This is a genomic window from Bradyrhizobium sp. AZCC 2262 (genome assembly GCF_036924535.1).
Taxonomy (GTDB): Bacteria; Pseudomonadota; Alphaproteobacteria; order Rhizobiales; family Xanthobacteraceae; genus Bradyrhizobium.
This window is the reverse complement of the sequence record NZ_JAZHRT010000001.1, coordinates 2,168,610-2,399,295: the sequence shown is the minus strand read 5'-3', so window position 1 is coordinate 2,399,295 and position 230,686 is coordinate 2,168,610. Positions and strand designations below refer to the sequence as shown.

Sequence of the window (230,686 nt, the reverse complement as noted above, 5' to 3'; positions counted from 1 at the left end):
TCGGCTGATTGCCACCAAAGCCCGCCGTGAACTGTGAGAACAGCGTCGAGCCTATGCCGACGATGACGGCCAGCACCAGAACCTTGACGCCGGACGAAATCACGTTGCCGAGGACGCGCTCGGCGGCAAACGCGGTCTTACCGAACAGCCCGAACGGGATCAGCACAAAGCCTGCCAGCGTCGTCAGCTTGAACTCGATTAGGGTGATGAAGAGCTGGATGGCCAGAATAAAGAAGGCGAGCAGCACCACGACCCAGGCGAACAGCAGAACCGCAATCTGGACGAAATTCTCGAAGAAGCTGACATAGCCCATCAGACCCGAGATCGACTCGAGGATTGGTCGTCCAGCATCAAGCCCGACCTGGGCGATCTTTCCGGGCCTCAGGAAATCGGCCGAGGAAAGACCGGTACCGGAAGCTTTCAGCCCCAAGCTGGCGAAGCTCTCGAAGATGATGCGGGCCAGGCTGTTCCAGTTGCCGATCAGAAACGCGAAGACACCGACAAAGAGCGTCTTCCTGACGAGCCGCGCCAGAATGTCCTCGTCCGCGCCCCATGCCCAGAACAGGCCGGCCAGCGTCACATCGATTGCCGCGAGAGTCGTCGCAAGATATCCGACGTCGCCTCCGAGCAGCCCAAAGCCGGAATCGATGTAGCGGGTGAACGCTTCAAGGAACTGATCGATAATGCCAGTGCCGCCCATGGGTCACTCCTTCCCTGACTGCTGAATCGGAGGATAACCAGGTGACAGGCGGCTCTCGTCCTTCGGCGGCACGAACAACGAGGAGCCCTCTCGAGGAGGTCCATTCTCCGACGATGCAGATGAAGCCTTCTGCCCGAGGAATTGGCGGCGCTTCTCTGCCCACGCCTTCCGGCACTCGGACAGGGCATCTTTCTGCTCGTAGGTGACAGAGCGACACTCCGCGAGCTTTGTCGTAAGTGCATCGGATGCATGATCAGCCGACGCAGCCGGCAGGTTTTGGCCCTCGTCGTCACGTAACCGGATTGTGCAAGCGGCAACTGCGAGGACGATGAGCACCACTGCTGCCACGGTCGGGATCCGTTCAAGTTTTTTCGCGTTCATCAGTGAAACATCTGCACGGTTGTGGGTTGATAGCCGGCGCCTTGCGTCAGGAAGCGGCGCAGTTGCTCCCTGCCCTGGTCCTGGGCAGCGGCGTGCTGTGCGGACTCCAGGTTTTGCGCGCGCCCATGGGCGGCGACGACTGCAGTGAGATCCGCGAGTTGCTGGGCCTGCAGGGCCAGAAGCTGATTGCCCGCCTGGCTCGCCTGCAGTGCCCCAGTCGCCCCCTGGCTCGAGGTAACCAGCGCCGACATCTGGGTGCGGTTGGTATTGAGATTGCCGACGACCGTGGCCTGCGTCCTCATAGCGTCCTGCAGGCCGGCCATTGCGTTCTGCCAACGCGTTTGCGCGTTTGCGATCAACGCCTGGTGTGGAATGCTGGATGATGCCGCCGCGTACGTCGTGGAGAACGCACGATCGATCTGTTGGATATCATAGGCGATGCGTTGAGCCTGGGCGAGCAACTGCTGGGTACGCTGGATCGACTGTTCCAACTGCAACAACGACGAGAACGGCAGCGTGGCCAGATTCTTCGCCTGGTTGATCAGCATCTGGGCCTGGTTCTGCAGCGACACGATCTGGCTGTTGATCTGCTGCAAGGCACGAGCGGCCGTCAGTACGTTCTGCGCATAGTTATTGGGATCGAACACGACCAACTGCGCGGAGGCGGGCTCGGGACAGACAAACACAGCAAACGCAATCACGCCTGCGGTAGCGAGACGATGGAGGCGGTTCATTTGGATGCCTCCAATTCAGCGAGATGCGGGATGAGATCGGTCGCCCAGGCGACGTCGCGGGCTTTCAGCCAGCCCGGCACAAAGTTGTCGCGGCCACCTTCGGCAAGGACCTGCTCGATCAGCGCCTGGTCGGCCTTGGAGGAAGCGGCGGTGAAGGCGAGCGCGACCTCGCCAAGACCGAGTTCGAACAGGCGATTGCCGCGGCGCGACTGGCAGTAGTAGTCGCGCTTCGGCGTCGCGCGGGCGAGGATTTCGATCTGGCGGTCGTTAAGTCCAAAGCGCCGGTAGATCCCCATGATCTGCGGCTCGATGGCGCGATCGTTGGGCAGCAAAATCCGCGTCGGGCAGCTCTCGATGATCGCCGGCGCGATCGCGGAGCCGTCGATATCAGCAAGCGATTGGGTAGCGAAGACGACGGAAGCATTCTTCTTGCGAAGGGTTTTCAGCCACTCACGCAGTTGACCCGCAAATTCTTGATCATCAAGCGCTAGCCACCCTTCATCGATGATGAGCAGAGTTGGTCGGCCATCAAACCGTCCTTCAATGCGGTGGAACAGATAGGAAAGGACGGCCGGCGCGACTGCCGTACCAATCAGTCCGTCGGTCTCAAAGACCTGGACCGAGCCTTCGCCAAGGCGCTCGAATTCCGCATCAAGGAGCCGGCCATAGGGCCCTCCGAGGCAATAGGGCTGCAGCGCACGCTTCAATACATTCGACTGAAGAAGAACGCAAAGGCCGGTCAGAGTCCGCTCTTGGATCGGTGCTGAAGCCAGCGAGGTCAGCGCCGACCAGAGATGATCCTTGGCTTCTGGCGTCACTTCGACCCTCTCGCGGCCGAGGATCGCAGCGATCCACTCTGCTGCCCAACCACGTTCAGACGGATCATCAATCGCCGCAAGTGGCTGAAGCTCAACGACTTCTGCGGATTCGCCCGACAGCACGCCGCCGATGTCATGCCAATCGCCACCCATGGCGATAGTGGCGGCACGTACGGAACAGCCAAAATCGAACGCGAAGATCTGGGAGTCCGGATAGCGACGAAATTGGATCGCCATCAGCGCCAGCAGCACTGATTTGCCGGCGCCGGTTGGTCCGACCACTAATGTATGGCCGACGTCACCGACGTGCAGAGAGAAGCGAAACGGAGTCGATCCCTCCGTCCTGGCCAAGAACAAGGGCGGAGCCTTGAAATGGTGGTCCCTCGTCTCCCCGGCCCATACCGCGGACAGCGGGACCATGTGCGCCAGGTTCAAGGTCGAGATCGGCGGCTGCCGCACATTGGCGTAAACATGTCCTGGCAGGCTGCCGAGCCAGGCCTCGACCGCATTCACCGTCTCAATCATGCAGGTGAAATCGCGGCCTTGGATCACCTTTTCGACGAGGCGGAGCTTTTCATCAGCGGTGGCTGGATCGCTGTCCCAGACCGTGATCGTCGCCGTGACGAAGGCCTCTCCAACCTGGTCGGAGCCCAATTCCTGCAAGGCAGCGTCGGCATCCATGGCCTTGTTGTGGGCATCGGTATCAAGCAGCGCCGATGTCTCGTTGGTCATCACCTCCTTCAGGATCGCGGCCACCGACTTCCGCTTGGCGAACCATTGCCGCCTGATCCTGGTGAGAAGCTTCGTCGCATCCGTCTTATCGAGCATGATCGCGCGGGTCGACCAACGATAGGCGAACGCAAGCCGGTTCAGGTCGTCGAGAATCCCGGGCGTGGTCGCTGTCGGAAACCCGACGACCGTCAGGACACGCAGATGCGCAGAACCGAGCATTGGCTCGAGGCCGCCGGTCAGCGGCCGATCGGCGAGCGATGCGTCGAGATACATCGGGATCTCGGGCACCCTGACGCGATGCCGTTTGGTCGAGACCGTCGAGTGGAGGTAAGTCAGGGTCTCCTCATCGTCGAGCCAGGCGCACTCCGGCATAAAACCTTCGACGAGTTGGAGCACGCGGTTGGTCCGATCGACGAACCCACGGAGAACCTCACGCGCATCAGCGTCGACGGTGCGGTTGCTACCTTCGTAAAGCAGCCGCTCGGCCTTCGCCGCGCCCTCGTCCGGCGGCAGATAGAGAAGCGTCAGGAAATAGCTCGACTCGTAATGGGCGCCGGCTTCTTCGAACTGTGCCCTCCGCTCAGCATCGACCAGGGCGGACGCCGTGTCCGGAAATGTGTTGGGTGGATAGCTGCCTGCGGAATGGCGCTGCGCTTCGACAAAGATCGCCCAACCGGACTCGAGACGACGCAGCGCATTGTTCAGACGGCCGGCTATAGCGACAAGTTCGGCTGGCACGGCGCTATCGAGATCAGGCCCCCGGAACTTTGCTGTCCGTTGAAACGACCCATCCTTGTTGAGGATGATCCCCTCATCAACAAGAGCCGCCCAAGGCAGAAAATCCGCGAGACGCGTATTCGAGCGCCGATACTCCGCTAGGTTCATCATGAGAGAACTCACGTGTTGAGGTGACCGGGGATACGCAGGTGTCGTCGTACGACCTCGACGAAGTCAGGATCGCGCTTGGCGGCCCAGACGGCGGCCATGTGGCCGACGAACCAAAGGAGGAGGCCCGCGATCCAAAGGCGCAGCCCGATGCCGAGTGCTGCGGCAAGCGTGCCGTTGACGATGGCGATGGAGCGTGGCGCGCCACCCATCAGGATCGGTTCGGTGAGCGCGCGGTGCACGGGCGTGACGAAGCCTGGGATTTCTGCATCCATCAGATCACCACTCCACCGCCGAACGAGAAAAACGATAGAAAGAAGCTCGAGGCGGCGAACGCGATCGATAGGCCGAACACGATCTGGATGAGCCTGCGGAATCCGCCCGAGGTATCGCCGAACGCCAGCGAAAGCCCTGTGACGATGATGATGATGACCGCGATGATCTTCGCGACCGGACCTTCGACCGATTGCAGGATCTGATTGAGCGGCTGCTCCCACGGCATGTTGGAGCCAGCAGCGAAGGCTGGGCTGACGGTCAGATAGGTAGTCGCGAACACGGTCGTCGAAATGACGCATCGTTCCAGCGAAGATGTAACACTCATGATTGGTCCCCCAATGCTGCAAGGCTGTAATCACCGGTAGGTCCGAGCCCGGTGACGCTGGCGAGCTCGGCCAAGCGGCGATCGGCACCGCGACCGGAAAGAACGGCAATAACGTTGATGGTCTCCGCGATCAGGGCGCGGGGGACCGTGACGACGGCTTCCTGGATCAGCTGCTCGAGTCGACGCAACGCTCCGAGCGCGGTGCCCGCGTGGATGGTACCGATACCGCCGGGATGACCCGTGCCCCAGGCCTTGAGCAGATCGAGAGCCTCTGCACCGCGGACCTCCCCGATCGGAATGCGATCGGGCCGCAGGCGCAGCGATGAACGGACCAAATCCGATAGCGAGATCACGCCGTCCTTGGTACGCAACGCCACGAGATTCGGCGCCCTGCACTGAAGCTCCCGCGTGTCTTCGATAAGAACAACCCGATCCGACGTCTTGGCGACTTCGGCCAGCAGCGCATTGGTCAGCGTTGTCTTGCCGCTGGACGTGCCGCCAGCCACGAGTATGTTCTTGCGTACTTCGACCGCGACCTTCAAAGCGCTAGCTTGGCCCGAGATCATGATCCCCGCGGCGACGTAGTCGTCCAGCGTGAACACGGCGACGGCCGGCTTTCGGATCGCGAACGCCGGGGCCGCGACCACTGGCGGCAATAGTCCCTCGAAGCGCTCCCCCGTCTCGGGTAACTCTGCCGAAACGCGCGGCCTCCCTGCGTGAACCTCGGCACCCACGTGGTGGGCGACCAATCGAACGATGCGCTCACCGTCCGGAGCAGGTACGATTTCTCCGGTATCTGCCAAACCGCTCGATAGCCGGTCGATCCACAATCGCCCGTCAGGGTTGAGCATTATCTCGACGACAGCCGAATCTTCGAGAAAGCGTGCGATAACTGGACCGAACGCCGTGCGCAGCATGCGCGCAGCACGCGATATCGCTTCCGATTGAATGGAATGATGAACCACTGCCGTCCCCAACGAATGAGGCCGTCCCGAGCGGCCTCACATGGGGATGATTAGAAAAGCCACGGAGCGAGTTAGTGCAACAAGGCAATTATCCGGCTAGTAGCTTGGCGTACAAAAAGAAACGTCAAGGAATATCCGGCATCGCCACTCGGCAACGCGGCGAGATGAAGAATGGCCTCCGAGGCAATCCTTTGCGAGTAGGATTCCGTTTCGTCGCACACTTGTTGACCCAAGCGCATCACGTTCATCTCCCAATCTGCGATCTCAACAGGAGATCCGCGGCGCCTAACAACCCCGAATCTCTAGTTGGAGCTTCTTCCGGTCGAGAAGCAGCTTCGCTAAATAGGGCACGCAACCAAATTGGGCTTTGGGGACAGGCACGGTTGATGTCGGCTATTCACCTGATAGCGGCGCAATAGGAGAGATGGCCGAGGTTCGCCGAAGGGCCAACAGCCTACATTATTCGATGAGTTCAAAAACGCGCATATCGCCGCCGTGGTCCCCTTCCACCAGGCATTCCAGCAAACCGTCGCGCTTCAAGCGCCTCCGCCGCGCGTATCTCTGTCATGAGAGCTAAGATCTCTTGAACGACAGGCAACTGAGGACGGCTTGGTGCCACTTCTACAAATTGCTCGCGCAACATTCCAACAACCCAAGCACTCCCTCCCGCACGTCCTGGAAGTAGGCACCAAAGCCCCTCTCTATGCGCATCCGGTGGCTGACTCTCATCCACACCCCGGAAATCAACAATGACGGGTACTGAACTATCAAGCCACATCGCGGGAAAGCACTTATCAGGGGATGCGAGGAGGAAGCATCCCTGAATTTTCGTGGGCCTGAGATCACCCTTTCCCCTATCAAACCGTTGATAGTCTCGTTGTAGGCGGGTGCCATCAACAACCCACACCATATTTCCGTAAAAACGCTCGCGTGCAGCCCGTTCTAGCGGATCGAGAGGCGAATGCTGAAACTCAATCACAAGGCCATGTGGGGTACGAACATCAGCGATGTGCTTTTCGCCGGATTGCTCATCGTGCTGGACGAACTCTTGGCATTCGGCCGGGAAGTTGTTTTTCCACGCGCGGTGCCAGTCGGTTTCCTTTTCGGCCCAGGTGTCACAATCCCGCACTCCCCGGTGCGCCCAGTGGAACACTCTGTGCGTGCCACATTTGGCAATGACCTCGCCGTTGCAACGGCGACACTTTGCTCTCCCGCCGGGGTAGGCTTCAACACGTTGACCGCTTGCAAGTGCAAATCTCATTTGCAAAGACTCCATCTGGGAAGCCAAGAAATAGGTTGAGCTTATCTACATCGTGCACGCCGGCAACATGGTTCAGTGGATGCAACATCATGAATCGTCATAGTCGAGTGATGGTGGTGGTGATGATAATTCCAGCTATCGTGGTGATCGTGATCGCGGTACGAGCCGTGATGATGATGATGATTATGATGATGATAATGGCGGCGACGATGATGGTGATGATGCCGCCAACTGTGATGGTGATGACGATCATTGCGGACATTTGTGCCGGATCGCCTCGCATGTCGGTAATGGGTCAAACTGAGAAGAACTCAGTGCGAGCATATATTTTCCGCTTCCCCCTCGAACGCGGACATTCACCATAGCGGTCAACAAGTCGCTGATGGGCCAAAACGCGACATTGCGTTGCTTGCCGCGTCTACGCAAGTCCCCGTTCGCGATCTATAACTGGTTCAGGAATTCCAGGAGCGCATTGCTTACGTCTTTGGCGCGCTCTTGCTGAGTCCAATGACCGCAACCTTTCAAGACTATTGTCTCGCGAAGCAAGGGCACGAACTGTTTCAGGCTAGGGACGAGATGGCTCCAACTCGGCGATCTGTAAACCCCGTCTCGATCGCCAACGACATAGAGTGCCGGGACCTGAACCTTTGCGCCGGACCATGGTGCGAGCAACTCCCAATTGCGATCAATGTTGCGATACCAATTCAAACCTCCTCCAAAGCCGGTGCGCTTGAACTCTCCAACGTAAAATTCGATGTCACTGTCCGTGAGCCACGTCGGCAATGATCGGGTTGTAGGCTTCCCATCAAGCCACCCCCCCTCACTAGGAAGCATCGTGAGCGACGCAGGATCTTCAACCGGCGCATCGCCAGATAGGGCGAACAATGTCGTCTTGATTGCGTTGTGGACGTCTTTTTCGAGTTCTGCCTCGGCAACGCCCGGCGTCTGGAAATACAGTTGATAGAAGCGCTGCTTTTCGGTCCTCGGCATGACGGTGCTTGGTCGGTTGGGACCACGCACCTGAAACGGCACGCTCAAGCCAACGACGGCCCTAAATCGATCCGGTCTGAACAGAGCGCAGCGCCAAGCGACCGGCGCTCCCCAATCATGTCCTACAACGACTGCTTGATCCGTGCCGATCGCGTCGAGCAATCCGACCATGTCTCCGGTCAAATGCAATAGAGTGTATTGATCGATCGCATCAGGTCTGTCCGTCTGCCCGTAACCACGCATGTCGGGCGCGATGGCGCAATATCCGGCGGCAGCGAGCGCTTCCAATTGGTGCCGCCACGAATACCAGCACTCCGGAAAGCCATGGCAGAGAAGCACGGTGGGGCCGCTCCCTGCTTCGGCCAGGTGCATTCGAATGCCATTTGTCTCGATAAATCGATGCGAGATCGTCATTACCAACCTCCGTAAGATCCAGTCACATTGTGAGCTCCAGCCACAACCGAAGTGGCTCCGCCGACACCCAGTCGAACGGTGGACCGCCAAAACGACATGCTCTACGAATTTATTTTCGAGCCCGCACCGCGCCTCCGGCAGCATCGGCGCAAGTCGGCTTCGGGTCATGGGCGACAAAACTCGAGGTGAGCATAATAGGTCTGTTTTCGGGTGCTTAGCAGCCAATGTTGATGGCAGGCGGACTGCTTCTACGCACACGACCCTCTGGCTACCAGTCGGCTCCTGCGCACGCCTCAAGGATAGGACCGTCAATGGAAGAGCCGCCGGATCCAGCGGCGCTTCCGGGGGGTTCACCGAAGGCATTTCTGCCGAACGTCTGGATCCATGGCATCGCAAACCACACCAGCGCGGCGGCCTGAAGCGCAAGGCAAAGACCGAATGCGGCCTGATAGGCCGCGACCGGATAATGTCCGTCCTGAGACGGCCATTGCTCGACCACGAGCCCGATGCCGTATTGCATCGTGAACGCCCAGCCAAAGTGCAAGAGATTCAGAGCGCCATTGGCGCGCGCGGCAAATTCTTTGGGGAAGTAGTCGGCTATGACCGAAAAGCTTAGCACTGTTGCGGCACCAGCGATCGATACGATGGACCAAGGCAGAAGTGACGGCAAGGGAACGCGCAAAACCAGGGCGAGCTCGGCCACGATGAACAGGGCTCCTACGCCCCCCAATAGGACTTCCGTTCTTATGTTGTGTTTACGTAGGCGATCGGCCATGGCACCAAGCAGGATGGCTCCAAGGCTTAGGCCAACAGCCATCAGGAACATTTGAGCGGCCCGGCTGTGGTGGTCGAATCCTTCCACGTCTGTAAGCCAGGCTGCAGCCCACAATGACTGCAACGCCCAGGATGAACCAATGCAGGCGGCCGAGAGCGGTGCGACTCTCAGAAAGCGCGGATCTGAATAGATGGACCATAACGTAAGTGGCTTTCGCGAGGTCGTGGCGATTTCTAAGTCAGTTTCAGGTTTCGGAACGACCATATAGATCAGTCCACTTACCGCAACGGTCCCGATCGTCAGGATTTCGAACAAGCTCCGCCAACTAACATAGTTAAGCAACCAATCGGTTGGCGCCGTCGCCGTGACCGCGCCGAGCGATCCCAACATGATCATCCAGCCGTTGGCGAGTGCGACACGCTCTCTCGGAAACCAGGTGACGATGGCCTTGAGCCCGGCCATCAATGAGCCGGCAACGCCAAGTCCGATCATGGCGCGCGCAACAAGAAGCTCCGGGAAGCTCGAGGCGTTGCCGAACAGCGTTGCGCCGCCAGCCGCGATCACCAGCAGCACGCCTTGGACTCGACGCGGCCCAAATCGGTCTAGAAACACCCCTATTGGAATCTGGGTCAATCCGAACACCAGGAAGTAGATTGACGCGAGCAGCCCGGTCTCGGCGGCATCCAGCGCAAAATCGGAGGCCAATGCCGGCGAGATCGCGCCATTAATCGTCCGAAACAGGTAAGCAAGGTAGTAACCTGCGGCGAAGGGCAAAAAAACTGAGCAGATTAGCCGCCATTTTGACACCGGTGTTTCGCGCAAAGCCTCTAACGTTTTTGATGACTCTGGATCGGAATTTTGCGCTGCTGGCGGGCTTAGCCCTCGATTCAAGGTAGGTTCGGTCCGGTCGCTAGTATTCTTCTCATGCTGGGAAACGCCCGGACTGCGGCGCTCTGCCTTGGCTGATGCGGGCGGCGTCTGCTCGAGATTAAGGCGTTCCGGGGCAGCACTCGACTCCTTGAGAGCCGGCGTCGAATTGTGCGTCGGCCTCTCGTCTGTTGTCGGATTCGATTCTTCGTCTTGCGCAGAGTTTAGGCGATCGATGGTCTCCTGCATGAGCGGCCGGCCCTCACGAACGCGCCGATCGACTTGCTCGGCCAGGACTTTGAAGCGCTCGTTGCCGAGAATGACCGCCTCGCGCTGTCGCGATTCGGGAACCGGCGGCATGACGGTCAGATGATATCGGGCGTGCAGCGCGACCGTCTCGGCGATCATCTGCATATCGCGCGCGAGGTCATCGAACCTGGCGTGAATATCGTCCAAGTTCTCGCGCAGTAGAGCTTCGACTGACGTGGCTGGATTCAGAAAATGCTCGAGGGCGGCTTCCACAAGCATGCTCTTGCCGACGCCCGGTCGGTCGGTCGCGACGTCAAGCCGACCGCAGACGCCCTCACTAAGCCGAACCGTCACCTTGCGGCGTGCCGAGGCTTTGCGCTTGCGCGATGGTCGAATGTCCCCTCGATCGGCCTGCACATCCAGATCGGCTAGCTGTTGCATTTTCCGACAATCCCCCAAAGCCCCACGATCGAGACCGCGGCATCGCGATACGATTGATGAGGTGAACCGACCTGATGGGAATTACAGAAAGAACGGGCGAAGCATTGGTTCAACAGAGCAGAGCCGGAGACCATACTCTGGAGTAGAAAAAGAAAGGAGATGCGGAGTCGCGCTGACTGCAACTGAGTATCGGTGCAAAGGCAACGTCTGTTGTAAAGGATCACCAGAGCCCGAACGAAAGATCGACCCTCACCATTGGTAATCAATCGCCTTCACGAGTGAGGCGTTATGGCGTCCGGCTCTTCCTCAAGACCGAGTGGTGTCAGGCTCAAGTGGAGCCGGCTGACCTCTGACGTGGCCCGCGCTTTCAACCTCAGGCAATTCGATGCTGACTTCCTTAAGGACTGTCGATCCGCTCGATAGCCGCCGGCCGAGCGCTTCAACAAAACGATCATAGCGCTCGGCGCCCTTGGCGCGAGCTGCAGGGCTTGATTGCTCTGGGAGTGCCGGCGTTGACGTCAGCCAGAAACGAATGAACAGGGCTATTGTCTCGAGCGTGACACCGTCGTTGCGTTCAAGCCGCTCGAGCACGCGCACGATGCGATCCAGCCGCTTGGCGATCGCTGCCTCCCGCCGGTCCGAATCGTCAGGCGAAAGGAACGATGCAATCGCAGCCTCGGCAACCAGCGACTTGGGCCTGCCACGGCGCTTTGCGAACGTTTCAAGGCTGCGGAAGATCTCCGGATCGAGGTAGATGCTGAGCTGAGCCTTTTTCATGTGCCGAGCTCAAAGGCCCATATCGCCGTCCGGGTCGAGACTGACGGAGCGTGCAAGACCCGGCATCGAGCCGTTCAAGGCGCGCGCCTGCACGGCATCCGCATCATCGTCATCCCGATCGGCATCGAACTCGATTTCAGAGCGCGGCGAATTGATCACAAGCTTTTCGTTTTGTGGCAGTTCGGGCTCGCGGCTGTGACCACCATTCGGATCGCGGGCCTTTCGCTTCAGCGCTGTCAAGAGCTCGACCGCGGGTGTTATGGGTGGACGGACCGACCAGTCATCTTGCTGATCGACCAAATTGACCGGAGCATTGCCCGCGGGTCTCAGAATTCGGGATTGCAATTGGGGATCCTCATAATAGCGAACCTTGCGGGCACGTACCGGGTGCACGCCCGAAACCATCACGATCGCCTCATTGGGCGAGAGCTGCATGACTTCTCCTGACGTAAGCAGCGGACGCGATGTTTCCTGGCGGCTGACCATGAGGTGGCCGAGCCATGGAGACAGTCGGTGCCCGGCATAATTCTTCATGGCGCGCATCTCGGTTGCGGTCCCGAGCGCGTCGGACACCCGCTTGGCGGTACGCTCATCATTCGTCGAAAACGCAATGCGGATATGGCAATTGTCCAGGATGGCGTGGTTAGGCCCGTAGGCGCGTTCGAGCTGGTTCAGGCTCTGGGTGATCAGAAAGCTGCGGATGCCGTAGCCGGCCATGAAGGCAAGCTGGCTCTCAAAGAAGTCGAGCCGGCCGAGCGCTGCGAACTCGTCAAGCATCAAAAGGAGTTTTTGGCGACACCGGCCCGTCTCCAGGATCTCTGTTAACCGCCGGCCGATCTGATTGAGGATCAGCCGCATCAGCGGTTTCGTGCGGGCGATGTCGGAGGGCGGCACTACGAGGTAGAGCGATATCGGCCGAGGCCCGTCAACGAGGTCGCGTATCCTCCAATCGCTGCGTCCGGTAACTTTGGCAACGACAGGATCGCGATAGAGCCCTAAGAAACTCATCGTGGTCGACAAGACGCCGGAACGTTCATTTTCACTCTTGTTGAGAAGCTCGCGCGCCGCCGAAGCGACCACGGGATGAACGCGATCGCCCAGATGCGGGGTCGCCAACATCACATTCAGAGTCGCGTCGATCGGCTGCGACGGGTCAGACAGGAAATTGGCGACGCCGGCGAGCGTCTTGTCGGCCTCCGCGTAGAGAACATGCAGGATGGCGCCAACGAGCAGGGAATGGCTGGTCTTCTCCCAATGATTGCGCCGCTCGAGCGCGCCTTCGGGATCGACCAGGATGTCTGCGATATTCTGCGCGTCCCGCACCTCACTGTCGCCCTTGCGGATCTCGAGCAGCGGATTGTAGGCGGCGCTCTGCTGGTTGGTCGGATCAAATAGTAGCACGGTGCCAAAGCGGGCACGAAAACCCGAGGTCAACTGGAAATTCTCGCCCTTGATATCGTGGACGATCGTGGAACTGGGCCAGGTCAGCAGCGTCGGAATGACAAGGCCAACGCCCTTGCCCGAGCGCGTCGGTGCAAAACACAGCACATGTTCCGGGCCGTTGTGCCGCAGGTAACGGCCGTCAAAACGGCCAAGTACAACGCCGTCGGGTCCAAGAAGTCCAGCGCGCCTGATCTCGCGCGCGTCCGCCCAGCGGGCCGAGCCATATGTCGTCACATGCCGAGCTTCCCTCGCCCGCCAGACCGAGAGGACGATGGCAATAACGACGGCAGCGATCCCGCCGCTTGCGGCGATGCAGGCACCCTGCATGAAGATGACAGGCGCGTAGGCATCAAACTTGAACCACCAGATAAAGAAGGCAAGTGGTTGATGGATCGGCCAGCGGCCAATCATGAACCAGGCGGGACCGAGCTGCGGCTGGTAAGCAAGACGCCAGGCGGTCCACTCCGTCGCAGCCCAGAGGAAGCCGAGCACGACGATCGAGACGAAGAGCAGTTGCCCCCAAAGGATGCGTGTTGCTGACATGGCCAGAGGCATTGCGCAACGCCGAGCGCCCGTGCAACGGCAAGTCTCTTCCAGTCGCAGTGTCGCGCAGTATGGCGCAGGAATCGGCGGGTCAGAGCGAGAGCTCTCGCTTGCGGCCAAAATTCCAGTCCACGCCCCCGGGACCGGCAATGCCGCTCACTTGCCTGCCAAGTTCCCGCTCCAGCGACGGTAGCCAGGGCACGAGCTGAAAACCGAGGCCATTGTCGATCATGGCGAAGCGGCCCGAGGAAAGTGAGAGCCTTCGGCTGTAAACTCCCGCGACGGAGTCTCCTGCCTCTGCAGGCAAATACGCGAGCCCCGTCTCGGAGGCCAAGCGCCGGCCCACACTGTCGAGCTCGCGATCGCGAAGGGTCGCAATCAGGCTACGGCCCAAGGTAACCTTGTCCCCGTCCCTGCTCGCGAATCCCTGCTCAACCAGCGTGTCGATACGTCGGTCGAGCGCGGCACGGACTTCGCCGCCGAAGCCGGCGCGCGAGAGATCGACCGGCTCGCGAGCGACGAGGCGACGATCAAGCCAGGTTGCCCCTCGCGCTTCAACCTGCTGGTCGAGATTGAGGTCCGAGCGGACCGCAAGCGCGATCCGCTGCCGGCCCCGCGCGTCCCTAAACCGCCGCAGCTCTACAATGCAGCCGATCGGACCGTCACCCGCGGCTTCGATTTCAGGGAGTTTCAGGTGATGCACCCGTCCGTCGACGCCGTCGACCACCGCGAAGGCCGTTGCCTTAAGTTCATCGTCGAGCCCCCGCGCGATGAGGCGGCCGACCACGGGTTCGCCGTGGCTTTCGCCTTCGAGCGCCCAGGACGACGGCGCGCGTGCGGCACCATCCTTGGTAAGGGTCTTGTGCAGGCGCTTGATGATGTCGCCACGCTCGCCCAGTCCTCGCAGGCGCTGCTCTGCATCTTGTGCCAGCACCCAGCGCGCAGGCCCGGCTGGCTCGGCCAGACCAAGCCGCTCGAGCGTGCGCATCCGCCCGATCCGGATCTCCCGCAACGGATCGCGCACACCATCCCGGTCCGGCCGGAGATCAATGACCCCATCCGCCGCCCCCGCTTGCCGGGCCAGCACCCGATCGATCCGTGTCCAGCGCTCGGCTGTCATATCGGTCTCCAGGCGCTGACGGGTCTCGAGCTCTGTTCGCGGGCCGAGCTCGCGGGTGACGAGATCCCCGGCACGGGCACGCAGGCCCGTCGAAATATAGTCGCGACTGATCACGAGGTCCTTCCCGTCATCGGCCCGGCCGCGCACGAGGATGTGTATATGGGGGTGCTCGGTATTCCAATGATCGATGGCGACCCAGTCGAGCCGGGTGCCGAGGTCGCGCGAGGCCTGGTCCATGAGTTCGCGAGTGAAGCTGCGCAAGCTTGATAGCTCGCCGGCATCGTCGGGTGAGACAATGAACCGGAAATGATGCCGATCGCCGTCGCAACGCTCAGTGAACGCTCGGCCGTCGGCCTCGTCTCCGGCCGCATCGAACAGTTTTCCAGGTGCGCCGTCTCGGGTAACCCCATCGCGCTGGAGATAACTGACGTGGGCGCGCAGCGCGCCCGGTGAACGCATCCGCCTCACTACCCGCGCTTTGACAATGGCACTGCGGGCGCGGTTGTTGAGGAAGCGCGATGCGGCAAGGCTCGCCGCGCGGCCGCGCCCAAACCTGCTGTCGCGCGTGGGGCCGCCCCGCGAGAGACCGCCGGACTTTTGCGCGGCGCTCAGTGCCTGCGCCAGGAAGGATTTTGTCCTTGGCGAGCGCGTCGAGCGGATTCGGCCAGGACGGATGCGAAAATCGTCATTTCCGGTCATGTTAGGCTCACAGAGTGTGGAAAGCTGAGCGGCAATAGCGCCTTGCTGAGAAACGCAAGTTGCGCGGGATATTGCGCAATGTTTGCAGGAGCACTGGAATTCTCGGGTACTCAGGCCCCCAACCGACCGCCCGCACCTTTGGTGCTTTATCCTGCCCTCGTCGGTCGCTCCCTCCCAGCGCCCATCTCATGAGCTTGGAACGTGCCAGAGCTGGCGGTGGCTTGCGACAAAATGCAATTCCAGTCATCGCGTTGGATCCTCATATGATTGACGTACAAGCAGGTCGGGCGAGAGGCGTTTGAGCATGAAAACCCTGCAGCGAGCCGACGGATAAATTGCGACGCTTCTGCACGGCGATTGCCGACCGATCGTCACTCACGGCGCGTCCGTGCGGTCAACAAACAGCGGAGCTTCCCGCCAAGGGACCGCACGCCTGATGCGAAACGCAGCGTGTTCACTCTGCTTGTCGGCGAGCAATGGCGTCACAGCCGTGACATAGGCCACGGTTTCTGGTGGAAGCGGTTGGCCTGTCCCGAGGTGCTGTTCATAACGCGACGGACCGGCATGGTAGGCCGCAAGGAAGCCCGCCGATCCGAAGCGATCGTGCATCTCTTTAAGGTAGGCGGTGCCGGCTAGTATGTTGTCGCGAGGATCAAACGGGTCGAGACCGAGACCGTAGCGAACGCTGAGCTCTACCCAGGTGCCCGGCATGAGCTGCATCAGGCCCATCGCACCACGAGGAGAGATCGAGTGCTCGTCACCTCCGCTTTCAACTTGGAGGACGGCGCGAATCCAGCGGGCCGGCACGGCGAAGCGAGCGGAGGCCTCCTCGACGAATTTGGCGTACCGATCGATGGATTCAGGACGCGACGCACGCTGTGCGCACGCGCTAGTCGCGAAGAGCGTCGGGGCCGCGTTCAGGCTCATGAACGGCGCGACCGCCACGATAATGCGTGCAATGGGTCGGAGCGAACGGCGCCGCGCAATTGATCCGCTAATTCACAGATGCGACTTTTCAGTAGCAGGCCGGGCGAGCGCTTTCCGCGTTCTGGACGAGGCCGGTAAGGAAAGATCGGAGACGGCTCAGTGGAAGCGCAATTAGTCGAGGGAGTGTGGTGCATGTGCATGATCACTCTTCGTCAGTCCACACGGGTACTGCCCTGCCGATCACCGCGGATGCGGGTAGCGGTCCAAAGTACCGACCGTCGAGCGAATCCGGCGATTGCCAGTTCATGACAAAGACATCGCCATCCGCGATGACGCGGCATCCGTGCCAGGCCGGAAGCGGACGGCCTCGCCCGTCGCGCTCGTGTGCCTGTCCCATTTCGATGCCGTCGACGGCGACTGTCAGGCCGTTCCTGCAGACCGTTTGCCCTGGCAGCGCCAGCACACGCTTCAGCATGGGGACGCCGATCGGCAGATAGCCGTTGAGATCAAGGAATGTTGCGAGAAGATCTGGAGGCTGAACGGCAACAAGGTCGGTGACGGTCAACGTCGTCACGGGCCGAAGCCTATATAGGCCGATCGGAACGCTGTTCGACGCATTCCAAATGTAGTGCGGTGCTGCTCGTCCGACTGTCGAAAGGAGAAGAACGGTTGCAGCAAATGTCGTGAAAATAGTCGCACACCGAGCGTTCATGACGAGACCTTCCGCCGATGGAGCCAAGCTTGGTGACGGGATCGGGTGTATGGTCGAGGGGTTTCGTTGACCGACAATCGATTGTGAACGTGGTGCCAGTAGTCAGGTGCTGCGTCGGCAGGATCGATGTCGAGTGCCTCGACAGCATCGATCAATTGCAGAACCCGTTCAACCTTCGGCCAGCCGGATAGTCGCAACAGGCTCTCACCGCCGGGCTTGATCCAGGGCACCGTCGAATAGTGCTGACCTGGGGTCATCGCTCGCAGAACATCGATGCGGGACAGGACCGTCCCAAAGTCGTTGGATGTCCAACGGACAAACGCGAAGATGCTCCCCGGAGCGAAAGACAAGATGCGTCGATTGCGGTCCAGGATGCTTTCCGAGACGGCGCGACCAAACCGAACGCGGTTCTCGATGCGCTTTTCCAGCCACAAGAGTTCAACTGTCGTGAGGTCGCTCACGGTGACTTCTTTGGTCGGGTATTTTTCGGGGGTGTGCGCGTGTCTCTTCATGGATCAGCGCCGCTCCTTTCCCGCATAAGGGATGGGAGCGTGCCGCTTTGCCGGCAGTACGGTGCCGGCACCTGGATCGCTGGTTGAGATTCTGGTGCCAATGTCAGCCCATGCGTTGAGATCAGCCACCGCGTACACGACGCGACCACCGATCTTCCGGTAAGCGGGACCGGTGCCGTAGGTTCGGTGTTTTTCCAGAGTGCGGGGTGAAAGGCTTAAGTATCGGGCTGCCTCGGCAGTCCGAAGGTATCGTGGCGATGTAGCGAGGCTCGCATCGGACATCTGAAAAGCTCCGTTGCCGTGTGGAGCGCCAGCGAGGTCTGTGGCGCGTTGACGGCGACAATGACGGAGAGGGGCCTCGAAGGGGGATGCCGAAGATGAGGGGGTCTATTTTCGACACCCCCCGCGAGAACGCCTATTTCTTCCGAGATGGCGGACGCAGCAATGCGCGATAGCCGCCCCGCATCAGAGCGATGCCGTTCTTGACCAGGCGGATGGTTAAGCTGCGAAGATCATGGTCCTTCCAGGAGCGGCCACGAACGCGCTCCTTGCCGAACAATCCCTCCGCGATTTCACGATAACTATGTCCCGCCAACCAGGCATCGAGGGCTCGCATCATCAAAACGAAGCGCCGGCGACGCTCGGGAGAAAGCGCAAGAGGAGACGCACCAAGACGGCGGCCGTCGATGGCGCACCAAAATCGGTGTGCGGCCTGCATACGAATGTCGGAATTGGCGTCGAGCGGCAATTCGATTGAAAGCGGCGCCCCTTTGGCAGGTATTGCTGGCAGGTAAAGCCGGTGGATTGCGCCTGCCAGCGCTACAACTCCATGCCAGCCATCTGGCCCATGGCGAAATTCGCCAGCGGCAAGCCTGGTCCAATCAAGGGTATATTGCCCAGCATCGCTGGCCGCGCCGAATTGACGGAGCGACAAGACGGTCGAGAGGGCTTCCGGCGCCCAGAATATCGATTGCCGGTCGAACGCCTGTTCAGGATCAGCCGCGAAAAGACAACCCCCATTTATTTCGGAATTGATGAGGCGCCCCATCCGATTGCGCAGCGGCTGTCAGATTCCTGAAATCTCGCTCGTATTCGCTGTCGCGGCGGAGCCATTCCCAAGCAACATCGGCACCTTCTGCCATTCCGAAGTTTGCGTAATCTTGCTCTGATCTCCAATCAACAGCTGACATAACGACTTCCCCATTGCACTGCACTAACGATGGGGAATTGCAGCCTGATAAATGTGACCATTTCTGGTTGCGGCATTCGGTGAAGCCAATGGGGTCATTCGCGCTTTTGATTGGGCTTCAACGAGACGTCATGTCTTCTTCAAACAAGCGTCATCATTCGCTCTTCGGCCATCCGCGGGCGAGGAGTTCACGATAACCGTGGCGCGCAGCCCACTTGGCACGCGCCAAATGACTCTCGTAAGCACCGCGGGCACGAGCTGGCTCCACGGCAGGATCGATGTGGAGAACAATACGCACGACTTCTTGCCAATCGGCGTTGGCTTTTTCAGCATCGAGGAGTCGCACATAAGTGACGGCGTGTTGCCGGTCATACGGCGTTAGCGTCGGCTCATCAGGAGCTAGATCTGCAACTTCGGGATCAAGCGGCGGCACGCAAGAAACTCCTATTGGTCGAGAAGCTTCGATTTGGCGAACCTTAGCTGCACCTGAGCTATTGTCGTACCGACTAGGTCAAGCGATCTACAGGTTTTTGTGTGCTTAGGAGATCAAAGAATCGTTGGAACATTTGAGGCGGCGGTGCCAAGGGCCGGCTCGTGCCCGCGTATTATAGCACGTAGCATTGAAATACGCGATTGCCTCCTATCCTGCGGATGGACATTCGCAAGGTCTTTGGAGCAAACGCACGCAAATTCCGCTTGGCCTTGGGGCTAAGTCAAGAAGCTGTCGCCGAGCGAATGGGTGTCGATCGCGCCTTTATCAGCAGCATGGTGCGAGGGCTGCAAAATGCAACCCTGCTTACAATCTGGGAAACGGCTCAGGCGCTGGAGGTTCGGCCCGGGGATTTGCTCGACGAAAAAACATCCAAGGCTCGTAGCTAATCTCGCAAGCGGAGTGCGAAGACTCGCCCTCGACCCGATTAAGCTCCACTGGGCTATTCGAAAACTCAGGCCTGCGCCCCGGCGAGCCTCGCGACGCCTTTCGTCTTACTTGGGCACTAAGGAAGCCCCGCCCGGATTGACCGGGCGGGGCTCGGCGCAGCGATACTTACTCGCCGTTCTTCCGCGGCCGCGACCACAGCAGGGTGTAGCCTTCGCCGCCCTCGTCGTCGAACAGGTTAGCGTAGATCGGCGCGTTGAAGGACGGGTCATCAAGCTTGAGAGAGAGGTAGTCGCGACCTTCTTCGGAACGCTTCGACCAGGCGGCACCTATCTCGGCACGGCCCACGAAAACGCGGTGGCTCGGAGCTTTGTCGTTGGCGGCGTTGGATTCCGCGACGATGCGGACGCCTTTGGCCTGCAGGCTGAGCGTGATGATCTCGCCCTGGAAATCGTTGCCGACCTTCTTGAAGGAACCGATGGTAGCCATGTCACTTCTCCTGTTTGTGTTTCGAGCCCGCGACCATCGCGGCCTCGATGGCGATCTGCAGGCCGAGGACGATCGGCGACGCACCCGAAGGGCTGGAGCGCAGCGGAGGATGCTGTCGACGCGACTTTCTTGCCTCGCGAGGAATGGGCGTTAGCCCAGGGGAAGAAAGTCGCGTCGACAGCGTTGCGGCTCAGACGATCGAGGCGCAGCCGGTCTTCGGCCAGATCGAGCCATCAAAGAGGCCACGTGCGTCGCGTGCTCAACCACAAGTCCGGGAGAAGATGGCGGCCTTCGGTTCGGCTCGGCAAGAGGTCGAAATGATTCAGCGTAGGAAAAGAAACGAAGGAAGACAAAAGGGCGATAACGTCAGCATAAAGCCAACCGCCAACGAACGGCTCCAGCGCCGCATCCATGTGCACCGGACGTGATCACTGCCATCTCATCGAAGTGTTCTGAAGAAGGTCGCGACTGGCCTTGGCTCAAGCTCGATGACCCGCCTTCGGCGCACGGCTGTAGTCGACAAGTTCGACACGCAGATAGCGCGGTATCACTTCTGATGTGCTGCGGCTGAGAGAACTGGTTGAGGATCATTCCTAGCCTCCCCGCCCGAATCGAGCGGGCGGGCCTCGGTGAAGACGGTCAACCGCGTCCACGCCGTGCCGCCAATAAAGATCGCGCCGAGACAGGCGAAGATCTCACGCCAGGCCAATGACGGCACGCCGATTTGCGACATCGCAAATACGACCTGATAGCCAGCAAGTGTCGCCGGGACAGCAAACAGGGCGGCAACGATGGCACGGGTGATCACGGAGCGTGTCATTGCGAAGGCCGTTTGACCGATCGCAAGAGTGATCCCGCCGGCAGCAATGCCAACAAGCGGCGCACCGAGGATGCCGGCACCACCGTGCAATGCTATCATGAACACGTAGAGTCCGACAAAGAATGGCAAGGCGTATACTGCCAACGTGAAGATCAGCCAGCAGAACAAGCCAATGCCAGCGAAGTTCAGGAGAAGTCCAAGGGCGAGCACGGTGGTGGCTCCATATGCAAAGGGGTATGGTTGCGCCTTCCACCACCGCCACGGCGCAAATTCGAACATGCAGTTGAAAGGAGGCGGAGTTGCGGCGATGCAACTCCACCTCGGTGGTGTGGATGGCAGGTCGGCGCTCATGAAGCGCCGAATTTCCAAACGGCGATGCCGAGGCGCTTCGCCTTGTCGGCGAGGTTGTCCTGGATTCCCGTGCCCGGGAAATGCATGACGCCGATCGGCAGTAGTTCGAGCATGGCATCGTTGCGTCGGAACGGTGCCGCCTTGGCGTGCTTGGTCCAGTCCGGCTTGAAAGCGATCTGCGGTACCTTGCGGTTAACAGCCCATTTGGAGGCGATCAACTCGGCGCCCCTTGGCGAACCGCCATGGATCAGCACCATGTCGGGATGCTTGGCGTGCACCTTGTCGAGGCGATCCCAGATCAGATGGTGGTCGTTGAAGTCGAGGCCACCGGTAAGAGCGATCTTTGGTCCTGCCGGCAACATGACCTCGGTCTCGGCGCGGCGCTTGGCTGCGATGAACTCCCGGGAGTCGATCATCGCCGCGGTGAGCGTGCGATGGTTGACAAGCGATCCCGACCGAGGACGCCAGGATGAACCGGTGTGCATCTCGAAGCGTTCGATGGCCAGATCGCGGAAGAGTTCGAGACAGTTGCGACGTTCGATCAACGTGATGCCCTCGGCCGTTAGGCGTTCAAGTTCGACCGATTGCACCTCCGAGCCGTTCTGCTCGCGCTGGCTCTTGCGTTGCGCCTGTTCGTTGTCGTCGAGTTGGCGTTCGATGCGGTCGGTGGCCCGATGGAAGAGGTTGACGGTCGACCAGAGCAGGTCCTCCAGGTCCGGCTCGAGCCGGGTGTCGTTCAGGGTGGCGACGAGGGCGTCGAAGATGTCGGCCACGGCGCCAGCGATCATCTTACCTTCGGGCATCGGTCTGGGATCAGGCTGGTCGTCGAAGGGACGATAGCCAAAGAGCTGCAGTTCGCTGAGGACGTGCTCGGTCGGAGATACGCCGTGCGCTGGCTCGATGTCATCATGATCGGTCATGAGGTAGGTCCTTTGCCGGTTCGGCCGCGCCCATCGCGGCCTTCGTGGCGATCACTCAGACGGCGGGCGGGACGGGCCAGAACCCGGAGCGGCAGCGGAGGGCCGAAGCGCCAGCGGAGGATGGCAGAGGTGCGGCTATTTTGCTTCGCGGTGCAAAGGCCCGAAGGGCCGGCGGAAAATAGCCGCACGTCTGCCATTGCCGGCCCGGGTCGCTTGCCGTCCGATCGCCCTCTAGAAGGCCGTGGTCGCGGCCCTCGCCGGCATTGGATGCCCGCGACCGATCTGCTGACGTCGATGGAAGGCAAACGCAGCTATCCGAGCGCTGTCGCAGGCAAGAGGAAGCGGTCGACGTCCTCAGGTGCAAGCTGAATCCGCAACGTTGCTCGGAGAGCGTTAAGGCCGAAGACGTGCAGATCTTCGTTGAAGTCGCCCAGCCGTGGCGACAAGGCAATCGCCTCGACGCCGGCAGCTCCTGCGCGCTGCGCAAGTGTGATCTGTACTGTGTCGCCGGCGGCATCGGCGTCGCGGGCGATATAGAGGCGACGCAAACTCGACGATAGTAGCATGGCCGCGAGGTGATTGGCCGAAAGGGCGGCTGCCATCGGAAAGGTTGGAAGCACGCAGCGAAGCGACAGCATCGTCTCGATGCCTTCGCCGGCGACAAGTACATCGTCGTCCGCCGGGCCAAAACGCACCGCGTTGCCGAGCAGGTCACCCATCGCCCGTCGTGGTGTGTCGATCGGAGCTTTGCCGAGTCGAATGCGGTCAAAACCATCCGGATCGAGCCAGGTGCGATGCACGCCGGTGATTCGGCCATCAAGGTCCGTGACGCAGGCAATCATCGCCGGCCAGGTCTCGGTCGGAAGGTGCTCGTCAGGTCGATAGTAGCAGCGCGGATGGAAGCGCAGGTTGCCGTCATGGTACACGCGGGCTATTCCCCGAGCCTGCAGATAGGCTTCGACCACGCTTCCTTCGATCGGCTGCGATATCGCAAAGAGGCGCCTTGCTGCTTCTTGCGATCCAGCCACTGCTGGCGGACGCACCGATTTCAAGTTCGGTTGTGGTTCAGCACGAGGCAAGTTCAGGAATCGCCGCGCTTCCGCCGCGACCTCGCGGAAATCGCGAAGCTCAAGACTTTCTCTGATGATGTCGAGCAAATCCCCGTGCTCAGAGGTCGCGGCGTCTGTCCACTTGCCGGCAGGTCCTTTCGGCGAGTCCTGGAGCCTCACAAATAGCGAACGGCCTGGCGTGTTGTGGACATCGCCAACCAGCCAGTACCGCCCCTCGCGCTTGCCGTTGGAGAGATAATGGCGGCACACGGCCTCGGCCTCACGCGCGAGACGGCGTGCCAGTTCGGAAGCGTCGCGCGGCATCACGCAGCCTCCCGTTCACAGGTCCGCTCGACCGGATAGCGTTCGAGCACCTTGGCCAGGACGCCGACGCCAGTGGCGTCGGTCGGAACGAACATGCGCAGCTTCCAGGAGATGATCTCCCCGAAGAGCCCAGAGGCGCGCAGACGGTCCCGCATGGTGTCGCTGAAGCCGGACAGTTCGATGCGATGTGCGCCCATGACGCGGACGCGTCGAAGTTTCAGGCCCTCGGCAAGGTCGAGAACCGTGCGCCCTTCGAGCAGCGCGGCGAAGGCGACGTCCGGCGTCAGTGCCGGCGCGTTGCCAGCCAGCGCAGTCACCACCCAGGCCGGCGAGACCTTGCGGCCGATGATGCGCTCGCCGGCATCGGTCTGAAGCCGGTAGATCCGTGTCGACTCCTGCGGTAACCGCTTCCAAATTGGCAGCAGCAGGCCCGCCACCACATGGATGGTGCTGTCGGTGAACTCGGGCACTTCGGTGAGTTCCGCCAGCCAGGCCGTGCTGAAGCGTTCGCGGTTGACCTCCTCCCAATGGCTTTCCGCCATCATCGTCAGCGGAAGGCTGTTATGCTCCATCGGCCGGATGAGCCGCACGCGCCGTTCGATCTCGCCATCGTCGAGCATGAGGCTCGGAGCCGGCACCTGAACGGCGGCCCGGCCCGAGCGCTCGTTGACGAGCAGAACACCGCACGAATCGGAAAGCCGATCGAGCGCCTCGTCCAGCGTCACCGGACGGTTGCGCCGCCGTTCGGTGATGGTGAGTAGCCGTGTCTCCGCGCCGATCCCGGGATGGGTATAGATGACGCGCCGATCGGCAACGACGAAGCTCTCGGCGCGTAGCGTCTCCAGGCCGGCATCGTAGGTGCCGGACGCGATCGCACCTTCGATGCGAGCGGTGAGCAGTTGCTCGAATACGGTGAACAGGACGTTCTGCAGGTCGATGGTGAGCGCCAAGAGCCTGTTCAAGAAGGTGGTGATCGGCGGCAGCTCGTCCTTGATCCCGTTGACATCCATAAGCTTCAGGCCGGTCGCGTCCTCGAACGTCTCAAGCGAGCAACCCTCCACCTTGCCGCGAACAAGCAGATGATAGAGCTGACGCAGCGCATCGCGGCCGTAATGGCTTTCGAGATTATCCTCGGGCCTGAACAGGCCCTGACCACCGGTCTGGCGCTGGCCGCGCGTAATCGCGCCCAACGTGTCAAGACGGCGGGCGATGGTAGAGAGAAAGCGCTTTTCCGCCTTCACGTCTGTCGCAATGGGCCGGAACAGCGGCGGCTGCGCCTGGTTAGTGCGGTTCGTACGACCCAGGCCCTGAATGGCGGCGTCCGCCCTCCAGCCCGGCTCGAGCAGGTAGTGAACCCTCAGCCTGCGATTCCGCGCAGAGAGTTCGGCGTGGTAGCTCCTCCCCGTGCCGCCGGCATCGCTGAAGACGAGGATGCGCTTGGCGTCATCCATGAAAGCAGCGGTCTCGGCGAGATTGGCTGACGCGGCGCGGGTCTCGACTATCAGCCGATCATGCTTGCAAATGACGCGGCGCGAGCGGCCGGTAACCTCGGCGACCATGTCCGTTCCGAAGCGCTGAACGATCTGGTCGAGCGCACCCGGCACGGGCGGAAGCGAGGCGAGCTTCTCGATCAGACGGTCACGACGGGTGACGGCTTCTCGGCTCTCAACCGGCTGGCCGTCGCGATAGACAGGTCGTGAACAGAGATTGCCCTCGGAATCGGTGAATGGCTCGTAGAGCTGGACCGGGAAGGAATGGGCGAGATAATCGAGGACATATTCGCGCGGGGTGATGTCGACCTGGATGTCGCCCCACTCCTCGGTCGGGATCTCCGCGAGCCGGCGCTCCATCAGCGCCTCGCCAGTCGAGACGATCTGGATGACGGCGGCATGGCCGGCGTCGAGATCGCACTCGATCGAGCGGGTCAGCGAGGGTGTCTTCATTGAGGTGAGCAGATGGCCGAAGAAGCGCTGCTTGGCGCTTTCGAAGGCGGATCGCGCCGCGGACTTTGCCTGCCCGTTCAGCGTGCCGGTCTCGCCGGTGATGTTGGCGGCGCGCATCGCAGCGTCGAGATTGTTATGAATGATGCTGAATGCGCCGGCATAGGCATCGTAGATACGGATCTGCTCGGGCGTGAGCTGGTGTTCGACGAGTTCGTATTCGACACCCTCGTAGGAGAGCGAGCGCGCCGCGTAGAGGCCGAGCGCCTTGAGGTCGCGCGCCAGCACCTCCATGGCAGCGACTCCGCCCTCCTCGATCGCCTCGACGAATTCGGCCCGACTGGCGAATGGGAAGTCATTGCCGCCCCATAGTCCCAGCCGCTGGGCATAAGCAAGATTGTGCACGGTAGTTGCGCCGGTCGCCGAGACATAGACGATGCGGGCATTCGGCAAGGCATGTTGGAGTCGCAGGCCCGCGCGCCCCTGCTGAGAGGCCGCTTGGTCTCCCCGCTCGCCCTTGCCGCCAACCGCGTTCTGCATGGCGTGGCTCTCGTCGAAGACGATCACTCCGTCGAAGTCGGAGCCGAACCATTCAACGATCTGCCGTACGCGCGAAAGCTTTTCTCCGCGCTCATCGGTGCGCAGCGTAGCGTAGGTGGTAAATAGGACGGCTTCCCCAAGCCGGATTGGCGTGCCCTGCCGGAAACGGGAAAGCGGCGTGACCAGCAGGCGCTCCATCCCCAGCGCCGACCAATCGCGCTGCGCATCCTCGATCAGCTTGTCAGACTTGCTGATCCAGACCGCACGACGGCGGCCCTTGAGCCAGTTGTCGAGCAGGATACCGGCGACCTGCCGTCCCTTGCCCGCGCCTGTGCCGTCGCCGAGGAACCAGCCGCGTCGAAAGCAAACGGCATTCTCGCCGTCATCAGGCGCTGCCGCCACGACATCAAACGTCGCATCGACGGTCCAGGAGCCCGCGAGAAATTCCGAATGCGCCTCGCCGGCGTAGATGACGCTCTCGAGCTGCGCGTCCGACAGAATGCCATCCGCTATGACATTGGCCGGCAAATGCGGCCAGTAGGATGGTTTTGGCGATGCGACCGAAGCCATTGCGGCCGACTGCACGAGCTCGGTGGGATGGGCGTGCGCGCCCGGAATGCGGATCGACTGCAACGCGTAGGATTCATAAAGCGCATCGGTGATCTTGCTGGCATCTGCGGGCGCCCAGTCGATAGGCTCATAGGCGACTACCGTCGCCACGAGCTCGGATGCTGGCGCCGCCGTCACGGGCTGGCGCTGGGCGACGTAGGCGCGGACGGTTCGAGGTGTCGACGGGCTGGCAATTGCTGGCACTGCCGCCACCGCGACGCCCACGATTGGGCGGCGTGGTGGCACGCACCGGACGACCCAGTCGAGCAAAGTCGGCAGGTCAGGCGCGATGCCGGCGGTTGCCGGCAACGACGCGATGTCGTCCGCCGGCCCTCGATCGATAACGGTCAGGCGGGTTTCGATGGTGGTGCCGTGCTTGGCATAGGCAGCGCCGTCGATTGCCGCCGAGAACACGACCCGGCCCTGTTCCTGCAGCCGCTTGAAGGACTCCGTCCACACGGGATCGTCGGGGGCGACGTTTGCGCCGGTGATGGCGACCAGCCGTCCACCTTCCGGAAGACGGGCCAGCGCGGAAGCGACGTGCCGCATCGCCGCATCCGCCATCCGGCGATCGACATGAACCGCGGCCGAGAATGGGGGGTTCATCAGCACGACGCTGGGCACGATGCGCGCGTCGAGGTGGTCGTTGATGTGTGCGGCGTCAAACCGCGTGGTGGAGACGGCCGGAAAGATCTGACCGAGAATGCCGGCGCGGCTCTCGGCGAACTCGTTAAGAACGAGCGAGGCGCCGGCGAGTTCTGCGAGGATCGCAAGAAGGCCGGTGCCGGCCGATGGCTCCAGAACGACGTCGGCGGGGGTGATCGCGGCAGCGACGCTGGCGACGTATGCCAGTCCGATCGGCGTGGAGAACTGCTGGAGAGATTCGCTTTCCTCGGACCGCCGTGTCTGCGTCGGAAGGAGGCTCGCGATCCTCAGCAGCATCGGCAGCATGGCGGCCGGCGACACCGCCTTGGCGCGCATGGCGGCGCCATACCGTCGCAGGAACAGGACGGTTGCCGCTTCACACGCGTCATAGGCCGTCTTCCAGTTCCAGGCACCGGTCGCATCGGAGGCGGCAAACGCTGCCTCCATGGCATTGCGCAGAACAGCGGCGTCGAGGCGCCGACCCCGTTCAAGATCGGTCAAAAGCTGGCGCGCAGCCTTGACGGCGGCAGAAGCGACAACTGCGGTGGCACGGATCGGGAGCGGCACGGCGGCGCCGTCGATGAGAGATTCGGTCATGGGAGGGATTTCTCGGAGAGCGGGACTGGGCCGAGCCGCCCGGCGCTCTCTTAAGACCGCGGCAGCTCAAGCCCTTCCCGGCCCGGCTCTACCTCTCCCTGCCATTCTCCTCATGCGAGCAGAGAGGAGAAGACGTGGCGAAGGCTGCGGAGCGGCGCCTGCCGCTCCGCAGCAGTGTGTTATTCGGCAGCGACGGCCTGTGCCGGCTCGATCTCGCCGATCTCGCCAGCCTGCCCCTCGTCGTCGGAGAGGAACTCCGGCAGTGCTTCTTTGACGTCCGACGGCGGCGCCACTTCGGCGAGCCGCAGCGGCTCGGGGAGCCAACGGGTGTCCTCGAGCAGACGCTCGGCCTCCCTGGCCATCTCGCTTTTCTTGAGGTGGTCGATGAGCTGCATGGCGCCCTCGCCCTTGGCCTCACGAACCGCTTCGAGGATCCGACTCTTGGTGACCCGGCCGAGATAGTTGTCGACCGTCGGTCGCCAGCCGACCTCCGCCATGTCGAGATTCACCGCCCGCGCCAGGCGGTCTGCTTGATCGAGGCGACGCTGCAAGCCATGGGCGGTCACACCTGAGCCGCCATGGCGATCGACCTTCTCCAAAAGCGCATTGACGCCAAAGGACGTGCAGTGGGCGAGCAGCGCCAGCCGGCTGGCATCGTCAAGGGTGGCGAGCCAATCCCACAGCGCCTGTTCGTCGGTCGGCACATCGGCCTTCCAGGCCGCCTGCCGATCGGCGATGGACTTCGCAGACGCGCTCTCCTTCAGACCCGGCGTCTGACCGGGAAGCTGGACGTGGCGCACGCCGGCTTCAAGACATCCCGGCGTATAGGTCTGGTAGAAGGCGTCGACACAGAGCTTGTGCAGCAGCGCCGTCATCGCGACCTGCGGATGGCAAGCGACGGCATCGCGCAGCGCCAGCGTGCGATGCGCGGTCAGCTCCGCCACAAGCCGATCGGGCAACGAGCGGATGGCATCATCGTCGTCCTCCTCGTCCGCATCTGCGTGCCCTGCGACCGTGATCGTGGCGCGCTGGACGGGCGGCCCTCCATGGTCGCCAGCATCGGCGAGAGACGCTGCTGAGCTCGCTTCGGGATCAGGCTCGGCCGTCGCCGCAACGAACGCGGTCTCGTCCTCGCGGCGGACGTAGCCCCGCTCGACCTGCAAGCCGCCCTCGCCATCGATGCTGACGAAGGCGCCGGCATGGACGATTTCGGCGGGCTTGAAGACGTCCGGCCGGTTCGCGAAGGCTTCGAGCGCTTCCTCGAGTTCGCCAAGACGCGCATCCACCTCATCCGGCAGTTCGTCGGCGTCTTCATATTTTGCCTGAAGCGCGTCGTATTCGGCCTGGAGAGCATCAAAACTCACCTGCTCCTCGGAGGTCAGATCAGCCGGTGTCCCCTCGAGCCGACGGTGCTCGTGATCGTAGCCGTAGGGAAATGTTGCGGCGACATCCAGCCACTTCCAGCCTTCGGCGGCGACGATCTCGGCTTCGGTCCGCAGCTTGTCGGCGACAAGACGTTCGAGCAAAGCTATGTCCTCGAGCCAGCCGCCGCCATCCTCCTCAAAGAGATCGCGCAGCACATTGCCGCCGGCCGCCTCATAGGCGGCGAGGCCGACAAACCGCGCACGCTTGTCGGAGGCCCGCACCGCGCGCTCGGTCAGAAGGCGCCTGATCTGATACGGCTCATCGTAGCCTGACTTGTTGACGCTCTCCCAGACCTGTTCCTGTCGAGCGTGCTCGGCCGTGACGGAGAACGCCATCAACTGTTCGAGCGACATACCGTCGTCGGCATAGACGTCGAGCAGAGTCGGGGAGACAGCCACGAGCCGGAGCCGCTGCTTCACCACGTTGACGGAGACGAAAAAGATGGCCGCGATATCCTCCTCAGGACGACCTTGCTCGCGCAACGTCTGAAATGCCCGAAACTGGTCGAGGGGATGAAGCGCGACACGATGCACGTTTTCGGCAAGCGAATCCTCTTCCGCGGTGATCTCGGTGCCGGCTTCACTGACGATGCACGGGACCGGCGCGGTCTTCGTCAGACGCTTCTGCTTCACCAGAAGCTCGAGTGCTCGATACCGCCTGCCACCTGCAGGCACCTCGAACATGCCGGTCTCCTGGCCTTCGGCGTCAGAGATTGGCCGGACGTTGAGACTTTGTAGCAGGGACCGCCGCGCGATGTCCTCGGCGAGGTCCTCGATCGAGATACCGGCCCTGGTGCGGCGGACGTTGGATTGAGCCAGCACAAGCTTGTTGAAGGGAATGTCGCGCGATGGCGATAGCTTGATCTTCTGAACGGCCTTTGCCATGTCAGTTCTCCGGAACGGCCGGCCGAAAGCCTCTCTCTCGGCCTCCAAGCCGTTCAAGGAGCGAAGCGCCGCCCTCTTGCTCCAAGAGGGCAGCGCCACGGAACCAGCGAAACGGAGAAGTGCCGCAGACACGAGAAACGGGTTTCCGCGGCTTGGCGGGACTCAGGCGGCGCGATCCAAAAGCTTCTTCGCCTTCGCCTCCATGTCCAGACGGGCATCCTGATGCGGCTTGTCGCGCGCGACGGCGGTGATGCCCTGCACGAAATCGAAGATGCTTTCAGGCGGGCGGCCTTCCTCCGCCAGCACCGTGTCGATCACCTTGGCTGTCTCGGCCTTGGAGAAGCCGCGGCGACGCAGAAACTCGGTGCGATCCTCGTCACTGCGTGCGACGATCTGTTCGCGGGCGACCTTGATGCCGTTGACGAAGGGCGTGGCTGAGGAGTTGGCGAAGTTCAGCAGCGCCGGGGCGGCCTCGTGAGCAAAGCGGGAGGCTGCGTATTTGGAATGGCGGATGATGATCTCCTCGAAGTCTTCCACGCCCCACAAATTGCGATTTTGGCAGACTGCACGAAGATAGAAGCTCGCCATGCCGAGCGTCTTCGCCCCGACTTCCGAGTTCCAGCAATAGAAGCCGCGGAAATAGAGGTCGGGCGAGCCGTCCCGGAGACGGCCAGCTTCGATCGGGTTCAGGTCATCGACCAGGAAAAGGAAAATGTCCCTGTCCGATGCATAGAGGGTCGTCGTTTCCTTTGAAATGTCGACACGCGGATTGTAGATCCCGGTTGACCAGTCGAGCACGCCCGGCACCTTCCATCGCGTATCGCCCGTGCCATTGCCAGCGATGCGCTGGACAGCCTCAACCAGCTCATGGTCAAATATCCGGCCATAGTCCGGGCTGGTGACGGCGCGAAGCTCAACGCGGCCATCGTCGGTCTCGAGCGTTTTGATCTGTTTGGCGCGATTGGCGGTCAGGCCATATTGCAGGTTGATACCTGCAAGGGCCGCGGGAAGCTGCCGCAGGTAAGCGGCCGGAGCGCCAACCTGGCTTGCAAGCTGGCCGAAGCTCCAATGGGTCGGCGCGACCGGTTTGTCAGAGCCGGGCAGCATCAGGGCCAGGCGCTCGGGGTCGGCGCGGTTTGCTTCCACATGGATGAGCGCGCTTTCGACCACGCGCGTTCGGCTGCGGTCCGTGCGATCACGCACCGTGCGGGCCAGTTCATTGAGCGACAGATAACGCTCATCGGCGGGACGGGAAAACCACTCCGAGGACACCCGACCGACGCGCTCGCCGCGGTTCACATCCACTCTGTAACCGCCACTGGCATCGCGGCGGGCATCAAGAACCTGCATATTCATGGGAGCAATCTCCATGACGGGCGCCGGAAGACTCTCCTCCGGCCTTCAACCCGTCACGGCGAACGCCGCCCCACTCTCCCTCTCCTGCACCGTCGATCGCCGACGCCAATGCGTCTCCGCTCTCGCCGCAGCTTCCGTCAGGGATGGAAGCCCGAAGGGTGAAACCCCGGCTAAGAGGCTGTGTGGAAACGATTGGAGGCTCCGGTTTGACCGGAGCCTCTTTTGCTTTCAGGTAATGGCGGCCTTGAGGTTGATCGCTCGGAGTATGTTGTAGGAGAGCACGGAGAGGGCCATCTCGGTTCGAGAGCCCTTGAGGTTCCTGGTGAGGAAGCGCCCTCCCGCCATCATCCGTTTGATGGTCCTGAAGGGATGCTCAGCGGCGCATCGTCGCCTTGCCATGAGATCGGCGTTGGCCCGCGCATTCATCCAGTTTAGGGCATCCTCGTCCAGATGCCGCTTGACGAGGCGTCGTGGTGCCGTGGTGCATTGCGGCTTGAGGGCGCAGCCCGAGCAATCGAGCGCGATGTAGGTCACATTGCGCTTCTTCCGATGGAGTTGCTTGCGCACCAGCTTGCGGCCTTCCGGGCAGCGGAATGTGTCGCTATCCGCTTCATAGGCAAAGGCGGATCGATCAAACAAGGTACCGTCGGCCTGGTTGTTGACGGCGCGGTTGGCCGCGACACAAGCCGTGATGCCATCCGCTTCGCAAGCGCTCGCATGCGCGCCGTTGGCAAAGCCGGCATCGGCAACCACCGTTAGCTCGGTGCACCCGAGAACATCCCTGGCCGCCTTGGCCATGGGGTGGAGCTGACGTTTATCGGTCGCCTCATCCGTTACCTCATGATGAATGATCAGCCCGGTATCGGCGTCCACCGCCGTCTGGACGTTGTAGGAGGGAGGCTTGGGGCCATTGCCCTTGCCCATCGGTCTGGCGTCTTCTTCGCCTTTGACAAGCATTGTGCGGCCTTCGGTCTCCAGCTTCGCGGCAAGACGGTCGAGTTCACCGCGCCGTCCCCGCAATGCTGCGAGCGCAGCCGCAGTCGCGCCGGGCGCATCGTCTGGCTCGGCGCCGTCGGCTTCCTCAAGTTTGGCCAGATAGTCGGCAATCCGCCGATCGAGCCGCGCCGCTTCGTCAGCGATCTCGCTGCGCCCCACAATCTTCTGGCTGCTGGCAACCGCCCGGAACTTGGAGCCGTCCAGCGCCACAAGCCTGGCCCGGAACAGGCCCGCGTCCCGGCACAGCATCACGAACGCGCGGCACGCTCCCACAATCGCGTCGCCATTGTCGCGACGGAAATCGGCGATCGTTTTAAAGTCCGGGCTGAGCCGTCGCAAAAGCCACATCGCCTCGACATTGCGGCGGCATTCCCGTTCCAGCCGGCGCGACGAACGCACTTCGTTGAAATAGCCCCAAATATAGAGCTTCAGAAGGTCCGTGGATCATAGGGGGGCCGCCCGGTTGTCGCCGGCACAGAGCGGCCAAATCCGAGCCCTCCCAGATCCAGCCCATCAACAAATGCGTCGATCACCCGAACCGCCGCATCCGCCGCAACATAGTCCTCGATTGCCGAAGGCAGCAACGCTGCCTGACCGCGATCTTCACCCCGAATATAGCTCATCAAAAGGGCCGCATCGTTGCCGATGCGGCCCTTCTTATCTGACTCGCTCAGTTCTCACACAGCCTCCTTAAGCCGGGGTTTCAGCGCCAGCCGACAGCCCGGTCCCGAAGGGAGACGGCCCTAAACCCGCGAAAATGATGTCATGACCTTGCTCGCGCCAGACTCACGACAGCTCGACTTCCTCGCGAGTCTGTGTCTGCGCGTCATAGATTCTGATTTGGAGCATGGGAAAGCGCTTCTTCAGCTCTTCGGCGCCCGTCTTGGCTCCGTCCCTGGTCGCAAATTCGGCCTTGAGTCGGCCGTCGACTTCGAGCGCATAACCTGAATCCGGCAAGTCACGGGCAGCAGCAACCATCCTATTCCCTTTGCGCAGTAAGGTGACAGCGACTGCTTAACGCGAGTCGCACAGATCGCACTAGCTCACTCCGACGTTCTCAACTGTTGAAGCTCCGAGTCGCCGCAAAGGCGCGTTCAAGGATGTACGTTTGCATCATCCGAACAGCTGGTCGGAGTACCACCTGCCCTGATGCAGCCGCGAAACAACCACGGCTCCACATAGCTGCCCGCCCACATCCCGCGACCCGAACGATCGGCCTCGCGCTGGGCGGAGGCGTACTTGCCTTTCGAATATTGCGGCCAATCCAGCGCGAGACCATTGCGCACAAGCCATTCTCCGATATCGGCACCGCCGAGGGAACAGGTTGCTACAGTCCGCCCATATTGATCTTCGGCGACTGGCGTACAATTGACCGGCCGACGCGCGATGAAGGAATCGAGATCATTCGCTGCCTTCGTGCCACAGCGATACAGGTTGCTGTCCGCACCTCGGCATAGCTGGCTGCTCTCGGGCGCATCGACGCCCCAGAGCCGGATGCGCGTCCCATGAATTTCCAGTGTGTCGCCATCGATGATGCTGGCTTGTCCAGCAAGATCATCCGCCCATGCCGCGCTCGACAGCAGCAGAGACATCGATATGACGAGGGCTCGACGCAGGCTCATGACGTTGACATCAGCAGTTACCGCAAATTGCGTGGATTTCGGCCAGTTCTGAAGCGGCTTCAGTGATGGCAGATTCTCGGGCCGCTCGGGATAATGAAACTCGCTTCCGCGCAGCCAGCGTCCCTCGAAGCGATCCCAAAACAGGATCGCATCCATCTGCCAGGTGAATTCATAGACCCTCCATACGCCGTCGCTCTGGATGACTTCGCCGGTCGCATTGAATGGCAGGCTGTTCAGCCGGCAAAGAGCATCGATCTCATCCCAGTGTTCGCGGATGTAGCGGTCCTCAAGAGCGACGTGGTAGGGGCGATCAGCGCGCCAGCGCGGTCCGCCGCCGCGAGAATAGAAGCCCTGGCGCTGCATCATAAATTCGGGGATGCGCGCGATCGCCTTGCCGATCCGCCGCGCCTCGTCTGATGAGAGCTTGCTCACGCCGAAACTGTAGCGCTGGGTGTCGTCACGGCAATAGAGCCATGCCACCGTCACGCCATTGGCGTCCCGGACCACGTAGCACTCGGAATTTTCCCGGACCAGCGTCCAGGGCGGCTTGAATGGCGGCTTGACTCCATAGGAACAAAATAAGAACATAGACCGCACACGGTCAACCCGGAACAGCGCCATGTCTTCGGTCTCGGAGCCGAACGAACAGGACGACGGGCTGGAGGCGGCCATCGACCAGGCGATCGCCGCTTGCGGTGGCGATACGCGGGCGGCCGTTCGTGCGCTGATCTTCGCGAGCAATTTTCTGGAATCCGAGATAACGGATTTGAAGAAGGCCTTATCGCACGCCTACGTGCGGGGCCGCTTTCGGACCTACAGCGGATAGAACTCAGGGCGTGGTAAGCAGCGGTGAAACATCAGAACCAACTTTCATTCATCACCGACGACCAGGCCGAGCAGATGGGCGCCGACATGGCGATCCAGTTCATGCTGATGACTTTATTTCAGGTCGTGTCGGGGATGGCGGACGACCCGCGGGGCTTTCGCTCCGACGTTCACAAGGAACTCACCGATCTTGTGGCGACGTACAAATTGCCACCGATGCCAGAGGCTACCGTGCGGAAGATTCGAGCCAGCGCCGGCAAGATCCTCGACGGCATCATGATGAGATCGTTCGAACAGAACGCGGCAAGTAAAGTATCATGATCGCCGAGAGTGAACGCCAGGATGTGCAATCTATATTCGATCACCACGAACCAGGAGGCAATCGCCGCCTTGTTCCGGCACATGAACCGGTACGTCGGCAACCTGCCGCCGATGCCCGGCGTTTTTCCGGACTATCCGGCACCGGTGATCCGCAACGTCGGCGATGCTGAAGAGATGGTTCTGATGCGCTGGGGCATGCCGCCTCCGCCGAGGACCGGTGGCCCGCCGGTGACGAATATTCGCAACACCTCCTCTCCACACTGGCGCGGTTGGCTGAAGCCGGAGAACCGCTGCCTTGTGCCCGCGAACAGCTTCGCCGAGTACGCTCCGGAGCCGAACCCGGAGACCAAGAAGAAGGACGTTGTTTGGTTCGCGCTCGACAACAACCGGCCTCTGTTCTGCTTCGCCGGTATCTGGACTGAGTTCAAGGGAGACCGCGGCACGAAGTCGAAGCCGATTCCGGGGCCTCACCTGGTCTACGGTTTCTTGACGACTTCGCCGAACGCCATCGTCGCGCCGATTCATCCGAAGGCGATGCCGGTGATCCTGACCACCGAAGAGGAGCGCGATGTATGGATGCGCGCTTCGTGGGACGAAGCGAAGGCGCTGCAGCGTCCGCTGCCCGATAACGCGTTACAGATCGTCATGCGGGGGGCCGATAAGGAAGACAAGGTGGCGGCGTAGGCGCCTTTTTGGCCGTACATCGAGCACGTGGGGACGAAGCCAAGAATTTACCACGTGCTCTAACGGCAGCTGCCGCGTAGTCGAACTTGTTGCGGTTCCAGCGGGAATCATCGAGCGTTGAATTTCAGCAGGGGAACTGATTCGTGCTCGCATCGACGGCCGCATCATATCTTGAGACGCTCAATCCTGAGCAGCGCCGAGCCGTCGAGCACGGCGTCTCCGGCAACGGTCATGTCGGACCACCACTGCTCGTCATCGCCGGCGCGGGATCTGGCAAGACGAACACCCTTGCCCACCGTGTCGCGCATCTCATCGTCAGCGGCGCTGACCCTCGTCGGATCTTACTGATGACGTTCTCGCGACGCGCCGCGTCCGAGATGTCGAAAAGGGTCGAACGGATCGCCCGCAAGGTCCTGGGTACCAATGCCGGCATCATGACCGACGCGCTAAGTTGGGCCGGCACCTTCCACGGTATCGGCGCCCGGCTGCTTCGCGAATATGCCGACCAGATCGGCCTCAATCCAGCTTTTACTATTCACGATCGCGAGGACTCGGCCGACCTGATGAATCTCGTTAGGCACGAGCGCGGGCTCTCGAAGACCGAAAGCCGTTTTCCCGCCAAGGGCACGTGCCTTTCAATCTACTCTCGCTGCGTCAACGCCGAGGCCGAACTCGAGCAAGTGCTCGGAGCGTCTTACCCCTGGTGCTCCGGCTGGTCCAATGAACTCAAGGGGCTTTTCGCGGCGTATGTCGAGGCTAAGCAGAAGCACAACGTCCTCGATTACGACGACCTTCTGTTGTACTGGGCGCAGATGATGTCTGACGTGGCTATAGCCGATGACATCGGCGGCCGCTTCGATCACGCGCTGGTCGACGAATACCAGGACACGAACCGTCTGCAATCGTCGGTCCTCCTTGCACTGAAGCCTGGAGGGCGCGGCCTCACCGTGGTCGGTGACGACGCGCAATCGATCTATTCCTTCCGAGCGGCCACCGTCCGCAACATCTTGGATTTCCCTGAGCAGTTCAGCCCGAAGGCGGAAATCGTCACCCTCGACCGCAACTATCGTTCGACACAACCGATTCTCTCCGCCGCAAACGGCGTGATTGATCTCGCCAGGGAGCGCTTCACCAAGAACCTATGGACGGAGCGCGTTTCGTCGGCAAAGCCCCGTCTAGTCGCCGTGCGCGACGAAGCTGATCAGGCGCGTTACATCGTCGAGCGCATTCTCGAAAACCGCGAGGAAGGGGCCCTTCTCAAGCAGCAGGCAGTGCTCTTCCGCACCTCCTCGCACAGTGGGCCGCTGGAGATCGAACTCACCCGTCGTAACATCCCGTTCGTGAAGTTCGGCGGCCTGAAGTTTCTCGACGCCGCGCACGTCAAGGACATGCTCGCGCTCCTGCGGTTCGTCGAGAATCCCCGCGATAGGGTCGCCGGCTTCCGGGTGATGCATCTGTTGCCGGGCATCGGTCCCGCTTCCGCGCAGCGCATCCTCGATCACATGGCGGAGGCCACCAATCCGCTCGGCGCGCTTTGTACCCTTCCATCCCCGCCCCGCGCCGGTGACGATTGGACCACCTTCGTCGAGACGATCGGAAACCTCCGATATTCAGAATGGCCATCGGACCTGGAGCGTGCCCGCCTCTGGTACGAACCACATCTCGACCGCATCCACGAAGACGCCGAGGTGCGGCGCGCCGATCTCATGCAGCTAGAGCAGATTGCAAGCGGATATCCGTCGCGTGAACGCTTCTTGACGGAATTAACGCTGGACCCGCCGGACGCGACCAGCGACCAGGCGGGCGTGCCTTTGCTGGATGAGGACTATCTGATCCTATCGACCATCCACTCGGCCAAAGGCCAGGAATGGAAGTCGGTGTACGTCCTCAACGTGGTCGACGGCTGCATGCCGTCGGACCTCGGAGCCGGCACCTCCGCCGAGCTCGATGAGGAGCGCCGCCTGCTCTACGTCGCGATGACGCGCGCAAAGGACGATCTCCATCTGGTGGTACCACAGCGCTTCTTCACACACGGCCAGCATTCAAAAGGCGACCGCCATATCTACGCATCAAGAACCCGCTTCATTCCCGAGAAACTGCTTGGACTGTTCGAGCGCACGAACTGGCCGGCAGCGTCTCCAGGCGCCGCCGCGCGCGGCCCAAGCCAAGGCCCACGTATCGACATCGGCGCCCGGATGCGAGGGATGTGGCGCTAGTCCGCTCCGCCACCCGATGGAGAACGGCACCGGACACGCTTTGGGGCGCTTGATCTGTGAGATCGCCCCGGAACGAACGAGGGGTGCGCGGATTCACCCCAGCAGGAGAACGCCCAATGCTGATGACGAAAGAGCGCCGATCTGGGATCCGGACGTTGCGCGGCTGGGCGATCTCGGTACTGCAGGAGGCGGGCGCCATCCGCGAGTGCGACGAGCACGGCTGGATGCAAGATCGCGCCGACCCGCATGCCCGCGAGCGGGCCTTCGACATAGCCCGCCGGGATCCGCCGGGCGGGCTCTCTCAGGCCGAAGCGGTCACGGAAATCGAGGACGTATTAGCCTCGATTGGCGACACCTGCCCCGAATGCCCGCCGGACTGCTAGAGAACCGACGCCAGGAGATCGGCGCCGGCCGCGGTGCTTGGCCTAGCGTCCGAGCCGCTTTTCGACCCGCTTGCGGCTATTGCCAACCTTCTTGACAGCCTTTTTGACCGCTGACGCTGACCGTCCCGTCTTCTTGGACTCGTAGTTCACCTCGTAGTTCTGCCGGCCTGCCACCCGGGCCCGGTCTTGTTTGCGCCCGCGCGCTGTCTTCTTCTTCGCTGTCGCCATTGGCTCCTCCTGATGGAAAGATAAGGTAGCAACGCAGCAAAGGATTCATGGGTTCCGGAACGATTCCAACTGTGTCAGTTTGAATCAGCTGTTGCGTGGAGTAAGCAATTGGCGTTTGAGCGTCGAAAACCGGCGGCGATTGGCGTCAAGGCCCCGCTGCCTGGCTTTATCGAGCCGGCCTTGGCGACTTCGATCGAGAAGGTGCCGTCCGGGAGGCGATGGATTCACGAGGTCAAGTTCGACGGCTACCGCGTTCAGGTCCATCTGGCTAACGAGGCTGCCAGGCTCTTTACCAGGCGGGGTCACGACTGGACGCATCGCTTCAAGAAGGTCGCCCACGATGCCTGGCGGATCAAGGCGAGCTCGGCCATCGTCGACGGCGAGATCGTCGTCCCCGCCGCCGATGGCACCACCGATTTCTCGGTGCTGCAGAACGAACTGAAGGACAACTCCAGAAAGATCGTGCTGGTCGCATTCGATCTGCTCTACCTGAATGACCGCGATCTTCGGACTGCCGTTATTCCAGAGAAAGGCCGAGCTCAAGAAAATCGTCGATGGCACCAACATCCAGTTCAGCGAAAGTTTCGAGATCGAAGGCCGAGAGATGATCGCCCACGCCTGCAAGCTCGGGCTGGAAGGTGTCGTCTCGAAGGTGCGAGATGGTCCCTATCCGCAGGGGCGTACAAGCGACTGGGTGAAGAAGACTTGTGTTCAGCGCGAGACGTTGACCATTGCGGGTTTCGCGCTCGATGAGGGAAAGGGATGGTATCTATGTCGGCCGGCGCAAAGGCGAGGATCTGCAGAAGAGGTTAAAGCCGTTGATCCGGAAGACGCAGCCTTACACCAAGCGTATTGCACACAGGGGCATCTGGGTCGAACCTAAGTTGCTCGCGGAGATCGAGTACCGTGCGAAGTCGGCGGAGGGAAAAGTCCGCCATCCCTTCTTCCGGGGTCTACGGGAGGACCTGTGATGGATGCCTACGACGGCTTCTGGCAGTGGGCGGAGAAGTCTCCGGAAAGCCTCCTGACCTTCCCGGCCGAGCTCCATCACGCTGTCATGACGCTCTCGCCAGAAGACCGGCGAGATCGCGCAAAGGTCAACGCCGCGGCAGCCGGGGCGGCACATCCTCGATCGCCACCATCGGGCTAAGATCCGCTTGTGATTTCCCCTGTCGTGCTTCGAGAGCAAGGACCCAGGGCCGCGGATTCGCAGTATACCTTGGACATGGCGTCGGATCAGGATCAGAACATTGTCGAAGTGCGAGACCGCAAGATAATCCATATCGACATGGATGCCTTCTATGCATCGGTCGAGCAGCGGGATAATCCGGACTTGCGCGGCAAGCCGGTCGCCGTGGGCGGGTCCAAGGAGCGCGGCGTCGTCGCCGCTGCGAGCTATGAGGCGCGCAAGTTCGGAGTTCGGTCGGCGATGCCGTCGGTGACGGCCAAGCGGCAATGCCCGGAGTTGATCTTTGTGAAGCCGCGCTTTGAGGTCTACAAGGACATCTCTCGCCACATCCGCACGATCTTCGCGGAGCACACGGAAATCATCGAGCCATTGTCGCTTGATGAGGCCTACCTGGACGTCACCGAGAACATCCAAGGCATCCCGATCGCAACAGAGATCGCCACCCTGATCAGGGCGAAAATCCTTAGTGAGACTGGACTGACCGCATCTGCAGGCATCTCCTACAACAAATTCCTGGCCAAGCTTGCCTCAGACCAGCGCAAGCCGAACGGACAGTTCGTGATCACGCCGAAGATGGGTCCGAGCTTCGTTCAGGATCTGGCCGTTGGTAAATTTCACGGGATCGGCCCGGCGACGAGCGCCAAGATGAATGGTTTCGGGATCTTCACCGGCATGGATATGCGTAACCAGACGCTTGAGTTCATGACCGCCAATTTCGGGAAAGCTGGGGCGTACTATTACTCGATTTCGCGCGGCATTGACGATCGTCCTGTCCGGCCGAACCGGGTTCGAAAATCCGTCGGCGCCGAGACAACGTTTTCGCTGGACTTGCTGGACTATGAAGCGTTGGCGGCGGAATTGCAGCCGCTGATCGAGAAGGTTTGGCGTCACTGCGAAACCACTGGGGCGCGGGGCCGAACCGCAACGCTCAAGATCAAGTTTTCCGATTTCGAGTTGATCACCCGCAGCAGGTCCGTGGCTATCATCGACAGTGCGGACAATCTCTCCGGCGTGGCTCTCGACCTTCTGAAGCAGTTGATGCCGCCAACGAAGGCGATAAGGCTGATCGGCATCTCCGTTTCAGGGTTTGCCGACTCCGAACCGGATGATCAATTACCGCTCATGTTCGATGAATCTGACGTTCAGGGATGACTTCTTCGGCTCGAACTTGTTGTCCCTCATCGGATCGGGCAATGGACCGGCCGAAGCGCAGCGGAGGTGCGAAGATGGCACCCGCTTTCGGGGCAGTGATAACGACGCCGGAACGGCGGGCCCTGACAGCGAGTGCAGTTGCGAGACCGGTTAACAAGGCACCCGCGCGACGGGCAGTGATAGCGACGCCGCAAAGCGGCGGGCCCTTCTCGCGAGTGCCTCCGGCGAGCAACTCAAAATGAGCGCGAGGATCGAAGCCGCCAGGCCGAGACCCTCTTGGGGCTCGGTTCATATGTGGACGGCCCCCGACTTGCAAGGATTGGCTCGGGCAGCATGCTCGGATCGCTTGCGCTCATATGTCCGGCCTGTTTTCGGGTCTTGCGACCACTGGCCAAGATGGGCTTCGCGGACAGTGAGATCCAAACACGAGAGCGGCATTCGCTGCCGGTAAACCGATCGGAGCACCTCACATGACCGGCTCGCGCCGAACGTACCACCTCTTCCTATCCTGCAAGTTCCGGCCTCAGCGTCAAACCTGCCGGACTGGCGCCAAGCTCTGCATTTCGTTCGAGTCTATGCCGGCGTCGGCATCGGCATGGCGCTAACAGGCCGATACAGCCCGCCGCTGACCATCAGTTTCCAGGCGATCCGTGCCAGCTTGTTTGCCAACGCTATGGCCACCAGCTTCGGCGGCTTGCGCGCGATCATGTCTTTCAGCCAGGGCCAAGAGCGACTCCCGCGTCGTCGCATATCTGCGATCACAGCGGTCGCGCCAGCCACCAAAACGGCTCGTAACATGCCGTCGCCGGCGCGGGTGATCACGCCGAGCCGATTCTTTCCGGCCGTCGAGTGATTCTTTGGCGTCAGGCCAAGCCAAGCGGCAAAGTTTCTTGCCGACTTGAACCCGCGTGCATCCACGACCTTGATTGACAGCAGCGTCGCGCCGATCGGACCCACCCCCGGAATAGTCGCCAGTCGTCGGCTCATCTCGTTACTCCGGTGCAGCTGCATGAGCTTCTTGTCGAGTTTGGCGATCTTGACCATCGACGCGCGCCAGTTCTGTCGCCAATGCTTCCACCAACTCCATCGCCAAATCGGGGACTGTCGCATCAGCCCGAATATCGACCAGCAATTGCTGAAGCCGCGAAAGCCCCCTGGGCGCGGTGAAGCCGAACTCTGCGGCGTATCCGCGGATCGAATTGGCGAGCTGGGTGCGCCTACCGATGAACTGGGTGCGCACGCGCGTCAGCATCTGTGCGCCCTGCTGCTCGGGACTTTTTATCGGCACAAAGTTCTTGCGCAGTTTCGGCCGACTCGCCGCCTCGCAAATCGCCTCTGCATCCGCAGCGTCGGATTTCCCGCGCTGCACATACGGCTTGACATATTGCGGCGGGATCATCGCCACCTCATGCCCGAGTGATCGCAGCTCCCGCGCCCAATAGTGCGATGCTCCGCAAGCTTCCAGCGCGACAAGCGCAGGCGGCAAACGACTAAAGAACGCCAGAACCTGGCCGCGCCTCAACTTGCGCCGCAAAACCGGCTGCTCGTTCTCGTCAACGCCATGCAACTGAAATACGCTCTTTGACGTGTCCAAACCGATGCGAACGATCGTTTCCACGGGCGGCTCCTTCGTTTGAGGTCATCGACGACCCCATCTTGCCACGCAGACCGGCGGAAGGGGGCCGTCCACCCCAACACGAGAGCCCGGTGCGGCGCTTGCCGCACGCGCCGACGCAGTGAAAGACCTAACAGACCGTTTGAAAACGGGGCGGCGGTTTGAGGCGGTCCATGATTCAAGCTTCTGATGTGGACAGTAGCGAATCCGCCGGTGTTGGGGGCACCTCAAGCGTCCCTCTAGACTAGGCGACACGTTGTAGATTGGAACGACACCCTGGAGATTGGAAACATGGCGCTCAAGCGGATGGACAACGTAGGAATCGTCGTCGAAGACCTCGGAGGGACGATTGATTTCTTTCGCGAGCTCGGCCTCGAGCTCGAGGGACGGGCCACGATCGAAGGCGAATGGGCCGGACGTGTCACTGGACTGGGCGATCAGCGTGTCGAGATTGCCATGATGCGCACACCGGACGGCCACAGCCGGCTCGAGCTCTCCCGCTTCCTCACGCCGCCTGTCGTCGCAGATCACCGGAACGCCTCGGTCAACGCCCTGGGCTACCTCCGCGTCATGTTCGCCGTGGACGACATCGACGAGACGCTTGAAAGGCTCCGCACGCGCGGCGCGCAGCTCGTAGGCGAAGTAGTCCAGTATAAAGACGCGTATCGGCTCTGCTACATCCGTGGGCCTGAAGGGCTTCTCATTGGACTCGCCCAAGAACTCAGCTGAGCGCAATACGAAGACAGACGGCGAAGAGTGACCAATGCGAGCACGTCCGAGGCCGACCCGCCCGTTCGAGGTCCATCCTTCCACGGTCGGCCGCGTTCTCGCTAAGCATGATTGGGTCGTCAACCCCGGGCCGGGTCGCCCGCGAAAGCCGCCGTCAGCAGCCTAATCGAACTTGGTGCAGGGGACCCCACGAGAATGGGCTGGCATTTTTCACAGCGGTCTTAGAAGGGGAAAACCTTCGTCCTTTGCTGACTGGGAATCTCAGCCTTGTGTTAGCAGCCGGAACGGACGACGGGCCATCGGATTCATTGTATTCGGAGTTATCTCAATGCCGATGACCAGTGATCGAAGGCCGACAACACGAACGCTTCGCGGATGGGCAATCCACGTGCTCCAGGAAGCAGGCGCCATCCGCGAGTGCGAGGAGCACGGTTGGATGCAGGATCGCGCCGATCCGCATGCGCGGGAACGGGCCTTCGATATTGCTCGCCAAGATCTGCCACCAGGTGTCTCCCCTGATGAAGCCGCGGTGGAGGTCCGCGAGGTTCTAGAATCGATCGGCGATACCTGCCCAGAATGCCCCCCTAACTAAGGGCAAGTGCCGCGGTTACCGCTAACTAACCCCGCGCGCGCCGCAGCGCAGCTTCCAATCGATCCTTCTCCTTACGCCAGCGGGCATCTTCCGTTTGCGATCTCTTCTCGAGGGCCTCGACCTCGGCCTGGATGGCGGCGGCCCGCTTCGCGTGCTCCTGCTCGGCCTTGTCCAACGCAGCCTGCGCCTTGTCGACCGCCTGCTGACGGCGTTCACGCTCCTTCTGCCTGGCGGCCTCTTCCCTCGCCCGTTCAAGATCGCGGCGCCTCTGTTCCCGTTCGTAGTCGAAAGCGGCCTTTCGCTCCGCAGCCTTATCGAGGGGGCGAGAGGGAGGCTTCTTCGCGTTAGGGCCTTTCGACTTGCGGGCGGCTTTTGTTGGGCCGCCGCCGCCAAGATTGGTGGGCAGCTCGGCATGTTCGTTGAAAGACCCGTCGGATCCGACCGGGCGCCTGAGAACGACGCCGGGCTTTGCCATGGTCGCGGCGATGACGTCCGGATCGTGGCACTCCTTTGCCACGCCCTGATGGAAGAGGTTGCTGTCTGCGCCCCACGCTTCCAGAGCCGCTTTCATGGAGGGAGCTGCCATGGCTAGATCGTAGAAGCCCAGCGAAGTCTGGTAGGTCTTCAGTTTTCTCGCCATGACACGCACCCTGCCCACCGACGCGACCGTACGATCCGTCGTTCCGTCTACCTTGCAAGCAGGGAGTTCCCAAAGCGAGCGCACAGCCCAGCCGGGCCGGGATATATCTCAACACATCCGCCTTGCCTCAGCGAGCTCTCGGTGAACCCGCCGCAAAGCACGCCGATGGTCGCGATGCCAGCCCTTCCCGCTGCTTCGGCATCGTAGGGCGTATCACCGATCGCGATGGCATCGGCGCCGTCGACCTTGAGCTTTTTGAGAACGATCTCAAAGATGTCCGGAGCCGGCTTCGATTCCTCGGCGTCGTCGGAAGAAGTCGTCAGGTCCACCAGGTGAGTAATGCCCGCGATGTTGAGGTACTCATCGACTTCATCCTCCTTGGCCGAGGAAGCAACCGCGATCCGAAGTCCAGCGTCGCGAACGCGTCGCAGCAGGTCCGGCACCGCCGAGAAGGGACGCACAAGCGGCAGATATTCGGTCTTGAAACGATTGCCGCGCCACTCTTCCAATTCATTGCCGTGGTCTCGCTGTTCGTCAGCGGACAGGAAGACGGGAATGAGCTTGTCTCCCCCCTTGCCGATCTGGCCTCTCACCTGTTCGAAACTCACATCGTGGCCGAACTTGAGCATGGCTTCCTGCCATGCCAGCGCGTGGAGATCCACCGAGTCCAGAAGCGTGCCGTCCAGATCGAAGATAGCGGCTTTTGGCAACTCACAGTCCTCCATGGTCGGAGCGAGCTAGTTTCGCATACCAGTCGGCATAAAGCGTGTTCTTCACCATGTGCCGGTTGAGATCCGGTGAGCCGTCGTCCCACCACACCGGACCGCGCTCGCCGAGCGCCTGCTTGACCTCGTCCACGGCCCTATGCGCCGTTGCTTCGGCCTCCGGATCGGCCGCTTTCTTGGCGTCGCGTACCGCCCGCCGGGCCGTCATCAGCCGGCCGACGAGATCGGCTCGCTTGACCTCGTCGAGACTGGGTTTCGCCATCCGCCAGAGCCTACCGCGGACGACGAATTAGCGGCCGTCCGGCGTCACCGGATGCTTCACGATACGCTCAAGCCGACTTTCGCTGAGGTTTGGCCGCCGGCTTCTTCGACGCGGCCTCCTTCGCTGGCTTCTTGCCAGCGATCGGCATAAGCATTTCCTTCTGCCCGGCCGCCGCCTTGCGCGGCTTCTTAGCTGACTTCTTCGGCGCTTCTGTCGCGGCTGCCGCGCCTCCTCCAATGCTTTTGCGCAGCGCGTCCATCAGGTCGACCACGTTCTCACCGCGCGGCCGCTCCTTCGCGGTGATCGGCTTACCAGCGCGCTTCTGGTTGATGAGATCGATGAGGGCGGTTTCGTACTGGTCTTCGAACTTGTCCGGCTCGAAATGACCTGCCTTCTGATTGACGATGTGCCTGGCAAGATCGAGCATGTCCTTGGTGACTTTGACGTCCCTGAATATCGTCGAAATACTCGTTCGCAGAACGCACCTCGTAAGGATAGCGCAGCAGCGTTCCCATCAGGCCTTTGTCCATGGGCTCGAGGGCGATGATGTGCTCACGGTTGGTCAGCACCACCCGTCCGATGGCGACCTTGTTCATCTCACGGATGGTTTCGCGGATGACGGCAAAGGCGTCGTGGCCAACTTTCCCGTCGGGCACCAAGTAGTAGGGACGGATCAGATACCTCGGGTCGATCTCGCTGCGGTCGACGAACTCGTCGATCTCGATGGTTCGCGTCGATTCCAGCGCGACGTTCTCGAGTTCCTCCTTCGTCACCTCGATGACGGTGTCGGTGTCGACCTTGTAGCCCTTGACGATGTCCTCGTTGGCGACCTCCTCGCCGGTATCCGCGTCTACCTTGGCGTACTTGATCCGGTGGCCGGTCTTCCGGTTGAGCTGGTTGAACGAGACCTTTTCGGATTCCGACGTGGCCGGATAGAGCGCGACCGAACAGGTGACGAGGGAAAGACGCAGGAAGCCTTTCCAGTTCGCGCGGGGGACCATGGCGGGGGAACTCCATTACTGATGCCGGATTCAAGACGAATGGCCCGGCTTGGTTCCGACATCGCGACCCTTCCAACAGGACGATTTTTTCACGAGCGAGCTTGAGCGGACTCGACTTTTGTTCTCTTTATGTTCTAATTCAGGATGACCGATCGACCCGCGAGCTGGCGCATGCCGACCCAAAAGCAGATGGAAAAACTGGCCGCTGAAGCCGCCCTTCGGCCGGGCCCCTCCGCTGCGGCTCCCGACGCGCCCCTCCCGGCTGGATACTGGGAATCGGTACTTAAAGGCCCTCGCGCCGGCGCGACCGGGACCCAGCTGCGACAGCGACGTCTGTCGGAAATTCAGCGCCACGTGCTGCGCATCTCCTGCCGTCGCTGCGAGCGGACCGTGGGAATCCAGACCGCCGATGCAGTCCGATTATATGGCCGCAACGCGGTCTGGAAGGACGTGGCGCAGCGGCTGCTCGACAACACCTGCCAGCAGCGCACTGGCAGGCATGAAGAAGACGGGTGCTGGCCGGCGTTCGAGACGCCGTAACCCGCTCCGGATCGCCGATCCGATCTCTTTGCGCTTGGATGTCCGGATGGCTCCGAAGTATCACCCTACGCCCCTGTCGGGCGGCGATCGCAAGGCTCTGGCGAACGAGCTCGGCAAGGCACGCGCGATGGCCAACATTCTTGCCGCCCCATCGGCGGAGATGCGGGCCAAGGGCGAGGCGATGATCCAGCAAGCTGACAGGCTGCTTTGCGAAAGCTGGAACGAGCGGATGTGGAGCGACGGCGAACCGATCGATCCGTCGCCCACCATCGACCAGGCCGTGAATGGAGAACATAAAAATATCTACCGCCGCCGCATGGGCGCTTTTTGCAGCCGCCGACAAAGTGGAGGAAGACACGGCGGCGCGCTTGACCGTCCAGCAAGTTACCAAGCGAAACGAAGGTGTATCCGTGGCCGTTGCGTTGGCTATCGGGGCCTGCGCACGGCAGGATCGTGTCGTTGAAACTGCACAGGCACTGAGCGTCCTGCCAAAACGACGGGCCCTTATCGTGCCTCTCTTGGTAGGCGCGTGTAAACAAGAATCGACGCTCGTTACAGCGGTCGCGAAGTTTCTCCCTCTGGACCGAGAAGCCGAGATTATTGACGCGCTTTCAAACGGACGAAGCTCGCGCGCACCACCTTTGACGACAGACCCATGAAAGACAGAGTTCGGCGCGCTTGTTACGAGCGCGCTCCGACGAGTCTAGGTCCTCCGATCGGGGATTTCTTGAACGATACTCGAAAGAGTAGGCGCAGGCTTAACTGCTGCGATCATCTGGGCGCTGACCTCCGCGATCAGATCGGGGCGGCAGTGAGAGCGTTGTTCGGCACGTCTGAGACTCTTCGTCGAAAATCATCGACCGGTCTACTCGCATATATGCCGACATGGCATGACTCAGCTCGGTTTCATTCCAATCGCGGAAGATCCGCAACTCGTCACTCCCGGGCAGCAATCCCGAAAACGATTTTACATGTAGTTGCTCTACTTGGATTACGTCCTCATTCTCAAACGTCAGATAGAAATGCGTCGCGTCCCTGAGAGCCGCCTTGTAGTGCACGCGCGCCGAAATTTCCCTGAACTGAATTTCCGACAACTCCGCACCTGACAGCTCAAAAGGTCCTTTTGAGCCAACATGCATTTGGAAGCCGCCGTCATTTATGAATATGGCACCCAGTTGACCCACTCTGATTGCAACTGATTGTCCTGCGACGTTTGTCGACAGATCGAACTCATGACCTTTCCTGTATTCTGGCACTTTGTAAGAATAAAACGAGAAGGGAAACTCACCGTGAAGACAGGTGAACGAGGTGGCCTTTCGCGCACTCTGCAATACGAAGTGACAGTGGCGAAGCTCGTCGATAAGTCCCGGATCGACGATTAACCCGCGATCCGGCAGTGAACGGTCGAACAAGAGACTCGTTTCTTTGATCAATATGCCTAACAGGATCTTGGAAAGCCAACGGGCCAACGCAAGCCTCTCCTCACTGCGCACCACATGGCCACGGCGAAAGAGCGGCTGAACGGCGCCCTCAATGGTCGACAAGAATCCAGTATTGCAGTCAATGCAGCATGGCACAGTCAGACTTCGGTATGGAATGTGGGTTCCGTTCAGCAGCGTCAGCCGCTCATCGAACAGACTGCATTCATTCTGAAGCCACTTAGGGATTACATGCTCGCCGCTGCCGCCGCTCGATGGACCGCCGCAGGCAAAGCATCTTTTCGAAGCAATACTGCTCTCTAAAACTGCTCTATCCGTTAATTCCAGCACCTTCATGACGGTACGATATAATCGATTAAGACCGTCATCAACGGAAGTGCTCCGGTGAGCCTGACTCGTGTATCCTTCGAAACCATAACGTCCTGGATCACATCGAAATAGTCGGCTTCCGAGCGGACTTTGTAGGGATACGCAGCAGCGTGCCTGCGAGGCCCATTTTCCATCGGCTCAAGTGCGACGATGTGCTCCCGGTTGGTCAACACCACGCGGCCGATCGCCACTATATCCACGCTTCAGATGGTCTCGCAGATCACGGACGAGCGACAGACCCAGAAAACCCTCTCAACTGGCGCGCAGGCGCCATATGCAAAACTCCGATTCAGAACAGCTCGGGGTCGAGACGTTCGGGAGGGCCGGTTTGACGTCCCACCGGTTCGAACGGCTGTTCATCCTTCGCCGCCGGAAATGCCGCCAAAAACGTGGTCTCAAGGCTGCTTGCCTGCCCACAAGATATTGGGGAATCGGGGCTTTGACGCCACTAGATCGTTCACTCTATGTTCGAAGTCGGTTATCAATAAAAAATAGCTGAGTCTGGCTTTCCGGGTCCCCCCTCTGATTTCCGATCACCCAGTGAGAGATCAGCTGCAGAAGCAGATGACTCTGCCGTCACTGCTTGGATCGAATTGGAGGATTTCTGTCTTGCAATCATTTCGCTTTATCCACACCGGCGACATTCATCTCGACAGCCCCCTGAAAGGACTTTCCGGACAGCAAGACGCGGCAGCCGGACGGATTCGGACCGCTACGCGAACGGCGTTCGAGAACCTTATCAGCCAGGCGATCGAGGACGAGGTCAATTTCGTCATCATCGCCGGCGATCTCTATGACGGCGATTGGCGCGACTACCAAACCGGCCTCTTCTTCGTAAAACAGATGGGCCGGTTGGCACAGGCTAAGATCCCCGTCTTCCTGCTTCATGGCAATCACGACGCCGAAAGCCAGATCACCCGCAAGCTCACGCTGCCGACCAATGTCAGCGTGTTTTCGGCGCGCAAGGCCGAAACCTTCCGCCTTCAACATCTCAATGTAGCCCTGCACGGCCAGAGCTTCCGGCAGCGCGACATCACGGACAATCTGGTTCCCGCCTATCCGCCGCCGGTTGCCGGTTGCTTCAACATCGGTGTCTTGCACACCGGCTTGGGCGGCATGCCGGGACACGCGAACTATGCGCCATGCGCCATCGAAGACCTGATCAACAAGGGCTACGACTATTGGGCGCTCGCGCATGTGCACCAAGCCGCAGTCCTCCACGAGCGGCCCCATGTCGTGTTCTGCGGCAATCTGCAGGGCCGCCACATCCGGGAAAGCGGCCCGAAAGGCGCTTCGCTGGTTACGGTCGAGGACGGCCAGATCGGGGAGATTTCGCCGCTCCATGTTGATTGCGTGCGCTGGATCCATTTGCCGGTTCCGGTGGAACAGTGCAGCGCTGTCGCCGACGCCGTCGATCGTGTTCGGCAGGCCATCGAAGAAGCCGTCGAGCGCGACGCGCAAGGGCGTCTGCTCGCCTGCAGAATCGAACTGACCGGGCAGACCGAACTGCACGGCGAACTGCTCGCGTCAGCAGATCATCTCCTTGCTGAGGCGAAGGCCGCAGCTCTGGGCTTGGGCGAGGAGGTCGCGTGGATCGAGCGCCTCGTCGTTGCAACTGCGGGCCCCGAAACCGCAGCCGCACGCAAGGACGCGCTGGGCGACCTTCAGCGCATCATCGAGAGCGCTGGCAGCGACGCCGAGCTGCAGGCGCGGCTCGCGACGGATCTTGGCGATCTCGTCCGCAAGCTGCCTCACGACATCCGTTCGGATGCGCACGACGCAGTGCTCAAAGCCGCCATCGACGGCAACATCGCAAGCTTGATCGCCCATGGCGGTGCGTATCTCAGCGCACGTCTCACAGCGGAGAAGGTGTAATCATGCGTATCCGTCAGCTCGATTTGCTTCGATACGGTCACTTCACGGACGCCATCATCGCTTTGCCGGCCGGCAAGCAGGATTTTCAGATGCTGCTCGGCGAGAATGAAGCCGGAAAGTCGACGGCGATGAACGGCGTCGAAGACCTGCTCTTCGGCATCCCGGCCAACTCTTCACGTAACTTCCTGCACGAGTACAGCGCCATGCGGGTAGGCGCGCTTCTGGAGAAGGGGAGCGATACGCTTAAGATGCGCCGCCGCAAGGGCAACAAAGACACGTTGCTGGGCGACAATGACACGCCCATCCCTTCGGGCGAGGGCGCGCTCGCGCCGTTTCTTGCCGGCGCCGATCGCCGATTTTACACGCGGATGTTCAGCCTCGATCACGAGCGCCTGCGCCAGGGCGGCAAGGAAATTCTGCAAGCACAAGAGGATGTCGGCCAGATGTTGTTCTCGGCGAGCGCCGGGATTATGGGCCTGCGCGAGACGCTCAAGACCATGGAGGCCGAAGCCGACGCGCTTTGGGCCTCGCGCCGCGCGGCGCACCGAAAGTATTTCCAGGCAGAGGAACGTCTGAAGGCTGCCGAAGCCTCGATGCGCGACGATGTCGTGACGACGACCAAGTGGCAGGCACTCAAGAGCGCGTTCGAGACCGCCAACGATGCTTATGGCGTCATCGAAAGCGAAATCGAGCTCAAATCGGCGGAGTTGCTCAAGCTCAACCGCATCCGCCGGGTTTGCCGCGACGTGCGCAAGCGCGCCGAGACTCAAAGCGCTATCGACTCGCTCCGCGAGGTCATCCCGTTTGATGCAGACGCTTCCAAGATTCTGGAGAAGGCCGCAAAGGACGAAGCGGCCGCCACGGCGCGCATCGCGACCCTGAGCGAGCAAATCGCGGCGCTTGAGGCGGAATGCGCGGCCTTGATCTTCGACGAAGCCCTGCTGGCACGTGCCGAAGACATCGCGCAGCTCCGTGATCGCCGCATCCAGGTCCGCGCCGGGAAGGCCGATCTCCCCAAGCGGCGGGCGGAATTGGCCGCGGCAGAAACGACCCTCAATCGCCTCGCCGGCGAGCTCGAATGGAGCGGCGATATCGATCAGTTGATCGCGCGCATCCCCGCCAAAGCCAAGGTTGCGGTCCTTCGCGCTTTGCTCAACCGCCGCGGGGCGCAATCCGGCGCGGTAGAGAATGCGAAGAACGCCGTGACCGAAGCCGAGGAGAAGCTCGGCGAGATCGGGGCGGAAATCGAGGCCCATGGGCCGGTGACAGATGTCTCGAAGCTCGCGACAGTGATCAAGGCCATGCGCGAACTTGGCGACATCGCCGGCCAGATCGCCAACTCGAAGCGCGAGGAGCAGGAGGCGCTGACCGCAATTACACGCTTGCTGAAGGCCCTGCGGCCGGCAGTCGCCGATTCTGCCGTCCTGGAATCGGCGCCGGTTCCCCCGCGGGCTTCGGTGGAGGCCCACCGAGACGCGTGCCGAAGCCTGGAGCAGCGGCAGCGGACCTGCCGCGAACGGATCCGCAATGCCGAGCAGGAGCGCGTCCGGCACCAGAGGGCCTATGAACGCATCATCGCTGACAAACACGTCGTGTCGGCCGACGAGCTTGAACGCTTGCGCGGCCGGCGTGACACCGGTTGGTCAATCATCCGCCGCCGCCATGTAGAACGTGTTGCGGTTTCCGAAGACGAGATGGACGCCTTCGGTCCGCCCGATGCGTTGGCGCAGGAGTTCGAAGCCGCAATGCGTGGTGCAGACTCGGCTGCTGATCGGCGCTTCGAGCACGCCGACGCTGCCGCGCAGCTTGCGGTCATTGGCCGCCAGATCAGCGAGCAGGACGACCTGCTGGAATCCTTGGGCCTGGAAGAACAGGCGTTGGCGCAAGAGCGCACAACCCTGGATGCCGCCTGGTCCGCGCTGTGGTCGGGCAGCTCCATCAGGCCGCAAGATCCGGACGTGATGATCGAGTGGCTGCGCACGCGGTCCGAGATCCTGGACGTGAACGCGCGGCTCTCGGCGGCTGAGCTGCATACGGGAGGATGGCAACAGCGCGAGGACGAAGGCAAACGTCTGGTCTTAGACGAGCTTGAGACGTTGGGGGTTTCCACAACTTCTCTTGCTGCCCAGCCGCTCCATCTCATCATCGAGACCGCGGCGGCGCAGGAGCGCCGGCACGAAAACGCTGCCAAGACGGCCCGCGACCTCAATGAGGCACACCGCAAGGCGACGGGCGTGGTTGTGCGCAAACGCAAGGATTTGGAAAAGGCCGAGGCTGAGTGGACGGAGTGGACGAGCGCGTGGCAAGCCGCCCTGAAAGCGCTGCAACTCGCCGCAATGGCGACGCCTGAGACGGCCGAAGCGCAGATCAACGCCATCGATGACATGCGCGAGGCGGCAGTCCGGATCAACGAACTGCGGCATGAGCGCATCGAAAAGATCGAGCGCGATGTGAAAGCGTTCGAGGCCGACGTGGTGGCCTTAGCGCAAGCCATCGCACCGCGCCTGAATGGCACTGATCCCGAGGAAGCTGTCTTGGAACTCGATCGCGAGGCTGCAGGCGCAGCACGCGTGCGGGGCCTGAGGTCCGCGAAGGATTCCGACATCGCCAGCTTGCAAGAGAAGATCGATGACTGCCGTGAATCGAGCCGCGAAGCACGCGAAACCATTACACAGCTCCAGCAGAAGGCCGGTGTCGCATCGACCGACGAATTGCGGATTGCAGTTCAGCGCTCCGACGAGATGCGCAAGTTCAGCGCCGAGCTTGATCGGCTCACGACCGCGCTGACGCAGGATGGAGATGGCCTTTCGGTTGCGGAGCTCGCAACCGAGTGCTCGGGCATCGACCTCGACGCCATCGCGGCCAAGGACCAGACGGTCACCGAAGAAGTGCAGGAATTGCGCAATCGCCTGATGGAAGCGCGCGAGACCCGCAACACCGCGCGCCAGACCTTCGAGGCCATCGGCGGTGACGACCGGGCAGCGAGGGACGCCGCGGATCGGCAGGCGGCGCTTGCCGAGATGACCGAGATCGCCGAGCAGTATGTGCGCCTTCGCTCCGCCGTCGCATTGTTGCAGTGGGCGATCGATCGCTATCGGCGTGAGAAGCAGGCGCCCATGCTCAAGCGCGCGGGCGAGCTGTTCGCTATCCTCACTTGCGGGTCTTTCCAAACGCTGCAGCTCGAATTCGACGAACACGACAACATGCAGCTCGCCGGCCTGCGTCACGACGGCCGGCAGATCCCGGTTGGCGGCATGAGCACTGGCACTGCGGACCAGCTCTACCTCGCGCTCCGGATCGCCGCGATCGAGGATTATCTCGACCATGCCGAGCCCATGCCGTTCATCGCGGACGACCTGTTCATCAACTTCGACGACAAGCGCGCGGCAGCCGGCTTCCGCGTCTTGGGCGAGCTCGCCAGGAAGACGCAAGTCTTGTTCTTCACCCACCACGAGCACCTGCTGGAGGTCGCGCGAAAGGCCTTGGGCGCGCCGATCAGCGGCGTTACGCTGCCGGTGGCCGCAAGCCCGCTGCCTCCACGTTCCCAGGCCGCATAACGGCCCGGGATTCCCACAGTTTATGCTATCACTCCATCTAACATATTGATATTGCTTGACAAAATTTGGCTTCAAAAATTTTCAGGTTCAGTTTTCCGGGTACCCCCTCTTTTTTTCGATCACCTAGTGAAGGGTGGGCCGAACGAATTGGACGCCCGGTAAAACCCGCTGCTGAAAGGGGCGATATGGCACGTCCGTTGTTGAAGAAGAACCTGGCCCGCCCGCCGGGTATCGAACGGAAGATCGACATCGCGCTGACCCAGGATTGGGCCACCCTTTCCCGGCGCGCGCGCGAGACGAATCCGCAATCCGGCGATTTCCTGCCGTCGGAATGTCTCGTCCATCTTCTCCGGGATGCCATCCGCCGCGGCGAGGACCGTATCGCGAGGGTGCTGATGCCGCAGCTCCTCAAACGCGCCGAGGCCAATCTCGAGCGCACGGTGCCGGACAGCCGGATGCGCGACGCCGAGTCGGTCCGGCACGAGATTCTCAGCGATCTCGCGATGGTGTTCACACAAGACGGTACAGAAGGGCACGAGGACGAACTGGACTTCTATGAATGCAAATTTCTACGGGCGTTGCGATTCCTTCGGATCGATCATGTCCGCAAGGCGCTGTCCGAGCGCAAGGAGCTGACTGATCTGCCCGAAGCCGACGACGGCGAGGGCGAGGCCGCATTCGATGAGGAAATGCTGGCGCGGTTGTCCCGAATGGCGAGCATCGGTCCGTCGCAAGAAGATGCTCTTTATCTACCCGAGGTTATCGCCGCCCTGGATCGCATGCCCGCCGACCAAAAGGAGGCGGCCGTCCTCCGCCGCATCATCGGGCACACCGAGGAACAGACCGCAAAGATTTGCAAGGTGGACAAGCGGACGATTCGCTACCGCCTCGCTGCCGCCGACAAGCAGCTCAAGACTATGAAGGAGGACCTATGATCATGACCGCCACCCAAACGTCCCTGCGAGACGCCATGTACGCCATGTCACTGGCGAAGGCTGTTCCGGACGCCGAACTGCTCGACGAATTCGCGCGCCTCTACCCGAAGTATGCCGACGCGCTCACCGAATTCGCCATTGAACTTGCGATCGACTCGCTCATGCACCGGAGTGACGAGGAAGATGTCCCCGCCGATGCCGACGCGATCAGCGACGTGGTGTCGCGCGTCATGAGCCAGTTTGAAAACCAGCTCTTCGAACGCCGGCAGGCGCGCGCGGCGACCCCGCCCGCGCGCGCCGCGACAGCTTCCGTGGAAAATCCCTTCGCAGCGCTCGACCGGCAAGGATTTCGTGCGCTCGTATCACAGCTCGACGTCAACAACGCCTTCCTTTCGAAGCTGCGGGATAGGACGATAGAACCTATTTCGATTCCAAAAGCATATTGCCGGCATCTCGCGCAGGAGATGGATGAGGATACAGAAGCAATGGTTGCGCACCTCTATGCGCCACAAGAGTCCGTCGCAGCCGGCCGCCAACTTTACAAAGCGGAAGGAAAGCCCGCTGCAACGGCAAGACAAAGCTTCGAAGAAGCGGTGAAGACATCTGGATTAAGCGAAGAACAGCAACGCCGGTTGCTGTCGTTTCAGGACTAGATAATGGATTCGTTCGAACCCATTCGGAAGGCTGCGGAAGACTTGCACCATCAGGTGGCGGGCGACGGTACGCCCAGAAAGCCTATGGAGCTGGTCAATGCCGCAATCAAGCATCTCAAGCTTGAATTGACTTGGCTTCCGACGGGCGATCCCGCGCTCAAAGGCGCGCGCGCCGTCTTCGACGATCAAAGCGGTACGATATTCGCCGAAGACATTGGCAATGAATCGCAGCGCGCGCTCGTTGTCGCGCACGAGATTGGGCATGAATGCATCCATGCCGGGTCCGTCGCTTGCAGCGCCGAGGACGTGGATCCCTCGCGTTCAATGGAAGCCGCGCCGGTCGGCCTGCAACGTGTTGAGGACTACGGCGCGCACGAGCGCCGGGAGCTGCAGGCCAATGTGTTTGCGCGAGCGTTTCTATTCCCCCGATCGCTCGCGCGGCGGATGTTCGTCGACCAAGCCCTGAGCGCGTCCGACATCGCCAAGCAGCTCGATTTGCCGGTGCCGCTCGTGCGTCAGCAAATCCTAGATGTGATCCTTCTGCCGCCTCCCCCCACAGATGAAGAATCCGACAGCCCCCTGGCCCGTCCGTCTCGGCCGGACCCGGCGCAAAATCGCGCGGCGGCACATCGCGGCACGCCGTTTCAGCTCCAAGCCGGTCCGGGAACGGGCAAAACGAAGACACTGGTCAAGCGCATCCTCTCTTTGCTTGAGGAGGGTGTCGATCCCGCGTCCATCCTTGTTCTGACCTTCTCAAACCGTGCCGCCGGTGAATTAGCCGAACGGGTTAGTGCTGCTGCGCCAGACAAGGCTCCGAAGATTTGGATCGGCACATTCCATGCTTTCGGGCTCGATCTCGTTCGCCGACATTATGAGGAGTTCAAGCTTCCGCCGGACCCGGCTCTGTTCGATCGCAGCGATGCGATTGCGGTCCTGGAAGAAATCCTGCCGACCCTGCCACTGGTCTATTATCGCAATCTTTGGGACCCCGCTCTGATCTTGAAAGAGATTTTGAGCGCGATCTCTCGCGCCAAGGACGAGCTATACGACGACAAAGGCTATCTCGCCCTCGCGAAGAAGATGGAAGACGACGCCGGCGAGGACGAAGAGAAGCAGATCGCCGCGATGAAGTGTCTTGAGATCGCCGCTGTCTACGAACGTTATGAGCGCGCCAAGGCCGATCATAAGGCCGTAGATTTCGGCGACTTGATCATGGGGCCGACACGGCTCCTGGAAAACAACAAGGCGATCCAAGCGGCCGTTCAGTTGCGCCACCGCCATGTTCTCGTCGATGAATATCAGGACGTGAACCGGGCGAGCGTGCGCCTGGTGAAAGCCATTGCTGGCGACGGTAAGCGCTTGTGGGTCGTGGGTGACGCGCGGCAATCCATCTACCGCTTTCGTGGCGCCTCCTCCGTCAACATGGCGAGTTTCAAGGCCGAATTGTTTCCAAGAGCCGACATCGATCAGCTCGGGATCAGCTACCGCTCGACCCAACAGGTTATCGATGCGTTCACGGCTTTCGCGAAGGACATGGGCGCGTCCAAAGACATGCTGGCGCTCGCGTTGACCCCTGATCGCGGCGTGGGCCCGGAGGGGTTCGATCTGCGCAAGTTCGATCGCGATGAAGATGAAGAGGAAGGCATTGCCGCCGCGATCCGAGAATTGGAAACGAAGGGCGTGCGGCTGCGGGACCAGGCGGTTCTTTGCCGTTCCAACCGACGCCTGAATGAAATCGCCGCCGCTCTTGAGGCACGCAATATTCCGGTTCTGCATTTGGGAAGCCTGTTCGAGCGCGACGAAATACGCGACCTCTTGGCGCTGATGAGTCTCGCTGTGGACCCGTTTGGCGACGCGCTCGTTCGCGTAGGAGCCTTGCCGCGTTACGGCATTCCGCTTCAGGACATTCACGCGGCTCTTATTCACTTGCGCGATGAACGAAAGCGCTCGGTGGAGCGTGTCGACGAGCTCGCCAACCTGCCCGGCCTGTCAGCGGAGGCCGGCAACGGTTTCCGGCGGCTCACCGCTGACTTGAAGGGACTCGTCCCACAAAGCCAGCCATGGGATTTCCTTACGGCCTATCTGCTCGATCGCACCGATATCGGTCGCACCATGGCGGGCGCCACCGCGGTTCCGGCGCGGATGCGCAACGTGGCGGTCTGGCAATTCCTGAATTTCCTGCGTGATCACAGCCCGGTCGGGTTTGGCTTTCCGATTCAGCGCGCCCTTGATCGCGTCCGCCAGCTTGTGCTGCTCGCAGAAGAGCGCGACCTGCGCCAAGTTCCCGCCCCTGCCCTCCACATGAATGCGGTCCGGCTAATGACCGTGCACGGCAGTAAAGGCCTTGAGTTCGAGGCGGTCCACGTGCCCGGCCTTGCAACGCGGAGCTTCCCGACTTCTTACACGGGTCAACGCTGCCCGCCCCCGGTTGGGCTCATCGCAGGCGCGGAAGGCAGCGTTTCGGATGATGCCAAGCGTTCCCACGCCATGGAAGAAGAATGTCTTTTCTTCGTGGTGATGTCGCGCGCGCGCACGTATTTACGGCTCTACCAGACGCGCTTTTACGCAAACGGCGACAAGCGCTCTTCATCCAAGCTTCTGACGAAGCCGTTGTTGCGGTTGGTGCACGAGACGGCTTCTCCGCCGACCGTCCCCTTGCCGCCCGATGCCCCGCGGCCACAGCCCATCGAAATCACCTTTGGACCGGATTGGATCCTCTCCGATCGGCGGCTTGAGCTTTACCAAAAATGCCCGCGCCGCTTCTTCTACACGCACGTCCTTGGACTGGGCGGCGCACGCAAGGCGACGGCCTTCGCGCGCACGCATGACTGTCTTTATGAGCTGATCCGCTGGATGTCGCAGGCGCGCCTTGAGGGCGACCCCGCCGAGGCCGACGCCGAAGCGGCCTTCGAATCGATCTGGCGGGATCGCGGGCCGAAGGACCATGCTTTTGCCGGGGACTACCGGAAGCTCGCCTCGCGCCTGGTCGGCGCGCTGGTTCGTTCTGGCGCTGGCCGCCGCTTCCAGAAGTCGGAACCGCTTGCGATTGACTTCCCGAACGGCCGCGTCGTGGTCGAACCGAATGAGCGCGCAGAAATGCTCGACGGCAAGGTCGTTCTGCGGCGTGTGCGCACCGGTTACCGGACCAAGGAAGAGTATGACGGGCTTGAATACACACTCTACCGGCTCGCCGGCGAGGTGCACTTCAAAGACGGCTTCGTGGTTGAAGCCTTGCACCTGACTGACGGCGTCATGGAGTTCGTCGAGATCAGCGACGAGAAGTTCGGCAACCGGCGCGACAAGACGGAAGGCATGCTCTCCGGAATCAACGCCGGGAACTTCCCGACCGACATCAATCCGGTCACCTGCCCGCGCTGCCCGCATTTCTTCATTTGCCCAGCGGCGCCGAAGGGGCCGCTCGACCTTTCTTAAAAAAGTCGCGCTCCGCCTTTCCGGGTCCCCCCTGCATTTTCCGATCACCTCTTGAAGGGACGGAGATGGCAAAGGGGCCGCACTCCTGATCCCAGCAAGGAGTGCTGCACATGACTTCAATCGACATCTTCTACCAGGGTGAGGGAATCCGCGAGATCGCGCATTTCGAAGCCGCCCCGGATCACAGCTTCGCCGCCATCAAGATCGCGATCATCGAGAAGCACGGTCTCGACAAGGAGACCCTGATCTACCTCGAAGACCGCGACGAGCCAGTCGATGAGAGCTGCCTGCTCCGCGACCACGCCGGCCACTCCGGCATCAAGGCCCATCTGCACCGCTGCCGCCACGTGGAGGCTGCCGTCACCTTCAACGGCGAGACGGTGCACCATGCCTTCGGTCCCGGCACGACCGTGGCGCGGGTCAAGACCTGGGCAGCCGAGCGCAAGTTCGGCATGACGCCGCAGGAGGCCGGCGAGCACGTGCTGCAGATCGCTGGCACCAAGGACCGGCCGGATCCGGGCACGCACCTCGGCACGATCGCGTCCTGCCCGGCGTGCAAGATCGCCTTCGACCTCGTCCCCAACGAGCGCGTCAACGGCTAGGGAGCGGCGTGATGAGTCTCCCGGATGAGCGGGCTTTCCGGGCCGATATCGGAAAGCCCGCCTTCCGCCTCGCGCAGGCGGAAGGCCGCTGGCATCTCGTCGGCATCGCCTGGCCGCACGTGCTGATCGCCGTCACCGCGGCCGACGGCCGCGCCTATGTCCTGCGCTTCAACTGCGCCGGGTACCCGCAGCAACCGCCGACCGGCGGACCGTGGGATCCTGAGAAGAACACGATCCTGCCCGTCGCGCGCTGGCCGCGCAGCAAGGGCGGGCGGCTCAGCACGGTGTTCCGTCCCGACTGGAAAGGCGGCACCGCGCTCTACCTACCCTGCGATCGCGAAAGCATCGTCGGTCACGACAACTGGCGGCACGAGCTGCCCTCGAAAATCTGGCGACCCGCCGCCGGCATCAATCAGTACCTGGAGCTTGTTCATGAACTTCTCAATTGCGCAGATTATTGCCCGCCTGTGGGCGCCGCGGCATGAGATCTCCTGCTCGTGGTTTCTGTGGCGGCGCCTGTGCGCGAGGCTGCGCGAACGCGGCCGCAACGCGACCCGCGAGAGCGGCGCGTTCCTGCTGGGCGACCACGCGGACGGCCGCGCCCGCATCACCGACTTCATCCTCTACGACGACCTCGACCCGCACGCGCTCGACACCGGCATCGTGCATTTCGACGGCCGGTCTTTCGGGACGCTCTGGGACATCTGCAAGCAGCGCGGCATAAGCGTCGTCGCCGACGTGCACGTGCATCCCGGCGGCGCGGGGCAGAGCAGCTCCGATCGCGATCACCCGATGATCTCGCGCGCCGGACACATCGCATTCATCCTGCCGAATTTCGCGCGGCCGCCGGTGCCGCAGGAATCGGTCGGCATCTACCGCTATCTCGGCGGCAAGCGCTGGGACACCGTGCCGGCCGCCGCCCGTCGCATCTTCTTCCACATCGGACTGTGAGGCCGCCATGACCGCATTCACCGCCGCCGACAAGCTGCACCGCTTGGTCAAGCAAGCGCTCGACAGCGGCGCCGCCGCAAGCATCGCCGAAGCCGAAGCGCTCTTCGCCGGATATCGCCTTGCGCTGCGTATTAGCGAGGAGGCCGCACGAGACCGGCATCACCAAGCAGCCCTCCTGACCGCCGTCGTACTCGCGCGGCGCGTCTTTCTGGGCGGCGTGAGCGTGGCACCGCTGCCCGAGACACCGCTGGCCGTCCCTCTTCCGTTCGGCGCCACGCTCGCCGAAGCGATCGTGGGACTTGGCGGCAGCATCGGGGAACCGGCAGTCGCCACGCCGGTGATCGAGATCGGCGGCGCGCCGTCCGCGCGGCGCGCGCCGTTTCATGTGCGTACCGTGTTCGCCGGCTGGCGCGGCGGGATCGTTCCGGCACCAGCCGAGGCGGCACCCGTGCCGGCGCCCGTCATGGCGCTGGCGCCGATGCTCGCCGCCGCGCTCGCCGTGAGTGAAGCCTTTCTTTATGTCTCCGGCCACCTTTATGTCTCCGGCCACGTGGGCATCGCGGGACGCCGTGCTCTGGGTCTGTCGCTCTGGGATCCTGCGCCCGCGTGTGACTGGCTTAGCACCACCGTCACCGAGCCGACGCTCTCGCTCTTGCCCACGCGGCTGTGGCTCATCGGCCTTGGCCATCTTGGCCAGGCCTATCTTTGGGCACTCGGGCTCCTGCCCTTCGCCCGCCCGCAAGACTTGAGGCTGATCCTGCAGGACATCGACGTCATCACGCCCTCGACCGAGAGCACCTCGATCTTGAGCGACTCCACGCTCATCAACATCAAGAAGACGCGCGCCATGGCGGCTTGGGCCGAGCGCCGGGGCTTTTCGACCGTGATCCACGAGCGCTTCTTCGACGCTTCGTTCCGGCGCCAGGACGATGAGCCTGCCGTCGCCCTGTGCGGGCTCGACAACGGCGCCGGACGCCAGGCACTCGATCAAGTCGGATTCGACTTCGTGGTGGAGGCGGGGCTGGGCCGCGGGCACCGGGACTTTCGAGCGATCCGCCTGCATACGCTTCCGGCGTCGCGGTCGGCGTCGCAGATCTGGCGCAGCGCGCAGGCCGTCGATCAGGTCGAGGACCGCCCCGCGTACAAGAGCATGCTCGCGAGCGGAGCGCTCGATCGCTGTGGTGTAACGCTACTCGCCGGCAAAGCCGTCGGCGCGCCGTTCGTCGGCGCCGTCGCCGCGACGCTCGCCTTGAGCGAGGTGCTGCGCCTTCTGCATGGCGGCGCTGTGCATGAGCTCGTCGACGTCGACCTCAAGGCGCCAGAATACCGCAGCACCGTGCTGACGCAGCAGGACTTCAGTCCCCTCAATCCCGGTTATGTTCCGATCTAGGCAAGATAGTCCACGCTTGCAGTTTCGCGAATTGCTGCCTATGGATCCTTCAGCAAAGGTTTCGGATGCACAGATGACTTTGTTGTAGAAAGGCGCCTTGGAGCAATGGGCCGATGAGATAAAGTCAAACTGATAAGCTTTCTGCGAAAATCTATCCAGTTTGGCACTGATTAGGTTTTGCTCGAAAGCTTATCAGTCCGCTTGGCTTAGGCGAGAGGGCTGACGGCAAGAATATCAAGAAGCACCGAAACGATGTCTTCCGGCGGGGCGCAGTTGCTGCCTAGTGGCGAAACCATCGAACTTGCAGAACGGACAACTCGATCTTCATCGATTTCTTGAACATGCAGCGAAAGATGACACGATCGATCCAACAATTCGACGTGCCCTTCTCGCGGGACGATGAAATAAGCTACTGCCTACGGACCTACTTGAGTGGAGTGGGTAAACAGCCTGGAGCTGCAGCCCTGTTGGCAATTCGATTGCGATTTCGCTAGGCAGAGCCTTGCCACTCATACGCGCCGGCTATTGCGCGGAGGGGGAATTCTGATTGATTCGCTTATCAGACCCCGGCGTGCCAACTTAAGCCGGAATATATTCGATTTTCTGAGGGATTAGGTAGGGAATATGCTCGAATTGGGCGAGCAATCCACTTATACTCCCGTCAAAAGAGTGAGTGGGGCATTTGTTGTGGGGGATTCGGCCGGTCGCCGTACGACATAATACAATCGGATTCTTTTCCGTATCCATTTGATTAGTCGGCAAATATCCGACTCCTCCCATTGATGAAGCAGCTCATGATCGGACCTCACCTGCGATGCTCTCGAGCACGTTAGGTGTCGGGCGAGCGCGAGTTGCCGGAGCTTTCTGAGGGCGAACCATGCTGGAGCGGATCCAATCAGAGAACGCGGTGAGCGGAACCGTAAGAATTGCGTGTACCACGGCTGATAACGTCAACGTTGCTTTCTACCAAAATGCGGTGCCGATCATCCGCGATCTCGCGGTCGAAAACGCATCGGGCAGCGATCTAACGGGAATTTCGGTCCACCTCACGTCGGAACCACCATTTCTGACCCCTGGGGTTTGGCGCATCGATCGCATCGCGGACCAAGCTGTCCACCATATCCGCAGTCTCGATCTAAAGCTGGATCCTGCCTTTCTCGCCGGCATCAATGCTTCGCGGCGCGGCGAGCTTCGCATCCGGGTCGAAGCAACGGGGACCGTCGTCGCCGATCAAGCCGTCGAAATCAATCTGCTGCCGCCCTCGCACTGGGGCGGCGTCAATTCAGTGCCGGAACTGCTGGCGGCCTTCGTCCGGCCGACCGATCCCAGCATCGACGTCATTCTGCGCGAAGCCTCCGGCAAACTTACCACCGCCGGTCGCGACGGGGCCATGGACGGCTACCGCAAGGGCACCAAGGCCCGCGCCTGGGAGATGGCCGACGCGATCTGGGCGGCGCTGGTGTCACATTCGATCGCCTACGTCTTGCCGCCGAAAAGCTTCGAGCGCTCGGGCCAGATGGTCCGCGGCCCGAGCGATATCCTTTCACGCAAGGTCGGCACTTGCCTCGATCTGACGCTGCTGTACGCGTCCTGCCTCGAACAAGCGGGCCTCAACCCGGTCGTTGCCCTCACCGACGGCCACGCATTTGTCGGTATTTGGCTGGTGGACGAGGACTTCTCCGGGCTCGTCGTCGACGACCCCCAGATGTTGCGCAAGCGTGTGCAGCTGGAAGAAATGGTGGTGGTCGAGACGACCCTGCTGACGGGTGCGCACCCAGCGCGCTTCAAGCAGGCGGTCGAAGCGGCCAAGAAACTGATTGCCGAGGACGCCGCCTCGCCGTTCGAACTCGCCATCGACGTGCGTCGTGCGCGAAGTGCCAAGATCCGTCCTCTCGACCTATCGGTTTCGGCCGAACCTGCGATCCGGCCCATCACCGACACCATGACCATCGCGCAGGAAGTCGGTGAAATCCCGCGTTTCGAGGAGGATCTCGACAAGCGTCGCGAACCGATAACCGAGAAGAATCTCGACAGGCTCGAGATCTGGAAGCGTAACCTTCTCGACCTATCGCTGAAGAACCGGCTGCTCAATTTCAAGGATTCGAAATCGACCATCGCGATTGAATGCCCCGATCCCGCGATGCTTGAGGATAGGCTTTCCGACGGCGACCGGTTCAAGCTGCTGGGCAAAACCGCCGTGCTCGACGGTAGCGACGGACGAGACACGACGCTGCTCGCCGATCGGCAGAACGAGGACGCGCGCAAGGACTTCATCCTCGACGCGATGAAACGGGGCGACCTACACACGAACGTCGCTGACAGCGAGCTGGAGGGCCGGCTGACCGATCTCTATCGGGCTTCGCGACTCGCCTTTGAGGAGGGCGGCGCCAACATCCTCTATCTATGTCTCGGCTTCCTGAAATGGGTGCCGCAGGACGGGGCTGGGCCGTACAGAGCGCCCCTGATCCTCATACCCGTACAGCTCGAGCGCAAGAGCGTACGCTCGGGCTTTCGTCTCGCACTGCACGAGGACGAAGCGCGCTTCAATCCGACGCTCCTGCAGATGTTGAAGCAGGATTTCGATCTGTCGATGCCGGAGTTCGACGGCGAACTGCCTCAGGACGCTTCTGGTATCGACGTCGCCGGCATCTGGAAGACTGTCCGCCGTCACATCAAGAGCATCAAGGGCTGGGAGGTCACCGAGCAGGTGACGCTCGCGACGCTGTCCTTCACCAAGTACCTTATGTGGAAGGACCTCGTCGACCGCTCCGATCTGCTCAAGCGCAATCCCGTCGTGCGCCACCTGATCGATACACCGACCCACAGCTACGAGGGATCCGGAGCGGGCTTCATCGACGCACGAACCATCGACGAAATCGTCGACCCAGTAGAATTATTCGCGCCGCTCTCGGCCGATTCTTCGCAGATCGCTGCCGTCGTCGCCGCCCAGCGCGGCGCGGATTACGTGCTGTTCGGCCCGCCCGGCACCGGAAAAAGCCAGACGATCGCCAATGCCATTACGAACTGCCTTGCTCACCAGAAGACCGTGCTGTTCGTCTCGCAGAAGACCGCGGCGCTGGAGGTCGTGAGGCAGCGCATGCAAGCCATCGGGCTCGGCAACTACTGTCTCGAGGTACACTCGACCAAGGCCCAGAAGTCGAACGTGCTGGAGCAACTCGCGACCGCTTGGCGCGAGCGCAATCTCGTCACCGAAGAGCACTGGTCGACCGCCGCCGGCGACCTGAAAAAGAGGCGCGATCAGCTGAACAGACTGGTCTTGGCGCTGCACCGCAGACGCGCGAACGGTATGACCGCCTACGAAGCTTTCGGACGCGTGGTCGCGGATCGCGGCCGCCTCGCCGACATCGAACTGATGTGGCCGGCCGGAACGGTGCATTCGCCGGAGCAGCTCGCCCGGATGCGCGAAAGCTGCGCAGACATATGTACCGCATTGGAGGCCGTCGGCGACCCATCCGTCCATCCGTTGCAGGGTATCGAGCAGACCCGCTGGAATCCTGCCTGGGCACAATCCTTGCAGCAGGCGATTGATCGGCTACAGGCCACGCTGCAGCAAATGCGCGAGGCGGCGGACGCGCTCGTCACTTCCCTTGGACTGAACGAGGTCGCTGACGACAGCTCGTTGCTACAGCTCGTCAAGCTCGTCGCACTGATGCTGCACCCTGATGCAGCAGATGGGGTGCTGCTGCTCAACGAAGAGGCTCCCCACCGTGTCCGCGCGCTGACCGCTTTGGCCGACGTGATCGGCCACATCCGAGACAAGGCATCTGAACTGTCGGCCGAATACGATCTCAAGGCTGCGTTTCTCGACCTATCGGCCCTTCAGCGGGACTGGACCGAAGCCTGCGCATCAAATGTGCTGATGCGCAGCGGCCGTAAGAAGAAGGTACGTCTCCATCTGCAGCCCTACTGCCCCGGCGAGGTGCCCGACGAGATTGGACGCGACCTCATCGTCCTGCAGGACCTTTGCGATCTGCTTCGCGGAATGGAAGCACTCAGGCCGCATTTCCGCGGCATCGAACCGTTGTGGCGGGGGCTGGATAGCGACCCGGCGCGCATCGTGGCCCTGATCAAATGGGCTCAGGATCTACAAACCGCGGTCCAAGCCTTCCAGGTCGACGACGTGCCAGCGGAACGGATAACCGCCCACGTCGCTGGTCTTCTCGCTCACGACGTCTCGCGTTTCCATTCTGGTGGCCAGGTGCGTAGGGCATTCGACGCCATGCATCGCACCTTCCCGGCTATGCTTCAGGCAGCCAAGGATGTCGGTGCCCGCATCGGCCTCGATCGCCCGGAAGACATCATTCGGCTGGAGCCCGGCTGGATCGATGGGTTGCAGGCGCGGGCGGCGCGCTGGAAGGCCAATATCATTAAGGCGCCGCAATGGGCGACATGGCGAGCAGCAGCGAAGACCGCGCGGGCCGCCGGACTTTCGCCGCTGGTGGATGCCGTCGAGGACGGCCGCGTTGCGCGCGACGAACTCGTCGGTGCGTTCGACTACGCCTATGCGCGTTGGGTGGCAGAGACCATCGTCAACGAGGACGAGGTGCTGAGCGGTTTCCTGGCCGAGAGGCATGAGGCCGTCATCGAGGCCTTCGTCGCCGCCGACGAGAAGGTTTGCGAACTCGCTAGGCAGATCGTCAAGGCGAGGATCGGCGCCTCGGTACCAACGCAAACCAATTTCGGCAAGGACCCGGAATGGGGCACGCTGGCGCGCGAGATAAGCAAGAAAGCAAGGCACATGCCGCTGCGTCAACTCTTTGGGCGGATCCCGAACGTCATGACCCAGCTTGCGCCTTGCATCATGATGAGCCCGCTTTCGATCGCGCAATACTTGCCAGCCGAGGCGAAACCGTTCGACGTCGTGATCTTCGACGAGGCTTCACAAATCCCCGTCTGGGACGCCATCGGCGCCATCGCGCGCGGCAGCCAAGTGATCGTCGTGGGCGATCCGGAACAGCTTCCGCCGACCAGCGTCGGCCAGCGGGGCGTCGACGACGAGGATGACGACGGTTCGACGGTGCAGAGCCAGCAGAGCATCCTCGACGAATGCCTCGCCTCGAATATCCCGAGCATGCGACTGTCGTGGCACTACCGCAGCCGCCACGAGAGCCTGATCGCGTTTTCGAACGCGAAATACTACCGCGGCGAGCTGATGACCTTTCCCTCACCCGTGACTCGGGACACCGCTGTTCGTTACGTCCACGTCGAGGGCGGCGTCTACGAACGCGGGGGTGCCAAGGTAAACCGGAAGGAGGCCGAGGCGGTCGTCGCGGAGGTTGTCCGACGCCTGAAGACGTCGACCAAATCGATCGGCGTTGTCACCTTCAACGGCGACCAGCAGCGGCTGATCGAGAACATGCTCGACCAGGCGCGACGCAGCGATCCGGCCCTGGAGCCTCATTTCGACCGAAACCAGACCCGTGAGCCAATTCTAGTTAAGAATATAGAGAACGTTCAGGGCGACGAACGCGACGTCATCATCTTTTCGGTGGCTGTCGGGCCCGACAAGACCGGCCGCATTACCGCACAGATCTCCTCGCTCAATAGTGAGGGCGGCCACCGACGGCTCAACGTTGCGGTCACGCGTGCGCGCAGCGAGCTTCTGGTGTTCGCGACACTCCGTCCCGAGCAGATAGACTTGGGGCGCACCGGCGCCAAAGGCGTCGTCGACTTCAAGCACTTCCTTGAATTCGCCGAGCACGGCGCGCGCGCCATCGCAGAGGCCTTCTCGCCCACGGGTCGCGAGACAGAGTCACCCTTTGAGGATGCAGTGATGGGCGCGCTTCAGAAGCGAGGGTGGGAAGTTCACCCCCAAGTAGGCGTGTCGTTCTTCCGGATCGACCTCGGCGTTGTACATCCAGACTTTCCTGGCCGCTATCTCGCCGGCGTCGAATGCGACGGCGCCACCTATCACCGCTCTGCGACCGCCCGCGATCGCGACCGGCTGCGCGAGATGGTCCTGACCAGCCTCGGCTGGCGTATCCGGCGCATCTGGAGCACCGAGTGGTGGATGGACGCCTCGTCGGCAGCAGAAAAGATCCACACGCGCTTGACTGCCGATCTCGAAGCGGACCGCGCGTCACGGCCGTCGGCCACCTCCCGGGAAGAGGCCATCGAAACTGACGCGTCGATATGCGAGGAGAAGACCGTAGTCAGCGTCGAAGATGCGCCGGAAGAGGTGGAGGTTATACCTTCCAACCAGCCGCCGCCGGACTCGACTCACAGAATGGAGCACAAGTCGCAACACCCACAGCAGCTTCCCCTTCATCCGGCGAACGACCGCGAACCTGCTGAGGCGCCGAGGGTTTACGCGCGCGGACCGACGCCGGCGGCAGCGGACACTGCCGGGATGCCGGGCACGTACACGAAGGCGGACCCGAGCACGGTCGCCGCGCCCGACCGCGAGCGCTTCTACGACATTGCCTACCGCAGCAATCTCCGCAATATGATTGACCATGTGGTCGAAATCGAGGGACCGATCTATTTCGACATTTTGATCGACCGCATCGCTCGTGCCCACGGCTTCCAGCGTTCGGGCGAAACCGTACAGCGGATCATCCGGGCGGCCCTTGGACGAGGTCGCTTTTCCATAAGCCGGGACGGTGATCGAGAGATCGTCTGGCCGCAAAACACCGCGCCTGGCGCCAAGTCGACCTACCGTGGTGGCGGCGACCGTGAGCACGGCGACGTGCCGCTGCCCGAATTGGCGGGCCTTGCCGATGTCCTTCGTGCCCAGGGCCTCGAGGAGGACGAAGACCTAATCCGCGGCATGCAGGAGCACTTCAGACTAGGCCGGCTCGCGATCTCGACGCGTCAGCGCTTCGAGGCGGCCATAGTGGCTGATCAAAAATGACAAAGAGCCGACGCCGCCCAGTTACCTCGTTTTAGTCGTCGGTCCCCTCGCAGGCCGATCAAGCCGCGTTGATCCGGTAGCCTCCGGCTTCGGGGGGACAAAATTTGCTAGAAATCCTATCAGTACGCAGAATCGACTGCCGCCGTCTGGTGGCAGTCACCTCTAACTAAGTCTCTAGCGATGGAGACTTTCCTCTACCCGGGCCGGCACATAAGAACAGCTAAAATAGAATAGCCAAAAAAATCCACCGTTTGAAAAACCGTTTTAATCTCTCGCTCTCAAACGGTGAGCTTTCGTAAGTGCTTGATTGAATGGCGCGCCGGACGAGATGAAACTGAGAACAGCTATCACATTGAATTTAAGCTACAAAAAATCCTATTACGCAGTCTTCGGTGCCTTCGCCCGCGTCAGGTCCTTTAGGAACTGATCCATGAGCGGCTTGTTGCCAAACCGGCGATAAGAGCGCTCTGACTCTAACGAAAATGTCGGTTGGGCCCCTACCAAGTTTGCCATCGTCAGCTGCGCCGCTTCTATATCACCGCGCCCCCCTTGCAGCGCAGCTTGGATTAGCAGGCAGTTGGCATCGCGCGGCGCCCTTACAAGGCATTCGGCGATCACGGTAGCCGACTCATCGCGACGATCAGCGGCGTAAAGAGCCTGGCCATGCACATAGGCGTAATATTCCGGCGCCATGGGATGAAGGCGACGTGCCCGCTCAGCATTGGCAACGGCGTCCGCGTAGTCCCCGAAACGGACTTGCGCTTTTGCCAATGCCATCATGCTATCCGGGTCATTGGGATTCAGTTCGACGGCGCGCTTGGCGGCCTGCAGGCCGCCTGCATAATCGCCCTGCACCGCGAGCCCGAAGCTGATCACCTGATAGCCGAGCGAGAGATTGGGATCGAGGCGCACAGCCTGGCGCGCTTCGCTAAGACCTAGTTCCAGCTCATGCGCTGTTGCCCGACCATTCGACCTCCTGGCCACATCCGCGATGTAAGTGAGGGCCAAGCCCGCACGGGCGGCGGCATAGGCCGGGTCCATTTCCAGCGCGCGCTGATATATGCCGCGTGCCTCCATAAGTGCTTCCGCATCCTGGGCGCCATGCCGGTATCGATGACGAGCCCGCAGGACAAGATCGTAAGCCTGAAGGTTGTCGGTCGGACGTTGCGCGGCAGCGGTGGCTTCACTTCGGCCGATATACGGCGCGAGCTGGGCGACGATTTCCGTGGTCAGCTCGCTTTGTACGGTGAAGACGTCGGCAACCTGCCTGTCGAAGCTGCGCGACCAAAGGTGCGCGCCCGATTTCACGTCGATCAGCTGCGCCGAGACGCGAAGCCGGTCCCCCTCGCGGCGCGCGCTGCCTTCCACCACGTAGGAAACGCCCAGCTTTACCCCGAGCTTGCGCACATCGCTTTCCTGCCCGCGCACGGCATATGTGGAGTCGCGCGCGATGATCTGAAGCTCGGAATTCCTTGCAAGCGCCGTGGTCACATCCTCGGTCAGTCCGTCTGCAAAGTACGACTGGTCGCCGCTCATGGTCGCAAAGGGCATGACCGCAACTGACGGCCGCGGGTCGGCGCGGGTCTGGTCGAAAGACAGCGCGGCCGGGAGCCGGCTGACCATCGCCGCCAGGGAAAGCGGTTGGATTTGGGTGCCGATGAGGACAAGGGCTACGGCGGCGACGCCATACGACCAGCGCGCAGCGGTACCGCGTAGAACGCGCGGGACTTTCGGCCAGCGAGACCACGAGGATTGCGCGCGCCGTACCCGGTAGACATTAAGAAGCTCGGGAATGTTTTTGGCGCGCCTGCGGCCCACACGCGCGAACACCTCGCCGCGATTGCGGTCTGCGGCCATGACGACAGCGCCGCTGACAAAGATGCTACCGGGGTCGGCCATCGCCTCAAGCCGTGTGGCGACATTAACGCCGTCGCCGTACATATCGCCATTATCCTCGATGACATCACCGAGGTTGATGCCTATGCGCAGCTCAAACGGGGCGTTGTCGAACCCTTGCTGGATAGCAGCGGCCGCATCAACGGCTTCGTTGACGCTTGGAAACATCGCCAGAAACCCGTCCCCGGTCATCTTGAAGATGCGTCCGCCATGCCGCGCGACTGTGGGTTCGATCAAATTATCGAAGACTGTGCGCAGCTCTTTATAGGTGGAGGCCTCGTTTTCGGCCATCATCAGGCTGTAGCCGACGATGTCGGCGGCCATGATCGCGGCGAGCTTGCGTTCCATCAACGGTTTCCCTGTACAGGGGCCAGGCACAAACTGGCATTGCGCACATTTAACGCGCCGCCGGCTTGAGATTAAACCTTCCAATCCGCATGCGGTTATCAACACAGCTCATATATGCGTGAATATTGAGACCCGTCCGGCGGCGCGCAGGCAGCGGCACTCCGCTCATATGGATGATCCTGAGTTTCCCTGCGGGTTCCCGTATGGCCGGGCAGCCTTGAGCCGGCCCGGAAAGGGCGCGTCGTCACACTTTAGGAGCGGCTTCGACCCCTGACATGACCTCAACAACCTCGGGAAGCCGCGCACCGCACCTTGACGGCAGGCACGGCGGAATTCAGCTCCGCCAGTTCCGCAGGCGTAAACTGCAAGGCCGCGGCGCCGGTGTTCTCAAGCATCTGCGCCATCCGCGACGAGGAGATTCGCATTCACGGCCGGCTCGATGTTCTTGAGCGTTTGGTGATATCGGGCGCGGCGACGGCAGCAGTGCCCAGATTTGTTCGGAAGTGGCGCGCCCGAAGAGATTCGAACTCCTGACCCCCAGTTCGTAGTCAGCAGGTCCAACGGCGGCCATTGGGTGCTTCATTCGCGGCTCCTAAGCACCGCACCAGTTTCGCACCAGAAACGAACACACTGAACCACAACAAAACGCGATCGAAATCGGACGAAAATGCAGGAAAATCAACGAACCCGACCGTTATCCTGCCGCTCATAACGGTCTGGCTGCAGGTTTGACTCAAAAGAATAGCTATTGAGCTGCCTCAGATCATGGCACCAGAAACGCCCCCTGTCTAAGGATGCATACCGTCGTACGAGCCCACCTTTACTACGCTAGAGAAGCCAAATTCCGCCGACAACGGAAAAGATCTCGCAAGGGGCAAAGGTTTCAAGTTAGGTCAAGCTACCGGACGGCTGAAGCAAAGCTTGTGAAGATTATCGGCCCAAGAGATGCAGCGACTGCGAAGCGCTGCTTGCCCGGGTCGATATGAAAGGTAGCCCAATGAACACCGCGTTCCTTTTGATGGCGCAGTATGGAGGTAAGGCCATCGTCCCGATCGAGGATGTGTGTCGGGATTACTTTTCGCACCTGAATCCAACCAAGCTGGTGCAGAAGATCAGCACAGGTGAAATAGCGATCCCTCTGGTGCGAATGGAAGCTAGCCAGAAATGTGCAAAGGGAATCCATCTTCTGGATTTGGCCAAATACCTCGATGCGCGAGTCGAGGCCGCCCGAAAAGAGATGACAGCTCTGACGAGCTAGGCGCCGCCATTCCCGCTTCCTGTTTTTCATCGTGCCCCGTCAGACTTGCCACAAATATGCCGTGCTCGCTGGTCGGGGCGCACGCTATAGCTCCGAGCAAAATTGCTCCAGCTCCAAGCCGCTTCGCATTGCTGCCTGACTCGGTGTCAATCTCGGCGCGGATGTTTCCAGCTGGGTAACAAACCGTGTCCACGTCTCGCGTTGACGCATCGTAAGAGAGGTTCGCCCGCTGGCAACGCGCTAAGGTGTGACCGTCGTTTACCTTCTTCGAAGCGCGCAGTATCAATTTTGCAGTTGTGGTGTACTCTGTTTTGGTGCAGGTCGAGGTCGACTTGCATTGAACCAACTTTGGGATCGTGGAGGGCAACATGGCTAAGAAAGCGAAGAAGGCGAAGAAGGCAAAGAAGGCCGGCAAGAAGAAAAAGAAGTAATCGTCGCCGACACACAGTACCTTTGCTGAGACACATCAAGGCGCGTGCGCGGCTTTGACACTGCGAGTCGATATTGCCGCGGCTTGATGTGGTTCAGTGACAACATATCTAAGCCGGACCAAGATGCGCATATGCGCTGACCGGTCCGGTTTTTCGTTTGGCGAAGGGCGGGCTGTGATCGCTCGCGAAGGAACGAACTCCCCCTATTGCAGACCATTCGACATCGGCGGCATCTGCATCAGCAACGTGCGTGGCGGTGGTGGTGCAGCAAGGCGGTCTGTAGCAATCGAGCAAAAAACAGTGCGCCCACTGAAAGCCGGGCAACGCAAACAGGAAAGTGAGTTGATAGGCGTCGCCATGCCTTGCATGCGGCGGCAGGCAGCGGCCCGCACGAATTGGCTGCTGCGCCGCCTTACGCGGCAGATGCAGAACGAACGCAAGAACCCGAAATCGCTTGCTTATCAAAGCTCCGAACTAGCGGCGGTACTGCATCTGGTACGACATGGCTTCTGGCGACAACTCTTAAGTGCTGATCGCGCTTTGCTTTTCGCGATGCCCCGGTCCAATCCATCATGGGTGCAATGCAAAATCGATGCGATAACATATTGATGTTATTTCGCTTTTCGTTCTCGGTAGGTAGTTGCTGTTTTTTGGGCCGACAGAGATTTCAATCTAACATTCGAGGCATTTTCCTTTCATTTCAAGTGCTTATTTGGAAGGCTTCCCAGCGCTTTAGAACACGGCACCCCTTCTCGGTACTGCGTTGCAGTACCGGATGAGCTTCCGCAGTACCGTGCTGCTTTGGACCCTTCTACCGATCCCGTTCGCTTCGGCCGCAAAATAATGAGCCGCTCTCACCATGCCGAGGGCAGAACAGGTGCAGTCGTAGTTTTGGAGGCGATAGAGCAAGAAAACTTGCGAGCTGCGGTCCTCAGGCGGGGCGACGCGCGCTATCAGAACCGCGGGCTAGCGAAAGCTTCGGTGCATATTGGGCTCGAAGAATGAGCGTTGCCCTCCGAAGGCAAAGGTCACACGTTCGAATCGTGTCGGGTGCGCCAGCTTTTCTTTGTTTTTCAACGCGATATGCATACCCAGCCTGAGACTTCAGTTTCGGTTCATTCGCGCGAGTAAGCAATTGGGAGAAAGTTTCTACACGTGTTTGAATTGGCTCCAATTCAGATCGACCCATCGATCGAGATGGAAGTTGTTCGGCCTAAGTCGAGTTCGCGGGGGCTATCGAGGAATCTACAACGACCGCTTCGCGCCAGATGCGGCCGCTCCACAATGAATTGCGCTTTTGCAAGGCTTAGGAGTGGGCTTCGTCCTCGAAGAGCTGCACCTGCAAAAGATCGACGACCAGCGACCAACGTTTCCCGATCCGAACCTTAGATATTCTCCTTGCAATACCCTAGTTCTCGGGGATCCCCGCCGCTTTGACGACTGGCCGCCAGCGCTCGAGTTCACGCGCAATGATCTCGCCGGCTTCCTGAGGCGTGCTGGTCAGAATATTGGCGCCGAGCGCCTCGATCTTCTCCCTCGTCTCCGGCTCGGCTGCGATTTCGGTAAGTGTGCGACCCAGCACGGCGATGATGTCCGGTGGCGCGTCCTTTGGCGCCATCAATGCCGTCCAGGACGTGCCCATGAGTTGCGGGTATCCGGCCTCGGCCGCTGTCGGCACGTTGGGTAGAAAGCTCAGGCGCTGCTTTGTCGTCACCGCCAGAGGCCTGACTGAACCCGATTTCGCTTGCCCGCTCGCCGACGCGATCTGATCGAACATGATCTGGACATGGCCGGCGACAACATCGGTCAGAGCGGGACCGTTGCCCCGGTACGGCACATGCGTCATGGGGGCCTTCGCCGCAAGCCTGAAAAGCTCCGCGTAGAGGTGCGTCGACGTGCCCATTCCGGCCGACGCGAAGGTGAGCGGCTTCTCCGAAGTGCGGGCCAACTCGGCCACTTCTCCAAGGCTGGTAGCCTTCAGCGCGGGATTGACCACGAAAATATGTCCGGTGTCGAATATCATCGACACCGGGACCAGCCGGTCGAGAATGGCGGTGCCGGTCGATGTGTAGATCCATGGGTTCACCGTGAGTACTCCCATCGATCCGATCAGAAGCGTGTAGCCGTCAGGCGGCGCGTGTGACGCCCGATCCGCGCCCGCGTTGCCGGCCGCTCCGGTGACGTTTTCGACGAGAAATCTCGGACCGAGACGTTGTTGGAGACGGTCGGCCAGGATCCGCGTCATCGCATCCGTTCCGCCGCCCGCCGCGAAGGGAACGATCAGCCGCACCGGCCGATCGGGATACGCCTGCGCCAAGGAGATCATGGAAAGCCAGGCGATCAACCAAACGAAACGATGCGGCAATCGCGACATCAGAAAACCCCCTGCCCCAACTCTCCGACCACACCAGAGTATAGCATGCTGCACTATTTTATACAATTATGTATAATTGCATCCAATGGCATTTGTGCCGGTCCAGCCTTGAGGATATGCAGACACATGTCACACCGAATGCCTGGTTTACGATGAGCGACGTCATGCTCCTGCCGGTGGTCGAACTGCGAGCACTCATCGCGCGCGCCCTGGTGCGGGGCGGCATGAGCGCGGAAAACGCCGGGCCGGTCGCCGAAACGATGCTGGTCTGCGAGCGCGATGGCGTCAAAAGCCACGGCCTGCTTCGACTGCCCGGCTTCATGCGGTCGGTGCAGGTCGGTTGGGCCAACGGCCATGCGCAGCCGCGCATCGTCGAGATGCACGCGAGCATGTGCGTCATCGACGCGGATAACGGTTTTGCTCAGGTTTGCCTGACCCTCACGCGTGATCGCTTGATGGATATGGCGCGCGCGACCGGGGTTGCGATACTTCTTACGCGAAATTCGCATCATTACGCCGCATTGTGGCCGGACATCGAGCCCTTCGCCGATCAAGGATTCATCGCGCTTACCTGTGTGAACTCGAAGAAGCGGATGGCGGCCTGGGGCGGGACAAAACCGGTCACGGGTACGAATGCCGTGGCGTTTGCGTGTCCGCGCGCCGACCATCTACCGATGATCTGGGATCAGTCGTCGAGCGTCATGTCGCAAGGCGACGTCCTGCTCGCGGCAAACGAAGGACGTGAGGTCCCACCGGGTGTCGGCTGCGATGCCGATGGCACACCGACCACCTCCCCCTACAGAATTCTCGACGCAGGCGCGCTGCTTCCGTTCGGCGGCCACAAAGGCGCTTCGATCGCCGTGATGGTCGAACTACTCGCCGCCGCACTGACCGGCGCGCCCTTCGGCTTCGAAGACGAATCTCCCGGCGCGACGGCGACCACCTCCAGGGGCGGACAGTTTCTGCTCGTCATCGATCCCCATCGCGCCAATCCCGGGTTCGGCGAGCGGGTGAACGTCTTGCTGGCGGCGCTGGTCGAGGCGGGAACCGCGCGGTTGCCCGGCGATCGCAGGTACCAGCACCGGCGCCGCGCGCTGGCCGAAGGCGTCCGCATCACCAGAGCGGAACACGACTCCCTGCTCACATTGGCCAACGGCGCCGTCGGCATCGGATGACTGCGTTCATGCTCGCGTCGCTGGAAAAAGGATCTAATGCGAGACCGCAAAAGCGCGACTGGACGTTCTGCGCATCGCCGCCATGAGCGACTTTTGAGTATGCACGATGTGCTCTTCGAGCAATTTCACGGCCTTGCCGATATCTCCAACGCGGCAGGCATCGAGAATGGCCCAATGGTCGCGATTGGGTTGCTCCTTGCCGGCTGCCATCGACACTTGCAGCCTGACGAAGCGGCCAACATGGCCGTAGTTCGATTCAATCATCGACAGCAGCTTCGGCCGCTGGCATGGCGCGTACAGCGTTTCGTGGAACCGCCAGTTCATCTCGCCCCATTTTTGCGGCTCCGGCTCCTTGTCATAGCTGCGCAGAATTTCCGCGGCGAAATCAAAATCCGGACCGACCATGTTCGGGATGGCAAGTTTCAGGGCACGGCATTCGAGCCCGATGCGGATCTCCAAAAGCTCCAGCACGTCTTCAAGCGAAACAGACGATACGGCCGCGCCCCGGTTCGGGTGCAGCGTGACCAGCCCCTCGCTCTCCAATTGCCGCAGCGCTTCGCGCACCGGTATGCGACTGGTCCCAAAGCGGCTGGCGATTTCGTCCTGGCGCAGTTGCGTGCCGGCGACCAGGTCGCCGTCAAAAATCGCCTTGCGCAACCCGTCCCTGACCACGTCAGGGGCAGATGATTTCGAACGTTTCGCTGCACGACCAGGGCTCGCAGAACCGGGCCGCTTGACCGACTGGGTATTTGAACGAAGCCGCTTCTTTGACGATGTGCCGTTTTTCATAATGAGCGATCGCCGCCGTCGCCGCTTGAGTGCGGCTCATTCCGTATAAAATCGCGCTGCAAATTATGCAATAGAACGGTACTCGATGCGAACAGCCGCTTTGACCGCACATTGATACGCAGCGGGATCGGCCGCGTCGGTGGGGCGCTGAACGACCTTCTTCAAGGCCGCGCTCATCGGAAGTTTGAGGTTGATGTTTCGCGGCGGTATCGGTGATTCGAACCATTTCCGATAGGTGCGTTCGAAATCCCCGGAACGAAACGCCTCACTGAGCGAAGCGTCCACCAGTTGCTTGAAGCCGGGATCATCGCGTCGCATCATGATCGCGTAAGGCTCTACGGACAGAAACTCGCTCGAGATTGCATATGTCGATGAGTCCTGCGCGTTGGCGACCAATCCAGCCAACAACACGTCGTCCATCACGAACACCGCCGCGCGATCTGTCGCCACCATCAAGAATGCTTCGGCGTGGTCCTTTGCCGGGATGATCGACATGCCGAGCGTTTTTCGGGCGTTAAGCTCGTTAAGCAGCCGGAGACTCGTGGTGCCGGCGCTCGAGACCACGGTGCGGCCCTTGAGATCGTCGAAGCCACGGATACCGGCCGACTTCTTCGAGACGAAGTTGCTGGTCGTCAAATAGGTGGTGGATGAAAATGCCACCTGGGCTTGCCGCTCCACGGTGTTGGTCGTGGATCCACACTCGATGTCGATCGTACCGTTGGCAAGCAACGGAATTCGCGTTGCGGAAGTGACGGGCTGGTACTTGACCTGGAGGTCGGGGCGTTTGGTGACCGTTTTGATCTGGTCGATGACGCGGGAGCAGAGATCGATCGAAAAGCCGACCACACGCTGGGCATCGTCGAGATACGAAAACGGAATCGATGTATCGCGGTGGCCGAGCGTAATGACACCGCTACTCCTGATCTTGTCGAGCGTGTCCGACTTGTCCTGGGCAAAGAGGTCGGCGCTCGACCCGAGACAGGCTAGGACCGCGCAAATCAAGGTCTTAACGTCAGGTTGGTTCATTGCCGCCTCCAAAACCGTTGGTATTGTATACAATAGCAACATAGTTTATACAATCTATAAAAGCACCGTTCGGCTCATTGCCGCCCCCAGCAGGCGCGCAAACGATGTAAGGGGAAGCACGTGCATTATGACGTCGTTGTTGTCGGTGGAGGAGCAATTGGGGCGAGCGTTGCCTATTTTCTGAGGAGTCATCCGAAGGCCTGCTCGGTGGCCGTCATCGAGCGGGACAAGTCCTATCAGCAAGCCTCGACGCCGCGTGCGTCCGGCGGCGTCCGCCGGCTTTTCGCCCTGCCGGAGAACATCGCCCTTTCCAACTTCAGCATTCCGTTCTTTGAGCGGTTTGAAGCCGACATGACTGTGGGCGACGAGCCCGCGCGAATCGATTTCAGGAAGAACGGCTATCTGTTCATCGTCGCGTCGAAAGATGTCGACATGCTCGAAAGAAACTATCGTGTGCAGCAAGCGAACGGCGTGAATGCTGTCTGGCTCGATCAGAATGGACTGAAGAGCAAATTCCCCTCGATGAATGTAGCCGATCTCGCGGCTGCAGTTTTTTCACCTGATGACGGCTGGCTGGATCCCTACAGCGTCCTGCGCGGATTGCGACGGAAAGCAAGCGCAATAGGCGCGACGTTCCTCGACGACGAAGTAGTCGGACTGGAGACACGGGGTGGACGCGTTCGAGAAGTGACGTTGAAATCAGGCGCCATCATCGCGACGGATCATGTGGTGAACGCGGCGGGCGCCTGGGCGAAACAGATCAGCGCGATGGTGGGGATGCGGGTACCGATCGAGCCGATGCGCCGCTATGAGCATTACTTCGAAAGCGAAAACACGATAGAGCCGCTTCCGTACCTGAAAGACACTCAGCGATTGGCGTTTCGACCGGAGGGCAAGGGCTATTCAGGCGGCGTGCCGGACACCAGCGAGCCGCGCGGATTCAATTTCGACGTCGAGCATGATTATTTTGAACGCGTGGTATGGCCCGCGCTCGCGCATCGATTTCCGGCGTTCGAAAGGACGAAGGAAAAAAACGTGATGGCCGGCCTCTATGATCAGAACGAACTCGACGGCAATGTGATTATCGGGCCATCGACCGGCGGCATGCCGAATTTCTACATGGTTGCCGGATTCTCCGGGCACGGTTTGATGCATGCGCCAGGCTGCGGGCGGGCGATAGCCGAACTGATTCTGGATGGCAGCTATCAGACCATCGATCTGAGCCGCTTTGGATGGCAGCGTGTACTGGACGGCGCGCCGTATCGCGAGACCGGCATCATCTAAACGCAACCGAAAGCACGTAGCAAAGGCTGGGCCGACGGCTAACGAGCGCTGGTGAACCGCGTCTTTCAACCGCGCCTGATCACGCGGGCCCGTTGATCGTGTTCAGCGCTGGACACTCCGATAAGGCCCATCGGAATCCCCCGCGACTGCTTGACCTGCTGCAGCGCGATGAAGCTCGAGAACCTTTCTATCCCGATCCCCGCGGCAAGCATGTCGTCCATGATCTCGCGGTAGTGATCGACGTCGCGCGCAACAACCTTGACCACGTAGTCGAAGCCACCGCTGACGAGATAGCACTCGACTATGAACTGCTCATCGCGCACGTAACGTTCGAATTGCTGCGTGTGCTCGAGAGTTCGCTTGCGCAACGTCACATCCGTATGAACCGTGATATGCGACGCGATCCTTCGAATATCGAGTGTGGCGCCATACGCCTGGATGTAGCCGGCGTTTTCCAACCGGCGCACGCGCTGGAGGCACGGCGTCGGCGACAGACCGACCAGTTCGGAGAGTTTGAGGTTGCTCATCCGGCCATCGTTCTGCAGCGCGGCCAGGATCTTGATATCAAGGCGATCGAGCCGCAGCCTGACGTTTTCGACGGGTAAAACCTGAACCGAACTCATCTCAAGCCGCTCCATCGCCAATTGGTATTAGCCGAAATTCATCATGACGTGACGCATCACGGTGTAGTCTTCCAGGCTGTACATCGATTGGTCCTTGCCATAACCCGACATCTTCATGCCACCGTGCGGCATTTCGCTGATTAGGGTGAAGTGCGTATTGACCCACACGGTGCCATATTGGAGACGGGAGCTGATCTTGAGGGCAGTCTTGGCGTCCCGCGTCCAGACCGAAGATGCCAGCCCGTAATCGCTATCGTTGGCCCATGAGATCGCCTGCTCGGCATCATCGAAACGCGTCACCGAGACCACCGGTCCGAACACCTCGCGGCGAACGATTTCATCGGTCTGCTGTGCATTCGCGACAACGGTCGGCTGGTAATAGAAGCCCGCATGGTCCGAACGCTTGCCGCCGGTGACGATCTCGATATGCTTCTGCTTGCTCGCCCGCTCGACAAAGCTGGCGACACGCTCGCGCTGGAGTTCGGTGATAAGAGGCCCGAGTTCAGTCGACTCGTCTTCCGGTGCGCCGAGCTTGATCGTCTTCACTGAGCTCGAGAGATCCGCGACGAGACGGTCATAAATCTTCGGCGCGGCATAGACCCGACAGGCGGCGCAACAATCCTGACCTGCATTGTAAAAGCCCGCGGTCCTGATACTCGCGACCACCTCATCGAGATTCGCGTCGTCCATGACAATGACCGGCGCCTTGCCCCCGAGTTCGAGATGGGTGCGTTTCAGGGTTTTTACAGCCGCCTGAAGCACTTTCTGACCGGTCGTGATGTCGCCGGTTAGCGATACCATCCGCACGCCTGGCATGCTGACCAGCGCAGATCCGACGCTGTCGCCGCGGCCCGGCACAATGTTGACGACGCCCGGCGGGACGATTTCAGCAAGGATGAGCGCCAGCTTGAGCGCGGTCAGCGGAGTCTGCTCCGACGGCTTCATCACCACCGTGTTGCCCACCGCAAGCGGCGCAGCAAGCTTCCACGCCGCCATCATCAACGGGAAATTCCAGGGGGCGATCGAACCGACGACACCCACAGGATCGCGGCGGATCATGCTGGTGTGGTTGCCGACATACTCGCCCGCCGCACTGCCCGTCATGCAGCGCGCCGCTCCTGCAAGAAAGCGTATGACATCCACGATGGCCGGAATTTCATCGCCGAGCATCCGCAAATAGGGTTTTCCGCAGTTCAGGGATTCGAGCCGGGCAAAAGCCTCCGCGTCTGCCTCGATGCGATCGGCAACCTTGAGCAGCAACCCGGCACGATGCCCAGGCGTGGTCTGCGACCAGGTCTCGAAGGCGCGCGAGGCTGCTTTCACGGCATTTGAGACTTGCTCGTGCGAGGCTTCCGGGACCTCGGCCAAAGCCTTTCCGGTCGCAGGGTTGAGGATCGTCTCGACCGGTCCCTCACCTGGGACCATCTGCCCGTTGATGAGCAAGTTGGTGAGGATGGTTGGATTGGCGATATTCATCCGCTCGGCTCCGCATTTTCGTTTGGTACCGAACCCTAACGAGACCCCCGGGGGCATGGGAAATACAAAAACCTGACGGGCTCCTATCGGAAAACCCGGTCGGTCTACCGCTCGCCCCTATACTCGCGCGCCAGATGCAGGAAAATCTGTGCCTCATCCGGAATAATGGAACCGCGTCGCCATGCGACCCCGACATCGACGGTCACTTCAACGCCCTGGATTGGCCGCGCTTCGAGGCGGTCGCCTTCGAGCGACCATGGCCTGAAGGTCATATCCGGCATAATGGCCAATCCGGCTCCGGTCGCGACCAGACTGCGAACGGCTTCGACCGAGGATGTGGTCAAGGCGAAATTCGGTCGAAGCCGCGCGGACTGCCAGAGGGCTGCAGTCGTTTGCGGCATTTCGTCGATTGACAGCCCGATCAGCGGCTCCGCGTTCAGGGCGGCCAGTTCCACCTGATCGTGCGCGAGCAGCGCGTGCCCTGCCGGCAACCAGACCCGATTGCGCGACCGCACCAAGGTCTCGACTTCCAGCGCGTCGTGATCCTCCAGATTGGAGACCAGCATCAACGCAACGTTGAGTTCGCCATTGACCAAGAGGTGTTCGATAAAGGAGCGGTCCTCCTCCACGACCTTGACCAATACATTGGGGAAGATGCGCCGGAAGCGCGCTAGCACGTCTGCCAGGAAGTACCCCGACACCAGGCTCGTGACACCCAAATGGAGCGTGCCGGAAGCCGCCTCCGGACCGGTCTTCAACACCCGGCCGGCATCCGCGACCGCGGCCATGATCAAGCGGGAGTGCCGCAGGAACTGATGACCTTGATAGGTCAGGGTCACGCCCTTCGAACTTCGATCGAACAGCGTCGCTCCGGTCTGGGCTTCGAGCGCCCGGACGCTCTCGGTAATAGCGGACTGTGAAATGTTGAGGCGTGCCGCGGCCCCCGAAACCGAGCCAGCCTCGGCCGTCGCGACGAAGTAGGAAATCTGCCTAAAAGTCAGATGCATAGCACTCGTTTGGTCTCGCGGGTTCGAGGCTTCGGTTCTCGGATTGAGGCCCCAAAACAGCATAATGACGCGTTTTTCCGATAGTGAATAGTGAAGTTCGCACCATCCACCTGCTAGATTTTGCAGAAAGGGGGCATGTCGTGAACGGCGCCATTCCATCGGGCAGCAGCATCGTACGGGTTGACCACCTGGCTATTCCTCTGGCCAGTGGACTGACCCTCGGCGCGCGTCTTTGGCGACCTGCCGATGCCGAAGGCGTCCCGGTACCAGCGCTCGTCGACTATCATCCCTACCGAAGTTCTGACGGTAGTGCCCTCGCCGACGAAGGCATCTATGCATCGCTGGCCGCGCGCGGTTACGCCTGCGTCAAGCTCGACGTCCGCGGAACCGGAAATTCCGAAGGTCTGCATCGAGACCAGTTTGATGCGGCCTACTGGACCGACGCCGTCGAGGCGCTGGCATGGATCGCGTCGCAGCCCTGGTGCAACGGCAAGACCGGCATGACCGGCTTGTCTTGGCCTGCCCATGCGAGCCTGATGGTGGCTACGCACCAACCCGCATCGCTTGGCGCGATTTTTCCGGTCGATGGCGCTGATGACCGGTATCTGAATCGCTATCAAGGCGGCTGTCTTCTCGTCTATGCCGTTTGGCATGGGGCCCAACTCAGCGGGATGCACCTTCGGCCGCCGCTGCCCTGGGTCGTCGGCGAGCGCTGGCGCGACATGTGGCTCGAGCGGCTCGCTTCCTATCAAAACTATTTTGAAATCTGGGGCGCGCACCCGACCTTCGATTCTTACTGGCATGCCGGCTCAGCCACGCTCGGTCTTCACAAGATAACCTGCCCGGTCCTAATGAGTGTCGGTTGGGCCGATACCGGCTATGCGGTGGCCTTGCCACGGCTGCTCGACAACCTCGCTGTGCCGCGCGCTGCTATCGCAGGACCGTGGGGGCACTGTTTTCCGCATACTGCCCACCCCGGACCGGGCATCGATTTTGTCGACCTCGCCGCGCGCTGGTTCGATCACACGCTGAAAGGCTCAGGCGACGGGCAAGGAGTGGAAGCCTTTCCTGCCCTTACCGCGTGGCTGATCGAGTCGCACGCGCCAAGCTCCGATCTCGCGGAGCGGCCCGGGCTCTGGGTTTCCGAAAAAATATGGCCATCGCCCTCCATCGAAATGCGGCGCTACGGTTTTGCGCCGGGGCGGCTGGGAGTTGGCTTGTCGTCGGATGCAACGCTCGCGATACGATCACCCCTGACCGTAGGCACCGGGGCCGGCGAATGGATGCCTTGGTATCCGACTGGACCCGGCGCCTATTTGCCCGGAGATCAGCGCGAGGCCGACGGCCTGTCGCTCTGCTTTGATAGCGACCCCGTCGTAGGGGATACCGACTTGCTCGGCCAGCCAACGCTGAACCTGGCGGTGAGCTCGGACCAGGATTGCGGCCAGATCGTCGTGCGCCTGTGCGACGTCGCGCCGGACGGCGCGTCAACCCGAATGACGTTCGGCTTCCTCAACCTCGGCCACCGCGACGGCGACGAACGACCCGTCGCAGTTGAACCAGGGAATATTTATGAGGTCCGGCTGGCACTCGCGCCAATCGGATGGCGGATGACGGCCGGCCACCGCATTCGCATCGCAATTTCGACCAGCTACTTTCCAATCATCTGGCCGGCGCCGCGCCATGCGACCTTATCATTCGATCTCAGTCGGTGCGGTCTGGCGCTGCCATTGCGCGCCAATGACGCAGGCTGTGCGGCCCCCGCGCCCGCCGTGCCGACAAGCCAGCCGAAACTGCCTGCGACTGCATCTCGCCCGCCACGCCTTCGGCGCCGCTGCAGCTTCGACATCTCCTCGTCGAGGTTGGAACTGGTCGTCGACGAAGACAATGGCGAAACCAGGCTGGAGCAGGACGGCCTCACGTTCGGATCGACGCTGACACGGCGCTATTCGATTACGGCGCACGATCCGTTGCCGGCGCGCTGCACGACGTCGGCCACATGGACGCTCAGCCGCGGCGATTGGGCAACAAAAGTCGCCGTCGATGCCGAGGTGACAAGTGACGGAGACAGCTTCCTCGTCGACACCCGGATTTCCGCCGACGAAAGTGGCCGCGAAATCTATGCCCGGCGGGATGTCAAGAAAATCCCCCGCGGCTCGGCCTGAGCGGCTTTACGTACCTATCGATTGCGATTCAGTAGCTCAGTGACGGACCGAAACACCCGCGAACGTGCAACCTGATATCCCAGTTTCTGACCGATGGATGTCTTCAGGAATCCGTCCAGCATGCCCTGATCGTAGGTCTCCGTACTGCGGGCGACACGCTCGTCACGACGTCCCTGCAAATCCGCCAGAATGCGATGCGCCGCATTGTGTCCCGGCGCTCCCGTGACGCCGCCGCCGGGATGGCTGCCGGAGCCACAGAGGTAATAACCTGCGATCGGCGTGCGATAGGTCGAGGCTTCGATGATCGGCCGCTTCTCGAACAGATTGTCGAGCCCGACCATCGAGGCGTGAAAGATGTTGCCCCCGGTGATGTTGTAGGTCTGCTCGAGATCGAGCGGCGTAATGACGTGACGGCCGAGAATGTGTTTCCGCATATTGGGGGCGTAACGGAAATAGATCTCCATGACGAGATCGGCCCATTCCTCCTTGCGATCCGTCCACCTTCCGCGAGCGAGACTAAACGGCAGTTGCTGTACGCCGAGCGACAAGGTGTGCTGTCCGGGCGGCGCAAGCTTCGGATGGGTCACTGACGGGATCAGCGCCTCAACGACATAATCGTCGCAGAATTCGCCGCGCTGTTGCGCCTGCCAGGCCCTCTCGTAGAGAGCCGGAGTAGGCCCCAGGATCGCCAGCCCCTGATGCTGCGGTCCAACGCAGCCGGCTGGAAAGCCGACATAGTCGGGCAGCGCGTCGACAAGAAGATGGATGCGCGCCATGGAACCGCGTTGATCGATATCCCGCGCCTTCGCCGCAACCGGCGCAGCTAGTACGCCCGTCGGCAACAGGTCGACCAGCGATCGCTTTGGATCCGCTCCGGACACCACCGTCTTTGCAACGATGACATCACCGTTCGCCAGCACCAGTCCCGTCGCAACACCGTTTTCCACCCGCACGGATCGAACCGGCGTGCCGACACGCAGTTCGCCGCCGTGAGCGCGCAGGCCGCGGGCCAGGGCTTCGGCGATCATGCCCATGCCCTCTTTCGGCAAACCGTAGCGACCGAAATTACCCTCGAACTCGCCCTGTGCGTGATAGCCGTAGACATAGGCGGTGCCAGGGGTTGTCGGGCTGCCCCATGTCGACACCATTCCCATGAACATCATGAAACCACGAAGACGATCTGATTTGACGTAACGGGACAGCAATTCCTCTGCCGAGAGCAGTACGAACTCTTCAAACAGATCGCTCTCCCCTGCTTCGCTGAACGCACGCTGCAGGCTCTCCGCGGTAGGTGGGTCGCTGAGCAGCGCTGATTGCGTGATATCGCCGAAACGCCGCAACCGGGTCGCGAAGCGCATGAAATTCGGTCCGTCCTCGCTGCTGTGCGCCTCGATGGTACGAAGCGTGCGGTCGATCTCCTGCCACAGCATGACGTGATCGCCATCGCTCCACAGCGCCATCTCCTGCATCTCGGGCGCCACCGAAACCAGACCATATTTCTTGAGTTCGAGATCCTCGACCACCTCGTGCCGCAACATCATCTGGATGTAGGAGCAGGACGAGAAGCGCCCGCCAGGTATCAACTCTTCGGTGGTGCAGGCCCCGCCGATGACATCACGCGCCTCCACGACAACGACCTTGAGTCCTGCGCGCGCCAGATAATTTGCGCACACCAATCCGTTGTGGCCGGCGCCGATAATCGCAACGTCATATGCCTGCGTCGTCATGTCGAACCCTTGGTCGTTCAGCGAGTTCCGAAAGGCCCAATCCATATCAGGATCGCGCCCGGCCTCGCGCAGGGAATGCTGACCAAGTCTAGCAGAGAGACCTAGCGAAATTCGCTGATATTGCCGAAGGATTTAGCGAATTGGCCCTGACCCGCACGCGATTTCGCTGAAAAACATCGACGGATATCGTCTACCGTTTCCTGACTGCGATGATGGTCGTTTCTGACGATGTGAGGTGGCATGAATATCGTGACGATCCTTGTTCACTTCGAGGGTGAAGGCACGCCGGTGACGGATGCCAAGGGCTTTATCAAGTCACAAGCGAAGGGCGCCATCCTTGCGGTAACTTCCGAAGGACTTTCACCGGAAGCGCAAATCGAAAGCCTTCCGGGTGATGCCAGCTTCAACACCATGGTCTTTGCCCAGGATGGCCGCTTCTGGGAAGCTGGCCGCGTGGATTTTTCCGGCATTGGCAGCCACCTGATCGTCGAGACCATACATCCTGGCGCCAGCGTCGACCTGCCCGGGGGGGTCGCGGCCGGTTCCATCGCATGGACGATTATCGGTGGCGGCGGCCGGTTTGCGGGGGCAACCGGCATCGTGACCGGCAATTTCACGGCCCGTGCCGACGGCCGCTTTTTCGACCATCATCTCTACAAGGTAATCCTTCCGGCCGGAGGCTAGATGCGGCATCGTTTCCAAACACCGTGCCGAACTGCGAGGATGCGCGATTGCCCATCCAAAGCCAGCATCCGCACTCAACCTCGAAACGAGAGAGCCAACCGTGCCCCACGCCAACGCGATGATCACCGCACCGCAACCGGAAGCTGCCGATGCCGGAGCCGATATCCTGCGGGCCGGAGGCAACGCGGTCGATGCGGCGATCGCCTGCGCCTTCGTCCAGGGCGTCATCGATCCCCTGATGTGTGGTGTTGCAGGTTTTGGCAGCATGGCGATCTACGTGCCTGGACGTCACCATGGCTATGTCGATTTCCACGCGCCGGCGCCGGCCGCCGCCCGGCCGGAGATGTGGCAGGATCTGATCCGTGCCGAAACCCGCGACGGGTTCGGCTTCATCCTCGAAGGACAGGTTAACGATCTCGGCTACGGTTCGGTCGCCATGCCGGCGTCGCTGCGTGCCTACGAGACGGCGCATCGGGCGCATGGGCGCCTACCGTGGTCGGAGATCATCCAGCCCGCGATCGGTTATGCAGAGAGTGGCTGGACCGTCAGGCCGCATGTGCACTGGTTCTGGTCGGATGACGGCGAGATGGGCCGGGCACCCAATCATGCCCGCATTGCCTTCAGCCGGACCGGCCGTGCGCTCTATTGCCGGGCGGACGGTACGCCGAAACGCGTCGGCGATCAGGTTGTGAACCGCGATCTCGGTCAATTGCTGCGGTTGATTGCCCGCGATGGGGCGGACACTTTTTACACCGGAGAGATCGCTCATCGGATCGCCGAAGACATGAAGTCGAATGGCGGGCTGATTTCGGTGGATGATCTCGCCGCGCTTCGGCCACGACTGAACGACCCGGTTTGGGGCGAGTATCGCGGACTAAAGGTCTCCACCAATCACCCGCCGGGCGGCGGCGTGATGCTGATGGAGATGCTGAATATCCTTGAGAACTTCGATCTCGCAGGGCTCGGGCACAACTCGACCGAATATCTGCGCGTGGTCTCGGAGACCATGAAGCGCGTGACCTCCGACAAGGATCAATACATCGGAGATCCCGCCTTTCTGTCCGTTCCAATCGAACGGTTGGCCAGCAAGGCCTACGCCTCGGAGATGGTCGACGATATCCGATCCGGCAAACGCGCCACCGTGACGCGCCTGCGCGGCGGTTTTCCGACCAAAGACACGACGCACTTGTCAGTGGTCGACAAGGACGGTCTCTGCGTGTCGATGACGCATTCGCTGGGTCAGCCATCCGGGGTCATCACCGACGGGCTCGGCTTCATGTACAATGGTTGCATGGCCGTATTCGATCCGCGCCCGGGTCATGCCAATTCCATGGCGCCGGGCAAAGCAAGGTTCAGCTCGATCTGTCCCAGCATCCTGTTCCGCGACGGTCGGCCCTATCTCGTGATCGGCGCTCCCGGCGCCACGCAAATCGCGATGGGCGTTCTGCAGGCGATCCTGAACGTCGTCGATTTCGGGATGACGATGACGGAGGCCGTCAGCGCGCCGCGTTTCTCGTCCACGAGCGACGCCATCGACGTGTCGAACCGCATTTCCCGCCATGTCACTGACGCCCTGCAACGGGACGGTTACGACATTATCCGTTCGCCCTACGGGTTCGGCTTCGCTGCCGTCCATGGCATCCGGTTGCTCGACGATCGCCTCGACGGCGGAGCCGACCCCGGTCACGATGGAGTCGCTTTCGGAGTGGCGCTGTGACGCTGATCGCCAATCCGGTCGGATTGCCTCCCGATCGGATCCTGTCGTCGATGCTTTCGACGCCCTCCCCGCGCGTCTCGGACGCCGAGGCGAACGAAATCGCACGCCGGCACTATGGCCTCGAGACCTCAGCCAAACGGCTTGCGAGCGAACGGGACGAGATGTTCCGCCTCCGCGACGCCAAAGGGATCGAATACCTGCTGAAGATCACCAATCCCGCCGAACCTCCAGAAGTGACGCATTTGCAGACCGCCGCGCTTCAATGGATTGCAGACACCGATTCGCAGCTCCCGGTTCAACGCCCCCAAAAAACCGGCGACGGCGCAACCGAGCTGCGCCTGGCGATTGGTGCGAGCGAACCGCGCACCGTGCGGCTCCTGAGTTTTCTGCAGGGACAGCCCTTGCACGAGACACAGCGGACGCGAGCCCAGCGCCGCGCACTCGGCCGTATGCTGGCGCGCCTCGGGCAGGCACTTGCGGCCTTTCGACATCCGTCCGAAGGCCACGAACTTGGCTGGGATATCGCCCATGCTCACCGCCTGAAACCCCTGATGGCGCATGTGCGCCGACGCGAACAACTCGATCTTGGGCAGGCGGTCTTTCGCCGCTTCGAAACAAAGGTTAGACCGAGCCTGCCGGGGTTGCGAGCACAGGTCGTTCATAACGACCTCAACGCCTACAATGTGCTGGTTGACCCCACGGACCCCGAAAGGATCACCGGCGTGCTGGATTTCGGTGACATCGTCCGCACCCAGCTCGTCAACGACGTCGCGATCGGCGCAGCCTATCATCTGTCGGCGTCCGCCGACGTCCTCGAAGGCCCCGGCGATTTCACCGACGCCTATCAGGAAGTGACCCCGCTCGCGCCCGAGGAAACCGAACTGCTGCCGGATCTGATCGCGACGCGCCTCCTTGTTACCGTGCTCATTACCGGCTGGCGCGCCGAGCGCTATCCCGAGAACCGCGACTACATTCTCAAGAACACCGCCCTCGCCTGGGACGGCCTCGACCGGCTGGCCCATATCGCTCCCGAAATCGCGCGAGACCGACTGCGCGGCAATACGAGGTAAACCATGTCACGTCCCCTGATGGTCAATGCATTCGATCCGGACCGCGCCGGACAATTGGCGGATGATGTCGCCAGCCTTCTGGAACGGCGCAAGCGCGTTCTCGGCCCATCCTACAAGCTGTTCTACGATGCACCGATCCATGTGGTCCGCGCCGAAGGCGTCTGGCTGCACGGCGCCGACGGCACCCGATATCTCGACGTCTACAACAACGTGCCGTCGGTGGGACATTGCCACCCCCGCGTGGTGGAGGCGATCGCGCGGCAGGCGGCCACGCTCAATACCCACACCCGCTATCTCTACGACATCGTCCTTACCTACGCCGAACGCCTGATCGCGACCTTCCCCAAGGAACTCGCGAACGTCATGTTCACCTGCACCGGCAGCGAGTCGTCCGATCTTGCGATGAGGGTCGCAAAGAACTTCACCGGCGGCGCCGGCATCATCGTGACCGAAAACGCCTATCACGGCATCACGGCCGCGGTATCGGAGTTCTCGCCCTCGCTAGGCTCGGGCGTCCCGCTCGGTCCGCACGTCAGAACGGTGCCAGCACCGGACGCCTATCGGTTGGGACCAAATGTTGGCGAGATCTTCGCAGGCGACGTGGAACGGGCGATCGATGATCTAAAACGGCACGGCATCAAGCCCGCGGCCCTTATCACGGATACCATTTTCTCCAGCGACGGCATCCTGTCGGATCCGCCGGGCTTCCTTGCTCCCGCCGTCGACATCGTCAGGCGCGCGGGTGGCGTCTTCATCGCCGACGAGGTGCAGCCAGGATTCGCCCGCACCGGCGACGCCATGTGGGGCTTTCAACGGCATAGTGTCGTGCCTGATATCGTGATCATGGGGAAACCGATGGGCAATGGCATCCCGCTCGCCGGCGTCGTGGCGCGGCCCGAGGTGCTGAGCGACTTTGCCTCCAAAGCGCGCTACTTCAATACGTTCGGCGGCAATCCGGTGTCCTGTGCTGCCGGGCTTGCGGTGCTCGAAGTGATCGAAGCCGAGAAGCTGCAGCATAACGCGCTGGAAGTCGGACGCTACATTATGAGCGGCTTGCGACAGCTTGCGCTTGAGCACAAGTGCATCGGAGACGTTCGCGGCGCGGGCCTGTTCATTGGCGCGGATTTCGTTCGCGACCGCGATACCAAGGAGCCGGCTCCCGAAATCGCAATGAGGCTGGTCAACGACCTCCGACGCAAGAACATCCTGATCAGCGCATCCGGCGTTGACGGCAATGTCCTAAAAATCCGGCCGCCGCTTCCCTTCTCGCGTGCGGACGCGGATATCTTTCTTGCAGCCATGCGCGAAGTGCTCGAGGAAGGGACCGCGTCATGAATATTGCGGCGCGTCCCGACGGGGCGTAACCAGGCTCTACTCGGCCGCCGCCGGAGTACTGCGTCGGTCAATCGGCCGGCAATTCGGAAAATCCCAGTCGCGTCCGGGCGCCGCTTCGAATAGCGCCCGGGTATAATCGGCCCGCGGCCGCGACAGCACTTCCTCAGCCGTCCCATGCTCGACGATGCAGCCATTCTTCATCACGATGACGTCGTCGCAAATCTGGGCGGCAACACGCAGGTCATGGGTGATGAAGAGAATCCCGACACCAAGGCGCGCCTGTATTTCAGCCAGCAGTTCAAGAACCTGCGCCTGAACCGAAACGTCGAGCGCCGAAACGGCCTCGTCGGCGACGAGAACGTCGGGCTTCATTGCCAGGGCGCGCGCAATGGCGATGCGCTGGCGCTGACCACCGGAGAATTGATGCGGATAACGCGCCGCCGAATCGGCGGGCAGGCCCACCAGTTCCAACAAGCGGCGGGCTTCAACCATGGCCTCGCGATGGGAAACGCCATAGTTCGTTGGCCCTTCGACGATCGATTCACCGACGCGGATTTTCGGGTTCAGCGAACGGTAGGGATCCTGAAAAATCATCTGGACGCGCCGGCGCCAGGGCTTGAGCTCGCGGAAGGATTGGCCGGGCATCTTGTGGCCGTCGAGTTCGATCGCTCCCTCGCTTGGGTCGGTCAGCCCGACGGCACAACGCGCTACCGTTGATTTACCCGACCCCGATTCACCGACGATGCCCAGCGTTCGGCCCGCGCGCAGAACAAAATCAACATTGCGCGCGGCGACAACCTCGCGTGCGGGTCCAAACATTGCCTGTGCCTTGTACACCTTGCCGAGGTCGCGCACGGCCAGCAGTGCCCTTGCATCCGCCTCCGGTCGTGGTCGGCGAGGCACGAGACTGGGCACCGCAGCCAGGAGCTTCCGGGTGTAGTCTTCCTTGGGCGTGGCCAGCACCTCTGGCTCCGATCCGCTTTCCACCACGGCTCCGCTACGCATCACCGTCACGCGATCCGCGATCTCCTTCACGACGCCCATATCGTGGGTAATGAACAGCACCGCCGTCCCGTGGCTCTCGCGCAACTCACGGATCAGAGCAATGATCTGCTTTTGTGTGGTTACATCGAGGGCGGTCGTTGGCTCATCGGCGATCAACAGGCGTGGCCTTAAGATGAGAGCCATCGCAATCATGATGCGCTGCCGCTGCCCGCCGGAAATTTGATGCGGGTAGGATCGGTAGATCCGGCCGGCCTCCGGAAGGTGGACCTCTTCCAGCATTCCGAGAGCCCGCTTGCGCCTCTCCTGCGATCCAAGCCGCGTATGGGTCCGCAAGACTTCGTCGATCTGGTCTCCGACCCGAACGATGGGATTGAGCGCGGTCATCGGCTCCTGAAAGATCATTGCCATGCTGGTGGCGCGCAACGCGCGCAGCCGCGTTTCGCTGGCGGCGAGCAGGTTCTCGCCATCGAGCAAAATCTCACCGCTAACCGGCCGGAGCGCATTGCGCGGCAGAAGCCCCATCACCGCCAGCGAGGTTACCGACTTTCCTGATCCGGATTCCCCAACCAGGCACATCGTCTCGCCGGCCCGAACATCAAGCGAGATGTTGCTGACGACCGCCCTGCCTTCCGATGTCGCCACCGAAAGATTGCGGAGCGAGAGAAGCGGTGCGTCGCTCATCGCCCGTCTCCCCGTTTGATCAGGCGCGGATCAAGCGTATCGCGCAATGCGTCTCCCAATATGTTGATCGACAGGATCGTCAGCGACAAACACAGCCCGGGCCAAAAGATCAACTCCGGCTTGAGCCTGAAATAGCTGCGACCTTCAGCCATGATGTTCCCCCAACTCGGGGTCACCGGGTTGATGCCCGTGCCGAGAAACGAGAGCACGGCTTCCGTCAGGATCGCTGATGCGCAGACATAACTTCCCTGGACGATGAGTGGCGCGAAGGTATTCGGCATCAGATGGCGCCACAGGATCCGGCGCATCGAACTGCCCAGCGAAATGGCAGCTTCGACGTAGGGCTCCTCGCGCACCGTCAGCACCACCGAGCGCACCAACCTGATCACCCGTGGGATTTCGGGCAACGTGATCGCGAGGATCACCGTCGTCAGGCTCGCGCCGGACAGCGTGACGATGGTGATCGCGAGCAGGACATTCGGGATCGCCATCAGGCCGTCGACGATACGCATGACGATGGAATCGAGCCAACCGATAAAGCCCGCGAAGAGACCGATCGTTAGCCCAATGACCACGCTGCAGACCGCTGCTCCAATCCCCACGCCGAGCGACACGCGCGCGCCGTACAGCACCCGTGACAGGAGGTCGCGGCCGTAAGCATCATTGCCGAGAGGATACTGCACACTTGCCGGCTTCAGGCGCATCAGCGGATCCAGCAGCCCCGGATCGTGAGGGGCAAGCCAGGGCGCAAACAAGGCAGCGACTAGGATGATGGAGAGCAACACGCCGGAGAGCGCCACAAGGGGCGCCCGAAGGAAGACCGACGTCAGCCGGAAGAGGCTGAACCGCCTCGGTGCGACCGGATCGAGATACAGGTTCAGGCTCATCAATAGCGGATCCTTGGGTCGACAAGCACGTAGATCACGTCGATGGTCAGATTGATCAGGACATAGAGAAGGCTCGACAGCAGAATGATCGCCTGGATAACCGGATAGTCCCGTGCCAGGACGGCATCGATGGTCAATCGACCCACGCCGGGAAGATTGAACACGCTCTCGGTCACCACGACACCGCTGACCAGCAGCGCGAAGCCGATACCAATCACCGTGATGATCGGAACGGCCGCATTGCGCAGCGCGTGCCGCATGAAGACCGACTTTTCGGAAATGCCTTTGGCCCGTGCCGTGCGAATGTAATCCTCGCCCAGGACCTCCAGCAGGCTTGTTCGCGTAATCCGCGCGATGAGCGCGACGTAGAGAAACGTCAGCGCCAGCGTGGGCATGATCATGCGTTGCGCAAATTCAGACATTCCGGAGCGGATGCTGACAAAGCCCTGGACGGGGAGCCATCGTAGATCGACCGCAAATATCTGGATCAGGCCGTAGGCGATAACAAAGACCGGGACGGAGAAGCCGACCACCGAGAGAGCGATGACCGCACGATCGACCCAGGTCCCCTGCCGCGCGGCCGCCAACGCGCCAAGCGGGACCGCAACAATGACGGACAAAGCGATCGTCGACAAAGCAAGGCTCACGGTCGGCTCGATGCGGTCGGCGATCAGACGGGAGACCGGCGCCCCCGAGATGATCGAGGTGCCGAAGTCACCGCGCGCGAGTTGCAGCATCCAGTCGGCGAATTGGCGATAAAGCGGTTGATCGAGGCCGAGCTGTGCGCGGATGCGCGCGAGTTGCTCGACGGTTGCGTTGTCCCCAGCGATAACGGAAGCCGGATCGCCCGGCGTCAGGCGCAGCACCATGAATATCGCCACCGCGACGACGAACATGACAGGAATTGAAGCGACCATGCGCCGCAAGATGAAGCCGAACATAGATGCATCCTTGTGGGACGGCCGCCAGTCGTTCCTTTCCCCTTCGCCGACCGAAGCCCGAGAAGACCGCGCGCTCGACCGAACGAATATCGAGGCCGATCAGGGCTTGTCCATATTCCAAAAGTAGGGAACAGCCGGCCCGTCGAGCACACCGGTGAGCTTTGCACTCCATGCAGCCGGCGTCGCGATCTGCCCCAGTGGAACATAGATGACCCGCTCGAACGCCAGCTTTTGCAATTCCGCGGCGACCTCTTTTCGCTGGTCCGCGCCGGTCGCTTCGCCAAAACGAATCCGCAAGGCCTGAATGTCCTTGTCGTCAGGCCAGCCGGCGAAGCCGGACATCCCGGCAGCGTTCAGCGGCAGACTGGTCAGCGGATTGGACACGTCGGCGCCGCCGAACGCCGTGAAGAACAGGTGCCAACCGCCCTCTTGTGCCATCTTGGCGTTGCCGCGCGTGGCCACCGCGGTCTGCCAGTCCATCGGCAGCAATTCAACATTGAAGCCAGCCTGTTTCAGAGCCTGCGCTCCGACGATCGGCTGTGCCTTCTGGGTATTGACGTCGGTCGGCTGAACGATGCGGATTGGCTTGCCGTCGTAGTTCGCTTCCTTGAGAAGCTTCTGGGCCTCTGCCATTCCGTTGCCCTTCAACAGGGATTCAGAGCCCACCTCCGTCGCAAGCGGCGTTCCGCACACAAACATCGCCCCGCAAACCTTGTAGCCGCTGGGATCTCCGACCATTGCGGCCAAGAAGTTCTCCTGCTTGAACGCGAGCATGGCTGCTCGCCGTATCTTCACGTCGGTGAACGGTGGCGCCAGGAAGTTCATTCGAGAAATGACCTGGAGGCCAAACTTGTTATTGTTCTTGACGACTGTGTCCTTGTTGCCATCGAGCAGCTTGAGCAGATCGACCTGCGGCTCGTCGATGTAGTCGATTTCGCCATTGGCGAGCGCGTTGATTGCGGTCTGGGCATCCGGCATGACGACCCATTCGACGCGATCGACCTTCACCACTTTGCCGCCCGACGCCCAGCTTGGTTTCGCGTTGCGCGGCACGTATTTGTCGTTCTTGACGTAAACGGCGCGAACGCCCGGCTGAAACTCTTCCTTGACGAATTTGAAAGGTCCAGACCCGATGGTCTCAGTGATCGGCTGGGTTGCGGGGGTGTCGGCCACGCGTTTCGGCATCATGAAGGGGACGTTGGACGACGGCTTGCCGAGCGCATCGAGAACGAAACCTATCGGCTGTTTCAGCTTCAGGGTGACGGTCGCCGGATTAGTCGCTTCGAGCGAGTCGACGTAGGTCGCGAGCAGTTGCCCCATGGTATCGCGCTGCCACCAGCGCTTGAGGGACGCCACGCAGTCTTCAGCGGTCACCGGCTGACCGTCGTGCCAAGCCAGACCGTCCCTCAGCTTGAACGTATAGGTGCGCTTGTCGTCCGAGATGCTCCAGTCCGCCATCTGCGGCTGCGGCTGCATATTTTCGTCCACCGCGACCAGGGTGTCGTAGATCATGTAACCATGGTCGCGCGAGATGTAGGCAGTGGATGTAATCGGATCGATCAAGCGCAGCGGCGCGTGCATCACCGCACGAATGGTCTTCGGGGCGGCGGCCGCCGGCACGGCCGTTCCGATCAGGACCGCTGCCGCGCCAAGGAGGATTCCGCGTCGGTTCAGAACACCCAAAAACCGTTGCCCGACGAGACGACGACGCGAAGAACCACTCATGTTGCACTCCTGACCAAGGCGGGATGTGTTCAAGCGTCAAAAGCCTATTGACGGTATTCGGCTTTTGGAAATTCAAATTATAGGACGCCCTCTATCGGAATAAGCGATGGCACAGGTGGTGGCGGACGACCTTATTGGTAGGATTCTGCGTCGGCGTGACGCCTGTGGGTCCCCAATAGGGGACCCCGTCAGACCGAGAGCGCCATTCCGCCGCCCCCAGGATCGGCTGCTCCTTCCGCCGTTCCTGCGGCGTCACAAAGAATGGCGTGGACCTTCGCAACCGTAAAACTCTGCGCGGATCGGGCGACTCGGTAGCTTCGAGCCGCCACAGCCTCGCAAACATATGATGGAATACGCGCACTTAGGTCGATTACGTCTCCGGGCGCGGAGAACCGTGGTGCGGCCACGGCGTCGGAAATCGACATTCCGTGATCCAGCACATTGAGGATGACCTGCAGGATGCCAAACGGAATATGCGATCCCCCCGGGGCGCCCAGCAGCATTCGCATTCGGTTTCCTGCGAAAACCATGGTCGGAGTCATGGAGGTTACGCGGCGCCGATAGGGCTCCAATGAACGCGCATTACCGGGGCGGGGATCGAACATTCCGATAGCCCCGTTGTACATGAACCCCAGACCGGGCGTCAGAACGCCGGACTGAGCCCCAAGCGAGTGGGTCATCGTCACTGCATTCCCGGCGGCATCGATGACCGAAATGTGGGTCGTGGTCTTTGTCTCGGTGTCCCCCAACCGCTCGATCCTGACCCGCTCGCCCCGCTTGATGGCTTCTGCCTCCTGCAGGCACACGCAGGGGTCGATGATCGCAGCGGTATCGACAGCGTCATGGCGCGGGTCCCCGATCTGCGCTTCCTTGGCAAGCTGGGCCCGCTTCATCACCTCAGCGACGGTGGCGATGTAATCCGGCGTGTTATGCCCCATGCCGCGAAGATCGAAATGCTCCAGCACATGAAGGATACGCAGCAGCATGGGTCCGCTGGTCGGCGGCGGCAGCACGCTGATGCGATGCCCCCTGTAATTGCCCCATAACGGCTTGACCTGCTCGACCTCGTAGCTCTCGAGGTCTTCACGACGCAACATGCCTCCATTGCGCTCCATATCGGCCGAAATGGCGTCGGCGATGCGCCCCTCGTGAAAACCGGCTGCGCCGTCACGGGCGATCGCTTCGAGTGTCGCCCCATAATCGGGATTGCGGACCGCAGCGCCTGTTTTCAGGGCTGTTCCGTCCGGTGCGAAGAACAGATACGAATAGGCCGGCGTTTGCCGCAGCCTGTGGATGTTGTCGGCCCGGCCGGCATCATCGACCACGAACCATTGCTCGCGTACGGCCGGTGTGATGCGGTATCCATCAATAGCAAGACGAATGGCCGGTTGCACCACATCGGACCAGGGCAGCAGACCATATCGGCGCTGCAGGTCATGCCAGCCCTTCACGGCGCCCGGCACGGCAATCGACCTGTAGCCGAAATCGTTGATGTAACCCTTGAGGACGAAGCCGAACCCGTCAGGGGTTTCACGCTCGAGCAGATGATTCCACATGCCGGGAACGACGCCGGCAGGCGCCTGGAACAGGAAGTTCGTGCCTTCGTGAAGGCCACGGTCTGGAAGGTAGACCTGAGCGCAACCATAACCCGCCACGCCGCCATTCATCTGGTCCACGACGCCTTGCGCGAACGCGCACGCGATTGCGGCGTCAATCGCGTTGCCTCCCGCCATGAGAATGCGGGCTCCAACCTCGACCGCATCGGGTTGCTCGGCGACTACGATTCCCTTACTCATTCTGACTCCGTCGATGCTTCAAGGCATCTTTGGCACCTAATCGCGATCAATTTCGCTGATGTGCCTCTTGGACGAAGCATGAGTGCGCACTTTTCCACTCGCTTGCAGAATTTAATGTCGAGCCTAGCGGATAGCCTTAGCCAAGCGCTGGAGCAGTTTCCCGCTGAGCCTCGCAGCTCTATCGACAGAAATTGTCTGTTGCCGTTAGATGGCGGTTCGCAGAGCCTGCAAGCATTCTGGAGCTTGGCGATCATCGCGCAAGGGTAAGCTGTCAACTATCAGCCCGCGGTGCGGCGAGCGCCCTTTATGGCGAAAGTTCTTCACCGCCCTTGGTCTCAACGGCGAAGATTGTCACTATGAGGGCCGCGAGCAAGGCAACCGCGGCGAAGGTGAGGAAAACCGAACCGAGGCCATATGCAGACATCGTCCCGACGATCGTCGGTCCGACCATCGACGCCAACCGCAACCAGGCAGTCGCAGCGATGACACCAAGCGCCCGGACCCGGGTCAGGTAACCTTGGAGGCTGAGCCTTGCATTCCAAAGGATCATCGGTCGCGCGATGGATCAAACTCAGGTCTGCTGCGCCTCGAACCCCATACTCAACCGGATTTGGTCGCGCGCCGGCTCGAACACTACCAGACGCTTCGGAGCAATGGCCGCTTTGCGCGGATAGTGTTGAAAAAGTCCTTTTGGCCGTAGGACTGAAAATTCTCAGGGCCGCTCGTGCGTTTCATGCGCTGCTATGTGAGGGACCATATCGTTTCATCCAAAATCGACCACAGACCTCCGTAGTAGCTTTGAAGAGCGACGCAGCGGAAGAAAAATCCAAACATCAACTTTCGCGAGATTTTTCGGGTCGCTAGATTTTCGACTTTTTCAACACTATCCGCCAGAAGCGGCCACTCGCAATTCGGACGTTACAGAAGATGTGCCGGCTAAGTTCACCGCCCCAGCGACTTCTTGATGCCGTTCATCCCGAGCCGCAGGAACGGGTCGGAATGGACGTAGAAGAACTGCACGCCGTTTTCGAGCCAGTACGGCAACTCGTCTGACGTCACCAGCGTGCCGGCGATCTTGCCGGCGGCGCGGATCTTCTCGACGGCGTAACCGACCTTGTCGATGACGGCTTGCGGACGGGGCTGCCCGAAGGGCGGCGCCGGCGGGTAGCCCATGTTCTGCGAGAGGTCGCCGGGCCCGATGAAGAACACGTCGATGCCTTCGACGGCGCAGAGTTGATCGATATTGCCGATCGCCTCCAGCGTCTCGACCATCGAGACCACCAGCCGCTTTTCATGATCGGCCGGCAAGGCGTAGCGAATCGCATCGACGATGGCGCGGGCTTGCGCTGGGGTATCGACCATCGGCACCATCAAACCGTCAGCGCCGGCGTTGAGGTAGCGGATCAGCAATGAGCGCTGGTGTGAATCCGGCCGCACGATCGCAGCACCACCGGCGCCGCGAATGACCTGGGCGGCGTTGCGCACATCCTCAAAACCCCACGCACCATGCTCGCAATCGACGAAGATCGAGTCCGCGCCGAGTTCCACCAGCCGCGCCGAAAGGCCAGGCGACACGTGATGCGGATTGAACATGGTGATCGCCTCGCCCTTCGACAGGCGTTCGCGCAGCTTGGCTCCGTTCATGGCCGTTCCTTCCGGTCTATTGCTTTGGCTTGTCGGGGGTGTCATCGGGCGCGCCGACCCAGCGCGCGGTCTCGATATCGGCCGAGGTGTCGCGCATGAAGGTCGGACAGATATGCAGTTCGGGAATCATCGCGCCCTTCTGCAAGGACGCACAGAGCAACACCGCCCGGGCCACATCATGCGGATCGAGCATGACGGCGCGCTCGCGCTCCAGCGGCGGGCGGGCGCGATTGTCCATGATCGGCGTGTTGGTCTCGCCGGGCAGGATCGTCGTCGCGCGGATACCCTGGTTGCGATAGGTGTTGTGCAGGAAGGTCATAAAATTCTTGACGCCCGCCTTCGCCGCGCCATAGGCGGCGCCACCCAACAGGTTCGGATTGAGTACGGCCAGCGACGACACCGTGATGATGGTGCCCTCGCCCCTTGCGATCATGGCAGGCAGGACCGCCTGGGTCAGATTGAACACCGCAGTGAGGTTGACGTTGACGGTGGAATTCCACTCCTCCTCGCTGATGAAGCGGGCGTTCAACACCTTGCTGGCGCTGCCGGCATTGTTCACGAGAATGTCGATCGCGCCGACATTGGCGCCGACCCAGGAAACCGCCACCAGGATTGCGGCACGCGACTCGATGTCGAGGGTCCGGGCGATCGCCTTGCCGCCCTGCTTCTTGATCTCGGCTGCGACGTCCTCGAGCGGTCCGATCCGGCGGCCGGTGAGAACGACGGTCGCGCCTTCCCGCGCCAGCAGGATGGCGGACTCCCGGCCGATGCCGGTTCCAGCACCGGTGACGAGGGCAATCTTGCCGTCGATCAGACCCATCTTGTCTCCTATTCGGCAGCCGCAGGCGTTGCGCGCGTGTGCCGGTAGATCTTTTTGGCCGCCTCAGGGGTAATCAGTCCCTCGGCGAGATCAAGCTCGATCAGCCCGCCGACGCGCTCGGACGTCCTGCCCCACCCGCCGCCGCCGGGCGTTTCGACTTCCAGCCGCTCGCCGGTCTTCAGCACGACCTTACCCTTGGGAAATTGCGGCTGGCCGTTTTTATTCACCTTGCCGGCGCTGCCGGACTGACCGTCCACCACCCCGAAGCAGGGATGCCGGACCCGCTCCGACGCAAGATAGATGCTCATCGGGCCCTTGCCGAGATTGCGCAGGATAACCCGCTGGCCGAGGCCGCCGCGATGCTTGCCGGCGCCGCCCGAATCCGCAATCAGTTCCTTGCACTCGGTGAGCACCGGCACGGCGATCTCGAACATCTCGATCGCCGTCACCTTGCAGTTCGAGGGGAAACTCAGGGTGTCGAGGCCGTCGATCTCCGAACGCGCGCCCTGCCCGCCATGGAAATTCTGCACCGAACCATATTGCGAGCCATCGTCGCGCTGGCCGACGCAATTGGCGGCCCAGATCGGCGCGCCGCCGCTGTCGCCCATGACCTTTTCTGGAACCACCTTTTCAAGCGCCTTGAAGATCAACGAAGGAATGACGTGACCGATCAGGTTGCGTGAGTTGCCCGCGGTCCATTGGTTCGGATTCAGGATCGATCCCTCCGGCGCTTCATCCGTGATCGGCGTGATGCAGCCCTCATTGTTCGGCGTGTCCGGATCGAGCAGGCATTTCAGGGCATAGACCGAATGCGCGTAACGGTAGTTGGTCCGGCAATTGATCGAGTGCAGCACCTGGTCCGACGAGCCGGCATAGTCCACGTGAATGGAATCGTCCTTCACGATCACCGCCGCCTTCAGCTTCACATCGACGTCGTAGCCGTCGAGCAGCACTTCGGCCGTATAGGTGCCGTTCGGCCATTGCCGGATCGCCTTGCGGGTCTGCGCTTCCGAGCGGGTATGGATGGCATCGGCGAGGCCGTCGATTTCGTCGAGGTCATACTCGTCGAGAAATTTCAGCAGCTCCCGCCCCATGACATTGTTCGCCGCGACCATCGATTCGAGGTCGCCGAGCACTTCGGTCGGCAGCCGCACGGAAGCGGCGATGATATCGAGCACGTCCTGGTTGGGAACGCCGGCCTTGTGCAGCTTCACGATCGGGAAGCGGATGCCTTCCTCAAAAATGTCGCTGGCCTCCGAATGCAGCGGCCTGCCGCCGACATCGGGCAGATGCGCGATCGCGCCGGCATAGGCGACGACCTTGCCCTTCTTGAAGATCGGCGTGATCATGGTGACGTCGGGCAGATGGCCGGTGCCGATTTCGGGGTCGTTGGTGGCGAGCACGTCGCCTTCGCTGAGCATTTTAGCCGGAAATTTCGGCAGGAAATATTTTTGAGCGGCGACCGGCAGCGAGGTGATGAACACCGGGATCGACCAGGTGCACTGGGCCAGCGCCCGGCCGCGGCTGTCGAGCAGCACGGTGACATAATCGTGGTTCTCGCGCACGATCGGCGAAAACGCGGTGCGCCCCAGAACGTTGTCGGCCTGATCGGCGATGAAGATCAGGCGATTCCACATCACCTGGAGATTGATCGGGTCGTTGAAATCGGGAGTGTTGCTCGACATCGCGCGTCCTCAGAGAATGTTGATCACGAGATTGCCGTGCCCGTCGACATGCGCGGTGCCGCTCGGGCCGACGACGGCGGTCGATTCGCGCTGTTCGATAATGGCTGGCCCTTTGATGGGCTGATCGAGCGGTAGCTTGTAGTGATCGTAGACCGGCGTCTCGACATAGGCGCCGAGTTCGCTGAAATAGACCGATCGCTTGCCCTTGCGGGCGTCGGCCACTTCCGCCTGATGCGGACGCGTGACCTGGTCCTTGCCTCCGCCAGCACGAAGCCGCCAGGTGATGACCTCGACGGAGGCCGATACGGTGCGGCCGAACAGTTCGCGGTAAAGTTTTGTGAAATTATCCAGGAGCTGCCGGAGAAATTCGTCCTTCGGCAGGTTGCGATCGGGCAACGCGACCGTGATCTCATAGCCCTGCCCGACATAGCGCATGTCGACGGTGTAGCGGTTGGTGATCGCTTCCCTGGCGACGCCGGCGGCAACGACGACTTCGGCGCCTTGCGCGGCCAGATCGTCGAGCAGCAGCCGCATCTGGTCGAAATCCCAACTGTCCATGCCCATCGGAAAGCTGGCGGACAGATCCACCGCCACCGGCGCGATGAGGAGCCCGATCGCCGAAGTGACCCCGGCACCGGTCGGGCAGATGACGCGCTTGATGCCGAGCTTGCGGGCGATGCCGTAGGCGTGCACCGGACCGGCGCCGCCGAACGCCACCATCGGCAGCGTGCGGGGATCGACGCCGAGGTCGGTCGCATGCATGGCGGCTGCCTTGCTCATGGATTCATTGACGAGGTCGTGGATGCCCCAGGCACAGCGGTCAACGCTGACATCGAGCGAGGCTGCGAGCTTTTCCATCGCCTCCCGGGCCGCGTCCTTTGAGACCTTGAACGAGCCGCCGACGAAGGATTCGACGCCCATGTAGCCGAGCAGAATGTCGGCATCGGTAACCGTTGGTTCGGTGCCGCCGCGTTGGTAAGCGGCCGGGCCCGGAAGCGCGCCGGCCGAACGTGGGCCGACGTCGAGAAGGCCGAGTTGATTTTTGGCCGCGATCGATCCGCCACCCGCGCCGATCTCGATCATCTGGATCGACTGGATTTTTAGCGGAAATCCGGACCCCTTGCGAAAACGCTGGTAGTGCGCGACTTCGAGGTCGGTGCCGACCGTCGGCTCGCCATTCGGAATCAGGCAGAGTTTTGCGGTGGTGCCGCCCATGTCAAAGGACAACACGCTGGCCTCGCCCGCCGTTCTGCCGAACTCGGCGGCGGCGACCGCGCCTGCCGCGGGACCTGATTCAATCAGACGCACGGGAAGCTCGGCGGCACGCAGGCTCGGAACGAGGCCGCCGGACGACGTCATCCAAAGCACCTGCCGGTCGATTCCCTTGTTGGCGAATTCGCGCTGCAAATGGGCGACGTGGCCTGCCATCTGCGGGCGGGTGTAGGCATTGACGACGGTGGTCGAGGCGCGATCGAACTCGCGCACCTCAGGACAGACTTCCGAGGAGAGCGAGACGAAGATGTCCGGGCTCTCTTCGCGCAGCAGCGCAGCAATGCGCTGTTCGTGCTTCGGGTATTTGTAGGCATGCAGCAGGCAGACCGCGACCGACTTGATGCCCTTGCTGCGCAGACGCCCGGCGATCTCCCGGATCGCGTCTTCCTTCAGTTCGGTGACGACGGCGCCGTCGGCCGTCATGCGCTCCTCGGCGCCAAAACTGTTGGCGCGGGTGACCAGCGGATCGGGATATCGGAGATTCAAATCATAGAGATCGTAGCGGCCCTCGTTGCGGATCCGCAGCATGTCCTGGAAGCCGGCGGTCGAGATGAAACCGGTTTCTACGCCCTTGCGTTCGAGGACGGCGTTGGTGACCACCGTCGTGGCGCCGAGCACCTGGAGTTTTGCCAGATCGATACGGCTGCCGAAGCGCTCGAGCAGTTCGGTCGCGCCCTGCACCACCGCCTCGGCCGGGTTTTTCGGCGTGCTCAGCACCTTGTGCAGATGCAGTTCGCCGTCATCGTCGAGCAGGGCGAAATCGGTAAAAGTGCCCCCGGTATCAAATGCGAGCTTGGCCATGGTTTCCTCAGGCAGCGACAGTTCGTCAGGCAGCGCGGGAATAGCAACCCGATGAATCATCGAGCCCGGGCTACCGGAATCCCGTTAGGGTTGAAGGGTACGGGATGGCGCTGACGCCAGCCAACACAAGTGCGGTCTGCCGCTATAGACTTTGCTTATGGCGCCGAGCGAATGCCTTGCGGGTGCTTGCGCATCAGCTTTTCGATCACGTCGAGCAGCACGGATCGGACCGCCAAAGCGGGCTCCGACAGCGGAAGGTGATCGGAGGTGCAAAGCGACACCGTTGCCTCGATCACCGGGCGCGCCAGCCGCCTGATATCGGCGCCGGCAAAACTCGAGGCGCTGGCGGCGACGGAAGCCGGAAGGATCGTCGAACCGAGGCCGTCCATGACCGCCGCGCCGAGTGACGAAACCGACTCGATTTCCGAGGCCACGTTTGGGACGACACGTGCCCGCGCCAGCGACTCATCGATCAGGCGGCGCAGGAAGTGGCCCTTGCTCGGCAACAGCAGCGGCACGTCGGCAAGCGCCGAGAGCGGCAACGTTTCGGTCGGTGATTTGCTGAAGGCGGTACCGGGGGGAGACACCAGAAACAGTTCTTCGCGAAACAACGGCCGCAGTGTCACCCCCTTGATCGGTTCCGAGCCATAGATGACAGCCATGTCCATCCTGCCGGTCATGATCAACTCGCTCAGCACATGACCAAAACTGTCGTTGATATGGACGATGATCTGGGGATGCAGCGCCTTCATTTCCTTCAGGATCGGCAGCGACAGCGCACTCGACGTCGAATAGGTCGCAAGCCCGATCGAGACACGGCCAGCCAGCGATTTCGAGGAATTGTCGATGTCGATCTTGGCCTGCTCGATCTGCTTCAGCAGCAACTGGGCATGCCGGTACAACACCAGGCCCGCCTCGGTCGGCGTGATGCCGGTGTTGCTGCGCGTCAAAAGCTTGTGCTTGAAATGGCTTTCGAGCGCCGCCACTTGCTGCGACAGCGCCGGCTGCGCGGTTCGCAAAATGCTGGCGGCGCGGGAAACGCTGCCGGCATCGACGATCTTCACGAAGCTCTTCAGTTTTGTGAAATCAACGCTCATGGCCCCGCTGCGTCACCCCTGTGAACCGAAACACTAGGGCGATCCCGGCAGGAGAACAAGGCGCCCCGACAACGGGCTCCGATGCCCTCAGCGCAAATCGGCGCAGGCCTTCTCGATGCGGTCGCACGCCTGTTTGATCGTCGCCATCGATGTCGCGGTCGAAAGCCGGAAATAGGGAGAAAGCCCGTAGGCCGCGCCATGGACCGAGGCGATCCCGCCCTTGTCGAGGAGATAGAGCACGAAGTCGAGATCGCTCTCGATCGTCTTGCCTTCCGGCGTGACCTTGCCGATCGCGCCGGCACAGCTCGGATAGAGATAGAAGGCGCCGTCCGGCGCCAGACAACGCAGATGCGGCACGGCGTTGAGCCGGGCGCAGGCATAGTCGCGCCGCTCCCGGTAGAGCTTTACGCTTTCGCCGACAAAACTCTGCTCGCTTGCAAGCGCGTGGGCTGCAGCGGCCTGGCTGATCGACGACGGGCAGGACGACATCTGGGATTGAAGTTTGTTGATGGCCGCGATCAGCGCGGCCGGACCCGCCGCATACCCGATGCGCCAGCCGGTCATCGCGTAGGATTTGGAGACGCCATTGGTGAGCAGGATGCGATCCTTCAAACCCGGCACGGCGGCCGCAAGCGTCGTCATCGGCTCGTCGCGGAACCAGATCTGATCGTAGATGTCATCGGACAGCACCATGACATGCGGATGGCGCAGCAGCACCTCGCCAAGGACCTCGAGTTCGGCCCGGTCATAGGCCGCACCCGTGGGGTTCGACGGTGTATTCAGGATCAGCCATCGCGTCCGCGGTGTGATCGCAGCCTCCAGTGCCGCCGGGGTCAACTTGAAGCCGACATTCTCGGAACAGGCCACGATGACCGGCTTGCCGTCATTGGCGATGACCATGTCGGGATACGACACCCAATAAGGTGCGGGAATGATGACTTCCGCCCCCTCCTCCACGCTTGCCATCAAGGCCAGGAACAGGATCTGCTTGGCGCCGCCGCCGACGCAGATTTCGCTTTCGGCATAGTCAAGTCCAAGGCGGCGCTTGTAGTCGTCAATAATCGCCGCGCGCAGCGCCGGCGTGCCATTGACGGCGGTGTATTTGGTCTCGCCGTTATCGATCGCCGCGTGCGCCGCGGCCTTGACGTGATCCGGGGTGTCGAAATCCGGCTCGCCGATCGTCATGTCGACGATGTCGTGGCCGGCGGCCTTCAACTCGCGAACGCGCGCGGCGGCAGCCGTGGTCGGGGAAATCTTGATGCGCGACACGCGCGCAGCAGGTACGAAGATGGTCACGGCAGTTTCCTTTAAACGATTAATCAGTGTTCGGCCTTGGCCTCGCCCCGCATCCGGCCGGTCAGGAACAGCTCGCTGAGTTCGTCATGGGTGATATCGGCGGGCTTGCCGTCCCAGATCACCTTGCCGAGACGCAGGATGACGGCGCGGTGCGCGACTTCCATGGCCTTCTTGGTGTTCTGCTCGACCAGCAGGATGGTCTGTCCGCCAGCGTTGATGCGTAAGAGCTCGTTGAAGACGATGGCAATCGCCGCAGGCGAAAGACCGACCGAAGGTTCGTCCACCAGCAGGATTTTTGGCCGCTGCAGGACGGCCATCGCCACTTCAAGCAATTGCTGCTCGCCGCCGGACATGTTGCCCGCCAGCGTGTTGCGGCGCGCTTTGAGGATCGGAAACAGGTCGTAGACATAGTCGCGGTCGGACTTCACCCTGTCATCGCGCAGCGTATAGGCGGCCATTTGCAGGTTTTCGTCGATCGTCATGACCGGAAAGTTGCAGCGGCCCTGCGGCACGAAAGCGATGCCTTCGGCGAGGATCGCCCGTGGCTTGTAGCCGGCGATATTCTTTTCCTGCCATTCGATGCTGCCGCCCTTGATCGTGGTCATGCCATAGAGCGACTTCAATAGCGTCGACTTGCCGGCCCCGTTTGGCCCCATCAGGGCGACAAACTGGCCCTGCGGCACGTCGAGGTCGACGCCGTTGAGGATGTCGAGCGAACCGTAGCCTGCGCGCAGGCCCTTGATCGAGAGACTTTTGGTCGGAAGATCTGGATCAACCACCGAGATAGGCCTCCCGCACCGCCTGATTGCGAACGATTTCGTCGGGTGTCCCTTCGGCGAGCTTGCGTCCCTGGTCGAGCACGACGATGCGCTCGCAGATGTCGGTGACGACATCGATGTTGTGCTCGATCACCAGAAAACTGACGCCGAATTTCTGGTTGGCGAAACGGATGCTCTCGACGACGCGCTCAATCAGCTTCGGATTGATGCCGGCCATCGGCTCGTCGAGCAGAATCAGTTTCGGCTCCGGCATCAACATGGAGGCAAACTGGATCAGCTTTTGCTGGCCGCCCGATAGCTTTCCGGCTGGCTGATGACGCACATCCCAGAGGCCGGCGATCTTGATGAATTCACGCGCGCGTTCCCGCAACGCCTCGACCCGCGCCCGCGCCATGGCGCCGATGCCGAAGGTGGACCAGAGGCCCGGAAAGGTGAACATCTGGCCCGCAATGACCAGATTTTCCTCAATGTCGAGCGCGCTGAACACCACCGTTTTCTGGAACGAGCGCAGCATGCGGCCCTCGCGGGCAATGCGGTTGAGCGACCATCCCGTGATGTCCTGACCGTCGAGTTTCACCGTGCCGGCCTGCGGTTTGGTCAGGCCGGAGGCGCAGTCGAAGAAGGTCGACTTGCCGGATCCGTTCGGACCGATCAGCCCGCAGATCTCGCCGCGATTGACATGCAGGCTGACGTCGTCGACAGCGCGGACCGCGCCGTAGGATTTGTTCAGTCCGGAAATTTCAAGGATCGGCAAACCGGTCATTTGCGTCCCCGAGGTACGACCAGACCCGATCGAGCAGCGGCGCAAATCCCCTGGGGAACCAGAACACCAGCGCCAGCAGGCTGAGCCCGTAGGCGATCATCCGAACCTCGGGCGCGACGCGAAGGGCTTCGGAGAGACCGACGAACAGCAGGCTGCCGAACACCACGCCCGAAATCGTTCCCGCACCGCCGCCGAGCACGATGATGAGCATCGTCGTCGAATAATACATCTGGAACGTCAGCGGACTGACCACCGTGAGATAGTGCGCATAGATGCTCCCGCCCAAACCGGCAAAGGCCGCGCTGATCATGAACACCACGAGCTTGTAGCGCCAGGTCGGGATGCCGACGGATTCGGCCAGCGTCTCGTTCTCGCGAATAGCCACCATGTTGCGCCCGGCCGCCGAGCGCACGATCAGGTACGCCGCGAGCGTTCCGAGCACAGAGATCGCCAGTACCAGATAGTAGAAACCCGTCGTTCCCGAGACGGTGAACGAGGCCGGCCCCAACGCGAAATACGGTTTTGGAATGCCCGACAGGCCCATGTCGCCGCGGGTAAGGCTGATCCAGTTCTTGGCGATCGCCTGCCCGATGATGACAAAGCCAAGCGTGCACATCACAAAGGACGTGGCGCGCAACCTGAGCGCGGGAATGCCGAGCGGCAGCGCCATCGCTCCCGCAACCACACCGGCCGCGAGGAAGTTCAGATAGAACGGCGTGCCGAAGCGAACGGCCATCAGGCCGGACGTATACGCGCCGATGCCGAAGAACGCCGCCTGCGCCAGCGACAGCAGGCCGGTATAGCCGACCAAGAGATTGAGGCCGTGGGCCGGCAACAGGAAAATCAGCGCAATGATGATGGCATGCAAGGCATAGTTGCCGAGGAACAAGGGGGCCACACAGGCGGCCACCGCCAGCACGATTCCGAACGGCAACCGCAGATCGCGTCGGGGCGCCGGGAGTGAGAGATCGTTGGGCGACATCGTCTGTCCTCGAACAATCAGAAGCGGGCTTGCGCGGAGAAAAGTCCGTGGGGACGCCACATCAGTACGAGCATCAATGTTGCGAACCCGACGGTGTCGCGGAACTGAAGGCCGACATAGGTCGCCACCAGGCTTTCCGCGATGCCGAGGATCATCGCCGCGAAGAACGTGCCGCGGACATTGCCGAGCCCGCCCATGATGATGACCGGCAAGGTCTTGAAGGTGATGATCTCGCCCATGCCGCCATAGACGCTGACATTCACCGGCGCGGTCAGCACACCCGACAGCGCCGCCAGGCAGGCCCCGAGAATGAAGGTCCGCAACGCCACCTGGGGCACGTCGATGCCGACCACCGCGCAGCACTCGATATTCTGCGACACCGCGCGCATCGCCTTGCCCATGCGGCTGTAGGTGACCATCAATTCGAGGCCGGCGAAGACCAGAATGCAGACGATGATGATCAGGACGCGCTGCTCGGCCAGCGTGAAGCCGAAGATCGAGACCGGCTCGATATAACCGCCGGAGAAGAATTTATAGCCGCCGCCGAAGACGAGGATCACGGTGTTTTGCAGGACCAGCGCGATACCGAGCGTCGCCAGCACCCCGGTTTCCGGCGGCGCGCCGACGATGCGCTGCATCACGAACTGGCCGACGACGACGGCGATGACCGCGGTTGCGATCACGCCAATCACGATCGCAACCGGATACGGCAGATCGAAATACTCGATCGCGAACCAGGCGCCAAAGGTACCCAGCATGTAGTATTCGCCATGCGCAAAATTGATGGCGCGCAGGACACCGAAGATCATCGTCATGCCGACGGCGACGATGGCGTAGACAGAGCCGGAAACGATGCCGTTGACGATCTGCTCGAAGATCGCGGACACCATTTTGGTTACTCCCCTCTCGTCTTCACAAGAATCTTCACTTGGCGGGATATTTGATTTCGGCCGCGTAGGCGCCCTTGATCGAGGGCTTGCCGTTCTCGATTTGCAGCAGGATCATGGGCAGGCGGGCCTGATTGTGATCGTCGAAGGTCACCTCGCCCATCGCGCTGTCGTACTTGATCTTGGACAGGGCGTCGCGGACCTTGGCCCGGTCGGCACTGCCGGCGGCTTCGATGGCCTTCGCCAGCAGGTGCACGGTTTCCCAATGCACATAGGCGTGGTTGTTGGGCGTTTCGCGATACTTGGTCTTGAACTTCTCGACGAACGCAAGACTGCGCGGTGCATCCCATGCCGGCAGCCACGCGGCGGCCTCCACCGCACCTTCGAGCGCCTTCGGCGCTGCCTTGATGGTGCTTTCGGTATTGAATTCCGCATTGCCGATCAGCGGCACCTTACCGGCCAGGCCGACTTCGATCATCTGGCGTCCGACGATCGGCGTCGTGTCGGCATTACCGTACATGATGATGGCCTGCGCGCCGGAGTCGCGAATCTTGGCAAGCACGCTGCGAAAATCGACCTCACCTTCCTTGTAATAATCCTCCGTCAGGATCTCGCCCTTGAGGCTTGGAAGATATTTCTTGGTGAAATCGACCGCCGCACGCCCATAGTCGCTATCGACGGAAAGAACGGAAAACTTTGTGAAGCCGCGCTTCTCGGCGGCGTATTGGATGACGATGAGCGCGCGGTTCTCGTCGGTCGGATAGTTGCGGAACGTCCATTTGAAGCCGCCGACGCCGGCGGCATAGGTGATCTTCGGATTGGACGAGGCTGCGTTCAGCAGCAACACGCCGGCATCCTCGGCGACCGGCTGCATGGCGAGCGTCACCGAGCTCGATACGTCGCCGATGATGAAATCGACCTTGTCCAGGTCGATCAGGCGGCGCGTCGCCGAAACGCCCTCGACCGGCGTGCCCTGGCTGTCGCCGGAACTGATCGCGATCTTGCGGCCGCCAATTCCGCCGGCGGCATTGATTTCCTCGGTAGCCAATTGCGCGCCGCGCAGCGAGAACGAACCATAGCGGGCATTTGGCCCGCTCATGGGAGCAACGATGCCAAGCCGGATTGCTGCATCTTCGGCCCGGGCCTCGATCGAGCCGGCCCCCAGCGCGACCAAGCCCATAGCGAAGCAGAATGCCCTGCGATCCAGTCTTGAGGTCATGGCCCGATCTCCATTTCGAAGCCTGGCGGGATGCCACGCACCGGCTTTGCGAACGTACGCACCCCGGTTTGTGACAATAAGACTATGTTCGCCGCCCGGACCGAGGGAACCACAACTGCAATCTGCCGCTATAGCGTTTAGTTATGGCGAACGTGCATAGATGCCTGACTTCAAATCGACTGGAATGGCCACTCGCTTTAGTAGCCTATTTCACCTGCCCGCCGATCAGTTCGATGCTCGCCGAAAACTAACGCCGAACCTATTGCTCAATCCGGTCTCTTAGACCTCAGCCCGCACGCATTGGCCGGCCCATCGGCTTTCAGCTGACTCGATTGCCTTCAGCTTGAACGATTTCAGCCATGGCACAAACTGCAATTTGGGAAAAACCACTTGTATTCAAGCCAACGACCGCTTCGCGCCAGAACCGACCGTTCCATAACCTCGCATTGCGTCTCAGGATTATGCTGCTAAACGGCGCTCCTCCTCGGCCACCTCTTGATCACTACCTGAAGCCCTCTTAAGAAAACGAGCCAGGGCAGCCTTTCGTGAATCGCGGTCTAACGCGTATGCGGTCTGCTTGAACTCAATGCCGTCAAGAAGGGCTTGAATGTAGCCCGAGATCGTGTCCGCGGCCATGATGAGCGCGGTGTCAAGCGTATGGATGTATTTGCTCGTCACCGAACCTTTGGCATGGCCGACCAGAGCGGCGATTGTTACCTCGGTAAAGCCGAGGTCGTTGGCTATGCTCGCGAAGCTATGACGTAGGACATGCGGCGTCACATCCGACAGCGGGGAGTCCTCGAAGATTTGCTTCCAATGGCTCGGGAAGCTGCCGAACGCGTTATCCTCACCCTGACCCCGGAAAACGTACGTGCCAACATCGTCAGTACGCCGTCGCTCGAGATACTCGACGACAGGCAACCCAATGGGACGGATGGATTCACCCTCCTTGCTGTCCTCCAACCGCAAGCAACTCGCCTCGGTGTCCGCCTCCGTCCATTTCAAACCGATCATCTCGCTACGCCGGCAGCCGGTCAGCGCAAGCTGACGAACGATGTCCAGGATGGTGGTGTATTTCTCCTGCTTGGCGGCGTCGCGGAGCATCCGACCGAGTATTCGATACTCCGCCTCCGACAGTCGACGCTTCCGCACGTTGTCCTTCGGCTTGCGGATGCCATGGGCCGGGTTGCTTTCGATAATGCCCGCTTCGACGGCGTAGGTAAGGATGCCGCCAAGAAGACCGACGGTGCGCGTCGCCGTTCCAGCACCGCCTCGGACGATGGCCTTTCCCCGCAGCTTCTTGGTCTTGACCGAAACCCGCGTTTTCCCGGCCATAATGTCTTTGAGGACCTTGTTGATGTCGGTCTTGGTGAGATCCTTGACCCGCCTGGTTCCTAGGAGCGGAATGATGTGCCGCTCAATACGGCCCGTGTCGGTGGTGATCGTTGAGACCTTCTTCGGTCGCCCGCCTTTCCCAAGGATGAGGCCGGCCTGCAGATCCGCGAAATAGCGGAGGCACAGTTCCTTCACAGTGATCGCCTTGTGATCGAGCTGGCGATCTTTGACGGGATCATCACCCCCAGCGACCCGACCGAGTTGCACCCTCGCCTCTCGGCGTGCGGTCTCTGGCACCCAAGCTCCGTGAAGCCCAATGGTGTAGCGACGTGAGCGGCCTTTCGTCCGATACTGGATGACGTAGCTGCGCTTGCCCGAACTAAAGACCCGGAGTCCGAAGCCGGGCAACTCGTCATCCCAGATTAGGTAGTCCTTCTCTCGAGCATCCGCCGCCTCGACAACCCTTTTTGTGATTTTGACCATGACGTTCCTTCGTTCCGGGCGAGATCTCCCCAAGTAAGCAACGCGTAAGCAGGCGGGAGAAAATCGGTGCGGGGTTTCGGATAGGAACGTCGCTGTTGTTGTTGAGAATATCCAGTTGCTTCAGCCGGATAGCGTGGTATAGCGTGCCCTATCGCACTTTTCGGACGGGTACGTTATCTTGCTCCGAAGGCAAAGGTCACACGTTCGAATCGTGTCGGGCGCGCCACTTTTCCTTTATCTTAGAGAGCGATATGCGCGTCCGAACCGAAATTCCGGTTCTGTCTCATTCGAACGAGTAAGCAATCTCTGAAAGAGTCATGTCGATTGCAGATAGGCTGCGTTCGAGGACGCGAGGAGTTCCCCGAGGGACCACCTTGGTCAGATCGTGACTTGAAGTGAATGCCGGTATCGGTGGTTGCTACCCCCGTGACAAGGCCCCTTTGCAAAGCCGGCCCCCTCTCTACGAGTGCCATGCTTATTCAGCCGCGCTCGAATGCACGGCAGGTGCGAAAACGCATGTGCATTCTTCTGCACAAATTCCCGGACGCTCATCGGACGTATGCCAGTCAGCCTTTCGACATCATCGCTGAACCGATCGTACCGGTTGTCCTGATGTAACTCCGCCATGGTTGCTACGTGCGCAACGACGGGCGGCGGAATCCTGACCCTGTTCGTGCAAGGAACACCGATCGCTGAAATCGGATTGTTGTTCGGTGCGCTCATCACAAAGCTGGTGAGGCCGAAGTGAAATGGGCTCGCCGGCGCAGGCTCAAGGCTTACTTCGAGCGTTGACGACCAGCCTTTGTCGGCGCGGGCTTCCACAACCGGGTGAACTCGCGCGTAGCACGATCATACGTCGCGAAGTCGTTCACCGCATTGGCCACCACCAATGCGCCCGTGATCGTTGCCAGCAATTGCGAGGCCTCATCCGACGAGAGGCCCTCCTGCACGAGCTTCTCATGACACATCTTGAAGAACTTCTTTACTTCCGCTGATACTTCCAACGGCAGATCCATGGTTGACGCACCGAGCACGGCGCATGGACACATGCGATCCTCTGAGTGCAGGGTCCCTCGGAACGCTTTCACCCAAACCTTCACCGGGTTTGGCTCCTTCTGGAGCTCCCGTTCGATCAAATCCGCCGTCTGTGCGGTATAGCGCTGGATGACGGCAGCCGCGAGATTCTCCTTGGTCGGGAAATGATAGTGGACGCTGGAACTCTTGACGCCCACGTCGACTGCAATCTCTCGAAAACTGAAACCGCTGAATCCGCCCTTCCGCATTCGCCGCTCAGCGGCGTCCATGATGGCGGCGGCGACGTCACTCATTGAGTCTGCTCCCGTGGCTACCTCTCGATAGGTAGGGCTTAAAGAGACCAAAAACAATGCCCGTTAGTCTATCTATCGATAGGGCACTATGTTAATCAAGGCAGCGAACGTCTCTCGCAAGCCTGATCTTCGGGCCCTTGGCCGGGCTTCGGCCCGTCGATCGCGACAGGAAGACATCACCCCTCCCTCGGGTACGAACCTCAAGCAAGCTCGGTGATCAAGATGTTCTCGGTGATCTTCGAAGTCCATCCCAAGAAAGAGCAATTCGACCTTTACCTCGCCCTTGCGAAAGACTTGAAGCCGATCCTAGAGGGCATCGATGGGTTCGTCGACAACGAGCGCTTCGAGAGCGCGCGTCGGCCGGGGTGGATCCTGTCGCATTCCACATGGCGGGACGAAAAGTCGGTTGTGAGGTGGCGCACCGTCGCGAAGCACCACGAGACTCAACAGCGCGGCCGCGACGACGTCTTTCAAGATTATCATTTGCGGGTTGGCGAAGTCGTGTCGGATACGGCGCTTCCCGACGGCGCACCTCTGGTTGAACAGCGTTTGGATGAGACGGAAGTCGGCGCCGGGAAGTTTGCGACAATTACCGAGGTTTTGCCAGCGTCGACTGGAGCAAAATCACTGGTTCCATCGGAGCTCGCTGACCGCTTGTCGCTCGATCGAACACACTCGGCCCTGATCGACCACGATGTTTTCGCAAGCATCTACAATGCGGGAAAACTTGCATTGTTGGCAACCTGGCGCGACCGCAAATCCGCTGAGCAGTTTGAACCACCGTTGCTCACCGAGGCCGACGCTGTTCGTCATCGCGTCGTGCGCATCGTGCGTGACTACGGCATGTTCGATCGGCGTGAGAGCCCACAATATTATCCTGACATTCCACGTGGCCCGACGGTGCACCGATAGGCTCCGTGTTTGCGAGAGAAAAGTCTGCACCCGCCCGCTGCAAATCTGAAGGACCCAGGCATTCGAGGGCCCAAGCCATGGATCGGCCGCTCCGGGCTCGCAGCTGCATCTCTCTCCGCTCAGCGGAGTGACATCGAGGGAAGTGGTTCAGCCAATTCTTCTGCCGCCCGTCACGGCGTTGTTCCTCTCTATCGATAGATCAGGCTTGACGCATCCAGTTTCCAGAGTTAATTCTCCGAAGCTAATCAATCTATCGATAGGTAGAATAACCCAGGAGAGTTGCCATGCGCTTTCAGGACAAGGTCGCGATCATCACAGGAGGCAGTTCAGGCATCGGCAAGGAAGTGGCGACCCGATTCGTCGCGGAAGGCGGTTCTGTCGTCATCGTCGGACGCGATGCCGCCAAAGCCGAGGCCGCTACCAAGCAAATCGACGCGACCGAAAAGCGCGCGATCGCCCATGTGGGCGACATTTCCCTGCCGGCGACAGGAAAAGCAGCGGTAAAGACAGCGCTCGATCGCTTTGGCCGCCTAGACGTCCTGTTCAACAACGCCGGCATCTTCGGGCCGAAGCCATTCCTCGATGTCACCGAAGATGAATACGATCGTTTCCTGAACATCATCCTCAAGGGCAAGTTTTTCATCGCGCAGGCGGCGGCGAAGGCCATGAAGGCTGCGGGCCGCGGCGGCGCGATCGTGCAGACCGGCTCTATGTGGGGCCTGCAGGCGATCGGCGCCACGCCGTCATCGGCCTATTCGGCGGCCAATGGTGGCGTCCATGCGCTGGTCAAGAACCTCGCGATCGAGTTCGCCCCCGACAAGATCCGCGTGAATGCGATCGCGCCCGGCGTGATCGAGACACCGGTCTTCAGCACGTTCCTGACACCGGAACAGGTGAAGACCGTTTTGCCGACCTTCAATGCGATGCACCCTCTTGGCCGCAACGGTCAGCCCGCAGACGCGGCCGAGGCGCTTCTGTTCCTTGCCTCGGATCAGGCGAGTTTCATCACCGGGGTCATCCTTCCGGTCGACGGTGGCGTCATGGCTGGCAGGCAGTGATCGCGCGTGACCAGGTCGACGTCCGACATCGGTGATCCGTCCCGCGCCCGACCGCGCGGGGCCAACCTCCCCATCACGCCCCTCCCCTCCCTTTCCGGCGCAGGCCCGTCACGAACGGAGAATCCCAGTGGGTACAAACGTTCAAAAGAAACTCTTCACGCCCGTTCAAATCGGGCCAATCACACTGAAACACCGTGTCGTCATGCCGCCGATGAGCCGGCTACGGGCGCAGCCAGGGACGGGCATTCCGAGCGACTTGCAGCGCGAATATTATACGCAGCGTGCGTCTGACGGCGGGCTGATCATCACGGAAGCGACAGCGATCGCGGCGTCCGCGCGAGGTTACTACCATGCGCCCGGTCTCTACGCCGACGACCATGTGGCGGCCTGGAAACGGATCACGGATGCGGTTCACGCCAAGGGCGCATACTTCTTCACGCAGCTTTGGCACGCCGGCCGCACGACACACGCCTCGATCACGGGATCGCAGCCGGTTACGGCATCTGTCGATCCGACTTACTGGGCTGATCCGAGCATCGTGGTCGATACGCGTGACGGGTTTCGTCAGACATCGCCGCATCGAGCGCTGGAGACGGCGGAAATCGCCGGTGTTCTCGAACAGTACCGCGCGGCCGCCCAGAACGCGAAGAAGGCGGGTTTCGATGGTGTCGAACTGATGGCGGCCAACGGCCACCTGATGGATCAGTTTCTGCAGGACAACACCAATAAGCGGACCGACCAATACGGCGGTACGGTCGAGAATCGAAGGCGTCTTCTCGTCGAGGTCGTCCAGACGTTGGCCGAGGTCTGGGGTGCGGATCGGGTCGGGGTTCGGCTCGCGCCAAGCGGGACGTTCAATGGCATGGGCGACAGCAACCCCCGTGCGCTGTTCCGCTCGGTGGCAGAGCGGCTCGACGGTTTCGGGCTCGCGTATCTTCACCTCATCGAACCGCGGGTGAAGGGCGGTGAGACCGTTGCCGAAGCGCAGGCGCCAGTCGCAGCCCAGGAATTGAGCAAGATCTTCAAGGGACCAGTCATCGCAGCCGGTGGATTCAATCCGGAGACGGCCGAGGCAAGCGTGGTCAATGGCGATGCGAGCCTAATCGCCTTCGGCCGTCACTTCATCGCGAATCCCGACCTGCCCAGGAGGATCGAACTCGGCTTGCCGCTGAACCCATATGACCGCAGCACCTTCTATGGCTACACCGCGCGCGGCTACACCGACTATCCCACCTACGAAGCGTCCTTGCAGGCTCTGCTTCCCACTTCCTGATTGAGATTGTGAAAGCCCTGCCGATCGTCCGCGCGTCGGCAGGACCGATAGCCGAGCTCATCGGGCAGGATCGCGGAATGGCGGAATGGATGGTTTCGTGCTCAGAAATGGCGAAAATAGTTTCGGTGAAACAGCGGGACAGCCGCAGGCTGACGCCATGTCGCCGTCTTCGACGGCTCGGTTCTCTGGCCGGAAGCTGCGCATGTTGCTTTGTTGTGCAGGCGCGCCCTTCCTCATCATGCTCGACACCAACATTGTCGCCGTCTCACTGCCGTCCATTGCGCGCGACTTGCGCGGCGGATTTACTGATGTCGAATGGGTCGTCAGCGCGTATATCCTTCCGTTCGCGGCACTGCTGATGCCTGCAGGCGCCTTGGCCGACCGTCTTGGACGGCGGCGCATGCTGCTTATCGGGCTGTCGATCTTCACATTCGCCTCCTTTCTCTGCGCTGCGGCACCCAACCTCGCTACACTGAACGGGGCGCGCGCATTACAGGCGGTCGGCGCGGCGCTCCAGCTGACGTCGTCGCTGGCCGTCGTCGCACACGGATTCGAACCTCACGAACGAGACCGCGTCTACGCGATCTGGGGCACCGTAATGGGCATGGCACCGCCTCTCGGTCCGATCCTCGGCGGCCTCGTTACGTCCTATCTGGGATGGCGATGGGCGTTTTACATCAATTTGCCGTTGGGCGCTGGATTGATCGTCCTCGCCCTGACGTCGGTCGCGGAATCTCGCGACCCGAAAGCGTCAGGCTTAGACTATCGGGGAATCCTCCTCTTTGGCGCCGGTCTTTTCAGCGTCGTGTGGGCTCTGATCGATGCAAATAGCATCGGCTGGGAGAGTGCGCCGACAATCATCAGACTCGCCGCAGGCGCGGTCCTGCTTGTGGCGTTCGTTTTTGCCGAACGCAAACACCCACGCCCGATGATCGACCTGTCGATATTCCGCGATCCGACCGTCACCGGAGCAGCCGTCGCTATGCTGGGTTACGCGGCCGCAGCACAAGTCATGATGACGATCCTTCCGCTCTATCTCCAGGATGCGTTTGTGCTTTCGCCGGCGATCGCAGGTCTCGCAATGATACCTTTCGCATTGCCGCTGCTGATCGGTCCCAGCGTGGGCGGCAGGCTCGCGACGCGCATGTCCAGCCGTGCGATCCTGAGCTTCGGTCTCGGATTGGTCGCGCTTGGCAATGCGATCGCGGCAGCAGCCGTGCTGGCGGACCTCGCATATTGGACGGCTGCGATCGGCATGTTCATCACGGGATCAGGCGCGGGCCTGCTAAACAGCGAGACGGCGAAAGCTCAAGTCAGCTCCGTTCCGCCAGAGCGCGCCGGGATCGCCTCCGGATTGGCAAGTACGACGCGGTTCATTGGCATCATCGCCGGTGTCGCGGGGCTGGGCGCAGTGCTCGCAGCCGTGGCCGAGGCCAGCCTTCGAAGGCTTGGAGCGCCACTCGTGCTCGATCAGAGGGTCAATTGGCACGACCTGAGCCTTCGGATCGTAGGTGGCGACGCGAGTGGTGCTTTGTCTGCTTTATCAGATCCGATTCGAATCGCCCTCCAAGGCACAGTGCACGCCAGCGTAGCAGCCGGCTTCGGTGCTTCACTCTCCGTTGCCGCGGTCGTCGCAGTTTTTGCAAGCCTGGCGAGTTGGCGGCTCATCCGGGCGGCTGGAACGCGCTCATCCTAGAGCGGGACACGCAGCATATGTTTGCCACCGACCTGCCGGCACCGCGCTTCGTGCAGCGTCGTCATAGGTGGCGGGGTCGATGTGCAGGTCGAGCAGGAGGTCCGGGTACGCCGACCAAAGGCAGTTCGACTGCCTCACCTGCCTGCGACAAGTCGCCGACGCTCCATCCGCTTAAGTCACCATGGACTACGAATGAAGGGTGGCGAGGTAGGCATGGATCTGAGCCACAGCCGCGGCACCCTCGCCGACGCCGGCCGCCACGCGCTTCACTGATCCGCGCCGCACGTCTCCGATCGCAAAAACACCGGGGCTGCTGGTTGCCAACGGCAATTGCGGATCGCTACCGGTGGCGACGAAGCCCTTGTTGTCCAGGGTGATACGCCGATCGAGCCACTGCGTGTTGGGATCGGCACCGATGAACAAGAACATGTGCCGTGCGTCGACCCGGCGACTGTCGCCGCTCTCACGGCAGGTCATGTCGATGCTTTCCAGTGTACCATCTGCCGTACCCGACAATCCGGTGACGGCGGTGCGGACTCGCAAGTCGATATTGGGCGTCGCCTTGATCCTGTCGATGAGGTAGCGGGACATGGAGGCATCGAGGCCCGATGAGCGGACAGCCAGGTGTACCTGGAGCGCGTGCGCGGCGAGGAAGACAGCCGCCTGCCCGGCAGAATTGCCTCCTCCGACGAGAACGATATCGCGGCCTTTGCACAGCGCCGCCTCGATCGTCGTCGCCCAGTACGAGACGCTGGTTGCCTCGAAGCGGTCGAGGTTTTCGATCTCTGGCCGCCGGTAACGCGCGCCTGACGCAATCACAACCGTTCGACCATAAATTGAAACGCCATTGTCGAGTGCCACGCGGTGCAACGGTGGCTGCGAGCAATCGAGTTCGACGACCGAGACCGGCACCGCAAATTGAGCACCGAATTTCTGAGCTTGAAGAAATGCGCGCGCCGTAAGCGCCTGGCCGGAGATGCCGGTCGGAAATCCCAGATAGTTCTCGATCCTCGAGGATGCGCCCGCTTGGCCACCGAACGAGCGGCTATCGACAACCAGAACGGAGAGCCCCTCCGATGCCGCATACACGGCAACAGCGAGGCCTGCCGGCCCCGCGCCAACGACGATCACGTCGTACGTCGTTCCAGGCTTGATATCGGGAACGATTCCCAGGCCCACCCCCGCTTCGGCATCGCTCGGCCGGCGCAGCACCGTCCCGTTCGGACAGATCAGGATCGGCAAATCGGCTGCCTGTACGCCGAGGCGCTCGACAAGGGCTTTGCCTTCAGTACCACCCGCATCGATCAGCGAGTGCGGGTAGCTGTTCCGGGTAAGCAGGCCCCGAAGGCGAACCGTCGCCGGCGATCCCGCTTCTCCAAGGATGACCGAACCAACGCTGTCCCCCTCCAGCAGCGCGGCGCGCCGTAGGATAAAGGCTCGCATCATCAGTTCACCGATGTCCGCGCTGCTGATGAGCAGAGCTCGAAGGTGAGGGAGATCGAACGGATAGGCCGTGCACCCGTCCGGTCCCGCGCAGACCATGGCCAACGAAGCATGCCCGGCAAGATCGCTTACTTCTCCGCTGAACTGACCTGGTCCGCCGGTGGCAAATATCCCCTCCCGGCCCAGACCATCCCGTCGTCTCGCAACGATGCCCCCCTCGACAACCAGCCACACGGCCATGTCCCGATCGCCGACATCGAGAAGCTTTTCGTCCGGTGCAAAACGCCGCTCAGGACCGCTCGCGAAACGAAGAGCGAACTGTATTTGAGCCGGAGTCAGCGTCGGAACGATTTGGGCCAGTCGGTCGTCAAGCAGCATACCCAGTGCCTCGCTGATGGGATTCGGCTCGTGCGACGCCGAATCGTACGGGTCAGATTGGTCAGCCGGCCCAATGGCCGCGCAGCAGCCGATTGAATGCGTCCGCCCGCTCCTCGGGAAAGAAAAGCCGCGCTCCAGAGAACTCGACAGGCGGTCTCGCTCCTGGGATCGCCTCTGCCAGCCAGTGCGCCCATTTCACCGGAAAGTAGACATCGTCCGTGGCCCAGACGATCAGCGTCGGCGCCTTGAGCTGACGCAATTGGGGCTCGATGGCCAGAGTGTGCTTATTGTCGAATGCGCCGACGAAGCGCTCCAGATCGTGGGCACGCTGCTCGTTGCGCAGGTGTGGCCGCAGGTAGATTTCGATATCTTCATCCGTGACGGCTTCGGGGTGCTCGTAGGCCGGGCCAAGCGCAGCTGGTGAGCGATAGATCGATTTGTCGCCGAGCATTGCGTTGAGGGTTTTGCTCAGCCCGCCGGCAGCAACCATTTCCACGAAAGGTTTGAACGCTTCGGGCGGCCAGTTGTCATGGGTATCGCAGTTGGTGAGCGTCAACGTCCGCACCCGATCCGGATTGAGCGCGGCGAAGATCTGGCAAATTCCGCCGCCGCTATCGTTTCCGACCAGATCGACCTGATCTATATTCAGCGCGTCGAGCACTTCCTTCAGCATCTTCGCGTTGGCGGTCACAGACACATCCTGAGCCGCTGCGATCTCCGTATCGCCGTGCGCAAGCAGATCGACCGCGATGCAGCGCCGAAAATCTGAAAGCGCGCCGAGCTGGTAGCGCCACATGTGCTTGTTCAGCAGCACGCCGTGCACGAAGAGAGCGACCGGTCCCGATCCCACTTCCACGTAACCGATTCGGCCTGACGGCGTGTCGACGTGGCGAACGGCCGGCGTATCCTGTTCGTTGCTCATGAGGTCCTACTCCGCTCTATCGATAGGTAGATCACGGGATAACGCTAGAAATCTCTGCCGTCAACGTCTATCTATCAGTAGAGATAGGAAATGCGATGAACGAAACGGCAGAGCGCCTGATGGACCTGGCCGAGGCTCGCATCCGCGAAGCGGGCTACCGTGGCTTCAGCTTCCGCGATCTTGCAGCCGAGATCGGCATCAAGAGCGCCAGTGTCCACCATCATTTCCCGACCAAGGCGGGAATGGCCGCTGCGGTCGCGCGCCGATACGGGGATCGCTTCTTCGAACTGGTCGCGCGGCGGGGTGATGAGAGCGGCGACGAGGCGGTTGCGATCTATCGATCCGCGTTTCGCAGCGCGATCGAACGGGATGGCCGGATGTGTCTAGGCGGCATGCTTGGCGCTCAAGCGGGCGGTCTGCCACCCGAGATCGTGCAGGAAATCGAGATGTTCTTTCGACGCTGCATCGACGACCTTTCGAGCAGAATTGGCGGAGCGGATGCTGTGGCTCGCGCGTTCCATGTGATGGCGGCCTTGGAAGGAGGCTTGATTCTTGCGCGTGCTTATGGCGACATCTCTGCGTTCGATCAGGCGACCGCGGGGCTTACCGGGCCCACATTCGCAGTCGCCTGATGATTGCGCGAAAGCGCGCTGTCATGCTCCCGGCTCCGGGCTGAAGCGACCTCACCATCGCCGCGGACGTTTTGTCTGATCACTTCGCCCATCTATTCGCCGATCTGACAACAACAATGGCGGAACGCTAATCGCTCGAGGAGCTTCGGCGAGGGCGAAACGTACGCAAGGTCACGGAGTAGCGCAGAACGTCCATCGGCGCGATGCTGTGCTGCCAGCTGTTCCGCACCGGGCCATGGAGCAAATACACCGATCGTGGTTCAACATGCGCGGACCGGCGCTCCCAGCCCTCTCCCAGCCTCCGACGCAGCCGCAATGTGCAAGGCGCGAGAAACGACACTGCGACGATATCTTCATACGACGGTCGGTCGCGGTGCCAGCCGATTCCAGCACCCTGCGCATACTCCGTCACCATGAGCTGTTCAAACGCCTCGGCCGGTACGCCGCTGATCTGGCTTGCAACGTCGGTGAGCGGCAGAAGGTAATCGGGAATGCTCGCATCGGAGCGTGGCTCTTGGCCTGCGAAGACATACCTGTGCCCGAAGGTGTATATGCGGCGATTGCCTTGATGGCCGTGAAATTCGAAAGGCTTCAGGGGCAGCTTTTCAAATCGCTGAACGAGGCTCTTTTCGTCGGCGGTCGATATCACATCCGGGATATAGCGGAAACCGGCAGGCAGCTCAGGCTCGCCGAACAGGTCGCCCACGCCGCTGATGGGATTGCTGGTGTACTTCTTCGCTGAAGCGCGTTTCACGGGCATCGAACCTGGTGAGCGGACGGCCCGCCCCCGAGCAACCATGCCACCAACCGGTGCCGGGCGGATCCGGGCAAGAAAAGAATGCCTGTTTCGTCAGGCTTGGACAAAATTCATTGGCCCAAGGAAGTCCATCTTGCCGACGTCGACGCCGCCGTTGCGGAGGACCGCGTACGTCATCGCAATGTGGAAGTAGACGTTCGGAATCGTTATCTGAAGCAGATAATCTTCGCCGCCGATGACCTTCCCGGGAACCCACGAAAGGCTGACTTTGCGATCTTGTGCGCCTTCGTATTGTGCCTTGCCTACGCTTTCGGCGAAATCGACAGTTTTCCGAACGCGAGCGCGCAGCTCTTCGAGGGTTTGCTCATTGTCTTCGTGCTTTGGAGGCGTCTGCCCGGAAAGCCAGGCGGCGGCGGCTTTGACATAGTCGCAAGCGCTCTGCACCTGGTAGATCAAGGGCTTCATGTCGCGCGCGAGACGGCCGTTCAACAGCACACGGACGTCAAACTGCTTGGCAGCCGCAAATTGCTCGGCCTTGTCGAGCAAGACCTCCACAGTCTTCAAGGACTGGACGCACTGCGAAACGACTTGATAATACATGGGATCTTCCTTCGGATGCTCATTCGTTGAGGTGATTTTCCTAATCCGGCGTTCGCCAGCTGGCCGTCCTCCAGGCGTCGCGGGCAGATTACGAAAAGAGCTTGCTCGCCTTCTTCTGGAGAGCCTCCATCGTCTCGATGTACGGAATCGGCCCGTAGCTCACGCGGGCAACGCCCAGTTTCGCGAGTTTGTCGTTCGACGGGACGCCTTCCATGACCATGACGTTGACCGGCAGCGTCGCTTCCTCAGCAATCCGACGGATATGGTCGGCCTCGGTCAGCCCGGGAATGAAGAAGCCGGACGCGCCGGCCGACGCGTATGCCTTCGCTCTTTTCAGGGCCTCGTCGACATCGCCGCTGTTACCGAGGAACACGTCGGTTCGTGCGTTGATGAAGAGAGGAACGCCCTTCCGCTCGGCAGCATGGCGAATCGCTGCGATCCGTTTCGCCTGTCGATCAATGTCGTAGAGTCCTCTGCCCTTGACCACGCGGTCCTCGAAATTGATACCGATGATTCCAAGATCGAGAAGCTTGGAAATGTTCGAGGCCAGCTTGCGATCATCGTCGCTATAGCCGCCTTCGAAGTCCACGGTCACAGGCACGTCAACTGCCGCCGCGATCCGCTCGACGATCTGTTCGGCAAGAGGAAGCGGAAGGTCCTCGCCGTCCTCATATCCCTGCGCACTGGCGACAGACCAACTGCTGGTCGCGATCGCCGTCGCGCCGGCATCGACGATCGTTTTCGCACTGCCTGCATCCCACGCGTTGTAAAGTATCAAGGGCGTCCCTTTAACGTGAAGGGCGGCGAATTGTTTAGCTTTCTTGGTCTGGCTCACTGTCATCCTCCCGTTCTGAGATTGCTCAATGGTGAAATCGCAGACAGACTTGGAGTCGAAGACTTGCTTGCACACACTGCCGGCGACCGTGACCCGCCGCGCAGCATTGAGCAGCGGGGTCACGGTCGGCTGCCACGCGTCACTGAGCGGCATGGTCTATCTATCGATAGATCGTCCCAGTGGTACGCTCGCTATCCAACCATGTCAACCTCTATGAACCTTCGGTAACTTCGAAGGCCCACCGCGAGAAACGTAAACCTGAGGTACCGGACAAAGCTCCTTGGGAGGCGCCGCGACAGGCCTGGTGTAGGACCTAAGCCGCCAGGCCGCACTCTCTTCGGCCTCCTCCTGGTCACCACCCGAAGCCCTCTTCAGGAAGCGGGCCAAGGCAGCTTTCGTGAATCGCGGTCCAATGCGTAGGCGGTCTGCAGATATCAGGACTGCAGCAGATTTGATGAGCACGTTGGGATGATTCCGGAAATGGCATTTAGACGACAGAGGCGTTGGACCGATTGTCCGCTTGGCGTCAAGAGCTGTCGTTCCATAAACCTTCATTCCGCGGATTGAGCTCTCAAGCGAGGATTGGCCTCGATCATTTTTGTCGAGACGAAGGGCCGTAGAGAACGGCTGCTGAGCTGTTCAAATTCGGCTGAGCCCAAGCAGCGAGCGGCGACAACGACGGGCGCGATATTCGCAGCCTCCAACACCTCGATCAACGAGACAGAACGCCGCTCGTTCGAAGGAGCAAAATCGCGCAGACTTGCGTAGTACGCTGCGCTACGCGCGAGTGGCCCAATGCACACCAAATTGCGACATCAATCGCCTGCGCACGCCTCAAAACCAGATCGGTACTGCATTTGGTACTGCACAGCCGATCGGGACCGCGCTTAAGAGCTGATTGTACTTCGCTTTTTGAGATGTCCCGGTCCGATCCATCAACGGGGCTACAGAAAAACGTCTATCTAACATATTGTTTTCATTTATCTTTGTAGTTTGAGTCCGTCCAACCGATTATTGGGCCGACAAATAATCCGAGCGATCGAACTAACGCGTTTTCCTTTCTTTTCAACTAGTTGAACCAATTCTGGCTTCTGCATGTAATTTGCCTTCGTCGATTCCTCCTCGATCCAGTACTGCATTGCTGTACTGGCTGAGCGCATGCAGTACCGCGTTGCTGCACGCTGCCGGCTACGACCTCGACCGCTGCGATCACTCTGGGTTGAACAAACGATTAGAAAGCCGATCCAAGTCAGGAGCAAAGTAGAGCCGCGCTTTGCCGGTGCCTAGGGCTCGCAACGCTCCGATCGAAGTTTCGGCCATCGCAGAGTAAGAGAACTTGCGTACGGCGGGAGGAGCCACACAGCGTTAGATGTATCAATCGCGAAGAAGGACCAAAGATTTTCCAGCCAAAATGGTGTCGAACCTCAAACCTTGGGGGGGTGCTTGGGGACGACCTAGTGTAATCTGCTAGACATAAGGCATTTGTAGATTTGAAGCGCGCGTGGCTTCCCACTGTGAACGCCTAAGGGCCCCTTCCCCTAGCCTGATTCCGAACTGATAAGCTCTCTACTTATTCCTTATCAGTCGCGAGATACTGTTTGCGCATAACGGCTGCTTTGCGCCAGGAGCGGCCGGTCAGGAATTTGGTTCGCGGAAATCCGGACTGCTGAGTCGTTATAAGCGGCGCGCTTATCGGGCTAATCGACCATCGAGTGAATCCTTCATCCTACATTCGGAACACACCGTAGTGTGGCGAGGCAATCGGCGCGTTGAGAGCTGCGCTCAGCGAGATGCCGATGGCATTGCGGGTGTCGACGGGATCAAGGATGCCGTCGTCCCAGATTTCCGATGTGGCGTAATAGGCGCTCGATTGGCGCCGATAGTCTTCCAGAACCGGATCGCGAATGGCCGAGGTCTCCTGTTCGGACAATTGCAGGCCGCTGCGGGCGAGCTGCCGCAGTTTCACATCGGTCAGGACACCGGCCGCCTGCTCAGCGCCCATCACCGAAACCTGGGACTGAGGCCAGGAAAACATGAACCGCGGGTCGAAGGCACGTCCCGACATGCCGTAGGTTCCAGCGCCGTAAGATCCGTTGCAGACCACCGTAAATTTCGGAACGGACGCACCGGCCACTGCCATAATCAGCTTTGCGCCGTCCTTGGTGATACCGCGCCGCTCGTACTCGCGTCCGACCATGAAGCCGGTGATGTTCTGCAGAAACAGTAGCGGCGTCCGGTTCTTGTCGCAGAGCTGGATGAAATGCGCGCCTTTCAGCGAGCTGTCGTTGAACAGCACGCCGTTGTTGGCGAGTATTCCAATCTGATAGCCATGCACGCGGGAGAAGCCGCAGATCAGCGATTGACCGTAGCGCGGCTGGTATTCGTGAAAGCGGCTGCCATCCACCATGCGCGCGATCACCTCGCGCATATCAAACTGCACCCGGGGATCCCGGGGGATAATGCCGTAGAGTTGTTCCGGATCATACGCCGGCGGCTCCGGCTCGATCCAGTCGACGCCTGCCTTTTCAGGCCGTCGAAACCGTTCGACAATATCCCGGGCGATCGCGATCGCATGCAGCTCGGAGGATGCCGCATAGTCTCCGGTTCCCGATACGCTGGTATGCATGTCGGCGCCGCCCAGTTCCTCGACGGTCACTTCCTCGCCGGTCGCCGCTTTCACAAGCGGCGGGCCTCCGAGAAAGATCGCTCCGGTGCCACGAACAATGACGTTGTAGTCACTGAGCGCGGGAATGTAGGCGCCACCGGCGGTGCAATGACCCATCACCACGGCGACCTGGGGCACGCCCATCTTCGACAGGATGGACTGGTTGCGGAAGATGCGTCCGGCGAAATAGCGGTCTGCGAAGAATTCGGCCTGCAGCGGCAGAAAGCCGCCGGCGCTGTCGCAGAGATGAACGACCGGAAGATGGTTTTCGATCGCAATATCGAGCGCGCGCACGATTTTCTTGACCGACAGCGGATACCACGCCCCGCCCTTGACGCTCGCGTCGTCGGCGTGAACGATGACTTCCTTGCCGGATACGATGCCGATTCCCGTCACCTGGGCCGCGCCCGGAACCTCGCCGTCATAGGCCATGTTACCTGCCAGCGTCGAAAGCTCCAGGAACGGCGTTCCCTGGTCGAGTAAGGCTTCGATACGGTCGCGGACGAACATCTTGTTCTGACGGCGAAGCCGTTCCCTGTCACGTTCGGGCCGAACGTGGCGCGCGACTTTCTGGCGTTCCTTCAGCTCGGAGGCGAGACGCCGGTTGTGCATGTCGTTGGCGCGGTAATCATCGTCGCGCGTGTCGATCAGGGAGCTGACGCGCTGCATTTCAACTATCCTCCCGGGAAAGCGTCACCAAGGCCGCATCACGATCAAAACTCTCCCCTGCCCTGACATGAATTTTCTCAACGATGCCGTCTTGCGCTGCGCGGATCGTCGTTTCGAGCTTCATGCTCTCGATAACGGCTACCACGGCGCCCGCCGCCACCCGTTCGCCAACAACCGCCCTCACCGACACCACGACGCCGGGCATCGGGGCTCGGGCAATATGGTGTCCGGCGGTGTCCGCCTCAACCGCGAGGGCAACCAGCGGATCAACATAACGCACGGCATACGACCTGCCGCGAAGATGTATGTGAACCGTATCCCCTTCGACCACGTAAGCGATCGGTTCGCTGCTGCCGTCAACGGTCAGACGTCCCTCGCCACCTCGGGTTTGGGCGAGCGAGACAGCCGCACTTCCTCCCTCAGCAAGCGCCAGGCGATATCCCTCCGGCGAGCGCGAAAGCCAGATCGCGTGAGGTTCCCCACCAATGTCGAAGGTGTGATGCACGTCAGTTTCTCCAGCTTCCGATGGAAGCATGCAGGGCGGGTACGGCATGCGCCGCGTCACGCACCGGTCTGGTCAGCAGCGCCGTCGCCGCCAACAACCGCATTTGGATACCCTCGTCAGGCGCAGCCCCCTTGGCGATGCCCGGGTGTTCGTCGAGATAACCGGTGTGGACCTCGCCGGCCTTAAAGCCTTCATCGCCCAGGATGCGTCCGAGGAAAGCAGCATTGGTCTCGCATCCCAGCAGGACGAAATCCTCGATGGCCCGGCTTGCGCGCGCGATCGCCTCGCTTCGGGTCGACGCATGGACGATGATCTTTGCCAGCATCGGATCGAATGAGGTCGTAACAAGCTGTCCCTTGGCGATGCCGCTATCGACGCGGACCCCCTCACCTTGCGGATATGCGAGCGCCAACACCTTGCCCGTCGTCGGCGCAAAGTCACGCTCAGGCGCCTCCGCGTAAAGCCGGGCTTCGATGGCATGGCCGCTGGCCCGCACATCTTCCTGTTTGAAGGCGAGCGGATGGCCGGCCGCAACGACTAGCTGCTGCTCGACCAAGTCCAATTCGGTCGTCATCTCGGTCACAGGATGTTCAACCTGCAGCCGCGTGTTCATTTCGAGAAAATAGAACTCGCCTTGCCCGTAGATAAACTCCACGGTTCCGGCATTCCTGTACCCGGCTGCCCGCGCAATGCCCGCGGCTGTCTCGCAGATGGTCTTGCGGAGGTCGGCCGAGAGCGCCGGCGACGGCGTTTCTTCTATGATCTTCTGGAAACGCCGCTGCACCGAACATTCCCGTTCGTGCAGGTGCACCACATTGCCGAAGGAATCGCCGAGAACCTGAACCTCGATATGTCTTGGTCTTTCGACGAACCGCTCGGCATACAATCGGCCATCGCCGAAATAGCGCAGCCCTTCGCCCCGCGCCTGCGCCACCGCATCGTCGAGCTCGGCGAGATCGCGAACAATGCGCATACCCTTGCCGCCTCCTCCTGCCGATGGCTTGACGAGAAGAGGCGCACCGACCGCGCGCGCGCGGTCAAGAAAGGTGCCGGGATCATCCTCCTCGATAGCAGATGGCGCCACTGGAAATCCGCTGCGCGCAACAAAATTGCGCGCCCGGATCTTGTCTCCCATCAACTCGATCGCGCTGGCAGACGGGCCGACAAAAACAAGTCCAGCGGCTCCGACCGCGCGGGCAAAGCCCGCATTCTCGGAGAGAAAGCCATAGCCGGGGTGAATCGCACCGGCACCAACTGACAAGGCAGCGGCGATGATCTGGTCGGCATCCAGATAGGACGAAACAGGGGTTTTTCCGGATATATTGATCGCGTGATCCGCGAGCGTCACCGCGAGGGACCGAGCATCGACCTCATGATAGACGACCGCACTCTGCAATCCGAGCTTCTGCACTGTCCGGATGATGCGAACGGCGATTTCGCCGCGATTGGCGACGAGAACCAGACCGAACGAAAAACGACCGATCACCGGACACCACAAATGCCGGAGGTCAGCATGAGTGTGAGGTCACGAGCGGTTTGCGTAACTCGAAGCTGGCCCTTGCCATTGACATGACGCCAGGCCAGATGCTCGATCGCGCCAAAGAGCACGTCGCGCAGAAGCTTGGGGTTCACGTCTGGCCGCACCTCACCCGCCTTCACCGCATCCCTGACGATGCGAATGAGTACGGAAGTGTACTGCCTGTTCAACTCCTGGATCGAAGAGCCCTCGTAGTCGCTTGCGGTCCTTACCTCAGAAATAAACAGACGACACAGATCGGTGTCCGCCACAAAGACCTGCAGATGCCTGCGAATGAGGGCTTCGAGCCGCGCGGTAAACGCGTCGTGCCTGAAGGCCTGGGTTTCGAGATCAAGAAGGATCCGCTCGTAGAATTTTTTGAGCACCTCATACAGCAATTCCCGCTTGTTGCGGAAATAACGATAGACGAGACCATCGGAAATCTGCGCCGTGCGTGCAATATCGGCGATCGAAGTTGCCTCGTATCCCTTTTCGGAAAAAGCGCTCTTGGCGGCTTCAACGATCGCATCGTAACGATCCTGCATTCGCTGCGGGCTTATCGCTGGCATGTCTGCACCCAGATGTTGTCGCGAATGCGTTTCAGGTCGCACACCGGCGCACCCAATCCGCATATTGAATATCATTCATCTTGTGCTTGTCAACGCCGAGCGTGGTTCCGGCGGAAATCATCGCACTGCAATATCCACCGGTGCGACAACAGCGCGATTGACAGAAGCTCGCCTTCGTATAATGAATGATATTCATTATGAGCCGCGATCGCACGGCCGGCACCAGGGCGGAAAGAGAGCGCGCATGAGCACAGGTCATGCTGGATCGAGCGGCGACAATCGCATATCCACGTTCGGTCTTGACGAGCAGCAGCAGACAATCCTCGATCAGGCTGACCGCTTCGCCCATAAGGAGCTTTATCCGCTCTGCGAGCGAATGGACCGGGACGAGTGGTGGCCGGAAACGGCGTTTCCCAAGATCGGCGACAATGGCTTCTTCGGCGTCACCATTCCCGAGGAGTACGGCGGGTCCGGCCAGGACCTCCTGGCCGCAGGCCTTGTGCTGCAAGGCTTCGCCCGCTGGAACCATGCCATGGCGCTGTCCTGGGTGGCGCACGACAATTTGTGCGCCAACAACATCTATCGCAACGGCAACGAGCAGCAGCGCCGCAAGTATCTGCCGGATCTCTGCGCCGGCCGCACGATCGGCGCACTGGGCCTCACGGAGCCTGGCGCGGGTTCCGATGCCCTGGGATCGATGCGGACCACCGCGCGCAGAGATGGCGATCACTACGTCCTAAATGGCAGCAAGATCTACATTACGAACGGACCTGTTGCCGACGTCCTCCTCGTCTACGCCAAGACCGACCGCGGCAAAGGCGCGCATGGCATTTCCGCCTTCATCATCGAGAAGGATTTTCCCGGCTTCAAAGTCGCCCAGAAGCTGACCAAGATGGGCTATCGGGGCAGCCAGACCGCCGAACTCGTCTTCGAGGATTGCCGGGTGCCCGCCGAAAATCTCGTCGGGAACGAAAACAGCGGCGTATCCATCGTGATGAGCGGACTGGACCTCGAACGCGCGATGATCTCGCCTCTGTGCCTCGGCATTTCAGAGCGGGCGCTGCAACTTTCCATCGACTACGCGCAAACCCGCCAGCAATTCGGCAAGCCTATCGGATCGTTCCAGATGGTGCAGTCGATGCTCGCCGATATGTATGTCCAGGTCGAAACGATGCGAACCTTCACCTACCGCACGCTGGCGGAAGCGGCATCGCTGGAAATCGGCGGCGGCGGCCGCGGTGACATCCACAAGCTGACCGCGGCCTCGGTGATGTACGCGGCCGAGGCCTGTCATGCGGTGCTCGACAAGGCCGTGCAGATCCACGGCGGCAGCGGCTACATCTGGGAGTCCGAGATCAACCGGCTGTTCCGGTCGATCAAACTGCTGGAAATCGGTGCAGGCACCACGGAGGTTCGCAAGATGATCATCGCCGGCGAATTGCTGAAAGGCGGCGGTCGCAATGTCGCCTGAACCGGCCGACGCCAATTCTCCGCCGCCACCGGAACCGTTCGGCCTCACGGATGACGAACTCGCCATTCAACGGACGGTGTTCGCGTCCGATGCGCTGGGCGGTATGGTCGTGGTGGTCACGGGCGCAACAGGCGGAATTGGACGCGCCATTGCGTGGCTGTTCGCGCGGCTTGGCGCGCACGTAGTCCTGGTGGGCCGCAATCAAGCCAAGCTTGACGCCTTGACGGCACGCATGACGCAGCACGCGATGACGGTTTCGTCATTTGCAGCCGATATCAGGGACCCGGATGCGGTCCAAACGCTGTTTGACGCAATCTGGAAAGCCCGAGGCCGCGTCGACAGCCTGATCAACAGCGCCGGCGGCCAGTTTCCGCAGGCTGCGATCGACATTTCCGTGAAGGGCTGGAACGCCGTCATCGAAACCAATCTCAACGGCACCTGGTACATGATGCAGGCCGCCGCACAGCATTGGCGCGACGCCAGGCATCCCGGCAGTATCGTCAATATTGTGGTCGTTACTACCCACGGGCTCTATGGCATCGCGCACAGCGTCGCCGCACGCGCTGGAGTCGTTGGCTTGTCTCGCAGCGTCGCAGTCGAATGGGCGCCTCTGAAGATCCGCGTCAATTGCGTGGCGCCGGGCCTGATCGAGACCGAGGGCTGGAAGGTATATTCGCCGGAAGCGCGTGCTGCCTATCCGCGATCCAACCCGATGATGCATGCAGGGTCGGCATGGGATGTCGCGGAGGCCTGCGTCTATCTCGCCGGACCATCCGGGGGATTCGTAACGGGCGAAACCCTTACCGTGGATGGCGGCGGCCAACTCTGGGGCGAAACGTGGACGACGGGTAAACCGCCCTACTTCGGCGGCGAGACCCGCTAGGCGGATGACGGATAGAGGAACGCACCCAATGAATGCGTCGAAGCCGAACCAACAAGGCATTCTCCCGCGCGATCTCTTTGCGGGGAAAACGGTCTTTGTCACCGGCGGCGGCAGCGGAATCAATTTGGGTATCGCACGAACGTTCGCAGGCCTCGGCGCCAATATCGGACTCTGCGGACGATCTCAGGAGCGGCTCGATGCCGCGGCAGCCGGCTTGCGCGAAATCGGCGCCAGGATATCGGCTACTTCAGCGGATGTCCGGATGCCGGATCAACTGCAATCTGCGATGAGCGCCTCCCGCGACGCTCTCGGCGACATCGACGTCCTGATCTGCGGCGCCGCGGGTAACTTCCTCGTCAAGGGCGAGAATCTTTCGTTCAACGGGTTCAAGACGGTCGTCGACATCGACCTTGTCGGGTCTTTCAACGCCAGCCGGATTGCCTTCGAGCAATTGCAGCGGACGCGAGGCTCGATCATTTTCATTACGGCACCCATGGCGCATCTGCCCCATGCCTATCAGGCCCATGTCGGCCCGGCGAAAGCTGGGGTCGAAATGCTGATGAAAAACCTTGCGCTTGAATGGGGCCCTTACGGCATTCGCTCCAACAGTATCATTCCCGGCTTTGTCGGGGATACCGAAGGCATGCGGCGGATTTCTTCCGCGGAGGACAGGGGCAATTTCGTGGCCAACATCCCGCTGCGCCGCATGGGCGTCACGCAGGAGATCGGTGAAGCGGCGGCGTTTCTGGCTTCACCGCTCGCATCGTACATCACGGGCACGTCGCTTTGGGTCGATGGCGGACAGGCGCTATCCGGTTCCGGCTTCTTTAACGTCAATAGCGCCGCATTCCTGGCGAACGCTGCGGGCGCATAGACTCGAATTCGATTCAAGACCGAAGTCAATTCGGCATCAACATCACCACAGGGAGCGACCGCAATGTACCCAGGCATGCATGCTAAACCGAAGGGTGACCAGCCCGCCTTCATCATGGCGCAATCGGGCGAGACGGTTACCTACGCCGAACTCGAAGCACGCACCAACCAGCTCGCGCACTTCCTGCGAAGCCGCGGCCTGAAGCGTCTCAATCATTATGCGATCTTCATGGAGAACAATGCGTGCTATCTCGAGTGCTGCGGAGCAGGCGAGCGCGCCGGCCTCTACTTTACCTGCATCAATTCATTCCTGACGCCTCAGGAGCTCGCCTACATCATTAACAACAGCGAATCCAAGGTGCTGATCCTTTCGGAAGAAAAGCGTGCCGTCGCCATCGAGGCCCTTAGCCAGTGCCCGAAAGTGGAAGTTGCGCTGGTCGTGAATGGTCCGGGCGACGGCAATCGCATCCTCAATTTCGACGATGCCCTGGCATCGATGTCAACGACTCCGATCACCGACGAATCGGTCGGCACTGCAATGCTCTATTCATCGGGCACCACCGGTCAACCGAAAGGCATTATCCGCCCCCTGCCTGAACAACCGCCGTCACAGCAGCTCCCGTTGTTCGATTTTCTTCAGAAGCTTTGGCGCTATCGGGAAGGACTGGTCTATCTGTCCCCTGCTCCGCTCTATCACTCAGCGCCGCAGGCAGCCGTCAATCTCGTCATTCGCAATGGCGGAACCGCGATCATCATGGAGAATTTCGATCCGGAGCGTTACCTTCAGCTTGTCGAAAAATACCGGCCGACGCACAGTCAGCTGGTGCCGACCATGTTCTCCCGGATGCTCAAGCTGCCGCAGGCCGCAAGAGAACGCTATGATCTGTCGTCCCTCGAGGTCGTTATCCACGCGGCTGCACCCTGCCCGGCGCAGGTCAAGGAGCAGATGATAGAATGGTGGGGTCCTATCATTCACGAATATTACGGCGCGACGGAGGGGCTGGGGTTTGCCGCCTGCGACAGCGCCCAATGGCTGGCTCATCGTGGTACGGTTGGCAAAGTCATGCTTGGAGACCTGCATGTTCTGGACGAGAACATGCAGCCGTGCCCAAAAGGCACATCGGGTACGCTTTGGTTCAAGACCGCCACTCCCTTCGAGTATTTCAACGATCCGGCGAAGACGGCCGACGCACGGTCACCTGACGCATCGATGAGCACGGTGGGCGATGTCGGGTACGTGGACGACGATGGGTTCCTGTACCTGACGGACCGGGCCACCTTCATGATTGTCTCCGGCGGCGTAAATATCTACCCGCAGGAATGCGAGAACCTCCTGATCACACACCCAAAGATCGCCGACGCTGCTGTCTTCGGCGTCCCAAACGAAGACTTGGGCGAAGAAGTAAAGGCGGTTGTGCAGCTGATGCCCGGCATAAAGGCAAATTCCGCTCTTTCGGACGAACTTATCGCCTTCTGCGCCAAGCACCTGTCGCGCCGGAAGTGCCCGCGTTCGATCGATTTCGAAACCGAACTTCCCCGCTTGCCGACGGGCAAACTCTACAAGCGCTTGCTGCGTGATCGCTATTGGGGCGATCGCAAGAGCAGAATTATATAGCAGCGGAAATCAGAATGCGAAGTCGCGGCCAGTACGAAAAAACCCTTCTCTGTGGCACCAGATCTATTGCAATGGCGCCGAGTGTTACTACGGATCGGGAAACTTCAAATGCGCAACGTCAAGCCATGTCGGTTAGACGCGGCTCTTCGCGCCTGCCATCACCCCTATGGGGCGCTGAGCGGCGGCGACACCCAAGATTGCGGACGCTACGCCTTGTGATGATGGAGCGGGAATCGCCGTTAGACCTGAGTTCGCCACCAAACGCCTCGAAATCCTATCGACAGAATTTTCCGGCTGCCAATGACTAAAATCGGCCGGCTCGAAATCACGCTGGGGAGCACGCACATGCCTGAGGAAAGTCTGTATCGAAATCTTATTTCTCGCGTCAATCTCGGCGACCTTCTGATCCGCAGCGCTGCGCGGGCTCCGGGTCGGCTCGCCATCGTCGATGCGGATCGTCGCCTCACCTACCGCGAATTCAATGAATGGGTAAACAGAACAGCGCATGGACTCACGGGCCTCGGCTATCGGCGCGGCGATGCCCTGGGATTAATGACGGCGAACAACGCGGAATTTATTGTCACCTATTTCGCCTGTGCCAAACTGGGCCTGGTGTGCGTGCCCATCAATCTGTTCTGGCGCTACGGTGAACTTGCCTATGTGCTGAATCATGCCGCCGTCAAAGGCGTCGTGGTCGAGAGTGCACTGATCGAACAACTTGAGGGCGCGCTGGGCGATACCGCCGGTGTGAAGGACGTGGTCGTCATTGGCGACGTGGGCGATACGGCGATCGCAGATCGCCGGACCGTTACCTTCGACGCGCTGCAGAAGGGCATGCCCCAACACGAACCGGCAGCTTTCGTCACAGACCGCGACCCGATATCGTATCTTTACACCAGCGGCACCACCTCGGCGCCCAAGGGCGTGGTCAGCAGCCATCTGGCGGTCTATCTTGAGTCCCTTGGGGTCGCACTCGACACACGCATGACGGCGGACGATCGCGTGACGGCTCTCATGCCGTTGTTCCACACCGCCCAGTTGAATGTCATCGTGACGCCGGCGATCGCGGTCGGCGCTGCTATTTTCATTCAGCGTGGTTTCGACGCGGATCGCCTTCTCACCCTGATCGAATCCGAGCACCTGACCCTGACATTCGCATTGCCTATGATGTATCGCGCCATGCTGGAACAGCTAGATCAGCATGATCGCGACGTTTCGAGCATGCGTCTTGCGATTTATGCGATGGCGCCGATGCCGACCCACGAACTACAGAACGCGATCGCGCGCTTCGGTTGCGAGTTCGCCCTGATGTTCGGCCAAACCGAGATGAACCCGCTTGCAGTGTATTTCCGGCCGGAGCATCAATTGAGCCATCCAGGGGCGGTCGGCACGCCGTCAGCCAATGTCGAAGTCGCGATCATGGACGAAGCGGGCCGGTTTTTGCCTCAAGGTCAATCAGGTGAAATCGTCTATCGCAGTCCGCAAGTCATGTCGGGCTATCTGCACGATCCCGCCGCCACTGCCGCGGCCTTCGTCCATGGCTGGTTTCACTCCGGCGATTCCGGCCATTTCGACAGGGACGGCATTCTGTGGTTCGAGGACCGATTCAAGGACGTAATCAAGAGCGGCGGCGAGAACGTCGCGTCCATTGAGGTGGAAAAGGCGCTCTACGCCGCTGATCCCGGCGTGCAGGAGACAGCCGTAATCGGTCTGCCGCATGATCGCTGGGGCGAAGCGGTGACAGCACTCGTCATTCTCAAAGCTGGGCATACGATCGATGAAGAGACCCTTCTGAGGAAAGTGCGGAGTCATCTCAGCCCGTTCAAATGCCCGAAACGCATTATTTTCACCGAGACAATGCCGAAGACCGCAACCGGCAAGATTCAGAAGGCGAAGCTGCGAGCCGAACTGGTCGGGATCTACCGAACTTAGGACACGCCCGGCGTCGATGAGCACGGTCGGCGCGTTGGTCCTTGCGATGCCGCAGGCGGCCTCACAGAGCGGACTGCGTCCCCTGGTCCGCATCAAGCGTTCCGATCGGCGGCCGTATGACCTTCGAATACACTAGGGTCTGTTGGGATTCATCGGGAGTTTATCACGGCCGCGGCCAGATGGACCATGGAGGCGAAGCTTTGATCGGTTTTGTCGGCACGCATGGCGATGCGTTTGAACTCCTTGAGCTTGCCAAAGAAGTTCTCGATGAGGTGCCGCCATTTGTACATCTCCTCGTCGATGGCAAGAGGCTTTGCGCGACGCGGATGCTGGGAGATGACGACCTTGGCGCCGCGCGCGTCGAGTTCGGCGATGATGGCGTTGCTGTCGAACGCCTTGTCGGCGATCAGCGCGTCGAAGGCCAATCCCTCAATGAGCGGCGGCACGCCTACCGTGTCGAAGCGCTGTCCCGGCAGAAGCACGAAGCGCACGAGATTGCCGAGCGCATCGGTGAGCGCCAGGATTTTGGTGGTCATGCCGCCCTTCGAACGGCCGATCGCCTGGCTTTGAGTCCCCCTTTTGCGCCCTGTCCGTGGCGGTGCACCTTGACGATGGTGGCATCGACCATGGCGTATTCCATGTCGGGATCGTCGGAGACGGTGTCGAACAGCCGCTTCCAGACATCCGCCTTCACCCAGTCGCGGAAGCGCGTGAACACACTGTTCCAGTGGCCGAACGAGGGCGGCAGATCCCGCCAGGGACTGCCGGTTCGGGCGATCCACAGCACGGCCTCGACAAACAACCGGTTGTCCTTACCGCGGCGGCCGGGATCGCCCGGCTTGCCAAGACAAAGCGGCTCCATCTTCGCCCATTGGGCGTCAGTTAAAACGAATCGGTCCATCCGCAGCTTGAATCACAACCAAGCCCGGATGAGAATCCTGAATCCCAACAGACCCTAGTTCGCTGCTACCGATCAGGTCGTTTATGCGACCGACCGCTTTGCGCCAACAGCGGCCATTCGCTCATCGAATGTTATGGAACGGCTCTAGTCTAGCCAACTACTCGTCCAGCAACTCAAGGAAGTCGCTTATTCGTTCGAACGGCTTCGCATTGCGATTGCCGATATAGACCACGCGATCGCCTTCGCGCTCCAGCGACTTCGCTCTCGACTTGCGAAGCCGACCAGGGAGAAACGTCGCCGCAACAGCCTCGGGACCGACGTCGAGCCTCATAATGCCACGCCGCTTGCAATCGAGCCTGAGCCTTGCGGCCGCGAAAAAGTCTCGCGCTTCCGGCGGCAGCCTGCCGAAACGACGTGCGGTTTCGTCCTCCAAATCCTCGAGATCATCCTCGGTGCGGCATCTGGCAATACGGCCATAGATTTCCAGGCGAACAGCGTCCGACTGTATGTAGCCCGTGGGCAGCATGTCGGCGATCGGCAGGTTCAGATCAGGCACCCACAGCTCGGCGCCACCGTCGGTGTCCTTCTCCGACGCCCGCTTGAGAAGATGGCTATAGAGCATCGGCCCGAATACCTGCAGATGGCCAGACTGCTGTTCGGAGAAGAGGTCTCCGGCGCCCCGGAGATCCAGATCACGCTCGCTGATGGCAAAGCCGGCGCCGGGCTTGCTGAACTCTTCCAGCACAGCCAAACGCTTCTCGGATTGTTCGGAGTTCGACTCGTTTAACAAATACGCGAAAGCACGCGTGCCGCCCCGTCCGACGCGGCCCCTTAGCTGATGAAGCTGCGACAGACCAAACTTCTCCGGCCAGCAGATGACGATGGTGTTCGCCCGCGGAATGTCGAGGCCACTCTCCACGATATTGGTCGCGAGGAGCACGTCCGCTTCACCTTCGACGAAGCTCATCATTCGATCGTCGATATCTGCGGCTGGCAACCGACCATGGAGACATACGATGCGAAGGTCCGGAGCAGTCAATTTTATCCTTGCCAGCATCGGCTCCAAATCCTGGATACGGGGGCAAATCAGGAAGCTCTGCCCATGGCGCCTTTGCTCACGCAGCAAAGCCGCGACGATCGCGGCGTCCGATAGCGGAGCAGCCTTGGTGACGATAGGCAGCCGATGAACTGGGGGCGTAGCAATAACGCTCAGATCTCTGAACCCCGCAAGACCCGCCGCCAGCGTGCGCGGTATCGGCGTGGCGCTCATCCAAAGAGTATGAACGCCCTTCGCAAGACCCGAAAGTTTCGCCTTCTCCGCCGCACCAAAGTGCTGCTCCTCATCGATGATGACAAGGCCGAGGTCGGCAAACCTCACGTCAGTCGAGCCGAGAGCTTGTGTGCCAATAACGACTTTCAGTAAGCCGCGACGGAGGTTTTCTTTCGTATCTCTTATCTCCGCTGCCGTTGCCGACCGCGACAAATTCGCCACTTCGATTCCCAGCGGGCCGAACCGCTTGCGAAACGTCTCGACATGCTGTCTGGCCAGGACGGTGGTCGGAACCGCAACAGCGACCTGTTTTCCTGACAGCGCGACAGCCGCCGCCGCCCGCAAGGCGACCTCAGTCTTGCCAAAGCCGACATCACCACAGACCACCCGGTCCATCGGGTGACCAGCCGCCAGATCGTCCAGCACGTCCCGGATCGCCTTGGCCTGATCAACCGTCGTGAAATACGGAAAGCGCGCGACGAATCTCTCATAGGCCGCCCCCGGAGCGACCAGCTTGGGAGCACGCCGGCGCCGTCGTTGGGCGATATGTTTCGCAAGCTGCTTGGCCGCTGCTCCGATTTCTTGCTCGGCCTCGCCACGTCTGTTCCACCACGTGCTGCCATCGGCCTTGTCTAACGCGAGCTTACCGGGCTCTACAGCGTAGGGCCAGATCAAGGCGAGATCGGCAGGCGGAACAAGCGCAGCATCATCGCCGGCGAATTCGAGCCTGATCATCTCGCGCTTTGTACCGTTCCCCATGTCGAGGGTCTGCAAACGATCAAGTAAAGCCAACCCACGCTGGAGATGAACGACGGCCGCGCCGCGCTCGGGAATATCCGGGTGATTGAAGGCGACTGTCCAGGCTTTGGCCATCGGTTGCGGATGATGGGCACGGCTGCCGAGCACGTCAGACGCGGTCACAACCAAGGTCTGCTTTTTCCCGGGAGCGAAAAAGCCCGCGTCGAAGTCGGCCAACAGCGCGCCCTCGCGTCTTCTCGCCTCCACCGCCTCGTCCCAGTTGGCGAAACGCTCCGCCCTGACCCCACTCATGCGCTCCATCGCGCGCAGATCGTCTTCGACCGCGGCGACGAAGAGCAAACGAGATCCGGCGCGTTCCGCACGGGCCACGAACGCGCGAAGCGCTTTCCTCGGTGCCGCAACCTTCGAGAAGTCGGGCGTGGCTACAAACGCCGCCTTGGCAGGAAGCACACTCGTGCACTTCTTCAGCTTCTTCCAGTCCCCTAGCCCCAGATACTCGCGTTCCGAATCCCTGCGGCCGGCCGCCTCCTCGATCGTACTCAGCCAGCTGTCAGCGTGGGTCGGAACTTTTGCATCCGCGAACCATCGCGCCCGATCGCAATAGTCCAGGAAGGTAGCCCCCTGCGCCCGGTCGCCGCCCAGCGCGAGGCGTTCCGACATGGGATCGATAATCAGTTCCTTGAAATCGGAGATGACGTCATGCTCATTCGGATCGACGGCAACAATTCTGCGGATCGCACCGCCGGAATGCTCGATCCGGTACGGCCCGAGAGCACCGGCCGGGAAGATCTCGAACGTCGCGCCGTGAAAGAGCGCGGCGCCCGGATATTCAGCCTCTTCGTCGAGATCGTAGCCCAATTCCGCAATGCGTGCCTTGAGGTCGTGCTCGGCATACGACGCTCGCACCTTGAGGCTTAGGCTGATGCGCGACCAACTCGCCGGCAAGGGCAGCCGCTCCATGATCGCCTCTGCCGTCGAGATGAGCAGAATGGGCCTCTTTCTTCTGGCAAGACGGCGCAAGACCGAACTCCGCCTGCCAGCGATCTCGCGCGACGGTTCCAGCCCATCGAAGGGCAACGTATTCAATCTAGGGAACACGAGAACATCGAGCGATGGATCAAGTGCATGGACGATGCCGCCGAGCCGCTCGGCCCTGTTCTCGTCTTCAGCGAGAAACACTAACCCGTCACGACCGAACTTTTTCCACTGCTCGCGAAGATGGAGCGCCAACATGCCGAGGGGCGAGGACGTCGAGATCGCCGAACCCGAGATTTTTTTGCCTTTCTTGGTCGCGCTTTTCCTGGTCGCATCGCTGGCGCCGACCTTCCTGTTTTTCTTCACGAGACTTCCATCGTCATTCGAGAACCTGGCTGCTGCGAATCGCCAACAAAATACTAGTTATCCACTTTCTACGCTTCCTTGGATTCATCCGGGCGCTGTAAATCTTGATCTTGCCGATCATCCACGTGTCAGTTGGAATTATCCCGACATAGGCTTTGAGGTCGACATCGACCTAGCTATCGTTGCATCGGCCGTGGAACTTATCTGCAAAACCCTTTACCTGAGGCGAATTACAACTCCGCCTCTGGCGCTTCGTGCGCACCCAGCCGGGATCGACCGCATTGCTCAAGGCCTGCGGCCAGCGTCGCGCCACTGCGAATGCCAGCGCGACGACCTGCAGCTTGCTTTCGGCGTAGGCCTTTGCCGGATCCCAGGTCCGCTTCGGCCAATCGAGGTCCCGCAGCGAACCCTCCCCGCCGCGATGCAGGCCGCTGCTGAGATAAACCAGCCGAGCGGGACGATTGATCAGCCCCGTCTGTCGAAAATCGAACAACGCGAAAAATCTCGCGAAAGTCGATCTCAGGGTTTCTCTGCTACTGCATGCCGGCCATCCGGCTCTATCCAGAACCGCGCCGCCATGCCAGCAGTCCGCGTCAAATACGGCGCCAGCCGGTGATGCTCGTCAGCGGCTTCGACCATGTAGCTAAGCTCGGACACGCTTGTCGAGGAGTGTCGCCAGCCGAGCGGCCGACGGTACGATCGACTGCCGCGGAAACCCGCTAAACCCCAGCATGAGACCTGCGCGGGGTTGCGCTGCGCGATAGAAACGGCTGATTGCGCGCACGACGATACCGGCGCGTTGGGCGCTGGCCTCGACAGCGAGGTCAGACGATCCATCGCGCAGATAGGCGACAAGGTGCATGCCCTGATCGGGCACCGCAACTTCGAGCCGATCCGCTGCGCGCCGCATCAGTGTCTCCGCCAGCGCGTCGCGCTGGTCGCGATATAGCTGGCGCATGCGACGAATGTGCGCAGCGAAATGGCCTTGTTGCATGAACTCGGAAACGACCGCCTGCTGCAGCGTCGCGGGTTGGCGATCGACGAGATAGCGCGTGCCTACAAAGGCCTGCAGCAGTGCGCGCGGCACCACGGCGTAACCAATGCGCAGACCTGGAAATAACGCCTTGTTGAGCGTGCCGACGTAAATCACCTGCTCGGTGTCATCGAGACCCTGCAGTGATGCGAGCGGCGGCCCCGAATAGCGGAACTCGCTGGTGTAGTCATCCTCGACAATGAACGCGCCGCTCTGCCGCGCCCACGCCAACAGCTCCAGGCGCCGCGCCATGGACAGCGCAACGCCGGTCGGAAACTGATGCGAGGGTGTGACGAACGCGACGCGCGCCCGAGGTGCCATGCGCAGGCCAGCGTCGACGACCAGACCTTGGGCATCGACGGGAATGGGATGCGGTCGCGCCTTGGCGAGCAGCAATTGCGCGTGGGTCAGCGGATAACCAGGATCTTCGACCCACACCTCGTCGCCGGGCGCGAGCAGCACACGGACTGCGATATCGATTGCTTGCTGGGTGCCGGCCGTGATGACGATCTGCGCGGGGTCGCAACGCACCGCGCGCGCCGCTCGTAGATAGTCACTGATGTTCTCGCGAAGCTCGGCCAGGCCGGCGGGATCGGTGTAGCCGAGATCATTCGCGCCGAACCGGCGCACCGCGCGATGGGTCAGGCTGCGCCACGTCTCGGCGGTCCGGGCATCGATCAGCGTGCGGCCGGTGTTGAACGGGCGGGCGTCGCTCTGCAGCGCCGATCGCTCGAAGTCGGAAAAGGTCTGCGCCGATATCGGCACGGCGCGCTTTGTCGCGCGCGGAACGCCGCGACGTCGTGATGCAAGGCCGGTCAGATCGCCCGCGATGAACGTGCCAGAGCCGTGGCGGCTCTCTACATAGCCTTCGGCGAGCAGGTGCTCATACGCCAAGACCACGGATGCACGCGCCACGCCGAGCTTCGATGCCATGGCCCGGGAGGACGGCATCCGCGTGCCCGGACGGAGCGCGCCGGACAGCACGGCGGAGCGCACCTGCATGTAGATCTGCCGAGTGAGCGGCGTGCGGCTCGCCCGATCGAGCTGCCAAGCGTAGAGATCGGCCCATCCGCGCAATGTCATGGGAAAAAGTCAGTCACAAGTGGTCTGCTACAATGAGCGAAAGTGGACCATCTTGCCATTCCAGTAAAGAGCTAGGTTTCTGCTCGTTCCGCGCTGGTCGCGGGTTCCTGCGAGGATCGAGCTGATGACACCGTCTGAACTGCTGGACCTGGCCTGGAGCTACCCACTGTTCGAGGCCCTCTATGCCCGGCGCTCGCGGCGGTTCGGTCTCGGCTTCGAGATGCCGGAGGGGCCCTTCCGGTACAAGTCCGCGCACACGCCGGTCCCCCTGAGCGAGATCGAGGAAGCGCTGCTGGTCGGCGCGGGCGCCGGATTTTCCGGACTGGCGCTCTGGGATCTGCCGACGCCGGCACCTTACCGTCGCCGCAGCGGCCGCACATTCCCGACGACGCGGCCTGGCGGCCAAACGGCGCTTTTCTTCACCAACGATGAAGGGCTTTATGTCCTCGATGCCAACGTCGCGGCGAGCAAGCTGCGCGAGATCGAGACCCCGGACGAGCGCACCAAGGTCCTTGAAGCGTACCAAGCACAGCGTCGGGAGATCCGCCGGGGACGGCTCGACATCCCGCGCCATATACTGCCGATGAGCGGGCACGACCTTTGGGATTCGAACCAGCCAGGTTCGACGCTGTTTCTGCCGGTATGCGATGTGAGCGCGTCGTTGATCTCATTGATCGCGCAGTTCGTCGATCCCGCCCTGCGCCGCTACGCGCCTGCGGGCGGGGGCATGAACATTATCGATGACCGCCACGGCTGTCGGCCAGCCGGCACAGAGCGCTGGCTGAAGGACGGCTTCCTGGATGCCGAACGGATGCTGCCGCTATCGATCGTCGAGCGGCAGGCCTGCTACTACGTCTTCAGCGAGCCCGCGGCAATCTGCCAGAACATATTCCTGGCAACCGAGGCTCTGGGGCTGGGCGGATGGAAGCACTGCGGATTTCTCTCGCTCGAAATTCTTGGGCGCATGGGCTTCCGCACCGTCGCGGTGAATGGCGGAACGACATTCGCCAATCCGGTCGGGCTCGACGGCGTGTTCGAGGCAAGCTGTCCGCCCTATCACCCGACCATGGATGCGGCCGTTGATGCCGTGCTTGCGCCGCCGTCAAGCGGCAGCAAGGAAACGGGGCCCGTACCGCACCGTATGTCAGAGGCGGAGCATCGCGTCGGCGCGATCCGGATCAGCCCGGAAGGGCTCGACTGCACCAAGGCGATCTGCAACTACATATACGACACTTACGGCCGCTTTCCCGGCGGCACCGATGCGATGCATCTGATGTGGGTGATGCAGGCTCATCATATCGACACCGACTACTACGACCGGTTCTTTGGTCCCGGCGCCTACGGGCCGGCGCACGCGGCGCACATGGGGACCTGGCACCCGTGAGCTCGGCGTCATATCGAAATATCATCCGGTGGCCGCTGCTCCCTCTTGCCAATGAGGTGATCGATTGATCGATTGCCCCCAGGAGCAGACATTCCTCCTGACCGGCCGCTTTGCGCCAACAGCGGCCGTTCCATAACCGCTCACGATGCCACTCTCCCACGAGTTCGCTGCGCCCCGGCTGTCGCACACTGCTGGAAGCCGACGCAACCTTCAGGGGCTTGTCACCGCAGCCTGGTGGCTCAGGTCCTGTACACGCCATTCCGAAGGATGGTGACGGGCTTCGCGTCGTGGACAAGGCGTGGTCCCTATGGCCGGGCAGGTTTACTGCGCGGCGGCAACGCGCCCTGTGTAGGTCCCAGTCAGAAGATCGACGCCCTTGTCGGCGACCGCCATGACGGTGGCGTTCGTGTTGGCGCTGATGATCCTGGGCATAATGGAGGCGTCCATGACCCGAAGGCCGTCTATCCCCTTGACCCGCAAGTCGGGCGTGACCACGGTCGTGGGGTCTTCCGCCCTGCCCATTCGGCAGGTGCCGACCGGGTGAAAGTTGCTCTGCGTCGTCGCTTTCATGTATTCGACGAGCTCCGCGTCGTCCGTTATTGCCTGTCCCGGCGACAGCTCTTCTTCCACGATGTCAATGAACGGTGCTGTTGCGACGATCGTCCGGAGATACTTTAGCGCCTTCAATAGGCGTCGTGTGTCCTCCGGATCGCTCATCCAATTCGGATCGACCTCAGCGTCATCCTCTGGAAGCGCCGACTTCAAGCGGACGGACCCGTAGGAAAGCGGGCGAACCAAATTGGCCAGAAGCGTAACGGCGTTGCGTGGCTTGACCGTCAGTGTCGGCCACATCAGACCAATGCAATAGATTTGGATATCGGGCGGCCCGGCGGGATCGTCCAAATTGACGAACGCCATCGTCTCGGATCCCGTGGAAGCGATAGGGCCTGTGCCAAAAGCGTAATACTGAATGACGTTCCGGATCAGCTTGATCCCTGCGTCCTCGCCGAAATAACCAAACGGGCCCTTCGTCGAAAGCGACAGAAAGACTTCGTTGTGATCTTGCAGATTCTGGCCGACGCCGGGCAGGTCGGCGACGACTGGGATGTCGAACTGGGCCAGGTGATCGGCGGGTCCGATCCCTGAAAGCATCAGGAGCTTGGGCGTGGCGAACGCCCCGGCCGTCAAGACGACTTCATGCGTCGCCTTCGCCTGATGGACCTTCCCGTCTTTGACGTATTCGATCCCGATCGCCTGCTGACCGTCGAACAGCACCCGGTTGGCCCTCGCTTCGGTAACCAGGGTCAACCGCTCGTCGCCGATCACCGGCCTCAAGAACGAGTCCGCCGAGCTGCGGCGTTTTCCTCGAAAGGTCGTCGATTGTTCGTACCCCACGCCGTGCAGCTGACCGCCGGTGAAATCGTCGGTGAAAGGGACTTTCAGTTTTTGCAGCGCCCGGACGAAGATGTTGGCGGCCTCGGAGATGTAGGCCGGGTCGGAAACCTTGAGAGGCCCGTCTCCACTGTGCGCGGCGTTCTCCAGCCTGACGTTGCCCTCCTGCTTGCGGAAGTAGGGGACCAGGTCGTCCCAGCCCCAGCCCGCATCGCCGGATAACGTGTTCCAACGGTCATAGTCGTCCTTGGAGCCGCGGGCGTAGGTCATGGCGTTGACCGAGCTTCCCCCGCCAACGACGTTCCCTTGCATGATGTCAACGGCCCGCCCCTCGAGCGCGGGCTGGGGCGTCGAAGTGTAGCGCTTGATGTAGGGCGATTTGCCGAACACGATTTTGACGGCGCCAGCGGGCATGTGGATCAGCATATTGTCGTCGAGCGGCCCGGCCTCCAAAAGCAACACCGTCGCCCCATGGTCTTTGACCAAGCGGCTGGCCACGACGCAGCCGGCGCTGCCTGCTCCCACTACGATGTAGTCAAAGGTATCGGACACTGAGGTCATTTGGTTTTTTCCTGGTTGATCTCCCGGCCGCTTCAATTGCTGGCGCGAGGGACGGCTGAAATAGGGCGGGATTTGGCGTTGGCGTGAACCGATAGGACGGTTGCAGTTCACGCCAAATCGCAGATATGGACCTCAGGTCTTGGCTGAAATCACGCGCAAGTAACAATATTCCTTCAGGCCTTCGGCGCCATACTGCACGCCAAAGCCCGAGTCCTTGTTACCGCCGAACGGCACGTTCGGATTTACGACCAAGTGCTGGTTGATCCAAACGGTCCCGGCCTCCATCCGATGAGCGACCGCATCCAGCTCGGCCTGGTCGCGGCCCCAAACCGATCCCCCAAGCCCGTAGTCTGTGGAATTGGCGATCTCGATCGCCTCGTCGATGGTGCCGTACTTGATCAGCGACCTAAGAGGACCGAAGTTTTCGAGCTTCACGTAGTCGGCGTGGGGGGACGGGTTGTCGAGGATCGTGACTGGAAAGAAGTTGCCTTTCCCTTCGATCTCATCGCCGCGGTAAAGAACGGCGACGCCATCTTTTTGAATGGCCGCCCAGGTCGCCTGCAGCCGCAGAAGTTGCGCCCGGTTTTGGATGGGGCCGATCGTGGTGGCGGGATCGAATCCATCGCCCAGGACTTGCTCGGCGGCAAATTTCGAGAGCGCCGCGGCCACTTCGTCGTAGCGGCTTTCATGCACCAACAGCCGCTTGATGGTGATGCAACCCTGACCGTTTACCAAGAACATCCCCCAGAAAATGGGAGCGATCGCCGCATCAACGTCGACGTCCGGCAGCACAATCCCGGCGTCATTGCCGCCCAACTCGAGGGTCAGGTGCTTCAGCGTCTGGGAGGCGGACTCGAAAACCCGCCGGCCGGTCTGCGTGGAGCCCGTGAACGAGATCTTGTCGGCTTCGGGGTGGGACGTCATCCAGGGGCCGACATTGTCGCCTCCAGTCACCACGTTCAGGATGCCGGCGGGGAGAATGTCCCGCACCAGTTCCGCGACGCGCAACACGGTCAGCGGTGTGTAGAAAGACGGCTTCAGGACGACTGTGTTGCCCGCGATCAGGGCGGGAACGACCTTGTCGTACGACAGAAGTAACGGGAGATTCCAGGGACTGATGGCCGCCACGACGCCGAGGGGCGCATAGTGCCGGGTGACCCGGCCAACGCCCGGTTGGGTGGTTTCCACGTCGGGCAGGCTTTGCGCGAGAACGCCCGGCGCGAAGTCATCCAAAACAGCCGCGACTTCCCACAAGGCCAGGCTTCTCGGGCGCCCCCCCTCGGCCATGAGGAGGGTGACGAGCTCTTCACGATGCGCTTTGACATTCTCGAACGCCTTCTCGAGGATCGATCGTCGCGCCTCCCAGGTCAGTTTGCTCCACGAGGAAAAGGCTCGGCGGGCGGCCGCGAACGCTGCATCCATTCCGTCGTGCTCAATGTCGGGCACTCTGGCGAGCAGCTCGCCGGTGGCGGGATCAAGAACATCCAGGGTGTTGCGAGCACCGACACTCTTTCCGTCGATCAGGTTTGTAAAAATGCCGCGGACGCTGGCGGCAGCGAGAGCACTCTCGCGAAGCGCTGACACAGAGTCAGCCGGAACGGATTGCTGGACCATGAGCGTGTTTCCTTCAAATAAAAGCCAGGACTCCGCAAACTCTAGGCAATAGACCTAGAAGTCGCGATCGAGGTCGGGGAAGAACTCGGTAAGGAAATTGCCGATGTACTGTGTGAGGTTCGGGAGGCTTCGGGCGTAGTCGGTCAGCCTGGGATGCATCTCGCGGAGCTGATAGACCAGGATGGTCATTCCGAAGACGACCGCGTCAAAAGACGTCGGCCGGTCGGTCCCGAGAAGATACCGATTTTCGCCCAGAATTTCGGCGACGGCCGCGAGGTCCTTGGACGCCTTGTCCACGATTTCGTCGGGCGTATAACGCGCGATGCCCTGCTTGTAGGTGCGGTCTTCCATGTCGTCCCGCAGCCCCTGAAGGCCGGGGCCCATTCCGCCGAAGGCATGCTCGAAGAACCAGTCCGAACCTTCTTGATCATAGAACTCGTAGATCAGCGCGATCCAATAGAGGTGGTCCTCCAGCGTACGCTGGACGAGGTGGCCGACAGCGCGCTGATGGTCGCTCAAACCGGCGTCGGGATCTGGAAAGGCGGTCTTCAGAAAGCCGATGACCAGGTCGGAATCGGCGACTTTCACGCCATCGACCGTGATGAAAGGCACCTTTCCACGCGGCGCATTGCCAACGCCCTGCTCGGCGACGGGTTCGAAGGGGATTGCTTGGGAACGAAGATGAGCTGTCAGCTTCGCAGAAAAAGGCGACAGCGTCGGGACCCTGCGCGCGACGTCGGGATCGAAAATGCCGAAGCGGTGCAGAGTCATGACAGTCGACGGTCCAAAATGGACCTTATCGTACGGGTTCACATAGACAGGGATCTTTTTCATCACGGGCGTCCTTCATCTCGATTCACGCTCACAGCCGTGAGCAGACCAGACCGAAGGCAGCGGCTCCGCCCGTCGTTTCTGGTGCACGCGGGATATCGCGCATTGTCGAGACGATGATAATCGGATGAATGTCGACAGGACTTTTCGGGATTTGCGAGCAATGTCGTTAAAGCGGCACCGGAAAGGTCAGTCCGCGACCAGATTCTTCGCCAGGAAATCGATGAACATTCGCACACGCTGACTGGAGACGCTGCCTGCGGTGACCGCGTACAGATTGGCGTTGGAAGTCACGAACGTGTCGAGAGCGGTGACAAGTGCGCCAGAGGCAAGCTCCTTGCGGATATCCAAATCGTTTCGCATGACGACGCCGTGGCCGTCGAGCGCCCATTGGCGAAGAACGCCGCCATCGTTGGCAACGCGATTGCCCGCAACACGAACCGTAACCGGTCGTCCCTCAACGGTGAACGACCACGAAGAAAAGGTCGATCCAGGGCGCGGGTGGACGAGGCAATTGTGCGCGGCCAGGTCGTCTGGGTGATTGGGTGCAGCATGGTTTGCCCAATAGGATGGCGCGGCGCACACCACGCGGCGCCCTCGAAGCATCAGTCGAGCCTTGAGAGCCGAATCCGCCAAGGGGCCATTGCGGAGTGCCAGGTCAATGTCCTGCTCCACGAGATCGACGACACCATCGGACAAGTGCAGCGCAATTTGTACGGCGGGGTGTAAGTCGAGGAAGCGATCGATCAGCGGCGCTACCTCGGTCCGGCCAAAATGTTGCGTGGCCGTCATCCGGATTGGGCCGCGCAAGGGCCCATCCTGAACCCCGGCGATGGATGCGTCCCAGTCTGCCAAGAGCTTTCTGGCATCGGCGAGAAAACGTCGCCCTTCGAACGTGAAGCTCAATCTGCGGGTCGATCGCGTGATCAGACTAACACGCGCCTGCTCTTCCAACTGCTGAAGCGCGACCGTCACCGTTGAGGTCGAAACAGACACTTGGCGGGCGGCGGCTGAAAAGCTGCCGGTCTCAGCTATCGTTACGTACAGGCGGAGGGCTTCCAGGGTGTCCATTTCTCGCAAATCCCGAAAGGTCCAATCGAGAATAGCCTAATTATCAACGAGACAAAAGCAATCGATATTGGCTTCAACAAGCAGGAGAAGCCCATGTCCACCTCATCGACGAAAGCCGACAGCCGTGCCCCCTCTGCCAACCACACGATCATCCGTGTTGGCCTGATCGGCGTCGGAAACTGGGCCTTGAACGGCCCCGTTCGCGTGCTCAGCCTTATGCCGCAATATGAAATGGCGGCTGTCTACAGCCAGCGTCGCGACGCCGCGCAGTCTGCTGCGGACACCTTCGGTATCAGGCATGTCGTCGGATCGATCGATGAATTGGTTCGCCATCCAGACGTCGACATCGTCCTCGTGCTCACGACAGGTCCGCAGCACGAGGAAGCGGTACGCGCAGCGATCGCTGCGGGGAAGACCGTGTACTGCGAGTGGCCCTTGACGCCGGACTCGAAGACCTCGGCTGAACTGGTCGACCTTGCGGCAAAAGCTGGTGTGCAAACCATTCTCGGCACCCAACGCCGGTTCGCGCCAGGGCTGCGCTATCTGAAGGATCTTCTCGGCGATGGCTACGTCGGTCGTGTGCGCTCGGTCAGGATGCATGTGACGGTGAGCGGTTTCGGCAAAAATCGCAGCAAGGCGCTTCGTTGGAGCGCCTTCCCCGAAAATTTCATGGGCGTTACCTCAATTTTCGGCGCGCACTTGATGGACCCGCTGTTCTCGATCGTAGGCCGTCCGACTGAGATCTCGGCCGTTTCCGTCAACCAGTGGCCGGAAATCACAATCGTCGAAACGGGCGAGGAGATCAGCACGAAGGTTCCGGATCAATTGCTGCTGCAAGGCATCCTCGCAAGCGGAGCCGTGTTCGCCGTTCATATCGAGGGCGGGAAGCATCATGGCACTGGCGTTCAGATCGATATCACGGGTGATGATGGTGACTTGCAGATCACCAACACCTCGGCATTCGGGGACGTGGGCGAAGAATATAATCTATTCGGTGCCCGCGTAGCGGACACCAGGATGGCGCCACTCGCCGTGCCCGCATCGTACAACTGGTTGCCACCCTCTGATCTTCCTAGCGGCGTGCTGGAGCTCGCCGATCTCTTCGAGGTTCATGCCCGCGATCTCGCAAGCGGCTCGCGAACCGTGCCCAGCTTCGAGGACGCCCTCTTCATGCAGCGGCTGCTTGAACAGGCAGCGGTCTCGTCAGCCAGCGGACATCGCATCAAGCTTTAGACGCTGCCGCGGCCGGTGCTCCGCCTTGGGGCAGATTCACACCGGCCGCGACCATCCTCCACCAACTGCCAGGTAACATTCGCGCCGCTCTGCGAGCAGGCGAACGATGATCACTGGCGCTTTGAAAGGCGAAATGTCATGCCAACCACCGCGAGAGTCGCCCGTATTCACGAATATGGTCCTCCCGAAGTCCTGAGGTTCGAGGACATCGTCGTGGGTGAGCCGGGCGACGATGAAGCATTGATCCGCAACACCGTCATAGGTCTCAACTTCGTCGACGTTTATTATCGTAGAGGTACTCTTCCGGTCCCTGCCTTTCCAGCGATCATCGGCGACGAGGCCGCCGGGGTAGTCGAAGCCGTTGGCAAAAACGTCAAGAACGTCAGCGTGGGTGACCGCGTCGTCTATGGCGATATCGCATTTGGCGCCTACGCTACGGCCCGCTTGCATCCCGCAGACCGGCTCGTCCGCATTCCGGCAGGTGTTTCTGACGACCAGGCAGCTAGTGCCTTTCTAAAGGGGCTGACCGCTCGCTATCTGCTCAAAGAGGTGCTCGAGCTCCGACCCGGTGACACCGTTCTGTATCATGCAGCAGCGGGCGGTGTAGGCCAGATTTTCGTTCAATGGGCGAAAGCACTTGGCCTAAAGGTGATCGGCACAGTGTCCAGCGACGCTAAGGCGAAGCTTGCACGTCATGCCGGCTGCGACCACGTCATCAATTATTCCTCCGAAGACTTCGTCGCCGAAGCGCTCACGTTCACCGCAGGCAATGGTGTGGCAGCTGTTTTCGACTCCGTCGGGGCGGACACGTTCCGTGGGTCGCTGGCAGTTCTCAGGCCGCGCGGAACGCTTGTGCAATTCGGGAAGGCGTCTGGGTTCCCGGAACCGGTGGACCCATTCGAGTTGGCACCACGCGCGCTTTATCTGACGTGGCCCATTCTCCCTCACTATACGTCCACTGCAGAAGATCTGGCGATCGCCGCAGCCGACCTATTCGACGCAATCGCGACGGGAATTCTCAAGGTCGATCCCAGCAATCTTTATCCGTTCAGCCAGCTGATCGAGGCTCACCACGATCTCGAAGAGCGCCGAACCGCCGGCGCGGCAGTGCTGCGTGTCACGGCCGCCGACCTCCCTTGATCAAATCTCATGCGCCGCGACGTCCGGAGACGCCCGCGGCCCCGATCCACGAAAACAATGCTCAACTAAAGGAATAACGCGATGAATACTTCTGTGATTGAAGCGATCGAGCGCCAGAAAACCACCAACCTTTACGATGCGTCGAAAAGCATTCCCGACGACGAAATTCACGAACTGGTGCGCTTGGCGACGTTTTCCCCGACCGCGTTCCACCTGCAGAATTGGCGCTTTATAGCGGTGCGGTCGCCGGAAGCCAAAGCAAGGCTGCGGGCGGTTGCGGCTGATCAGCCCAAGGTTACCGAAGCTGCCGTCACTTTCATCATGGTCGGCGAACTGGCCGTGGCTGACGTAATGGCTGATCGACTGGCGGGGTCGGTTGCGGCAGGTTTCATGCCTGTCGAGATGGTGCCGGGCTGGGAAGCCGCAGCAAATTCGCTTTACTTCGAGAAGCCTCAGACCCAGCGCGATGAGGCAATTCGATCGGCGACCTTTGGCGCAAGCGGACTGATTCACGCCGCGCAGGCAATGGGTCTGGGCACTACGCCGATGATCGGGTTTGATCCGGTCGGCGTGTCACGTGAGTTTAGTCTCAGCGATAATGAGGTCCCGGCACTCCTCGTTGCCGTCGGCTATCCGACGGAGGCGAATTGGCCGCAGAAGCCGCGTCGGCCGATTTCGGACGTGCTCGCGTTCGCGTAACTCTTCTGAGCAGCGCCGGTCGCGTTTCACACCAGCTCGTCGAACTCTCGGGAGATCGGTTGTCTGGTGAATCCGCCCAGTCATCCGCCCGCCAGAACCGGTTGGTCCGGCCTAAACGCTGGCGTTATCCAACCCGACCTTAGGAATGTCCCATGACCCAACGTTTGAACTACACCACCATTGCTCCGGTCGGCGTAAAGGCCCTTGGCGGCGTTTACGCCTATATCACGCAATCGAATTTGCCCGTTCAACTCGTCAATCAAGTCTATCTTCGCGTCTCGCAGATCAACGGCTGTGCCTATTGCATCGACATGCATTCTCGCGACCTACTTAAGGGAGGCTTGGCCGTCGAAAAGCTGGTGCTCATCCCTGCCTGGCGCGAGGCAGGCTCCCTGTTCGACTCACGCGAACGTGCGGCTCTGGCTTGGGCTGAAACAGTCACGCGCGTCGCGGACACCGCAATACCGGATGACGAATTCGAGTCTGCGTCGGAGGCGTTCTCTGAAAAGGAACTGGCCGATCTGACGATCGCGATCGGACTAATGAATGCCTATAACCGGCTGGCGATCGGATTCCGCAACCCACCCAAGGCAGCTATTTGAATGTGAACGAAGCACGCCGACGGGCCGCCTATCCGGCGACCGAGGCTGGTTTCGCACGGAGCCTCAGCTCAGGCCCAAGACGGGAAGTGCTTACGTGCGAACGTGCTCGGTGTTCCCTTGGGAACGTGGATCGGGAACGCGCTCGGCAGATTGATCGGCGGAGCCATCGTCGACAACTCACTCCGAGCGAGCGCGATCCCGTTTGCCGCCGCCGTCGTACCCGCGCTCGCGCTCCTCTTCGTCCTGTCGCAGGAGCGCGGCATCAGTGTAGCTCCGGCCTTATCTCGACCCTCTCTGAAGGAAGCGGCACTATGACCACGATTTCCGCGAAAAGCGATGTAATGACCCTGATCAATGTGTTCACGGTTGAACCGGCCAACCAGCGACGGCTCGTTGAACTTCTAACCGAAGCCACGGAGGTTTCAGTGCGTCGGGCACCGGGCTTTGTTTCTGCCAGCCTCCATCGCAGCACTGACGGGACAAAGGTCACGATGTATGCACAATGGCGGAGCATTGACGATTATCTAGCGATGCGTCAGGACCCTGCCCCACTTCCGTTTCTTCACGAAGCGCTCACGATCGCCAAGTTTGAACCCGGCGTCTACGAAGTCGTGCGAACCTTCATACCCGCCGGCGAGCCGAATTGAAGCGACTACGGTTTTGTCCGCTTTGCGCGAACAGCAGTCATTCGTAAATCGAATGCAATGGAATCTTGCAGTGCATGTTTATCGTAAGGTGTGGCACTGAATCGAAACGCGTCTTGCGCCTGCACTGCTTTGAAGCAAGCCTTCGGAAAATCTAAAAAGATACATAAAACGGAGCGAAATCCAAAGCGGTTCGCAACCTATTTAAATTGAGTGTTCCTCAACTTCGCGGGCTGATGCTCGGTGCAATCGATGGAGCGCATCAGGAGCCGATCATGCCGACCAAAGCTCGAGCAACCGCAACCACCGGCCCCGCGCGCGCGCGCGAAGATATCATTAGCCCGCAAGCCCTCAGTTCTCTGAGCGCGGGTGCTGTAAGTGCGATGAGCGCCGTTGGGGCCGCAGTCCTTAAGAGGCATAAGCATGCGATGGATAAAAAGCCGGAATGGTTTTGGCACATATTCGCGAAGTGCGAGGCAAAGGCCGCTCGCATCGCCGAGCAGGCCGCCCGCGCCCCTCAGGCGTGCGGCGATGCGGCATTCATTGAGACCTATGCCAGGAGCCTGCCGAAGCTGATGACTGCCGCGCTAAAAGCTCACGAGAAAGGTCTAAGAACAAACTGAGCCTGAGGGCGTCGCTTAGTTAGAGCAGCCTACGGCGACCGACCTCTCTTTGTGGGTTCGACTAGCAAGCTGCGAAGTTCGTCGATCCGTCGCGCAAGATCTATCGCATTTGCCTTCAACACTTTCATCGCATGACCCCGGTGACCTTCATCTTCCAATTCTGCGATCCGTTCGTTGAACGCATTCAGTTCTTCTTCCAATTTCTGAATTTCATGTTGAATCGGAAACCGCCGAGCAGGATATTTATCGACGGTTGGTCGCTTCGCTGGACCCGCACCCTGCAAGCCTCTTCGGCGCTGTGTTGACATGGCCCCTCCGATTCGCGAGCACGTGGCTACTTCAATCTACCGTGTTTTTCGTCGGAAGTAGCACCATGTTGTTTGCTGCGGTGCATGGCCTGCTTTTGGCACCTAACCGACGTCGATAGTTTGCGTCTGCTTCGCGCCATGAGCGGTCCTTCCATAACGCTCATTCTGCGAAATTGAAGCTCCAACCCGTCGCGATCTAGCTGTGATTGATCGGAAGCTTTATCGTCCCGGCTGAGATTTAAAATCCGCAGTCTGCATACTGTTTTCTGACGAGTCGAAAACGCGAGCCCACGGCAACGAAGTCAACGTCTAGACATTGATTTCCTCGACGATATTCGCCCAAACCATCGCATCGAAGATATTCCAGATTTATGCGCCAGCGCTTCTCGTGCGGAGAGTAGGTTGCAAAATCATGCTGAGCGCTGGGCGGACCCTTGCAGATTCCAGCGACGTATTGTCGGATTTCAGCGGGCAGATCGTCTATGTGATGAAGATCCCAGGGATCGTTCTTATTTACGGCGCTGCCTTTGGAAACAGCCGCCAGTTCACTGCAAAGTAGAAGGCAATGAGCCAACAATAAGGTTCGGACTGTCATTCGACACTCCTTCTGCATCAGGTTGCTGGGGCCGATTGCCGAAACAACCAAGGTCTACATTAGCAAGTTCGCCGCCGGGTCAGCTCGGTGCGGTGCCATCCGACGTCGATCAATTCCGCGTTCGGGATCTTTTGAACATCGACTCGTATCGCTCGCATGTTGGCCCAGATAACTGGCCCGCTTTTCCTGCATCTGGCGGTAGCTGACCGCTTCTTTCCTTGCATCTCTCAGGGTTACATGTAATGTTATAACATTACAATATGACTGGATAGCGGGGACGAAACCAGCCATCCGCGGATGGGCGTTCCCGACGCCATGGCGCAAAAGCGCCGCTGCCCACGAAGTGCGAAGAGGAAATAATGCCATGCCCAATGCTGCGACACAGATTCCCGTCACGGTTCTGACCGGTTATCTCGGGTCCGGGAAGACGACGTTGCTAAACCGCATTCTCTCCGAGACGCATGGCAAGCGGTTTGCCGTGATCGTGAACGAATTCGGAGAAATCGGTATCGACAACGATCTCATCGTCGACACGGACGAAGAGATTTTCGAGATGAACAACGGCTGCATCTGCTGCACGGTTCGCGGCGACCTTATTCGCATCATCGCGGGGCTGATGCGGCGCAGCCACGGTTTCGACGGCATTGTCGTCGAGACTACTGGACTCGCAGATCCCGCGCCGGTGGCGCAGACGTTCTTTGTCGATGAGGACGTCCGCCGCAAGACGAAGCTCGACGCCATCATCACCGTCACGGATGCCAGGCATCTCCTCGAACAGATCAACCGGGCCCCGGAAGCGCAGGAACAACTCGCGTTCGCCGATGTCGTTCTCATCAACAAGGTCGATCTTGTCGATGAGGGCAGCCTCGCAACGGTCGAACGTCGTATCCGAAACATCAATCCATATGCGACGATTCACAGAACGGAGCGCTGTGGTATCGACCTCGCCAAGGTATTGGGGCGAGACGCCTTTAATCTCGAGCGCATCCTCGAAGTCGAGCCGGGATTCCTCACGGAAGAACACGACCACGAACACGACGACAGGATCGGCAGCCTGTCCCTGGTGGCGGATCGACCGATGAAACCCAACAGGTTCGTGTCATGGATACAAGATGTCACCCAACGCCATGGGACGGACATCCTGCGCATGAAGGGTATCGCATCCATAGAGGATGACGATCGGCAGTTTGTCGTTCAGAGCGTTCACATGCTCATTGAGGGCGGAAGTCAGCGTCCCTGGAAGGAGCACGAGGCGCGCCAGACACGGCTTGTCTTCATCGGGCGCGACCTGCCAAAGGACCTGCTAAGGCAGGGGTTTGAGGCTTGCTGCGCCTGAGGGAAATGAGATGGGCGAGATCGCAGGATTTGTTCCGAAATCCGAGCTTGAGCGGATTCGCTTAATTCGCGAAGCGCGCGCGATATATGACAGCATCTTTCCTCCGACCGATGCGGTCGGCGAGCGGCCGGATGATCGACGCGGCAAGGATGACGCAACCAGGCTGAAAGGGCCCGCTCCCTCGAAAGGAAACGTCCGGATGGCGGGGCGCTCATAGCCCCTCGATCGCCATATTTTCCTTGTCCATTGCAGGGTGATCGCCAATGCAAGGCGGCCATGCGCGCGTTCGGCCGGTGGCGATAGTGTCGGGGCTCCAGACGTCAGAAGGGGAACGGCTCCTTGGCAGGCGCGAAAATGATGTTGGCACGGGCCTTCGCACGGAGATGCGGAGCCTATCTCGCGCTGGCAGCGCTGACGCTGCAGCTCGCGCTGTCATTCGCGCATGTCCACAAGCATGATCTCGTCTTTTCAGGGTTCGACCGCACCGATGTCGTGAGCGTCGCGCACGGTCGGCCAGGACTGCAAGTCGCGGAGCAGCTTCCGGCACGGCTGGCCGATGACGATGATTACTGCCCGATCTGCTTCTCGGGTTTCCTGCTGTCGAACTCTTCGCTGCCGGATGCGCCGGCACATCCGCATTCGCTACAATTCCCCGAGATTGACCTTACGTTCAATCCAGTTTCCGATCGGGTGTTTCAACCGCGTCACGCGGCATTCCTGTCACGGGCACCCCCGGCCACCTGACGCCTTACCGCCACTTCCCTGCTTGCTGCAGGACTTGTCTTGCGTAGCTCGACACAAGACGCATGCGTCACCTGGTGCGCTATCACGTTCCGAGCGCTTTCAAGACCACCGTCCCCGCTTCTTGTGGGTGCTCACATCTCCCGATTCGGCGGACAGTTCATGATGAAACCGACGTATTTCTCCTGCGCGATCCTTTTGCTCTGGCTATCTGTGAACCGCGCGGAGGCGCACCCCCATGTCTGGGTCACGTTCCATAGCGAAGTGCTCTACGCCGCCGATGGCACCATGACGGGCGTCCGCCACGCCTGGACTTTCGACGACATGTTTTCAGCCTATGCGCTTCAAGGCATCTCCCACGCCAAAAAGGGCCAGTACACGCGGGAGGAACTGGCCCCGCTCGCCCAGACCAACGTGGAATCACTGAAGGAGTATGACTACTTCACCTATGCGCGCGCCGACGGCAAGAAGGTGAAATTTGCAGACGCGGTCGACTATTGGCTCGAATACAAGAACGCCGCCCTCACCTTGCATTTCACCCTGCCGTTGAAATCCGCCGCCGCTGCCAAGTCCATGCAGATCGAGGTCTACGACCCCTCGATCTTCGTGGATTTCGAATTCGCCAAGGACAAGCCGGTTTCCCTGAGCGGCGCGCCGCAATGTCTCCCGACCTACGATCTGCCGCACCAGCCGACGCCGGCCGAGCAGGCGCGGCTCGGCCAACTCGACGCCGTGCCGCTCGATCCCTCCAGCACCTATGGAGAAATGTTCGCGAACAAGATCCTGGTGAAGTGCCCATGACCAGATCGCGTGCTGTCACCTTAATCGTCCTCGTGGCGATCGTTTTCGCCTGTGTAACGGGTGTCGTGTCGGCGTGGAGCGCGCCGTTTGGTGCGCCCCATCCCGCAGCCGACATGTCCGCATCGGGGCTCACGGGCTGGATTTTTGCCGAACAGGCCGCCTTCTACCGTTCGCTGTCGGGCTTCATCCGGGCGAGCAAAGAGGATGGGGCCGCGATGTGGGAATTGTTCGGCATCTCCTTTGTCTACGGCATTTTCCACGCCGTCGGACCGGGGCACGGCAAAGCCGTGATCTCGTCCTACGTCGTTGCCAATGAAGAGACTTGGCGCCGTGGCGTGGTCCTGTCATTTGCGTCCGCGGGCATCCAATCCGTCGTTGCCATTATCGTCGTGGCCGTCGCCGCGGTTCTGCTTGGTGCAACCGCCAAGGCGATCGGACTGACCGTCCATCTGATCGAGATCATAAGCTATGCTCTCGTCATTCTGATCGGCCTGCGGCTTCTCTATGTCAAAGGCCGCGGCTTCCTGATCGCTTGCCGCGAACTGACCTGCCGCCAGGTGCCCGACCTTGCTTTTGCTTCGGCTCCAGGTGCCGCAACTTTGAGTGCCAAAACCTTTCAGTTGCCGGACCGGCGGTTCGGCGCGATGGCCATGCGTGGCGGACAATGCCAGCTCGACGGATGCACAGCTCACGTGCACAGCTTCCATTGCCATGGCGATCATGACCACCATGAATCGGCTTGGGGTCACGCTCATGGGCCCGAGCCGACCATGCTCGCCGGCGCTGACGGCTGGCGGCGGGGGCTGGCCGCGGTGGTCGCGGTCGGATTGCGGCCCTGCTCCGGCGCGATCATAGTCCTGATCTTCGCGCTGGCCCAGGACCTGTTCTGGACCGGAGTTGGTGCGACGCTGATCATGGGATTGGGCACGGCTGTGACGGTCGCGGCAATCGCAACCGTCGCGGTCAGCGCGCGTGGAATAGCAAGTCGCATCGCCCGGACGCGGGCGGGCCTCGGCATGCTCACGATGCGAGCGATCGAGGTCGGCTCCGCAGCGCTCATCGTCGCGTTTGGTATTCTGCTGCTGGCGGGTTACATGGCCAGCGAGCAACTCTGGATGTTCACGGGGTAGGCTCGATGCCATCGTCCAAATCGGATCTGCCTTAAGAGCTAGCCCCTTATGGCAATTATGGCGTCTCCTTTGGTACTCAACCGGCTGTCTCAGATTGGCTCAGCTTCGAGAGCCGACGCCTTCAGGCTCGCGCCGTTCGTCCAGTTGGGGTCGATACTTTTGAAAAAGTCGAAAATCGAAGGGTACCAAAATCTCGCGAAAGTTGATTCTTAGCCGTCTCGACCGTTGCGACGCTCCTCAGCGCTGATACGAAGGTCGGTGGCAGTTTTTGTGTGAAACGATTTGGCCCCTCACGTCGTCGCGCACGAAATGCATCAGCGGCCCTGAGAAATTTCGTTCGTCGCGGGACTTTTTCAACACTATGGCACTTGGCCGACATCGGCAATTTGCCGGATGTCCACTTTGCGCCAGAAGCGGCCGTTGCATAGGCATCATTCAGCGAATTGAGCTCTGGCGACGATTGGCCTCGAACATTTTTTTGAGACGAAAGCCGTAGCGAACCGCCGCTGAGCTTTTCAAATTCGGCTGAGCCCAAGCAGCGAACGGTGACAACGACGGGAGCGATATTCGCAGCCTCCACCACCTCGATAAACGTGACAGAACGCCGCCTTCGTTCGAAGGAGCACAATCGCGCAGATTGGCGTAGTACGCTGCGCTACGCGCCGGTGACCCAATGCACACCAAATTGCGACATCAATCGCCTGCGCACGCCTCCAAACCAGATCGGTACTGCATTTGGTACTGCACGTGTGAAGGCGACTTTACTTAACTACTGATAGCGCTTCGCTTTTCGAGAAGTCCCGGTCCAATCCATCATGGGTGCAATGCAAAATCGGTGCGATAACATATTGATGTTATTTCGCTTTTCGTTCTAGGTAGGTAGTTGCTGTTTTTGGGCCGACAGAGATTTCAATCTAACATTCGAGGCATTTTCCTTTCATTTCAACTGCTTATTTGGAAGGCTTCCCAGCGCTTTAGAACACGGAACCCCTTCTCGGTACTGCGTTGCAGTACCGGATGAGCTTCCGCAGTACCGTGCTGCTTTGGACCCTTCTACCGATCCCGTTCGCTTCGGCCGCAAAATAATGAGCCGCTCTCACCACGCCTAGGGCAGAATAGGTGCAGTCGTAGTTTTGGAGGCGATAGAGCAAGAAAACTTGCGAGCTGCGGTCCCCCAGGCGGGGCGACGCGCGCTATCAGAACCGCGGGCTAGCGAAAGCTTCGGTGCATATTGGGCTCGAAGAATGAGCGTTGCCCTCCGAAGGCAAAGGTCACATGTTCGAATCGTGTCGGGTGCGCCACTTGCGAACAAAACCTGGTACTCCGGACGCAGTAGCCCGTCCGCCTATCATAAAGTCCGCAAGAACCGCCTTCCGGCCGATGATGCGGATTTTCACATCATCCACCTCGACCCCATCGACCATCGAGCGGATATAGGTGCGCCGGAACGGCGTGTCTCCCCAAAGAGAGTTCTTTCGCATGACGTCGACTCGACGCGAACCTTGTTAGGTCGATCTGCACCACTGAACGCGACCGTTCTTGAGCAAGAAATGCGATCTGCAATCCTTCTGCCGCCACACCGACGGATGGAGGCTCGCAGTGCCATCGGAATGTCGCGTCACTTTCCAGCATGGCCGCTCGTCCGGAAGCAGGTTCATGTCCAGCCGCCACAGGGGGTCAAAATTTGCAAGCCGATTGACACCTTAAGCGCATTAGCATCGACGGAATCAATCTATAAAAACGAATGGAACAACAATATTCCGTCCGAAGCCGGGAAGGAGATCACGACGCTCACGGCCTTCCTGCTGACGGTGGCGCTCGCCGCGATGGGGCTCGAGACCGACGTCGCCAGGCTCTACGCGAAGGGACTCCGTCCGGCTATACTGGGTGCGTTGGCCTTCCTCTTCATCGCGACCTTCAGCCTCACACTCATCAAACTAGCGGGATGATCAGATCATGACGCTTGAGCAACTCCGGATATTCGTCGTGGTCGCCGAGAAGCAGCATGTTACTCAGGCCGCCCGGGAGCTGAACCTGACCCAATCGGCCACCAGGGCGGCCGTCGCGGCGCTGGAGGAGCGTTACAACATCAAGCTATTCGACCGTGTCGGCCGCGGCATCGTAACGCGCGTCCGGCAACGACCCGCCGCTCTCAAGTCAGACTGTGATTGAGAGCGACGGGTCGCAGCTTCAAATCGCGGTCATGCCACCATCGACCGGGAGGTCCACGCCTGCGACGAAACTTGCTTCGTCAGAAGCGAGGAACAAGGCGGCCGACGCGATCTCCTCCGGGCGGCCAAGCCGCCCGAACGGAACGGCGGCGGCGAACTGCGCGCGGGCTTGGTCGGCCCCCTCTTTGGTCGGCGCCTGCTGCTCGAAGATCGGCGTGTCGATCGGGCCCGGGCTGATCGCATTGACCCTAATGCGACGATCCTTTAACTCCGCCGTCCACGTCCGGACGAAGGAGCGCACTGCCGCTTTGGTCGCGCTGTAAGCGGTGAAGCCGGGAATACCCTTGTTCTCGGCGATGGAGGTGATCACAATGATCGCCCCACCATCATTCAGAAGTGGCAGGGCTTTCTTCACCGTAAAGGCCAGGCCCCGCGTATTGATCGCAAACACTTTGTCGAAGCTTTCCTCCGTCGTCTCGGCGAGCGGCTGAGGATCAACGATGCCGGCCCCCGCGAAGAGGATGTCGATCTTGCCCTTCTCGCTGGCGATCCTCGCGTAGAGCCGATCGAGATCGGCAAGTTTGGACACGTCACCCTGCACGCCGGCGACGCTCCGGCCGATCAACGACACAGCTTTATCCAGTTCCATCTGGCGGCGCCCGCTGATGTAGACGAACGCACCCTCTTCAACGAAGCGCTTGGCGGTGGCGAGACCCATTCCGCTGCTGCCACCAGTGACGAGTGCAACTTTTCCTTGGAGCTTTGGCATTGAGATTATCCTCTTTACAAGATGGGAACGGCCGCGCTAGCGCCCGTCGCGAAAACGGCGCGCCGGACGATGGCGACGCGCTCGAAAACGATCGTCCGGCTGCTCAGACGGAGCACATGCCGCCGTCCACGAGCAGTTCGCTGCCGGCGACGAAACTGCTGTCGTCGGAGGCCAGGAACAGCATCGCGGCCGCGATCTCCTCGGGCCGCGCCATGCGGCCGAGAGGAATGTTCGCGGCATGTTTGGCACGGACAGCGGCCGCCTCCTCGGGTGATCTGGTCTCGGCGTCAATCAGCGGCGTATCGCAAGGACCGGGCGTGATCGTATTGACCCGGATGCCGCGATCCTTGAGCTCCATCGTCCAGGTCCGGGCGTAGGAGCGCAGCGCTGTTTTTGAGGCAGCGTAGGCGCTGCGGCCCGGGAAGCCGCGCAGGGAGGCGATCGTGCTCGTCAGGATGATCGATGCGCCATTGTTCAGGAGCGGCAGCGCCTTCTGCACCGTGAACAGCACGCCGCGGGCGTTCGTATCGAAATTGTGGTTGAAGCTCTCGAGGCTGACATCGGCGAGCTTCACGCTGTTGACAGCGCCGACATTGGCGACCACCACGTCGAGCTTGCGGCCGTCGGATGCGATCCTGGCGTAGAGCTGGTCGAGGTCCTCGAGCTTGCGGACGTCGCCCTGCAGGCCGGTGACGTTCCGGCCGATCGAGGCGATCGTCTTGCCCAATTCTTCCTGACGGCGCGCGAAGATATAGACGAACGCCCCTTCAGCCGCGAACCGTTGCGCAGCAGCCAGTCCAATCCCACTGGTACCGCCGGTAATTAAGGCGATTTTGTCTCGTAGTCTCGACATCGTTGCTTCCTCAGTCGTTGGAGTGGGCGCGGCACGAGCCATGCCCTTGCAGAGGGACGAACCTAGAGGCCGTCTGCTGCCACCGCGGTGTCAGCACTGGGACGGCCTGATGGAATAGAACTTATTCCTGGTTGGAATTGCCGCTCCGCAAGCGCACGCCCAACCCGAGTTGCCTAGTTTGCAGCAGGCGGTAAGAGCTTGCGGTCGATCAAGGACTGCAGCGCGCCACGGAATGAGACCTCGGTATCGACCGTCTTTGTGAACCCAGCCTGGCGCAGCTTGACGGTGCTCACGAAGGCCCGCGGCCCTGCTGGGGCACCATAAGCGAACGCGAAGTCCGCGTGCTGGTCTCCTTGACCAACCAGCTCCCGCAGGTTCCGCGAGCGAAGATCGTGCTTCGCGACGAGCTTGTTCCAGACATCGGCGTTTTCTTCGAGGTATGCTGTCACGCTCGTTGGCATGTCCGGGCCGGCTTTGGCGCCGAGGGTTTCGGCGATGGCCGGCCACACATTGCGCCACTCGAACACATCGCCGTTGGTGATGTTGAAAGCCTCGTTCGCCGCCTGGGGTGACTGCGCAGCCCAGACCATCACGTCCGCGACGAGATCCGCATCGGCGGCCTCCCACACGAACGACGGGCCGCCAGGAAAGCCGAACGGTTCATCCTTCTCGCGACGGATTGCCGCGTAGACGCCAATGGCGGGGATAACGTTCAATGCGCCTGGGGTCGGACCAGTGACGAGCTGCGGGCGTAAAGCCGTGTAATTGAAGCCATGCTTGGCACCCATCTCACCCGCATAGGCTTCCTGGTCGAAGAAGAAGTTCGGATGATCGTTGCGGGCATCACGTTCGCGGGCCGGGATAGGGATCGGGTGCAGGTGCACGCCGTAGACCTTCGTTCCCTGCAGAATGCTGATGTGCTGGAAATCGGAGGCGGTGCGCAAGATCGGCTCCACCACGTTGCGCAGCATGGCGTTGTTGGTCTCGATCTGTTCCTTGCTCGACCAGCCAGCGACCAGCTCAGGCTTCTCGTGCAGAGCCGTGTAGGCGATGTGCGTGATGTCAGTCAGCGGCTCGAACGCGGCGCGGGCCTTTTTCTCGTCCCGCAGATCGACGGACAGAAACTGGACGTCGCGGCCGCTAGGCAGCTCGGGCTTGCGGCGTGAAACGCCTACTACCTCCCAACCCGCGGCAAGAAACTTCTCGATCGCGGCGACCCCCAGCAGGCCGCTTGCACCTGTGACCAGCACCTTCTTCGGAACGATCTTGCTTTGATTGTTCATGCTCATGATTCTTGGACTCCTCTTGAAGAGCAGGTTTGCTCGTCGCCGATGCCTATGCGGCCGTCGCGTTAACCTCGAGCCATTTGACGATGCTGGCAGCGGCGTCGCAGTAGAAGGTCCGATAGAGATCTTCGGTTACGTAGCCGATGTGAGGCGTCGCGAGGACGTTCTCCAGCTTCCGGAAGGGGTGATCAGGAGGCAGCGGCTCCACGTCAAATACGTCGACCGCGGCCCCGGCTATCCGGCGCGCCTGCAGCGCTTCGATCAGAGCCACCTCGTCGACGATCGGACTACGCGATGTGTTGACCATTCTCGCCGTCGGCTTCATCAGGGCGAACTCGGGTGCCCCGATCAGCCCTTTGGTACGGCTGCTCAGGACGAGATGGACTGTCACGATGTCGGCCTCGCGGAACAGCGTCTGCTTGTCCACGAGGGTGGCACCGGCGGCGCTGGCTTTCTCCTCCGTGAGGTTCTGGCTCCAGGCGATCACCTTCATGCCGAACGCGACGCCGATGCGCGCCACTTCTGTTCCGATGTTGCCCAGCCCGACGACGCCAAGCGTCTTGCCTTTCAGATTTGCGCCGAGGCTTGTCTGCCATCCCCCGGCCTTGAGCGAAGCGGCTTCCCGGTCGATGCCTCGCATGCTGGCCAAAATCAGCGACCAGGTGAACTCGATGGTGGGTGTGGAGTCATAGCCGGTCGCTGTGACCGCGATGCCGAGATCGGTCGCGGTCTGGCTGTTGATGGACGCGTTTCGCGGTCCGGTCGACGCTATCAGCTTGAGATTCGGCAGCTGCTGCAGGATCTCCCTCGTAAGCGGCGTGCGTTCGCGCATGACGCATATCGCGTCGAACGGGCGCAGGCGCTCGACCACTCCCAAGGGATCGGCAATATGATCGTTGAATACAGTGATCTCGGCGTGCCGCCGGACGGCCGACCAGTCGGCAAGCCGCAGCGCAACGTTCTGGTAGTCGTCGAGGATCGCAACTTTCATGGGCTTTCTCGTTGTTTGGCGGCAAAGAATTCGGCTAGGGCTCCCGCTACTGCTTGAGGATCGTTCTCCATCGGGATGTGGCCGGCCGACTTGATCCGGACGAGCCGCGTTTCCGGGATCTCCCGTGCGTAGCGTTCGGCATAGTCGATCGTCTGAAATGGGTCGTCCTCCCCCCACACCAGAAGCTTGGGCGTCTTTGACTGCAGAAGAGCCGGCAGCATCTCCATGGTGTAGCGGTGGTCCGCGGCGCCCGCGAGCGCCAGCCAGGAGCGGGCAACCCTCGGGTCTGTCCAGGGATCGAGATATTCGCCGATCTCGGCTTCGCTTGCGGGGCGCCCAAGCGCTTTCACGACAGACACGCGGCGCGCGGCCAGTACATCATCCCGCGTCGTCGCGGCGGCCACTACCGGATCCCGAAAGCGAGCAACGCCGGGTACCGGCCACGAATCGTACATGATGCCGTTCACCACGGCCACGCGCGGCACCTCCACGGTTCCTGCGAGCGCGAGATGCTGCGCCACGCCTCCCCCGATGTCGTGGCCGGCGACCATGACCGGTCCCTTGTGCCCGAGCGCTTCGAGGAAGCCCACCAGCCAGGCGGAGAGACGCGGGACTGAAGCCTCGCTCACGGTGAGTTCACCTCCGGAGCGGCCGAAGCCGGGGAAATCGACCGCCACCGGGCGAAGGCCCGCCGCGGCGATACCGTCGAGGACGGGTTGCCAGACGCGGCTCCAATAGGTGCCATGAAGTAGCAACACCAAGGGACCATCCTTCCCCGCAGTCAGATAGCTGATCGGAACCCCGCTGACATTGACGGTCTCGCGCTTCGTCATCGGACGATCCTCTTCACATGGTCCTTGCCGAGCCCCACGGCTTCGTAGTGCCTGGTCGCGTGCTCGAGCTTGGTGAAAACATCTTCGTATCCGAGTGCCTCGCCGTAGGGATCGACGTAGGTGTATCCGCCCGTCACGTGAAAGAGCGTGGCCATTTCCTTCACATCGTCCGGAACGACCAGCGTGTGTGTCTCGCCGGGTGGTTCGAACGCGTAATCGCCTGGCGTCGCGACCCAGTCATGCTCGAGGTAGTGCCATCTTCCGCGCAGCGTGAAGGCGTGCACCGGTCCGGAATGGCGGTGGCGCGACAGCACGCCCGAGGACCGAACCCGAAGGATGTTGATGTAATATCCCTGGCTCACGTTCAGGACGAGCGGCCTGAACGCGACGGTCGGCGACTGCGGGACCCACTCGCGTTCGTCTCCGTCGAGTTCCAGCGCGGAACCGACGAATACATCCGGCACCATGCCTGCGGGCTGGGGCTTCTGGTAGGCGATCTTGCTCTGATCGATGGAACGGCGCTCGGACGCCTGCTGTTGCTTCGATGAGGACGTAGTCGTCATTTTACCCTCCAACACGCAAATGGGACCTCGGGAGATTTGCGGTGCCTTGTCGTCAGACTGCCGGCACTCTTGCGGCGGTCTGTCCGAACAGGATCTTCTTCCCTTCCTCGGTGACGGCGGGACGGCTCGAGTACGGCTCGCCCCTGGCGTAGGCCCGCTGCGTCCCGGGGCGCTGGCGCACCCTGTCGAACCAGCGCCGCAGGTTCGGGAAGTCATCCAGATTCTGCTGCTGGCGCTTCCAGGGAACGATCCACGGATAGGAAGCCATGTCGGCAATGCTGTAGTCGTGGCCAGCGACGAACGTGCGGGCTCTCCAGATGACGGTCGAGCACGCCGTATAGACGGTTCGTCTCCTTTACGTAGCGGTCGATCGCGTAAGGAATTTTGCTTGGCGCGTAGACGCCGAAATGGTGGTTCTGTCCGGCCATCGGTCCCAGCCCGCCCACTTGCCAGAACAGCCACTCTGTCGCAGCCTTGCGGCCGCGTACATCCTTCGGCAGGAAGCGGCCGGTCTTGTCGGCGAGGTACAACAGGATGGCGCCTGACTCGAACAGGCTGATCGGCTCGCCGCCATCAGCCGGCGCGGTATCGATGATCGCCGGCATGCGGTTGTTCGGCGAGATGGCGAGGAAGTCGGGCTTGAACTGATCACCGGCGCTGATATCGACCGGATGGATCGTGTAGTCTAGTCCCGCTTCCTCCAGGAACATAGTGATCTTGTGGCCGTTCGGCGTCGGCCAGTAGTAAAGGTCGATCATTTCGGTCTCCTCGGCTTGGCCAAGTGCAAGGTCGCGAACGCCGCCCCCTACCCCCGACGCAAGGGCGGCCTCGGTCGCGGGTCAGGCGGTGGGCTTCAGCTTGCCCGGTGCGCTCCACTCGGCGCCCTTCATAACGGACAAACTTGCGCATCCGCCGGCGCCGGGGCAGTCGCTCTAAGGCAATATCATTCATTCCTGTCCGGAATGAACGAGACCAGCGGTCTTCGAGCGCTGTATGGCCGCTTCATGTTGGGTGACGCGCACCACATCCTGCTTCAGCAGATAGAACGAGACGGCGAGCAGCACGACGTCCTTCATCAGGAACGGGACGTTGCCGGTCATTGCCGGAAATCCGGCCGCAGGATCCCAGCCCTCCGGCATGAACGGAATGATCGTGGCCGTTGCGATGAAGGTCGCGGTCGAGCCGGCGGCGCCGAGAATTCCGAGCCGCTTGTCCCAGAACCCCGCAAGCAGCAGGGCGCCGAACGTCCACTCCGAGACGCCCAGGAAGTAGCTGGCGCCGGCGTGGCCGAACACCGGATACAGCCACCAGATCAGCGGCCCGTTGCTGATGAAGGGGACCAGTCTTTCGAACTCGTACGGAAACCACTTCTGGTAACCGAAGAAGAAAAACATGATCACCATTGATGCGCGGACCAGATGGTAGTCGAGATCCTCGGTGAGCAGGCCGGAGCGGCGCAGGATCAGGACGAACGGGCTGATTGCCATGTTGAGAATCGCGTTCATTGTCGTAACTCCTTGGGTCGAGCGTCGACATGCAGTCGCTTCACGCGACCGTGGGGAAGTCGATTTTCAGCGTTGGACCACGCCGCCCCCGCCGCGAAGCGAGGACGGCTTTCTGACGCCGGTCAGGCGGCGGGTTTGAGTTTGCCCGGCGGCGTCCACTCGGCACCCTTCATGAAGGAATCGTTCGGTGTATCGGCGAGGTGATTGGTGTAATTCGAGATCAGCTTGGTCGCGGCCAGAACGAGCACATCGAGCACCGCTCGATTGTCATAGCCCGCGGCCTTGAAGGCAGCGACATCGGCCTGGCTCACCACGCCGCGCTGGCGGGTTACTTTTGCGGCGAACTGGCGCAGCGCCTCGAGCTTCGCGTCGGCGATGGGGCGGCCTTCACGGACAGCCGCGATCGCGGCATTATCGACCTTCGCCATGCGCGAAAGGTTGGTATGTCCCGCCATGCAATAGGTGCACTCGTTCTCGTAGATGATCGCGAGATAGACGATGTTCCGCTCCTGCGGCGTGAAGCCCGTTTTCTCGGCAATGCCCCACAGCGTGCTGTAGGCCTCGAGCGCCGCCGGACTTTCGGCGAGAATGCGGTGCAGGTTGGGCACGAAGCCCCAGCCTTTCTGGATGCCGTTTAGAATTTCGGCCGAGGCCGCCGGCGCGGTGGTAGTCTCGTGAAGCGTGAATCCGTTGATCATTTGTCTTCTCCCTTCTTGAGCAATGTGGCCGCACCATCCCCCACTCCCCGACGGTGCGGCAGCCGCGATCTGGCGATATCATTCATTCCGATGGGGAATGGGGACCTTTACTTGCCCTCGTTTGTTCCCTCTTCTTCCCGCGCGCAACGAAAATGGAAAAGCGAGACCCGCGGCATGGAGTAGAGGCGACGTCGATGCGGTGGCCCAGAATTCCGAGCGCGTTGCGCACGATGAAGAGACCGATGCCCAGACCGTCGCATTGTGCGGCATCAAGGCGCGTGAAAGCCTCGAAGATCTTCGGAATTTGTTCGCCAGGAATTCCAGTGCCGGTGTCGTAGACATCGATCCGGACACCCAAACGGGAGTGCCTGCAGCCAAGAAGGACGCGACCTCCCGGCTGGGTGTACTTGATTGCATTGCTGACCAAATTGCGCAGGGCGGCGCCGAGAAGCAGGCCATCGCTTAGTATCGTGGCGTTGGTGGAGACCATGTGGATGCTTACGCCCTTCCTCAGCGCAGCCTGTTGATTCTCGCGGCAAGCCTGCCGGAGCACCTGATGGACGCGTACAGGCGTCAGCTCGACGCGCCCCGCACGTTCTCGGAAGCGTAGCGCAGACAGGATCTGCTCCAGTTGGTCCTTAAGCCGGTCGATCGCACTTTGACCGGACCGCAAGTATCGCAGTTCGGAGCCCGTTCGGATTCCAAGCCCAAGGAGTTCGTGAGCGCTTTGAATAACCTGGAGTGGCTGCCGGAGATCGTATCCGGCTATGGCGAGCAGTACCGTCTCGAAGTTCGATATTCCGTGCGGTGCAGCAGTGGTCGTCATGTTCCAACATACCGGTCGCGTCACGCCAGCGGTTGCCCGCAAACTATCGTTGCGTTCTTCCGTCCCGTTATGGTCACTCATATCGTGCATGCGCGTGCTCTCGCAGATGAGTATCCAGCAAGAACTGATTGAGGGCGAGCATGGCGCGATGTCCGCGCGAAGGCGCGTTAAACGTTCTAAAACGTTGTTAATCGCGGCGGCCGCGCGGACATGCGAACGCCTTATCGCTCCAGAGACGGAGAAAACGAGGCGATCGTCAGATATCGTGGCGATTGCGCAGGATGATCAGCTGGACAATGAATTCATTGTGCGGCGTGAAGTAGAACGCCAAGACAAAGGGATCTGGCAAACCGCGCTTATCGAAATTTCCATCGATATCGGCGATGACAATAAAGCTTTCGTAGTGCCTAACGACTTTCGTAACTGCGATCGTCAGTCGTTCGCCGATGATGTCTCGCTCTGCCCAGTCCCTGATCGCCTTTTTGCCCCAGTAATCACGCAGCTGATCGTTGACGAGCGCGTCGTCTGCAAATGTCACCATTAGCCGCTCCAAATCGAAGCTGTTCGCGGCCTCGACGAATGCAGCAACCAGCGGAGGAAGCGAGATTGGTGCATCGGACGAAGAAGGAGGGCTTGGCATATAGCTTCACGTCCGTCGGGAATGAAAGCACTTTCAACAACATGCCCCAGTTAGTGAGCCTTGGCTCATTGTATGATGTAAAAAATTGTAAATCAGGCCGCTGCTACGATCGCAATTCCAAATCTTCCAGGAGCGTACGGGCCCGCCTGAGATCATCGGTTTGGAAGCCCTCAGTGAAGCGATCGTAGACGAGAGCGAGTTCGCGCCTAGCTTGATCAGGCTGTCCGGCTTCGGAGAGCAAACGGGCCAAGGTTATCGTCGATCTCAGCTCCAGGGCCAGCGCAGATTGGACGCGCGCGGCTTCGATGGCTTCGTTCAGGCAATTCACGACCGATGCCCGGCTGAGCTGCGGCGTGGCCGCAAGGATCTCCGCTTTGATTCGTAAAAGTTCAGGCATGTCGAACGTTGATCCGCAACCTGCCGTGCGCGCGATAGCGCCATTGACCGTGAGGAGGGCCTCCTCCACATGCCCGGTCATGCGCAGGCCCTCGGCCAAGGCTCCCGCAAAGGGCGTAAGCTGAACGTTCAGTTTTTTAGCGGACAGAGTCCCGACCGCACTGCGTAGTAAGTCGACACCGAACACTACGTCATCGCGGGCGATGGCAAGAACGCCCCTCAATCCGAGGCCGGCGGCTCGGTAGGGCTCGATCGAGTGTCGCCCGGCATATTCGACGAGCCGTTCGACGTAGTCTCCAGCGATCTGGAGATCCCCGCTCCAGATAAAGACAGCCGAACCGTAGGTCAGCGCGACGCATGTTGAAAGCGGGTTATCCTGGCCTAGTGCTCCGTCGACGGCTTTTCTTGCGAGACTGCGCGCTTGATCGGAAAAACCGCGCAGCCACAAGGTGCGCGCGAGGCTAATTGGAGCGTAGATGCGATGATCAAACCCGAAGAAGTTCGGGATGACCGTACCGGGCTTGACCGCGCGAGCCATGCCTCGCTCGCCGTAGAGTTGGGCGGCGGCCTGGTCTCCAATGAAATGATAACAAGTGCCGAGCATGAAATCCGCGACTACCATGCCCGTCGGGTCGCCCTCCGCGAAAATTGCAGTCTTCTGCGCAGCCTCGAGCGCGCCACGGAAATCGCCAAGCCGCATGAGAAGCCGATACAGGCCGTAAAGAAGCTGGAGTTGGTGGCGCCGGTCACCGAACATCTCCTCAAGCACAAGACCGCGCTCGATCGCGGCACGAACTTGGTCGACGTCGCCCTGGGTGAACATTGAAGACAGCGCAAGAGCCTCCTGAAGGATCATCTCTTGCCGGGTTCCACGGACGGCGTCATTGAGGCAGGCGAGCGCCCGTTCGCACCACCGTTTACACTCCTCGAGCAGCGATAACCCGATGAACAGAGGCGCCGCCCAGGTCGCGAGTTCCATGCCAACAGCGACATCGCCTCCGTCAGAAAATGCCCATTCGAGCGCCGCCCGCACGTTGCCAACGTGCGAAGCATATCCCGAAAGGTCTCGCTCGCCGAACCTCGATTGTACGATCTCGTCATGCTGGAGAAACCTGGAAAAAAAGTTCGCGTGCCGCCGAGCGGCGCGATTCGCTTCGCCTCGTTCGATCAGCCTTGCTCTTGCATAGGCGCCCGTCGTATCTAGCAGCCGATAATATGTGGGCCCTGTTGCCGAGCTGGTGGATATCAACGATTTCACCAGTAAGCTTTCAAGAGCATCTGTTGAACTCGCCTGGTCCGTCTCCTTCTCGGAGGCTACCGAGCAGGCTGCCTCAATTGTGAAATCCCCAACGAACACCGATAGCTTGCTTAGAACAGCCCTTTCGTGCTCGGGAAGGAGGTTGTAACTCCAATCGAGCATCGCGTTGAGCGTTTGGTGCCGGGGCAGCGCGGTTCGGCGTCCGTGCCAGAGCAAGCTAAAACGATTGTCAAGCAACTCTGCAATTCCACGAATGCCAAGATATCCGGCGCCGCTCGCGGCAAGCTCGATGGCCAGTGCGATCCCATCAAGTCTACGACAGATCGTGGCGACGACCGGTGCATCAATATCGATCAAAGCTGCGCAATACCCCCCCGCGGTCGCGCGCTCCATGAATAGCTGAGCGGCCGGATATCTCAGCACTTCCGCCGCGGTCAGATTGGCATGCTCAGGCGGACAATCCAGTGAATGCAACAAGTGGACACGTTCACCTTCGACACGGAGCGCTTCGCGACTGGTCGTTAGGATGTGTGCTTGCGGCGCTTCGCTGACAATCCGCTCGGCCAACACCGCTGCGGAGTCAATCACGTGCTCGCAATTGTCGAGAACGAGAAGAACCTTCTTCTCGCCGACAAACGCCACAAGACTGCCGAACGGGTCGTTGGCTTGAATCATAAATCCGAGGGCTGAGGCGACAGCCGTTGGGACAAACTGAGGCTTGGTCAGCGCACTCAGATCGACAAAAGAGACTGCGCCGCCGAAACCGGCGACTAACGCATGGGCAACGGATACGGCGACCGTCGTCTTGCCTATGCCGCCGGGGCCGACGATGCTCACGAAGCGTCCCGTCAGGAGCTGCTCCGATACGGCTCGAACGGCTTCATCTCGACCGACCATCCGTGCCAATCGCGGCGGTAGTCTCCACGATTGCTCACTGCCAGCGATTCCTTCGGCCTTAGCCGTCGGCTCTTGCGAGCGTGTGACCGGTGCCACAAAGCAATAACCACGACCGGCAACGTTCGATATGTAGCGAGCCCCATCCTCTCCACCGAGCGCTTTCCTTAGGGTGGCAATCTGAACGCGGAGATTGGCCTCATCCACCGTCACATTTGGCCACGCGATCGAGATCAATTCCCTGTAGCTGACGACCTCGCCAGCCCGCTCTGTCAAGGCGATCAGGACGTCGAGCGCGCGTCCGCCCAGCGGTATCATCTCATCAGCCGTCTTGAGCAGCCTGCCGGCCACGAACAGGCTGAACGGGCCAAAGGAAAGCACGTCCCCGGGCTGAACATTGCGACGACCGTTCATACAAGCATTCCGCGCTCTGGGATCGGCACCGCAGATAGCTTTGCGATGGGGCGTTCCCGGCTAAGGGCTGCTTCGCACCCTCCCACGCATTCTACCGTGCGATCCTTGGTCCGGGCGAGTCGGCGGCCAGGCCAGCACCCCCACGCATCCCGGCACACCTCCGCCACGGAGCGAAATCGCAATGGGAACAATGAGATACAGCACAGGACGATGCGAGGTCGACAAGTTCGGCTGGGCGCTGGGCTGCGTCTGTTGCGTGCGAAAGGCACTTTAGCGCAAGCGCGCCGGACGGATATTCCACACAGGAATAAGCGTTATTGCGAAGATCGCTCTGCCGAAGTCGTCGCTTGCACAGCAATTAAGTCCAGACGCGTTTTTCCTGCGCGTTTTTCTCGCCGGAGGTCTTTCCATGACATCGAGGCACTCGATCGTGATTGCTGAACCGGTTCGAACGGCCATTGGAACGTTCGGCGGTACCTTGAAGGATATTCCGGCCGTCGCATTGGGCGCGGCGGCCATCAATGCCGCTCTTCAGCGGTCCAACCTGCGGCCCGATGAGATCGGCACGGTCGTCATGGGAAACACAGTACAGGCCGGCAACAAGATGAACCCCGCGCGACAGGCCGCGATCCACGGGGGAGTCCCGGTCCAAGTGCCTGCCATGACGGTCAATCGCGTCTGCGGCTCCGGCGCGCAGGCAATCGTCTCCGCAGCGCACGAGATCCTGATGGGCTCGGTGGAAGCCGCCATCGCAGGCGGCATGGAGAACATGGACGCCGCTCCGTACCTGGTCGCGCGCGGCCGATGGGGCCTCCGCCTGGGGGACGGGAGCCTCTACGATAGCGTACTGCGCGACGGGCTCAACGATGCCTTCTCGGACGCGCACTCAGGTTGGCACACGGAAGACCTGGTCACGAAGTTTCAGATCAGTCGCACCGCGCAAGACGAATGGGCGCTACGCTCGCACACGCGCTTCTCTGCCGCGCAGGCAGCCGGAAAATTCGCCGATGAGATCGTGCCGGTTGAAGTTCATGGACGGAAGGGATCGAGCACGTTCCAGGTCGACGAGCATAACCGCCCGGACGCGACGATCGAGGCGCTGGCGAAGCTGAAGCCGGCTTTCCGCGAAGGCGGTACGATCAGTGCCGGCAATGCGCCCGGCTTGAACACGGCCGCTGCCGCGATGGTGCTGGCGGGAGAGGATTGGGCCGACAAGCGCGGTCTGGCTCCGATTGCCCGGCTCGTGTCGTACGGCATCGCTGCGGTCGAGCCGGGCATGTTCGGCCTCGGCCCGATCCCCGCCGTCAGACAGGCGCTGGTACGCGCCGGCTGGACCAATGACGACGTCGAACGCGTCGAGATAAACGAAGCGTTCGCTGCAATAGCTCTCGCAGTCATGCAGGAGCTCAAGCTGCCGCCCGAGATCGTGAACGTGGAGGGCGGCGCCATCGCACACGGGCATCCGATCGGCGCGACGGGCGCCGTGCTGACCACCCGCCTCCTCCATTCGATGCGCCGGGACGGCCTCAAGAAAGGTGTCGTCACGATGTGCATCGGCGGCGGGCAAGGGATCGCTCTGGCCCTCGAAATGATCGCTTGAGGATAACCAAAGGAGCCTTCCATGGTCCTTCTCGTGACAAGCGCATCTGGCGCGAATGGCTCGGGGTACGGCAAGCTCTTGGCGTTCGATCCGGACGGCGAGGCGCTTGGCCCATTCAGTGAGGACGCCAGGATCGTCGACCCGCGCGGACTCGGCGTCTTCGGTTCGCTAGTCTTCGTCAACAGCGGCTCGGACCGCATTCTCGCGCTCGATGGCAAAGGTCGCGTGGCACGCGAGACTGGCGCCATACCCGGGCTGAACCCGGGCGGCGGCAATTTCGGCCCCGACGGCCGATACTATGTCGGATTGCGCGCTGCGCGGACGATCATGGCCTTCGCGCCCACCCTCGATGGATCCGGCGAGGCGGCGCTTCCGAGCGCGGTAGTCCCGTTCCCACGCGGATTTGCCTTCGGAGACGACGGCACTCTCTTTCTGGCGTCCGGCATCGGCCCAGGCGGCGAAGGCGACAACGCTATTTTGGCGTTCGGTCCGGAAGGGACCATCAACTCCTCCTGGAAAGTCCAAGATCCAGTTCTCAGTCCGCTCGACCTCACGATCGCGCCGAACGGAAATGTGATCGTGAGCAGTGAGCGTCCGTTCGGCGCTCCAGATGCAATGACGACCATCCGCGAATACGATCGGAGCGATGGCCGTCTCGTTCGTGTCTTTGCTCCGGATCGCGGGACTGAATTCAGGAAGCCGCGCGGCTTGCGGTTCGGGCCGGATGGAGAGCTGTATTGCGTGGCCCAGGATGAAGTGGTCGCGTTCGATTTCGCGACCGGCAAATCTCTGGGCCCCGTGGTCAGGCTGCCTGGCCTCAATGGCCAGGCCGTGATTTTCTTTGGATAGGGAGGAAAGGATGGACGCATCGGGATCGGTGCAGCGGTTCGCGCATGAGCAATGGCCGTACGAACCGAAATTCAAGCAAGTCAACGGCTGGCGCATGCACTATATCGACGAGGGCGCCGGCGATCCGGTCGTTCTCCTGCATGGCAACCCAGCCTGGGGATTTCTGTACCGGAAATTCATCAAGCCGCTGACCGCGGCGGGCAGGCGCGTGATCGTTCCGGACATGATCGGCTTCGGGCTATCCGAGAAGCCCGTCCGCGAACAAGCCCACACGCTCGACGGCCACGTCGCCAACCTGACCGGCCTCTTGCGACAGCTCGATGTGCGCAACGCGACCATGGTCTGTCACGATTGGGGCGGACCGACTGGCCTCGGGTTTGCCCTGTCAAATCCGGACCGCGTCCGCGCTCTGGTGATCATGAGCACGTGGGCTTGGCCGCTGCCTCCGGCCGAATTCCACAAGCGCATATTTCCCTGGCGCATGATGCACGCGCCCCTCGTCGGGCCCTATCTTCTCGGACGCCACAATGCTCTCGCTGGTCGCGGGATGTATCTTTCGGTAGTCGACCGCAAGAAGTTCAAAACAGAGGCCCAGAGCGTCTATGAGGGCATTCTGCCCGATCCGGCATCGCGCCTGCTCACGTGGACCTGGCCGCGCTGGATACCGTTGGACGAAAGCGCGCGCGGCCTGGCCCGCTTCGAATGGCTCGAGCGCGAGCTGAGGAAGTCGAAACTCCCGACACTGCTGGTCTGGGGTAAAGAGGACGAGGTCTTCGATCACGCGACCTTCGCAACGCGCTTCAAAGAGCTCTTGCCGTACGCCGAAGGACCCGAACTGGTGACGGGCCGGCACTTCGTGCAAGAGGACTCCGGCGAGGAGATCGCCGGCAAGATCAACCGTTTCCTGGACCGCATCGACGGAAGGCAGTCATGACGGAAATTCAAGTCATCGAGACTCCAGCGCTCGAAGGAAAGAGAAGAGCGCTCGTGCTCGCGGAAGACCGCGTCGGGCACTACCCGGAATTCCGCGAATTCTTCGTCAGGCAGTTTTCTCTTGGTACGAACGGGCTCTCGCGCCCCGGATACGTGCAGGCGCCCTCGGGAATGATCTACGCGCTCGTCTTCGTCGGTCGCAGTGGAGAACCGTTTCCCGACGGAATCGAGATCTATGCCCTGCCCGACGCGCTGGAGCCGTTGAATGACTCGGAGGTAGACGCCGATCTTTGGGAATTGCTCAGGTGGACGATCGCGGGCGTCGGCGGCGAATGGCGCGTTGAGGACCTGGATGCGACCGGTCGGCTATACCAGTTGAGCGTGGCCGCGAACGGGTGACGGATTGCGGATCCGCTCCGCTCAATCGGCGAGCGCCGCCAAATCCTTGGCTTCGTGAAGGACGACACCCGAGAGCGGATCGAATTGGCCCGTCCAAGGCTTGCGCGCGAGCACGGCCGCGCACCGGGGTCGCCGCCTACCCACGTCCATGGAAAATGCACCGCAGCAGCACCTCAAAATGAGGCGCGGCGACGACGACGATGCTTGCCACGGCGCTGCCCGTCATCGCATAGGCCAGTAGCGCGTCCCTGGCCGATCTGGACAAGGCCCGGGCCGCTTCGAGCGCGACGGCTTTCGCGCGAGCCGTTCCACGGGAATTGGCTGCGGTGGTTCGGACCGGCATCGTGATCTGGCCTTCGTGGGTGTTCATCGCATCTCTCCTCGGCGGGCTCGGATGCGTACAGAGATGGCCAATTCCCGCCCGGCATGGCAGATAGGGCGGAGCGATATCGCTCATTCCTGCGGAGAATAGGATGGATCGTCTGGCTTCGATGGAGACATTCGTACGGGTCGTTGAGACGGGCTCCTTTTCCGGAGCGGCCCGACAGCTGCGAGTAGGACAACCGGCCGTCTCGAAATCGGTCGCACAACTCGAGGAATATCTCGGAGTCAAGCTGCTGACGCGCTCCACGCGCGGACTAACGCCCACCGAAGCCGGGCTTGGCTATCTCGAGCGCGCCAGGCGGGCGCTTGAAGAAGCGGCCGAGGCCGAGCTCGCCGCGCGCGGAGCGGGAGCAGGTCTCAAAGGACGATTGCGGGTCTGCGCCGCTGTCACGTTCGCACGGATCCATCTCATTCCGATGTTGCCGCAGTTCATGGCGCAGCATCCAGAGCTGGATCTCGAGGTGATCCTGGACGACCGTCAGATCGACCTCGTGCAAGAGGGCATCGATGTGGCTCTCCGGATGGGGAATATGATGGATTCGACGCTGACCGCTCGGCGCGTCGCAAGGTGCAAGCGGCTCGTGCTGGGCACGCCCGCCTACTTCGATCGGGCAGGCACGCCGTCGACGCCGAGTGAGTTGAGCAAGCATCAGGCCGTCGTCTATCTGCAGGGCGAAGGCAGTGTGTGGTCGTTCAGGCACGAAAGCACGGAATTGGCCGTTAGCGTTCAGAGCAGATTGCGGGTGACCGCTGCGGAAGGTGTGAGAGCAGCGGTGCTCGCCCATGCCGGACTGACCATCGCGTCGGAATGGATGTTCAGCCCTGAACTGCGATCGGGCGCCGTACGTACGGTCCTGTCGGAATGGAGTCTCCCGCCACTCGACCTATGGGCGGTGCTTCCGACGGGCCGTGCGGCGACGGCCAAAGCGCGAGCGTTCGTCGCCTTCTTCGAGCGTGCATTCAATGCGTAGGCAATGCAGTCGCGGGCGTAGTTCGCGCAACTCGTGAGACGAACGAGCATGTCTTCTATCCCAACCGGCATTCAACGTCTCGGGCAGATGACTACGGTGACACGCAACGGAGCTGCTCATCCCGAGCCTCCTGCAAAGGAGTGTCACCATGTCCCGCACCTCGATCCTGAAGCGCTCACTTAGCGCAAGCGCCGCCGTCGCCATCTTTGCCGCCCTGCTTTCACCGGCAAATGCTACCTATCGGCAAGATACCGTCGCCGTTTTCCCCGATGTGTCGATCAGCGCCGCCACAGATCGTGCGCCGATCGTGTTGACCTCGCGCTTGCCCTGGCTTGCTCCGGTCGGCCATCGGCAACCGCACCAGGCAGATGTCCCCCAGCACGAAGCCGTCTCGGCAAGGGATCACCAGCAACAGCAGTTCGACCAGGAACTCGACCGCAAGCTGATCATCTGCAGGGGCTGCTGAACCGCAGCACCGCGATCATTCCCGGGTGGAATAAGCGCTAGTCCGACGTGCCCGCTACCTCGTATGGCGGTCTCCTTTAGTTTCTGCGCGTGAGTTCAACCAAACGGGCGGCGGCGCCGTCCTCCACGCAAACACCAAAGGAGAACCGTCATGTCGCTTCAAGCCAAGCTCGACGCCTTCAAAGCCGATTTCGAGGCCGGAAAGCCACCCTACAACGTTCCTCACTCGGTCATTGAGACGATGCACCGCGCCACCGCCGAACTGATCGAGTCAAGGGCCGCCCGGCGCGCCAAGAAGGCAGGTGACCTCGCCCCGTCCTTCTCGCTGAAGGATCCGGAAGGTAACGTCATCAACTCGGCCGACCTTCTGAAGCGTGGCCCGGTGGTGCTCAGCTTCTACCGTGGCGTCTGGTGCCCGTACTGCAACATGGAATTGCAGGCGCTCGAAGCCGCCAAGCCGGAGTTCGACCGATACGGCGCCTTGCTGGTCGCGATCTCGCCGCAGACCGCCCCTAACAGCCGCAAGTCGGTGCGCCAGAACAAGCTCTCGTTCCCGATCCTGTCGGACGTGAAGGGCAAGGTCGGCGCCGCATTCGGCCTGCGCTTCGACCTGCCCGACTATCTGGTCGAACTCTACAAGCAGCTTAAGAACGATCTGCCGACGTTCAACGACGACCCGAGTTGGAGCCTGCCGATGCCGGCCCGCTACGTCATCGGACAGGACGGCGTGATCGTCTATTCCGAAGTGAACCCCGACTACACCCGCCGGCCTGAGCCAGAGGACATGATCCCGGTCCTCCAGCGGGCGGCCGCCGTCAAGGTGTGACGGCGCATGAGGCGGCCGGTGGGGCGCAATGACCATCGGCCGCTGTCCTTCCACTCAAGCCACGAAAAGGAACATACCAATGTCCAAGCTGTTCACGCCGACCCAGGTCGGTCCCTACAAATTGTCCCATCGCGTCGTGATGGCGCCGCTGACGCGGATGCGCTCGGATCCGGGCGACATCCCGAGCGACCTGATGGTCGAATACTATACACAACGCGCGTCAAAAGGCGGCCTGATCATCTCCGAGGCGACGCCGGTCTCGACCCGCGGCAACGGTTATGCCGGTGCACCTGGCATCTACTCCGACATCCAGATCGCAGGATGGCAGCGCGTCACCAACGCGGTGCACGCCAAGGGCGGCCGCATCTTCCAACAATTGTGGCACGTCGGCCGACAGTCGCATGTCGACTTGCAGCCTAACGGCGACGCGCCGGTCGCGCCCTCCGCCATCGCTGCCGAGGGCTACGCGTACTCCAAACGCGGCGAAGTCCCGTTCTCGATGCCGCGCGCTCTCGAATTGCATGAAATCCCCGGCATCATCGAAGAGTTTCGGTCCGGCGCCGAGCGGGCGCTGCGGGCGGGCTTCGATGGCGTCGAAATCCATGGCGCGAACGGTTACCTGCCCGACCAGTTCCTGCAGGACGGAACGAACAAGAGGACCGACGAATACGGCGGGCCCATCGAAAACCGCGCCCGCTTCCTGCTGGAGGTGACGCAGGCGGCGATCTCCGTCTGGGGAGCCGATCGCGTCGGCGTGCGCATCGCGCCGAGCGGCACCTACGGATCCATGTCGGACAGCGACCCGGCGGCGACGTTCGGCTACGTGACGACGCAGCTCGACCGCCTGGGCATCGCCTATCTCCACGTTGTCGAACCGCGCATCAAGGGCACCGAGGAAGTCTCGCATGGCCGGTCGCCGACCGCCGCACAGCATCTGCGGCCGAAGTTCTCGCGGACCTTGATCGCGGCTGGCGGCTTCACCCCGGCTTCCGCAGGAGCCATCGTCACCTTCGGCGACGCCGACCTTGTCGCCTTCGGTCGCCACTTCATCTCGAACCCTGATCTGCCGGAGCGGCTGCGGCAGGGCCTGCCGCTCACCCGCTATGACCGGTCGACCTTCTATGGCGGCGACTCGCGCGGCTATACGGACTACCCGGTCGCCGAGGCGGCGGCTGCCGCCTAAGCGGTAGCGCCCCTTACATCTCTCCGCCCGTGCGGTTGGATGGACACCCTACCACGCCTGAGCGTGGCACTATGCCGATAGCGATGCGTCGCCGGCGAGCTTTCCGCTCGCCGGCGATTGCGCCTTAAACGCCTCGTTGCCGCGTTTCCACACGCGCCCACCGGCGCGTTCGACAGAGGACGATCTGCAGAACGGCATCCACCAGCATGTCGTCCAGGTCGGGTTTGCAGACCGCCCGATATTGCGCCACGCGGCAGTCCTGCCATTTTCGCGGTCCAATGAATCAGATCGCTTTTGCGAGGACGCAAATCGACTATCGTCGTACCGCGCTGAAGTACCAGAGTTCGGCACTCGGTCGACCTGCAATTTGCAGCCTCAATCCGCTGTTCTTGAATCCGACCGAGCCCTTTCGATCAATCCGATATCGAGCAAGGTCAGCGTGATCTAAGCAGCAGGATCCGTCTCTGCTGTCTCCGAATGCTTCGTACTAAGGGGCACGGTCCAAGGCCGCGGCTCAAGGCCTCGTCGAATGCCTTGTGTCCCAACGCGGTTTGAACACGCACCAGTGCCGCTGCAGTCACAATTGCCCGCCCACCTTGTTTAACGAATTCTTCGAGGTATCCCCTATCGGACCCTTCGCGCGAACGTCGAATGTGCGCGCTCCGAGCTCCGGCGGCATCGGCTCCAGCCACGGCGCAGCCAATATCGTTTCCTCCGCGTCGGAGAGACCCTGCGCCCATCGCGTTTCCATCGTCGGGCGGTCGAATTCGTAGTCCTTTGATTGTCCCAGCGCGTGCTCCGGACGGTAAATCACTTGAACGATGTCCATGGTAGTCACGCAACGGAATTCGTTGAGCAAGGCGGCTTCCGGGCCGGTCCTCAGATCGTCGGGAAGTCTCTCCCAAAGCATGTTGATGCTGTGGCGCAGATCGTGCAGCTGCCGCAATGTGTCCGTACCCGCCCGCGTTCGGCTGGAATAGCGGATGTCCTTGTCTCGCTCGGTAACCTCGTTCAAATTCCCGGGCAAGGCGCCGCGAGCCGGGAAAAGGTCCACCTGGAAGACGAGATGGCTACGGCGCGGGTAATACTCGATCACGTATTGCAGCGGCGTATTGGAGACCAGGCCGCCGTCCCAATAGTGCTCTCCGTCGATTTCCACGGAGGGAAAGCCTGGCGGCAGAGCGCCGCTCGCGAGGACGTGCTCCGGCCTTATCTTGGTCTCCGCATTATCGAAGTACGCAAAATTGCCTGTCCTGACGTTTACGGCTCCGACGCTGAACCGAATTTCTCTGGAATTGATGCGGTCGAAATCGACAAGCCGCTCTAACGTGGATTTCAGCGAGCTCGTGTCGTAGTAGCTGGTCGGCGTGTGGCCGAACCACCAGTCGGCAGGCTTTCGCGGTGCGAAGAAGTTAGACTGGCCGAACATCAGCGCATGCATTGCGCTGATCTGCTTTCCGAGGTCGAAAGGCAAACCCGCGCCGTTGACGAGATCAGAAATCCGTACGGGCCATACCGCGGGCGTTGTGATCGTGCGCCAGAATTCACGCAGTTTTTCAACCCGCATTTCCGGCGAATTGCCAGCGATCAGGGCGGCATTGATCGCGCCGATCGAGATGCCGGCCACCCAGTCAGGTTTGTAGTCCGACGAGGCGAGCGCCTCGTAAACGCCGGCTTGATAGCTTCCGAGGGCACCCCCGCCTTGCAGGACGAGTGCAACCTTCTTCGTGTATGATTCTGGCCGCAAGGCAGCTTGCTTCATTGTCCGTCCTCTGTTCTTGATCGATATAATTCCCCGGGGTGCGCGCCCAAGCGAACTCCCGGTCGAGACCCCAATCAAATTCGAGCTAGTCAGGAATCTCAAAGTCGCCAAGGCGCTCGGCGTCACAATACCGGAATCGTTCCTGCTGCGCGCCGACTAGGTGATCGAATAAAGCAGGTGACTGCCTTACGAAGAGTCCATAGCAGAACTGAACCACTCAAAGATCGCAAAGCCGAGATAGAAAGCGCGAGCGCGATTCCGATCATGGCCTCGTCTATCGATGACTGAGAGGATATCGCAAAGCACCAAGAACTAAATCAGGCACCTATCAGGCAGCGCGCGATGCTCGGGCTATTGGACGGCGCAACGTAATTGAAGAACGCTTAGGGATCGGCGGTAGACGACCGGCTGCAGACATTCGGGCCCTCCAATGAGCACAGGTCCCCGACCAACAGCTGTCCGCCTGAGGCTTCAGCAGCCGCGGCAGATCATCAGCTTACGGTCGAGTTCGACATCGAGCTCCTTTTGTTGACGCTCCCAGGCTGACAGAACCTCGTTCTGGGGAACGTCCATCCTTGTAGGCTGCCGATGACCGATCGGCGCGAGCCAGGGCAAATGCGAGGTCAGAACGGTCGGGCTGTTTTGATCGGACGCCGCCATTGCCGGCGAAAGCAGGCCAAATAGGACAATACCAGCCGCGACGACCGCGGCAACACTCGTCGAATGCTTCGTTGATTGGGTGGACATGGTGACACTCCTTCCCTCGCGGGCTCGGGATGAGCAATTCCGCTTCTGGTGTCACCTTGACTGATCGCGCCAAGACGCTGAATGCCGGGCGGGATCGAATAGATGCTCGTTCGTCTCATCTGCGCCGGATACGCTCTCGCCTCGATTAATTCCTTGGCACGGATTGAAGTTGCGTTCGAAGAAATCAATAGAAAACCGTGCTTTTGCCAGTGGCGGCGACATGCGCGGCTACTATCTGGCCGCAAAGGTCGCGTCGACGGCTTGGCCCAGTCCGCTTCGATCATCTCTAGTCTGGCGCGTCGCCTCCCCTCGTTGGCCGAGGCTCATCAGTCGGCTCACCAGCATCGGCTTTTATCGGATTCGCGTCGCCGAGGACCGCCAGCCTTGCAAAGACATCTTGGCCGGCCGGCTCCTGCATCTTGCGCCACTGCGCCGGAGTAATGCCCATGTGGCTCTTGAACGCGCGTTGGAACGCCGCTTCGGATTGATACCCGACCGCCTCCGCCACGGCGCCAGTCGAAAGCGAAGATTTCTTCAGTTCGTTCGCGGCGAGCGTCATCCGGATATCGGTCAGGAGATCGCTGGCCGATCTTCCTAGCTTCTCCTGGAATTGCCGCGTGAGCGTGGCCCGCGACATGTTGCACAGGCGCGCAAGCTCAGGCAGCGACCATGCGCGCGCGGGCTCGTTGAACAGAGCGGCCACCGCCGGTGCTAAGCGGGGATGACCGGCCAAGGCAAGGAGACCGCGTGGCGCATCTTCGGTCTCGCCAGCGAGCCGCATCACGAGCGCGAACATCGCCGTCGACAACGCGTTCAGCATGGCGCGGCCGCCGAGGTGATCGTCCGCGGACTCACTCCGCATCAGGGACACGAGGCCAGTGAGTTGCGCGGCCGTTTCCTGCTGTCCAGTGTGAGCGCCGGCATGCACGACAAGAAGCGGTGGCAGATAGCTGCGCAGCAGGCGATCATGCGGCGGCGCGACGGCGAAGTGTCCGCACAATAGATCGAGTCGTTCGTCTGAACCCAGGTTTTCGCTGATCGTGAAATTGAGGGACGCGCGATTGCGGGCCGGCAGGGGCGCGGCCCCGCTGCCGTCGTGCATGACATGCCGTGGGTTGCCAGGAAGCAGAAGAATGTCGCCGGCCTTCAGCTGCAACGGTCGGCCCCCCGCCGGATCCTCCAGGGTCGCGGAGCCGGCGAGCACGGCGTGGTACGGGATTTCGTTGGCCTCGCCGGGCCCCTGGTCGATGCGCCATGGGGCGCCGTAGTTGCAGCGCAGGTCAAGCCGCCCGCGCACTGGCATCATCTCGAAAAGCCGACTGAGCCAATCCACGGCGACCTCCTCAAAGCAATCAAAACGAGACGATGGAGCATATAGTAGAGTTGATCGGGCATTAAAAGTATCAAGGCGGGGGCATACCGTCACTCCGCAATCGCAAACAACCCCAACAAGGAGTGCCACCATGTCCCGTCTTTCAGTCCCCAATCTCGAATCCAATACCGGCCCGTCGGGCCAGATCTATGCCCAGATCAAGAGGACGATCGGCACCGTGCCGAACACCTTCGCGGCCGTCGCCGCGCACGGCCCTGCCGCCCTCAAGTCGATCCTGGCCGCCGATGCGGTGGTCGCCACCGGCACGCTGACCAAGCGCGACCAGGAGGTCATCAAGCTCGTCATCAGCGCCGCCGCCGGCTGCGACTACTGCGTCGCCGCACACAACCATCTCGCCAGCCTCGCCGGGCTCAAACCCGAGGTGCTCAAGCGGATCCGCGATGGACAGCCTACCGGTGACACCCAGCGCGATGCGCTGGTCGGCTTCGTCCGCAAGCTTGCGCAGTCCAGCGGCACCGTCAGCGACGAGGATTTCGCCGCGATCAAGGCCGCCGGCTACAACGACGCCCAGCTGGTGGAGATCAGCCTGGCCTTCGCGACCACCGTCTTCACCAACGTTTTCAACCGCATCAACGACACCGAGATCGACTTCCCCGCGGTCGCGTGAAGCGGCCGCGCCCCGTCAGATCTTTAATGTGAAAGGATCACGACCATGACCACGCTTTCCAACACACCTCAAAATCCGCTTGTCCGCGCGCTGCACAGGTCCGGACTGCTTGCGGGGGATATCGACTACCACATAGTTCGCGCCTCGATGGTGATCATGTTTCTCTTCTTCGGTTACCAGAAGTGGTTTCCGTATGAGTTCGAAAGACTTGTCCCGTTCATTAGCAATGGGCCGCTGATCTGGTGGCTCTATCCGGTCTTTGGCCACGCTGGCGCCAGCTACTTCCTCGGCGTCTCCGAGTGGACCTTCGGGTCCCTGCTGCTCGCAGGCTTCTGGGACAAGCGGCTTGGGGTTCTGGGAGCTCTCGGTTCGACCGGCACCTTCATCGCGACGGTCACCATCATTCCCTTCATGCCCGAGGGCTGGGACATCGCCGCGGGAGGCTTCCCTGCGATGACGGGCAACGTGCCCTTCCTAATGAAGGACGTGGTTCTGCTCGCCGTCTCGCTCTATCTCCTGAAGCAGGACCTGGTTCGCTTGACGCGACAATAACAAGGAGAGTGACCCGCCGAAAGCGACGCGTCGCCGACGAGCATAGCTCGCCGGCGATTGTGCTTTATTCTCATCTCTGAATCATTGGTGCGACACGATCACCAATACGGCTGTTCCGTCTGGGCTAGTCTTAGTCTAGTGCGAAATGCGGCTGACCTTGTTTTTTGGCGAACGGCCGCTTTGCGCCAACACCGGACGTCCCCATAACGACGCGAATGGTAGAGTCGAGATGTGGGCGCGGTGGCTTTAGGTAGAACATATCTGTTGCCGCCTCTTTCGTCTGGCGGTGCCTTAGTAGTTCAGCCGTGACTCCGTTTCCACATCCCGCTCATCGAACCGGACAGGCAGATCTCCCGCATCCGGCTCTCGGACAAGACTTCACGCCTTCACCCACGACACGTCGTGCCCAAGCCGGCTTAGGCGTACGAGCCCGAAGTGCCCGTAGAGATGCGAGAGTGGATAGGTCCCGCCCTTGCGTCGCCTGACCTTGTGCTTGATGCGCAACCACCGGCGCAACCGCACAGCGGTGTAATTGTCGATCGCCCGATACGCTATGTTAACAGTGCCAACGCTGAAGTAGTTGGCCCATCCGCGTAGCGCGCGGTTCAACCGATCCACCAACTCCGTGGTCTCTTGCCAGGTACCCGTTCGGTCGGTCAGGACATGGACCTTCTCGACCATGTGCCTGATGCTTTTCTTTGATGGCCGTTGGCCCAGGCGGGCCTTTCCGGTTCTCGCCGAGTACATCCGCCCAAACGTGTATCCCAGGAAGTCGAACTCGCCTTCCGGCACCTTGCAGATTCGTGTCTTCTCCTCGTTCACCGTGAGCTTCAACCTGCCCATGATCTCGCGCAGTCGCTGCAACGCCTCATCGGCGGTGCTTTTCCGGCACAGGATCACGAGGTCGTCGGCGTAATTCACGATGCGCGTGCCGAGGCGGTGCTCCAGCCCGAGCTTCTTCCAGCCCAGCACAAACCGGCGCATGTAAAGATTCGCCAATAGTGGTGAGATGGGTGAGCCTTGCGGGATACCGCGCCGACAGTCCCGAGCCTCGGTCGTGCGTGTCTTCCGGCCTCGATCGTCGGTTTCTTCCACGGGGCACTCCAGCCACATCTTGATTAGATGCAGCACACGCCGATCAACAATTCGGCGCGCTACCGACTTTAGGAGTTCGGCATGGGGGATGCTCCCGAAGTAGTCCGCGAGGTCGGCGTCAACGACTTCCGGATGGCCTCGGAACAGCAGCCCTTCCACCTCGATCACCGCCTGCTGGGCGTTTCGCCCGGGACGGTACGCGTATTGTTCTGGTGGAAGGTCGGCTTCGAAGATCGGTTCCAGCACCAGCATTGCTGCTGTCATGCAGACCCGATCCCGCACGGTCGAGATGCCCAGCGGCCTGAGTTTGCCGTTGGCCTTCGGTATGAACACTCTTCTGATGGGGTCCGGTCGGTAGCTCTCCTCCCTGAGTGCAAGCGCCAGTTCGCCAAGCCACCGCCGCACCCCATACGCCTCGACGTCCGCGAAGTTCTGGCCGTCCACCCCTGGTGCGCCCTTGTTGGAGCGGCACTGGGCATAGGCATGCGCCAGGATGTCCTCGCGGCTGATCTTGTCGTACAGGGCGTAGAAGCGATACCCGGCTTCTGCCTTCGCTTTCGCGTGCAACGCCTTCTGCAGTTTCTGAACAGTTTTCGGAGTTGATAGGTTGCCCAATCTCCAAATCCCTCACCACTTGTTGCGTCTGTCTTGAACTGAGGCCCCTTCCCTCCACCGGCATTACCCGGCTTCAGCGGTACTACGAACCTCTCCGCCACCCCATGGCGTCCGACCTGTCCCTCGCGGGCGTTCGGTTGGTCATCGCTGACCACGCCATGGGGCTTCCCGTGTTGCGTACGCTTTCCTTGTGTACATGCTGTCGCCACTACCCCGGCGCAGCGGCTGGGCGTACTTTTCGCTCTGCTTCACCCAGCCGTATCAGCCTTCCCCGAAAGGGTTGTCGGGTCGGCCTGCGCATTGTCCTTTTCGAGGATTGCTCAGCGTTCACTCGCGTTACGGCCTGCACACTCGCGCTGTCACCAATTCGTGACACGCTAATCGAAGGCTTCAGCCACTTCGTTGCCTCCATGACTGCTCCGATTGCTTCCGGCTGGAGCGGTTGCCGGGTGGGGCTTGCACCCACTGGAAAGCGCCGCCTTTTCACGGCGCACACCCCAACCGGACATTAGGCCGGCCGCAAACCGGCCTTCCCCACCTCCTCAAAGTGAGAACCGCACGATCGGACACAGCTTCCTCTCGCAGAGAATTTGGATTCGGCGGCCACAATTCATCGCCGCACTCGGCGGCATGGCCGCGTGCGGCGCGGGCTGCCCTGCGGCTCGCCGGTTGGCTTTCGGTCTTCTTCGTCGCCCTTGGCCTTCGCGCTCGTGGTTTGCGGCTATACCGTCAAGCGCCGTGTACGCGAGCGTCCGGCGGCAGTAGGTTGCTGCTCATCTCCTGTCAAATCATCGGTTCAGGGTTCTGCGAGCTCTCTTTCCTTGATGGACACATATCCGCGCGACTGGCGCCGGATCACCTGCGGCGGTTGGCCGTAGGCGCGGAGAAAGGCGCGTCGCATTTGGTTGCGATCCCCGAATCCGGTCAGTTGCGCGACAACGTCAAGGGTGTGGTTGGTGTCTTCCATCAGCGCGCGCGCCCCCTCTAGGCGGAGGTTCTCGACAGCCTTCGCCGGTGTCTGTCCGGTTTCGGCCTGGAAGGCGCGGCTGAACTGGCGTGGTGAGAGATGCGCGACCTCGGCAAGATCGTCCACGCCCAGCCGTCCGGCAAGATTGCGTCGGGCATAGGTTAGCACAGTCTGAATCCGGTCCGATTTCGGTTCCAGTTCGAGAAGTGATGAGAACTGCGACTGGCCGCCGGCTCGGCGATGGTACAGCACAAGCCTGCGCGCAACTGTGCGCGCCGCTTCCGTGCCAAGATCCTCTTCGATCAGAGCAAGCGTGAGATCGATGCCGGCGGTCATGCCGGCTGAAGTCCATACCGGTCCGTCAGCGATGAAGATCCGGTCCTCTTCGACCCGAACATTGGGATAGCGGGCCCGAAGCTCGCCAGCACGATCCCAATGGGTTGTTGCTCGCCGCCCGTCAAGAAGTCCTGCCTCCGCGAGGACAAACGCCCCGTGGCAGGTTGCAGCGATCCGGCGGCAATGCGACCGCGCATGGCGGATGAAGTCGATCATCTCGGGGGATGCAGCCTCCGTGCTCGCACCTACGATGATGAGGTCGTACGGCTCCGCGGCAAACGGCTCGGTCAACACCTGGAAGCCGAGTGAGGTGCGCACCGGCCCGCCGTGCTTGGACAGCATTCGGATGTCGTAGACGGGTTCGGCTGCTTGCCGATTGGCGATCTCGAACGGGGCGGTAAGGGCGAAGCCCATCGACTGGTAGTTGGGGGAGATGATGAAGCCGACCTTGCGCATCATGCCTCCGCATGTCCGAAATTGCCGCTAATATGACGTTTCGGTCGCCGCTTGCCAAGCCTACACAGGGTTCGTCGAAGATTGGCAGGAGGACTGAAACAATGGCTCTCAAGGGCAAACCACGCGACATGAACAAGTGGCGGGAAGTGCTCCTCGACCCGAATGTCCATTACCCCGGCGAGTCGAGCGAATACCGGCGCGCACGCAACGAGCTGTTGGAGGCGGAGGCAGAACTCAAGCGGCTGAACGAGCAGGTCGCCGCTAAACGCCGGGCACTTCCAGCGGGCGGCCTCATCAGGGAAGACTACGTCTTCGAGTCCGCGGCCGATGGCAGCAAGGTGAGGTTCTCGGACTTGTTCGCACCGGGCAAGAACTCGCTGGTCATCTACAACATGATGTTCCCGCGCTGGTCGGAAGACCAACGAGCGGGCGCCCCAGGGGGCAAGACAGCCGAGCTGCCGCTTGTCGAGCAGCCGTGCCCGTCATGCACATCGGTCGTCGACGGGCTCGAGGGGGCTGCTTTTCACCTCGCCGAGCGGACCAACCTCGTCGTGATCGCGAAGACAAGCGCAGATCGCCTCGGCACCTACGCGAAAGAACGCGGTTGGCGCAACGTTCGGCTGCTGTCCTCGCGTAACAACACCTTCAATCGCGACTACCATGCGGAAACGCCGGACGGCGTGCAACTCGCGGTCTTGCATGTGTTCTCACGCGATCAGGACGGGATCCGCCACCACTGGGCGAGCGAGGGGATATTCAAGCGCGGCGACACCAGTCCCCTCGACCCTGTCTGGTCAATCTACGGCGTTCTCGATTTGACGCGCGAGGGACGCGGAGACAACGCTGCCTACCCCAACCTGCAGTATTAGAAGGTCCTCGAGTTCTCATGAAGCAGACACAGACGATATTTTGACGAGGCGTGGCATGGATTCCATTTCTCGTGCTGAGCGGCGCCCGCCGAGCGCTCATGGTCTGCGGCAGCTAGGTATCAGTTTGGCATCGCGTGAGTTGATCAGATTCGGTTCGACGGTTTGAGAATGCAATGGTCGTGAAGTGCCTCAGGGCGTTATTCGCGACGACTACCCTGCTCATGGGAATTGGAGCAGTCAATGCGACGGTTCGGATTGTGGATGACTCTGGCGGCCGGATCGGAACCTACGTCGACAGATATGAGGGCGTGCGAGTCTCGGGCGAGAGGGTGATCATCGACGGTTATTGTGCCTCGGCTTGCACTATCGTTCTCGGTGCGATTCCTCATGACAGGATCTGTGTGACGTCCCGCGCCAGGCTCGGATTTCACGCCGCCTGGAATCCCGGACCTAACGGTCGCAGGATAACCAATCCCGAAGCAACGCAGAGCCTCTATTCCATGTATCCATTTGAGGTGCAGCACTGGATCGACCAAACGCGGAGGGCTGACCCCGCACCTGATTCTCCTGGGCGGTCGCGAGCTCGCGGCCATGTATCGACCATGCTTTATCGATCCCCACGTTTCTTCGCATGACGCCTCGAGCTCGGTCGGTCCAATATCTGCCAGGAGCGAACTTGATAGCTTTCACAACTGAATTGGGCCGTGTTCGAGTCGATAAACGTCGCCAAGCCGCATTTTGGGCGGTTGATGGCTCCGCGTCTTGCGCGACCTGGACAGAGGCTTGCGATGCCACGCGTGGCTCGTCATCGGTGCACCATGAGGCGTGTGATCGCCGTTCGCGGGCGCGCCATTCAGAACGCTCCCACGAACGTTGAAGTTGCGGGCGCCTCATCGAGGCGAGGGCCGCGAGCGCGCCGCACTACGCTTGAGCTTCGCCGCCGGCAAGGCGGCAAGCGAAGAGCTAGGGCTCGAACAAATCCGCGATCGATCTCCTCGAACGGAACGTCAATTGATCATCTCGAGTGCGAGCGCGATGCCCTGGCCGCCGCCGATGCACATAGTGACAATCCCGCGCCTGAGGCCGTCGCGACGCATCGAATGTATGAGGCGGGTTGTCAGCACCGCGCCGGTGGCGCCGATTGGATGCCCGTGGGCGATCGCGCCGCCTTCGATATTGACGATGTCGGGCGAAAGCCCGAGCTCGCGCGTGACGGCAATGACAATCGCGGCGAAGGCCTCGTTGATCTCGATGCGCTCGACATCGCCGAGCCTCCACCCCGCCCGGTCGAGCGCCTGACGGACGGCCGGGATCGGCCCGAGGCCGAACATGCTGGGCTCGACAGCGGCAATGCCATAGGAGACGAGTCGCGCGACGGGCGCGAGGCCGCGCGCTTCCGCCCAGTCTCGGTCGGCGAGGACGATGGCGGCCGCGCCGCTGTTCACGCCGGGCGCATTGCCCGCGGTAATCGTCCCGTCCTTGCGGAATGCCGGCCTCAGCGCGGCGAGCGCCTCGAGCGTCGTCTGCGGCCGATTGTGCTCATCCTTGTCGAATATCGTCGCGCCCTTGCGGCCGGGAAGCTCGACCGGAACGATCTCGTCCTTGAATTTTCCCGCTTCCTGCGCCGCCGAGAAGCGCTGCTGCGAGCGAAGCGCCCATTCGTCCTGCGCCGGGCGGCTGATCTGGAATTTCCCGGCGAGATCCTCGGTATGCCAGCCTGAGTGCTCATCCGAAAATGCGTCGTTGAGGCCATCGCGCAGCATGCTGTCGTAGAGCTGTCCGTCGCCCATCCGATGGCCCCACCGTGCGCGCGCAACGAGGTAGGGGGCAAGATCCATGTTCTCCATGCCGCCGGCGACCGCGACGTCGACCGAGCCCAAGATGATCTCCTGCGCCGCGGAGACGATGGCCTGCGCGCCCGAGCCGCAGACACGGTTCACAGTCATCGCCGGCACAGACACCGGCAGACCGCCATGGATCGCCGCCTGCCGCGCCGGATTCATCTTGGTGCCGGCCTGGATAACATTACCCATGGCCACGGTGCCGACCTCGTCGGGCTTGAGACCGGCGCGCTCGATCGCCGCTTTGATGGCGGCGGCACCGAGATTGGGGGCCGCGATTTCTTTGAGGCTTCCACCGAAGGTCCCGATCGCCGTTCGGGCGGGGTTTGCGAAGATGACTGAGCGTGGTGACGTCATGTTGAGATCTCCATTGCCGATGAATGCCAGGATGCGGGGAAGGGGCTAAGAACGACCCGAGCCGGTTACCTTTATTTGGCATATGCAAGTATTGGAGATGTTTGCATATGCATCTATTGTCAACGTGAGTGTTGGCATGAGGGCGGATGGCAGCCATGATTGGGAAGCAAAGCATCAGCAGGAGCCGGCGACGTCGTCGCGTTATCACCTCGACGGTGGCCGAACGGCCGGCCACGAGCGCAACATGGTCGGGCGCATGATCGAGCGGGACACGCACTGGACATCCGGCGCGACGAGAACGTCGTCGGCGCATCTCACCCGCGTCAACCCGCGCAAGTGCGCGTTCGCGAATGTCTTCAGAGATGCTGCTCCCCGCTCCTCAGCATAGAGTTTGAATCAGAAAAAACCCCAATGGGCATCCTCCATTTCGGTAAAAGAACAACTTGCTCTAGACGTTAAGAAAGCGCACGCCGCTTGAATGACCTTTGCGCAAAGTCGGAAAAAGTCCTGCATAGCAGGATTAAGAGAACGCCGACGAGGAGACGGAGTGACGCCCGCTACTATCGACGATCCGTTGCACGGCGCTCATACCGCCAATACTGCCACAGTCTGCCCCCCTGCATGCGCAAATCTTGAAATCCTGAAAAATGTGCATATGCTTGCGTTCGGGCGACTTCCGCAAATTGAGGACAAAAAATGAGGCATCGTCGTCATAAAAAGGATTGGCCGGCCAAAGTCGAGGCCAGTCAATGCAATTGCACGTCGTTGCGAAAAGCGTCTCGGCGTGTGTCGCAGCTCTACGATGCCATTCTTGCGCCGTGCGGACTGCGCACCACGCAGCGGGCAATCCTGAACCACATCTCGCGCGCGGGGGCCCCCTCGGTCGGTGAGCTGGCTGCCGATCTGGTGATGGATCGCGGCGCGCTGGCGCACAATCTAAAACCGCTCGAACGCGACGGATTTGTGCGGCAGGATGTTGATCCGCGCGACCGTCGGAATCGTGTCATTAGCCTGACCGAGGAAGGGCGCTCCAAGTTACGGGAGTCGGAGCGGCTCTGGGCTCGCGCACAAAAGAAATTCGACAAAGCGTATGGGTCTGCAGCGTCCGCAGCCCTGCGCGAGGCGCTTGCTCTTGTTGCTTCCGACAAGTTCATGGCCAGCTTCGAGGGCGCAGTTTAGACGCGCACAGTCAAGATACAATGCGAGGTGGTGCCCCCTGCCTGCATCGATTGCGGAAGCCAGCGTCTTGATCAGCCAGATCGAACCCCTGCCTTACCCAAAGATTGACTGTACGCTGCTAGAGTGTTTTTGACCGTGGGATCATTGCCGTAGACGTCGTCACCGACTTCGGCATTGGCCATCGCTTTACGCATTTCGGGGGTAGCGGCCGCATGTATCTGTACGCACAAATCATAGTCCAAGCTCCCTTATTGCGTGCAAAACGAACTGGTCGATGCGAACGGGACGGGAACGCCGTTCCGGCGTCCCCTGCGCTCTGATCAACCCTGCCCCTCATCGGTTCGGCTCTGCGCGCCTTGACTCCCATTACTAGCATATGCATGTATTTTACAGAAAAGCAAGCATATGCACTTGTTTTCGGACGCGGCGCCTAGCGTCGCGCTGAAAAGGCCAGCAGAATCAGGAGAAAAGATATGCCTCTCGTTCGAATCGATGTCCGTAAAGGCAAGGATGCAGCCTACCGCCAGAAGATCGGTCGCATCGTCTATGACGCGCTTGTCAGCGTCGGCGTTCCGGAAAAAGACCGCTTCCAAATCATTGCTGAGCACGAAGCTGACGGTTTCCAGTTCGATGCCGAATATCTCGGCATCCAGCGCAGTGCAGATCTCGTGATTATCCAGATCACCTGGAATGAAGGCCGGACAACGGCGCAAAAGCAAGCGCTCTACAAGGCCGTCGCCGATGGCCTTCACGCAACTGTCGGACTCCGGCGCGAGGACGTCTTGATCAACCTCATCGAGGTCAAGAAGGAGAACTGGTCCTTCGGCAATGGTATCGCTACGTACGCGGCCTAAAAGCAGAGACATCCGATGCATCGAACCGCCTCTCCGCTCGGTAGCTCGCGCGCAGACCACCGCCATGCGTTGCTCGTGCTGATCTGCACTTCAGCGCCTTCTTTCATGATACAGCTCGACGCGAACATCGTCTCGGTGTCGCTACCGGCAATAGCCCGTTCTTTGGGCGCGAGCTTTGCCGGGATCGAGTGGGTGATCACGGCCTATATACTGAGCTTTGCGTCGCTCTTACTGCCGGCTGGAGCACTGGCGGACCGCTTCGGTCGCAAGAGGCTGCTGATCCTTGGCCTGTCGGTATTCACCTTCGCATCGTTTCTCTGCGGGTCCGCACCGAATCTTACAGTCCTCATCATCGCCCGCGCGCTACAGGGTGTAGGCGCCGCCATGCAACTCAGTGCGGCACTCGCGACCCTCTCGCATGTGTTCCAGGGAGAAGCCCGTGCGCGGGCTTTTTCCTTTTGGGGATCAGTGGTCGGGATCGGCGCCGCCTTGGGCCCTATCGTGGGGGGCCTCATCACCCAAAATTTCGGGTGGGAATGGGCCTTCTATATCAATCTTCCTATCGGCGCGGCTTTAATCGCGTTGATCATCCGTGTCATCGAGTCTTCCAGGGATCCCGACGCCATGCAGCTCGATCTGCCCGGCGTGGCCTGTTTCGGTGGCGGGCTTTTCCTGACGACGCTCGCGCTTATCGGAGGCAACCACCGCGGCTGGACCGATCCATGGATCCTTGGCGAAGGCGTGGGCGCGGTGATTCTCTTCGTCCTTTTCATTCTCGTCGAGCGCAACCAGGCCCGCCCGATGCTTGACCTCTCCTACTTCCGCAAGCCGACCTACATCGGCGCCAACCTGGCACAGTTCTCCTTTTCGGCCGGAGTGCTGACAATGCTGACCTTCATTCCGATCTTTCTTCAAAGCGGCCTCGGTTACGCCTCTGCGAGCTCAGGACTAATGATGCTTCCGATGGTTATTCCAATGTTCCTCGTGCCGCACCTCGTCACGCATTTTCTCGCGCACCGGTTTTCCGGTCGAGATCTTCTGACCGCCGGCTTGTCGTTGGTTTGCCTCGGCCTCTTCGCGCTTGCGCTGGCTGTACGGGACGTAGCGTATGGCCCATTGATCGGTGGGATGGTGATTGCTGGGGTCGGAGCAGGCCTGCTCAATGGTGAAACGACCAAGGTCGGAATGACGGTCATTCCAAAGGAGCGCTCTGGGATGGCCTCGGGCATTTCGGGCACGGTGCGTTTCACTGGCCTCGTCGTCGGTATCGCCGCGTTGGGAGCTGTACTTTACAGTCGCGTCACCTTGGCCGTGGCTGAGGCGCTTCCCAAGGTCTCTTCTGCCGATCGAGCCACCCTTGTCCAAGACATAACGGCGGGCAATCTTTCCGGGGCGACTCTTGCCGGTCACGACGCCTTGAGTTTCAGGGCACTCGCCACGGTGAGCTTTGCAAGCGGCTATCACGCCCTCTTTTTAGCTGGCGCACTGTTCATGCTGATTTCGACAATTCTGACTTGGCGCTTGGTGAGCCCGGCCGAGACGCCGCCGATCCCGGCTTCATCAGCGCGGCCACAGTCAAAACCCCAGTAAGTCCAGCGAGACCCCTATGACAGATCGGAGTGTGTTAGCGGCAGAAGGCAGTGCGGCCGTCAGATCGCAGGTGACGCTGGCGAACGCAGCCCGAGCCGCGGGCCCTCCGTTGCTGTTCGGTTTCAGGCTGTGGGCCTCCGTTTGTCTTGCCCTCTTCGTTGCGTTTTGGCTAGAGCTCGACAATCCCTATTGGGCGGGCGCCTCCGCAGCGATCGTATGTCAACCATATCTTGGGGCGTCGCTGCGCAAGTCACGCTACCGCATCATCGGCACTCTCGTGGGAGCTACGATGATCGTCGTGCTGACGGCTTGGTCTCCCCAGAACCGCATCGGCTTTCTCGTCGGACTTGCGCTGTGGGGCGGGGCTTGCGCCTTTGCTGCCACCCTGTTCCGCAACTTCGCCTCCTACGCGGCGGCGCTTGCTGGGTACACCGCGGCGATAATAGGGGCCGGCACACTCGGCGCAACAGGTGGCGCGAGCAGCGAGGTGTTCATGCTGGCCGTTATCCGCGCCAGCGAAATCTGGATCGGCATCCTTTGCGCTGGCGCCATCCTCGCCCTGACTGATTTCGGCGGCGCTGCGGAACGGCTTGCGGGAAAGTTCGCGGCCGTATCAACCGAGATCGCGGCTCGATTCGGGGCCACTTTGAGACTTGTCGGATCGGATTCCGGGGATGCGCAGCAGCCGGCCAGACGAGAACTCATTCGACAGGTCACCGCGCTTAAGTCGATGATCGACGAGGCGACCGGAGAATTCTCAACAATTCGCTATCACTCGCCCGTTCTGCGGGGCGCTATCGACGGGCTGTTTGCCTCGCTCGCTGCCTGGCGCAGTATTGCAGCGCGACTCATTAAAATGCCGCCTGAGGTCGCTGACGATGAAGGCAATGCCGTTCTAAGCCGCATTCCAGAAGAAATGCGTTCCGCGCTGTCGGCAGGCCAGGCGACATTCTGGATAGCCGATCCCATCGCCTCGCGCCGCCGTTGCGAGGCAGCAGTTCGGACGCTCATTGCCATGCCGACCAGCACAGCCTCCCTGCGGCTGCTTGCCGATCAGCCGCAAATGTTCTAGTGGGGTTTGCAGCGGTGCTCGAGGCGACGGCTTTGCTGGTTGCCGAGCCAGCGCGCCCGCGTTCTCGCCGTCGCGGCTTCAAACTCTATGTTCCCGATTGGCTGCCTTCCCTCGTCAGTGCCGGCCGCGCATTCGTAGCGATCGGAGCGGCCGAGCTATTCTGGGTCCTCACCGCCTGGCCAGACGGCGGCTCGGCAATCGTCTTCGTCGCAGTTGCGGTTCTGTTGCTTTCGCCCCAAGCCGAACTGGCTTACGCTGACGCCATCGCATTCATGTTCGGTGCAACGGCGGGTATTGCTATCGCAGCGGCGATCAAGTTCGCCCTGCTGCCTAGGCTCGAGTCATTCCCTGCCTTCTGCATAGCCTTGGCTGCTTTTCTGATACCGGTCGGCACTGCGATGGCCGCAATTCGGCAGCATCCCTCTTTGGTCATATGCACCATTATCTCTGTGACCGTGCTCCAGCCTACGAACGAGATGAGCTACGACACAGCGCAATTCTACAACTCTGCACTAGGACTCTTCGTGGGCTTTGCGGCGGCGCCTCTGTCGTTTCTACTTATTCCACCGCTATCTCCGTCCTTCCGAACCAAGCGGCTCCTTAATTTAACGTTGCGCGATCTGCGTCGCCTTGCGATGAACCGTCTTTCAGCAAGCGCTGACGACTGGCAGGGCCACACATTCAGCCGGCTCGCTGCATTGCCGGAACAGGCCGAGTCCTTGGAGCGGATGCAGCTTTTGGCGGCGCAGCTTGTGGGCACTGAGACTATCCATCTTGGTCATGACACGGCAGCGCTCGATTTGCCACTGCAGTTCGATGCCGCGCTGAAGGCACTTGCGGAAGGAAATTGCGCCGCCGCAATTGCTCAACTCACCCGGCTGGATCATCACCTGGCCTCAACTGAAGAGGTCGACAGTCAGCTCGCCTCACGTGCGCGCGGCCGCATCCTTGCCATCTGCGACGCCCTCGCCGACCACCGCGCATACTTCGATACAGGAGCGTCCGCTTGAAGTTTTTCGAAATCAACCTGTTCGGCGTCTATGTTGCGCCCATGTCGATCCTGATGCTGGCAGCCTGGCTGGCGACACTTGCGTTGCTGAGGGTGGCCGGGCGATTCGGGTTGCTGCGTCATGTCTGGCACCCGCCGCTGTTCGTCATTGCCTTGTACATGATCGCGCTGTCGTCGATGGTAATTGTCATCTCACACTGGGCTTAACATGTCAGACGTGGAAGCAAAATCAGGGGCACTCAATAGCGTCGACGTTCACGGCAACGCGCAGCGGTGGCGCGTCAAAATCGTTTCGGTGTTCATTACGCTCGCCGCAGTTGGCATTGCCATCGTCCTAGGCCGCGCGATGTGGGACGCGTATATGGTTGGACCTTGGACGCGCGACAGCGTGGTCCGCGCCTATGTCGTCACGATGGCGCCAGAGGTATCAGGGCGTATTGTGGAGATGCCAGTGCCCGACAATCAGTTCGTGCACAAGGGCGATGTGCTGATGGTCATTGACCCGACCGACTACCAGATCGCTCTCGACCTTGCAGAAGCAGGCGTGCTGCAGGCCAAGGCTACCGCCGAAAATGCACAGACCATGGCGGAGCGCCGGCGCAAGCTGAGCGACCTAGCGGTGACCGTCGAAGACAGGCAAACCCACGACGCGATCGCATTGGCAACCCAGGCGCAACATCGACAGGCTGTTGCCCAATTGGATCGGGCGAAAGTCAATCTGCAGCGTACCGAGATCCACTCGCCGGTGAATGGATGGGTAACCAATCTCCTTGCGCAGCAAGGAGATTATGCCAACGTGGGACAGAGCGTAATTTCTGTCGTTGATGCCGATTCCTATTGGGTGGACGCCTATTTCGAGGAAACGCAACTTGCATCCATCCGCGACGGCGATCCCGTCAAGATCAAGTTGATGGGAAATACCCAGATCATTACCGGCGAGGTCGTTGGCATCGCGCGTGGCATCAACGTCTCAAACGCGCAACCCAACCAGCAAGGTCTTGCCACGGTCAACCCGATCTTCACCTGGGTGCGCTTGGCGCAGCGCGTGCCGGTGCGCATACGGCTTAGATGCGTGCCTGACGGCGTACGCCTGGTCGCTGGCTTGACTGCAACGGTGCAGGTTAACCCGCGTTCTCGACCTTCTAAGTAATGAAATAGATGGACCGAGATGCAAGCTCCTCGCGAAGATGGCGGAGATTACAATGAGACAACGGCTTCTGGGTTCGGTGTTGCATGCCGGCGCAGCTCTGGATCTCTTTGCGACGGAACAACATGAATGGGGCACGACGGAAATTGCCGAAGCCTTGGCGCTTCCCAAATCCTCCGCGCACGCGCTCTTGGCTTCTCTCACCGAGATCGGTTTGCTTGAACGGACGCCGGATCGCCGCTTCCGTCTTGGACACAAGCTGCTCGGATTCGGCGAAACCGTGCTGGCAGAGAGCGAGATTTTCAACACCATGCGCGACATGTTGAACGAGCTGATGCAGCGGTTGGGCCGGTCGGTCTATCTGGCGGTTCACGACGGTCAGCATGTGGTCTACATCAACCGCATGCAGGGCCCGAGTTCCGTGCCGGCGTCTCTTGGCAGCGCCGGGCCGACACTACCGATGCACGCGAGTGCCGCCGGGAAGATCCTGCTTGCAAACGCGCCAGAGGCGCAAGTGAAGCGGATTCTGGATAGCCGCAGGCTCGAACGGTTGACCCGAAGAACCATTACCAGCGAGGGCGATCTGGTCGCCGAACTGAAAGCGGTGCGGCAGCAGGGATACGCGTTGAGTGAGGGCGAATATGTCGCCGAGCTCTATTGTGTTGCCGCACCAATTCATAACCGCGATACCGAGGTTGTCGCGGCAATCGGGATCGGTGCTACGGCCGCAGATTTCGAGATGAATAGGGAGAAAATGGTTCGCGAAGTTATGCGTGCCGCTTATCTCGCCTCGCGCGAGCAAGGCTGGCGGCCCAGTCGGACCGCCTGAGTTGAGCGGCGGCAGAGCTAGATCGTGTTGACGGGATAATCTGGCGCACGGCCTTCCAAAACCGCGCGGATCTGTTCCGCTGCCTTGCGCTGGAGTTCAACGAGCGCCTGCTCCGAGTAGAACGCCAGATGGGGTGTAACAACGAGGTTGGGCACTTCACCAATCGGCGAGGAACGCGCTGCGGGTGGTTCAGTTTCGAGGACGTCGAGGCCGGCACCGCCGAGAGTCCCACCGCGGAGTGCCGTGACGACCGCCTCGTAATCGACTAGCCCGCCGCGCGACGTATTGACCAGCACAGCGCCAGTTCGCATGGTTGCCAGCCGCTCAGCATTGACCATGTGCCGGGTCTTCGAGGTCAGCGGCGCATGAAGCGAGACCACGTCAGACTCTTTGAACAGAGTATCGAGGTCGGCGGGGCGAGCGCCTCCAGTCCGAACCGCTTCGTCGGACAGAAACGGATCGGAGACGATAATTTCGTAGCCAAGCGCCGTTGCACGATGGGCAAGCGCCCGGGCGATGCGGCCGAACCCGACCAAGCCGAGTGTTTGACCACGTTGGCGGTGAAGCGGTCGAAGCAATTTCACGTTCCAGCCACCGCCGCGGGTCTGATCCAGACCGCGGATGATGCCGCGCGTCAATGCCAGGATCAGCGCCAAGCCGTGATCGGCAACCTCCTCGATACAATAATCCGGGACGTTCGTGACCTGGATGCCGCGCGAGGTCGCGACTTCCAAGGGGATCGTGTCAACCCCGATGCCATAGCGCGCTATGATCCGGCAGTTCTTCATGGCCTCGACGATGTCGGCGGAGAGCGGCCGGTAGCAGTTCAGTACCGCGTCCGCATCCCGAGCCAATTCCAACAGCTCGGCATCTTTGACTGAACCGGCTTCCCGTAGCGTACCGATGCCCTCGAGGACTGCATTTTCGGGATCGAGGTTCGGAAAAACATGGTCGGTAACTAGAACCGTCTTCATGAACGAGCTTCCTCCGTGGTGAGCATGTTGGTCAGGACGCCAAGGCCGGCAATGTCGATCGCGACTTCGTCGCCCGGCTTCAGCCAAATCGGTGTCTTGTGACCCATCAGGACGCCTTCCGGCGTACCGGTGATGATGACATCGCCTGGCTTCAGCGTGGCGTGCCGGCTGAGGAAAGCGATGATCTCGGCAACGCTGAAGATCATGTCGCTTGTCGACGAGGACTGGCGGATTTCGCCATTGACCCGGCACTGGATTCCGAGAGCTTGCGGGTCCGGGATGTCGTCGGTCGTCGCGAGAAATGGGCCTAGCGGCAGAAACCCGTCGAACATCTTGCCGATCATCCACTGGCTAGTGGCGAGTTGCGTGCCGCGAGCGGAGAGATCGTTGGCGCAGCAATATCCCGCGACGGAGTCCAACGCTCGATCGACCGATACGTCACGTGCCTCGCGGCCGATTATCACCCCCAGTTCGGCTTCGTAGTCATACTTGAAGTCGACGGTCGGGAGGGCGATGTGGTTGCCGGAGGCGCTCAGGCTATTCGCGAACTTTCCGAAGATCACCGGCGTCGTGGGGATCGGCATGTTGGCCTCGACTGCATGACGGCGATAGTTGAGCCCAACGCAGATGATCTTCTCAGGCGCCACGACGACCGGGGCAAGGCGCAAGCTCTCAATCGGGACGAGCGGACTGGCTGGCGCCCCGATCTTCGCGGCGAGCGCAGAGATATCGCTGAGGGCAACAGGCGCGGGTCCCTGCCAAAGGTCCGAGGCTGCTAGATCCTCGACGCCGCCTTCACGAACGACACCAGCCTGGATGCCTTCTGAACCATGAAAATTGACAAGTTTCATGGCTTCACCCGCCCCATCCGCGAAGGAACTCGCGCAGTTCTTGATTCACGCGTTCCGGCTGTTCTTCTTGGGGGAGATGTCCACACTCGGGGATGGCGACGCCGCGCACGTTGCTCGCGAACCCCTTCCAGACTTCCAATACATCGAAGGTTTTGCCGACGAGCTCAAAGTCGGAGCCCCAAATCGCCAGCACTGGGCAGTCGATCAGATCGTCCTGATCCTCGATGTCCTGCTTCAAATCAACCGGCCCCGCACGATAATCGTTGAACGCGCCCCGCAGGGCACCCGGCTGGGAGTAGGCGCGGACATACTCGGCGACGGCGGTCTCCTCGATCGCACCGGGGTTGTAGCACCAGGTGCTGTAGAAATGACGGAGGAAGATTTCCTCTCGCCCCTGGATCAGCGCTTCGGGCAGATGCGGGACCTGTTGGAAGTAGAAGAACCAATAGAGCTTAGCGAGCTTCGCGTCCGTCGCATTGAAGACAACGCGGGTCGGGATGTTGTCCAGCACTGCCAGGCGATCGACCATGCCCCGGTGATCTTTGGCGAAACGCGTCGCGACCCGAGCGCCACGATCGTGGCCGACGAGTGCGATCCGCTCATAGCCGAGATGAACCGCGACCTGCCGGATGTCTTCCGCCATGGTCCGCTTATCGTAGCCGACGTCGGGCTTGTCGGTGTCGCCATACCCGCGCAGATCGGGCATGATTACGTGGTAATCGCGGGCTAGATCGGGCCACTGCTTCCGCCACGCGTACCAGGTCTCGGGGTAGCCATGAAGCAGGACGACGGGTGCGCCCTCTCCAACTTCTGCGACATGCATTCGGATCCCATTAACGGCAATGGTATGGCGCCTTAGAGTCGGTGTCATCTCGGTACTCACCTTATGAAAAGGGGTCGGAACATGGACGGAACACCTCGCTTCGAAGAGGACTTATTGCCACTCAACCGCAACTGCACCCTGCAAGCGCTTGACCAGTCCCAACCGAAGTCTCAGTCCCAGAACTCGCCGTCCTGCGGCAGCTTCGCGAAATCGCTGGCGTCGTGGCAGAGGAAAATTGGTACGCCGCTCCGCTCTAACTGTTTCATACGCATCCGCGTCATCGACATAGCGCTCGTGCTCCAGTCCCAAGGCATCGGAACTAAGTTGTCGAACCCGTCGCGCTGGTGACCAGTATCGGCAGCCATACAGATGCGTCCTCGGTTCGGCAGGTTGACGATCAGAACCTGATGGCCGGGAGCGTGACCGGACGTCTTCAGCAGACGCAGGGTGCCGTCCTCAAACAGGTCGAAGTCACCATCGATTTCGAGAATGTTGAGCTTCCGGATATCTCGGAAGTCGTTCTGGCAATAGACCGGGCTGGTCCAGGTGTCCGGCCACATAGCGTAGCGGATCTCATCGCGTTGAACGACGTGGACGGCGTCAGGAAAATACGACATGCCGCCGGCATGATCGAGGTGCAGGTGCGAATAGAGCACGTAGCGCACGTCCTTTGGCTTGATTCCCAACTTCTCCAATTGGGCGTCAATAGCGTGCTCACGCTTGAATGCGTGCGGACCAAAGCCGCTGGCGACGTTTGCGCCCCAATAGGCGTCTCGCCGGTCCGGATCCGCAACCACGCCGCTGATGCCCGTATCCCACAGCACAACGCCATAGGTCGGATGGACAATCACGGCCGCGGTCGTGGGAATTTCTAGGCGGCCTGGTGCGAATGCGACCAGGAGGTTGGCGTCCACGCTGAGCGGTCCAACGTTCATCGCGCTTATTCGAAGACCAGTCATATTCCCTCCGAAGTTGTCGGCGCTGGCGATGCGCGAAGCATCTGCCGTTTCGAGCTTGGGGTGCGCCGCCCGGACCTTTCACGGAGAGGGCGGCAGGCTTGTCGGTAAGGGCTCGAGAGCCTTCCTACGATGCATTGACGGGGCCGGTCTCACCGATGTTCGGCATTGCCGAACATCGGTGAAATAAAATCCGCTCTTCAGTTTTCAAAGTCGGTTGCGCCAGAGAATGGATGTATCGGCGATCACCTTATCGTCGTTACGCAGAAGTCATCTTCGGAAAGCGACGCGGCTCGCGGCCTTCCAGCACGTCGCGCGCGCGAGCGGCATCGACATAGAGGCGCGTGCATATGATGCGCCCGTTGTGTGCCTTGAACAGGAACATGTGCTCGTTCTCCGTGAGGATATTGTCCCGAGACAGCGCCTTGGTCACGACGAGGGCGAGGACATAGTTGCGGTCCTGCAGGATGTCGTGAGCGTCGTAGTAGTATTGCCACTTGTCCGCGACATGCTTCCAAAGGCGAGAAACTCCGCCTTGCCTTCATATCGGCCGCCATATGGCAAGAATCAGAGAAGTCGAACACGACGTCCTCGCTGAGGAGCCGGACCAACTCAGACCGATCGTTCTTCTCGAAGCCAGTGAAAGCCAGCCGACAAGCGGCAATGATCTCTGGATTGTCCTTCCCATCGCCGACCTCGCGGCCTTCGCTATGTGACGGATCGAACCTGTTTTAGCGGCAGGTTGACAGCGGAGTCGCGGCGGTGTTCGGCTATGCCGAACGCCTACAAAATGTTGAGAAGCATTGCCAGATTTTCATTGCGAGGGAGGGTGCATCACGCGAGCGTTCGCCCTGGCAACTACCCAACACATCGGTGCCCAACCGACATCTTGCATATGGTCGACGACGGGACGAAGCGACGTCTTACACAACGACATCACGCGGTGTTGAAACAACGTGAGCGCACGATCTCTTTAAACAGCGGTTGGTTTCTCCATGTGCGTGAAGAAGCCAACCCCGTCGGCTTCGCGACCCCCTATGGTGCGAGCAACCATCTCGCACGACCTGATGTAATAGAATCGGAGTCTATGATGATGAAGAGCAATCTTTCGGTCGCGTCCTTGCTGGCGCTTGTGGTGACCACAACCTTCACCGTTCCCGCCGTTGCAAGAGAAGCCCATGCCGGCGCGGCGAGAGACGCTTATACCGCAGCCGGCGCAGTCGGTCGCGCGGTCCTGGCTCCGCCGTGGAGCGCCGCCTGTATGACCGACCATGGTCCGAGCGAGTGCGGCGAACCCATGTGGGTCTATGGCAGCCCTGCAAGGGCGCACGATAAATGATTGCGCCTGAGCAAGAACAATAGCCGCGGCGCATTGGTCTTTCGTGCCGCGCGTGGTTTGTGCACCCCAACGACACTCGACGGTTGAGGCCGCGTCGGCGCCGACGCCGAGTGCCTGATCAAGCCACCGGATAATCTCGTCGCCAACACGCAAGCGCTGACCTTGAGCGACCGTCCGGAATTGCGGATCGACCGATCCGCCATCGTCTCCACGGGCGAAATGGCAAACGCCTCGGGCGGGTGGCCCGCGGATATGATGAATCGACAACAGGGGCGATTGCAGAGCGGGCCGGCGTCAGCATTGGAACGCTCTGCCAGTATTTTCCCAACAAGGAGTCCCTCGTCGAGGCCCTGTTTCAGGCGCACGCCGCAGACTTGCTTTCAGACGTGGACCAAGCGCTCGCCCGCAGCGCTGATCTTCCGCTAGAGGAGAGCGTGCTCGCCCTCGTTCGGGCCGGCCTCGATGCACACCGAGTGAATCCGGAACTCCACTAGGTCCTGGTCGACGGGCGTTGCGAAGCGACACACAAATTGAGACGGGCTCGGTCATCGCCTATTCGCCAGCGAAGATCGTCAAACGCCATTGCGAGACCTGGCGTGGCTTCAAGGTCGAGACGGTCCAGGTGAAGCGGCGCACGCCTTTCGAATATCGCTTCAGATCTCCCCGCCATCTCCTCATTGCTGCGGAGCTTTCGGAGCGAGAGCAGGAGAAACTCTGCTTGAGGGGCTGCCCCGGTCGAACCAACGCATCCTTTCACATAAACTTACCTTCGTCCCCGCAGGACATAACCTTCGCGGATCGCAGCAACCGCGTGCGTTCGCACGTACGGTTCAGATTTACATCGATCCGCAGGGGCCCCTTGCCGATCCAGAACTGCGGTTCTCCGAGATTGAATTCAAGCCACGGCTGTTCTTCTATGACCGGAACCTGTGGGAGACCGCTCTCAAGCTCAAGGCCCAGGTTGAAAATCGCAGCTTGATGCATCGGCAGTATGGGGAGGCATTGGGGATTTTGCTTGCGCACGAACTCGTTCGCATCAATGGCAATGCCGATCCGCTTAGCACACCGGCGGATCGAGGCGGTTTGGCGGCTTGGCAGCAAAGGCGACTGGCCGAATACATAGAGGAGCATGTCTCTGACGACATTCCGCTCGCGGCCCTTGCGCAGCTGGTGCAGCTAAGCCCCTACCATCTCTGCAGATCTTTCAAGCGGTCCTTCGGCGTGCCGCCGCGCAAATATCATGCAACGCGCCGCATCGAACGAGCGAAGCAGCTGTTGGCCAAGCGCGAGCTGTCGATCACCGCGATAGCGCTCGCTGTTGGATTCAGCGAAACCAGTACATTTACGGCAGCCTTTCATCGGCTGACCGGACAGGCGCCAAGCCGATACCGCCGTGATCTCGATTGAAGGATCGATCGCGGCAGGACCTCGAGACGGCAGGTCTGGCCACCGAACATCCTCCCGATTCCTGCCACGTCGTTTGGTGCGATCTCGATGGCACAAGCGTAACTTGCTCCCATTGTGCCGTTTGTTGCGGTTAGGCTGGCGCTCCATAACCGAGGGGGTGGACGCCCCCGACGGCATCCATTGTGCCAAGGTAGTGGTGTCGAAACCGCTACGAAGGGGACGTCCATGGAAGAGATTAGCATCATCGGGTTGGACCTGGCCAAGAACGTGTTTCAGGCGCACGGCGCGACGGCGGATGGATCGGTAGTTTTCCGGCGGAAACTCACGCGTGGACAAGTTCTGAGATTCTTCGCGTCTCAGCCAAGCTGCATCGTGGCAATGGAAGCCTGCGCGGGAGCGCACCATTGGGCGCGTGCGATCGGAGCGCTGGGTCATCAGGTCCGGCTGGTCGCGCCAGGGTATGTAAAGCCGTTCGTGAAGCGGCAGAAGAACGATACGGCCGATGCCGAGGCAATTGTGGAGGCGGCTTTGCGACCGACCATGCGCTTCGTCGCACCGAAGACCGAAGCACAGCAGGCTGCCGCGATGGCGTTCCGGACACGGGATTTGCTGGTGAGGCAGCGTACTCAGACAATCAATGCCCTGCGTGGTCATCTAGCCGAATACGGTGTCGTGGCTCGGGCAGGCCCTGTCCACATCGGTCGCTTGATCGCGGTGATCGAGGGAGAAAGCGGTATACTTCCGGGACCCGTGGTCAAACTGGCAGGCATGTTGGTGAAGCAGATCATGACATTGAGTGAAGAGATTGAGGTGCTGGAGAAAGAACTCCGGGCGCGTGCCTCCAGTGACGAAACCATAGTGCGACTGATGACGATTCCTGGAATTGGTGCCGTCACGGCAGCGGCCATGACGACATTCGCACCACCAGCTGAGACCTTCACCAAGGGTCGTGACTTCGCTGCCTGGATTGGCCTTACACCGCGCCAACATTCGACCGGGGGCAAAGAGCGGCTCGGCAGGACCTCGAAGATGGGGCAGCGCGATCTTCGCCGCTTGCTCATCATTGGCGCGGTCGCCGTAGTTCGCTGGGCGGTACGACGCGGCGCACCGAAAGGCTCCTGGCTGGGGCGGATGATGGCAAAAAAGCCGCGCATGCTGGTAGCCGTCGCCTTAGCCAACCGCATGGCGCGCGTTGCGTGGGCGCTTATGGCAAAGGGCGGAATTTATAGGGATCCGGCGGTCGCAGCCACATAGAGCAACGATCGACGGGTTGACGTTGAAGGTGGAAGCAGGGCGAAAGGACACGTAAGGGCAAATGGTCACGAGACCGGATCGGGCAAACCAGCATTATGAGCGAAGCGCCTTCGAGCGCGCATAACCGAAATGGTCCCGGTCTGCATATCTCCATACGGGCCCGCGGCGTGGATGAAGCCGCATCATGAGGCCGGACACACGACCGCACCTGACCACATGCCTGGACGCGACCGGAAAAAACTGCTTGCATCTTGCGGGGCGTCCACACACGCTCATTCTGCGACAGAACACTGGCGACGATGGGCCTCGAGCATCTTGTTGAGGCGAAAGCCGTAGAGAACCGCTGAGCTTTTCAAATTCGACTGAGCCCAAGCAGCGAACGGTGACAACGACGGGCGCGCGATACTCGCAGCCTCCACCACCTTGATAAACGGGACAGAACGCCGCCTACGTTCGAAGGAGCGCAATCGCGCAGATTGGCGTAGTACGCTGCGCTACGCGCGAGTGACCCAATGCACACCAAATTGCGACATCAATCGCCTGCTTACGCCTCAAAACCAGATCGGTACTGCATTTGGTACTGCACGCCGAGCGACGACTATTGTTAAGTATTGATCCTACTTCGCTGTTCGAGATGTCCCGGTCCAATCCATCATGGGGGCCACTGAAAAGCGATAGTCTTGCGATTTCAATCGTTTACCGTATTTTCTTTCGTATTCGCCTCGTTATACTATTTCCGCGAAAATAGTATAGCCGCCGGGCGCGCGCGATCGCCAAGCCGTCCATAACGGCGGCAATATGCTCCCACAGAGAACTGCTGGCCATATAAAGCCAACTCCTCAGAAACGTCGCTGGGCGCATCGCCATTCTCCCTTAATCCACCAAAAAACCGCGATGCATCTGCGAGGAATCATTCGCTGCGCAATGACGTCATTATGGAGGAACGGCAATCGAAAGAGCGGTGTCGATTAGTAGTGAATCGGATTTAGACACCCCTATCCGATCGGACTTCTTCTCGATCTGACCAAATTAGCGCGTAACCAAATGCGGATTGCGGTCGCCCCGATCAATGAGCGCTATTTCCGGAACAAGCGCGTTTATGTCGGCGCGATTCCCGGCTTTGAGGCGTCCCACCAAACTGCAACAGGTCACGCTCAACGCGCCCGTCAAGCGCGTGCTTCTGGGCGAAGGCCGGCAGCTCTATCTCATCGCATCGCTGGAACCCGAAGATCCTCTGGCTCTTGTGGTTGCCCGGCGCACCGATCTGATCGTGGCCGATCCGGCCACTTACGCGCAGTTACATCCTGTGCGTGAGCTCCGCGAATTTCATCAAAGTCTCTCTCCAACATTTCCGGTATGGTCGCTTGAGGACTTAGCTTCCGACGCTGGCTTCGAATACGGCCCGCTGAGCTGCCGTTAGATGCAGCCCATGCTTGGTTCGCCGCTCCAGAAAATCGGCCGCGCTCCTGGCCCATTCCGTTTCTCGAAGGTAAGACGCCTCGCGTTCGTAGAAGTCTCCGCCGAAATGGCATCCAAGATCGGCGCAGGAACGGGCTGAACCCAGCAGTTCCTGCGCGCGCGTGCCATACAGACGCGCGCAGTGATGGACCAGCGTCTGCGGGAGGCCGGCATAGTCGCGGGCCAGATCCGCGGCGAAATCATCAAATGTGCCGGGAATATCGCCGCCAGGCAGCGGCTTATGCGCAGTCCACGCCGGCGACATCTTCGGAAACCAGGGTCCCAGGCGCTGTAACGCATGTTCCGCCAGCCTGCGATAGGTGGTGATCTTGCCGCCGAAGATCGAAAGCAGCGGCGGAAGCTCCGGCGCGCCGTCGATCTCGAAGACATAGTCCCGCGTCACGGCGGACGGATTCTCCGAATTGTCGTCATAGAGCGGCCGAACACCGGAGAAAGCATGAACGATGTCGCGATCCTGCGGTGCGTTTCGAAAGTAGCGGCGTAGCACCTGCAGCAAATACGTGACCTCGGCGTCATCAATCGCCACTTCCTCCGCGCACCCATCATAGGGAATGTCGGTCGTGCCGATCAGAGCAAGATTGTCTTCATACGGATTGACGAAGATGACGCGGCGATCGTCGTTCTGCAGCAGGTAGGCATGCGGCCCGCTCCAGAATTTCGGCACCACTATATGGCTGCCTTTGACAAGCCGCGCATTGTGAGCGGAATTCAGGCCGGCTACTCCCTGCACGACGTCCTGCACCCAGGGTCCCGCCGCATTGACGAGCACGCCGGCTTGCACGGCCTGCGCGCCGCCGTCCTCGCCCTGCATCTCGAGCCGCCATCTGTCCCCTTCCCTGCATGCGCGTACGGCGCGGGTACGCGGCAATACCCGGGCGCCGTTACGCGCGGCATCGACGAGATTGAGGATCACGAGCCGCGCATCATCGACCCAGCAATCGGAATATTCGAAGGCGCGCCGGAACTCAGGCCGCAGCGGCATCCCTTCGGGAACTCGCGAGAGGTCGAGGCTGCGGCTTGGCGGCAGTCGCTTGCGGCCGCCGAGATGATCGTAGAGGAACAGCCCGGCCCGAACCAGCCATGCGGGGCGCTGCTCCGGCGAATGCGGGAGAACGAACCGAAGCGGCCAGATGATATGAGGAGCGGAGGCCAGCAGAACTTCCCGCTCGATCAAGGCCTCGCGCACCAGCCGGAACTCGTAATATTCGAGATAACGCAAGCCACCATGCACGAGCTTGCCCGAGCGCGACGATGTGCCTTCTGCGAAATCGCCTTTCTCGCAAAGCAGGACTTTCAGCCCGCGACCAGCAGCATCGCGCGCGATGCCAGCCCCATTTATTCCGCCGCCGATGATGGCGATGTCGACCAGCCCGTGATCCCTGCCCGTGACCGGCGCAGTGTCCGTCATCGTTTCCTGCTGCGCTTCTTCTCTGCCCGGCGCGGCGCGGCCTTGGCCGATGCGCGCGCCTTCGTCGTTGGCTTGGGCTGCGAGGTCTGCGGACCGTAGGTCGAAAATCCTTTCGCCGTTTCCGCGATTTCCTCCTCGCTGAGGGTGCAGGCAGAGCCGAGGGCGAGCGAAAGGTAATATTGCCGCGCGATCGTCTCGAGTTCGACAGCGAGCCACATGGCTTTGTCCAGATTGGCCCCCAGCGCGATCATGCCATGATTGGCCAGCAAGCAGCCGTTGCGGCCCTCCAGCGCCGCGATTGCAAGCTCCGACAATTCCTTGGTGCCGTAGCGCGCGTAGCCCGCGCAGCGGATGTCAGTCCCGCCAAACGCCGCCATCATGTAATGGCAGGCCGGGATCGACTTGCGCGCAATGGCGAGTACGGTGGCATAGGTAGAATGGGTGTGGACGATGCCGCCAACATCCGGGCGGGCACGCATGATGTCGAGATGGAAGCGCCATTCGGTCGACGGCTGCAGCGGCCCGGTCCATTCTCCGTACGCGCCCTCGAGCGGCATCGACGCAATCATCTCCGGCTTCATGGCGTCATACGGCGTCGCTGACGGCGTGATCAGCATCCTGTCCTTATAGCGGGCGGAGATGTTGCCGGAGGTGCCCTGATTGAGACCCGACGCGTTCATCCATCGGCACTTGGCGATGATCGCCTCGCGCAATTGTCGTTCCTCACGGGTCATGTCGTGATCCCTTCTTCAGCACGGATTGAGCGGCGGCTCGCCCGCGAGAAAGCGGCGAACCTCTTCGGCCGCCTGATCGGCGGCGATGGTGACAGTGCGCACGGAAGCGCCGGCGATGTGAGGCGTCAGCGTGACGTTTGGCAGTCGCAGCAGCGGCCAGTCGGGCGGCACCGGCTCAACAGCGAAAGTGTCGAGCATGGCACCGCCGAGCTGGCCGGACGCCAGCGCATCGTAAAGCGCCTGATAATCGACCAGCGGACCGCGCGCGCTATTGATCAGAAACGCGCCCTTCTTCAGCCGCGCGAGCGCCTCGCGGCCGATGAATCCGGTAGTCTCACGCGTCACCCGCGCGTGCAGGCTGATGACGTCGGCGCGCGCCAGCAATTGCTCAAGCGCGACAAGTTCGACGCCATCGTCGCGGTCCGCCGCGCTGAGCTGGACATAAGGATCGGCCACCAGGAGCTTGCAGCCGAAAGCCTTGAGCAGTTTCACCACGCGGCTGCCGATCGCACCATAACCTATGATCCCGACGGTCATTTCGCCGAGCTCGCGCCCCGCGCGATCGGCCCGATAGAGATCGCCGCGCCATTCGCCCGCCCGCAGCGCCTCATGGCCGCTGCGGATGAGCCGCGTCTCGGCGAGTATGGCGCCGATCGTGAATTCGGCCACCGCACTGGCGTTGCGACCGGGCGTATTGACGACCAGCACGTTGTGATCGCGTGCCGCTTTCATATCGATATTGACCGGGCCTCCGCGCGAGACCGCGATGAATTTGAGCTTCGGCAGCCGCTCGAGCATCGACCGCGAGATCGGCGCCAGATGAGTGACGAGAAGCGTGGCGTCGCCGATGAAATCAGCGATCTCATCGGGATGGCCCATGAACTCCTTCAACCCATCGAGCGTCGAGCCCGCGTAGCCGTGCTCCATCGGCTCGTCCGGCCAGGGTTGCTCCAGCGTGCGGATATTGACGCCGTTGCCGCAGGCAGCCGCGATCCGCTCGGCAAAGACCGACGGCAGCATGAAGCGATCCCCGACGATGGCGATCGAACTAGACATGGTCGCCTCCCGCGCGCAGCGCAGCAAGCCGCTTCCAGATCGGCCGCGATGCAAGGCGCGCATCGAGATAGGCCGGGAACATCTGCGCATAGCGCCTCGCCAGCGCGGCATCCGGCTTCTGCGGCGCGTTGAGATGCGGCCTCACCCAATCGTCGGCGCAGGCGGTCATGTCCGGATAGAAGCCGATCGCCACGGCCGCGATCATCGCCGCCCCCGCAGCCCCTGCCTCGCCGCGGCTGCAGACCTGGATATCGCAGTCCAGCGCGGCACCGAGGATGGCGCCAAGGGCGCGGCTGCGCGCCGCGCCGCCGGTGATCCGCACGTCGCGCGGCAGAGCGCCCATGGCGGCGTAGCAATCGCGCGCTGCGAAAGCGAGCCCCTCCATCACCGCCCGCATCAGGTCCCGGTAGCGATGGCGCGAGCGCAAGCCGAAGAATTGCGCGCAAGCGTCGTGGGCCACGAACGGACCGCGCTCGCCGGCATCGGAGATGAAAGGATGAAACAGCACCTCACCCGGCTTCGCCTGCAGCACTTCCTCGTCAAGCCGGCCGATCAGGTCGCCTCTCGACCGGGTTACGCCCTCGACGGCAAGGAGGTCCAGCGCCAGATCGAGCAACCAGTCGATGTTCAGCGTGGCCGCCATGTTGGATTGCATCTGAGCGTAATGGCCGGGCACCGGGAATGCCATGGTGTAGCCGGTCGCCTCGGTGTTCAGCGTCACCGCGTCCGCGTTTCGAACAAGCCGCATATGCATCCCGGTCGAACCGACGATGGTGCAGCCGACCTCCGGATCCGGGTCATAGAGCCCCGCGCCAAGCGCCGTGCAGATCACGTCGACATAACCGAGACAAACCGGCACACCTTCGGGCAGGCCTGTCTCCGCCGCGGCGGCAGCGTTGAGCGGATGCGTCACGGAAGCACCGTCAACAACCTCGGGAAGCAGTTTGACCAGATCGGCAATGCCGATCAGTCGCGCCGTTTCGGTGTCAAAACAACGTTTTCGGAAGTCGCCGCACGAGAATGTCGCCTCTGACGGGTCTGTTGCGCGCTTGCCGGTAAGCAGGAAGTAGAGCCAGTCCTTGCAGTGAAAGGCCGTCGTGGCCCGCGACAGGATCTCGGGAGCGTGCGTGTGCAGCCAGGCCAATTGCGGCCCCTGCTGGCAGGCGTTGAGCCCGGAGCCGGTACGCCGATAAAGAGGCGCGTTGCGCTCGCTGCCGCGGATCGCCTCGACCAGCGCGGCCGCACGCGAGTCGAGCCAGAGCAGCGCCGGTCCGACTGGCCGGCCGTCGCTGTCAACGAGCCACGTGCCGTCGCCCTGCCCGGTGACCGCGATGGCAGCTGCGCGCGCGGCAAGATCAGGTACCTTCGTTGCAAGCCCGCAAAGCGCCGCAACGGTATCATTCCAGGTGCGCGACATGTCCTGCTCGACGCGACCGCCGGGCAACGTGCTGTAGGTATTCGGCAGGCAGAAGTCGCCGAGCTGCCGGCCATCCCGCGTGAACGCCACGGTCTTGATCAACGAAGTGCCGGCATCGATGCCGATGATCACGTCTCGGCTGCGCGTGGAGGCCATTGTCAGGAAACCTCCGCGTGGTGAATGCAAGCTCCATCGGGGCCGAAAATGTGCAGGTGACGCGGCTCCAGCGCGAACTGAACGATGTCTCCCGGCCGTGCTGCAATCCGGCTCGGAATCACGGCAATCAGCAGGTTGCCGGCACATTCGCCGGCGATATGCGATTGATCGCCAAGCCATTGGTTGGAGATGACGCGCACCCGCACATCCCCCGTCCCGACGGCGATCTTCTGCGGCCGGATGCCTACCCGCACGCGCGGCAGCTCGCCAAGTGCCTTTTCCGCCGCAGGTTCAAGTACGTCGCCTCGGATCTGAAAGGTTATGTCCGAGCCGACCGACAGGCGGAAGCCGCCATCCGACGGTGCGACATCTGCCGCGAGCAGGTTCATCGGCGGCTCGCCGATGAAGCTTGCGACGAACAGGTTGGCGGGGCGGTTCTTCAGCTCCTTCTCGCTCGCGAATTGCTGCAGCACCCCATCTTCCATGACCGCGATACGATCGGCCAGCGCGCTCGCCTCGGTCTGATCGTGGGTGACGAAGATCGCGGTCATCTCACGCTCTGCGAGCAGATTCTTGATCCGGCCACGCAGCACCGCCCGCAGCTGCGGTTCGAGCTGCCCCATCGGCTCGTCCAGCAAATAGAGATCGGCATCCCGCACCAGTGCGCGCGCCAGCGAGACGCGCTGCTGCTGCCCTCCAGAAATCGCACGCGGAAAACTCTCCAGAATGTCATCGATCTCGACCAGCCGGGCGACGGCATCGACGCGGCGCGATACCTCGCTCCGCGACAGCTGCTGGGATTTCAGCGCGAACGCGATGTTCTGGCGGACGGTCAGCGGCGGATAGAGCGAATAGCCTTCGAAGGCCATTGCCACCTTCCGGCGCGCCGGCGGCAGCTCGTCGATCCGCCGCCCGCGCAGCGCGATCGAGCCTGCCGTCACACTCTCGAAGCCCGCAATCATACGCAACGTTGAGGTCTTTCCGCATCCTGACGATCCCAACAGCGCAACGATCTCGCCCTTCTCGATGTTCATGTTGAGGGAGCGGACGGCATGCACCGGCGGCTTGCCGCGGCTGCGGTACACCTTGTCGAGATCGCGAAGTTCGAGCGTGCCCATGGTCATCCCGCTCCCATCACGCCGCCTGCCGCCGGTGCGACAGACCTATTCGAAGCCCTGTCGTGCGATCGAACAACAGCGCGGCTTCCGGCGCGAAGCGGACGAAGACCGCGTCATTGGCAGCGGCGTGCGACGCGTCCGGCGGCAGCGCCGTAAGCCACTCCGTCGCGTCCGAAAGCCGCAGCAGCAACACCGCCTTCTCGTGCATCGGAGTGACGGCGAGAATGCGGGCCGGTATCGCGTCCTCGCTGTTGGAGAATGAAATCACCAGATCCTCGGGCCGGACGCCGAGCCAACACGGACAGTCCGGCAGATGCCCATCGGCCGAGCCGAGTCGCACCTTAGCGCCAGAAACCATCGCCGACAGCGTGCCATGCTCGACGAAAGGCGTGACCTCAGCGAGATTGATGCTGGGATCGCCGAACAACCGCGCGACCGCAACCGATGTCGGCGTGACATAGATCTGCTCGGCGGATGCGACCTGCTCGAGCCGACCGTCGACCAGCACCGCGATGCGGTCTGCGATCGCCATTGCTTCCCGATAATCCTGGGTTACGTAGAGGACCGCCGCAGCGCCGCGGCGCAACAGGTTCGGCAGTTCCAGCCTCATTTCGTAGCGCAACTTGGCGTCAACGTTGCGCAGCGGATCATCCAGCAAAAGCACATCCGGGTTGCCGATTAGCGCGCGCGCCAGCGCCGTCCGTTGCTTCTGGCCGTTGGACAATTCGCGCGGGGCATGACCAAGCACGTGCTCGATCTTTAGCAGCCGGCTGATCGCCTCAACTCGCGGAGCTGCGTCGGATGCGGCGGCCTTTGCTCCCAGCCCGCTCGCAATATTTTCGCGCGCGGTCATGTGCGGGAACAGCGCGAAATTCTGGAACGCCATGCCGATCCCGCGCCGCTCCGGCGCGGCGCCGATCATGGAGCGGCCGCCAACAAGGATATCGCCATCATCTGGTTCGAACATGCCCGCAATCATGCGCAGGAGCACCGTCTTCCCACTCCCGGACGGCCCGAAGACTGCGACGATTTCACCGGGCTCAACGGTCAACGAAACACCGTCGGCCGGGCGCACCACGCCAAAGCTCTTGCCGACGGATCTAAGTTCGAGCCGCGCCATCCAATCAGCCTTTCACCGCGCCGAGCGACAGGCCTTCGACCAGATAGCGCTGCGCATAGAGCGCGAGCAGCAAGGTCGGCATCACCGACAGCACAATCGCCGCGGCGATCTGGCCATACTGAATGCCCGAAGCGGTGACGAAAGCAAGCGCGCCCACCGTCACCGGCTGCTTGTCGGCGGAGGCAAGGATCAAGGCAAAGATAAAATTGTTCCAGCAGAAGATGAACGACAGGAGCCCGGCGGCCGCGATACCGGGGCCGGCAAGCGGGACGGCGATGCGCGTGAACGCCTCACGCCAGGAATGGCCGGCAAGGCGATAGGCGTGCTCGATGTCGGGGCTCATATCCTCAAAATAGCCGCGCACGATCCACAGGATCAAAGGCAGCGCGATCAGCTGATAGACCCAGACGATGCCGAAATAGGTGTCATTGAGACCGAGCTGCTGATAGTAGAGCGACAGCGGCAGCAGCACGAGCAGCGGCGGCGCGAAGCGGAACGACAGCAGCGTGAACGCAATCGTCTCGCCCAGCCGGAACTTGTAACGCGCAAAGGCGTAGGCCGCCGGCACACCCAACAGCAACGCCAACACCACCGCCGCGCTCGACAGCACAAAGCTGTTGAAGAGATTCCGCATGAAGGAGATCTGGAGATTGCCAGCCGCGGTACGCAACTGACCCGAGATCAGCGCCTCGTAATTGGCGAGCGTCGGTTCGAAATAGATGCGGGGCGGAATCCGCAGGATCTGCTCGTTGGTCTGGAACGACATCAAGAGGATCCAGAAGATCGGAAACATGAAGAAGACGAGGATGAGCGTAAGCGCCACGCCCCGGAAGATGCGACCTGCAAGACTGACATGTTCCATCGCCGCTCTCCCCGACGTCACGCCTGATGGCGCGCGCGTTCGCGCAGCCGCAGCCAGTTCTTGATGAAGATATTCGACAGGATATTGGTGATGAGCCAAAGGATCATCAACAGCGCGGTCGAGCGGCCCACATTGGTATATTGAAAGAATTCGAGATAGGCCTGGACCTGAAACACCATCAGCCGGTCGCCGGGGCCGCCTTGCGTCATGGCGTAAATGATGTCGAATTGCTGGATCGCGTCGAGCAGGCGGAACAGCGAGGCCGTGATAATGTACGGCGCCAGCATCGGAAGCGTGATCCGGAAGAATACGAAACTTGCCGGCACCCCGTCGAGCGCCGCCGCTTCGAACGGCTGCCGTGGCAGCGACCGCAATCCGGCGAGCAGCAGGATCATGATGAAGGGCGTGTAGACCCAGATATCGACCAGCACCACGGTGAACAGCGCGGTCGACGGATCGGACGCCCATTTGAAATCAGTGATGCCGAACAGGCTGATCAGATACGACAGGATGCCGAAACTCGGGTTGGTCATCAGCTTCCACATCAACGCCGCGATGGCGGGCGCGGTCATCAACGGCAACAGCAGCGCGATCGAGACTGCATTGTGGAACCGGGTCGGCCGCCGCAGCAGCAGCGCGATCGCAAGACCGAGCAGGAGCTCGAGCACAACGGTCAATGCGGTATAGGTGAGCGAGATGCGGAGCGTATTCCAGAAGGCGGGATCAGAGAAGAAATCGATATAGTTCTGCACACCGATGAAGCCGCGCAGATATGGCAGGTTCAACCGATAGCGCTGCAGCGAATAGATCGCCGCCGTTACGAACGGAACGAGGATGGCCACACAGACGAGCAGCGCCGGCAGGCTCAGCACGTACGGCAGGATCTGCCCACGTGGCCTTGCCTTGCGGTCAGCGCGCCCGCTCGTCCGGAGCATTTGCAGCATGGTCATGGTGACAGGGACTCGAACGGCTTGCCGGAATGCCGTCAGCCTGGACAGGTGCAGTCCAGGCCGACGGCTTGCATGGTGCGGCGGAAACCGACACCACGTAATAGATCAACCCAGCCCGGCTTGCTTCAATTGACGATTGATGCTGTCGGCTAGCTTGTCGAGTCCTTCGTCGACAGAGACCTCCTTCGCCACCATCTTCTGCAAGGAAGCCGCCCATTCGGTCGTCAGATCAAAGAACAACGGCTGCGCCGTGAAGTAGATCTTGGCGCCGGGCGAAGAGACGTCATGCTGCTCGAGATATCCGGGATAGGATTTCGCGATCCGGTCGCGGAACTCGCTGTCCTTCCACACCGAGGCCCGCACCGGATTGACAAAGTCCATCTTGCGCGCGCCGAACAAATCATGCTCCACGGAGGCCGCCCATTGCATGAACAACCAGGCAGCGTCCTTCTGTTTTGAGAAGCTCGACAGCGCGAGCGACCAGATCCAGACATTCGGCGTTGGTGCCTTGGCCGCCGGATTGGCAGCAAAAGGCGCGTAGCCCAGATTGCCCTTTTCCTTGTTGTCGCCGCCGTTCATGAAGTAGCCGAGAATGTCGGCGTCGAAGATCATGCCGGAAGCGCCGGCGCCGAGGTCGGTGCCGACCTGATACCAGGTGTAGGTCGACCAGTTCTTCGGTCCCGACCCCTGGATCATCTTGACCCACTTCTCGTGGAATTCCTTCGATGCCTTGGTATTCATCGCGGCCTTCAGCTTGCCGCCTTCCATCACGAAGTCCTTCTGCCCGAAGTTCGAATAGGCCGACAGGAAACCGGGATGAATGGTCGCCCAGGAGCGCGAGCCGCGGACGCCGACGCCGTAGGGTCCTCCCGCGTCCTTGGTGATTTTGGCCGCGACCTCGATCATCTCATCGAGGTTGTTCGGCGGCCTGACGCCGACCTTGTCGAAGACCTTGCGATTATAGGCGATGTTGTTGAGCTCATAGCCCCACGGGATGCACCATTGCTTGGCCTTGCCGGAGCCGAGCTCGGAGCCTGCGACGCCGTCCCATGCCGTCGAGGCACGCAGTCCGGGCAGCACGTCTTCCCAGGCGAACGCCGGATTGGTTTTTGCCGGATCCTTGATGTACGTGTTGAGGTCCTCGATCCAGCCTGCCGGACCGTAGGTCCAGGTCATGTAGGCCCCCGTCATGAAGGCGTCGTACTGGTCCGACTTCGAGGACAGCGCCGCCGTCACCTTGTCGAAATACACGTCCTCCGGAAAGATGTCGTAAGCCACGTTCATCCCGGTCAGCGTCTTGAACGCCTCGATATCGCCGACCATGGCATCGACGTAAGGATGCTTGTTCAACAAGAGCTTGACCGTCTTGCCGCTGTGGGCCTTCCAGTTGAAATCCGCAGCCATCGCCCCCGACACGGAGGATACTAAGGCCGCGTTTGCAGCGACGCCAGCGATACCGAGCCTGGCGGCGCCATCCAGCAGATCACGCCGGCTGATGCGTTTGGCGGCGTAGGATTCGAACAGGTTCTTCTCACGATCGAACATTTATTCCTCCCAGGTTGCGCTTCTTACTTTCCCTTCCGGCCTTTGTTCTTTGCTCTTCCGGATGTTTTCTCCGGCTTGTCGGAAGCGAGCGCCTGAGCGGTCGCCTCGTCGATGATCAATCCGTGAAGAATGCCGCTGCGCAGCACGCCGCGTAGGGCCGTCACCTTGGCCGGGCCGCCGGCGATGGCGACGATCCGGTGCTTCCGGAGATCGGCCACGCTCATGGAGGTCGCACGCGCCGACAGGTCGGCATCCAGCACCGTTCCGTCGGCGCTGAAGAAATGCCCGAGCAGATCGGCGCAGGCGCCGACCCGCTTCAATTCGGCCACCTCGTCGGACTTGATCATGCCGCTCGACACCAGGAACCCATCACGGCTGACCTGCCCGATGCCGACGAACAGCAACGATGCCTTGCGCGCGAGCGCGAACACGTCGGCGATGCCGTATTGCTGCATCAGGACGGCCCGGTCAGCGACTGAATTGGCGAATACCGGCACCGGTAACAGATAGGCCTCTGCGTGCGTGCGCTCGGCGAGGCGATGAATGACGTCGAACGGATTGGCGGCGAATTTCCGTGTCAGCCCGCCAAGCAGCGACACGAACTGTACATTGCGCGCGGGCGTTTGCGGCATCTGTTCGACCACGGCAGCGAGCGTGCGGCCATGGCCGACGCCGATCACCTTGTCTTCGCCGCGTTCGAGGGTCTGGCGCAGAAAGCTTGCGCCTTCGAGCGCCAGCGCCTTGAGCGGCAGATCGCCCTCACCGAGATCGGGCGCCACGCGGCAGAACGCCAGGCCGAAGCGCTGGGCGAGCGTGTTTTCCAGCGCGACGCATTCCGCCACCGGGCCTTCGACGAAAACGCGGATCATGCCCTCGCGGCTCGCGCGCGCGATCAAGCGGTGCGCCTTGGTGCTCTGGATATTCAGGCGGGTTGCGACTTCCGACTGCGTCAGTCCCGCGGCGAAATACAGCCACGCCGCGCGGCTCGCGAGCGATGCATCGCCATCGATCATGAGCAGCTTGTCGGAAGGTGCAGCCACGCTCGAAAGGTCCCGCTTGCAAATTTCTTCAGAGGCTGCAAAAAATTGCAGACGGCAGACGAACCGTCAAGCCCTTAGTCATGCTGCGATGCAGTCGTATCAGTGGGAACCTTTTGCTCGCGCGAAGCCGAAGTCGGGGCAGCGGTCATAGAGGCGAGCGTCAAGGGTGGTGAATTCCAATGGCGGTTTGCTCCTGGGCATTGATATGGGGACCGGCGGCGTTCGCGCATGCGCTATCGACGCGCAAGGCGACGTCCAGGGTTTTGCCTCGACCGCGCTCCCCGCACCGCGTCAGGATGGCGACGCCATCGATCAGGAGCCGGAGCTTTGGTGGCAGGCCGCGGTCACGACCATTCGCAAGCTCGGGGAGACGATTGATCTCGGCCGCGTGGAACGCATTGCCGTTGACGGCACATCGGGCACGCTGCTGCTGATCGATGCGCTCGGCCGGCCGTGTTCGCCCGGGCTGATGTACAATGACGCTCGTGCCATCCGGGAAGCCGCACGTATCGCCGATGTCGCGCCGGCGGAAAGCGGCGCCCATGGCCGCAGCAGCGCGCTGGCCAAGCTGCTTCATCTCCTGAACCGCAGCAATGTTGGGAATGCGAGTCATGCTGTTCATCAGGCCGATTGGATTGCCGGCCGGCTCGCGAACCGTCACGGCATCAGCGATGAAAACAACGCGCTGAAGCTTGGCTACGACCCGATAGCCCGCGCGTGGCCGGCCTGGCTTGACCAGCTCGATATCCCAGGCGAATGGCTGCCAAAGGCGCTTGTGCCGGGAACGCCCTTCGCCGAGATCGACCCGCATGTCGCGCGCACGCTTGGGCTATCGCCGTCAACGCGCATTGCGGCCGGCACGACTGATGGTGTCGCGGCCTTCATCGCCACCCGCGCCGATCAACCGGGCGACGCCGTCACCTCCCTCGGAACGACGCTGGTGGTTAAACTGCTGGCAACGCAGCCGATCTTCGCGGCGGACCAGGGCGTCTACTCGCACCGCCTTGGCGAGCGCTGGCTCGCCGGCGGTGCCTCCAACACCGGCGGCGCGGCGTTGCTCATGCATTTCACGACCGAGGAGATGCAACGTTTGACGCCGCAGCTCAAGCCAGCGGAGCCGACCGGGCTCGATTATTATCCGCTGCCCAAACCTGGCGAACGATTCCCGATCGCCGATCCGAGGCTCGAGGCGCGGATCACGCCGCGACCGGCCGAAGATCACCGCTTCTTCCAAGGGCTTCTCGAAGGCATCGCCTCGGTCGAGGCGCTCGCCTATCAACGCCTCGCTCTGCTCGGAGCCCCCCATCTGCGCCGCGTCATCAGCATCGGCGGCGGTGCGAGGAACCGTGCATGGACCGCGATCCGACATCGCATTCTCGGGGTTCCCGTCACCGTCGCCGAGCAGACCGAGGCGAGCTACGGTGCGGCGTTGCTCGCGTTGCACGGCGGTCCGCCATGAACGTCGCCACAATCGCGATCTCCGGCCTTCGCCCGATCGCCGACAGGTTCGATCACGTCCTGCTCGACCAATGGGGGACCTTGCACGAGGGCAAGGCGATCTTCCCGGCCGCACGTAAATGCGTGACGCGGCTGCGCGAGGCCGGCAAGCGTGTCCTTGTACTCTCGAACTCCGGCAAACGCGCGAGCAGCAACCAAAAGCGCCTTGCCACACTCGGCCTGTCGCCGGACGCCTACGACGGCATTTTGTCGTCCGGCGAAGTCACCTGGAGCGGCTTGCACGCTCGAGCGCACCAACCCTTCACCGGACTGGGCCGGGCCTGTTTCCTGATCACGCGCGATGGCGATCGATCCATTGTCGACGGGCTCGACCTGACCATCGTGACGGATGTGCAAGAGGCCGATTTCATCCTGCTCAGCGGGCTCGACGATGCCGCCGCCGAGCCCGAGCGCTGGCGCGAATGGCTGAGCACCGCGGCCGCGCGCCGGCTGCCGATGCTGTGCGCCAATCCCGACCTTGTGATGTTCGGTGCTAGGGGATTGATCCCCGCGCCGGGAGCGTTGGCAGCCTTCTATCAGCGGCTTGGCGGCACAGCGACATTTATCGGCAAGCCCCATGCGCCCATGTTTGCCGCGGCGCTCGAGCGATTGGGAAATCCTGATCGGCACCGCGTCCTCGTCATAGGCGACTCCCTCGATCACGACATCGCCGGCGGGCGTGCAGCAGCAATGCTGACCTTGCTCGTCAGTTCAGGCGCCCACAGGGAGAGGCTGGCGGCTGCCGCCGAACTGCCAGCGATCCGGGCCGCAGCTGGCTCGGAAGCTAAAATGCCGCACTGGACGATGAAACATCTCAGCTGGTGAGGTTCGCGCGATGCAACAGCCCGAAATACTGAACGAGCTCCGCCGCATGTCAGCGCAAGTGGGCAGAAACATGTTGCTGGTACAAGGCGCCGGTGGCAATTCATCCATCAAGCACGGCGACGTGCTCTGGGTGAAGGCGTCAGGCACCTGGCTCGCCGATGCCGAGAACAAGGAGATCTTCGTGCCGGTCTCGCTCCCGAGAGCCCGCGCCGCACTCGCTGCCGGCAATGAGCGCATGCCGCTGGCGGCTGGTCATCCTGATGGCCCACTTCGTGCCTCGATCGAGACCTCGCTACATGCGCTGATGCCCCATCGGGTCGTTCTTCATGTCCATTCAGTCAACACCATCGCCTGGTCGGTCCGGTCGGATGCCGCGGACGAATTGATCGCCCGACTGCGCGGCCTGCCCTGGTGCCGGCTCGATTATCATCATCCCGGCTTGCCGCTTGCGCAGGCCGTGAGCGAGAGTCTCGCGCAAGGACCGGCTGACATCCTGATCCTCGGTAATCACGGCCTCGTGGTCGGCGCCGCGACCTGCGATGCTGCGGGTAAATTGGTGGTTGAAGTGGAACGCCGGCTGGCATTGGAGCCACGCAGTGCAGCGCCCACTGACGGTGGCTCGCTTCACCTTATCTGTGCGGGCTCGGAATATCGTCTGCCAAAAGATCCGCTCTGCCACACGCTTGGCACCGACCACCACAATTTCACGATCGCCGCGAAGGGCTCGCTATATCCGGATCATGTCGTGTTTCTTGGACCTGCCCTGCCGGTGCTGTCGGAGGGCGAGAACCTGATCGCGAAAGTTGCCCTTACTGATGCGCGCGGCTACCCTCCTCCGGTCGCCGTGATCGTTCCCGGTAAAGGCACTGTGATCCGCGCCGACGCCAGCGCCGGCGCGGAAGCCATGTTGAGCTGCCTCGCACTTGTGACCAGTCGCCTGCCTCGAAACGCGACGATCAAATACCTCTCGTCGCGCGATGAGCAGGCCTTGCTGAACTGGGATGCCGAGCACTACCGACAACGGATGACAGAAAATCGCTGATGCGTGGGAGGCGAAGCATGCTGAAATCGATCGATCCAATCCTGAATGCAGACGTCCTTTACGCGTTGCGCGCCATGGGCCACGGCGACGATCTCGTTCTCTGCGACACCAATTTCCCAGCCGACGCAGTTGCCCGTCAGACCGTGCTGGGCCGCCTCCTCCGTATCGATAACGTCACCGCCGCGCGGGCGGCGCGAGCCGTCCTTTCGGTCCTGCCGCTCGACTCCTTTGTCGAGAAACCGGCGTCGCGGATGGAAATCGTCGGTCAGCCCGACGACGTCCCTCCCGTGCAGTTCGAGGTGCAGAAGGAGATCGACGCAGCAGAGGGACGTTCCTTGTCGATGGGCTCGGTCGAGCGATTTACCTTCTATGAACGTGCGAAGAATGCGTATTGCGTAATTCAGACCGGCGAACGGCGCTTCTACGGCTGCTTCATCTTCAAGAAGGGGGTGATCGCCCCCGACACGACCTAGCTTGGCGAAACAACAGAGCCGTGAAAAAGCCGCGATGAGGACGAAACCTTTGCGTCATCAAAACACCCGTCGGCAAGAACGCCGATCTTCTCAGCGCTATCGCGAGCCGCTACCGCGAAGATGGTGTCAGCGGATCGCATCGCCCACCGATGCTCGGACGGAGAAGCCATAAGCAGTCTACATAACCAAACAGGGAGGTTTACGCGATGAAACAGCAAGGACACGATCCGCATTCAGAACTGCGACCAAACCGGCGCGCTGTCTTGATGGGAGCAGCCAGCGCAGCCGCCTTGGGTACGACCGGCGCGCTCGGCACGTTCTCCGGGCTTGCGTTGGCACAGAACAATTTGCGGTCCCATATCTCGCAAATCCCGGGGGTGGGGAAAGGCGCGCCAACCGATGCCGATTGGCAGAAGGTCGGCGAACTCTGCCTCGGCCCGACCAGGGCCAGTGTCAAGGAAGGAGAATTCAAGGGCGTCGAGCTCTCCTTCATGGGACTGAACAACCAGAATCTGCACAACCTGCTGTTCCGTGGTTTCCTGAAACCGTGGGAGGCCTATACGGGCGCGAAGATTTCGTGGATCGACCTTGCCCAGGCTGACTACAACCCGCGACTGCAGCAAGCGATCGCGACCGGCACGGTCGACTTCGACATCCTGGAAATGGGCGCACCGTTCGAGGGAGACGTGTGCGGCAAGGGACTGGCGTCGGAGATGCCAGACTGGGTCAAGAAGCAGATCGACATCGACGATTACGTCGACTATCTGAAGCCGCCGGTCGGAACCTGGAACGGCAAGACCTATCGCGTCACCATCGACGGCGACTGCCACAACTTCAACTACAGAACCGATTATTTCTCCGACCCCGCACTCGCGAAGGCCTGGAAGGACGCCGGCAACCAGAGCGAATGGGGCGTACCGAAGACCTGGCAGCAGGTCCAGGCCGTGACAAAATTCCTCAAGGGCAAGAAGATCAAGGGCCAGAACGCGTTCGGCTACCTCGATGCACCAAAGCCCTGGGGTGGGTTCGGCTTCTACTTCCTTGCCAGCCGCGCCTCCGCCTACGCCAAGCATCCGGACGACAAGGCCTGGCTGTTCGATGTCGACACGATGAAGCCGCGCATCAACAATCCGGCCTGGGTTCGCGCCATTCAGGACATCATCGACGCCTTGCCGTCCGAGCCGGCCGATCAGCTCAACGCCGACCCCAACACCACCGGTTTCCAGCAATTCCTGGCCGGCATCGGCTCGATGATCCCCTGGTGGGGAGACATCGGCCAAGTGGCGAAGGCGAGCGACACCTCCGTGGTCGGCGATGTCGTCAGCTTCGACATCCTGCCTGGATCGGACGACGTCTACAATTCCAAGACAGGCAAGTGGGACAAACTCGCGAGCGGTCCAAACCATGCGCCGAACTGCGCCTATCTGGGTTGGGGCATCTACGTCATGGCAAGGGTCGCAAGCGACGAGCGCAAGTACAAGGCGGCCTGGAGCGCAGCCGCACATCTCGGCGGCAAGGACCTGTCGCTCTGGACGGTCATGTATCCGTCGGGCTTCCAGGCGCACCGGACCAGCCATTTCGACTTCGATGAGTGGGTGGCGGCCGGCTATGACCGGAAATACATCACGTCCTATCTGAACTCGCAGCGCACTTCCTATAATCACCCCAACCGGGCGGTCGAGCCGCGCATCCCGGGCATCTTCCAGTATTACAGCATCGCCGAGGATGAGCTGACCAAGATCTTCGCCGGCAAGATTGACGCGCAGACCGGCGCGAACAATATCGCCGCCGCCTGGGAAAAGCTGACCGATCAGATCGGTCGCGAAAAGCAGATCGCGCTCTACAAGGCGTCTCTCGGCGTGTAGCATCCCAGCTACATTCCGCCTGTTCACCATCGGGCTTTCGGCTGGCACCGCGTCGGGTGCCAGCCGAGGACTTCTCCTCCGTGCGACTGGGTCAAAGTCCAAATCGGCAGAGTGCGATCTTGATGCAGAATTCATCATCGGCGGCGGACGCCGGGCATAAGCCCGCCTCGCCGCGCGTTGCCGGCAGCCGGAAAAATGTGGGACGAGCGGTCGTGATCCTTGCTTCGCTTGCGCTCCTGGTCCTGCTCCTCATCCAGATTCTGTACACGACCGGAGCGACCGCATCGGGGTTCGCCGATTGGCGCCCGATCCTTGCTGCGTATCTGTTCTGGGCCGTCGGGATCGGGGTCGGCCAGGTCGTGATCCGGGGGGAGCGTGGTCTGCGTGCGCTGTTCCTGCTACCGGCTGTTTTCTTCACTGTTGCGGTTGTAATTTTTCCAACGCTGTTCGGAGTTTACATCGCGTCGCTGGATTGGAACCTGAGCTCGCTCGAAGGCCCGCGCTTCTACGGCTTCAACAATCTCATCGGATTGCTTCACGACACTTACTACTGGAACGCGCTGGGCAACATGATCTTCTACACGGCCGCGGTGCTTGGCGAATATGCGGTCGCGTTTGGACTGGCGCTGCTGCTGAACGCCGAGATACGAGCGCGGAAATTCTTTCGCGTCGTCTTCCTGCTGCCCATGATGCTCAGTCCGGTCGCCGTGAGTTGGATGATCGGCAAGTCACTGATGGAATACCGCTTTGGTCCGGCTGCGACACTGGCGCGCTATTTGGGGTGGGATAATCCGGCGTTCTTCGCCTCGCCATGGATGGCGTGGCTGAGCATCGAGGCCATGGATGCCTGGGTATCGATCCCCTTTATCATGATCATCCTGCTCGCCGGTTTGCAGGCGATGCCCAAGGAGGTGCAGGAAGCAGCCAAGGTTGATGGTGCGAACGGCTGGCAAGCGTTCTGGCATGTCACATTCCCCATCATGCTGCCGGTCAGCATCACCGTCCTGATTATCAGGATCATTTTCAAGCTGAAGCTCGCCGACATCGTGATCAACGTGACCGCAGGAGGACCCGGCGGCGCCACCGACACGGTGTCGAGCTTCATTTACCGCGTCTATCGCGATCGCTCGAATGTCGGATACGGCACCGGTCTCGCCATATTCTACCTGCTCCTGATCATCGCGTTACTGACGCTGTTGCTGCGCCTGTCCAATCGCTGGACGCAGAAAGTCGGGTAGCACAAGATCGAAGCCGGTTTCTGAAGGGAGTTGCTCGGTTGGCTTTATTCATCTCGGCATCGAAGCCGGTCCGCAAGCATCATCCGGCGGCCCGGGCAAAGCGGATCTTGGGCCGGATGCTGATCTATGGAGCATTGCTGTTCTGGGCGTTCGTCTGCCTGTTTCCGATCTATTGGACCATCACGACTTCGTTCAAATCGGCAGTTGATGTGACGCAGGGTCACTTGATTCCGTGGCTGGATTTTCAGCCGGATTGGAAAGGCTGGCGCTCGCTCGGCCTGTCGCCGGATACGATGTTCGGGACATCCACCTCGCGCGCCGAATTCGGAAGCCGGTTTGCAAACAGTATTATCACGTCGGTCGGCGCGTCGGTGCTGGCGCTCATCCTCGGGTCGCTGGCGGCTTACGGCTTGAGCAGATTCCGGTACAAGTTTGGATGGATGCGCAACGACGACATCTTGTTCTTCTTCATGTCCCAGTTGATTTTGCCGCCAGTCGTCCTCGCGTTGCCATTCCTGGTGCTGTACAAGGCACTGTCCTTGCTCGACACGAGATTTGGCCTGATCCTGCTCTACACGCTGACAGTTCTGCCGATTGTCATCTGGATTATGCGCGACCAGTTCAATTCGATCCCGATCGAACTCGATGAGGCTGCTTTCGTGGACGGCCTTTCGACCTGGGGTGCATTCATTCGCATCGTGTTGCCGCTCTCCGTTCCCGGAATGGCGGCTGCATTCATCCTTTCGCTTGTGCTGTGCTGGAACGAATACTTCTTCGCGGCGCTGCTGACGAGTACGGACGCGAAAAC

At 61.1% G+C, this 230,686-nt stretch carries 193 protein-coding genes and 14 pseudogenes (2 of these 207 only partly in view); 89 read left to right on the top strand and 118 right to left on the bottom strand.

What is annotated here, in order from left to right; genetic code table 11:
- From trbL to trbB, 7 genes and pseudogenes are all read right to left on the bottom strand, one after another.
- Positions 1-700, bottom strand: a pseudogene (gene trbL / locus V1283_RS11220) (P-type conjugative transfer protein TrbL) (it extends 504 nt beyond the left edge of the window).
- A gap of 3 nt (positions 701-703) precedes the next feature.
- Positions 704-1,081, bottom strand: a complete 378-nt coding sequence (gene trbK-alt, locus V1283_RS11215) for a putative entry exclusion protein TrbK-alt (RefSeq protein ID WP_334386544.1) — start codon at positions 1,079-1,081, stop codon at positions 704-706.
- Positions 1,081-1,815 carry a P-type conjugative transfer protein TrbJ gene (gene trbJ / locus V1283_RS11210; RefSeq protein ID WP_334386542.1) on the bottom strand — a complete coding sequence of 245 codons (735 nt, stop codon included), beginning with the start codon at positions 1,813-1,815 and terminating at the stop codon, positions 1,081-1,083. Before trbJ ends, trbK-alt begins: the two co-directional genes overlap by 1 nt.
- On the bottom strand, positions 1,812-4,253 hold the full coding sequence (gene trbE / locus V1283_RS11205) for a conjugal transfer protein TrbE (protein ID WP_334386540.1): 2,442 nt from the start codon (positions 4,251-4,253) through the stop codon (positions 1,812-1,814). The genes trbJ and trbE overlap by 4 nt, the downstream gene beginning before the upstream one ends.
- An 8-nt stretch (positions 4,254-4,261) precedes the next feature.
- The gene (locus V1283_RS11200) at positions 4,262-4,525 is read right to left on the bottom strand and encodes a VirB3 family type IV secretion system protein (protein WP_334386539.1); all 264 of its coding nucleotides are present in this window, start codon (positions 4,523-4,525) and stop codon (positions 4,262-4,264) included.
- A complete protein-coding gene (locus tag V1283_RS11195; protein ID WP_334386538.1) occupies positions 4,525-4,851 on the bottom strand; it encodes a TrbC/VirB2 family protein in 327 nt (108 codons plus the stop codon). Before V1283_RS11195 ends, V1283_RS11200 begins: the two co-directional genes overlap by 1 nt.
- The gene (gene trbB, locus V1283_RS11190; RefSeq protein ID WP_442895725.1) at positions 4,848-5,768 is read right to left on the bottom strand and encodes a P-type conjugative transfer ATPase TrbB; all 921 of its coding nucleotides are present in this window, start codon (positions 5,766-5,768) and stop codon (positions 4,848-4,850) included. The genes V1283_RS11195 and trbB overlap by 4 nt, the downstream gene beginning before the upstream one ends.
- A 1,009-nt stretch (positions 5,769-6,777) precedes the next feature.
- On the opposite strand from trbB, the gene V1283_RS44630 reads away from it, so the two are divergent.
- A complete protein-coding gene (locus tag V1283_RS44630; protein ID WP_442895724.1) occupies positions 6,778-7,116 on the top strand; it encodes a hypothetical protein in 339 nt (112 codons plus the stop codon).
- A gap of 58 nt (positions 7,117-7,174) precedes the next feature.
- Here V1283_RS44630 and V1283_RS11180 read toward each other — a convergent pair whose 3' ends face one another.
- The 13 genes from V1283_RS11180 to V1283_RS11125 all read right to left on the bottom strand — a co-directional run bounded on the left by V1283_RS11180 (position 7,175) and on the right by V1283_RS11125 (position 19,168).
- Positions 7,175-7,339, bottom strand: a complete 165-nt coding sequence (locus V1283_RS11180; protein WP_334386534.1) for a hypothetical protein — start codon at positions 7,337-7,339, stop codon at positions 7,175-7,177.
- 179 nt (positions 7,340-7,518) lie between these two features.
- Positions 7,519-8,481: an alpha/beta fold hydrolase gene (locus tag V1283_RS11175; RefSeq protein WP_334386532.1), complete on the bottom strand. Its 963-nt coding sequence runs from the start codon at positions 8,479-8,481 to the stop codon at positions 7,519-7,521.
- Between the two features lie 268 nt (positions 8,482-8,749).
- A complete protein-coding gene (locus tag V1283_RS11170) occupies positions 8,750-10,813 on the bottom strand; it encodes an MFS transporter (protein WP_334386530.1) in 2,064 nt (687 codons plus the stop codon).
- Between the two features lie 306 nt (positions 10,814-11,119).
- On the bottom strand, positions 11,120-11,590 hold the full coding sequence (locus tag V1283_RS11165; protein ID WP_334386528.1) for a CopG family transcriptional regulator: 471 nt from the start codon (positions 11,588-11,590) through the stop codon (positions 11,120-11,122).
- Positions 11,591-11,599: 9 nt separating this feature from the next.
- Complete coding sequence (locus V1283_RS11160; RefSeq protein ID WP_334386527.1) at positions 11,600-13,576, bottom strand: conjugal transfer protein TraG; 1,977 nt, start codon at positions 13,574-13,576, stop codon at positions 11,600-11,602.
- A 91-nt stretch (positions 13,577-13,667) separates the two neighbouring features.
- Positions 13,668-15,395 (bottom strand): relaxase/mobilization nuclease domain-containing protein, encoded by a 1,728-nt coding sequence (locus V1283_RS11155; RefSeq protein ID WP_334386526.1) that lies wholly within the window; start codon positions 15,393-15,395, stop codon positions 13,668-13,670.
- A gap of 375 nt (positions 15,396-15,770) precedes the next feature.
- Entirely contained in the window at positions 15,771-16,322 is a 552-nt protein-coding gene (locus V1283_RS11150; RefSeq protein ID WP_442895723.1) for a lytic transglycosylase domain-containing protein, read from the bottom strand.
- Positions 16,323-16,524: 202 nt separating this feature from the next.
- Positions 16,525-17,034, bottom strand: a complete 510-nt coding sequence (locus V1283_RS11145) for a S26 family signal peptidase (protein ID WP_334386525.1) — start codon at positions 17,032-17,034, stop codon at positions 16,525-16,527.
- Positions 17,031-17,495 (bottom strand): DUF2840 domain-containing protein, encoded by a 465-nt coding sequence (locus tag V1283_RS11140; RefSeq protein WP_334393029.1) that lies wholly within the window; start codon positions 17,493-17,495, stop codon positions 17,031-17,033. Before V1283_RS11140 ends, V1283_RS11145 begins: the two co-directional genes overlap by 4 nt.
- A 54-nt stretch (positions 17,496-17,549) precedes the next feature.
- The gene (locus V1283_RS11135; protein WP_334386524.1) at positions 17,550-17,828 is read right to left on the bottom strand and encodes a helix-turn-helix transcriptional regulator; all 279 of its coding nucleotides are present in this window, start codon (positions 17,826-17,828) and stop codon (positions 17,550-17,552) included.
- 133 nt (positions 17,829-17,961) lie between these two features.
- A complete protein-coding gene (locus V1283_RS11130) occupies positions 17,962-18,594 on the bottom strand; it encodes a DUF2285 domain-containing protein (RefSeq protein WP_334386523.1) in 633 nt (210 codons plus the stop codon).
- Entirely contained in the window at positions 18,542-18,688 is a 147-nt protein-coding gene (locus V1283_RS44625; protein WP_442895855.1) for a transcriptional regulator domain-containing protein, read from the bottom strand. Before V1283_RS44625 ends, V1283_RS11130 begins: the two co-directional genes overlap by 53 nt.
- A 201-nt stretch (positions 18,689-18,889) precedes the next feature.
- Complete coding sequence (locus V1283_RS11125) at positions 18,890-19,168, bottom strand: DNA -binding domain-containing protein (RefSeq protein ID WP_334386522.1); 279 nt, start codon at positions 19,166-19,168, stop codon at positions 18,890-18,892.
- Positions 19,169-19,386: 218 nt separating this feature from the next.
- On the opposite strand from V1283_RS11125, the gene V1283_RS11120 reads away from it, so the two are divergent.
- The gene (locus V1283_RS11120) at positions 19,387-19,614 is read left to right on the top strand and encodes a helix-turn-helix domain-containing protein (protein WP_334386521.1); all 228 of its coding nucleotides are present in this window, start codon (positions 19,387-19,389) and stop codon (positions 19,612-19,614) included.
- A gap of 166 nt (positions 19,615-19,780) precedes the next feature.
- Here V1283_RS11120 and V1283_RS11115 read toward each other — a convergent pair whose 3' ends face one another.
- The 10 genes and pseudogenes from V1283_RS11115 to V1283_RS11070 form a co-directional block, all read right to left on the bottom strand.
- Positions 19,781-20,101: a DUF736 domain-containing protein gene (locus tag V1283_RS11115; protein WP_334386520.1), complete on the bottom strand. Its 321-nt coding sequence runs from the start codon at positions 20,099-20,101 to the stop codon at positions 19,781-19,783.
- A 547-nt stretch (positions 20,102-20,648) separates the two neighbouring features.
- Positions 20,649-21,272, bottom strand: coding sequence for a hypothetical protein (locus V1283_RS11110; RefSeq protein ID WP_334386518.1), 624 nt, complete (start codon positions 21,270-21,272; stop codon positions 20,649-20,651).
- Positions 21,269-22,192 carry a DUF2493 domain-containing protein gene (locus tag V1283_RS11105; RefSeq protein WP_334386516.1) on the bottom strand — a complete coding sequence of 308 codons (924 nt, stop codon included), beginning with the start codon at positions 22,190-22,192 and terminating at the stop codon, positions 21,269-21,271. Before V1283_RS11105 ends, V1283_RS11110 begins: the two co-directional genes overlap by 4 nt.
- 311 nt (positions 22,193-22,503) lie before the next feature.
- A complete protein-coding gene (locus V1283_RS11100) occupies positions 22,504-23,565 on the bottom strand; it encodes a DUF7146 domain-containing protein (protein ID WP_334386515.1) in 1,062 nt (353 codons plus the stop codon).
- A complete protein-coding gene (locus V1283_RS11095; protein ID WP_334386514.1) occupies positions 23,565-27,896 on the bottom strand; it encodes a strawberry notch-like NTP hydrolase domain-containing protein in 4,332 nt (1,443 codons plus the stop codon). Before V1283_RS11095 ends, V1283_RS11100 begins: the two co-directional genes overlap by 1 nt.
- A gap of 179 nt (positions 27,897-28,075) precedes the next feature.
- Complete coding sequence (locus V1283_RS11090) at positions 28,076-30,205, bottom strand: ParB/RepB/Spo0J family partition protein (RefSeq protein WP_334386513.1); 2,130 nt, start codon at positions 30,203-30,205, stop codon at positions 28,076-28,078.
- Positions 30,206-30,367: 162 nt separating this feature from the next.
- A complete protein-coding gene (locus V1283_RS11085; protein WP_334386512.1) occupies positions 30,368-31,561 on the bottom strand; it encodes a DUF932 domain-containing protein in 1,194 nt (397 codons plus the stop codon).
- Between the two features lie 228 nt (positions 31,562-31,789).
- Positions 31,790-33,180, bottom strand: a pseudogene (locus V1283_RS11080) (IS1182 family transposase).
- A 163-nt stretch (positions 33,181-33,343) separates the two neighbouring features.
- On the bottom strand, positions 33,344-33,535 hold the full coding sequence (locus V1283_RS11075; protein WP_334386511.1) for a hypothetical protein: 192 nt from the start codon (positions 33,533-33,535) through the stop codon (positions 33,344-33,346).
- Between the two features lie 116 nt (positions 33,536-33,651).
- Positions 33,652-34,800 (bottom strand): thermonuclease family protein, encoded by a 1,149-nt coding sequence (locus V1283_RS11070; RefSeq protein ID WP_334386510.1) that lies wholly within the window; start codon positions 34,798-34,800, stop codon positions 33,652-33,654.
- On the opposite strand from V1283_RS11070, the gene V1283_RS11065 reads away from it, so the two are divergent.
- From V1283_RS11065 to V1283_RS11045, 5 genes are all read left to right on the top strand, one after another.
- On the top strand, positions 34,799-35,005 hold the full coding sequence (locus V1283_RS11065) for a hypothetical protein (protein WP_334386509.1): 207 nt from the start codon (positions 34,799-34,801) through the stop codon (positions 35,003-35,005). The two genes, V1283_RS11070 and V1283_RS11065, sit on opposite strands and share 2 nt — an antisense overlap.
- A gap of 23 nt (positions 35,006-35,028) precedes the next feature.
- Positions 35,029-35,325, top strand: a complete 297-nt coding sequence (locus V1283_RS11060) for a hypothetical protein (protein ID WP_334386508.1) — start codon at positions 35,029-35,031, stop codon at positions 35,323-35,325.
- 21 nt (positions 35,326-35,346) lie between these two features.
- Positions 35,347-36,009, top strand: coding sequence for an SOS response-associated peptidase (locus tag V1283_RS11055; RefSeq protein ID WP_334393028.1), 663 nt, complete (start codon positions 35,347-35,349; stop codon positions 36,007-36,009).
- Between the two features lie 143 nt (positions 36,010-36,152).
- Positions 36,153-38,225: an ATP-dependent helicase gene (locus V1283_RS11050; RefSeq protein WP_334386507.1), complete on the top strand. Its 2,073-nt coding sequence runs from the start codon at positions 36,153-36,155 to the stop codon at positions 38,223-38,225.
- A gap of 116 nt (positions 38,226-38,341) precedes the next feature.
- Positions 38,342-38,608, top strand: a complete 267-nt coding sequence (locus V1283_RS11045; RefSeq protein ID WP_334386506.1) for a hypothetical protein — start codon at positions 38,342-38,344, stop codon at positions 38,606-38,608.
- Between the two features lie 42 nt (positions 38,609-38,650).
- On the opposite strand, the gene V1283_RS11040 is transcribed toward V1283_RS11045, so the two are convergent.
- Positions 38,651-38,836, bottom strand: a complete 186-nt coding sequence (locus V1283_RS11040) for a DUF3606 domain-containing protein (protein ID WP_334386505.1) — start codon at positions 38,834-38,836, stop codon at positions 38,651-38,653.
- Between the two features lie 108 nt (positions 38,837-38,944).
- Here V1283_RS11040 and V1283_RS11035 point away from each other — a divergent pair.
- The 3 genes and pseudogenes from V1283_RS11035 (at position 38,945) to dinB (ending at position 41,177) form a co-directional block, all read left to right on the top strand.
- Positions 38,945-39,807 (top strand): annotated as a pseudogene (locus V1283_RS11035) (ATP-dependent DNA ligase).
- Positions 39,807-39,986 (top strand): hypothetical protein, encoded by a 180-nt coding sequence (locus V1283_RS11030; RefSeq protein WP_334386504.1) that lies wholly within the window; start codon positions 39,807-39,809, stop codon positions 39,984-39,986. Before V1283_RS11035 ends, V1283_RS11030 begins: the two are co-directional and overlap by 1 nt.
- Positions 39,987-40,061: 75 nt before the next feature.
- A complete protein-coding gene (gene dinB / locus V1283_RS11025; RefSeq protein WP_334386503.1) occupies positions 40,062-41,177 on the top strand; it encodes a DNA polymerase IV in 1,116 nt (371 codons plus the stop codon).
- A 573-nt stretch (positions 41,178-41,750) separates the two neighbouring features.
- On the opposite strand, the pseudogene V1283_RS11020 reads toward dinB, so the two are convergent.
- A pseudogene (locus V1283_RS11020) lies at positions 41,751-42,795 on the bottom strand (IS110 family transposase).
- 288 nt (positions 42,796-43,083) lie between these two features.
- Here V1283_RS11020 and V1283_RS11015 point away from each other — a divergent pair.
- Together V1283_RS11015 and V1283_RS11010 are read left to right on the top strand one after the other, a co-directional pair.
- On the top strand, positions 43,084-43,521 hold the full coding sequence (locus V1283_RS11015) for a VOC family protein (RefSeq protein ID WP_334386502.1): 438 nt from the start codon (positions 43,084-43,086) through the stop codon (positions 43,519-43,521).
- A 328-nt stretch (positions 43,522-43,849) separates the two neighbouring features.
- Positions 43,850-44,113: a hypothetical protein gene (locus V1283_RS11010; RefSeq protein WP_334386501.1), complete on the top strand. Its 264-nt coding sequence runs from the start codon at positions 43,850-43,852 to the stop codon at positions 44,111-44,113.
- Between the two features lie 25 nt (positions 44,114-44,138).
- Here the strand turns inward: V1283_RS11010 and V1283_RS11005 are convergent, their stop codons facing one another.
- From V1283_RS11005 to ku, 4 genes and pseudogenes are all read right to left on the bottom strand, one after another.
- Positions 44,139-44,753, bottom strand: coding sequence for a cell envelope biogenesis protein TolA (locus V1283_RS11005; protein WP_334386500.1), 615 nt, complete (start codon positions 44,751-44,753; stop codon positions 44,139-44,141).
- A 47-nt stretch (positions 44,754-44,800) separates the two neighbouring features.
- Entirely contained in the window at positions 44,801-45,478 is a 678-nt protein-coding gene (locus V1283_RS11000; RefSeq protein WP_334386499.1) for an HAD family hydrolase, read from the bottom strand.
- The gene (locus V1283_RS10995; protein ID WP_334386498.1) at positions 45,465-45,740 is read right to left on the bottom strand and encodes a hypothetical protein; all 276 of its coding nucleotides are present in this window, start codon (positions 45,738-45,740) and stop codon (positions 45,465-45,467) included. The genes V1283_RS11000 and V1283_RS10995 overlap by 14 nt, the downstream gene beginning before the upstream one ends.
- Positions 45,741-45,807: 67 nt before the next feature.
- Positions 45,808-46,741: pseudogene (ku, locus tag V1283_RS10990) on the bottom strand (non-homologous end joining protein Ku).
- Between the two features lie 144 nt (positions 46,742-46,885).
- On the opposite strand from ku, the gene V1283_RS10985 reads away from it, so the two are divergent.
- Entirely contained in the window at positions 46,886-47,281 is a 396-nt protein-coding gene (locus V1283_RS10985) for a hypothetical protein (RefSeq protein ID WP_334386497.1), read from the top strand.
- A 46-nt stretch (positions 47,282-47,327) separates the two neighbouring features.
- A complete protein-coding gene (locus V1283_RS10980) occupies positions 47,328-47,744 on the top strand; it encodes a hypothetical protein (protein ID WP_334386496.1) in 417 nt (138 codons plus the stop codon).
- Positions 47,745-48,039: 295 nt separating this feature from the next.
- Here the strand turns inward: V1283_RS10980 and V1283_RS10975 are convergent, their stop codons facing one another.
- Together V1283_RS10975 and V1283_RS10970 are read right to left on the bottom strand one after the other, a co-directional pair.
- On the bottom strand, positions 48,040-49,056 hold the full coding sequence (locus V1283_RS10975; protein WP_334386494.1) for a hypothetical protein: 1,017 nt from the start codon (positions 49,054-49,056) through the stop codon (positions 48,040-48,042).
- Positions 49,057-49,121: 65 nt separating this feature from the next.
- Positions 49,122-49,292 (bottom strand): annotated as a pseudogene (locus V1283_RS10970) (Ku protein); the annotation flags it as partial.
- Positions 49,293-49,698: 406 nt separating this feature from the next.
- On the opposite strand from V1283_RS10970, the gene V1283_RS10965 reads away from it, so the two are divergent.
- The 10 genes from V1283_RS10965 to V1283_RS10920 all read left to right on the top strand — a co-directional run bounded on the left by V1283_RS10965 (position 49,699) and on the right by V1283_RS10920 (position 69,358).
- Positions 49,699-50,964: a metallophosphoesterase family protein gene (locus V1283_RS10965; RefSeq protein ID WP_334386492.1), complete on the top strand. Its 1,266-nt coding sequence runs from the start codon at positions 49,699-49,701 to the stop codon at positions 50,962-50,964.
- Between the two features lie 2 nt (positions 50,965-50,966).
- Positions 50,967-54,521, top strand: coding sequence for an ATP-binding protein (locus tag V1283_RS10960; protein ID WP_334393027.1), 3,555 nt, complete (start codon positions 50,967-50,969; stop codon positions 54,519-54,521).
- 185 nt (positions 54,522-54,706) lie between these two features.
- The gene (locus V1283_RS10955; protein WP_334386491.1) at positions 54,707-55,456 is read left to right on the top strand and encodes a sigma factor-like helix-turn-helix DNA-binding protein; all 750 of its coding nucleotides are present in this window, start codon (positions 54,707-54,709) and stop codon (positions 55,454-55,456) included.
- Positions 55,453-56,109 (top strand): hypothetical protein, encoded by a 657-nt coding sequence (locus V1283_RS10950; protein ID WP_334386490.1) that lies wholly within the window; start codon positions 55,453-55,455, stop codon positions 56,107-56,109. The genes V1283_RS10955 and V1283_RS10950 overlap by 4 nt, the downstream gene beginning before the upstream one ends.
- A gap of 3 nt (positions 56,110-56,112) precedes the next feature.
- Positions 56,113-59,541 (top strand): ATP-dependent helicase, encoded by a 3,429-nt coding sequence (locus V1283_RS10945; protein ID WP_334386489.1) that lies wholly within the window; start codon positions 56,113-56,115, stop codon positions 59,539-59,541.
- Positions 59,542-59,651: 110 nt separating this feature from the next.
- Complete coding sequence (locus V1283_RS10940) at positions 59,652-60,143, top strand: hypothetical protein (RefSeq protein WP_334386488.1); 492 nt, start codon at positions 59,652-59,654, stop codon at positions 60,141-60,143.
- Positions 60,144-60,154: 11 nt separating this feature from the next.
- Positions 60,155-60,628: a DUF7665 family protein gene (locus tag V1283_RS10935; RefSeq protein ID WP_334386487.1), complete on the top strand. Its 474-nt coding sequence runs from the start codon at positions 60,155-60,157 to the stop codon at positions 60,626-60,628.
- Complete coding sequence (locus V1283_RS10930) at positions 60,576-61,094, top strand: hypothetical protein (RefSeq protein ID WP_334386485.1); 519 nt, start codon at positions 60,576-60,578, stop codon at positions 61,092-61,094. Before V1283_RS10935 ends, V1283_RS10930 begins: the two co-directional genes overlap by 53 nt.
- Before the next feature lie 7 nt (positions 61,095-61,101).
- The gene (locus V1283_RS10925; RefSeq protein ID WP_334386484.1) at positions 61,102-62,484 is read left to right on the top strand and encodes a hypothetical protein; all 1,383 of its coding nucleotides are present in this window, start codon (positions 61,102-61,104) and stop codon (positions 62,482-62,484) included.
- An 877-nt stretch (positions 62,485-63,361) separates the two neighbouring features.
- Positions 63,362-69,358, top strand: coding sequence for a DUF3320 domain-containing protein (locus V1283_RS10920; protein ID WP_334386483.1), 5,997 nt, complete (start codon positions 63,362-63,364; stop codon positions 69,356-69,358).
- A 378-nt stretch (positions 69,359-69,736) separates the two neighbouring features.
- Here the strand turns inward: V1283_RS10920 and V1283_RS10915 are convergent, their stop codons facing one another.
- Positions 69,737-71,602: an adenylate/guanylate cyclase domain-containing protein gene (locus tag V1283_RS10915; protein WP_334386482.1), complete on the bottom strand. Its 1,866-nt coding sequence runs from the start codon at positions 71,600-71,602 to the stop codon at positions 69,737-69,739.
- 997 nt (positions 71,603-72,599) lie between these two features.
- On the opposite strand from V1283_RS10915, the gene V1283_RS10910 reads away from it, so the two are divergent.
- Both V1283_RS10910 and V1283_RS10905 read left to right on the top strand, forming a co-directional pair.
- Positions 72,600-72,860, top strand: coding sequence for a pyocin activator PrtN family protein (locus V1283_RS10910; protein WP_334386480.1), 261 nt, complete (start codon positions 72,600-72,602; stop codon positions 72,858-72,860).
- Between the two features lie 605 nt (positions 72,861-73,465).
- On the top strand, positions 73,466-73,900 hold the full coding sequence (locus V1283_RS10905; protein WP_334386478.1) for a hypothetical protein: 435 nt from the start codon (positions 73,466-73,468) through the stop codon (positions 73,898-73,900).
- Between the two features lie 799 nt (positions 73,901-74,699).
- On the opposite strand, the gene V1283_RS10900 is transcribed toward V1283_RS10905, so the two are convergent.
- Positions 74,700-75,665, bottom strand: coding sequence for a Bug family tripartite tricarboxylate transporter substrate binding protein (locus V1283_RS10900; RefSeq protein WP_334386477.1), 966 nt, complete (start codon positions 75,663-75,665; stop codon positions 74,700-74,702).
- Positions 75,666-75,817: 152 nt separating this feature from the next.
- Between V1283_RS10900 and V1283_RS10895 the strand changes: the two genes are divergently transcribed.
- On the top strand, positions 75,818-76,840 hold the full coding sequence (locus V1283_RS10895) for an Ldh family oxidoreductase (RefSeq protein ID WP_334386476.1): 1,023 nt from the start codon (positions 75,818-75,820) through the stop codon (positions 76,838-76,840).
- Between the two features lie 33 nt (positions 76,841-76,873).
- Here V1283_RS10895 and V1283_RS10890 read toward each other — a convergent pair whose 3' ends face one another.
- Positions 76,874-77,629 (bottom strand): GntR family transcriptional regulator, encoded by a 756-nt coding sequence (locus V1283_RS10890; RefSeq protein ID WP_334386475.1) that lies wholly within the window; start codon positions 77,627-77,629, stop codon positions 76,874-76,876.
- Positions 77,630-77,692: 63 nt separating this feature from the next.
- Entirely contained in the window at positions 77,693-78,655 is a 963-nt protein-coding gene (locus V1283_RS10885) for an amino acid ABC transporter substrate-binding protein (protein ID WP_334386474.1), read from the bottom strand.
- A gap of 120 nt (positions 78,656-78,775) precedes the next feature.
- Here V1283_RS10885 and V1283_RS10880 point away from each other — a divergent pair, with 120 nt between their 5' ends.
- Positions 78,776-79,939 (top strand): NAD(P)/FAD-dependent oxidoreductase, encoded by a 1,164-nt coding sequence (locus V1283_RS10880; RefSeq protein WP_334386473.1) that lies wholly within the window; start codon positions 78,776-78,778, stop codon positions 79,937-79,939.
- Between the two features lie 65 nt (positions 79,940-80,004).
- Here the strand turns inward: V1283_RS10880 and V1283_RS10875 are convergent, their stop codons facing one another.
- From V1283_RS10875 to V1283_RS10865, 3 genes are all read right to left on the bottom strand, one after another.
- Complete coding sequence (locus V1283_RS10875; protein WP_334393026.1) at positions 80,005-80,577, bottom strand: Lrp/AsnC family transcriptional regulator; 573 nt, start codon at positions 80,575-80,577, stop codon at positions 80,005-80,007.
- A 12-nt stretch (positions 80,578-80,589) separates the two neighbouring features.
- Positions 80,590-82,017, bottom strand: coding sequence for a gamma-aminobutyraldehyde dehydrogenase (locus V1283_RS10870; RefSeq protein WP_442895854.1), 1,428 nt, complete (start codon positions 82,015-82,017; stop codon positions 80,590-80,592).
- A 125-nt stretch (positions 82,018-82,142) separates the two neighbouring features.
- Complete coding sequence (locus V1283_RS10865) at positions 82,143-83,045, bottom strand: LysR substrate-binding domain-containing protein (protein ID WP_334393025.1); 903 nt, start codon at positions 83,043-83,045, stop codon at positions 82,143-82,145.
- 140 nt (positions 83,046-83,185) lie between these two features.
- Here V1283_RS10865 and V1283_RS10860 point away from each other — a divergent pair, with 140 nt between their 5' ends.
- Positions 83,186-85,210, top strand: a complete 2,025-nt coding sequence (locus V1283_RS10860) for a CocE/NonD family hydrolase (RefSeq protein WP_334386470.1) — start codon at positions 83,186-83,188, stop codon at positions 85,208-85,210.
- Positions 85,211-85,224: 14 nt separating this feature from the next.
- Here the strand turns inward: V1283_RS10860 and V1283_RS10855 are convergent, their stop codons facing one another.
- Positions 85,225-86,937 (bottom strand): phytoene desaturase family protein, encoded by a 1,713-nt coding sequence (locus tag V1283_RS10855; RefSeq protein ID WP_334386469.1) that lies wholly within the window; start codon positions 86,935-86,937, stop codon positions 85,225-85,227.
- Between the two features lie 240 nt (positions 86,938-87,177).
- On the opposite strand from V1283_RS10855, the gene V1283_RS10850 reads away from it, so the two are divergent.
- The 4 genes from V1283_RS10850 to V1283_RS10835 all read left to right on the top strand — a co-directional run bounded on the left by V1283_RS10850 (position 87,178) and on the right by V1283_RS10835 (position 91,743).
- A complete protein-coding gene (locus V1283_RS10850) occupies positions 87,178-87,621 on the top strand; it encodes a hypothetical protein (RefSeq protein ID WP_334386468.1) in 444 nt (147 codons plus the stop codon).
- 118 nt (positions 87,622-87,739) lie between these two features.
- Entirely contained in the window at positions 87,740-89,338 is a 1,599-nt protein-coding gene (gene ggt / locus V1283_RS10845) for a gamma-glutamyltransferase (RefSeq protein ID WP_334393024.1), read from the top strand.
- Complete coding sequence (locus V1283_RS10840) at positions 89,335-90,408, top strand: phosphotransferase (RefSeq protein WP_334386467.1); 1,074 nt, start codon at positions 89,335-89,337, stop codon at positions 90,406-90,408. Before ggt ends, V1283_RS10840 begins: the two co-directional genes overlap by 4 nt.
- A 3-nt stretch (positions 90,409-90,411) precedes the next feature.
- Entirely contained in the window at positions 90,412-91,743 is a 1,332-nt protein-coding gene (locus V1283_RS10835) for an aspartate aminotransferase family protein (protein WP_442895722.1), read from the top strand.
- A 36-nt stretch (positions 91,744-91,779) separates the two neighbouring features.
- On the opposite strand, the gene V1283_RS10830 is transcribed toward V1283_RS10835, so the two are convergent.
- From V1283_RS10830 to V1283_RS10745, 19 genes are all read right to left on the bottom strand, one after another.
- Entirely contained in the window at positions 91,780-93,429 is a 1,650-nt protein-coding gene (locus V1283_RS10830; protein ID WP_334386466.1) for an ABC transporter ATP-binding protein, read from the bottom strand.
- Positions 93,426-94,316 (bottom strand): ABC transporter permease, encoded by an 891-nt coding sequence (locus tag V1283_RS10825; protein ID WP_334386465.1) that lies wholly within the window; start codon positions 94,314-94,316, stop codon positions 93,426-93,428. The genes V1283_RS10830 and V1283_RS10825 overlap by 4 nt, the downstream gene beginning before the upstream one ends.
- On the bottom strand, positions 94,316-95,257 hold the full coding sequence (locus V1283_RS10820) for an ABC transporter permease (RefSeq protein ID WP_334386463.1): 942 nt from the start codon (positions 95,255-95,257) through the stop codon (positions 94,316-94,318). Before V1283_RS10820 ends, V1283_RS10825 begins: the two co-directional genes overlap by 1 nt.
- 99 nt (positions 95,258-95,356) lie before the next feature.
- Entirely contained in the window at positions 95,357-96,982 is a 1,626-nt protein-coding gene (locus tag V1283_RS10815) for an ABC transporter substrate-binding protein (RefSeq protein ID WP_442895721.1), read from the bottom strand.
- 188 nt (positions 96,983-97,170) lie between these two features.
- Positions 97,171-98,715 carry a gamma-glutamyltransferase family protein gene (locus V1283_RS10810; RefSeq protein ID WP_334393021.1) on the bottom strand — a complete coding sequence of 515 codons (1,545 nt, stop codon included), beginning with the start codon at positions 98,713-98,715 and terminating at the stop codon, positions 97,171-97,173.
- Positions 98,716-99,082: 367 nt separating this feature from the next.
- Complete coding sequence (locus tag V1283_RS44620; protein ID WP_442895720.1) at positions 99,083-99,328, bottom strand: MFS transporter; 246 nt, start codon at positions 99,326-99,328, stop codon at positions 99,083-99,085.
- Positions 99,329-99,720: 392 nt separating this feature from the next.
- Positions 99,721-100,422 (bottom strand): HpcH/HpaI aldolase family protein, encoded by a 702-nt coding sequence (locus tag V1283_RS10805; RefSeq protein ID WP_334386462.1) that lies wholly within the window; start codon positions 100,420-100,422, stop codon positions 99,721-99,723.
- A gap of 16 nt (positions 100,423-100,438) precedes the next feature.
- Positions 100,439-101,242 (bottom strand): SDR family oxidoreductase, encoded by an 804-nt coding sequence (locus tag V1283_RS10800; protein ID WP_334386461.1) that lies wholly within the window; start codon positions 101,240-101,242, stop codon positions 100,439-100,441.
- Between the two features lie 8 nt (positions 101,243-101,250).
- A complete protein-coding gene (locus V1283_RS10795) occupies positions 101,251-102,927 on the bottom strand; it encodes a hydantoinase B/oxoprolinase family protein (RefSeq protein ID WP_334386460.1) in 1,677 nt (558 codons plus the stop codon).
- Positions 102,928-102,936: 9 nt separating this feature from the next.
- Positions 102,937-105,000, bottom strand: a complete 2,064-nt coding sequence (locus V1283_RS10790; RefSeq protein ID WP_334386459.1) for a hydantoinase/oxoprolinase family protein — start codon at positions 104,998-105,000, stop codon at positions 102,937-102,939.
- A 155-nt stretch (positions 105,001-105,155) separates the two neighbouring features.
- Entirely contained in the window at positions 105,156-106,097 is a 942-nt protein-coding gene (gene nac / locus V1283_RS10785; RefSeq protein WP_334386458.1) for a nitrogen assimilation transcriptional regulator NAC, read from the bottom strand.
- An 87-nt stretch (positions 106,098-106,184) separates the two neighbouring features.
- A complete protein-coding gene (locus V1283_RS10780) occupies positions 106,185-107,393 on the bottom strand; it encodes an aspartate transaminase (protein WP_334386457.1) in 1,209 nt (402 codons plus the stop codon).
- A 23-nt stretch (positions 107,394-107,416) separates the two neighbouring features.
- Entirely contained in the window at positions 107,417-108,172 is a 756-nt protein-coding gene (locus V1283_RS10775; protein ID WP_334386456.1) for a branched-chain amino acid ABC transporter ATP-binding protein, read from the bottom strand.
- Positions 108,165-108,935 (bottom strand): ABC transporter ATP-binding protein, encoded by a 771-nt coding sequence (locus V1283_RS10770; RefSeq protein ID WP_334386455.1) that lies wholly within the window; start codon positions 108,933-108,935, stop codon positions 108,165-108,167. Before V1283_RS10770 ends, V1283_RS10775 begins: the two co-directional genes overlap by 8 nt.
- Positions 108,913-109,917: a branched-chain amino acid ABC transporter permease gene (locus V1283_RS10765; protein ID WP_334386454.1), complete on the bottom strand. Its 1,005-nt coding sequence runs from the start codon at positions 109,915-109,917 to the stop codon at positions 108,913-108,915. Before V1283_RS10765 ends, V1283_RS10770 begins: the two co-directional genes overlap by 23 nt.
- Positions 109,918-109,934: 17 nt before the next feature.
- The gene (locus V1283_RS10760; protein WP_334386453.1) at positions 109,935-110,807 is read right to left on the bottom strand and encodes a branched-chain amino acid ABC transporter permease; all 873 of its coding nucleotides are present in this window, start codon (positions 110,805-110,807) and stop codon (positions 109,935-109,937) included.
- A gap of 34 nt (positions 110,808-110,841) precedes the next feature.
- Positions 110,842-111,984, bottom strand: a complete 1,143-nt coding sequence (locus tag V1283_RS10755) for an ABC transporter substrate-binding protein (protein ID WP_442895853.1) — start codon at positions 111,982-111,984, stop codon at positions 110,842-110,844.
- A gap of 498 nt (positions 111,985-112,482) precedes the next feature.
- Positions 112,483-113,841: a tyrosine-type recombinase/integrase gene (locus V1283_RS10750; protein ID WP_334386450.1), complete on the bottom strand. Its 1,359-nt coding sequence runs from the start codon at positions 113,839-113,841 to the stop codon at positions 112,483-112,485.
- A 776-nt stretch (positions 113,842-114,617) separates the two neighbouring features.
- Positions 114,618-115,169: a TetR/AcrR family transcriptional regulator gene (locus V1283_RS10745; RefSeq protein ID WP_334386449.1), complete on the bottom strand. Its 552-nt coding sequence runs from the start codon at positions 115,167-115,169 to the stop codon at positions 114,618-114,620.
- A 222-nt stretch (positions 115,170-115,391) separates the two neighbouring features.
- Here V1283_RS10745 and V1283_RS10740 point away from each other — a divergent pair, with 222 nt between their 5' ends.
- From V1283_RS10740 to V1283_RS10725, 4 genes are all read left to right on the top strand, one after another.
- Complete coding sequence (locus V1283_RS10740; RefSeq protein ID WP_334386448.1) at positions 115,392-116,081, top strand: antibiotic biosynthesis monooxygenase family protein; 690 nt, start codon at positions 115,392-115,394, stop codon at positions 116,079-116,081.
- A gap of 284 nt (positions 116,082-116,365) precedes the next feature.
- A complete protein-coding gene (locus tag V1283_RS10735; RefSeq protein ID WP_334386446.1) occupies positions 116,366-117,139 on the top strand; it encodes an SDR family NAD(P)-dependent oxidoreductase in 774 nt (257 codons plus the stop codon).
- Positions 117,140-117,266: 127 nt separating this feature from the next.
- Positions 117,267-118,412 (top strand): alkene reductase, encoded by a 1,146-nt coding sequence (locus V1283_RS10730; RefSeq protein WP_334386444.1) that lies wholly within the window; start codon positions 117,267-117,269, stop codon positions 118,410-118,412.
- A 202-nt stretch (positions 118,413-118,614) separates the two neighbouring features.
- Positions 118,615-120,108 carry an MFS transporter gene (locus tag V1283_RS10725; RefSeq protein WP_334386443.1) on the top strand — a complete coding sequence of 498 codons (1,494 nt, stop codon included), beginning with the start codon at positions 118,615-118,617 and terminating at the stop codon, positions 120,106-120,108.
- A gap of 186 nt (positions 120,109-120,294) precedes the next feature.
- On the opposite strand, the gene V1283_RS10720 is transcribed toward V1283_RS10725, so the two are convergent.
- On the bottom strand, positions 120,295-121,929 hold the full coding sequence (locus V1283_RS10720; protein WP_334386442.1) for an FAD-dependent oxidoreductase: 1,635 nt from the start codon (positions 121,927-121,929) through the stop codon (positions 120,295-120,297).
- A 61-nt stretch (positions 121,930-121,990) separates the two neighbouring features.
- Positions 121,991-122,851 carry an alpha/beta fold hydrolase gene (locus V1283_RS10715; protein ID WP_334386441.1) on the bottom strand — a complete coding sequence of 287 codons (861 nt, stop codon included), beginning with the start codon at positions 122,849-122,851 and terminating at the stop codon, positions 121,991-121,993.
- A gap of 95 nt (positions 122,852-122,946) precedes the next feature.
- Between V1283_RS10715 and V1283_RS10710 the strand changes: the two genes are divergently transcribed.
- Positions 122,947-123,483: a TetR/AcrR family transcriptional regulator gene (locus tag V1283_RS10710; RefSeq protein WP_334386439.1), complete on the top strand. Its 537-nt coding sequence runs from the start codon at positions 122,947-122,949 to the stop codon at positions 123,481-123,483.
- 127 nt (positions 123,484-123,610) lie between these two features.
- On the opposite strand, the gene V1283_RS10705 is transcribed toward V1283_RS10710, so the two are convergent.
- From V1283_RS10705 to V1283_RS10675, 7 genes are all read right to left on the bottom strand, one after another.
- Complete coding sequence (locus V1283_RS10705) at positions 123,611-124,237, bottom strand: alpha-ketoglutarate-dependent dioxygenase AlkB (RefSeq protein WP_334386437.1); 627 nt, start codon at positions 124,235-124,237, stop codon at positions 123,611-123,613.
- A 96-nt stretch (positions 124,238-124,333) separates the two neighbouring features.
- Positions 124,334-124,840 (bottom strand): DUF1993 domain-containing protein, encoded by a 507-nt coding sequence (locus V1283_RS10700; protein ID WP_334386436.1) that lies wholly within the window; start codon positions 124,838-124,840, stop codon positions 124,334-124,336.
- 88 nt (positions 124,841-124,928) lie between these two features.
- Positions 124,929-125,675, bottom strand: coding sequence for an isocitrate lyase/PEP mutase family protein (locus tag V1283_RS10695; protein ID WP_334393020.1), 747 nt, complete (start codon positions 125,673-125,675; stop codon positions 124,929-124,931).
- Positions 125,676-127,401: 1,726 nt separating this feature from the next.
- Positions 127,402-129,009: an acyl-CoA carboxylase subunit beta gene (locus V1283_RS10690; protein WP_334386435.1), complete on the bottom strand. Its 1,608-nt coding sequence runs from the start codon at positions 129,007-129,009 to the stop codon at positions 127,402-127,404.
- Between the two features lies 1 nt (position 129,010).
- Positions 129,011-129,514, bottom strand: coding sequence for a DUF2118 domain-containing protein (locus V1283_RS10685; protein ID WP_334386434.1), 504 nt, complete (start codon positions 129,512-129,514; stop codon positions 129,011-129,013).
- 1 nt (position 129,515) lies between these two features.
- Positions 129,516-131,000 carry an acetyl-CoA carboxylase biotin carboxylase subunit gene (locus V1283_RS10680; RefSeq protein WP_334386433.1) on the bottom strand — a complete coding sequence of 495 codons (1,485 nt, stop codon included), beginning with the start codon at positions 130,998-131,000 and terminating at the stop codon, positions 129,516-129,518.
- Entirely contained in the window at positions 130,997-131,575 is a 579-nt protein-coding gene (locus tag V1283_RS10675; protein WP_334386431.1) for a TetR/AcrR family transcriptional regulator, read from the bottom strand. Before V1283_RS10675 ends, V1283_RS10680 begins: the two co-directional genes overlap by 4 nt.
- Before the next feature lie 268 nt (positions 131,576-131,843).
- Between V1283_RS10675 and V1283_RS10670 the strand changes: the two genes are divergently transcribed.
- The 5 genes from V1283_RS10670 (at position 131,844) to V1283_RS10650 (ending at position 138,373) form a co-directional block, all read left to right on the top strand.
- Positions 131,844-133,070, top strand: coding sequence for an acyl-CoA dehydrogenase family protein (locus V1283_RS10670; protein WP_334386430.1), 1,227 nt, complete (start codon positions 131,844-131,846; stop codon positions 133,068-133,070).
- Entirely contained in the window at positions 133,060-133,953 is an 894-nt protein-coding gene (locus V1283_RS10665; RefSeq protein ID WP_334386429.1) for an SDR family oxidoreductase, read from the top strand. The genes V1283_RS10670 and V1283_RS10665 overlap by 11 nt, the downstream gene beginning before the upstream one ends.
- Before the next feature lie 28 nt (positions 133,954-133,981).
- Positions 133,982-134,827 carry an SDR family oxidoreductase gene (locus V1283_RS10660; RefSeq protein ID WP_334386428.1) on the top strand — a complete coding sequence of 282 codons (846 nt, stop codon included), beginning with the start codon at positions 133,982-133,984 and terminating at the stop codon, positions 134,825-134,827.
- Between the two features lie 63 nt (positions 134,828-134,890).
- Complete coding sequence (locus V1283_RS10655) at positions 134,891-136,441, top strand: AMP-binding protein (protein ID WP_334386427.1); 1,551 nt, start codon at positions 134,891-134,893, stop codon at positions 136,439-136,441.
- Positions 136,442-136,786: 345 nt separating this feature from the next.
- Positions 136,787-138,373: a long-chain-fatty-acid--CoA ligase gene (locus V1283_RS10650; protein WP_334386425.1), complete on the top strand. Its 1,587-nt coding sequence runs from the start codon at positions 136,787-136,789 to the stop codon at positions 138,371-138,373.
- A gap of 149 nt (positions 138,374-138,522) precedes the next feature.
- Here V1283_RS10650 and V1283_RS10645 read toward each other — a convergent pair.
- The 4 genes and pseudogenes from V1283_RS10645 to pdxR form a co-directional block, all read right to left on the bottom strand.
- Positions 138,523-139,235, bottom strand: a pseudogene (locus tag V1283_RS10645) (IS5 family transposase).
- 196 nt (positions 139,236-139,431) lie between these two features.
- Positions 139,432-142,536, bottom strand: coding sequence for a helicase-related protein (locus tag V1283_RS10640; protein WP_334393019.1), 3,105 nt, complete (start codon positions 142,534-142,536; stop codon positions 139,432-139,434).
- Between the two features lie 358 nt (positions 142,537-142,894).
- Positions 142,895-143,119 (bottom strand): annotated as a pseudogene (locus V1283_RS10635) (SDR family NAD(P)-dependent oxidoreductase); the annotation flags it as partial.
- Between the two features lie 168 nt (positions 143,120-143,287).
- Positions 143,288-144,760: a MocR-like pyridoxine biosynthesis transcription factor PdxR gene (gene pdxR / locus V1283_RS10630; protein ID WP_334386423.1), complete on the bottom strand. Its 1,473-nt coding sequence runs from the start codon at positions 144,758-144,760 to the stop codon at positions 143,288-143,290.
- Positions 144,761-144,884: 124 nt separating this feature from the next.
- Here pdxR and V1283_RS10625 point away from each other — a divergent pair, with 124 nt between their 5' ends.
- Positions 144,885-146,144: a hypothetical protein gene (locus tag V1283_RS10625; RefSeq protein ID WP_334386421.1), complete on the top strand. Its 1,260-nt coding sequence runs from the start codon at positions 144,885-144,887 to the stop codon at positions 146,142-146,144.
- 321 nt (positions 146,145-146,465) lie between these two features.
- Here the strand turns inward: V1283_RS10625 and V1283_RS10620 are convergent, their stop codons facing one another.
- From V1283_RS10620 to V1283_RS10605, 4 genes are all read right to left on the bottom strand, one after another.
- Positions 146,466-148,097 carry a GMC family oxidoreductase gene (locus V1283_RS10620; RefSeq protein ID WP_334386420.1) on the bottom strand — a complete coding sequence of 544 codons (1,632 nt, stop codon included), beginning with the start codon at positions 148,095-148,097 and terminating at the stop codon, positions 146,466-146,468.
- A gap of 132 nt (positions 148,098-148,229) precedes the next feature.
- The gene (locus tag V1283_RS10615) at positions 148,230-149,711 is read right to left on the bottom strand and encodes an aldehyde dehydrogenase family protein (protein ID WP_334386419.1); all 1,482 of its coding nucleotides are present in this window, start codon (positions 149,709-149,711) and stop codon (positions 148,230-148,232) included.
- A gap of 54 nt (positions 149,712-149,765) precedes the next feature.
- Positions 149,766-150,545 carry a glutathione S-transferase family protein gene (locus V1283_RS10610; protein WP_334386418.1) on the bottom strand — a complete coding sequence of 260 codons (780 nt, stop codon included), beginning with the start codon at positions 150,543-150,545 and terminating at the stop codon, positions 149,766-149,768.
- A 186-nt stretch (positions 150,546-150,731) separates the two neighbouring features.
- Entirely contained in the window at positions 150,732-151,613 is an 882-nt protein-coding gene (locus tag V1283_RS10605) for a LysR family transcriptional regulator (protein WP_334386417.1), read from the bottom strand.
- Between the two features lie 93 nt (positions 151,614-151,706).
- On the opposite strand from V1283_RS10605, the gene V1283_RS10600 reads away from it, so the two are divergent.
- The 6 genes from V1283_RS10600 to V1283_RS10575 all read left to right on the top strand — a co-directional run bounded on the left by V1283_RS10600 (position 151,707) and on the right by V1283_RS10575 (position 156,554).
- A complete protein-coding gene (locus V1283_RS10600) occupies positions 151,707-152,846 on the top strand; it encodes a Gfo/Idh/MocA family protein (RefSeq protein WP_334386416.1) in 1,140 nt (379 codons plus the stop codon).
- Between the two features lie 138 nt (positions 152,847-152,984).
- Positions 152,985-153,986: a quinone oxidoreductase family protein gene (locus tag V1283_RS10595; RefSeq protein WP_334386415.1), complete on the top strand. Its 1,002-nt coding sequence runs from the start codon at positions 152,985-152,987 to the stop codon at positions 153,984-153,986.
- Between the two features lie 81 nt (positions 153,987-154,067).
- Positions 154,068-154,685, top strand: coding sequence for a nitroreductase family protein (locus V1283_RS10590; RefSeq protein ID WP_334386414.1), 618 nt, complete (start codon positions 154,068-154,070; stop codon positions 154,683-154,685).
- 152 nt (positions 154,686-154,837) lie between these two features.
- On the top strand, positions 154,838-155,287 hold the full coding sequence (locus V1283_RS10585) for a carboxymuconolactone decarboxylase family protein (RefSeq protein ID WP_334386413.1): 450 nt from the start codon (positions 154,838-154,840) through the stop codon (positions 155,285-155,287).
- 311 nt (positions 155,288-155,598) lie between these two features.
- Positions 155,599-155,934, top strand: a complete 336-nt coding sequence (locus V1283_RS10580) for an antibiotic biosynthesis monooxygenase family protein (protein WP_334386412.1) — start codon at positions 155,599-155,601, stop codon at positions 155,932-155,934.
- Positions 155,935-156,206: 272 nt separating this feature from the next.
- A complete protein-coding gene (locus V1283_RS10575; protein ID WP_334386411.1) occupies positions 156,207-156,554 on the top strand; it encodes a hypothetical protein in 348 nt (115 codons plus the stop codon).
- A gap of 29 nt (positions 156,555-156,583) precedes the next feature.
- On the opposite strand, the gene V1283_RS10570 is transcribed toward V1283_RS10575, so the two are convergent.
- On the bottom strand, positions 156,584-156,862 hold the full coding sequence (locus tag V1283_RS10570) for a hypothetical protein (protein ID WP_334386410.1): 279 nt from the start codon (positions 156,860-156,862) through the stop codon (positions 156,584-156,586).
- A 959-nt stretch (positions 156,863-157,821) separates the two neighbouring features.
- Between V1283_RS10570 and V1283_RS10565 the strand changes: the two genes are divergently transcribed.
- From V1283_RS10565 to V1283_RS10525, 7 genes and pseudogenes are all read left to right on the top strand, one after another.
- On the top strand, positions 157,822-158,793 hold the full coding sequence (locus tag V1283_RS10565) for a CobW family GTP-binding protein (RefSeq protein ID WP_334386409.1): 972 nt from the start codon (positions 157,822-157,824) through the stop codon (positions 158,791-158,793).
- 10 nt (positions 158,794-158,803) lie between these two features.
- Entirely contained in the window at positions 158,804-159,010 is a 207-nt protein-coding gene (locus V1283_RS10560; RefSeq protein ID WP_334386407.1) for a hypothetical protein, read from the top strand.
- Positions 159,011-159,150: 140 nt separating this feature from the next.
- Positions 159,151-159,537 (top strand): hypothetical protein, encoded by a 387-nt coding sequence (locus tag V1283_RS10555; RefSeq protein WP_334386406.1) that lies wholly within the window; start codon positions 159,151-159,153, stop codon positions 159,535-159,537.
- A 159-nt stretch (positions 159,538-159,696) separates the two neighbouring features.
- Positions 159,697-160,335, top strand: a complete 639-nt coding sequence (locus V1283_RS10550; protein ID WP_334386405.1) for a DUF1007 family protein — start codon at positions 159,697-159,699, stop codon at positions 160,333-160,335.
- The gene (locus V1283_RS10545; RefSeq protein WP_334386404.1) at positions 160,332-161,465 is read left to right on the top strand and encodes a nickel/cobalt transporter; all 1,134 of its coding nucleotides are present in this window, start codon (positions 160,332-160,334) and stop codon (positions 161,463-161,465) included. Before V1283_RS10550 ends, V1283_RS10545 begins: the two co-directional genes overlap by 4 nt.
- Positions 161,466-163,222: 1,757 nt before the next feature.
- Positions 163,223-163,414 (top strand): annotated as a pseudogene (locus V1283_RS10530) (YeiH family putative sulfate export transporter); the annotation flags it as partial.
- A gap of 7 nt (positions 163,415-163,421) precedes the next feature.
- A pseudogene (locus tag V1283_RS10525) lies at positions 163,422-163,589 on the top strand (LysR family transcriptional regulator); the annotation flags it as partial.
- 66 nt (positions 163,590-163,655) lie between these two features.
- Here the strand turns inward: V1283_RS10525 and V1283_RS10520 are convergent.
- The 12 genes and pseudogenes from V1283_RS10520 to V1283_RS10465 all read right to left on the bottom strand — a co-directional run bounded on the left by V1283_RS10520 (position 163,656) and on the right by V1283_RS10465 (position 175,562).
- Positions 163,656-164,405: an SDR family NAD(P)-dependent oxidoreductase gene (locus V1283_RS10520; RefSeq protein ID WP_334386401.1), complete on the bottom strand. Its 750-nt coding sequence runs from the start codon at positions 164,403-164,405 to the stop codon at positions 163,656-163,658.
- Between the two features lie 103 nt (positions 164,406-164,508).
- Positions 164,509-165,258, bottom strand: a complete 750-nt coding sequence (locus V1283_RS10515) for an SDR family NAD(P)-dependent oxidoreductase (protein WP_334386400.1) — start codon at positions 165,256-165,258, stop codon at positions 164,509-164,511.
- A gap of 173 nt (positions 165,259-165,431) precedes the next feature.
- Positions 165,432-166,547, bottom strand: coding sequence for an SDR family oxidoreductase (locus tag V1283_RS10510; RefSeq protein ID WP_334386399.1), 1,116 nt, complete (start codon positions 166,545-166,547; stop codon positions 165,432-165,434).
- A gap of 46 nt (positions 166,548-166,593) precedes the next feature.
- Complete coding sequence (locus V1283_RS10505; RefSeq protein ID WP_334386397.1) at positions 166,594-167,535, bottom strand: D-2-hydroxyacid dehydrogenase family protein; 942 nt, start codon at positions 167,533-167,535, stop codon at positions 166,594-166,596.
- Positions 167,532-168,368: an alpha/beta fold hydrolase gene (locus tag V1283_RS10500; protein WP_334386396.1), complete on the bottom strand. Its 837-nt coding sequence runs from the start codon at positions 168,366-168,368 to the stop codon at positions 167,532-167,534. The genes V1283_RS10505 and V1283_RS10500 overlap by 4 nt, the downstream gene beginning before the upstream one ends.
- Positions 168,365-168,835 carry a 2,4'-dihydroxyacetophenone dioxygenase family protein gene (locus tag V1283_RS10495; protein WP_334393018.1) on the bottom strand — a complete coding sequence of 157 codons (471 nt, stop codon included), beginning with the start codon at positions 168,833-168,835 and terminating at the stop codon, positions 168,365-168,367. Before V1283_RS10495 ends, V1283_RS10500 begins: the two co-directional genes overlap by 4 nt.
- A gap of 148 nt (positions 168,836-168,983) precedes the next feature.
- A pseudogene (locus tag V1283_RS10490) lies at positions 168,984-169,689 on the bottom strand (glutathione binding-like protein).
- 189 nt (positions 169,690-169,878) lie between these two features.
- On the bottom strand, positions 169,879-170,436 hold the full coding sequence (locus tag V1283_RS10485) for a YkgB family protein (protein ID WP_334386395.1): 558 nt from the start codon (positions 170,434-170,436) through the stop codon (positions 169,879-169,881).
- 122 nt (positions 170,437-170,558) lie between these two features.
- On the bottom strand, positions 170,559-171,134 hold the full coding sequence (locus tag V1283_RS10480) for a carboxymuconolactone decarboxylase family protein (protein ID WP_334386394.1): 576 nt from the start codon (positions 171,132-171,134) through the stop codon (positions 170,559-170,561).
- A gap of 82 nt (positions 171,135-171,216) precedes the next feature.
- Positions 171,217-172,050 (bottom strand): sensor histidine kinase, encoded by an 834-nt coding sequence (locus V1283_RS10475; RefSeq protein WP_334386393.1) that lies wholly within the window; start codon positions 172,048-172,050, stop codon positions 171,217-171,219.
- 166 nt (positions 172,051-172,216) lie between these two features.
- A complete protein-coding gene (locus tag V1283_RS10470; protein ID WP_334386392.1) occupies positions 172,217-172,501 on the bottom strand; it encodes a hypothetical protein in 285 nt (94 codons plus the stop codon).
- A 202-nt stretch (positions 172,502-172,703) separates the two neighbouring features.
- Positions 172,704-175,562: an ATP-binding protein gene (locus V1283_RS10465; RefSeq protein ID WP_334386391.1), complete on the bottom strand. Its 2,859-nt coding sequence runs from the start codon at positions 175,560-175,562 to the stop codon at positions 172,704-172,706.
- Between the two features lie 409 nt (positions 175,563-175,971).
- On the opposite strand from V1283_RS10465, the gene V1283_RS10460 reads away from it, so the two are divergent.
- The 4 genes from V1283_RS10460 to V1283_RS10445 are packed head-to-tail and all read left to right on the top strand — an operon-like array spanning position 175,972 to position 179,343.
- A complete protein-coding gene (locus V1283_RS10460) occupies positions 175,972-177,162 on the top strand; it encodes a thiolase family protein (protein WP_334386390.1) in 1,191 nt (396 codons plus the stop codon).
- A 21-nt stretch (positions 177,163-177,183) separates the two neighbouring features.
- Positions 177,184-178,011 (top strand): hypothetical protein, encoded by an 828-nt coding sequence (locus V1283_RS10455; RefSeq protein ID WP_334386389.1) that lies wholly within the window; start codon positions 177,184-177,186, stop codon positions 178,009-178,011.
- A gap of 10 nt (positions 178,012-178,021) precedes the next feature.
- Entirely contained in the window at positions 178,022-178,945 is a 924-nt protein-coding gene (locus V1283_RS10450; RefSeq protein ID WP_334386387.1) for an alpha/beta fold hydrolase, read from the top strand.
- The gene (locus V1283_RS10445) at positions 178,942-179,343 is read left to right on the top strand and encodes a hypothetical protein (protein WP_334386385.1); all 402 of its coding nucleotides are present in this window, start codon (positions 178,942-178,944) and stop codon (positions 179,341-179,343) included. The genes V1283_RS10450 and V1283_RS10445 overlap by 4 nt, the downstream gene beginning before the upstream one ends.
- Positions 179,344-179,479: 136 nt before the next feature.
- Here V1283_RS10445 and V1283_RS10440 read toward each other — a convergent pair whose 3' ends face one another.
- On the bottom strand, positions 179,480-179,713 hold the full coding sequence (locus V1283_RS10440) for a hypothetical protein (RefSeq protein WP_334386384.1): 234 nt from the start codon (positions 179,711-179,713) through the stop codon (positions 179,480-179,482).
- A 103-nt stretch (positions 179,714-179,816) separates the two neighbouring features.
- Here V1283_RS10440 and V1283_RS10435 point away from each other — a divergent pair, with 103 nt between their 5' ends.
- From V1283_RS10435 to V1283_RS10420, 4 genes are all read left to right on the top strand, one after another.
- Complete coding sequence (locus V1283_RS10435; RefSeq protein ID WP_334386383.1) at positions 179,817-180,698, top strand: LysR family transcriptional regulator; 882 nt, start codon at positions 179,817-179,819, stop codon at positions 180,696-180,698.
- A 148-nt stretch (positions 180,699-180,846) separates the two neighbouring features.
- On the top strand, positions 180,847-181,164 hold the full coding sequence (locus tag V1283_RS10430) for a hypothetical protein (RefSeq protein WP_334386382.1): 318 nt from the start codon (positions 180,847-180,849) through the stop codon (positions 181,162-181,164).
- A 150-nt stretch (positions 181,165-181,314) separates the two neighbouring features.
- Positions 181,315-181,989, top strand: coding sequence for a peroxiredoxin-like family protein (locus V1283_RS10425; RefSeq protein WP_334386380.1), 675 nt, complete (start codon positions 181,315-181,317; stop codon positions 181,987-181,989).
- 79 nt (positions 181,990-182,068) lie between these two features.
- A complete protein-coding gene (locus V1283_RS10420) occupies positions 182,069-183,172 on the top strand; it encodes an alkene reductase (RefSeq protein WP_334386379.1) in 1,104 nt (367 codons plus the stop codon).
- A gap of 577 nt (positions 183,173-183,749) precedes the next feature.
- Here the strand turns inward: V1283_RS10420 and V1283_RS10415 are convergent.
- From V1283_RS10415 to V1283_RS10405, 3 genes are all read right to left on the bottom strand, one after another.
- Entirely contained in the window at positions 183,750-184,934 is a 1,185-nt protein-coding gene (locus V1283_RS10415) for a patatin-like phospholipase family protein (RefSeq protein ID WP_334386378.1), read from the bottom strand.
- Positions 184,935-185,405: 471 nt separating this feature from the next.
- A complete protein-coding gene (locus V1283_RS10410; protein ID WP_334386377.1) occupies positions 185,406-185,681 on the bottom strand; it encodes a hypothetical protein in 276 nt (91 codons plus the stop codon).
- 286 nt (positions 185,682-185,967) lie between these two features.
- Positions 185,968-186,987 carry an AraC family transcriptional regulator gene (locus V1283_RS10405; protein WP_334393017.1) on the bottom strand — a complete coding sequence of 340 codons (1,020 nt, stop codon included), beginning with the start codon at positions 186,985-186,987 and terminating at the stop codon, positions 185,968-185,970.
- A 157-nt stretch (positions 186,988-187,144) separates the two neighbouring features.
- Here V1283_RS10405 and V1283_RS10400 point away from each other — a divergent pair, with 157 nt between their 5' ends.
- A complete protein-coding gene (locus V1283_RS10400; RefSeq protein ID WP_334386376.1) occupies positions 187,145-187,681 on the top strand; it encodes a carboxymuconolactone decarboxylase family protein in 537 nt (178 codons plus the stop codon).
- Between the two features lie 45 nt (positions 187,682-187,726).
- Positions 187,727-188,233: a YkgB family protein gene (locus tag V1283_RS10395; protein WP_334386375.1), complete on the top strand. Its 507-nt coding sequence runs from the start codon at positions 187,727-187,729 to the stop codon at positions 188,231-188,233.
- Between the two features lie 378 nt (positions 188,234-188,611).
- On the opposite strand, the gene ltrA is transcribed toward V1283_RS10395, so the two are convergent.
- The gene (gene ltrA, locus V1283_RS10390) at positions 188,612-189,943 is read right to left on the bottom strand and encodes a group II intron reverse transcriptase/maturase (protein ID WP_334386373.1); all 1,332 of its coding nucleotides are present in this window, start codon (positions 189,941-189,943) and stop codon (positions 188,612-188,614) included.
- Between the two features lie 796 nt (positions 189,944-190,739).
- Positions 190,740-191,702: a GlxA family transcriptional regulator gene (locus V1283_RS10385; RefSeq protein WP_334386371.1), complete on the bottom strand. Its 963-nt coding sequence runs from the start codon at positions 191,700-191,702 to the stop codon at positions 190,740-190,742.
- A 101-nt stretch (positions 191,703-191,803) separates the two neighbouring features.
- Between V1283_RS10385 and V1283_RS10380 the strand changes: the two genes are divergently transcribed.
- Both V1283_RS10380 and V1283_RS10375 read left to right on the top strand, forming a co-directional pair.
- Positions 191,804-192,571: a DUF899 family protein gene (locus V1283_RS10380; protein WP_334386370.1), complete on the top strand. Its 768-nt coding sequence runs from the start codon at positions 191,804-191,806 to the stop codon at positions 192,569-192,571.
- 179 nt (positions 192,572-192,750) lie between these two features.
- Positions 192,751-193,267 (top strand): annotated as a pseudogene (locus V1283_RS10375) (hypothetical protein).
- A gap of 311 nt (positions 193,268-193,578) precedes the next feature.
- On the opposite strand, the gene V1283_RS10370 reads toward V1283_RS10375, so the two are convergent.
- Positions 193,579-194,769 carry a thiolase family protein gene (locus V1283_RS10370; RefSeq protein ID WP_334386369.1) on the bottom strand — a complete coding sequence of 397 codons (1,191 nt, stop codon included), beginning with the start codon at positions 194,767-194,769 and terminating at the stop codon, positions 193,579-193,581.
- Positions 194,770-194,905: 136 nt separating this feature from the next.
- Between V1283_RS10370 and V1283_RS10365 the strand changes: the two genes are divergently transcribed.
- Entirely contained in the window at positions 194,906-195,157 is a 252-nt protein-coding gene (locus tag V1283_RS10365) for a hypothetical protein (protein WP_334386368.1), read from the top strand.
- Positions 195,158-195,555: 398 nt separating this feature from the next.
- Complete coding sequence (locus V1283_RS10360) at positions 195,556-195,948, top strand: MarR family winged helix-turn-helix transcriptional regulator (protein WP_334386366.1); 393 nt, start codon at positions 195,556-195,558, stop codon at positions 195,946-195,948.
- Between the two features lie 71 nt (positions 195,949-196,019).
- On the opposite strand, the gene V1283_RS10355 is transcribed toward V1283_RS10360, so the two are convergent.
- Positions 196,020-196,178 carry a beta-eliminating lyase-related protein gene (locus V1283_RS10355; RefSeq protein ID WP_442895852.1) on the bottom strand — a complete coding sequence of 53 codons (159 nt, stop codon included), beginning with the start codon at positions 196,176-196,178 and terminating at the stop codon, positions 196,020-196,022.
- Positions 196,179-196,421: 243 nt separating this feature from the next.
- On the opposite strand from V1283_RS10355, the gene V1283_RS10350 reads away from it, so the two are divergent.
- The 6 genes and pseudogenes from V1283_RS10350 (at position 196,422) to V1283_RS10325 (ending at position 202,449) form a co-directional block, all read left to right on the top strand.
- Positions 196,422-196,802, top strand: a complete 381-nt coding sequence (locus V1283_RS10350) for a tautomerase family protein (protein ID WP_334386364.1) — start codon at positions 196,422-196,424, stop codon at positions 196,800-196,802.
- 15 nt (positions 196,803-196,817) lie between these two features.
- Complete coding sequence (locus V1283_RS10345; protein WP_334386363.1) at positions 196,818-198,392, top strand: MFS transporter; 1,575 nt, start codon at positions 196,818-196,820, stop codon at positions 198,390-198,392.
- Positions 198,393-198,408: 16 nt separating this feature from the next.
- Positions 198,409-200,474 (top strand): annotated as a pseudogene (locus V1283_RS10340) (FUSC family protein).
- The gene (locus V1283_RS10335) at positions 200,471-200,680 is read left to right on the top strand and encodes a DUF1656 domain-containing protein (RefSeq protein WP_334386362.1); all 210 of its coding nucleotides are present in this window, start codon (positions 200,471-200,473) and stop codon (positions 200,678-200,680) included. The pseudogene V1283_RS10340 and the gene V1283_RS10335 overlap by 4 nt, the downstream one beginning before the upstream one ends.
- A gap of 1 nt (position 200,681) precedes the next feature.
- On the top strand, positions 200,682-201,623 hold the full coding sequence (locus V1283_RS10330; RefSeq protein WP_334386361.1) for an HlyD family secretion protein: 942 nt from the start codon (positions 200,682-200,684) through the stop codon (positions 201,621-201,623).
- 79 nt (positions 201,624-201,702) lie between these two features.
- A complete protein-coding gene (locus V1283_RS10325) occupies positions 201,703-202,449 on the top strand; it encodes an IclR family transcriptional regulator (protein ID WP_334386360.1) in 747 nt (248 codons plus the stop codon).
- A gap of 17 nt (positions 202,450-202,466) precedes the next feature.
- On the opposite strand, the gene V1283_RS10320 is transcribed toward V1283_RS10325, so the two are convergent.
- The 5 genes from V1283_RS10320 to V1283_RS10300 form a co-directional block, all read right to left on the bottom strand.
- Positions 202,467-203,423, bottom strand: a complete 957-nt coding sequence (locus V1283_RS10320; RefSeq protein ID WP_334386358.1) for a C-terminal binding protein — start codon at positions 203,421-203,423, stop codon at positions 202,467-202,469.
- A complete protein-coding gene (locus V1283_RS10315; RefSeq protein ID WP_334386356.1) occupies positions 203,420-204,274 on the bottom strand; it encodes a fumarylacetoacetate hydrolase family protein in 855 nt (284 codons plus the stop codon). Before V1283_RS10315 ends, V1283_RS10320 begins: the two co-directional genes overlap by 4 nt.
- 4 nt (positions 204,275-204,278) lie before the next feature.
- A complete protein-coding gene (locus V1283_RS10310; protein WP_334386354.1) occupies positions 204,279-205,097 on the bottom strand; it encodes an alpha/beta fold hydrolase in 819 nt (272 codons plus the stop codon).
- A gap of 170 nt (positions 205,098-205,267) precedes the next feature.
- Complete coding sequence (locus V1283_RS10305) at positions 205,268-206,032, bottom strand: N-acyl homoserine lactonase family protein (protein WP_334386352.1); 765 nt, start codon at positions 206,030-206,032, stop codon at positions 205,268-205,270.
- A 280-nt stretch (positions 206,033-206,312) separates the two neighbouring features.
- Positions 206,313-206,438 carry a hypothetical protein gene (locus V1283_RS10300; protein WP_334386351.1) on the bottom strand — a complete coding sequence of 42 codons (126 nt, stop codon included), beginning with the start codon at positions 206,436-206,438 and terminating at the stop codon, positions 206,313-206,315.
- A gap of 387 nt (positions 206,439-206,825) precedes the next feature.
- Between V1283_RS10300 and V1283_RS10295 the strand changes: the two genes are divergently transcribed.
- The 5 genes and pseudogenes from V1283_RS10295 to V1283_RS10280 form a co-directional block, all read left to right on the top strand.
- Positions 206,826-207,392, top strand: a complete 567-nt coding sequence (locus V1283_RS10295; protein ID WP_334386350.1) for a hypothetical protein — start codon at positions 206,826-206,828, stop codon at positions 207,390-207,392.
- Between the two features lie 239 nt (positions 207,393-207,631).
- Complete coding sequence (locus tag V1283_RS44615; protein WP_442895719.1) at positions 207,632-207,886, top strand: TetR/AcrR family transcriptional regulator; 255 nt, start codon at positions 207,632-207,634, stop codon at positions 207,884-207,886.
- An 88-nt stretch (positions 207,887-207,974) separates the two neighbouring features.
- The gene (locus tag V1283_RS10290) at positions 207,975-208,799 is read left to right on the top strand and encodes an AraC family transcriptional regulator (RefSeq protein WP_334386348.1); all 825 of its coding nucleotides are present in this window, start codon (positions 207,975-207,977) and stop codon (positions 208,797-208,799) included.
- A 225-nt stretch (positions 208,800-209,024) separates the two neighbouring features.
- Entirely contained in the window at positions 209,025-210,053 is a 1,029-nt protein-coding gene (locus tag V1283_RS10285) for an IS110 family transposase (protein ID WP_334386347.1), read from the top strand.
- A gap of 1,147 nt (positions 210,054-211,200) precedes the next feature.
- Positions 211,201-211,350: pseudogene (locus tag V1283_RS10280) on the top strand (ABC transporter substrate-binding protein); the annotation flags it as partial.
- A gap of 75 nt (positions 211,351-211,425) precedes the next feature.
- Here V1283_RS10280 and V1283_RS10275 read toward each other — a convergent pair.
- The 10 genes from V1283_RS10275 to V1283_RS10230 all read right to left on the bottom strand — a co-directional run bounded on the left by V1283_RS10275 (position 211,426) and on the right by V1283_RS10230 (position 222,911).
- Positions 211,426-212,940, bottom strand: a complete 1,515-nt coding sequence (locus V1283_RS10275) for a glycerol-3-phosphate dehydrogenase (RefSeq protein WP_334386346.1) — start codon at positions 212,938-212,940, stop codon at positions 211,426-211,428.
- Positions 212,937-213,674, bottom strand: a complete 738-nt coding sequence (locus V1283_RS10270) for a class II aldolase/adducin family protein (protein WP_334386345.1) — start codon at positions 213,672-213,674, stop codon at positions 212,937-212,939. Before V1283_RS10270 ends, V1283_RS10275 begins: the two co-directional genes overlap by 4 nt.
- Positions 213,675-213,689: 15 nt before the next feature.
- Positions 213,690-214,730, bottom strand: coding sequence for a 2-hydroxyacid dehydrogenase (locus tag V1283_RS10265; protein WP_334386344.1), 1,041 nt, complete (start codon positions 214,728-214,730; stop codon positions 213,690-213,692).
- Entirely contained in the window at positions 214,723-216,303 is a 1,581-nt protein-coding gene (locus V1283_RS10260) for an FGGY-family carbohydrate kinase (protein WP_334386343.1), read from the bottom strand. The genes V1283_RS10265 and V1283_RS10260 overlap by 8 nt, the downstream gene beginning before the upstream one ends.
- A 2-nt stretch (positions 216,304-216,305) precedes the next feature.
- Complete coding sequence (locus V1283_RS10255; RefSeq protein WP_334386342.1) at positions 216,306-217,421, bottom strand: ABC transporter ATP-binding protein; 1,116 nt, start codon at positions 217,419-217,421, stop codon at positions 216,306-216,308.
- A 16-nt stretch (positions 217,422-217,437) separates the two neighbouring features.
- Positions 217,438-218,541 (bottom strand): ABC transporter ATP-binding protein, encoded by a 1,104-nt coding sequence (locus V1283_RS10250; RefSeq protein WP_334386340.1) that lies wholly within the window; start codon positions 218,539-218,541, stop codon positions 217,438-217,440.
- A gap of 4 nt (positions 218,542-218,545) precedes the next feature.
- Positions 218,546-219,403, bottom strand: a complete 858-nt coding sequence (locus V1283_RS10245) for a carbohydrate ABC transporter permease (RefSeq protein WP_334386338.1) — start codon at positions 219,401-219,403, stop codon at positions 218,546-218,548.
- Between the two features lie 17 nt (positions 219,404-219,420).
- Positions 219,421-220,338 (bottom strand): carbohydrate ABC transporter permease, encoded by a 918-nt coding sequence (locus V1283_RS10240; RefSeq protein WP_442895851.1) that lies wholly within the window; start codon positions 220,336-220,338, stop codon positions 219,421-219,423.
- A gap of 120 nt (positions 220,339-220,458) precedes the next feature.
- A complete protein-coding gene (locus V1283_RS10235) occupies positions 220,459-221,898 on the bottom strand; it encodes an ABC transporter substrate-binding protein (RefSeq protein ID WP_334386337.1) in 1,440 nt (479 codons plus the stop codon).
- A 23-nt stretch (positions 221,899-221,921) separates the two neighbouring features.
- Positions 221,922-222,911, bottom strand: coding sequence for a sugar-binding transcriptional regulator (locus V1283_RS10230; RefSeq protein WP_442895850.1), 990 nt, complete (start codon positions 222,909-222,911; stop codon positions 221,922-221,924).
- A 196-nt stretch (positions 222,912-223,107) separates the two neighbouring features.
- On the opposite strand from V1283_RS10230, the gene V1283_RS10225 reads away from it, so the two are divergent.
- The 7 genes from V1283_RS10225 to V1283_RS10195 form a co-directional block, all read left to right on the top strand.
- Positions 223,108-224,397 carry an FGGY-family carbohydrate kinase gene (locus V1283_RS10225; RefSeq protein WP_334393014.1) on the top strand — a complete coding sequence of 430 codons (1,290 nt, stop codon included), beginning with the start codon at positions 223,108-223,110 and terminating at the stop codon, positions 224,395-224,397.
- Positions 224,394-225,260 carry a TIGR01459 family HAD-type hydrolase gene (locus V1283_RS10220; protein WP_334386335.1) on the top strand — a complete coding sequence of 289 codons (867 nt, stop codon included), beginning with the start codon at positions 224,394-224,396 and terminating at the stop codon, positions 225,258-225,260. Before V1283_RS10225 ends, V1283_RS10220 begins: the two co-directional genes overlap by 4 nt.
- A gap of 10 nt (positions 225,261-225,270) precedes the next feature.
- Positions 225,271-226,302, top strand: a complete 1,032-nt coding sequence (locus V1283_RS10215) for a class II aldolase/adducin family protein (protein ID WP_334386334.1) — start codon at positions 225,271-225,273, stop codon at positions 226,300-226,302.
- A gap of 17 nt (positions 226,303-226,319) precedes the next feature.
- Positions 226,320-226,775 (top strand): RbsD/FucU family protein, encoded by a 456-nt coding sequence (locus tag V1283_RS10210; RefSeq protein WP_334386332.1) that lies wholly within the window; start codon positions 226,320-226,322, stop codon positions 226,773-226,775.
- Positions 226,776-226,981: 206 nt separating this feature from the next.
- Entirely contained in the window at positions 226,982-228,640 is a 1,659-nt protein-coding gene (locus V1283_RS10205) for an ABC transporter substrate-binding protein (protein WP_334386331.1), read from the top strand.
- A 122-nt stretch (positions 228,641-228,762) separates the two neighbouring features.
- Positions 228,763-229,878 (top strand): carbohydrate ABC transporter permease, encoded by a 1,116-nt coding sequence (locus V1283_RS10200; RefSeq protein WP_334386330.1) that lies wholly within the window; start codon positions 228,763-228,765, stop codon positions 229,876-229,878.
- 104 nt (positions 229,879-229,982) lie between these two features.
- On the top strand, positions 229,983-230,686 hold the 5' portion of the coding sequence (locus V1283_RS10195) for a carbohydrate ABC transporter permease (protein ID WP_334393013.1). 157 nt of this gene lie beyond the right edge of the window; only the first 704 of its 861 coding nucleotides appear in the window; the start codon lies at positions 229,983-229,985; its stop codon lies beyond the right edge, outside the window.

Coding starts and splice junctions, on each gene's coding strand:
- trbK-alt (WP_334386544.1), bottom strand. CDS start 1,081: ATGAACGCGAAAAAACTTGAACGGATCCCGACCGTGGCAGCAGTGGTG.
- trbJ (WP_334386542.1), bottom strand. CDS start 1,815: ATGAACCGCCTCCATCGTCTCGCTACCGCAGGCGTGATTGCGTTTGCT.
- trbE (WP_334386540.1), bottom strand. CDS start 4,253: ATGATGAACCTAGCGGAGTATCGGCGCTCGAATACGCGTCTCGCGGAT.
- V1283_RS11200 (WP_334386539.1), bottom strand. CDS start 4,525: ATGGATGCAGAAATCCCAGGCTTCGTCACGCCCGTGCACCGCGCGCTC.
- V1283_RS11195 (WP_334386538.1), bottom strand. CDS start 4,851: ATGAGTGTTACATCTTCGCTGGAACGATGCGTCATTTCGACGACCGTG.
- trbB (WP_442895725.1), bottom strand. CDS start 5,768: ATGCTGCGCACGGCGTTCGGTCCAGTTATCGCACGCTTTCTCGAAGAT.
- V1283_RS44630 (WP_442895724.1), top strand. CDS start 6,778: ATGCTGAAACTCAATCACAAGGCCATGTGGGGTACGAACATCAGCGAT.
- V1283_RS11180 (WP_334386534.1), bottom strand. CDS start 7,339: ATGTCCGCAATGATCGTCATCACCATCACAGTTGGCGGCATCATCACC.
- V1283_RS11175 (WP_334386532.1), bottom strand. CDS start 8,481: ATGACGATCTCGCATCGATTTATCGAGACAAATGGCATTCGAATGCAC.
- V1283_RS11170 (WP_334386530.1), bottom strand. CDS start 10,813: ATGCAACAGCTAGCCGATCTGGATGTGCAGGCCGATCGAGGGGACATT.
- V1283_RS11165 (WP_334386528.1), bottom strand. CDS start 11,590: ATGAAAAAGGCTCAGCTCAGCATCTACCTCGATCCGGAGATCTTCCGC.
- V1283_RS11160 (WP_334386527.1), bottom strand. CDS start 13,576: ATGTCAGCAACACGCATCCTTTGGGGGCAACTGCTCTTCGTCTCGATC.
- V1283_RS11155 (WP_334386526.1), bottom strand. CDS start 15,395: ATGACCGGAAATGACGATTTTCGCATCCGTCCTGGCCGAATCCGCTCG.
- V1283_RS11150 (WP_442895723.1), bottom strand. CDS start 16,322: ATGAGCCTGAACGCGGCCCCGACGCTCTTCGCGACTAGCGCGTGCGCA.
- V1283_RS11145 (WP_334386525.1), bottom strand. CDS start 17,034: ATGAACGCTCGGTGTGCGACTATTTTCACGACATTTGCTGCAACCGTT.
- V1283_RS11135 (WP_334386524.1), bottom strand. CDS start 17,828: ATGTCCGATGCGAGCCTCGCTACATCGCCACGATACCTTCGGACTGCC.
- V1283_RS11130 (WP_334386523.1), bottom strand. CDS start 18,594: ATGGGGCGCCTCATCAATTCCGAAATAAATGGGGGTTGTCTTTTCGCG.
- V1283_RS44625 (WP_442895855.1), bottom strand. CDS start 18,688: ATGGCAGAAGGTGCCGATGTTGCTTGGGAATGGCTCCGCCGCGACAGC.
- V1283_RS11120 (WP_334386521.1), top strand. CDS start 19,387: ATGGACATTCGCAAGGTCTTTGGAGCAAACGCACGCAAATTCCGCTTG.
- V1283_RS11115 (WP_334386520.1), bottom strand. CDS start 20,101: ATGGCTACCATCGGTTCCTTCAAGAAGGTCGGCAACGATTTCCAGGGC.
- V1283_RS11110 (WP_334386518.1), bottom strand. CDS start 21,272: ATGAGCGCCGACCTGCCATCCACACCACCGAGGTGGAGTTGCATCGCC.
- V1283_RS11105 (WP_334386516.1), bottom strand. CDS start 22,192: ATGACCGATCATGATGACATCGAGCCAGCGCACGGCGTATCTCCGACC.
- V1283_RS11100 (WP_334386515.1), bottom strand. CDS start 23,565: ATGCCGCGCGACGCTTCCGAACTGGCACGCCGTCTCGCGCGTGAGGCC.
- V1283_RS11095 (WP_334386514.1), bottom strand. CDS start 27,896: ATGACCGAATCTCTCATCGACGGCGCCGCCGTGCCGCTCCCGATCCGT.
- V1283_RS11090 (WP_334386513.1), bottom strand. CDS start 30,205: ATGGCAAAGGCCGTTCAGAAGATCAAGCTATCGCCATCGCGCGACATT.
- V1283_RS11085 (WP_334386512.1), bottom strand. CDS start 31,561: ATGAATATGCAGGTTCTTGATGCCCGCCGCGATGCCAGTGGCGGTTAC.
- V1283_RS11075 (WP_334386511.1), bottom strand. CDS start 33,535: ATGGTTGCTGCTGCCCGTGACTTGCCGGATTCAGGTTATGCGCTCGAA.
- V1283_RS11065 (WP_334386509.1), top strand. CDS start 34,799: ATGTCTTCGGTCTCGGAGCCGAACGAACAGGACGACGGGCTGGAGGCG.
- V1283_RS11070 (WP_334386510.1), bottom strand. CDS start 34,800: ATGGCGCTGTTCCGGGTTGACCGTGTGCGGTCTATGTTCTTATTTTGT.
- V1283_RS11055 (WP_334393028.1), top strand. CDS start 35,347: ATGTGCAATCTATATTCGATCACCACGAACCAGGAGGCAATCGCCGCC.
- V1283_RS11045 (WP_334386506.1), top strand. CDS start 38,342: ATGCTGATGACGAAAGAGCGCCGATCTGGGATCCGGACGTTGCGCGGC.
- V1283_RS11040 (WP_334386505.1), bottom strand. CDS start 38,836: ATGGCGACAGCGAAGAAGAAGACAGCGCGCGGGCGCAAACAAGACCGG.
- V1283_RS11030 (WP_334386504.1), top strand. CDS start 39,807: ATGGATGCCTACGACGGCTTCTGGCAGTGGGCGGAGAAGTCTCCGGAA.
- dinB (WP_334386503.1), top strand. CDS start 40,062: ATGGCGTCGGATCAGGATCAGAACATTGTCGAAGTGCGAGACCGCAAG.
- V1283_RS11015 (WP_334386502.1), top strand. CDS start 43,084: ATGGCGCTCAAGCGGATGGACAACGTAGGAATCGTCGTCGAAGACCTC.
- V1283_RS11010 (WP_334386501.1), top strand. CDS start 43,850: ATGCCGATGACCAGTGATCGAAGGCCGACAACACGAACGCTTCGCGGA.
- V1283_RS11005 (WP_334386500.1), bottom strand. CDS start 44,753: ATGGCGAGAAAACTGAAGACCTACCAGACTTCGCTGGGCTTCTACGAT.
- V1283_RS11000 (WP_334386499.1), bottom strand. CDS start 45,478: ATGGAGGACTGTGAGTTGCCAAAAGCCGCTATCTTCGATCTGGACGGC.
- V1283_RS10995 (WP_334386498.1), bottom strand. CDS start 45,740: ATGGCGAAACCCAGTCTCGACGAGGTCAAGCGAGCCGATCTCGTCGGC.
- V1283_RS10985 (WP_334386497.1), top strand. CDS start 46,886: ATGACCGATCGACCCGCGAGCTGGCGCATGCCGACCCAAAAGCAGATG.
- V1283_RS10980 (WP_334386496.1), top strand. CDS start 47,328: ATGGCTCCGAAGTATCACCCTACGCCCCTGTCGGGCGGCGATCGCAAG.
- V1283_RS10975 (WP_334386494.1), bottom strand. CDS start 49,056: ATGAAGGTGCTGGAATTAACGGATAGAGCAGTTTTAGAGAGCAGTATT.
- V1283_RS10960 (WP_334393027.1), top strand. CDS start 50,967: ATGCGTATCCGTCAGCTCGATTTGCTTCGATACGGTCACTTCACGGAC.
- V1283_RS10955 (WP_334386491.1), top strand. CDS start 54,707: ATGGCACGTCCGTTGTTGAAGAAGAACCTGGCCCGCCCGCCGGGTATC.
- V1283_RS10950 (WP_334386490.1), top strand. CDS start 55,453: ATGATCATGACCGCCACCCAAACGTCCCTGCGAGACGCCATGTACGCC.
- V1283_RS10945 (WP_334386489.1), top strand. CDS start 56,113: ATGGATTCGTTCGAACCCATTCGGAAGGCTGCGGAAGACTTGCACCAT.
- V1283_RS10940 (WP_334386488.1), top strand. CDS start 59,652: ATGACTTCAATCGACATCTTCTACCAGGGTGAGGGAATCCGCGAGATC.
- V1283_RS10935 (WP_334386487.1), top strand. CDS start 60,155: ATGAGTCTCCCGGATGAGCGGGCTTTCCGGGCCGATATCGGAAAGCCC.
- V1283_RS10930 (WP_334386485.1), top strand. CDS start 60,576: ATGAACTTCTCAATTGCGCAGATTATTGCCCGCCTGTGGGCGCCGCGG.
- V1283_RS10925 (WP_334386484.1), top strand. CDS start 61,102: ATGACCGCATTCACCGCCGCCGACAAGCTGCACCGCTTGGTCAAGCAA.
- V1283_RS10920 (WP_334386483.1), top strand. CDS start 63,362: ATGCTGGAGCGGATCCAATCAGAGAACGCGGTGAGCGGAACCGTAAGA.
- V1283_RS10915 (WP_334386482.1), bottom strand. CDS start 71,602: ATGGAACGCAAGCTCGCCGCGATCATGGCCGCCGACATCGTCGGCTAC.
- V1283_RS10910 (WP_334386480.1), top strand. CDS start 72,600: ATGAACACCGCGTTCCTTTTGATGGCGCAGTATGGAGGTAAGGCCATC.
- V1283_RS10900 (WP_334386477.1), bottom strand. CDS start 75,665: ATGTCGCGATTGCCGCATCGTTTCGTTTGGTTGATCGCCTGGCTTTCC.
- V1283_RS10895 (WP_334386476.1), top strand. CDS start 75,818: ATGAGCGACGTCATGCTCCTGCCGGTGGTCGAACTGCGAGCACTCATC.
- V1283_RS10890 (WP_334386475.1), bottom strand. CDS start 77,629: ATGAAAAACGGCACATCGTCAAAGAAGCGGCTTCGTTCAAATACCCAG.
- V1283_RS10885 (WP_334386474.1), bottom strand. CDS start 78,655: ATGAACCAACCTGACGTTAAGACCTTGATTTGCGCGGTCCTAGCCTGT.
- V1283_RS10875 (WP_334393026.1), bottom strand. CDS start 80,577: ATGGAGCGGCTTGAGATGAGTTCGGTTCAGGTTTTACCCGTCGAAAAC.
- V1283_RS10865 (WP_334393025.1), bottom strand. CDS start 83,045: ATGCATCTGACTTTTAGGCAGATTTCCTACTTCGTCGCGACGGCCGAG.
- V1283_RS10855 (WP_334386469.1), bottom strand. CDS start 86,937: ATGACGACGCAGGCATATGACGTTGCGATTATCGGCGCCGGCCACAAC.
- V1283_RS10850 (WP_334386468.1), top strand. CDS start 87,178: ATGAATATCGTGACGATCCTTGTTCACTTCGAGGGTGAAGGCACGCCG.
- ggt (WP_334393024.1), top strand. CDS start 87,740: ATGATCACCGCACCGCAACCGGAAGCTGCCGATGCCGGAGCCGATATC.
- V1283_RS10835 (WP_442895722.1), top strand. CDS start 90,412: ATGTCACGTCCCCTGATGGTCAATGCATTCGATCCGGACCGCGCCGGA.
- V1283_RS10830 (WP_334386466.1), bottom strand. CDS start 93,429: ATGAGCGACGCACCGCTTCTCTCGCTCCGCAATCTTTCGGTGGCGACA.
- V1283_RS10825 (WP_334386465.1), bottom strand. CDS start 94,316: ATGAGCCTGAACCTGTATCTCGATCCGGTCGCACCGAGGCGGTTCAGC.
- V1283_RS10820 (WP_334386463.1), bottom strand. CDS start 95,257: ATGTTCGGCTTCATCTTGCGGCGCATGGTCGCTTCAATTCCTGTCATG.
- V1283_RS10815 (WP_442895721.1), bottom strand. CDS start 96,982: ATGAGTGGTTCTTCGCGTCGTCGTCTCGTCGGGCAACGGTTTTTGGGT.
- V1283_RS10810 (WP_334393021.1), bottom strand. CDS start 98,715: ATGGCGGGAGGCAACGCGATTGACGCCGCAATCGCGTGCGCGTTCGCG.
- V1283_RS44620 (WP_442895720.1), bottom strand. CDS start 99,328: ATGATCCTTTGGAATGCAAGGCTCAGCCTCCAAGGTTACCTGACCCGG.
- V1283_RS10805 (WP_334386462.1), bottom strand. CDS start 100,422: ATGAACGGAGCCAAGCTGCGCGAACGCCTGTCGAAGGGCGAGGCGATC.
- V1283_RS10800 (WP_334386461.1), bottom strand. CDS start 101,242: ATGGGTCTGATCGACGGCAAGATTGCCCTCGTCACCGGTGCTGGAACC.
- V1283_RS10795 (WP_334386460.1), bottom strand. CDS start 102,927: ATGTCGAGCAACACTCCCGATTTCAACGACCCGATCAATCTCCAGGTG.
- V1283_RS10790 (WP_334386459.1), bottom strand. CDS start 105,000: ATGGCCAAGCTCGCATTTGATACCGGGGGCACTTTTACCGATTTCGCC.
- nac (WP_334386458.1), bottom strand. CDS start 106,097: ATGAGCGTTGATTTCACAAAACTGAAGAGCTTCGTGAAGATCGTCGAT.
- V1283_RS10770 (WP_334386455.1), bottom strand. CDS start 108,935: ATGACCGGTTTGCCGATCCTTGAAATTTCCGGACTGAACAAATCCTAC.
- V1283_RS10765 (WP_334386454.1), bottom strand. CDS start 109,917: ATGTCGCCCAACGATCTCTCACTCCCGGCGCCCCGACGCGATCTGCGG.
- V1283_RS10760 (WP_334386453.1), bottom strand. CDS start 110,807: ATGGTGTCCGCGATCTTCGAGCAGATCGTCAACGGCATCGTTTCCGGC.
- V1283_RS10755 (WP_442895853.1), bottom strand. CDS start 111,984: ATGGGCTTGGTCGCGCTGGGGGCCGGCTCGATCGAGGCCCGGGCCGAA.
- V1283_RS10750 (WP_334386450.1), bottom strand. CDS start 113,841: ATGGTCAAAATCACAAAAAGGGTTGTCGAGGCGGCGGATGCTCGAGAG.
- V1283_RS10745 (WP_334386449.1), bottom strand. CDS start 115,169: ATGAGTGACGTCGCCGCCGCCATCATGGACGCCGCTGAGCGGCGAATG.
- V1283_RS10740 (WP_334386448.1), top strand. CDS start 115,392: ATGTTCTCGGTGATCTTCGAAGTCCATCCCAAGAAAGAGCAATTCGAC.
- V1283_RS10735 (WP_334386446.1), top strand. CDS start 116,366: ATGCGCTTTCAGGACAAGGTCGCGATCATCACAGGAGGCAGTTCAGGC.
- V1283_RS10725 (WP_334386443.1), top strand. CDS start 118,615: ATGTTGCTTTGTTGTGCAGGCGCGCCCTTCCTCATCATGCTCGACACC.
- V1283_RS10720 (WP_334386442.1), bottom strand. CDS start 121,929: ATGCTGCTTGACGACCGACTGGCCCAAATCGTTCCGACGCTGACTCCG.
- V1283_RS10715 (WP_334386441.1), bottom strand. CDS start 122,851: ATGAGCAACGAACAGGATACGCCGGCCGTTCGCCACGTCGACACGCCG.
- V1283_RS10710 (WP_334386439.1), top strand. CDS start 122,947: ATGAACGAAACGGCAGAGCGCCTGATGGACCTGGCCGAGGCTCGCATC.
- V1283_RS10700 (WP_334386436.1), bottom strand. CDS start 124,840: ATGTATTATCAAGTCGTTTCGCAGTGCGTCCAGTCCTTGAAGACTGTG.
- V1283_RS10690 (WP_334386435.1), bottom strand. CDS start 129,009: ATGCAGCGCGTCAGCTCCCTGATCGACACGCGCGACGATGATTACCGC.
- V1283_RS10675 (WP_334386431.1), bottom strand. CDS start 131,575: ATGCAGGATCGTTACGATGCGATCGTTGAAGCCGCCAAGAGCGCTTTT.
- V1283_RS10670 (WP_334386430.1), top strand. CDS start 131,844: ATGAGCACAGGTCATGCTGGATCGAGCGGCGACAATCGCATATCCACG.
- V1283_RS10665 (WP_334386429.1), top strand. CDS start 133,060: ATGTCGCCTGAACCGGCCGACGCCAATTCTCCGCCGCCACCGGAACCG.
- V1283_RS10660 (WP_334386428.1), top strand. CDS start 133,982: ATGAATGCGTCGAAGCCGAACCAACAAGGCATTCTCCCGCGCGATCTC.
- V1283_RS10655 (WP_334386427.1), top strand. CDS start 134,891: ATGTACCCAGGCATGCATGCTAAACCGAAGGGTGACCAGCCCGCCTTC.
- V1283_RS10650 (WP_334386425.1), top strand. CDS start 136,787: ATGCCTGAGGAAAGTCTGTATCGAAATCTTATTTCTCGCGTCAATCTC.
- V1283_RS10640 (WP_334393019.1), bottom strand. CDS start 142,536: ATGTTGGCGCTCCATCTTCGCGAGCAGTGGAAAAAGTTCGGTCGTGAC.
- pdxR (WP_334386423.1), bottom strand. CDS start 144,760: ATGACATTGCGCGGATGGGCCGATCTCTACGCTTGGCAGCTCGATCGG.
- V1283_RS10625 (WP_334386421.1), top strand. CDS start 144,885: ATGACACCGTCTGAACTGCTGGACCTGGCCTGGAGCTACCCACTGTTC.
- V1283_RS10620 (WP_334386420.1), bottom strand. CDS start 148,097: ATGACCTCAGTGTCCGATACCTTTGACTACATCGTAGTGGGAGCAGGC.
- V1283_RS10615 (WP_334386419.1), bottom strand. CDS start 149,711: ATGGTCCAGCAATCCGTTCCGGCTGACTCTGTGTCAGCGCTTCGCGAG.
- V1283_RS10610 (WP_334386418.1), bottom strand. CDS start 150,545: ATGAAAAAGATCCCTGTCTATGTGAACCCGTACGATAAGGTCCATTTT.
- V1283_RS10605 (WP_334386417.1), bottom strand. CDS start 151,613: ATGGACACCCTGGAAGCCCTCCGCCTGTACGTAACGATAGCTGAGACC.
- V1283_RS10600 (WP_334386416.1), top strand. CDS start 151,707: ATGTCCACCTCATCGACGAAAGCCGACAGCCGTGCCCCCTCTGCCAAC.
- V1283_RS10595 (WP_334386415.1), top strand. CDS start 152,985: ATGCCAACCACCGCGAGAGTCGCCCGTATTCACGAATATGGTCCTCCC.
- V1283_RS10590 (WP_334386414.1), top strand. CDS start 154,068: ATGAATACTTCTGTGATTGAAGCGATCGAGCGCCAGAAAACCACCAAC.
- V1283_RS10585 (WP_334386413.1), top strand. CDS start 154,838: ATGACCCAACGTTTGAACTACACCACCATTGCTCCGGTCGGCGTAAAG.
- V1283_RS10580 (WP_334386412.1), top strand. CDS start 155,599: ATGACCACGATTTCCGCGAAAAGCGATGTAATGACCCTGATCAATGTG.
- V1283_RS10575 (WP_334386411.1), top strand. CDS start 156,207: ATGCCGACCAAAGCTCGAGCAACCGCAACCACCGGCCCCGCGCGCGCG.
- V1283_RS10570 (WP_334386410.1), bottom strand. CDS start 156,862: ATGTCAACACAGCGCCGAAGAGGCTTGCAGGGTGCGGGTCCAGCGAAG.
- V1283_RS10565 (WP_334386409.1), top strand. CDS start 157,822: ATGCCCAATGCTGCGACACAGATTCCCGTCACGGTTCTGACCGGTTAT.
- V1283_RS10560 (WP_334386407.1), top strand. CDS start 158,804: ATGGGCGAGATCGCAGGATTTGTTCCGAAATCCGAGCTTGAGCGGATT.
- V1283_RS10555 (WP_334386406.1), top strand. CDS start 159,151: ATGTTGGCACGGGCCTTCGCACGGAGATGCGGAGCCTATCTCGCGCTG.
- V1283_RS10550 (WP_334386405.1), top strand. CDS start 159,697: ATGATGAAACCGACGTATTTCTCCTGCGCGATCCTTTTGCTCTGGCTA.
- V1283_RS10545 (WP_334386404.1), top strand. CDS start 160,332: ATGACCAGATCGCGTGCTGTCACCTTAATCGTCCTCGTGGCGATCGTT.
- V1283_RS10520 (WP_334386401.1), bottom strand. CDS start 164,405: ATGCCAAAGCTCCAAGGAAAAGTTGCACTCGTCACTGGTGGCAGCAGC.
- V1283_RS10515 (WP_334386400.1), bottom strand. CDS start 165,258: ATGTCGAGACTACGAGACAAAATCGCCTTAATTACCGGCGGTACCAGT.
- V1283_RS10510 (WP_334386399.1), bottom strand. CDS start 166,547: ATGAGCATGAACAATCAAAGCAAGATCGTTCCGAAGAAGGTGCTGGTC.
- V1283_RS10505 (WP_334386397.1), bottom strand. CDS start 167,535: ATGAAAGTTGCGATCCTCGACGACTACCAGAACGTTGCGCTGCGGCTT.
- V1283_RS10500 (WP_334386396.1), bottom strand. CDS start 168,368: ATGACGAAGCGCGAGACCGTCAATGTCAGCGGGGTTCCGATCAGCTAT.
- V1283_RS10495 (WP_334393018.1), bottom strand. CDS start 168,835: ATGGTGCCGGATGTATTCGTCGGTTCCGCGCTGGAACTCGACGGAGAC.
- V1283_RS10485 (WP_334386395.1), bottom strand. CDS start 170,436: ATGAACGCGATTCTCAACATGGCAATCAGCCCGTTCGTCCTGATCCTG.
- V1283_RS10480 (WP_334386394.1), bottom strand. CDS start 171,134: ATGATCAACGGATTCACGCTTCACGAGACTACCACCGCGCCGGCGGCC.
- V1283_RS10475 (WP_334386393.1), bottom strand. CDS start 172,050: ATGCACGATATGAGTGACCATAACGGGACGGAAGAACGCAACGATAGT.
- V1283_RS10470 (WP_334386392.1), bottom strand. CDS start 172,501: ATGGTGACATTTGCAGACGACGCGCTCGTCAACGATCAGCTGCGTGAT.
- V1283_RS10465 (WP_334386391.1), bottom strand. CDS start 175,562: ATGAACGGTCGTCGCAATGTTCAGCCCGGGGACGTGCTTTCCTTTGGC.
- V1283_RS10460 (WP_334386390.1), top strand. CDS start 175,972: ATGACATCGAGGCACTCGATCGTGATTGCTGAACCGGTTCGAACGGCC.
- V1283_RS10455 (WP_334386389.1), top strand. CDS start 177,184: ATGGTCCTTCTCGTGACAAGCGCATCTGGCGCGAATGGCTCGGGGTAC.
- V1283_RS10450 (WP_334386387.1), top strand. CDS start 178,022: ATGGACGCATCGGGATCGGTGCAGCGGTTCGCGCATGAGCAATGGCCG.
- V1283_RS10445 (WP_334386385.1), top strand. CDS start 178,942: ATGACGGAAATTCAAGTCATCGAGACTCCAGCGCTCGAAGGAAAGAGA.
- V1283_RS10440 (WP_334386384.1), bottom strand. CDS start 179,713: ATGAACACCCACGAAGGCCAGATCACGATGCCGGTCCGAACCACCGCA.
- V1283_RS10435 (WP_334386383.1), top strand. CDS start 179,817: ATGGATCGTCTGGCTTCGATGGAGACATTCGTACGGGTCGTTGAGACG.
- V1283_RS10430 (WP_334386382.1), top strand. CDS start 180,847: ATGTCCCGCACCTCGATCCTGAAGCGCTCACTTAGCGCAAGCGCCGCC.
- V1283_RS10425 (WP_334386380.1), top strand. CDS start 181,315: ATGTCGCTTCAAGCCAAGCTCGACGCCTTCAAAGCCGATTTCGAGGCC.
- V1283_RS10420 (WP_334386379.1), top strand. CDS start 182,069: ATGTCCAAGCTGTTCACGCCGACCCAGGTCGGTCCCTACAAATTGTCC.
- V1283_RS10415 (WP_334386378.1), bottom strand. CDS start 184,934: ATGAAGCAAGCTGCCTTGCGGCCAGAATCATACACGAAGAAGGTTGCA.
- V1283_RS10410 (WP_334386377.1), bottom strand. CDS start 185,681: ATGTCCACCCAATCAACGAAGCATTCGACGAGTGTTGCCGCGGTCGTC.
- V1283_RS10405 (WP_334393017.1), bottom strand. CDS start 186,987: ATGATGCCAGTGCGCGGGCGGCTTGACCTGCGCTGCAACTACGGCGCC.
- V1283_RS10400 (WP_334386376.1), top strand. CDS start 187,145: ATGTCCCGTCTTTCAGTCCCCAATCTCGAATCCAATACCGGCCCGTCG.
- V1283_RS10395 (WP_334386375.1), top strand. CDS start 187,727: ATGACCACGCTTTCCAACACACCTCAAAATCCGCTTGTCCGCGCGCTG.
- V1283_RS10385 (WP_334386371.1), bottom strand. CDS start 191,702: ATGCGCAAGGTCGGCTTCATCATCTCCCCCAACTACCAGTCGATGGGC.
- V1283_RS10380 (WP_334386370.1), top strand. CDS start 191,804: ATGGCTCTCAAGGGCAAACCACGCGACATGAACAAGTGGCGGGAAGTG.
- V1283_RS10370 (WP_334386369.1), bottom strand. CDS start 194,769: ATGACGTCACCACGCTCAGTCATCTTCGCAAACCCCGCCCGAACGGCG.
- V1283_RS10365 (WP_334386368.1), top strand. CDS start 194,906: ATGAGGGCGGATGGCAGCCATGATTGGGAAGCAAAGCATCAGCAGGAG.
- V1283_RS10350 (WP_334386364.1), top strand. CDS start 196,422: ATGCCTCTCGTTCGAATCGATGTCCGTAAAGGCAAGGATGCAGCCTAC.
- V1283_RS10345 (WP_334386363.1), top strand. CDS start 196,818: ATGCATCGAACCGCCTCTCCGCTCGGTAGCTCGCGCGCAGACCACCGC.
- V1283_RS10330 (WP_334386361.1), top strand. CDS start 200,682: ATGTCAGACGTGGAAGCAAAATCAGGGGCACTCAATAGCGTCGACGTT.
- V1283_RS10320 (WP_334386358.1), bottom strand. CDS start 203,423: ATGAAGACGGTTCTAGTTACCGACCATGTTTTTCCGAACCTCGATCCC.
- V1283_RS10315 (WP_334386356.1), bottom strand. CDS start 204,274: ATGAAACTTGTCAATTTTCATGGTTCAGAAGGCATCCAGGCTGGTGTC.
- V1283_RS10310 (WP_334386354.1), bottom strand. CDS start 205,097: ATGCATGTCGCAGAAGTTGGAGAGGGCGCACCCGTCGTCCTGCTTCAT.
- V1283_RS10305 (WP_334386352.1), bottom strand. CDS start 206,032: ATGAACGTTGGACCGCTCAGCGTGGACGCCAACCTCCTGGTCGCATTC.
- V1283_RS10300 (WP_334386351.1), bottom strand. CDS start 206,438: ATGTTCCTGTTCAAGGCACACAACGGGCGCATCATATGCACGCGCCTC.
- V1283_RS10295 (WP_334386350.1), top strand. CDS start 206,826: ATGCCGAACGCCTACAAAATGTTGAGAAGCATTGCCAGATTTTCATTG.
- V1283_RS10285 (WP_334386347.1), top strand. CDS start 209,025: ATGGAAGAGATTAGCATCATCGGGTTGGACCTGGCCAAGAACGTGTTT.
- V1283_RS10275 (WP_334386346.1), bottom strand. CDS start 212,940: ATGACGGACACTGCGCCGGTCACGGGCAGGGATCACGGGCTGGTCGAC.
- V1283_RS10270 (WP_334386345.1), bottom strand. CDS start 213,674: ATGACCCGTGAGGAACGACAATTGCGCGAGGCGATCATCGCCAAGTGC.
- V1283_RS10265 (WP_334386344.1), bottom strand. CDS start 214,730: ATGTCTAGTTCGATCGCCATCGTCGGGGATCGCTTCATGCTGCCGTCG.
- V1283_RS10260 (WP_334386343.1), bottom strand. CDS start 216,303: ATGGCCTCCACGCGCAGCCGAGACGTGATCATCGGCATCGATGCCGGC.
- V1283_RS10255 (WP_334386342.1), bottom strand. CDS start 217,421: ATGGGCACGCTCGAACTTCGCGATCTCGACAAGGTGTACCGCAGCCGC.
- V1283_RS10250 (WP_334386340.1), bottom strand. CDS start 218,541: ATGGCGCGGCTCGAACTTAGATCCGTCGGCAAGAGCTTTGGCGTGGTG.
- V1283_RS10245 (WP_334386338.1), bottom strand. CDS start 219,403: ATGGAACATGTCAGTCTTGCAGGTCGCATCTTCCGGGGCGTGGCGCTT.
- V1283_RS10240 (WP_442895851.1), bottom strand. CDS start 220,338: ATGCTCCGGACGAGCGGGCGCGCTGACCGCAAGGCAAGGCCACGTGGG.
- V1283_RS10235 (WP_334386337.1), bottom strand. CDS start 221,898: ATGTTCGATCGTGAGAAGAACCTGTTCGAATCCTACGCCGCCAAACGC.
- V1283_RS10230 (WP_442895850.1), bottom strand. CDS start 222,911: ATGATCGATGGCGATGCATCGCTCGCGAGCCGCGCGGCGTGGCTGTAT.
- V1283_RS10220 (WP_334386335.1), top strand. CDS start 224,394: ATGAACGTCGCCACAATCGCGATCTCCGGCCTTCGCCCGATCGCCGAC.
- V1283_RS10215 (WP_334386334.1), top strand. CDS start 225,271: ATGCAACAGCCCGAAATACTGAACGAGCTCCGCCGCATGTCAGCGCAA.
- V1283_RS10210 (WP_334386332.1), top strand. CDS start 226,320: ATGCTGAAATCGATCGATCCAATCCTGAATGCAGACGTCCTTTACGCG.
- V1283_RS10205 (WP_334386331.1), top strand. CDS start 226,982: ATGAAACAGCAAGGACACGATCCGCATTCAGAACTGCGACCAAACCGG.
- V1283_RS10200 (WP_334386330.1), top strand. CDS start 228,763: ATGCAGAATTCATCATCGGCGGCGGACGCCGGGCATAAGCCCGCCTCG.